This is a genomic window from Collinsella sp. AM40-7AC, from assembly GCF_003468125.1.
Taxonomy (GTDB): domain Bacteria; phylum Actinomycetota; class Coriobacteriia; order Coriobacteriales; family Coriobacteriaceae; genus Collinsella; species Collinsella aerofaciens_O.
On sequence record NZ_QSGK01000003.1, the window covers coordinates 1 to 230686 of the forward strand.

Here is a 230686-nt window from a genome sequence, read left to right on the forward strand (position 1 = left end):
AACGCGGGGCCCGTTCAGGCTGTTGCGTTGAGATTGAAAATCAACCTGGCGTCTTTCCGCAGCGTGAAGTCCACGCCGTATTTCTTGGCGCAGGGCTTAAAAAGTCCAATGTTGGCGTCGGTGATCTCGATATTGGACAGGGCCGCCCCGTGCTTTTTGAGCTGCTTTAGGCTCTGCTGGCCGTGGTGCAGCTTGGTCTTGCCCTTGTTTTGGGTTTCCAGAAACTTGCGGGCCGCCGCTTGCAGCACTTGGGCCGTCAGCTTGGCCGATTTGATGGAAAAGGCCATTGTCTTTTGGGTTACTTCCTCCTGCAATCGCTATCCCTCCTTTCGCAGAAGTGCGGCGGCACGGTTAAGGTGGCACCGTCAGCCGCCGCAGGAAACAGAAAAGGGACAGCCGCTTGCGCCGGTTGTCCCCGATTAAATCCTCACCCGCAGGCCGGAAAGGTCGTCGGCACGGATGCCAACCAGATACCAGTCGTCCCCGTACTCAATGCGGGTGGGCTTCCACCTGCCGCCCACCATCACGTCAAAGGTTTCTCCACAGTGCAGGCCGCCGTAGTAGTCCGCCAGATCAAAGCGAATGTCGTAACGGTCGCTGCGCTCGTCAAAAATCAATGCACCCTGTTTCATAGGGCCGTCCTCCTTTCAGATTTTTCCGGTGTTCATGTCATGGGCCACCAGCGCGGCATAGTACCCGTTGATCGTGCTGGGCGCATTGAACAGCATAGCCAGCAGGTATTTCTTGATGTTGCGGATTTCCGAAGTGTTCTTGCTCAAACAGTCAAAGACAAACTCGATGTGAGAGCTGTCCAGCTTCATAAACTTGGATTTCACCAGCTCTGCCGGGTAATCGTCCCCGGCAATGCGGATGGTCTTGCGGGCGCTGCATACGCTTTCCACCAGCAAGTCCACAATCTCGTCCAGCGTTTCCCGGTCAATGCCCTTGACGTGCTGGCAAAGGTGTTCGTACTCGATGTTGTCCATGATGATTTGACGATAAATCTCTATAGCGCTCTGTGATTTCGCTTCCGTTCCTTTCCGTTCCGGCGGCTGTGCCGCCTCGTCCTCCAAAGGAGAGGGTCGGGAAAGGATAGGAATGGGATCGGTAATTGATACATCAGTAATTGATTTTTCTTTACTTGATATATCTTTATTTAATTGCGTTGGTTTTCCCAACGTAGGCTTTTCCTGCGTTGGATTATCCAACATTGGATTTTCCAACGTAGGTGAATCCGGCACAGGCTGGGGCTGTTCATAGATCACATAGTCCGCGCCGCGCAAGCGCCCTTGGCTGTCGCGCTCACGGGATCGGACGATGTACCCGGCCTGTTCCAGCTCCCGGATTGCGGCCCGGATCGCGTCGATCTGCTCCCGGTTGATAAGGGATAAGCCTTTGAGCGTATAGTCCCAATCTTCCGGCAGGGAGAGCATTTGCGATAACAGGCCCTTGGCTTTCAGGGATAAGTCCTTGTTCCGCAGATGGTGATTGGACATCACCGTGTAGCCCTTGTTACGCTCTACACGAAATACTGCCATATTCTCAACTCCTTTCACTCGAAATGTCACCGCGTCGTAGGCGGTCAGCTTGCCCGGCTGGTAGGGACATTCCGCATAGACGCAGAATTGATATTTCCAGTGCGGGCGATAAAAGCGGCAGGTGCCGCAGTCCTCCGGCGTGACCGCCTCGCCGCTGTCGTAGTGGTCGAAACCGGGCTTGCCCTGCATGAGCTGTTCAAAGGCCCGGTCGCTGCCGGAAGTGAAGTACATAGGCCGTCGCCTCCTTTCTGCGTTTGGGCAAAAAGAAAAGCCGCAGACTTTTTCAAAATCTGCGGCTTAGCCGGGGAACAGAAATGGGCGCTGTCATGCTTGACAACACCCTGTTTCTGTCTGATTATTCAGTTGTTTTGACCTGCCCCGTTTTCCGCTGCCCTTAAAAACATTGTTTTTACTGGGCTTTTCCATGTTTTCTTATGGCACCACGGTTAAGCGGTACTTCTTTTTTATTAATCCGGTGGCGAAGATGAGCCAACCTGGGACATGGAATAGGTCACCAGCTAATGAATTTTGCAGCACACGCGCCTCTACCATGTATCCTTAGTCCCGAGGGGCGGGGCATAAGGTCGATCGCAAGTTCCGCACGAGCCGGAGAGCACTTAATATGCTCTCCGTGCGAGCAGGACTGTCCGAGCAGGCGACCTTATGCCCCGCCCCTCGGGACGACGAGACAAGGCAAAGGAGCAGCCATGGCAGGCAAGCCGCAAACACTAGCTACGACCTCGGCATTCGAGATCTTAGGCCCCGTCATGGTCGGCCCCAGCTCATCGCATACCGCCGGCGCCCTGCGGTGCGCACAGGTGGCCGCCAGCTTGCTCGAGGGCCGCATCACCAAGGTTACCTTTGGCCTGTGGAACTCCTTCGCGCACACCTACCGCGGCCATGGCACCGACCGCGCGCTTGTCGCGGGCATCCTGGGCCTCGACACCGACGACGAGAACATCAAGCAGGCCTTCGACCTCGCACGCGAGCAAGGCCTCGAATATCACTTTGACATCAAGGGCGACGACGCCTCCATCCACCCCAACACCGTCGACATCGACATGGTCGATGACACGGGCGCCACGGCGCAGGTCCGCGGCGAGAGTCTCGGCGGCGGCAAGATGCGCATCAGCCGCATCAACGGCATCGGCGTCGACATCTCGGGCATGTATTCCACGCTCTTCGTGGCGCACCACGACGTCCCCGGCGTACTTGCCGCGCTCACGAACCTGCTCGCCTACGCACACGTGAACATCGCCTTCTGCCGCACCTACCGCACCGAGGTGGGCGGCCAGGCCTACTCCGTCTTTGAGACCGACGGCACGCCCGATGACACCGTCATTCCCATGCTGCGTAAACTCGACAACGTCGACTACGCCACCTTTATTGAGCTCCCCGGCTCGGCATCATCGCTCTCACCCGGCGTCTCGGCCAAGGAGATCTTCGATGACGGTGAACAGCTGCTCGACGCCTGCGCCGAACTCGGCCTCAACATCGGCGCCGTCATGGCCGTGCGCGAGGCGCGCCTGACCGGCGAGGCCCGCGCCGTCGCCGCCATGCGCCGCGTCCTCGACGTCATGCGCGAGGAGACCACAACCCCCATCGCCAATCCGCAGCGATCACTCGGCGGGCTTATCGGCGGCGAAGCGAAGCTCGTCGATGCCACCGGCCGCAACGATTTGAGTGCAAGCCTGATGGGCGCCGTCCAGACCGAAGCCGTGGCCCGTGCCATGGCCGTACTCGAGCGCTCCGCCACCATGGGCGTGATCGTTGCCGCCCCTACGGCAGGCTCCGCGGGTGTCGTCCCCGGCTGCGTGCTGGCGCTCGCCGATCACCTGCAGCTCGATGACGAGCAGGTCATGGATGCCCTCTACTGTGCCGCCGCCATCGGCCTCAACCTCACCACGAGCGCCTGCGTCGCCGGCGCCGAGGGCGGCTGCCAGGCCGAGGTGGGAAGTGCCGCCGCCATGGCCGCCGCCGCGCTGGTGCAGATGCTCGGCGGCACCCCCGAGCAGGCACTCGACGCCAGTTCCATCGCGCTGAGCAATCTGCTAGGCCTCGTTTGCGACCCCGTGGGCGGACTGGTCGAGGTGCCGTGCCAAAACCGCAATGCCATCGGCGTGGCCGCGGCCTTCAGCTCGGCCCAGCTCGCGCTCGCCGGCATCAAGAGCCTGGTGCCGTTTGACCAGATGGCGCATGTGATGCTCTCGGTGGGCCACGCCCTGCCGGCAACCCTGCGCGAGACGGCCAAGGGCGGCATCGCGCAGGCTCCGGCCGCACTTTCGGCCTGTGCAAAATGCGGTGTGTGCGGATAGCGACAAAGGACGACTCAAAGGTGGGACAAATGTCCCACCTCTTTTGAATGCCACCGTTTCCGTACCACAAACAGCAGGGCAATCGCTATAATGCAAGCCCAGTAAAAACACGATGAGCCGCAAGGCGAAATTCGAAGGATATGCATACGATGTCGCAAAACGATCGAACTCAACTGATTCCCGATCCGCAGCAGCCGAGCAGGCACACCGGCGGCGTTCAGTCGCCGCGTCCTATCGCGCCGAGTCACGGTCAGCAGCGTGGTGCGGCAAACGCTTCCCAACGGCCGAACCAGCAACGTCAGCAGCGCCAGGCAAACGGCAATGCGCCCAAGCAGCCCCCCGCGCATGGTCGAGGCGATCGCGGCCCCACGCGCAAACCCGCCGAGAACAATAAGTCGGGCAAAAAGACGACGCTCTTTGTCGTCCTGGGTCTTATCGTCATTGTCTATATCGTAGGCGTCGTAGCGTTTTCCCAGCTAGCCTACCCCAACACCACCATCGCCGGCGTCGACGTCTCGTTCTCCAACGCTTCGTCTGCCGCCACCAAGGTTAACTCGGCATGGAAGCACTATAAGCTCACCGTGACGGGCGATGACTTTAGCTGGACCTATCAGCCCGAGTCCTATGAGCCCATTGTCGACGGCGAAGCTGCCGCAAAAGAGATTATCAGCCACAACGAAGCCTTTATATGGCCGGCCCGCCTTGTGGAATCCTTGAGCGGCAAGACCAAAACAACCGCTACCTCCAACGAAGTTGATCTTGATCAAGACGTCGACCTGTCCATGCTCTCCGACACCTTTAACCAAAAGAAGTTTGAGGAGGATCTGGGCGCCGCCATCGACGAGTTTAACGAGGGGCGTTCGGGCACGTTCGAAGCCAATAGCTCCTATGACGAGCAAGCGGGCAAATTTACCGTCGAGAAGGCGCGCTCCAACGAAAAACTCAACCGCGAGCATGTCATTAAGTATGCCGAGCTCGAGCTTGCCTCGCTGGCCGAGACCGTAGATCTTACCAAGCTCGGCAACGATGCCTATGAGCCGCTCAATGGAACGCTGACCGATGATCAGATTCAGGCCGCATGCGATGCCGCCAACAACTTCCTGGGCGTCAACGTGACCCTCAAGCTCAACGGCGAGGATGCCGGCAAGGTTGATGGCGGCTCCGTATTGCAGTGGATCAGCTTTGCCGATCCGGCCAACCCCACGCTCGATACGTCGCAGATCAGCAGCTGGGCAGCCGAGCTCGCCAACGGCTTTAATACCGTGGGCTCCACTCGCTGGTGGACGCGCGCCGATGGCAAGCAGTGCGCCGTCGAAGGCGGCGACTTTGGTTGGTCCATCGACAGCAGTTCGCTCGCCAAGCAGGTCGAGGACGCCATTAACAACAAGCAGACCGGCGAAATCGAGATCAAGTACTCCCAGAAGGCCGACACCTTTACCGCAAAGGGAGAGCCCGACTGGAAGGCATACGTCGATGTCGATCTATCCGAGCAGCACGCGCGCTACTACGACGAGAGCGGCAACATCGTGTGGGAGGCCAACTTTATCTCCGGCAAGCCGGGAGAGGACGCCACCCCCGAGGGCGTATGGCAGATTAACAGCAACGATGGCGCCAGCAAGCTCATCGGTGCCAAGGACCCTGAGACCGGCAAGCCAAAATACGAGAGCCCGGTCAGCTATTGGATGCCGTTTGAGGGAAACATGGTCGGTTTCCACGATGCAACGTGGCAAAACGACAAGAGTTTCGACGATCCCAACTCCTACAAGTGGTGCGGCAGCCATGGATGCATCAACCTTCGCCTGGCCGACGCCAAGGCGCTGCACGATTGCATCAAAGTCGGCCTGTGCGTGGTTGTACACTCGTAGTGCAACGCGCACATTCATACAACATGGAACTGCTGCGACCAATCTAACAGTTCCGAAAGAAACCGTCCTATGCGCCCGTCCCAACCGGTGGGCGCATATACTTATCGAGGTTCTTTCTATAAAGGAGACGCTATGCCGAATGTCCCCACGATCACCCCGGGCCCGGATGATACCGAGCACACGCCCGAAGGTGTCACCGAAACGCTTCCTCTAATCACAGACATACATGCCGACAAGGAGAGCGGACGCACGAACGATACGGCCGAGATTTCCGATGAAGAGGCATATGCCAAGCTCAAGGCAAAACGTGCCGAACGTCGACGCAAAAAACTGATTCGACGCGGTATTGCCGCCGGCGTCGTGGGTGCCATCGCGCTCATTGCCATTGTCGCAACCCTGGTTATCAATGCGCAGCCACAGGGCGCTAGCGGGCCTGTGACCGACATGGTGACCGAGGGCACGTTTACCACAACGGTCGAGGCGAAAGGCCAGCTTAAACCCATTTCGTCCTCAGTGGTCTCCCCTTCTGTCGACGGTACGGTCGATTCGATCAACGTGCAGGCAGGCCAATCCGTCAACGAGGGCGACGTGCTTATGACCATTAAAAACGACGAGCTCGATCGCAACGTTGCCGAGGCGCAGCGTGCAGTTGCAGCCGCTCAAGAAGACCTCGCCAACGCACAGAAAGCCGCAGCCGCCGCGCAGGCCACCCCAACGACGGACGTCGATGGAGCTTCCACAGCGGCTGACATCTCCGCCGCATCAGCGGACACGAACGCCGTATCGGCCGCGCAGCGCAGCCTCGCATCGGCCCAGGCAAACCTAGACCAGGCGAACGCCAAGGCCGCCAGTCGCACGGTCACGGCCCCGAGCTCGGGTAGCATCGTGGAGCTCAACGCCAAGGTGGGCGCCACGGTAACAGGCGGCATGATCATGGGCGAAAGCGATACGAGCGGCGGCAAGCAGTGCATGCAGATCGCCGACCTGTCCAAGATGAAGGTGACCGTGCAAGTGGGTGAAAAGGACATCGCCAAAATTGCCGTGAGCCAAAGCGCCAACGTGACCTATCCCGCGTTTCCCGATATCGTGAGCCAGGGCACCGTCACGGCTATCGCCTCGGTGGCAAACTCCGACTCCTCCTCCGGGAGCGGCGGCAGCGTGACCTTTAACGTCGACATCCTCATCGAAGCACCCGACAGTCGCCTTAAGCCGGGTATGACTGCCGAGGTCTCGGTAGTGACCGAGAAGCTCGACGACGTGGTGATGGTGCCGACGATGGCGCTCATGACCGATGACGGCGAACACTATTACGTCAACGTGGCAACCGATGACGAGGGCAAGCAATCCCGTCGCGTGAAGGTGACCGTCGTGACGCAAAACGACAACGAAGCCGTAGTCGGCAAGACACAGGTCAAGCACGACGACCAGGGCAACGAAATCAGCCCTGACGTGCCGGTCACCAAACTGCGCGATGGTGACACCCTCGTCATGGACACCGGAGCGGACGCAACGGCTGACGGCGGCAACAGCGCGGATTCGGGCAGCATGTCTGCCGACGAGGGCATGTAATGCGTCCCGTCATCGACATTCGCAACGCGCATCGCATCTTTGAGAGCGAGGCGGGTTGCGCCCATATCTTGCACAACGTGAGCCTGGCGGTAGATCCCGGCGAGTTCGTCGCCATCACCGGCCCCTCGGGCTCGGGCAAGTCAACGCTCATGAACATCCTGGGCTGCCTGGACAAACCGACGGCAGGCGATTATTACCTGCAAGGGCTCAACGTGGCCGAGCTCGATGATGACGAGCTCACCGAAGTCCGCGCCCTGAGCATCGGCTTTGTCTTTCAGAGCTTCAACCTGCTGCCGCGCCTGTCGGTCATCGAAAACGTCATGCTGCCGCTGGCATACACTAACGTGCCCCGTAGCCAGCGTGAAATGCGCGCCGTACACGCGCTGCAGGCCGTCACGCTGCCCGTCGACCACTGGGACCACCGCATATCCGAGCTCTCGGGCGGCCAGATGCAGCGTGTCGCCATCGCACGCGCCCTCGTCAACGATCCGCCCATCATTTTGGCTGACGAGCCGACGGGAAACCTGGACTCCGCCACGGGAGCGCTCGTCATGGAAACCTTCCACAAGCTCCAGGAGCGCGGCAAAACCATCGTGCTTATCACACACGACCCCGGCATCGCCGCCGAGGCCGACCGTGCCGTGACCATCCGCGACGGTCGCATTCACGACGGCGCGTATATTCCGCATGCACCGCGGACCCTGCGCAGCGCCGTAGATAGCCTGCCCATGATTTCCGCCTCCGCCAACCCGCCGAAAGGAGTGATGGCATGAGCGCCAGCGATCTCATCCAGGAAGCCCTTCACTCGCTCGAGGCCAACAAGGGGCGCAGCCTGCTCACCATCCTGGGCATTGTCATCGGCATCGCCTCGGTCATTGCCATGACTTCGCTCATCGGCGGCATCCAAAACAGCTTGGTCAACAGCCTGGGCCTCAACGCAGCTCGCATGATTCAGATCTATTCGTCCCAAGAACTCACTGATTCTGACGTCCAGAAGCTTCAAAAACTGGTGCCGCAGATAGAGCAGATCGGCATTGTCGACAGCGCGTATACCGAGTACAAGACCGGCGATAAAAGCTATACCGTCATGGCACAGGGTGTCGATAGCAACATGCTCGACGCCGTGGGGGCCAGCAAGCTCGTTGCGGGGCGCACCTACACCGATGTCGAGTCAAAGGCAGGCTCGCGCGTGGCGCTCATCAGCCGCGGCGGCGCCGATCAGCTTTACGGCAACGAACAGGATGCGCTGGGGAAAACCATCAAGGTGTCTAACGGCGAGGTGCAGATTGTAGGCGTGATTGATGGCGGCAGCGACTCCATGGGCTCGCTCACGCTGTATATGCCACGCGAAACCATCGCCGGGCTGTTTGGCGACGAGAATCCTTCATTCCCCAGCGTGACGGCACTTGCCGCCGAGGGCTCGGACATGGATGAGCTTTGTAAGACCATCGAGTCCAAGGTGCGCGCAATGAAAGGCATCGAGGAGGAGGATGAGTACGACAGTGTATCGGCGACATCCATGAAAAGCGCCATCGATTCACTCAACTCCTTTATGGGCGCGTTCTCGCTCATCATGGGTGCTGTCGCCAGCATCTCGCTGCTTGTCGGCGGTATCGGCATTATGAATATGATGCTCACCAACGTGACTGAGCGCATTCGAGAGATCGGCATCCGCCGCGCTCTGGGCGCCAGTCGTCGCGATATCACCGCGCAGTTTTTGGCCGAATCTTCGGCGCTGTGCGTCACCGGTGGCCTACTGGGTGTCCTGATAGGCTATCTGCTGGCCTGGGGCCTCGCGATGTTTGCCTCCGGATCAGGGATTCTTGGCGAGCTGGGTGCCAGCGGGCAAATCACACCGAGCTTTTCAATCGCCACGGTACTGCTGGCCTTCGCCGTATCCGTCGGCATCGGCGTAATCTTTGGCTTCTACCCCGCTCGACGCGCGGCAAAGCTCGACCCGGTGGAGTGTCTACGCTACCAGTAAGCCACCACCAACAAGTTGCGGTGAATTAGGGACTGAATATGCTATCTAGCAGTAAAAACAGACACTATTTCACCGCAACTTATTGAAGGGCTGTTTGCGCCAGTTCCGGGCGTCGTCCTCGAGCTATTGGCGGATGACGGGCTTGTACGGGTCGAGCTTACTCGAGGCGATCCTCCTCGCGGGCGGGAGGGCGCGCAGGCGCGGCGAGCGCCTAGCGCGCGAACTCCCGTAAGAGCGCGTCTTCCACTTCCCGAAGCGAAAGGGCCCCGCTTCCCTCGGCGGGACGGGTGACCACGATGCAGCGCGCTCCCACGTCGCGCGCGGCGGCGAGCTTCTCGGCCGTGCCGCCTACGGTTCCCGAGTCCTTGGTCACAAGCCACTGGGCGCCCACCTGCCGTAGCATCGCCTCGTTGAGCTCGCGGGTGAAGGGCCCCTGCATGCCGATGACGTGCGACGGCGAAAACCCCGCGTCGATGCACTTCGTTATAGCACCGGGCAGTGGGAGCACACGCACGAAGAAGCGCTCCGCGAAATCGGCGACGCGCGTGTAGGGAGCAAGCTCCTTGCTCCCCGTCGTGAGAAGCGCACGACCCGGGTTCTCGGAGAGAAAGCGCGCCGCGCAGGCGATCGACGCGACCGACACGACGCCTTTGGGCAGCGCCTCGGCCGGGCGCGCAAGGCGCAGGCATCGTGCGCCCACGGCGAGCGAAGCGGCCCGGATGTTGCCGCTTGCGAGCGTAGCGAAGGGGTGCGTGGCGTCGACGACGATGCGCGCGCCGAATAGCTCGCGCTCCATGTCGGCCTCGTCGAGCCTGCTCGCATGCACCTCGATGCCCGGAAGCTCGCCCAAAAGCTCACCTCCGTACTCGGTTGCCGCGTAGGCACGGGCGGGGATGCCCGCCTCGCTCGCCCATTCGCATAGAAGGCGGCCCTCGGTGGTGCCGGCGAAGATGCGCAGCGCCGGCACGGATGCGGGGGCCGTCACTTCGCGCCAGCCGTGCGCGTGATCTGGTAGAGCAGCGCATTCATAATGGCGGCCGCCACGGTCGAGCCGCCCTTGCGACCCCTCGCGACGATGGCCGGCACGCGTCGCGCGAGTAGCTCCTCTTTCGCCTCGACCACGTTCACAAACCCGACCGGCACCCCAACGACGAGCGCGGGCGCGATCTTCCCCGCGTCCATGAGCTCGGCGAGGCGCAGAAGTGCTGTGGGAGCGTTGCCGACGGCCACGATGAGCGGACCCTCGATGCCGCAAGCTTTGTCCATGCTCGCAACGGCGCGAGTCGTGCCCGCGGCGCGCGCAGCCGCGGCGACATCAGGGTCGGCCATGTAGCACACGGCCTTGCAGCCGAGCTTCGCGAGCGCGGGCTTGCTTATGCCTGCGAGCGCCATGTTCGTGTCGGTGAGCACCGTGGCCCCTGCGCGCAGTGCGTCGAGCGCACAGTGCGCGGCGTCATGGCTGAACACGAGGGAATCGGCGTACGAGAAGTCGGCAGTGGTGTGGATGACGCGCTTCACGACGGGCTCTTCGAGCGGCGGGAACGTGCGGCCGCCGAGCTCTTCGGTGATGATCTCGAAGCTGCGCCGCTCGATGTCGCCGGGCGCCATCTCCTTGGAATCCATCTAGTACTCCACTCCTTCCCTTGCACATATCCCCTGAGCGTAGGGGTGTTTCTCGCACCGCATCTCGGTTATGTAGTCGGCCTTCTCCACGATCTTGCGGGAAGGCGCGCGCCCGGTGAGCGCTACTTCGACGCCGCGCGCGGACATATCGAGCGCGCGGTCCACGAGCGCCTCGTCGACAAGCCCCTTCGAAAGCGCGTCGAGCGCCTCGTCGAGCACGAGCAGCCCCTCCTGAGCGCCCTCGAACTCGGCGAGCGCGGAAGCGAGGTTCCCATCGTGCAGCTCGCACGTCGCGGCAAGTTCTTCCGACGTCATTGACCAGGTAAACTTGTCCGACACCTTCCCCGCGAACACGGGCACGCCGAAATGCTCGGCGAGCAGGCGCGCCTCCCCGCTTTCGCCGTCTTTCAGGAACTGCACGACGACGACGCGGCGGCCTGCGGCGAGCATGCGAAGGGCGAGGCCCATCGCCGCCGTGGTCTTGCCTTTGCCGTCGCCATGATACACGTGGATCATACGCCCTCCTCGATAATGCGGTAGACATACTCCATGTCGAGCGCCGCGCGCACGACGTCGGCCAGGCGGTCGAACTCGCGCGCACGGTGATCGGCTGCGGACGCTGCGCCCGCAGCACCCACGACGCTCTCGGGCAGGCCGCGCATGCGCGCGAGCGAGCGCGCGAGGGCGAGCGCCAACCCCGGTTCGTCGAACAGGCCGTGGAGATAGGTTCCGAACACGTTTCCGCAGGCCGCGCCTTCTGGTTTGCCGCCAATCGTGCCTGCAGGGGCGCAGGAGACGGTCGTTTCGCCGTCGTGAATCTCGTACCCGCGTGCCGTCATGCCGTTCCACACCGAGAACGCGCCTTGGGCGCCCGTGATGCGCAGCTCCGACTGGGCGAGGCGCTTTTCCTCCTTGAACACCGTGCTTGCAGGGATGAGCCCGAGCCCGCGCGCGGTGCCAGCGCCTTCCCTGCCGTGCGGGTCGGAAAGCTCGTCTCCCAAAAGCTGGTAGCCTCCGCATATGCCGAGCACCGGCGTGCCCGCGCCCGAAAGCGCGCGTACACAGGCTCCGATGCCGCTAGCCGCAAGCCAGCGCGCGTCGTCGAGCGTGGACTTCGAGCCGGGGAGCACCACCAGGTCGGGTCGGCCCAGATCGGTCGTCGAGGAAACGTAGCGCACGCCCATGCCTGGCACGCGCGAAAGCGGGTCGAAGTCGGTGAAGTTCGACAGATGCGGAAGGCGCACGACGGCGACATCGATGACGCCGCGCGCCTCGCGGGCAGATAGGCGCGGCGCGAGCGAGTCCTCGTCGTCCAGGTCGAGCGTAAGATACGGCACGACCCCCACGACGGGAACCCCGCACATCTTCTCGAGCGGGGCCAAACCCGGGCGCAGGATTTCCACATCGCCGCGGAACTTGTTCACCACAAGCCCCCGCAAAAGCGCGCGATCCTCGGGCGCAAAGAGCGCGACCGTACCGTAGAGCTGGGCAAACACCCCGCCTGGGTCGATGTCGCCCACGAGCAGCACGGGGGAGGACACGGCGCGCGCGAGCCCCATGTTGACGATGTCGTTTTCGGAAAGGTTGATTTCGGCGGGGCTGCCGGCGCCCTCGATGACGATGACGTCGTTTTCCTCCGCGAGAGAATCGAACGCCTCCAAAATCTGCGGCATGAGCGCCTTCTTTCGCGCGAAGTAGTCCCTCGCAGCGAAGACTCCCTTCGCCTTGCCGGCCACGATGAGCTGGCTTCGGTGGTCGCTTTCGGGCTTGAGAAGGATGGGGTTCATGCGCACGTCGGGCGCGATTCCGCACGCCTCGGCCTGCATGATCTGGGCGCGCCCCATCTCGAGCCCGTCGGCCGTGACACCGCTGTTGAGCGCCATGTTCTGGCTCTTGAAGGGAGTCACGCGCAGGCCGTCCTGCGAAAGCACACGGCACAGCCCCGCCGCAAGCAGGCTCTTCCCCGCGTTTGACATGGTGCCCTGGATCATGATGGGCTTCGCCCTACCCACGGGTATCGACCTCCTTCGCCGAGCCTCGGCCATCCGCGCCCGCCATAGCGCCGCTACAAGAAGCGCCGCCCCGTTCATCGGGTTCGCCTTCGCCCGATGCACCTTCCGCCCGAAGTGCGCGGCTGAACGCCATCGCAAGCCGGGCATTCTCCTTGCGCGTGCGCACCGCAACGCGGCACCAGAAACGGGACAGTACCGAAAACGAGTCGCACGTGCGGACCAAAACCCCCTGTTTATACAGGCGCTCGGGGATGTCTTTCGCCGGCGTGCGGACTAAAAGGAAGTTCGCATCCGACGGCACGACGGAAAGCCCGAGCGAGGAGAGCTCGTGGGAAAGCCACGCTCGCTCGCCCGCCAATACGTCGCGCGTGCGCGAGACGTATTCAACGTCTTCCAGGGCGGCGATACCCGCGGCCTCGGCGACCGAGGAGACGGGCCACGCCTGCCCCGCCCGGCGAATCCCCTCGATGAGTTGGGCGTTTCCGCTGATCAGATATCCCAACCGCAACCCCGCCATTCCGTAGAGCTTAGTGAACGCGGAGAGCACGGCCACATGGCGCGAACACGCGGCACGTGCGGCCACGCTCCTTTCGCGGGCGTCGGGCGCAAATCCGAGGAAGCACTCGTCCACGACGAGCAGCGCGCCCACCTGCTCGCAGCGGCAAGCCGCGGCATCGATCACGCTGGGGTCGACGAGTCGCCCCGTCGGATTGTTCGGATTGCAGAGGTACGCCACGTCTCCCGGCCCCTCGATCGCGCGGGCGAAGGAGGCGGGCACGTCGAAGTCGTCCGCTTCGGAGAGCGGGAACTCCTGCACGCATGCGCCGTAGTACGATGCCGCCTCCGCATATTCAGAGAACGTCGGCGCGCACACGACGATGCGTTTCGGGCGCACCGCCGCGGCGAGCCGCCAGATGATGTCGGCCGCGCCCGCGCCGCAGACGATAGTATCTTCGGGAATGCCCTGGGCGCGCGCTAGGGCGCGAACGAGGGCGAGGCTTTCCCTATCGGGGTAGGCGTCGATTCGAGAAAGCGCCTTGCAAGCTGCGGCGACGGCGCGCGGCGAGGGGCCTGCCGGATTCACGTTCACCGAGAAGTCAATGAGGTCGGAGGCGCCCCCTTCACAAGCGATGCCGAGCGATTGCGTGCTACCCCCATGCGCACGGGCGCGCAGGATTCCCCCGGCAGCCCGGGGCGCGGCGTGGTCTTCCCTCATGCCATCGCCCCCACGGCGAGCACGACCGCCGCGTGCACGGCACCGAAGACGACGAGCGCGCATACGGACGCGGCGAGCATGAGCCTTGTCGCCCGGGCGATGTCGCCCCACTCGATTTCACGGGACGCGTCACCTATCGTCGGTTTCTCAACGAGCTTGCCGAAATACACCGCGGGTCCTGCCAGGCGCAGCCCGAGCGCGCCCGCGCACGCTGACTCGGTCTGTGCCGCGTTCGGGCTCGCATGGCGACGCCTGTCGCGGCGCCAGATGCGCGCCGCCCCGCGCGCGTCGAGCCCGACGATCGGGCATACGGCGATCATGAGCAGGGCCGATAAGCGCGAGGGAATCCAGTTCACCGCATCGTCGAGGCGCGCCGAGGCGCAGCCGAAGTCGATGTAGCGCTCGTTTTTGTAGCCCACCATGCTGTCGAGCGTGTTCACTGCCTTGTACGCCATGCCCAAGGGCGCACCCCCGATCATAAGGTAGAAAAGCGGCGCGATGACGCCGTCGCTCGCGTTCTCCGCCACCGTTTCCACGGCGGCGCGCGCGACGCCCTGCTCGTCGAGAACAGACGTGTCGCGTCCCACGATGAGCCCGACGGCTTCGCGCGCCGCGACAAGGCCGCCCCTCGAGAACGCACGGGCCACGGCCAGGCTCTGGCGGCGCAGCTCGCATGCCGCGAGAATCTGATAGCTCGCCCATGCCTCGGCCACGAAGCGCAGGCCGGAGTGAACCATGCCGCAAAGATGCAGGATTCCCCAGGTCAAAAGCCCACACGCAAGCGGAAGCGCCACGGCGAGCACAAGCCCTGCGGCGCGCGTGCCCGCGGACGTTTGCGGGAATGCGCGCCGCAGGCGGCCTTCGGCCCACGTGATCGCGCGCCCCATGGCGACGACGGGATGGGGAAGCCAGCGCGGGTCGCCGAAGGCAAGGTCGGCCGCGAACCCGGCGACGACGGCAAGAATCGTCATCACCGGGCATCGCCCCCCGAAGCGGGACGAACGTCGCGAAGGCTGCGCCCATCCCAGGTGGCGGCCCATGCGCCGCCCGGCTCGGTATGCACGTCGAAGTATCCAATTTTCGGGACAGCTAGCTCGGAAAGCAGCGCTTTCACGGTACCCGCGTGAACGACGAAGACGGCGCGCCCACTCCCCTGGACGCGCTCCGATTCGCACGCCTCCCGAAACGCCGCGACGACGCGGCGGGTGAAATCGCTCTTGCCCTCGCCATGCGGACAGCGCGTCTCGCACCAGGAGTCAACCCAGGCGCGGTAGCGCGCATCCTCTTTAAGCTCGGCGGCGCTTCGCCCCTCGAAGTCGCCGAAATCCATCTCGCGCAGACCGGGGCACGCCATAAACTCCGCGTTCGGGAAGAGGATGCGCGCCGTCTGGTCGGTGCGGGCCATGCCGCTCGTGATAACACGGAACACGTCACGATAGCACGCGAGGTCGCGCAAAGCGCGCTCACCCGCGCTCGACAGGGGCTCGTCGGTGCCCGCCCCGCTGTAGCGATGGTCTTCCGTGCCCGCCGTGGCACCATGGCGCACGAAGACGACTTCCAAAGGCGCGCCCGCGCCCTGCGTCCCTCGAGGCGCATCCGCAAGGTTTCCTTTGATGACCTGGGGTATCCCGCACGTCATGCGCACGACGACGTCGGCGCGCGCAGCGAGCGCGCATCCCAGGCGCCCCGCGCGCTCGCGCCATTGGGCGTCTTCCGCACGCATAGGGACGACCCCCGAGCCGACCAAGGACAGAATCACAACGTCGAAGCCGATCAGCCGCTCAAGCGCCCGGTCAGCGTCGAGCGCGCGTACGAGTTCCTCAGCACGGTAAGCGACACGGCCGGCAAAAGCCGCGGGCACGCCGCCCTCCGCAAACTGCGCCGCGTCGACGAAATCGTCCGCCGCGAACCCGAGCTTTTCGCGCACGAAGGTCCTCTTCCCCGAATGCGCGCCACCTACCACGAGCATCATAGGAGCATGCCCCCCGCCACCAGCATGGCAAGCATCGCGAGCTCGGCCCATTGCAGAAACCATCCGGCCAAATCCCCCGTCACTCCGCCGAAGCGGGACAGAGCAACATGGCGGTACCACGCGAGCGCCAAAAGCCCCGCCACCGCCATAAGGGCGCCGACGGCCTGAGCGCACGCGACCATCCCTGCAGCCGAAGCCGCAGCGAAAGCGCAAAGCGGCACGACGATCGCCGCGCGCTTCTTCGCAGGCGAGAGCCCCGCGGCCATGCCGTCCGCCCGCGCGGCAGGCCAGCATTCAACGGCGAGCCCCGAAAGCGAGCGGGAGAACACGAGAGAGCACAGAAGCGCGAGGAACGCCCCCGCCGTAAGCGACAGCGCGGTGAAAAGGGAAAACTGCAGAATAAGGTACACAACAACACCGATGACCCCGAAGGCGCCCGCCCGCGGGTCGTGCATGATCTCGAGCTTTCGCTCGCGCGGGGCCCAACTTGCAAGCGCATCGGAGGTGTCGCAGAGCCCGTCTAGGTGGATGCCTCCCGTCACCGCCACAGGCAGCGCCACGAGCACGGCCGCGACGATGGTCGCGGGCACGCCGAGCAGGTTCGCAACGTGTCCCCACGCCGTCATGAGGAAGCCTTCCGCAAGGCCCACCAGGGGAAACGCGGCAAGCGCATGGGTTGACCCGAAATCGGTCCAGGCCGATTTCGGGACGGGGATGCGCGAGAACGTTCCGAACGCCGCGCCGATTGCCTCTACCATCTTCACCTTGTAGGTCCTTCGCCTTTCATCCACACGGGAATCCCGCATACCACTTCGACTGCGCGGTCGGCCAGCGCCGCCACACCCGCGTTCACGCGCGCGAGCGCGCGCCTCCATGCCTCGGTCCCCTCATCGTAGCGCATCCCATCGGCGAACACGTCGACGGTGACCACCACCGTATACGCAGCGGCCTGAGCGAGCCGTTCAATGCCTCTGAGCACCTCGCGCGCCGCAGCGTCGGGGTCATGCGGGGACAAGCCGCCTTCCGCGAAGAGCTCGTTCGCAACCAGGTTGCCCACGTCCTCCAAAAGAAGCGTGCAGCCGCGCGGAAGCCCGGGCACTGCGGCGCCCACGTCACGCGTGCACTCGAGGGTAGAAAACCCCTTGCCCTCGCGCAGCGCCCGATGGCGCGCGATGCGGCGGGCGCCCTCTTCCCCGAAGGGCTCCATCGTTGCCAGGTACACGCGGGGGCCGTCGTGCCCGAGGCACAGGGACTCGGCGTAGGCGCTCTTGCCGCTCGCGGCGGCGCCGATAACGAGCGTCACCGTCATTTCCCGGCCTCGAAATGCTCGTAAGCAGCCATGCCAGTCGCCGTGAACGTCTTCCCATCCCGGTACACGCGCAACGCCGAATCCAGAAGGGGCAGATACGCCATGGCTCCCGCGCCCTCGCCCAAGTGCATGCCTGCGTCGAGTGGTGCCTTTATGCCGAGCTCGCGAAGGAGCTCCCGGCTTGTGGGTTCGCTTGATGCGTGGGTGCCCACGAGGTAGCCCAAGGCGTTGGGGCACAGGCGCGCCGCGCACAGGGCCGCCGTGCAGGATATGACCCCGTCGAGGAGCGCCGGTGCCTTCGAGACCGCGGCCCCCAGGTAGAAGCCGCACAACGCAGCGATGTCGAAGCCGCCCACCTTCGAGAGCACGTCGATCGGGTCGGCGGGATCGGGCGAGTTCGCGTCGATAGCGCGCTCGACCACGTCGCGCTTGCGCGCGAGCGAGGCGTCCGAGAGCCCCGCGCCGCGCCCGACAAGGCTCCGCGCGTCCGCCCGGATGAGCACTGCGGCCACCGCCGCCGAGGTGGTCGTGTTGCCGATGCCCATCTCGCCCGCGGCGAGAAGGCGCACGCCGGCGCGGGCAAGCCCGCACGCGACGGCGATTCCGACCTCGATCGCGCGCACGGCCCCATCGCGAGACATAGCGGAGCCGAGAGCGATGTTGCCGCTCCCCCGCCGCACGTTCGCGCGCACCATGCGCGCGTCTTCTATGCCCCGGGCCATACCCACGTCGACGGGCACGACCTCGGCACCCGCGAACGCCGCCATGCGGCAGGCGCTCGCGGCCCCCTCGCACATGTTGCGCGCGACGGCTCGCGTCACATCTTGCCCGCTTTGCGACACGCCTTCGGCAACGACCCCGTTGTCGGAGAAGAATACCGCGAGCGCACGGGGAAACTCGGCCACCTCGGCGCTCCCCTGAGCTGCGGCGATACACGCGACGGCGTCTTCAAAGTCGCCCAATCCCCCCAAGGGGTGCGCGATGGAGTCCCACGCGGCGTACGCGGCGGCACGGGCGCACTCGTCTGCGGGCTCGATCCGGGAGAGCGCGGCTTCGAGCACGGCGCCCGGCGCCGACGAGAACGCGCGCTCGACTTCCTCGCGGATGCAGGCAAGCGCGGTTTCGGTTGCTTCAGCCATGCCGCCTCCTCTCTGCGAACGACGCTGCGGCAGACGCGAACGCGCGCGCAACGTCGGGGTTCGCAGGATAGTACACATGCGGGAAGCCCGCCACCAGGGACGGGGTGGTCGTCATGCACGGCCAGCCCTTGTCGCGCCGGGGCTTCTGCGCCCAAAAGTCGCCGCCCGGGCAGGTGGACTGCCAGTAGTGGAACTCGTGCGCGCGGATGCGTGTGCCGCGCGGCCCGTAGAGCCCGTCGCGTTGGGAAGTAAGCTCCACGTACCCGAAATGGGACAGCCTTCCCCCGTTCTCGCTTGCGCCCTCAAGGGCGCCCGCAACAGGCCAGCGCCGCCCCTCGCTATCGGCGATTTCGCGCTGCAGGTAAAGAAACCCACCGCATTCGGCGACCGTCGGCATGCCGGATTCCACCGCGCGCCGCACCGCCTCGCGCATCGGCGCGTTCTCGGAGAGCTGCCGCGCATGGAGCTCCGGGTAGCCGCCCCCCAGATAGAGGGCGCTTGTCCCCCGGGGCAACTCGCTATCACACAGGGGGCTGAAAAAGGCCAGCTCGCAACCCAGATCCTCGAGCGCGCGCAGGTTCTCCTCGTAGTAGAACGAGAACGCCTCGTCACGCGCGACGGCGACGATGGGCCGCGCTCCCGCGATCGGCTCCAACCGGTAAGGTTCCTCGCGGATATCGGGTGCCGTCGCCGCTATTTCGAGCAAGCGGTCGACGTCGACGCTCTTTTCCACCAGCTCGGCCATCTTGTCGATGCGCGCGGAGAGCTGCTCGACCTCGTCGGCGGTCACAAGCCCCAGATGCCGGCTTTCGAGCGAGAACGCCTCGTCGGCGGGGATATTCCCCAAAACCGCGACGCCCGTGTGCTTCTCGATCGCAGGCGCCGCGTAGGCGCAGGCAGCGGCGCTCGTCTTGTTCAGCACGACGCCGCGCACGTTCGCACAAGGCAGGAACTCGGCGATGCCGCGGATTACGGCGGCGAGCGATAAAGACGCCCCGCGCCCGTTCACCACTAAAACGACCGGCGTTTCCGTGTCGCGCGCAACCTGATAGCTGCTCGCGTCGGCCACGCCGGGCGCCATGCCGTCATAGAAGCCCATGACCCCCTCGAGCACCGCGACATCCGCGCCCGCGGCGCCGCATGCGAGCAGTGCGCGCAGCGTCGGGGCGTCGGTGAAGAAGCCGTCTAAATTGCCCGAGCGCGCACCCACGACGCGGCGATGAAAGAGCGGGTCAATGTAGTCGGGGCCGCATTTGAAGGCCGCGCATGCAAGGCCGCGGCGCGCGAGCGCGCGCAGGAGCGCGCACGTTACGACCGTCTTGCCGCTCCCGCTCGAGGGCGCAGCGACCATGAAGCGCGGGATGGACGTGCTCACCGGGCGCCGCCTTCCCCACCTGCGGCGCTGCAGTTAGCAAGCGAGACCACCTCAACGGATGGGTTCCCCTCGACAGAGAGGTCCTCCCCGACAGGCGACTCAGCAAGCGCGCCGACTTCGGCAAGCTCCTCGGCATCCGCGCCCGCACCACGCGCGCTGACGAGGAACACGGGGTTTTGCGCCTTCATAAGATGGTGCGAGCCTACAGCCTCGGCACGGGCGGCCGACACCTGGCACGCCTCGAACCCCTTAAAGCGCGAACCCGAGAGGAGCGCGAACGCCTCGGTGAGCGTCTCAACGGTGACGCATGGCACGCACAGGCGAACCTGCGAGTTCTTCTCGAGCGCCGCCTCCACGATGGAGGGAAGCTCGCCCGCGCTCCCGCCGACGAACACGGCGTCGGGGACGGGCAGTTTCGCGAGCGCTTCGGGGGCGACACCGGGGACCGCATGCACGTTGCCGCACCCGAATGCATCCGCGTTCTCTCGGATGAGCCGCACGCCGGTCGCGTTGCGCTCGACCGCCCATACCGACCCCGCTCGCGCGACGAGCGCCGCCTCGATCGAAACGCTCCCCGTGCCGGCGCCGACATCCCACACGGTGTCGGTCGCGGTAAGGCGCAGCTTCGCGAGCGCGACGGCGCGCACCTCCTGCTTGGTCATGGGAACGTCGCCGCGGATGAAGAGCTCGTCGGGAATGCCCGAGGAAGCGTACGGCCAGCGGGAGCTCGCGGCGCGGGATGCGCCCGCAGAGTCCGCCGCGAAAGAAGCCGCCGCGGGCGCAGACGCGCCGGCCGGCGCCTCGGAGGCTGCGCTAGAGCCCGCAGGCGAACCGGCGCAGCCTGCGAACTCGATAAGCATCACGTTCAAGTCGTCGAACGTCTGACCTGCGATTTCACTTGCGGTCGCGCAGGTGATGCGCTCGTCGGGGTACGACAGGCGCTCGGCCACCGTCACGCGCGCGTCCCCGAAGCCAGCCTGCACAAGCTCGCCCGAAAGCCGCGAGGGGTCTTCCCCGCCCGACGTGGCGAGGAAGAGCTCACCTGCGCGCTCGGCCTCGGCCACGATGTCGCACGCCACGCCGTGAGCGCTCGCGAAGCGCCAATCCTGCCATGGACGCGCGAGGCGCGCGGCGAGATACGACGCTGAGCTTATGCCGGGAATGACGCGCACGTCCACCTGCGCGTCGCCGGAGAGCGCCTCCACCAGGCGGCGCGCGCCGCTGAACAGCCCCACATCGCCCGTCATCACGACCACGGCGCGCTGCCACGACGCCGCATCGGTGAGCGCGGCGACGATGTCCGCCGTCTTCACGAGCTCGCATCTCACCACGTCGGGCGGCACGTCGATGCTGACAAGCGCGCGATGAGCGCCGATGACCACGTCGGCGATGTCAATCGCGTCGAGCGCCGCGCGCGAGAGCAAGTCGGGGTTTCCGGGCCCCGCCCCGATGATCGTTACCTTTCGCATGGAATCTCCCGATACCCGCGCGGCGTGACCATACGGCCGCCTACGCGCTTCGTGTCCGCGTTGCCGACGAACACGGTGGTGAACATGTCGGCGTCGAACTCCCCCAGCTCGGAGAGCCTGCACATGCCCGACTGCTGCCCCTCGCGCCCGATGTTGCGTACCCAGCCGCAGAGCGTGTCGGGGGCCTTCCATTCGAGCATAATCTTCGCCGCGCGCGAGAGCCTGTCGGCGCGCTTTCTGCTGCGCGGGTTGTACAAACAGATGCAGAAGTCGGCGCTCGCCACGGCGGCGAGCCTGCGCTCGATGACCTCCCACGGCGTGAGCAGGTCGGAGAGCGACACGACCGCGAAGTCGTGGGCAAGCGGGGCGCCGAGCACCGCCGACCCGCTCTGAGCCGCGGTGGCCCCGGCGATAACTTCCACGTCTACATCGGGGTAGTCCTCAGCAAGCTCCAGCACGGGGCTCGCCATGCCGTACACGCCCGCGTCACCGCTGCACACAAGCGCCACGGCTTCTCGGCACTGCGCGCGCGAAAGCGCCAGGCGGCACCGCTCGACCTCGTGCATCATCGGCGTCGCGAGATGCGCCGCGTCGGGCACGGCGGCGAGCGCGAGCTCCACGTATTTCGTATACCCCACAACGATGTCGGCCGCCTCGAGCGCGCGCCGAGCCGCAATCGTCATGCCGTCGGGGCCGCCCGGGCCGATCCCCACCACGAAGAGCTTTCCCATCACCGCTCCTTAAACGAAAGTTCGATAGTTACCTTGGAAAACGCGACGGTCACGCCGCCGTGAGCGAGCTTCGGGAAGATAAGTTTGCCCCCGCCCGCGAGCGCCGCGCGCTCGCACACATTGTCGACCCCCACCGTCGCGCGCACGAAATCAGATGGCGAAACGCTACCTTCGACCTGCGACAACTCCTCTGCGGAATACGTCGCAAGCGGAATCTTGCGCGCGCGGCAGAAGGCGAGCAGACCCTCCTCGTGCGCCTTCACGTCGATCGTCGCCGCCTCGCGCACGGCCGAAGGCGAGATACCCGCCTGCCCGCACGCGAGAAGAAACGCCTCCCCGATCGCTTCGGCGCACGCACCGCGACGGCACCCTATGCCCGCAACGATGCAGGGCACGACAAGGCGAAGCGGCTCGGGCGCAGGCGCCTGCGCCCGCACGCCCGCCGGCTTCCCCGTCTCACCGGCGGGCACGACATCGCCCGTCGTCTCCGCTGCGCGAACGGACGCACCTGCATTCGCGCCAGCGAACGGCGACACGACGATATCGGCCCGAGCGCGGTCGGACGCAATGTCAACCCCCTCAGGCGGCTGTCCCGAAATCGGCATGTCGGAATAGAGCGCCACGCGCCCGCCCGAAAGCAGCCGCGCCGACACTCGCTTGATGGCCTCGGGATTCGAAACGGCGAGCCCCGCACAGCGCGCCCACGTATCCACCGCCCACACGCCGCGGACGTCGGTCGCCGTGGTGATGACGGGGATGGCCCCTGCCGCGCGTGCCACAGTTTGCGCAAGCTCGTTCGCACCGCCCAAATGCCCCGACAAAAGCGGGACGGCAAAGCGCCCCGCCTCGTCGATTGCCACAACCGCGGAATCGCTTGCCTTCGAGGCGACATGCGGCGCGATCGCCCGCACGGCGATGCCCGCCGCGCCCACGAACAGAAGCGCGTCCGACGCTTCCCACGCGAGCGCCGTCCATGCGCGCAGGTCGGCCTTCCCCTCGCCGAACCCGCGCGAAACGGAAACGTCCCAGCCAGGGTCATCTTCACCTGTCTGCGCGCAATCGGAAAGCGCGTGTGCGGTGCGCTCCGCCAACGCATACCCCCTCTCAGTGAACGCTATGCAGGAAACCCTCATCTAGCGCACCACCATCGTCGAGAAGTAACTGCCCCGATCGGGCACATCGTCGAGCGAGCGGTACACGCGCTCGCCCGGAAGCCCACAGTCCTCTACGAGCTCGGCACCGTCGAAGGCGCCCTCCTCGCGAAGGATGCGCTTCGTGTCCGCAAGCGAGCGGCGCGCCTTCATGACCACCTTCGTCCCCGGCCAGCCGATTGCGCGGCGCACGTCGTCGTAGCCGCCGGGCACGATGTGCAGAGGCGACGACATCTCGGGCGTGAGGTCGCGCTCGAGCGCTGCGGCGACCGCGCAGAAGCTCGGCACGCCGGGAATGGCGCGCGCCTCGAACCCGCAGGCGCGCACGTCGGGCGCTATGCGCTGGAAGGTGGCGTAGATGCTCGGGTCCCCCAGGTTCAGCAGCGCGACGTCGCGGACCGCATCCAGGTGCGCGACAAGCTCGCGAACAAGCGAGGCATGCTCGGCCGCGCGGCGCTCGACGTCGCGCGTCATCGAGAATCGCACGGGGATCACCGTCTTGCCTGTAAGGTCGACGGCGCCGCGCACGATGTCGAGCGCGACCATGGCCCCGTCCGCCGTCTGCGGTGCGGCGATGACCGGACACGATTCGATTGTGCGGACGGCCTTGATCGTGAGCAGCTCGGGGTCGGCAGGCCCCGTGCCCACCCCGTACAGCACGCCTTTACTCATACGTAGCCCCCAATTCCCCGATAACTGCATCAGCGCCCGACGTGCGGAAAAGCTCTCGGCGCTCGGCGTCGAACACGACCGCGGCGATGTCGCATGCGCCCGCCGCGCGGCGGCGCAACCTGTCCTCGATTGCCACAGCGAGCGAGGCGGACGCAGCGTCCCCCACGCCGGCGGCCTCGATTACCTCGAGCGCCGCCGTGGTCGTGACCGACGACATGATCTCGCACACGGTCTTCGCGCCCGCGCCGGCCAAGGCCGCGTGGGCGGCCAGAATCTCCGCGCGGCAGTCGGCGGTACGCGAATGGGTGTCCATGATGCCGCCCGCGACCTTCACCAGCTTGCCGATGTGTCCCACAAGAAGGACATTGGTAAATCCCTCGCGAACGCAGCAATCAATCGCATCGCCCACAAAGTTGGAGATGAAGACCACCGGCGCACCGTTTAGGTGAAAATGCCCCGAGATGAACTGCGCGCCGTAGTTGCCGGGCGTGAGCACAACTCCGCGCCGCCCCATAGCCGCATGCTGCCGGATCTCGAGCTCGATACTGTCGCGCAAGGCAGCGAGGCTGCGCGGCTCGACGATGCCCGTCGTGCCCAGGATGGAAATGCCGTCCTCTATCCCCAGGTGTGGGTTGAAGGTCTTTTCGGCAAGGGCAACACCCTCGGGTACCGAAATCGTCACAGCAATATTTCCAGAAAAGCCGTGCGCGGCGCACACCTCGCGCACCGCCGAAGTGATCATCGCGCGCGGCGTCGCGTTGATAGCGGCCGACCCCACCGGCTGCTCGAGCCCGGGCAACGTCACGCGCCCCACGCCCACGCCGCCATCGACGGAAACTTCCGATTCGCGCGCGGGCACGCCCTTGCTGCCCGCAGCGCCCGTGCCCGACCCCGCATGTTCCACGCGCGCGTACACGAGCACGCCGTCGGTCACATCGGCATCGTCGCCTGCGTCCTTTCGCACGGCGCACTGGGCGCACCCCTCGCCGATACATGCGTCAACCACGTCCGTCTCGACAGGCAGCCCGCCGGGGGTGACGATCGACACGCGGCCCACGGTCTTTCGTGACAAGAGCATCTCGCAGGCCGCCTTCGCCGCGAGCGCGGCGCAGCTCCCCGTGGTGTAGCCGCAGCGCAGGCGGGTCGTCCCGGTATATATGTAGTGCTCGAAGGCCACGCTAGCTGCTCGCCTTTCGATACCCCGTGGCAAACGAAGGGTCGTAAAGCTTGCTGCGCTCGTACGACTCCGCTTGCGCGCCGTTGTGCGCAAGCCCGCCACGAGCTCCGAGCACGCGGCCCACCACCACGAGCGCCGTGCGGTCGATGCCCTCTCGCGCGCCCGCATCGGCGAGCGTGCCCACTGTGCAGCGCACCACGCGCTCCTCAGGCCAGGTCGCCTTGTACACGAGCGCCGCCGGCTCGTCGGAGCTGCGGCCCGCGCCCAAAAGCTCGGCGGAAAGCTCGGCGAGCATACCCGAGCTCAGGAAGATGACCATAGTCGAGCCGCTTTCCGCCATGGTGCGCATGCCCTCGCCCGCGGGCATGGGGGTACGTCCGGAAAGCCGCGTGATCACGACCGACTGGCTGATTCCCGGCAGCGTGTATTCCTGGCGAAGCGCCGCCGCGGCACCGCAAAAGCTCGACACGCCGGGCACCACCTCGTAGTCCACGCCGCGCGCGTCGAGCGCGTCCATCTGCTCCTGGATGGCGCCGTACAGGCACGGGTCGCCCGTGTGCAGGCGCACCACTTCCTCGCCCCGCGCATCTGCCGCGCACATCACGTCGAGCACTTCCTCCAAGGTCATGTGCGCGCTGTCGTAGACAACGCAGGATTCCTTGCACTCGGCGAGCAGCTCGGGATTCACAAGGCTTCCCGCCCAAACGACTACGTCGGCCGCGCGCAGAAGGCGCGCCCCGCGCAGCGTGATAAGGTCGGCGGCGCCCGAGCCTGCGCCAACGATATGAATCATCCGAGCCTTCCCTTCCCGTTTCTCATCGCAACCGTTTACGCCGCCATTCGCGCAGCGGGCAAAACACGGCGCCTGCGGCAGCAATCGGCGCAAATACGCAGGCAGGAGGCGCAATGCCGCCCGCGCTGGCTTTGACACGTTCACAAGTGCCCACTATCATAGTAAAAGTTTCGGCAACGAGCATATGACAATCGGATAAAAGGAAATGACCGGCGCGGCGCCTGCACAGCCCGCGCTGGCTTGCGGAGGGAACCAGGTGGGAATCCTGGGCAAGGGACATTACTGTATAGGACGCGCGGGCGAACCGCCTCGCGCCCCAAGCCAGACTGCTTCGCCTTTTCCTCACGGCATCGCCGTGGCGTTAGCTCCTTGTGAACCCCGAGGGGTGCGCTTTTCTTTCGCTTGTGCCGACAAGCAACTGTCGCCGGGGGACCGGCAAACCGAGGAAAGGAAAAACCATGTCCGACCAGATGTCACGCCGCGGCTTCATGGGCGCCGCAGCAACCGGAGCCGTCGCGCTCGCCGGAGTCGCGCTCGCGGGCTGCTCCAACACCTCCGCGAGTTCCGAGAAATCTAGTGAAAAGGAGAAGGCCGCGAAGCCGGTCATCCTCGTCACGAGCTTCGGCACGAGCTACAACGACTCGCGCCACATCACCATCGGCGCCATCGAAGACGCTATCCGCGAGAAGTACTGGCAGGACTACGACATCCGCCGCGCCTTCACCGCGCAGATCATCATCGACAAGCTGAAGAAGCGCGACGGCATCACGATCGACAACATGACCGAGGCGCTTGACCGCTGCGTGGAAGACGGCGTGAAGGAAATCGTCGTGCAGCCGACGCATCTCATGGCTGGCCTGGAATACGCCGACGTGAAAGACGAGCTCGACAAGTACGCCGACAAGTTCGACAAGATCTCGCTCGGCGACCCGCTGCTCACCTCCGACGACGACTACAAAAAGGTGGCCGCGGCCATTAAGGAGAACATGGCGTCCTTCGACGACGGCGAGACGGCGCTGTGCCTCATGGGCCACGGCACCGAAGCCGATTCCAACGCCGACTATGCCAAGATGCAGGAAGTGTTCAAGAACGAGGGTTTGACGCAGTTCTTCGTCGGCACCGTCGAGGCTGAACCGACCTGCGAGGATGTTATCGCCGCCGCGAGCGCCGCAGGCTACAAGAAGGCCGTGCTCGCGCCGTTCATGGTGGTCGCGGGCGACCACGCGAACAACGACATGGCAGACGAGACCGACCCCGACAGCTGGGCTGCGAAGTTCGTGGCCGCCGGCTTCGAAGTGACGTGCCTGCTCCAGGGTCTGGGACAGAACGTCGCGGTCGACGACATCTACGTCTCGCACGTGGACGACGCCATCGCCAAGCTGTAAACTCGCCGCGCACGGGGGCGCCGGTCGCGTCCCCGTGCAACGGGCATGCGCCTTTCCCCGACTGACGACGCATGCCCGTTGCATTCGCATCCCGACCGCCCACCGCACGGCACGGGCGGTCGAAGCGATTGAAAGGAACCCCCTCCATGTTGAAGAAAACCCTCGTCTTCGCCCTGTCGGCGGCGCTTTGCGCGTTCTCGCTCGCCGGCTGCGCCGGAAATTCAATCGACAGCGCAAAGGCAAGCGATGCCGATTCCCAGGAAAAGACCGAACAGGCGGCCGATGCGCCCGCGGGCGCAAGCGCTGCCCCCATCACCGCCGACAAGGTGGCCGACGGCACCTATCCAATCACCGTAGATTCCAGCTCGAACATGTTCAGGATCGTGGACGCCCAGCTCATCGTGGAAAACGGCTCCATGCACTGCGTGATGACGCTTTCCGGCACGGGCTACGGCAAGCTCTTCATGGGCACGGGCGACGAGGCTGCCGCCGCAAGCGAGGCCGACTTCATCCCCTATGTGGAAAACGCGGAAGGCAAGTACACCTACGACGTGCCCGTTGATGCGCTCGACGAGGACACCGCCTGTGCCGCGTGGAGTATTAGAAAAGAGCAGTGGTACGACCGCACACTTGTGTTCGAATCCGCCGGCGTCGATCTGCGCGCCGACGCACTGAAGTAACGCCATGCGGTCGATTCTTCCCAAGGGGGAAAACAGGAAGCTCCACAGCATCGCGGCGCGCGCGATCGCCTGCGTTCTCGTCGCCCTGCTCGCGCTTCCCTTCGCGGGGTGCAGTGCGAGCCCGAACGCGACCGGTGGCACGGCGGGCTCTCAGGAATACACGGTGAGCGTCTCGCTTTCCGGCGGGTCAGGGCGCGCAAGCATCGCCTCACCCACCACAATTGTGAAGGATGGCGACACCTACACCGCGACCATCACCTGGTCGAGTTCGAACTACGACAAGATGACCGTCGACGGCGTGGACTACGCGCCCGTAAACGACGGCGGCAACTCCACGTTCGAGATACCCGTCACGCTCGACGAGGACATCGCCGTGTCGGCCGAGACCGTCGCCATGTCGACGCCGCACACCATCGACTACACGCTCCACTTCGACTCATCCACCATGAAGGAGAAATCGGGCGACGATGCAAGCGGCGGCTCCCCTGCGGGAACGGCTTCAAGCGCCGCGGCCGACTTCCACAACGCCGATTTGGGCTGCGGCTGGGAGCCGACGGGAGCGCTTCAGCTTGAATACGCCGAGCACTTCACTGTCGACGAGTTCGAAGGCGGCCTGCGGCTTATCTGCGTTACGAACGGGGAGCGCTTCCTCGTGGTGCCGCAAGATGCGAAGGTACCTGATGGGTTGAGCTCCGACATCGCGGTCATAAGGCGCCCCGCCGACAAGGTGTACCTCGTGTCGTCGGCGACGATGTGCCTAGTCGACGCGCTCGATGCGAACGACAATATCATCATGTCGGGCACGAAGGCCGACGACTGCTCGGTCGTGGGCTTCAAAAGCGCACTCGAAAGTGGGGCGATCGCCTACGGCGGCAAGTACAGCGCGCCCGACTACGAGCGAATATCGGCCTCGGGCTGTACGCTCGCCATCGAGAACACCATGATCAACCACACGCCCGATGTGAAGGAAAAGCTGCAGAAGCTCGGGCTCGTCGTGCTCACCGAACAGTCGTCGAGCGAGCCCGAAGCACTCGGGCGCGTCGAGTGGATTAAGCTTTTCGGCGTCCTGTTCGACAAGGAAGACGAGGCCGCGCACCTGTTCAACGAGCAGAAGGCCCGCGTCGAGCAAACGTCGGGGCTCGCGTCGTCAGGTAAAACCGTGGCGTATTTCTACATTAACTCGAACGGGGCCGCCGTCACGCGGCGGGCGGGCGACTACGTGGCGCAGATGATCGAGCTTGCAGGCGGCAGCTATGCGCTCGATGACGCGCAGACGGCGTCGACGTCAGGTTCGTCAGTAACGCTCGAAATGGAGCGCTTCTACGCGACGGCGAAGGATGCCGACATCATCGTCTACAACGGCACCATCGACGAATCGGTTGCCACCTTGAACGACTTCGTAGGCAAAAACGCGCTATTGTCGCAGTTCAAAGCCGTGAAGAACGGCAACGTCTGGGTCACAAGCGCCGACATGTACCAGCAGATGACTTCTACCGCCGACATTATCGACGAGCTGCACGGGGCGTTCACCGGCGATGACGCGAGCGACTTCCATTATCTGAGGAAGCTCGGTTAGCGCCATGAGAAGCCGGCTTTCCATGGCATACGACGAATCGGGGCGCGCCGCGCGGTGTCGCGTCGTGACGGCGCTGCTCGCTGTTGCCCTCATCGTGCTCGTCGGGGCCAACCTGTGCATCGGGAGCGTGCTCGTGCCCGCAGACCACATCCCCGGCATCCTTTCGGGCGGCGCGGCCAATTCCATGGAAAGCCAGGTCATCTGGGAGATTCGCCTGCCGCGCGTGCTTTCAGCCGTGCTTCTCGGCGGGGCACTTTCGCTTTCCGGGTTCCTGCTGCAGACGTTTTTCAACAACCCCATCGCCGACCCGTTCATCTTGGGTGTCTCCTCGGGCGCAAAGTTCGTCGTCGCGCTTACGATGATCGTACTTCTAGGCGCGAACATGGCCATGTCTTCGCCGGCCATGGTGGCCGCAGCGTTTCTGGGCTCGCTTATCACCATCGGCTTCGTGCTCCTCATCGCACGGCGCATAAGTTCCATGGCCATGCTCATCGTGGCGGGCGTCATGGTGGGATACATCTGCTCGGCGGCGACGAACTTCCTCATCGCCTTCGCCGACGACCAGTCCATCGTGAACCTGCACAACTGGTCTTTGGGTAGCTTCTCGGGTTCGAGCTGGGACGACATCGCGGTCATCGCGGTCGTGGTGATCACCGTGAGCGCATGCGTATTCGCGATATCGAAGCCCCTTTCCGCCTTCCAGCTGGGAGAAGCCTACGCGAAAAGCGTCGGCGTGAACGTCGAACGCTTCCGCGTGGTGCTCGTCCTTCTAGCGAGCATGCTCTCCGCCTGCGTGACCGCGTTCGCTGGTCCGGTGTCGTTCGTAGGCATCGCGGTTCCGCATCTCGTGAAGTCGGCGCTAAAGTCGTCGAAGCTCATCCGCGTGATTCCTGCGTGCTTCTTGGGAGGCGCCATCTTCTGCGCGGGCTGCGATTTGATCGCGCGCACGCTGTTCTCTCCCGTCGAGCTTTCCATCAGCGCCGTCACCGCCATCTTCGGCGCTCCGGTGGTTATCGCGCTCATGTTGAAGAAGCGGGTGAGGTAGATGGGGGAATTCGTGCCGCGGCCCAAAACGCTCGGAGGGGACATTCCATGCTTAGACAGTCCTGAGCTCGCACGAAAGCGCCAGAAGGCACTTTCGGCTCGTGCGGAACTGCGCGCGGAACGCCTCCTCCGAGCGGAGCCGAACCTCGAAACTACGGTCGAAACGCAGGCTGACGGAGCGCCGCTTTTCCACATAAGCGACCTGTCGGCGGGCTACGACAAGAAGGTCGTAGTCGAAGGCGTCGATCTGGAGGTTCGCGCGGGCGACGTCGTGGCGCTCATCGGGCCGAACGGCTCGGGCAAGTCGACCATCTTGAAAACCATCACACGCCATCTGGCACCGCTTGCCGGCGCGGTCGAGCTCGACGGGCGGGAGATTTCCCGATGGAAGACGGCGGAGTTTGCAAGGAACCTTGCCGTTATGCTGACAGATCGCCCCCGGACCGAGCTCCTCACCTGCCGCGATGTCGTAGAGGCGGGAAGGCACCCCTACACCGGGCGAATGGGCACACTCTCGCCCGACGACCATAGTCGGGTCGACGAGGCCATGAAAACCGCACATGTGGAAGAGCTCGCCGAGCGCGACTTCATGCAGATAAGCGACGGGCAACGCCAGCGCGTCATGCTCGCACGCGCCATCGCGCAGGATCCGCGTGTGCTCGTGCTCGACGAGCCCACGTCATATCTCGATATCCGCTACCAGATCGACCTGCTGCGAATACTTCGCCACCTTGCGAAATCGCGGAATGTGGCTGTCATCATGTCCATCCACGAACTCGAGCTCGCGCAGAAAAGCGCCGACAAGGTGATTTGCGTGAAGGACGGCCGGGTCTTCCGCGCCGGCGCACCCGAGGACATATTCACGCGCGAGACGATTGGCGAGCTCTACGGCCTTCAACATGGCACCTTCAACGAGCGCTTCGGCAGCGTGGAAATTGGACGCCCGCACGGCGATGCGCACACGTTCGTCATCGCCGGCGCAGGTACGGGGTCGGCTGTGTTTCGCCAGCTCATCCGGCAGGGCAAGGCGTTCTATACGGGCGTTCTGCACGAAGGGGACATCGACTGCGAGCTCGCGCGCGACCTGGCGGCGGAATGCGTGGCCGAGCGCGCCTTCGAGCCGATCGGGGATAGAACCATAGCCCGCGCCAAAGAGCTCCTCGTCCACTGCGCGCTCCTTATCGTGTGCCCCGTCGCCTTCGGCACCATAAACGCCCGCAACGCAGAGCTCGTCGAGTTCGCACGCTCGCATGGTATCGAGGTCATGCGAGCGTGCGAAGGCGCATCGGAGGATTCCCAATTGGAGTGGGAAGGATAAACTGGACTTTCATTTAAGGATCCTCAGGCTATAGCTCCTACGCCGGCGAGGTCTCCAAGGCGCCGGAGAACCTCGTGAACAGGAATTTCCACGCCGACGAGCCCAACTAGACCTAATCCAAGCGAGATTCCAAACTCGAAAGACCGCTCAACGTCAGAGTATTAGCAACCTCCGAGACACGCTCGATAGGAACCGAGCCGTCAGACAGTGCCCATGTGCGATAGATACCGATAATACCCGACAGCAAAAACGCCAGATAGTAGTCGAACATCTCGTCCTTGAGACCGTGGGGCAGCAGATCGCGCTCGGCAATCTCGTGCTCGAGCGGCGCACGAAGACGAGCCATAAAATCATCGAGCGGAATGTTCTCGATCAGCTGACGATTGAGCACCAAGTTGTTGCACAGTGCCTCGTTAACGGTTTTAAACAAGGTCGCCGCCGCGCCCAGGGCGCGCTCGTTGGTGTCACCGTCCATTGAAGCAAGCGTTTTCTCGACCGAGTCGACAATCATCTCCACCACATCGACGGCAATGCCATCGAGCAGGCCGTCAACCGTACCAAAGTGAACGTAAAAGGTCTTGCGGTCGACATTGGCCTCGCGCGCGATGGCACTCACCGTAATGTCTGCCAGCGGCTTTTCCATGAGCAGGCGCTCGAAAGCGGAAAGGATGGCATTGCGGCTGCGAACGATGCGGCGATCAATACGCGGTTTGCTGGTGGCCATGGGCGTGTCCCTTCGATATACGGGCATTCATCAACAGATGAGAGATAATCTACGTAAGAGGATTATCCCCCATACAGCACAAATATGCCCCGCATCATGAAGAACGCACGACTGCCCTACTGCGACTTAGGGTGCTTCTTCTTATTGAGTGCCGACGGAGATACGCGAATACCGTCGCCCGTCTGGCGCACATAGGCTTTATGAGCCGGCTTGGCGGTCCCAGAAGCCTTCTGAGCGTGCTTCTTGGGATCAACGGTAACCGCATTCGTGGGGTGCGGCTTAGTGGGCGCAGAGGGCGTCTGAGACGTGCGGCCGAGTTTGCGCATCACGCGATCCCAGCGCGCATGGATGCTCTCGTTGTGGGCGCTCTTAAGTCCCAGCAGGGGCGCAGCCAAAATGGTCGGCGCAATAAACGTAATGAGGCGCCACAGCAGATAGCCGGCGGTCGAAGCCGACCCAAAGAAATGACCCAAGAACAATGCAAAGCCGCCCTCAGCGCCACCAGTTCCACCGGGCAAGGGAACCGCAGAGCTCAGCAGCTGGACAAAGGCACTCGCGGCCATGACCGAGAAAAAGTCGACCTCGTGATGGCCAAAGGCAAGCATCAGGAAATACGGAACCAGATAGAAAAACGCGAGCTGCAGCATGGTGATAAACACGGTGAGCAGCATGGAAGAAAAATGTCCGGCCGAAAGCTTGAACTTCTCGGAGAAGGAGTAGATCTCGCCGTCGACAAACGTGCGCCATCCCTCGATCTTAGTGGCCGAGACACCTATGCGCTCGAGCCAATTGATGATGCAATGGGCGACGCGCGTGACGGTCTTAGGCATGAGCGCGACGGCGAAGATGCCCAGCAAGATGCAGCAGTGCCCACCAAAGCTAAAGACGCACAGCAGCGTCATGTCGCCATAGCGCTCGGCAAAAAACGGCATGCGGGCAAGCAGTAGGATAGCGCCCCAGGCAACGAGGCCAAACTGGTACACGATAAAGCGCGTGAACTGCGTGGCTCCGGCCTCGCCGACATTTTGGCCCGCTTTGGTCAGACGGTAGATCTGGGCGGGAGTCGAGCCCATCATCATGGGCGTGAGGTTGCCAAAAAAGATGCCGCTCGCCTCGACCGAGATCAGGTCGCGAATGCCGACGGGTGAATTGGGGTCGAGCCAGACGGCGATCGCATAGGCCACAATGCCAAAGAACAGATACATGAACATGCATAGACACGCGGCAACGAGCCAGGGCGCCTGGACGCTCGACATAGCGGCCCAAAACTGCCCCATCTGCCCGGTTACCACCAGATAGACGATATAACCCACCAGCACGACGCCGATAAAGATGGCGCCGCGGCGTGCACTCTTATTGTCATCGCCGCCCGAGGCCTCAACCTCGACCTGGGGCTTGGACGTATGCTGAGAGGACTCCGTCATGAGACTCCTTCTAACAGTCAAAATATCTTGGTTATTGTACCCGTAAGGGTCATAAGCAGAACGCAAAGCTCTTGTTCAAACGGGAATGACAGACAGTTGTTTGATAATAAAAAACCCGGCCTTCCATGGAAAGACCGGGTATCAGATGCGTGGTAGCCCGTACCAGATTCGAACTGGTGATCTCCGCCTTGAGAGGGCGGCGTCCTAAACCGCTAGACGAACGGGCCATAGGCCTCGGCAGAAAAGAAGTGGTAGCCCGTACCAGATTCGAACTGGTGATCTCCGCCTTGAGAGGGCGGCGTCCTAAACCGCTAGACGAACGGGCCACATGACATCTGCACTGCCGTGCTGCGAGGAAATATATTACGGGACAAAAAACATCAGCGCAAGAAGAAATTCCAAATTGCCGAAAAATTGTCGACAGGTTATGGAACGCGCAGGTCAACTAATTAGCTAATTCAAGTTGAGATGAACCAAAAGGGTTTCGCGATCGTTGGGGATGTTGTCCTCGATAACGGCTTCGAGGGCGGCGTTGAGTAGCTGGCCTAGCTCGGGCCCCGGCTTCACACCGGCACGAATCAAGTCGCCGCCGTTGATAGCAAGCATCTTGAGCGAATAGGGCTCCCCCGCCTCCAACAAATCATGGGCGAGTGAGCGCATCTCTTCGATCGTCTCGACGTAATAGAAGCACGACGGCGCCTTGCCCAGCGTGTCGGCACGCTTAAGGTCCATAAGCTCGTCCATCAGGCGCGGCGTATCGACGCCCTCGCCCGAAAGCAAGCGCATCATATTGAGCAAGCAGGAGCGCTCGGGGCGCAGCGGCTTGTCGTGGTACTTAATGAGCAGGCACACGTCGCGGACCAAGTCGTGCGAAAGCGCCAAGCGATCCATGATGGCGCGCGCCTTCTTGGCCCCGAGCTCGGGGTGACCGTAAAAGTGGCCGCTGCCCGCATGGTCGACCGTAAAGCAATCGGGCTTGGAAACGTCGTGCAAAAACGCCGCCCACATTAGGCTCATTGAGGGTGTAAAGCCGTCGCACAGCGCCAACTCCCCCGCCACCGTCAGCACACGGGCGATATGCTCGTAAACGTTAAACGCATGATAGACGCTGCGCTGATCAAACCCGCGACCCGCTGCCAACTCGGGCACGGCGGCGCAGATGAGCTCGGGGTAGCGCAGCATGGCGTCTCCCCCGTGGCCGGTCGAAAGGATACCCTCGAGCTCAATGCCCACGCGCTCGCGCGCCACAGCATCGAGCAGCGGCGCGCACTCGGCAAGCGCCTGTTTAGTCTTAGGCTCGATCATAAAATCCAGACGGCAGGCAAAACGCACCGCGCGCAGCATGCGAAGCGCGTCCTCGTTAAAACGACGCTTGGGATCTCCAACGGCGCGGATGAGCTTGCGGTCTAGGTCGCCCTGACCATCGTAGCGGTCGACAAGACCACGCTCGGGATGCCAGGCCATAGCGTTAACGGTAAAGTCACGACGCGCCAGATCGTCCTCAAGCGACGCCGCACGCTCCACACTCTGGGGATGGCGGCCGTCGGTGTAAAAGCCGTCTAGGCGGTAGGTGGTGACCTCAATGCGCTCATCATCGCAAATAGCCGTGATGCCGCCAAATTTTATGCCCGACTCAACCACGGCAATATCAGCCGCTTCGAGCGCCTCTTTGGACTCCTGCCACAGGCCGCTGCAGCACATGTCAACATCGTGGCTGGGGCGTCCCATCAGGGCATCACGTACCCAACCGCCCACGTACCAGGCCTCAAGACCTGCTGCCTCAAGCGCACGCAGGACACGGATAGAGGCATCGGTCGGCTGCGTACCGTTGAGCGAAACATTGCACATGCCTATGGCCTCCTGCGACTATCAAATTGGCTATCGATTGCGTCTGCAAGAAGTCTAGCAAGAAACAGCCTCCACTGCACACGCAAGTCCGATAAACAAAAACGCATCCGTCCTGGTCTAAGACGGATGCGAAATAATTGAACTATTCAGGCAAGGTGCCGGAACTAGCAAACCTGACGGATTGCAATACCCTTCTGATACTCATCGACCTTGGCAAAATCGCCCAGACCCGGGCACTCGACCACGTTGGCGCCGGTGGCCATCGAGAGGCGCAGGGCATCCTCGACGCGCTCGGGGGCATCGTGCCACACGGACAGGAAGGCGGCCAGCGAGGAGTCGCCCGCGCAGACGGTCGACAGCAGCTTGACGTCGAAAGTGCGGTTGGCAAACCAGATGTGCTCGCCGTTGGAGAAGTACGCGCCGTCGCCGCCGAGCGTCAGCAGTACATTCTTAGCGCCCTTGGCGTGCAGCTCGGCCATGGCGCCCTTGACGGACTCGTCGTCGCCACCGCTCACCTTAATGCCAAAGATGTCGAGCAGCTCGTCGTCGTTAGGCTTAATGAGCAACGGCTCCATAGCAATGAGGTCGGCCAGCTGATGGCTCGAGATATCGAGCACGAACTCGGCGCCCTTCGCCTTCACGCGACGCAGGACCTCTGCCAGGAAGCTCTCGGAGGTGTTGGGGGGCAGCGAGCCGCTGATAACCAGGCAGGTCATGTCATCGAGCGAATCGATAAGCTCAAACATCTCCTGCTCGTTGGCTTCGTTGATGGCGGCACCGGCGTTGACCATGTTGTACTCGGTGTCGGGACCGGCGTTGAGGAACACGTTAACACGCGTGATGCCGTCAGTCCACACGGGCTTGACGGGCACGCCCAGGGCCTCGGCGCCCTTAACGATATACTCACCCGAGAAGCCGGCGAAGAAGCCCAGGATCGTGGTGTCGACGCCGTAGTGGTCGAGCGTAAACGAAACGTTGAGACCCTTGCCGTTGGGGGTGTAGACAGCGTTACGGGTGCGGGTAACGGTGTTGGCGGACAAGCCATCGCAGGAGATGTTGTAGTCAATAGCGGGATTTGCAGTAAGCGTGTAAATCATGAATGTTCCTTTCACGAAGCAACGTGTTAATGAAAGTATATTCCACGCTTCGGCAAAAGGCTACAACAACTCGGTGAACGGTGTGGAACGCGTGAAGCGCGGCTCCGAGGTTCGAGTGGGACAAAAAACGGCGCCCCGGTCGAAACCGGGACGCCGTATGCGCACGAGTTTGTCGTGTTTCGCTTACTTGCGATCGAGCTTGCGAACGGCAACGCGCTTGCTGTACTCGTCGACGTGACCAAAGTCGCCGATGCCGACGGACTCAGCAACGTTGGCGCCGGTGGCCATAGCGAGCTTCATGGCCTCCTCGACGTTGTCGCGATCCCTGTACCACTTGTGCAGGAACGCAGCGAGGGTGCAGTCGCCGGCGCAGACGGAAGAGACAAGCTTGATGTTGAACTCACGCTTGGCATACCAGATGTCCTCGCCGTTGGAGAAGTAAGCGTCACCGCGGCTACCACGGGTGAGCAGCACGTTCTGGACGCCGGCCTCGTGAGCCAGCTTCATGGCAACGCGGACCTCGTCGTCGGTGTCGACCGGCACGCCGAAGATAGCCTTCATCTCGTGATGGTTCGGCTTAATGAGCAGCGGCTTCTTGTGAGCGAGCTCCTTGAGCTTGTCGGAGGACAGGTCCAGGACGACGTCGGCGCCACGGGCCTGAGCGTGCTCCATGACCTGAGCCAGGAAGTCGGGCGTAGCTTTGGGAGGCACGGAGCCGGAGACGATCAGGCACTCAAGGTCGCCCGCGGTGTCCAGGATGTTGTAGAGCTCCTCCTGATGCTGCGGCGTGATCGGAGCACCGGGGTTCAGGATGCCGTACTCGTGCTGGCCATCGTTGACGTAGGTGTTGATGCGCGTGATACCGTCGGTCCAGACCGGGCGGCAGAGGCAACCCAGGTTCATGACCTCCTCGACGATGAACTTGCCCGTGAAGCCGGCGAAGAAACCGAGCGCGACGGTGTCGACGCCCATCTTCTTAAAGGCGAAGGACACGTCGAGGCCCTTGCCGTTAGCCGTGTAGCTGGCCGAGCCGGTGCGGACGTTCTCGTCGGGCTCGAGCGGAGAGCTCGAAACCGTCATGTCGACAGCCGGGTTAGCGGTTAGCGTGTAGAACATTTACAGTACCCCCTGTATATGTGAGGGCCGCGTGGCCGGCCCATTCCAACCACGCGGTTACCTCTGATACCAAATTAGCGAGCTGCGGACTCGAGCAGTGCCTTGACCTCGGCAGCGGTGTTGCAGGCGAGCGCCTTCTCGGCGAGCTCGTCGCACTCGGCCTTGGTCCACTGGCTGATGGTCTTGCGGGCGCGCAGGATGGACGGAGCGCTCATCGAGAACTCCTCCAGGCCCCAGCTGATCAGCAGCGGCTCGAGCAACGGATCGGCAGCGGCCTCGCCGCACATACCGACCATGATGCCGGCCTTCACGCCGCTCTCGATGATGTTCTTGAGCGAGCGGAGCACGGCGGGATAGTAAACCTGGTACAGGTTGGAGATGGTGTCGTTGCCACGGTCGGCGCACATGGTGTAGCCGATCAGGTCGTTGGTGCCGATGGAGAAGAAGTCGGCGACCTCGGCCAGGCGGTCAGCGAGCAGCGAGGCGGCAGGCGTCTCGACCATGATGCCAACCTCGATGTTCTCGTTGAACTTGCGACCCTCCTCGGTCAGCTCGGCCTTGCACTGCTCGACGAGCTCCTTGACAGCCAAGACTTCCTCGACGCAGGTGACGAGCGGGATCATGATCTTGACGTCACCGAAGGCGCTGGCGCGCAGCAGGGCGCGGAGCTGGACCTTGTACTGGTCGGGGTTGGCCAGGCAGTAACGCACGGCGCGGAAGCCCATGAAGGGGTTCTCTTCCTTGACCATGTGCAGGTACGGAATCTCCTTGTCGCCACCCACATCGAGCGTGCGGATGATGACCGGAGCGCCCTTGAGCGCGCTGGCGACCTTACGGTAGGCGTTGAACTGCTCCTCCTCGGAAGGAAGCTCAGCAGAGTCCATGAACAGGAACTCGGAACGGAACAGGCCGATAGCCTCGGCGTCGTGATCGAGCGCGTTGGGCACGTCATCGGGGTTGCCGATGTTGCAGGCAATGATCTTCTTGATGCCGTCGGCAGTCACGGACGGCTTGCCGCGGAAGGCCTCGAGAGCCGCCTTCTCGGCAGCGAAAGCCTCGGCCTTGGCAGTGTAAGCGGCGAGCGTCTCCTCATCGGGATCGGCCTCGACGATACCCTTGCCACCGTCGACGACAACGGTCATGCCGTTGCGCAGTGCGGTGCAGCTGTTGGAAACCGAAAGGACAGCCGGGATCTCGAGGGCGCGCGCAATGATTGCGGAGTGCGACGTGCGGCCACCAGTCTCGGTGACGATACCGGCAACGTGCGCCTTATCGATCGTGGCGGTCATGGACGGCGTGAGGTCGTGCACGACAACGACGGTGTTCTTGGGCAGGACGGAGAGGTCGACGACCTCCTTACCCAGCAACTCGGCCAGAATGCCGGTACGGATGTCGGCGATGTCGGCCGCACGCAGACGGAACATCTCGTCGTCCATAGACAGGAACATGTTCTCGAACATGGTCGAGGTGTCCATGAGCGCCTGCTCGGCGCAGGTGCCGCCGTCAATGGCGGCGTTGATGGCGTCGGTCATGCCCGGATCCTGAGCCAGGACAATGTGTCCGCTCATGATCTCGGCCTCGGCCTCGCCCACCGTCTCCTTCATGTGGTCGGCCTGAGCCTGAGTCTTCTCGCAGAAGACCGAAAGAGCGGTCTGATAGCGTTCCTTCTCTGCTGCCGAATCGGCAACCTCGTGCGGCTCAAACGTCAAGTCGGGATCGACGGCGACCATAACGGTGCCGATACCGATGCCCTCGGAAGCGTTGACTCCCTGATACATTCCCATTCCTCTCTCCGTGTCATGTGATAAAGCGTTTTGCCATATCCATGACAAAAGAGCGCAGCTACCTCAAGACAGGTCACTGCGCCCCCAAATATGAACTTAGTTGTTCAACATGCGACCCGTTTGAGTTCTACTCGCCAAGACCGCTCTTGATGAGCTCGATGGCAGCAGCCAGAGCCTCGGCCTCGTCGGCGCCGTCGCACTTGACCTCGACCTCGGTGCCGCAGGGGATACCAGCAGCCATGAGGGCCATCGGGGACTTGCCGTTGACCTCCTTCTCGGGGGTGACGACCGTCACGTCGCAGGCGTACTTGCCCATGGTGGAGGCGAAGAGGCCAGCCGGACGCATGTGAAGACCCTGCGGATTGACGAGGGTAGCCTTCTCAGAAACCATAATTGACTCCTTTTTGTGTTTAACCCCTGTCATGCATGCGGCAGGAGTCAGATTCACGACGTTGTTTATATTAACTCACATCAAACGGTTTTTCATTGTGTTTCAGACGAATTATTGGACAGATGTGTTTGTCGTCCGCTTGCTCGCCCACAGGGGCCCGTGCGCGGCCTGTGAGATTTCCTGCTCTACAGTCCTGCTCGCACGAAGAGCACATTAAGTGCTCTTCGGCTCGTGCGGAACTCGCGATAAATCTCACAGGCCGCGCACGGGCCCCTGTGGGCGAGCAAGCTGTGGAAACTCGGTCGGTCCAGAGTAATGTCGGCTGAAAGGAATTCAGGCTGAATATTTGTCCGCCCGGACGATCCGATAGACAGGCAGCGCTATCCCCTTCTTCTAACTTGCGGTGAAATATGGACTGATTTTGGGGTTGAAACGTTTAAACAGTCCTTATTTCACCGCAAGTTAGAAGAAGGGGCATGAAAAAGGCGGAGGCCCTGGAGAGGGACTCCGCCTTATATACAGGGGGCGATGTAATTCGCGAACTGTGGGATTAGATCAGGCGGGCGTTGATCGTCTTGGCGATCTCGGCGGCGTCGGTGGAACCCTTGACGGTGGCACGGAAGTCCTGGTCCATGAGTGCCTCGGCGACCTTGGACAGGATCTTGAGGTGCGTGGTGCCAGCCTGTGCACCCGGGATGAGCAGCGCGATGGCCACGTTGACGGGAGCGCCGTCCATGGTGTCCCAACCGGTCACGCCGGACTCGTCCTTGACGACGATGACAGCGGCCTCGGTAATGGCGTCAGATTTGGCATGCGGGATGGCAAAGCCCTCCATCATGCCCGTGGTGCCCTCGGCCTCGCGGGCCAGGAAGGCGTTCATCACGGCGTCGGCGTCGCCGGCGATACCGGCCTTGACAGCCTGGTTGGAGACAAAGCTCAGGGCCTCGTCACGAGAAGCGAAGTCCTCGGCGACAAAGACGTTCTCGACCTTCACGAAGTCGGCAGCCTCGGCCTTGGGAGCCTCGACAGCAGCGGCCTTGGGGGCATCAACCGGCTTGTCTGCAGGGGCAGCCTTCTGGTTCTTCTCGAAGTCGTACTTCTTGAAGGCCACGAACAAGATGCCACCGACCACAGCACCGATGAGGATCGCGAGGACCCACAGCGGACCGTTCTCGACAACGGGCAGGACCAGGAAGCCGCCGTGGGGCGCCGGATCGTGAACGTTGAACATAATGGTCAGGATCGAGGCGATGGAAGAACCGAGCATCATGATGGGCATGACGGGCCAGATGTTCTTGGTCATGAACGGAATGGCGCCCTCGGTGATGTGGGTGCAACCAAGGATGAGGTTGACGACACCGGCGTCGTGATCCTCCTGGCTGAAGTACTTCTTGCCGACGACGACGGCGAAGGTGGTGATCAGCGGCGGAACGATGCAGGCGGCGGAAACGGCAGCCATGAAGTTGGTGCCGAAGTTGTAGGTCTCGGTGCCAACACCGGCGGCCAGGGCCTCGGTGAGCATAGCCGTACCGGTGACGTAAGCAGCCTTGTTAACCGGGCCACCCATGTCAAAGGCGCACATGCAGCCAATAGCAAGACCCAGGACAACGGCGCCAGAGGCAGACAGACCCTTGAGGAAGTCCATCATGGCGGTGTTGATGGCAGCCATGGGGCCGGAGATGCCGAGCATGACCAGACCGACGATGGCAGTCGAGAACAGCGGGTACAAAAAGATTGCCTTGAGGCCGTCCAGGTTCTTGGGCAGACCGGCAAAGACCTTCTCGAGCAGCAGGATGACATAGCCAGCGAGGAAGCCGCCGACGATGCCGCCCAGGAAGCCGAAGCCCACACCGGCGCCACCGGCGTCGATCATGCCGGTATCGGCGTTAACGGGCAGACCCTGGATGGCGATCATACCGGCAACAAAGCCGGGGACGAGCGCCGGGCGCTTGCCGATGGACTCGGCAATGTAGGCGGAAAGCACCGGAACCATGAGGTTCATGGCGATGCCGCCGATAATCTTGAGCATAGCGGCAAAGCTGTTGTAGTCGGCAGCAGTCGAATCGAAGGACGTGATGCCCCACAGGAACGAAACGGCCGTCAGAACACCACCGGCGACGACGAAGACCAGCATGTGGCTGACGCCATTCATGAGGTGCTTGTAGATGACGTGGCCGATGGACTCTTTCTCTTCGACCTCGTCCTCGACATCGGCGGCAGCGGCAACCGTGTCGTCGCCCTTGGCGGCGAGCGCACGGTCGATCAGCTTTCCGGCGGCCTCGACGGACAGGGCCTTGGAAACGCCGACGGAAACCATGGGCTTACCGGCGAAACGCTCAGCCTGGACATCCTTATCGGCTGCGACGACAACGGCCTTGGCACCAGCGATCTCGCTCTTGGTGAGCTCGTTCTCGACACCGACCTGGCCATGGGTCTCGACCTTAATGGTCAGACCGCGCTCGGCAGCTGCCTTCTCTAGCGCCTCCTTCGCCATGAAGGTGTGCGCGATACCGGTCGGGCAACCGGTGGCGGCGATGATGTCAAACTTAGCCATGTGTCCCTCCTTTTTAAGTTTTGCGCCCGCAGGCGCTCCCCTACACACGCGTCCTTGCGCGCTTTTCCACAACTGAAAGATACCAACCCAGCGCTTTCGCGGAAAGGAAAATGTCCCAATTCTCCGGTGAAAGGTTCTTTCATAACCGTAAACGGTAGGTGAAAGTTTACCATCAACACTTGAAACGGCAAGGTGTATCTTGTAATTGAAAATGCCCGTATACTATGGCATTGAAAAACGAGTCCTATATTTCATGCCAACCAGGAGCCATCCATGACCGATAGCAGCAAGAGCGCGCTCTCCCTTATTAGCACTCATCAGGGATATAGTGGATCCGAGCAGCGCATTGTCGACTATATATTGGAGCACCAGTCCGAGGCGCCGCGCCTGACGGCCGCCCAGCTCTCACGAGCCGCCGCCACGTCCGAGGCGACGGTTTCGCGCTTTTGCCGCAAGCTGGGCTTTGGCAGCTTCCGCAGCTTTCAGTTTTCGTTGGCGCGCGACTTGGAGAGTCAGCGCAACGAGGGCCTGACCGACGAGGTCTCGCTCGACAACATGGAACAGAGTCTTAAAAATATCTTGGCTGCCAAGGTTAGCGAGCTTAACGCGACCATCGACGGGATTGACCACGATACGCTAACGGCCGTTGTGCACGCGCTTAAGAATGCCGGCGTTATTGAGTTCGCGGCCGTAGGCAACACCAATGCCGTCGCGCTCGACGCGACGTTTAAGTTTTCGCAGCTGGGCCTTCGCTGCATGGCAAGCACCATCAGCGAGACCTCGATTGGTTTCGCGCTCACATTGCGCCCCGGCGACGTTATCGTGCTGATCTCGAACTCTGGCAAGTCGCGCCGACTAAATCGCATGGCAAAAGCAGCTCGAGACTGCGGTGCTACCGTAGTCGTCATCAGCAGCGACAGCAAGTCTCCGCTTGCGCGCCTAGCCGACTACACCTTTAATACCGTCAATCACGAGGCGCTGCTGACAACGGGCGACTTCGCATTCTCCAAGATGAGTGCCACGATGATCATAGAGGTCATCTACAACTTCCTGCTACCCGAAATCGAGGACGCCCGAGAGCACATCAGCTACTACGAGGAGCTCATCCAGCCGGACAAGGTCGTGGAGTAGACATTTTGGGGAGCCGATAAACAGCACCAGCCACGAAACGGGCCCATCTACTACGTTTTATCCGTATAGCCCAACCACATACCGAAAATAGAGAAAACCGCAGGCATTCTACCTGCGGTTTTCTTTTTGCAATTCTTGGCGTGGTTGACGATAGCCTATTAAACGTAGTAGATGGGCCGGTTTCGTGGCGGCCGGGTCGAACATACATGTAACGGCTCGGCCTAAGCACGCGCTTCTTCCAGCATCTGCCTGGCGTGCGCTAGGCTTGCCTCGGACTGATCGCCGCTCAGCATGCGAGCGATCTCTGCGGTACGGGCGTCCCCAGTCACCTCGTCCAGGTGCGTCTGGGGAACATCGCCGGGCTCTTTACTGACCACGTAATGTTTGTCAGCCATGACCGCAACCTGCGCCAGGTGCGTCACGACGATGACCTGATGCGTGGCGGCAAGATCGGCCAGCACACTAGCAAGAGCACGAGCCGTAGAGCCGCCGACACCAGCATCGACCTCGTCAAACACCAGCGTATCGACACCATCGGCATTACCCAAAACAACCTTGCTCGCCAGCATAACGCGGCTGAGCTCGCCGCCCGAGGCAATGCGGCGCAAAGGACGCGGCGTGAGACCCGCGCCGCTGCGATATAGCAGCTCATAGCTCGAAGGACCCGCGGGTGTCCACTCAGCGCGAGGAAGATCGCGGGACTCCCAGACCAGCTCAGCACCGCCCATCTCCAGGCGTGCCATCTGACGACCCACCTCGTGACAAAAACGCGGGGCTGCCGTATTGCGTGCACGCTTAAGCGCCTTGGCAGCGGCGAAAAGTTCGCGCTCCGCCGCGCCAAGCGCTTCGCGCGCCTTCTTGATCTGCTCATCACCATCGTCTACCAGCGACAACAGCTCTTGCGAGCGATCGCGCATGGCAAACACGTCGTCCATGGTGGGACCCCACTGACGCAGCAGACCCTTGAGGTCGGAATAGCGCTCGCGCATACGAGCCAGCTCGCGCGGATCGAAGGCGACCCCATCGCGATAGGCACGCAACTCGTTGGCGCAATCCTCGAGTGAGATGCAGGCATCCGAAAGGGCATCGGCGATGTCGCCTAGCTTGCGGTCAACGGTCGTCATGCGTGAAAGCTCGGCCACGGCGCTGTTCACGGCATCGAGCGCTCCCCCTTCGGCGGCAATCGATGCATGGGCTTCGTTAGCCGTGGCCACCAGCACCTCGGCATGCTCTGAGCGCGGCAGCAGCTCCTCGAGCTCCTCATACTCACCCGGCTTAGGGTCGACCTCAGCGATACGCTCCAGGGCGAAGCGCGCCTCCTCGACGCGACTCCCCTGCGCACGCGACGCCTCCTCTACGCGACGGACCTCCTTGGCAGCCGCACGCGACGCCCTAAAGCAGGCACGGTACTTTTCCAGCGCCTCGAGCGCAGAGCGACCAGCCCAGGCATCGACCATGGCAACATGATGTGCCGGATCGAGCAGGCGCTGATGCTCGTGCTGGCCGCACAGATCCATCATCACGCCGACGCGCTCGGAAAGCTCGCGCACGCTGGCAATGCGACCATCAATCTTGACGCGGCTGCGGCCTTCGGCAGAAAGGCTGCGCTGCACGGTGAAGCCCTCCGTGTCGTGCGGGCCATCGAACAAGCGCGCCTCGACGCTCGCAAGCGCCTCGCCCTCGCGCACGGTCGAAGAATCCGCGCGCTCGCCCAAAATGAGCTTAAGCGCCGAGAGCAGCGCAGTCTTGCCGGCGCCGGTCTCGCCGGTCAGGACAGTTAGGCCCGCGCTGGGCACCAGCATCGCCTCGCGAATGAGCGCAATGTTTGAAACCTGCAGCTCATCGATCATGGCGAACTCCGTAGAACACGCGGCTTACCGAGTTGTAGAAGCTCTCAGGGCCATAGTCGAGCAGCAGCACATCGCCGGGACCGCGACGCACGGCTACGCTCTCGACGGTGCCATCGCAGGTAATAAACTGCCCGTCGATGGCAATAGCCGGCACACTCGGTCGGTCGTCAGACATAAAAATCTCGACGACATCGCTTGGCGAAGTCAAGAAAGCGCGAGCTTGAATGGTGTGTGGCGCGATGGGCACGCAAACCATACCCGTGTAATCCGGGCTCACGATAGGACCGCCGGCACTGAGGGCATAGCCCGTGGAACCAGTTGCCGTAGACACGACCACACCATCGCCGCGCAAGCGATCGATATGGTGGCCCGACACGGTAATGTCGAACTCGACCATATCGGACAGGGGCCCACGCGTGAGCGCCATGTCGTTAAGGGCGAACGAACGCACGACGTCCTTCGTGCCGTCCTCGCGCACGGAAACGATATCTGCAGCGATCGTGGCGCGACGACTCACATGGAGTTCACCGGACAGCGCGTCGCTCACAACCTTCAAAATGTCGCGTTCCTCGGGACTAGCCGCCGTCAAAAAGCCCAGGTGACCATAGGAAAGACCCAGAATAGGAATCTCTCGATAGTTGAGGATACGGGCTGCACGAAGCAACGTGCCGTCGCCGCCGAGCGTGATGACAAGATCGGCACCATCCACGTCGGGCGTACTCTGGATCTTGGAGCGCTGGTCGGCCGCCCATGCGACCTCGTAGCCTTGGCGCGTCAGCCAAAGCTCGAGCATCAGGCCGCTCTCGACCGCCTCTTGCTTGTAGTAATTGGGAACCAGAAAGACCTTCATAGCGTTGCAGCTTTCTCGCTCAAAGCCGATACCTGGGATTGCAACTCGTCATCGGAGCGCTCGCTGGGGGCAAACCTCGTGCCGTACAGGAAAAACTCCACGTTGCCCTTGGCGCCATGGATGGGCGACACGCACACGTCAAGCGGGAACAGGCCCTTGGCGGCAAAGAGCTCAATAGCCGCCACGAGCGTATCGTGGCGGACAACAGGATCTGTCACGATACCGCCCTCGCCCACCAGCGCCGCCGGAGCCTCAAACTGCGGCTTCACGAGCGTGCAGAACGACCCCGTCGGCGTCAGGCACGCCAGCACGGCGTCGATGATGTTCGCGATGCTCGTAAACGACACGTCGCACACGGCCAGGTCGATTGCGTCGCCGTAGCCGAGCTCGGGCAGCTGCGTCACATTCGTGCGCTCGTGCAGCGTCACGCGATCGTCCTGGCGAAGCGACCAGTCGAACTGAGCACGGCCCACGTCGACCGAGACAACAGTCGCAGCACCGCGCTTGAGCAGGCAATCGGTAAAGCCGCCGGTAGAGCAACCTACGTCCAGGCAGGCAAGGCCCGTGGGATCGATACAAAACGCATCGAGCGCACCCTCGAGCTTAAGGCCACCGCGCCCAACGTACGGAATGCGTCCCTTAACATGCAGCGGCAGGCCCGGCGTCACCTTGAGCCCCGGAGAGGTCAAACGCTCACCGCCGCTCGAGACCAAGCCGGCCATAAGAGTGCGAAGGGCATCCGCGCGATCGGCGCAGATGCCCTGTGAAATCAGTTCGTCATCGAGACGCACGCGTTTCATGAATGCCATCAACCATTCGTATCCGGGGATGCAGCCTGTCTATCTTGGGACTCGTTTGCCGCATCCTCATCGTATTCCTGCTCGAGTTTGTCGGCCTCACGCGGCGTCAGCTCAAACTTGTCGACCATATCGACCGCACGGGAACCAAGCTCAATCGCCTCGTCAAACAAATCGAGCGAACGCTCCAGGGACGTATCCTTGGAGCGAACGGTGGCGATGATCTGGTCCAGGCGATCCGAGATCTCATCGAAGTTGCGGACGGAACCCTCTGGCATGGCTACTCCTCGACGGAGTCGGCCTCGACGGCCTCAGCAGCGTCCGGATCCTCGGCAAGTACACCGGCGGCAGCCTGAGCGGCAGCGACCTTGGCGGCCGCCTCGGCAGCCTGTGCCTCCTCGCGAGCGCGATCCTCGGTCAGCAGCTCTTGGTACAAATCCTCACCCGGCAGCTCCTCGCTGCGAGCGATCTTGCCCAGCACGCCGTTGACAAACGATGCGGACTGGTCGGTGCCATAAGCCTTAGCGATTTCGACGGCCTCGTTGATAACAATAGCGTCCGAGACCTCCTCGTCGGTGAGGAAGCGCATCTCGTAGACGGCGATACGCAGCAGGTTGCGGTCGGCGCCGGGCATGCGCATAAGATCCCAGTTCTTGGCGATGGAGCGCAGGGCACAGTCGATGCGGTCGATGTGCTCGTAGGCACCGCGACACAGCTCCAGCGCGTAGGGGTCGAGGGGACCCTTCGAGATCAGGAAATCGCCCTCGAGGACGCGCTCGAGCGGGCTGTCCGTGGCCTCGGCCTGGAACAGCAGCTGCAGCGCCTGACTGCGGGCAAGCGTGCGCCCGCGATAAACCTTAAGGCTCAAAGGTTACTCCTTGGGGAAAACGAGGCCGTCGATGCAAACGTCAACGCGCTCGACCTCGACGCCAACCTGGGCGTCGATGGCGGCAACCACGGCGGCGCGAACGGCCTCGGCGAGTTTCTTGAACGGATAGCCAAAGAACACCACGACGCGCACGGTAAGTGCGAGCTTGTCGCCGATGACCTCGGCCTCGACCGCCGGCTCGGAAGCCGGGGCCTTGGACGAAAGCATCATCGAGACAAGGTTGGTGGCAAGGTCCTTGACGCCCACGGAGGCGATGCCCTCGACATCCGTGACGGCGCGCGAGACGATGGCGGTCAGAACATCGGGCGAAATACCGATGCCGTCAATCTTGATTTCCTGGGGCATGAGTCCTCCTAGAAAAGTTGGTTGCTAGACGCGGGAGACGAACTTGCCGTCGCGGGTGTCAACCTTGATGACCTCGCCCTCGTTGAGGTACATGGGGACCTGGATGACAGCACCGGTGTCGATGGTGGCCGGCTTGGTGGAACCCTGAACGGTGTCGCCCTTAAAGCCCGGGTCGGTCTGGACGATGGTGGTCTCGATGAACATCGGCGGGGTCACGCCCATGAGCTCGTCATCGGCGAAGAGCAGCTGGCAGGTGTCGTTCTCGCGCAGCCACTTGGCGTTCTCGCCCACCATGTCCTCGGGAACGGGAACCTGCTCGTAAGACTCGTTGTCCATGAAGATGTAGTCGGCGCCGTCGTTGTAGAGGTACTGGAACTCACGAGTGGTGAGCATGACGCTCTCGAACTTGGTACCGGCGTTGCAGGTGTTCTCGACGACGCGGCCGCTCTTGATGTCGCGGGTCTTGTAGCGCACGAAAGCGCCGCCCTTGCCAGGCTTGACGTGCTGGAACTCGACGATGGTGTAAACCTTGTCCTTAATGCGGAGACCGAGGCCGTTCTTGAAGTCGGCGGTAGAGATAGTAGGCATAGCGACCTTTCTTGTTATTGGCGAGACGCACAAGCGTCCAAATTACATACGAGCGAAATTATACACTTGCAGACGGCGCCTGCAGCGAGCGCATAAAAAGAGAACGCGGGGCGTCCGAATTGCTCCGGACGCCCCGCCCCAAAAATCTATCGAAATGGGCTAGCAATCGATGACGTGCAGGTCGTGCGGGGTCTTGGTGAAGGGCTCATAGCCGTTCTCGGTGACGACGCCGAAGTCCTCCAGGCGCACGCCGCCCACGCCGGGCAGGTACACGCCGGGCTCCATGGTGATAACCGAGCCGACCTCGATGATGTTCTTGCTGCGGTTGAAGTTGGGCAGCTCGTGGATGTCGATGCCGATGCCGTGGCCCAGACCATGGTTGTAGTAATCACCATAACCGGCATCGCCGATGATCTTCTTAGAAAGCTTGAAAATATCGTTACCTTCCACACCCGGATGGATAGCGGCGACGCACTCCTCATGGGTGCGGCGCACGAGCGCGTACAGGTCGAGCTGCTCCTGGGTTGGCTCGCCCATCACGACGGTACGAGTCATGTCGGAGCGGTAGTCGCAGTAGCCCGCGCCGTAGTCCATCAGGACAAAGTCGCCTTTCTCGATCACGCGGTCGCTCGGGACGGCATGCGGGTTGGCGGTATTGGGGCCACTCGCCACGATGGAGCCGAAGGCCAGGCTGTCGGCACCGTTGGCAAACATAAAGTTCTCGAGCTCGTTGCGAACCTGCTTCTCGGTCATACCGGGCTTAATAAAGCCGAGCATATGCTGGAAGGCGGTATCGGTGATCGACTGCGCATGGCGCATGAGCTCGATCTCCTCGGCATCCTTGATGGCGCGCATCTTGCGGATGTCGTCGTGCATCAGCGGCAACATGCAGGCGACGGAGCGATCCTCCAGACCACGCTGAATACCCTGGTAGAAGTTAATCTGCATGTCATCCTCGACGGCGCAGACGCGGCACTTGTTGGCAGCGATCTTACCGGCGACCCAGCCGGGGATGGTGCCCTCGTCCATGTCGTAGACCCAAGGGCTGCCGGCGGGGGTGTTCTCCTCAAAGCTGTTGAGATAGCGCGAGTCGGTGTGGAACAGGCACTGATCGGCCGTAATAAACGCGGCGTGCGGGAACTCAAAAGTGTAGTCGAAAACGCCCTTCACGCCCGTGAGCCAACGGAGGTTGGCCTCGTCGCGCACGACGATGGCGTCGTAGCCGCGCTCGGCCATCAGGGCACGGACACGCTCGATACGACCGGCAGGACCGGCAGCAAACTCAGACATGCAGATTCCTTTCTTGTTGTCTTCATAAAGACGGGACGGGCTCAATCAACGTACGGAATCGCGAGCGATTCGCAACCGATTGGAAACCCGCCCCTCAACATGATACGAAAGACGATGGATGTCAATAAATCCTAGAGAAGTTCTTTGCGAGAAGCCAAGTATGCGCGAGCATGGCGGTCGAGAACCTCGTCCTCAACGCTCGTTAGACGAATGGCGCCGAGCGCCGCGGGCAGCGGCAACATGCTGCGGTTCGAGCGGACAAACTGCTGCCTGCGGAACTCCTCGATATATGAGGCAGGCTCCAGATCGAAGGCAAGCTCCTCGATACCAAAGTCCTCCAGGCAGTCATCGACCTCAAAGACGTAATCGATATCGAAGTCACAGGCATCATGGGCGAGGCGCGCCTCAAAGCGCATGCCCTCGGACAGCAGCTGGTAGACAGGGACCTGCGACGCGGCATCGACCAAGCAGGCGCGCAGGGTACGCTCCCCCGTCTTGCCAAAATCGAGCGCATGACGGGCGCTCGGGTTCGTGGCCATCAGTACGTCCTTGCGGGCAGTCTGAGACCACTGAATGGCATTGACAAGCGCGACCTCCTCGCCCGCGAGAATCTCGGGGACGGTCTCGGTAAACTGATTCCAGCGGGACTTGCTGCTCGAAAGCATGGTGCCAACAAGTACCGCATAGCCGAGCTTGAGGTCCTCGGGGTCCGCCTCGCGAACAAGGTCGAGGTCGCACACGACCAAGCCCGGCTCGGGACGGAACGCGATAGCGGGAAGCGCATTCGCCGACGAGGCGACGAGCGGCTTCATGGTCGTCGCAACCGTGAGCATGGCGTCGAACGTCGTCGGCAGCAAGGCACACTCGGTGCGACCGCACCACTGATTGGCACACCAGCAAACAACCGAGCAGGTCGCCGTGTCGCCGACAGCGACAACGAGATCGTCGCAGGTAATGCCGTTAGCCGACAGGGCGCCAAAGACGGTATCGGCATCGGCAAGCGTAGCACCGGCAGGTGAAACCTCGAGGACGAGCAGCGACACGGCAAAACCGGCGTCAACCAGTGCATGCTCGACAACCTCGCCAAATCGCTCGGATGTGGCGTCGTTCCAAACCACCATCGCGCGCTTAGGCTTGCCCACAGCCGAGGCAAACATGCGCGGCAGCTCCTCGAACGCGCCCAATCCGACGCGGACATCGACGCTGCGGTTTTGGAAATTGATAAGTTGACGGCGAATCATAGCAGTCCACGCTCCAAAAGCATCTCGGCACAAAGGTAGGAAACGTCCTCGAAGGACTTGTTGCGAATATCAAGGGTAATATCGGCGGCCCGGCGATACAGCGGACGGCGATGCTCAAACAGGCGCGCAGCGTGCTCGGGCGAGCGGAAATCGGGCCGGGTATCGGAGCGGCGAATCTGGCGCAACGAGTCCTCAAAGTCGCCTTCGAGGTACACACAGGTACCCATCTCGTGCATCAGCTCAATGTTCACCGGCGTCTCGACGATGCCGCCCCCGCACGATACCAGCAGGCTGCGTTCGCTTTGAAGCGAACGGAGTGCCGAGGTCTCGAGCTCGCGAAAACGATCCTCGCCCTCGGTCTCAAATATCTCGGTCACCGACTTGCCGCATCGACGCACAACCAAACGATCGGTATCGATAAAACGCCGCTTGAACATAGTGCCCACGTTGCGCGCAAGCGTCGACTTGCCCGCGCCCAAAAAGCCGATAAAGAAGATATGGTCGCAGCCGTGTTTGATGTGCTGAGACATGGCGAAACCTATTCCTCGCAGGGAAGGTCGCGCAGGGCCCGGCGCTCAAAGATACGGAAGATCTGCGTGTACCACAGGTCCTGGGTCGCCTGCGGCTTGACCAGAATAGTGTCAACGCCGGCAAAGTTACCGCTCCACACGTCCGTGTAAAGCTGGTCACCGATCAGCACGGCCTCGTCGGCCGTGGCGCCCAGACGCTTAAGACCCGCCTTCAGGGCAAACGGGGCGGGCTTCATGGCGTGGCTGATAGCCTCGAGCCCCAGCTCGCGCGCCGATGCCATGACCTGGTCGCGATGCCAGTTATTGGACACCATACACAGCTTAAAGCCCTTGGCATGGGCGGCTTCGAGCCAAGCTGAAACCGCAGCGGGAACCTGCTCGGTATCGCGCGGCACCAGAGTGTTATCGCGGTCGAGTAGAATGGCGCGCTTGCCGTCGGCCCAGAGGGTATCGAGGTCGATGCGGTCAACTGAGACAACATATCGTTTGGGGCTAAAAATCCTCATGATCAATTCCAAGACTGTTGGTGCTCTTCGTAGGTCTTCGAGAAATACTCCTCGTCCTGTGTAATGTAGAAATACAGGTCATCGGAGTCGGTCGGCTCAAGGGTAGCCTTGAGCGCCTCGAGCGACGGAGAGCAGATGGGCGTGGGCGGCAGGCCTTCATGCTTATAGGTGTTATACGGACTATCGCTCTGCAGGTCGTCGGCGGTAACCTCGCCGCCGGTGACATACATCATGGTCGCATCGCTATTGAGGTAACGCAGGCCATCGAGCTTGCCCGCCATACGGTTATAGAAAACCGAAGCCACATGCGCGCGCTGATCGGCGTTGAGGCCCTCGCGCTCGACGATCGAGGCAAGGTTAACGATGTCGTAATCGGACATCTCCACGCCATAGCGCTCCTTGATCTTGGCCTCGCAGCTGGCAAAGTCAAGCGACTTATACTCGGCGTTGAACTGGTCAAGCATGGCGCGAATCACATCATCGGCAGACGGGTCCCTACCCAACGAATAGGTCTTGGGGAATAGGAAGCCCTCGAGCGAATCGTTCGCGGCATCTTTAAGGAAAGCGTAATCATTCACATAATTGCTCGCCTTGGCCTGGTTAAGGAAGTCTTCCTTGGAGATGCTGTCGTATGCCGCGGCCACGCGATCGGCGACCTGGTCGACCGTTAGGCCCTCAGGGATAGTCAGCGCATCGGAGCCGGCATTGGGCCCCTCCATGAGCTGCTGGACAACCTTGGTCGCATCCATCAGCGTCGTGAACGAGTACGTGCCGGGCTTGAGCGACATATCTGCGTTGAGCTTTTTGACCGCCGCGTAGTAATCCTTGGGATTCTCGACAATATGGTTCTCGGAGAGAATCGAGGCGATCGTATCGCCCGAAGCTCCCTCGGGAATCGTGACGGTAACTTGCTGGCCAGCGGTGACGCCTGTCTCCTCCCCGCCAAACAGGCCCTTGACGGCCGGAACGACAAAGAAGGCAATGGCAGCAAGAGCAAGTACGGCAACAACAACGCCGATAATCATGGGCACCGGCGAGCTCTTCTTTTGGGTACCGCGACGAGCATGCGTGTTATAGCTCGAGCGCGTAGCCGGAGCTACGCCATGTGAGCCGTGAGCATGATGTGTACGCGTATGCGATTGAGGCGCCTGCGCACGCTGCGTGGGCGCCTGCTGCTTAAAGCGGGTACCGCTTGCGGGCCGGGCTGCGCGGGCAGCGGGCTGTTGGGCAGGACGCTGAGCAGATTGTGCTGCACGAGAGGAGGGCTGTGCGGGACGAGCAGCAGGCTGAGCCGCACGCTGCGTCGGTTGCATCGGACGCTGGCCGGAAGATACAGGGCGCGGCGTAGGCTGCCCCTGGCGATTCGGCTGGCGCGGATCGGAAGCGCTAGGCATGCGAAACCTCCCCGTTTTTGCGATCGAGCCACGTCTGCAAGAACAGGCTGGCGGCAATCATGTCAATCTTGCCCCTCATCTGCTTTTCGTTGAGTCCCTGCTCGCGCAGGATACGCTTTGCCTCTTGCGAGGACAGGCGCTCATCCTCAAACTCAAGCGGAAGATCGAGCTCTTGGGCAATCTTTTGCGCAACGGCGGCAACGCGCTCGGCCTGGGGGCCGGGCTCACCGGCCATGGTCAAGGGGCGTCCGCTTACCAGGATATCGGGCTCATAGTCCTCAACCAGGTAACGGAACGTCTTGGCTATGCCAGTGACCTCGGCAGCCGGGAGCACCTTGACGGGCATTGCCATCTTGCCATCACGGCTCGAGACGGCAATGCCAATCCGGGTCTCCCCTATGTCCAGCGCGAGCGCGACCACAGCGACTACTTAAGCGCCGAGCGCGGTCTTGGCAGCCGCGAGGGCATCGGCGATACCGGCAGCGTTCTTGCCGCCAGCCTGGGCCATGTTGGGACGACCGCCACCGCGACCGTCGACCAGGCCCGCGATCTGCTTGATCACGTTACCGGCGTGGAAACCGGCCTTGACGGCGTCATCGGAGCCGGCGGCGAGCAGGGCCGGGGTGCCCTTTTCGGTCACGCTAGCGACGACGCAGGCGACGGGGCCGGCGACCTTCTGGTGCACGGTATCCCAGACGTTGCGCAGGTCGGCAGCTTCAAGGCCCTGGAGCTCAGCGACGACGAGCTTATAGCCATTGACCTCGACGGCACCCTCGATGGCGCCGGAGATGGCGTCGGAAGAGCCACCGGTCAGAGCCTTCTTGAGCTTGCCGGCGGTCTCGCGCAGCTCGGCCTGCAGGTTCTCGACGCGGGCGGGAACCTCGTCGACGCGGCACTTGAGTGCAGCGGCAGCGGCGTCAACGAGCGCCAGGCGGTCGGCCATGTAATCGAGGGCGCCCTTAGAGGTCACGGCCTCGATACGACGGACGTTCGAGCCCGTGGAGGACTCGGAGATGATCTTGAACAGGCCGATCTCGGCAGTGTTGGCGGCATGCGTACCACCGCAGAGCTCACGGGAGAACGGCTGATCCTCGGCGCCCACGGAGACAACGCGGACGACGTCGCCGTACTTCTCGCCAAACAGGGCGACAGCACCGGCAGCCTTGGCCTCGTCGATGCCCATAACGCGGGTCACGACCGGCTTGGAAGCGAAGATCTGCTGGTTGACCAGGTCCTCAACAGCCTTGAGCTGCTCGGAGGACAGGGCCTCGAAGTGCGTGAAGTCAAAGCGCAGGTGCTCGGGCGTCACCAACGAGCCAGCCTGGGAGACATGCTCGCCCAGGACCTGCTTAAGCGCGGCGTCGAGCAGGTGCGTGGCGGTGTGGTTGCGACGCAGGAAGCCACGGCGCTCGGCGTCGAGCGCGGCGGTCACGGTAGCACCGACGGTCAGCGTGCCCTCGGCGACGTGGGCGACGTGGGCATACAGGCCGTTGTGGTTCTTGGTATCGGAAATGGTCAGCGCAACGCCCTCGGCGGAAAGCTCGCCGGCGTCGCCCTGCTGGCCGCCCATCTCGGCGTAGAACGGGGTGCGGTCGAGCACGACCTCGACGTCCTCGCCCGCAGCGACGGACTCGACGGACTCGCCGTTGCGCACGATGGCGACAACCTTGGCGCCATCGATGACGTCGTTGTCATAGCCGTCGAACTCGGTCGCGGCAACCTTGTCGGAAAGCTCGACCCACACGTCGTTGAAGCTGCCCCAGGCATCGCCCTTGGCGTTGGCGCGGGCGCGGGCCTTCTGGTCCTCCATGCAAGCGGTAAAGCCGTCCATGTCGACGTCGTGACCGGCAGTGCCGGCGATCTCGACGGTCAGGTCGATGGGGAAACCAAAGGTGTCATGCAGCTTAAAGGCAACGTCGCCCGGAAGGACAGCGCCCTCGGCGAGCGCGGCCAGGGCCTCGTCCAGGTAAACGCGGCCGTTGTCGAGCGTCGTGGAGAAACGCTCCTCCTCGGAGGCGACGATGCCCTTAACGAGCGCGACGTTCTTGAGCAGCTCGGGATAGGCCTCGCCCATCTGAGCGTTGACCTCGTCGATAAACTTGGTCAGGAAGGCGCCCTCGATGCCCAGCAGACGACCGTGGAACACGGCACGGCGGAGCAGGCGGCGAAGGACGTACTCGCGACCCTCGTTGCCGGGCAGGATGCCGTCGGAGATCATAAAGTCGACGGCACGGGAGTGGTCGGCGATGATGCGCAGGGAGCGGCTGGCGCCGGAGTAATCGTCGGCGTCATAGGTCTTGCCGCTGATCTCCTCGCCGAGTTTGATGAGGTGCTGCATCAGATCGCCGTCGTAGTTAGCGGTCTTGTGCTGCATGATGGCGGCCATGCGCTCCAGACCCATGCCCGTATCGAGGTTGCGGTGCGGCAGCTCCGGCATGGAGCCGTCCTCCTGGCGGTCGTACTGGGTAAACACGAGGTTCCAGAACTCAAGGAAGCGGTCGCAGTCGCAGCCAGGCTTGCAGTCGGGGCTGCCGCAACCGACCTCCTCGCCCATGTCAAAGTAGATCTCGGAGCACGGACCGCAGGGGCCGGTGGGGCCAGCGGCCCAGAAGTTGTCGTCCTCGCCCAGGCGGGAGATGTGATCCTCGGCAACGCCCAGAGAGCGCCACACGTCGTGGGTCTCGTCGTCCTCGGTAAAGACGGTAAAGTACAGGCGGTCGAGCGGAAGCTTGAACTCCTTGGTGATGAGCTCAAAGGCCCAAGCGCAGGCCTGCTGCTTGGAGACGCCGCCAAAGGAGAAGTCGCCGAGCATCTCAAAGAAGGACAGGTGACGGCCGTCCTCGCCGATGCAGTCGATGTCGTTGGTGCGGACGCACTTCTGGCAGGAGATCGCGCCGATCTCCTTCATGGTCTTCTTGCCCTGGTAGTACTCCTTAAACTGGTTCATGCCGGCGTTGGCAAGCAGCAGCGAAGGATCGTCGGGGACGAGGGACGAAGAAGGATAGAGCTTAAGACCGCGCTCCTCAAAGAAGTTGAGGAACTTGGAGCGGATCTCGGCCGTAGTCATTGACGGGTAGTCAGCACTCATAGAGGGAATCTCCTCGGTTTCACATCGAAACAGTTCAAACGTAACGATATTACCATCCCACCGCGCCTGTGCAAAAAAGAGGGCCGCCAAACAGCGACCCTCCAGCGAAAGTGCACGTTATTTAGGTCTGTCAAATACTTTGAAAAAAAAATGATTTCGGTAAAATTTCATATAAGAATCGTCCGGAAGGAGCGATCGATGAATAGCAAACGGTTTGTCGTGAATGCACTGACCTCAGTAGCCCTTTTAGCAATCTTCGCTTACTCGAGCTGGTATGTGAACCAGCCGAGATTTGGCTACGCATTGTACGCAGTAACATCTGGCGATAAAGCGTATTACACCCTAAGCGCAATTGACGCCATCTTTTTCTATGTGGCTGGCCCCTTATCAATCGCTTTGATCGCGTTTATTGTTATTTACAACATCAAGAAACGCTAACAGGGCCTATTTGGAATCCGAATCGTCCATGGAGCCGTCGATGCCGGTTTTGGTGTCGTCGTCCGTATTGGAATCGTCATCCTTGGCGAAGGGGTTCTTGAAAAAGCCTGTCGCGTCGGGCTGTAGGCCTGAGAGCTTAATCCAGGGATTATCGAGCTCGGGCTTGGGCATAGCCTTGGCCTCGGGTGCTGTCTCGTTGCCGATGAGCTCGGACTCATAGATGAACGTATCGTCTCCGAGCGCGTCGTAGGCGGCGACCGGGTTACCCTCGGTATCGCGATACGGCGTGCCCTTAAACACGGCACCGTCGTATGCCACGAGCTGACGGCCGGTCTCGTTCTCAAAGTAGTAGACGAAAATGCCCTTGAGGGCCGCGCACAGCGGAATAGCGATAACCATGCCGATGGGACCCATGAGTGCCGAACCGATAACGAGGGCCGTAAGGCTCATGACGGGATGCACCTGCACCGAGCTCTGCATGACCTTAGGCGAAATGACATTATCGGTGACGTTTTGAGCCACCATGGTCACGACAAGCGTCCATAACGCCAGCATAGGGCTGAACATAAACCCGAGCACTGTGGCGATCGCCGCGCTCACCCAGGGACCGACAACCGGAACCAAGTGCATAATGCCGGTGAAGATGGCCATAAGTGCTGCGTATGGATGGCCAATGAGCGTAAAGCCGATAAAAGCCAAAAAGCCACCGCAGATGGAAGTCACGACCATGCCGCGCATATAGCCGCCGACCGAGCGTGAAAGGATGGCAACCATAAAGCGGTACGAGGTCTCCTTTTCCTGTCCGATGATGGTGCAGACCTCGTGGTGCATACGGGGATAGTCGCAGGCCAACCAATAGGCAAGCACCAAGCCCAGGAAGATGACGAACAGCTGCGAGGCCGTATTGGTAATAAGCGGGAATACACCGCGACCGAGCTCGGCAGCGATTTGCGAGACGTACTTGGACGCTACGGTAACCAGCGAAGAAAGATTGTCGTCCAGATACTCCTTGAGCGGCGTGTTATTGAGCGTCTTGGCGTGCGAGAGCATCTCGTTGAGATCGCCACCCGCAACACGAAGCTGCTCGGGCAGGCGGCTCAGGACTTCCATGATTTGACCGAGCAAAATAGGCGATAGGATGCAGACGACGCCGACGAGCACGGCAACAACCACAATGAGTGCGATGAGCGAACCGAGGCCACGTCCGACGCCGTGATGCTCGAGCCAGTTGGTGATCGGAGACATCACAAAAGCGATGATGGAACCGACAGCGAGAAACTCGATGACCGGTGCCAGGATGCCCATAAGGTTAAAGATGACGGCAGCGATGACAATGCAGCCGACGACACCCCAAATGCGCAGCGTCAGAATGCGGGTATCGCGAAGCGTGCGGTCGATTTGTTGGGGGTGCTCACTCATGAACGAATCATCACTCCGTCGGGGTCGATCTTATCTTGAATCTTCTTAAGGGTACGGCGCAGCAGGCGCGAGACCTGCACCTGCGAGATGCCAAGCTTCTTGGCAATCTCGATCTGGGTCATGCCCTTAACGAAGCGCAGCTCGATAACCTCGCGCTCGCGCGGCGAGAAATCGCGGATGGCTTCCTCGATTACCAGGCGGTCATCGGTAAAGTCGAGCTCGTTGTCGTCGTCGGCATAGCGATCGAGAATCGAAGGCGCATCATCGGAATCGGACGCACCGGGGGCCTCGATGGGCACCGAGGTGTAGGCCGAGGACGACTCCATGGCTTCGAGCACCTCGTCGACGGTCACGTCCAGGTATTCGGCGATTTCCTCAACCTTGGGCGAACGCTGCAGCTCGTTGGTGAGCTTATCGGTAGCCTGGTTGACCTTGGCCGAGAGCTCCTGCAAACGACGGGGCACGCGCACGCTCCAGCCCTTGTCGCGGAAGTGGCGCTTAATCTCGCCCAAGATGGTGGGCGTGGCAAACGTCGTGAACTCGAGTCCGCGCTCAGGATCAAAGCGATCGATAGCCTTGAGCAAGCCCAAGTACCCGACCTGCAAAAGGTCATCGAGCGGCTCGCCGCGGTTCTTAAATTTGTTGGCAAGAAACCTTACCAGGTTCATATGGGACATGACGAGCTGCTCGCGAGCATCCGGATCGCCGGTCTCCTTATAACGACGAAACAGCTCGCGGGTTTTCTCCTTGTCCCAAGCGGTCTTGCCGCTCCGGGAACGTTCGGTCATATTAGATATCCGCCTTGAGGTCGAGGGAAAGCGTTAGGGGCGCCGCAGTCTTTTCGTAGGAATCGCACACGCTTGCAAGAATGAGCTCGGCATACACAGCAGCCTGGTCATCCTCGTCGACGGTGGCCTGTTCCCCAAAGGTAAAGGTCATGCCGACGTGAGATTCGTCCACATCGAAATTGATCGTGATGTCGTCGCAGTCGACCGCGGTGCACCCAAAGATGAAGGCTTCCTCGGCAGCCATGCGGATATCCTCGATGCGATCGACGGACATAGAGCACAGGGCGCCGACGTTGGCGGCCGTCATGCGCACCAAGCGCGCGAGACGAGGATCACCGGCAACGCTCAGCGTGATGGGGCAGGTTGCTTCACTACTCATCGCAGGACTCCTCGGAGGTCTCGGCAGGCGTATAGGTGTAATACTGAGCAGGCTTGGCTGCGGGCTTCTGAACATCATCGTCGTCAGCAGCGGCATCGTCATCGCCAATCAGAACGCGCTCAGTAGGCTGCTCGGCCTCGGCGGCGGCAGCGGCGAGCTTGCGATCGGCGTCGGCTGCAGGAGCCTTCACCTTATTGAAGAGCTTCTGCACGGCGCCGGCCGCAGAATCAGTCACGCTCGACACGGCATTACTGGCCTCGGCCATGCTGCCCGTAACCTCGGAAATGTCGCGAACGACCGCCTCAACCTCAACGAGGTTAGACGTTAGGGCGTCAACGGCAGTCTTGCTCGACTTGAGGAGCGGCTCCATCTGGGCAAGTGCCGGCGTAAGCTCGTCAACGGCGCCATCGAGCTTTGCCACCACGGGCTGTGCCTCGGCAAGCGTATTATTGAGGTCGCTCACCGTCTTGTCGAGCGAGTCGACGACGGTGCGGGTCTTGCGTAACGTGAGCGCGAGCTCGACAACAGCCCACACGCCGGCAACGGCGAGCACCAGCAGGGCGATTTGAATGGGACTCATACAAGCCTCCCGAAGGAATCGAAATACAGACGTTTTTCATGGTACCCCAAAGAAGGGCAAAGATACCCAAAGGGAATGCGCGAGGCGCCAATGGCCTACTTGGGAGCGTTGCCGCTACGGTCGCGCTCGCTTTGCTCCACACGCCACTCTTCCCAACCGCGGCCGGCAGGCTGCCAGAACGCGCCGCGCTCCAGCCCCTCGGGCAAGTAGCGCTGCTCGACCCAGCCTTCGGGATAATCATGCGGATACTTATACACACCGTATTCGTCGCTGCCAGGACGATGACGATCGCGCAGGTAACTCGGCACCTCGCGAAGACCACTGCTGCGGATATCGGCCAGCGCCGCATCGATCGAGGCCTCACACGCGTTGGACTTAGGCGCCAGGCACACATAGAGCGCAGCCTGAGCCAGGTTGATGCGACACTCGGGATAGCCAATGACCTCGGCAGATTTAAATGCGGCATGTGCCACCAAAAGCGCCTGCGGGTCGGCGTTGCCAACATCCTCGGAAGCCTGAATCATAATGCGGCGAGCGATAAACTTGGGATCCTCCCCCGCATCGATCATGCGCGCAAGCCAATAAATGGTGGCATCGGGATCGCTGCCTCGCATGGACTTGATGAACGCGCTAATAATGTCGTAGTGCATATCACCGTTTTTGTCATACGAAAACCCACGACGCGGATTGGCGATCTTCACGTCGTCCACGGTAATGGGATAGCGTTCCCCCGCCGCCGGCGCTGGCGTTCCCTCAGTATCGGGACGCGTAACGGCAATCTCACTCGCAAGCTCGAGCGTCGTGAGCGCCGAGCGCGCATCACCCGCGGCCAGCGTGCAAATGGTCTTGACTGTATCCTTATCGGCCGAGAACTTTCCGTTTAAACCCTGCGGCGCCTCGAGCGCACGCTCAATGAGCGTGGCGATATCCTCGTCCTTCAGGTGCTCAAGCTCTACCACACGCCCACGCGAGAGCAATGCCGAGTTGACCTCAAAGTACGGGTTTTCCGTCGTGGCGCCAATCATAATGACGGTGCGGTTCTCGACCGCATGCAGCAGGGCATCTTGCTGCGACTTCGAAAAGCGATGGATCTCATCGATAAACAGAATGGTGCGGCGGTCGTAGGTGTTCAGACGGGTCTTAGCCTCATCGATTACGCGGCGCAGGTCCTTCACAGTGCCCGTCACGGCGCTGACCTCGACAAACTCGCTCTTGGTATGGTTGGCGATAATGTGGGCCAGCGTCGTCTTGCCCGTGCCAGCCGGGCCGTACAGAATCACGCTCGACAGCACGTCATGCTCAATCGCGGCGCGCAGCCACGAGCCCTTACCGACGGCCTTTTGCTGGCCCACATACTCGTCGACCGAATTGGGGCGCATACGCACCGCAAGCGGCGCATTTTTAAAGGAGCGCTCGCGCGTCGAAGCAGAAAAAAGGTCGTCCATAGCCATCCCGTGCATTAATCAAAATCGTTGTTGACCAACAGTATACCGAAAGGATACGAACTACCGTTCGTTAATATACGTGCGGTGCGGAAACTTTAGACCTGGGAACAATTTGCTCGTCAGCTCGCAGAAATAACCATCCGTCATGCTTGCGATGTAATCGACGACGGCCTGATCCTTGTCGTCCTGCCAGGCATAGGTGCGATCGTAGTAGGAAAGCTGCTGCTCAATGCGCGAAACATGATGCTTAAAGATGTAAGAGGACTCGTCCCCTTTATTTAGATCCTGCAGGCAACGGTCGTAGAGCTTTTCGAAGGCCTCACGCAACTCTGCCTCGGAATCGCCTTCGATACCGCCCTTGCTATAGATCTTCTCGTAGTTCTCGCGCTTCGCCCGGCGGATCTCCTCAAACAGGTCCTCGCTCATCTCGATACGCGGTTTGCCATAGCTATGCTCAACGATATCGATGGAAGCGTGCGTGAGAATCCAGCTGTTATAGGCGCCGCCCCGACCATCGTCAAAAGCGTCGGGCGACAGCAGGCCCGCCGCAATGGCGTCCTGACGATCACGACCGACGTAGGCGAGGATATCCGAGATACGCACCACACAGCCCTCGAGGGTCATGGGGCGCAGGTGCTCGATCGCGCCATAGCCCGCGGCAATGCTGTCCTCGACGGTACGGTCGAACTGGTCAAACGACGCTATGTCCGAGAGTTCAAAGACACGCTGCTCGTACTCGCCGTTATGGCACAGCACGCCGTCGAGCGTCTGGAGCGACACGTTGCGGCCGTACAGCGCGTCGAGCACGCGGACGGACTGCACGTTATGGAAAAAATAACGACCCGTACGCTCGTGATAGATATCGTTGAGGAAACGCTCGCCGGCATGGCCAAAGGGCGTGTGGCCCAAATCGTGGCCCAGGCCAATCGCCTCGATCAAATCGCAGTTGAGGCCCAGGGCACGGCCGATATCGCGGGCAATGCGCGAGACGAGCTGCACATGAAGGCCGCGCCGCGACAGGTCGTCGTTACTGCGAAAGCTAAAGACCTGCGTTTTGCCGGCATAACGCGTGTACGCAGGAAGATGAAGAATCTTTTCGGTATCGCGCATAAACGCCGGACGCATAAGCGTGCCTTTGTCGGCAGCGCGATCTATACGACGAATGACCTGGTCGTCGCAGCATCGATAAGGATTAACGACACCCGAGGCGCGGTCGGCGGCGATACGCTCGACCAGCTCGGGCGACAACGCCGCGGGAATGCGGTCCATGCGCGCCTTAATGACGGCCGTTTCTTGATTAGTTGCCATGGCATGCTCCTTAAAAAGGATGCGCAATCGGTTACAATGTCCAGCCCACGACCTCGATTATGGCAAATATCGGCACCAAAAACGGGAGCAATGGCAGGGAGCGCGATTTTGTGAAGAGGCAGGAGAGGGCCAGGACCAGGAGCGCGACGGCAAATGCCACGATGCCGCCCAGAGGGTCGAGCGTGCAAAGCGCGAAAAGTGCCTTAGCATCTCCCATGCCGATGCCGGGGGCCTGGCGGAAACGCCGCCAAAGCGACTCGGTCAGCACAAGGGAAAGGTACACGATAACGGCAGGACCGGCGTGGTCAAGCGCCGTGTTCAAGCCCCTGTCCAGCCAAACGCCTGCAAACGCCGCCACGGCGCATGCGGCGGCAAGCGCGTTGGGAAACCGCCGTTCACGGACATCAATCACCGCACCGGCAAAGGCGCAGATCCAAAAGGGAATATAGACCATTGAACACCTCCCGTGGCAGTCACTCAAAAGCAAAAACCACCACAAAGGTGCCTGTCCCCTTCGTGGTGGTTTTGGTGGTGGTTATTTAGCGCCCTGCATGACCTCGTCGAGGGTAACGCTGACGGCATGCTGCGTCGGGACCCAGTCGACCTTCAGGAACAACGCAGCCACCGTGATGGGGATATAGCTGAACATAAAGATCGGAAAGGTAAACAGGTTGGTCACCAGGCGCCACTTTTGCGCACAATGAATGTGCTTGTACTCGAAGATGGTCGTAAGTAGAGCCAGGATAAAGAAGGTCTGATACATCATCGCGAAGGTCATAATGAGCGAGGCGGCACAAGCCTGCATCTCGACCTCGGTGGCCAAGAAGCCATGCGAAAGACCGCCAACGATGAGGAAGGTCGCGTTGGCGAGCATGGAGATCAGGGACAGCAGCATACCCGGAGCAATCGTCATAAACATGTCGTAGGCGGCAAAGCGGTGATAACGGAAGGTCGACTTGACCAGATGCTTACCGTAGGTAAAGAACACCTGGTAGAAGCCCTTGGTCCAGCGCATACGCTGCTTCCAGGACGCTTTAAACGTCACGGGTTGCTCGTCAAAAAACTCCGCCGGCGCATAGCCAATACGAATGCCGTGAATGGCGCAGAACGTGGTGAACTGAATATCCTCGGTCAGCGTATGGAACTGCCAGCCGTGCATGCCCTCAATAACGCTCGCCGAGATAAGGTAGCCCGAACCCGATACGGCGCAGGACGTCTTGCAGATGTTGCGCGCGTTGTTGAGAAAACGCGCCTCGCGCAGATACCAAGTGGCATTCGCTGCCGAGATCCACGAGCTTCCGAAGTTCTTGGAGTTACGATAGCTCGTGACCACATGGAAGCCCTGGTCAAAGGCATCATTCATCTTGGACACGTAATCGCGGGCGATAACATTATCGGCATCGAAGATAAAGTAACCTTCAAAGGTGTCGGGATACTCGTTAAGGATACGGTCGAAACCAAAGTCCATGACCCAGCTCTTGCCTTTACGGGCCAGGTCGTTTCGCTCGTACACGACAGCGCCCGCCTCGCGCGCGAGCTGCGCAGTGTTATCGGTGCAGGCATCGGCGACGACAAAGACCTCGATGAGCTCGGACGGATAATCCTGGTCCTTGATGGAGCGAACGAGGTTGGCGATAACGGCCTCCTCGTTGTGTGCTGCAATAAAGAAGGCATACCGGTGGAGTTTTTTGGCCTTGGGAGGCGCGACCTCGCCGCGGAGAGCACCGATGACAAAGAAGACCACCTGGTACAAGAAGCAGACCGTGAGCAGCGTGACGACAATCTGGTTGAAGATCACGATGGGTGTGTTGGTTTGTAAAAAGGCGAGCATGCAGGCTCCCAGGAACGTGTTACGTAAACAACCGTATATCTTACCGCAGGCTTACCGAGTTCAAGAAACCACCTAATACTGGCTAGGCTTCGAGCAGACCGAGCTGAGGAACGATCTCGTCGCCGGCAGCGGTGCGACCAAGCGAGCGCGGGGCCAGGTCGTCAAGAACCGCAGCGAGATCCCACGGCAGCTCGTCGCGGCACTCAATGCGTTCCCCCGTCACGGGATGGTCGAATGCGACGCGCCAGGAATGAAGGAATTGCCTGGTCAGACCCTGATCGGCGCGTGCATCGCACTTGCCGTAGAGTGGATCGCCCACGCAGGCGTGGTTGATATGGCGCATATGCACGCGTATCTGATGCGTGCGGCCCGTAAACAGGTGGCACTCGACGAGCGTATAGCCGTCGTCAAAACGCGTGGAATCGAAGCGCTCGAGGACCTTAAAGGTCGTAATGGCCTGGCGCGCGAAAGGATCGTCCGAAACCGCCATCTTGACACGGTCACGCGTAGAACGGGCAATGCCGGTGTTAATGGTGCCCTCATCCATAGCGATATGTCCGTGAACGAGCGTAATATAGCGGCGGTCGAGCGTGCGCGTACGGATAAGATTTTGGAGCGCGCGCTGGGTGTCGTCGTCCTTCGCCGCAAGCATAAGGCCCGAAGTGTCGCGATCCAGACGATGCACGATGCCGGGGCGATCCTCGCCCTGCACGGTGCCCAGATGGTCGATACCGCAGTGATAGACCAGGGCATTCGCGAGCGTACCGCTCTCATGACCATGCGCAGGATGGCACACCAGGCCGCGCTGCTTGGAGAGCACGATAAGGTAGTCGTCCTCGTAGCGAATATCGAGGGGAATGGCCTCGGGAATCACGTCGGTCGGGTCGTGCGGCTCAGGCAAATCGACCGAAATACGGTCGCCGGCTCGCACGGCGTACTTTTTGGACAGGCAGGTCTCGCCGTTGACGGCAACGGCGCCGCCCTCAATCAGATGCGCGCAGGCAGAGCGTGTGGGACAGCCGTCGTTGGCACCCAGATAGGCGTCGAGACGCTGACCGGTAGCATCGTCGGCAACAAGAATATGGATATCGGCCATTAGCGCTCATTCCTTTCGCGAATCTTGCGGGCGCGCTCCCCACGCTGCTTGGCTTTGCGTTTGGCGCGGGCCTCGTCACGAGCGTTGAGCTCGGCGGTCGCATCGACCTCGCGAGCGGCGGGACTTAAGAACATATAACCGATGAGCGCCAGCACGACACCGACCGTAATGCCGATATCGGCGACGTTAAAGACGGGAAATTCGATGAAGGTGGTGGCGATAAAATCAGTCACGAAGCCAAAGACAAGGCGATCGATCGCGTTGCCGATGGCACCGCCCGCGACCATCGCCATACCAACGACCTCCAGACGAGCGAGCTGAGGCGCACGAACCAGGTACACCGCGATGGCAACGATGACGACAAGTGCCAGCACGGCAAACGCTACACCATGGCCCTCGCCCATGCTAAAGGCAGCTCCGATATTGCGGACAAACAGAAAGTCAATCACACCGGGGATAACGGTCATGTGCAGAGCATCGCCCACGGCACGAACCGCAAGCTTGGTCAGCTGGTCAACAAGCAGCACGGCAAGCGCCATCCCACCAGCAACACCCAACCGCCAACGCAAAGACGGCGTCATATCCGCACCACGACCCAAAGAAATCCCCTACCCTCAAGACTCAAATTACGTTTAGTGCAAGTAACCATCTTATATTGCCATACGCAGAGCGCACGACATATTCGCTAACGTCAGATAAATAACCAGCATAAAAGAAAGCGGCATTCCGGATAACGGAATGTCGCTTTTCTTCAGCGGAGCAAATGGGCCGAAGGCGTCAAATTCTCCCTATAACTAAAATGCCGACTTACCGTGCCTTAAAGGGCATTCGAGCAGCGCTTGCAAATGTGAGCGTGGCCGTTGTACTCGCCGACGGTGGTGCGGTAGTTCCAGCAACGGTCACAGCACTCGCCCTCGGCAGCCTCAATAGCAACGGAAAGCTCCTCGCCCTGGGTCAGCTCAACATCGGAGACGATGTAGAACTCGGCCAGGTCGACGGCCTTGTCGCCGGTCAGCAGCGCATACATCTCGGCGGGTACGACCGCCTTGACGCGGACCTGCTGGCTCTTGGTGAAGGTGCCGGCAGAACGGGCATCCTCAAGGGCCTTGGTCACGGCGCTACGGAGCTCGAGCGAAGCCTCGAGCACGCCCTCAAACTCATTGGCCTCGTCAACCGTGATGGGCGACTTGTACCAATCGAGCAGCGCGGCGTACTTCTGGTGATCGACGCAGCCGGCGGGTGCATAGGCCATGGCCTCGTCGACCGTGTAGGACAGGATCGGCTGCAGGTCGCGCATGAGCATCGAGAAGAGCTCGGCAAGCACGGTCTGGGCGCTGCGGCGCTCGAGCGAACCGGGCTTGTCGCAGTACAGACGATCCTTCAGGGCGTCGAGGTACACGTTGGAAAGCTCGGTAACCACGAAGTCGTAAAGCGCACGGTAAGCGCGCGGGAACTCGTAGCAAGAGTAAGCGTCATCGACCTCGGCCTGGACCTGGGTCAGACGGGCAACCATGAGCTTGTCGAGCGGCAGCAGGTCGGCAAAGGCGACGCCGTCGGTTTCGGGCTCAAACTGACCCTCGAGCTCGGAGAGCAGGAAGCGCAGCGTGTTGCGGAAACGACGGTAGGCATCGGACGTACGGGCAAGGATCTCGTGGTCGATGGACACGTCGGAGCTGGTATCGACGGAGGCAACCCACAGGCGGATGATGTCGGCGCCCATCTCGTCGCAGACCTTGTTGGGGTCGATGACGTTGCCGAGCGACTTGGACATCTTACGGCCCTGTCCGTCGAGGGTGAAGCCCTGCGAGACGACCGCCTTGTACGGAGCGTGGCCGTTGGCGCCCACCGAGGTGAGCAGCGAGCTCTGGAACCAACCGCGGTGCTGGTCGGAGCCCTCGAGGTACACATCCGCCGGATACTCCAGCTCGGGACGGTACTCGCAGACGGCCTTCCAGGAGACGCCGGAATCCCACCACACGTCGAGGATGTCCTTATCGGCCTTGAGGTGATGGCCACCGCACTTGGGGCAGACGCAGGCCTCGCCAAGATAGCTCTCGGGAGCGTCGGTGAACCAGGCGTCGGAGCCCTTCTCGTGGAAGAGCTTGATGACGGCGTCGAGCGTGGCGTCGTTCATGACCTTCTCGCCGCAGTCGGCGCAGGTGTAGCTGGGGATAGGCACGCCCCAGTTGCGCTGGCGGCTGATGCACCAGTCGGGACGCTGCTCGACCATGGCACCGATGCGGTTGGCCGCGTGGGCCGGATACCACTTGACGTTCTCACGGACCTCCTTGCCGGCCTGCTCGCGCAAACCGGTCTTGTCCATCGAGACAAACCACTGGTCGGTAGCACGGAAGAGCACCGGGTGCTTGCAGCGCCAGCAGTGCGGATAGCTGTGCGTGATCTTCTTCTCGAGGACCAGGGTGCCGCGCTCGCGCAGGAACTCGATGATGTGCGGGTTGGCCTCGTCGGTATCCATGCCACTGAAGGGGCCACCGGTACCAAACTCCTCGCCGGTGTAGAACTTGCCGTCGTCATCGACCGGCATGCAGATGTCGGTGATGCCCTCCTTGAGGCAGGCAAAGTAGTCATCGACGCCGTGACCGGGCGAGTTGTGGACGATACCGGTACCGTCATCGACACCGACGTAATCGGCCAGCAGCGCCACGCCCTCAACGCCGTCAAAGATCGGCTGCTTGTAGTGGATGTGGTGGAAGGTCTCGGCAGGAACCACGTAGGGCTTGCCGTCGACCATGACCGGGGTGTACTCCCAGCCAAACTCCTCGCAGCACTTGGGAGCCAGGTCTTCGAGCATGACCTCGGCACGGCCCTCGTGTTCAACGGCGACATAGGCGGCGCCGGGCTTGAGGGAAACGGCCTGGTCGGAGGGGATGGTCCACGGCGTGGTCGTCCAGATGATAAAATCGACCGGGCCGTCGAAGTTCTCGAGGCCGGCGGGCTTGGAGGTCATCTCAAAGCGAACAAAGATGGAGGGACTCGTCTCATCGGAGTACTCGATCTCGGCCTCGGCGAGTGCGGTGTGGCAATGCTTGCACCAGTGAACCGGCTTGTGTCCGCGATAGATCATGCCCTTATCGAACATGGCCTTGAAGACCTCGATGTCGGCGGCATCATGCTGGTGATAGAGCGTCAGGTAGGGGTTATCCCAGTCGCCGAGCACGCCCAGACGACGGAAACCGGCCTTCTGCAGCTCGATGTTCTCGACGGCGAACTTGTTGCAGAGCTCACGGATCTTGGCCGTGGAAGTCTGGTTGAACTTCTCGGTGCCGAGCTTCTCCTCGACCTTGTGCTCAATCGGCTGACCGTGGCAGTCCCAACCGGGGACATAGGGAACCTCATAGCCCTGCATCATCCAGTAACGGTTGATCATGTCCTTGGAGATCTTGTTCATGGCGTGGCCGATGTGGATCGGGCCGTTGGCGTACGGAGGGCCGTCGTGCAGCACGAACTTCTTGTGACCCTCGTTCTTCTTCAGAACCTGCTCGTAGACCTTGTTGTCCTGCCAGTCCTTGAGTCGCTTGGGCTCGGACTTGGAAAGACCGGCACGCATGGGAAAACCGGTCTTGGGCAGATTCATCGTCTGCTTGTACTCGTTTGCCACGGTACCCCTTTCATGTCGTGGGCGCGCACGCCCTCTGGGCACCAAAAAAGCGCCCGTCCCTACAAGCTGGGACGAAGCGCCACAAACGGACTGCACGCCCGCAAAAGCTCTTCGCTTAACCACCCAGCTTAGATGCCCTCGCCCGCGTATTCGCGCGCTCGCATCCGTTACTCGGCTGGTCTGTATCGACGACCATCTCGGCGATGTCTACTAAGACGAACCTACGCGGCACGTCCGTTGGGACCGCAGCTCCGGGGTGATTTTCATCGGTCGCATGCACGGGTTCTCAGCGCTCCCCGCTCTCTGTAGCATGCGGACGGCCGACTACTCGTCCCCATCAACGCTTATGCGGAGTATGCTAGCACGTTCCGCACCGGCGAAAAACCCTCAACACTGGTTTTATACGTTCGAAATTTCTTGCGGCCGTGGACCTTCTCTTGGAGCAAAATACCTGTAAGCACTTTATCGAACGAAAGAAGATTGCTATGCGCACGATCGGAATGAGCGACTATACCGTTGGCGAAGACTGCTTTGACGAGCTGCACGGCGCGTTGGCCGAGTACGGAGCAACCAAGGTCGCCATCATTGGTGGTAAACGAGCACTGGCCGCAGCACTTCCCGGTATCGAAGCTGCGCTGGCAGGTACCGACGTCGAGATTCTGGAGACGCGCGTCTACGGCACCAACAGTACGCGCGCAAATATCGCCAAGGTCGTAAACTCCCCTGCCTGTCAGGAAGCCGACGTGCTCATCGCATGCGGCGGCGGCAAGGCGCTCGACACCGTGAAGACCGCTGCCATTGAGCTCAAGAAGATCGTCTTCACCGTCCCGACGATCTGTTCCAACTGCTCCGCCGCGACCGCCATTGCCGTTGTCTACAACGACGACGGCTCGCTCGAGGGCTATTCGTACCCTAACCGACCTGCGCATATCTTTATCAACCCCAAGATCATCGCCGAGGCTCCGGCGGAGTACTTCTGGGCCGGCGTGGGTGATGCCCTGTCCAAGCAGCCCGAGGTCGAGTACGCCACGAGCGCCGGCAACCTGGAGCACACGGCAGGCCTTGGCCTAGCACTCGCCCACACCTGCTCCGAGCCGCTGTTTGCCTTTGGCGTCCAGGGTCTTGAGGACGTGCGCCAGGACCAGTCGACCGAAGCCGTCAAGCAGATCGCGCTCGACATCGTGGTCAACACGGGCTACGTCTCCAACCTGACCAACCAAAACGATTACTACTACAACTCGAGCGTGGCGCACGCGTTCTACAACGCTTCCTGCAGCATTCCGCGCGAGGGCTCCTACCTGCACGGCGAGGTCGTAAGCCTGGGTGTGCTGGTACTGTTCGCCTATACGGGCGATACCGAGAACCTTGAGCGCTACGCCGCCTTTAACAATCAGATGGGCCTGCCCGTGACGCTTGAGCAGGTCGGGCTTTCCGAGGCTGATATCCCTGCCCTGTGCGAGTACGCGCACGCCACCAACGAATGGAAGCAAGGCAACCCGGAGCCCTTCACCGACGAGAAATTCGCCGCCGCCATCAAGGCCGCCAACGCTTACGGCCACACGCTCTAGGACCGACCCAAAACCACCACAAAGGGGACGGGCACCTTTCTGGTGGTTTTTTATTGCTCCAGCATTCAGTTCGTACTCGAACCCGATTCTTTACGAGAAAGGGTTCGGGTACGTTTTTTGTTTATCGGAAATTCTGCGGAAGGACTACTCGGAACGGTAAACAGAAACGAACAGAGGGAGGGTATCATCGTGGTGATGGTATCCTGCCTTTTGTTTTGCAGGATCAAGGTCGCTTTATGCGAACTTGATCGCCACTTATATGGCGCATTGATGGCAATTGCTTCGTACGTGCATACCGGGAGCCTGTACACCTCTGGCAAGGCGTAGCACACTAGACTTTGTTCCAAAGTCCGTGTGCTAAGGGGGCAGGCCCCTTAGAATTCCTGTGGAGTGTGTACGCACGTACGCAGGAAAACGGCAAAATTTCGCTATATCAGGGCGTTCTTTCATTGGAGAGTATGGTATACACGGCTTAGTTCAACAAATAAGAATTTATATATAAAGGAGAATACTGATGAAACTGTTTTTATGTTCTCACTTTTCAAGTGTAGGAAGTCTGATTAAGGAAGAAGTTGAAAGTAAAAAAGTCGCATTTATTCCAACAGCTTCGCTGCGTGAAGGCTACACCGGTTATGTCGGCTCGGCTCGAAAATTATTCAAAAAGTTGGGAGCAATCGTAACTGAAATTGATATTTCAACGGAGGCTTATTCAACGATACAGTCTCTTTTTGAAGATGCGGATGTGATCTATTTTACCGGCGGAAATTCTTTTTTCCTTATAGACCAGCTCCGTAAAACGGGAACGGATGAGCTGTTGAAGAAAGAATTGGCAAAAGGAAAACTGATGATTGGTGAATCGGCAGGTGCGATTGTATGCGCTCCAAGCATCCAATATATCGAGCAAATGGATGAAAAGCCGGAGGACTACTCACAAGAAGATGATGCAGGGCTTAATTTGATTGATTTCTATGTTCTTCCGCATTTTCTTACAGCACCATTTAAGAAAGTTACCGAGAAAATAATAACTGAGTTTTCGGATTTGAATCTATGCCCAATTAACAATCGTCAGGGAATTGTAATTGATGGTGAAGGTTCAAAGGTTATTTGCAAAGAGTAATTTAAAATTCCAGTTTGCTGCACTCGTTCCTAGCAGGGTTTGGGGCAGGCACGCCCCAACAAGAAGCCGTCCCAAAGGGGCAAGAATGGGGACTGCGGACGATTTCTTGGACCGTTACGCGGCCCTTCCCAGCGCGGAGCGGAACTCGGCCGGCGTGCGGCCGCCGAGCGCATCGCTGCGCCTCTCCGTATTGTATCGGCCGATCCAGCCCCCGAGTTCCTCGATGAAGCGGGCGGGGGTCCAGTCCGACCAGTCCCTGCCGTGCCAGAACTCCTTCTTGAGCAGGCCGAAGAAGCCCTCCATCGCCGCGTTGTCCGGGCTGCAGCCCTTGGCGGACTGGATTGGCTACGCTGATGTGGACAGTTCCGGGAGAGGCACAAGAGACGGGAAGGCCGTGTGCGCGTTCCTGCGCGAGGGCCGTGGGGAGGGGCTGCCTGGGTACGGCGCCTGTCAACTCGGTCTACGTCTTTGATGACCGGGTCGTACTCAATATCAACTTCACGGATGATACCAAAACGGTCACCCGTGAGGAAGTGTTGGGTTCGAGTGCTGTGGACAATGTTCCAGCATGCTGGGATCGAACTCGCTAGCCGGAATCACACGGTACCCGTGACGCAGCAGCAGATCGACAAAAACACCATTGCCCGCGGTGAGCGTACCGCTAAAGGTGCCATCGTAGACGTGACCCGTACCGCACGAGGGGCTGCGGTCCTGCAAAATGCACGCAACGATCTCGGACGGGCCGCCCGCCTGCTCGCACATATCGAGCGCGCGCTGAGCACCCTGGCGAAACTCGCGATCGACCGAGATGCCCTCGCAGGTACAAACCTCGCCATTCACAATCTCGGACGGCTTGCGCGGTGTGGGCAAGCCGCCAAAAACCTCGGGGCACACCAACAGGACCTCGGTCCCTGTGCGTTCGCAGGCCTCGACCAACGCGCGATGGTAATTGTCGAGCCCGTTATATTTGCAGCTCTCTCCCATCAAGCAGGCACTCACCACGATCTTCATACATATCCCTCCCAAACAAAACGCCCCATTTGAGATAGAAACTCAAATGGGGCGTTCGACGTTGTGCAACCAGCCTTACTGCTGCTTTGGCATCAGCGGATTCTCGCGCGTGAGGAGATTCATGAACTCCTCGCCCGTGATCGTCTCCTTCTTGTACAGATAACGAGCCAGCTCATGGAGCTTAAACTTGTTCTCCTTGAGGATCTGCAGGGCGCGGTCATGTGCGTCCTCGATCAGCTTGGCGACGATCGCGTCGACGCGCTCGGCCGTACCGGGGGCACAGGTGAGCGACGTGTCCTGGTTGAGGTAGGCATTCTGAACGGTACCGAGCGCCATCATGCCAAACTCTTCCGACATACCAAAGCGCGTCACCATGTTGCGGGCGAGCTTGGTGGCCTGCTCGATATCATTGGCCGCGCCAGTCGTCATCTCACCAAAGATGAGCTCCTCGGCAGCACGTCCGCCGCAGTAGACAGCGAGCTTGTCGAGCACCTCCTGGCGCGTGGTCAAGAAGCGCTCGTCCTCCTCGACCTGCATGGTGTAGCCCAGAGCACCGCTCGTACGCGGCACGATGGTGATCTTCGTAACCGGCGCAGAACCCTTCTGGCGGGCGGCAACGATGGCATGGCCGATCTCGTGATAGGACACGACCTGTTTCTCGTGATCGGACAGCACCGTGGACTTACGCTGCTGGCCGGCGATGACGACCTCCACCGACTCCTCAAAGTCATCCTGCGTGGCGCGCTTGCGACCCTCGCGGACGGCGCGCAGGGCGCCCTCGTTGATGATGTTGGCCAGGTCGGCACCCGAGGCGCCAGGCGTGGCGCGGGCGATCGCGGTCAGGTCGATCGGCGGCTGCGTCTTCACGCTCTTGGCGTGCAGTTCAAGGATATTCTTGCGACCGGTCAGGTCGGGCAGCTCAACGGGGATGCGGCGGTCGAAGCGGCCGGGGCGCAGCAGGGCCGGATCAAGGCTGTCGGGACGGTTGGTCGCAGCGAGGACGACGATACCCTTGTGGTTATCGAATCCATCCATCTCGGTCAGCAGCTGATTGAGCGTCTGCTCGCGCTCGTCGTTGCCACTAAAGCCGCCGCCATCGCGCTTCTTGCCGATGGTATCGATCTCGTCGATAAAGACGATGCACGGGGCCTTTTCCTTGGCCTGCTTAAACAGGTCGCGAACCTTAGCGGCGCCGCGGCCGACAAACATCTCAACAAACTCAGAACCAGAAATACTAAAGAACGGCACGCCCGCCTCGCCGGCCACAGCCTTGGCGAGCAGGGTTTTACCGGTACCCGGAGGGCCGACAAGGAGAGCGCCGCGTGGCAGTTTGGCGCCGATCTCCTCGTAGCGCTGCGGCTTCTCCAGAAAGTCGACGACCTCCTTGAGGGACTCCTTAGCCTCTTCCTGGCCGGCGACATCCTTAAAGGTCACGCCCACGTCCTTGGAGGCGATCACGCGCGCGCCGGACTTGCCCAGTCCGCCGCCGCCAAAACCACCGCCGCCAAAGTTCATCGACGGACCGTCATCACCCATGGCCTTCTTCATGCGGCGGTTGAGCCACCAGCCAATCAGGAAGAAAATCACCATGGGAAGAATGAGGGTGAGCAGGTAGTAGGTCATCAGGCCCGAGTTCTTATCGGGAACGACCGACTCAAGCGAAGCACCGGACTCAAGCACGCGATCGGTAAAGCCCGCGTCATTCGGCACACCGGTCGTCTTGTAGGCGATATTCTCGTCCTCGCCCTTCTTGGTGTAATAAATCGTGTAATCGTCCGTGTTGTACTCGACCTTGTCGACGCTCTTCTTATCGAGCGCTTTGACAAACGTCGAGTAATCGGTCTTCGTAATCTGCTGCGTGTGACCGATGTTGGGGAACAGAACGGTCGAGAGCACGAGGTAGACGACGAAGGCGATGAGCACGTAGAGGATCATATTCCGTCTACGTTTATTGTCATCCATCTCCATCTGCTTGAACTCCATCTACTGGGGTTGATAATTTTTTCTAGAATACCCAACCCGGACGGCGATAAACCGACGCCGGGCACGAAAGGACAGAGAAGGCATCACTGGGAGTCGGCAAGGTTCAAATCTATACGGGCGACGGCAAGGGCAAGACGACGGCTGCGCTGGGGCTTGCGCTGCGCGCCACGGGCTATGGACTTAACGTACTCATGCTTCAGTTTGCCAAGAAGCTGCACTGCGCCGAACACGATGCCGCGCCGCGCCTGGGACTGCGCATTGTACAGGCCGATCGCGACACGCCCGAGGCTTGCGCCGAGCAGATCATGGAACTTGCACGCGAACAGATCTCGCAGGTCGACGTGCTCATTTTGGATGAACTCGGCGAGGCCATGCGACGGGGCTTTGTGACGCGCGAAGATGTCGAAGCGTTGATCGCGATGAAACCAACCACCACGGAGCTCGTGCTCACCGGCCGCGGTCTGCTGCCCCACGCCAATCTGGCAGACCTGGTCACCGAAATGCGCCCCGTCAAACACTACTTCGACGAAGGCCTCCTAGCCCGCCAAGGCATCGAATACTAGCCATTGCGGACGTCCCCAATGGCTAGGCAGTGGCGCGGCCTAGCCAGTTGCCGCTGTGATGGTAGACAGTGAACATCGCGGCGGTGATTACCCAGGTTACGGGGTAGACCAGCAGCAGATGCTCGAGCGAGGGGTCGAGCGGCATAATCGCGAACACCCACGCCACGCGGAGCACGACCGTGCCGAAGATCGTGAGCATCATAGGCTGGAAGCTCACGCCAGCGCCGCGGATGGAGCCAGACGCGTTTTCGATAATCGAGAAGATCGCGTAGAACGGCGCGATGAAATGAAGAATCGTCGTGGTGTAGGCCGAAATCGCGGCATCGTCGATGAACAAACGCGACAACGGACCCGAGAACACAAGCAGCACGGCAGACAGGCCACCAATGAGCATAAACGACAGCACGAGCGACGTGTGGTATCCCTTTCGCATGCGATCGTAATTGCGCGCACCAAAGTTCTGCGCCGAGAACGTGGTGATCGACACGCCGAGCGCCTCGGTCACCATCCAGATAATGCCGTCCAGGCGGCCGGAAAGGCCCCAAGCGGTCGTGACATCGGCACCAAACGAGTTGACCGACACCTGAATCAAAACGTTGGAGATCGAATACGCCGCAGACTGAACGCCCAGCGGAAGACCACACGAAAGCATGCTCTTGCAAATGCCGCGATCGATACCGAGCTTGGATAGCGACAACCGCCACGCACCCGGAGCGCGCATCATACGAACCAGAATCATCGAGGCATTGGTGCAGATAGTCAGCACGATCGCGATGCCGCAGCCCAGCGCTTCCATGTGCAGCACGGCGACAAAGAGAATGTCGAATGCCACATTGACGAAGCAGCCGGATGCAATAATAACCGCCGGACCGCGCGTGTCGCCCACGGCGCGCAACAGCGCCGTCCCCATATTGAGCAGCAGCGCCGCAAACATGGCGGCAAAGTAGCAACGGGCATAGGCCACACCCTCGGCCAGCAGCTCATGCGGTGTATTCATCAACACAAGCATCGGCTCGACAAACACCATGCCCAGAATGGAAATGACAATGCCGCCCACCAGCGCGAGCGTCATAGCCGTATGGACCGATCGGCTCAGGCGCTCATCATCGTGCCGACCAAAATACTGACCGGTAATGACCGCGCAGCCAGCGCCAACGCCAACGCAAAAGCCAATGCAGAGCTCGGTGAGCACCATCGTGGCTTGAATGCCACCCAGCGCGAGCTTGCCGCCAAACTGGCCAACGATATACGTACCAATAAGCGTGTAAGCCTGCTGAAAAAACGAGCTAAAGAAGATAGGGACGCACAGCGACAGCAGCTGTTGCCAAATGACACCCTGCGTTACATCGATAGCCGTAGATTTCTTAGCCACACGCCCTCCCCACCAGCGTACGTCAAACAACAAAACGGCAATTTAAGACCAAAGCCAATACCAGCTTAGCACCGACCGACGTCGGCCGAAACGCCCCGAACCAGAGCCCGGTGCTAACTATCTGCCTAGTGATACAGCCCCGGCTGGTAGTGGTACTCGTTGCTCACATGCGGGCACAGCTGCCAAAAGGCAACAGCGCTTGCCGCGGCCACGTTGAGTGAATCGACCCCATGTGCCATCGGAATACGCACGGCGCGGTCGCAGCCTGCAATGGTCTTGGCGCCCAAGCCAGCACCCTCGGTGCCCATAAAGATTGCCAGGCGGTCAATCTCCTGGAGCGCGGGATCGTCCAGCGACACCGAATCATCCGTCAACGCCATAGCGGCACACGAAAAGCCGGCATCGTGTAGCGCCGCCAGCCCATCATGCGGCCATACGCGCGCTTCGCTGCCAATGCGTGTCCAGGGCACCTGGAACACCGTGCCCATGCTCACGCGGGCCGAACGACGGTACAGCGGATCGCAGCACGTAGGGCTCACCAAAATGCCATCGACGTTCAGCGCAGCCGCCGAGCGGAAAATCGCGCCGACGTTGGTGTGGTCGACAATGCCCTCGAGCACGCACACGCGCACCGGGCGTTCCCCCGCCGCATCGACGACGCCACCCAAGAACTCGGCTACCGGAATCTGACGTGGACGACGGAATGCCGCGAGCGCACCGCGCGTCACATTGAAGCCCGTCAGCTGCTCCATAAGCTCCATGGAGGCAACGAACACAGGAACCGGACCCGCGCCCTCGCGCACAATCAGGCGCTCAAACAGCGGCATCATCTGGTCGAGCCAGCGCTCGCCCAAAAGAAAGCTCACCGGCTGGTATCCGGCGCGAACCGCACGCTCGATGACCTTGGCACTCTCGGCGATAAAAATGCCCTTCTGCGGCTCCAGCACGCAGCGAAGCTCACGCTCGGTCAGTCGCACGTAGGCATCGAGCCGCTCGTCCTCGAGCGAATCGATTCGCAGCACCTCAACGGCATCAGTCATAGCAGCCAGCCCGCACCCTTCTTTACAGCACATCTATACCAAACGAGGCGACGCTAAGCGCCGCCCCATGCATTCAAACAACCCGATGATACCGTTCACGCCAGACGATTTACGCCTCAACGCGACGATACGTCACGAACTCATAATCGAGACCCTCGTCACCCTCGCCCGCGGCAATCGTGGCAACACCGCAACGCCGCGCAATCCCCCACGCGGGATCGGCATCCAAATCGGGAAAGTACGTATCCACGTCATGCACGCAATGGTCATGCGTAACCTCGGCCTCCACGCAATACGGCAAAAACTGCCGATACACTTCGCCGCCGCCGATCACCCACGCAATGGGTTCATCGGCCACGGCGGCCAAGGCCTTGTCAACGCTATGCACCACGTCGACGCCCACGGGGGCAAAGCTCTCGTCGCGGGTGAGCACGATATTGCGACGGTTCTTAAGCGGACGCCCGCCGGGAAAACTCAGCAGCGTCTTGCGTCCCATAATGACCGGACAGCCTTTGGTGCACGCCACAAAATGGCGCATGTCGGCACGGTTGGACACCACCATGTCGCCCTCGCACCCAATACCCCAGTCATCGCACACGGCGACAATGGCTGAAAGCTTACACGTCATACGCGTCACCTACACCGCAATGGGGATGTTCTTGACCTGCGGGCCGTGTTCATAGCCCTCGACGATCAGGTCGTCGGTCGTAAACGCATAGAAATCATGCACATCCGGGTTGAGCGTTACCTTGGGCGCGGCAAACTGCGGACGCTCGATAAGCTCGCGGACGATATCGACATGACGGTCGTAAATGTGGGCATCGGCGATCACATGCAGCAGCTCGCCAGCGATCATATCGACCGACTGCGCGACCATCATCAGCAAAATGGCGTACTGGCACACATTCCAGTTGTTCGCGGCCAAAATATCCTGGCTACGCTGGTTGAGAATCATGTTGAGCGTCGGCTTGTCGTCCTGCGGACGCTGCGTGACGTTATAGGTCACGCTGTAAGCGCACGGATACAGGTGCATCTCGGACAGGTCGCTAAACACATAGGTGTTCGTCATGATGCGGCGACTGTACGGCGTGTGCTTAAGATCGTACAGTACGCGGTCCATCTGGTCGAAATCGCCCTCGGCATAATGGCTCTTCTGGCCAATCTGGTACCCGTACGCCTTGCCGATGGAGCCGGTCTCGTCGGCCCACTCGTCCCAAATATGGCTGTTGAGGTCATGCACGTTATTGGACTTCTTTTGATAGATCCACAGGATCTCGTCCATAGCGGACTTGAGCGCCGTACGACGCAGCGTAAGCGCGGGGAACTCCTCGCGCAGGTCGTAGCGCGCCGTGACACCAAAGTTTTTAATGGTATAGGCAGGGGTGCCGTCCTCCCACACCGGGCGGACCTTTTGGCCCTCGGTCGTGGTGCCATGGTCCAAGATATCGCGGCACATGGTTACAAACTGTTGATCAGCCTTGCTCATTGACCCTCCTGTCAGTCGCCTACAAGCGAGATTCATTGTAGCCCAGGCGCACGCGGCCCCACAGCCCAAACATAAGCCCTCATTTTCTGACATATGCCAGAAATTCCTTGCGCAAATCTACACGTTCGCTATCCTATTGTTGACATATGTCAGATAAGGAGTGCGCATGGCAGGAAGACGCGAAAAACTGCGCCGTGTTGGGATCATCCCCGAATACCGCGGCTTTACCCCTGACGGCCTAGCAAGCGGAGAGGCCATCGACATGACGGTCGACGAACTCGAAGTCCTGCGCCTGTGCGACCTGGAAGGCCTTAACCAAGAGGCGGTCGCACAGCAGATGGGTATCGCGCGCGCCACGGTGGCGGCAATCTGCAGCCGCGCGCATCGCAAGGTGGCAAGCGCGCTGGTCAACGGACGAGCGCTCATCATCGAAGGCGGCAATATCGTGTACTCCCCCATCACCACGACAACGGCCGCATGGCCAGCAAAGGAGGTTGACACCATGAGGGTGGCAACTACGTACGACAACGGCAACATCTTTATGCACTTTGGCCGCAGCGAGCTGTTCAAGATCTACGACATTCAGGACGGCAAGGTGCTCAACGAGCAGGTCGTGGGCACCGGCGGCACCGGCCACGGCGCCCTGGCGGGCCTGCTCGCCAACGGCGGCGTGGACACGCTCATCTGCGGCGGCATCGGCGGCGGCGCTATCAACGCGCTTGCCCAAGCCGGCATCACGGTATACGCAGGTGCCCAGGGCAGCTGCGATGCTTGCGTCGAGGCCCTTATCGCCGGTACGCTCGCACAGAACGGCGAGGCCACGTGCGACTGCCACGGCCATGACCACGGCCACGCCCACGAACATGGCGAGTCCTGCAGCTGCCACGGCCATCACGAGCACGAGGGCCACGAGGGCTGCAGCTGCCACTAACGGCACGGCACCACGAGCTCGGGGCGCGACGCCGAACGCAACCCAACAATCAAAGCCAACAACAAAGGCCACCCGGCAGCTTCCGAGTGGCCTTTGCCATATCAAGCTGGAATTACAGCCCTATTTCTTATTGCGCATCTGCGCTTCCATCTGGCGCAGCAGCTCCATATCGGACTTGGGACCGCCCGTACCCAGGCCGCCCATGCCGCCCAGACCCATAGCGTCCAGGCCAGGGATATTGGGCATGCGCATTTTCTTGCCCTTCTTACCCTTTTTGCCCTTCTTGCCGCCGGCCTGTGCCTGATTGGCTATCGTGCGCATGCGGCCCATCATCTTATTCATCTCGCCCCACTGCTTCATAAGGCTATTGACCTCGGTGGGGGTTACGCCGGCTCCCTTGGCAATGCGGGCGCGGCGCTGGCCGTTGATGATGGAGGGACGCAGGCGCTCCTCCTTGGTCATCGACATGATGATGGCCTCGTTCTTGTCGAAGATGCCCTCGTCCAGGTTGCCGCCCATCTGGTTGAGCGCGCGCTGGCCACCGGGGAGCATGCCCAGGATACCCTTCATGCCGCCCATCTTCTTGACGGCTTTCATCTGGTCGAGCATATCGTTCATGGTGAAGCCCTCGCGCAGCATACGCTCGGCAGCTTCAAGCTGCTCTGCATCGGCTGCCTCCTGGGCCTTCTCGATGATGCCGACGACGTCGCCCATGCCCAGAATGCGCTTGGCCATGCGATCGGGATAGAACGGCTCCAGCGAATCGGGTTTCTCGCCCATGCTCACAAACTTGATGGGCTTGCCGGTCACCTGACGCACCGAAAGTGCGCCACCGCCACGGGCGTCACCGTCGAGCTTGGAGATAATCACACCGTCAAAGTCGGTGCGATCGGCGAAGGTCGAGACGACGTTGACGATATCCTGGCCGGTCATGGCATCGACGACCATCAGCACCTGATCGGGCTTGACGGCCTTCTTGATGTCGACGGCCTCCTGCATCATCTGTTCGTCGATCTGAAGGCGACCGGCGGTATCGACAATGACCACGTCGCGCAGGTGGTCGACGGCCTCTTGGATGGCGCCCTTGGCAATGTCGACCGGGTGCGCGCCGTCACCGCGGAAGACCGGCACGCCGATCTCGCCACCAAGCGTGGCCAGCTGGTCGGCAGCGGCGGGACGATAGACGTCGCACGCGGCGAGCAGCGGCGAACGGCCCTGCTTCTTGAGCAGGTAGGCCAGCTTTACGGCAGCCGTGGTCTTACCGGAGCCCTGCAGGCCCACGAGCATGATGACATTGGGGATGCGGTTGCTAAAGACGAGCTTGCTCTCGGTTGAGCCAAGCATCTCGGTGAGCTCGTCGAGCACGATCTTGACGACGTTTTGCGCCGGCGACAGCGACTCCATGACCTCGGCGGTCATGCAGCGCTCCTTGGTCTTGGCGACGAACTCCTTGACGACCTTGAAGTTAACATCGGCCTCGAGTAGCGCCATGCGAATATCGCGCATGGCCGAAGTAATATCGGCCTCGGTCAGCTTACCCTTACCGCGCAGGCGGTCAAATGTGTCGTTGAGGCGATCGCTCAGGGAATCAAACACTGGTTACTCCTTAGTTGGACTCGCCCACCAGGGCGCGGCAGAAATCTTTGGCGTTAAACTCCTGCAGGTCATCGACCTGCTCGCCCACGCCGATGCGCAGGATCGGGAGCTTGAGCTTCTCGGCCACGGCCATGGCGATACCGCCCTTAGCCGTGCCGTCGAGCTTAGTCATGATAATACCGTCCAGGCCCAGCGCCTCGTTAAACTCGAGCGCCTGGTTCAGACCGTTCTGGCCAGTGGCGGCATCGATCACAAGCACGACCGAGACAGGCATGGGACCGGCGGCCATATTGGCGGCGCGCTTACGGGTCACATTGACCACCTTGGCGAGCTCGCGCATGAGCTCGGGGCTCGTGTGCAGACGGCCGGCGGTATCGATGAGCACCAGGTCGCTGCCGCGCTTATCGGCCTCGTCGAGCACGTCATAGCACACGCTCGCCGGATCGGAGCCGCGGTCACGCTTGATTACCGGTACGCCGGCACGCTGGCCCCACACATCGAGCTGCTCGATGGCGGCGGCGCGGAAGGTGTCGGCCGAACCGATCACCACGTTCTTGCCGCGGGCGGCCATGGCACTCGCAATCTTGCCGACCGTGGTGGTCTTGCCGGCGCCGTTGATACCGACAAACAGCACGCAGCTCGGCGTATCGGAAAACGGGTCGCGCTCAACAGGCACAAAATGGCCCTCGAGCTGCTCGGCCAGGGCGCGGCGAAGCTGCGGGGCGGTCTTGAGGTTCTTCTTTGCAGCGGCGTCGCGCAGGTCATCGGAGACCTGAATGGCGACCTCGGCACCCATGTCACCCATGACGAGGGTGTCCTCAAGGTCCTCCCAAAAATCCTCGTCGACCTCGCCGCCAAAGTAGAAGACCTCGTTGAGGGCCTCGCGGCTGCGCTCAAGTCCGCGCGAGAGTGCGTCAAAGAATCCCATTATGCATTCACGACCTTTCCGGTTTCGCGATCGAGTTTTTGCGAGACGACGCGACTGACGCCGTCGGCTTGCATCGAGACGCCGTAGAGAACGTCAGCATCCTCCATAGTACGGCGCTGATGCGAGATTACCAAGAGCTGCGTATCGGAACGCAGCACATCGAGGGCGCCGATGAGCTTGGACAGGTTGGCGTCGTCGAGCGCGGCCTCGACCTCGTCCAGCACATAGAACGGCACCGTGCGCGTGCGATACACGGCAAAGAGCAAGGCGAGCGCCGTCAGGCTCTTCTCGCCGCCCGACATTAGCATCATCTTGGTGATGCGCTTGCCGCGCGGCTGCGCCACGACCTCGATGCCCGTCTCGGCCGGATGCTCGGGGTCGGTCATCTCCAGATGTGCCTGGCCACCCGGGAACAGCATGGCGAAGATCTCGCGGAAGTTCGCATCGACCTTCTCAAAGGTCACCAGGAACGCCTTGCGCATCTTGCGGTCGATGGCCACGGTAATCTTGGTGAGCGCCTTGCGTGCGCTCTCCAGATCGGCCAGCTGCTCCTCGATGTAATCGGCACGGCGCTTGAGCTGCTCGTACTCCTCCATGGCGACTTGGTTCACAGGGCCCAAGTTGTTGATCTGGCGCACGAGTTGGTTGAGCTCGCGCTCGGCGGCGTCACGGTCGGTGGGCGCCGGCAGCATGAGCGCTTCCTCGAGCACCGTGGTGCCATCGGCGGTGATGGCCTTGATGGCAGCCTCGACCTGAACCTCGAGCTTGCCGCGTGCGACCTTGAACTCATTTTGCGTCGTAGCGGCAACATCGACCCTCTCTTTGGCGCGGGCGACCTCGGTCTTGGCGTCCTCGATGGTCTTCTTAAGCGAAGCCGAGTCCGCCTCCTCAAGCGATGCCTGATCGCGCAGGCGCGCTGCCCAATCCGACGCGCGCTCCAGCAAGGCCGAATAGCGCTCGTGCATGGGGTCGACACGCAGGCGCAGCAGCTCGAGCGAGCGTGAGGCCTGACGCGTCCCGCGGATACGACGGTCGATACCCTCCAGGCGATGCTCAAGATCGGGCACGCGGCCCTTCAGCGAACGCAGGCGCTCGCTCGTCTGGGCCAGACGCACCTTAGCGTCGGCGAGCTTACCGGCGGCCTCGGAATCGTCACGGCGCACGCGATCGAGCTCGTCGTTGGCCTCGGCAATCTGCAGGCCTAAGTCGCTCGCCTGCGCACGAGACTCGTCACGCGAACGGGTAAGTTCATCCACACGCGGACGTGCGGCACGAACAGCTTCAGCTGCCTGCTCGCGGCGCTTGGAAATACGCACGCGCTCGACCTCGGCGGTGTTGGCACGCTGCTCCAGGCGGCCGATCTCGGAGAACAGTGAGCGGCGCTCGCCCTCAAGACGGGCAATCTCGCCAGCGGCATCGCCCTCGGCGGCGCGCGCCTCCTCGACGGCAGCATTAGCCTCGACGACCTGATCCGAAACACGCTCAAACACGGTAGCAAGATCGGGCTCCAGGCCTTCCAGCTCGCGGATACGACGCTTGCGCTCCAGAGCGCCCGAAGCCTCGCCGGCATCGACCCCCACGCGAACCAAGCCGCCGCAGGCAACGCGTGCGCCATCGGGAGTCACGTAGGTCACACCATCAACGACGGGCGCGGCCAGGGCGGCAGAAAGGTCATCGACCACGTAATAGCCGCCGAGCAATGCCTCGACGACCGGACCGTAGCCCGCACGCACGGACAGACGATCAACAAGACGGGTACCGGCGGCACCCTCGGCAGCCGCAGAGCCACTCACGCTGCGCGCCACCAGCAGCGCCTCGCCCGAGGCCTTCTTCTGGTCCAGGGCGGCGCGACCGGCGCGCTCAAGTGCGGCAGCGTTATCGAACAACAGGGCATCGATATCGCCGGCGAGCAGCTGCTCAACCAGGCCCTCAAGCTCACGAGGGGCCTCGAGCACATCGCCCAGACGACCCGAGACATCGTCGCCCAGCGCGCCCACCAGACGGCTTACGAGCGGCGAGCTGTCGGCCATGCGAGCATCAAGCTTCTTTTGGCTGGCAAGCTCCGAGCGCACCTCGGACAGCTTGTTGCGTGCCTCGCTCTCGCGGGCACGCAGGTCCTTGAGGGCAGCGCGCGCCGTCTCGGTGGCCTCGCGCGCATCGCTCTGGGCCTGACGAGCCGCCTCAAGGGCGCTCTCAAGCTCCTCAGCACGGTTGCGGCGGCTATCAAGCGATGCCGTGACCTCCTCGAGCTGCTCATCGATCTGCTCCAGGCGCGAGGCATACATGTTGTCCTCGACCTCGGCGTTGCTCAGCGAGTCCTTCACCTTGGCGAGCTCGAGCGCAGCATTATCGGCAACGCGCTGCACATCGCGCTGTTCGCGCGTGAGCTGCGAAATCTGATTGTCGAGCGCAACGCGACGCTCGTGGAGCTCGGCGGCGGCAGGACCAGCGGCATCAACGTCCTCCTGGGCCTGCATGTGCGCACCGGTAACTTCCTCAAGCTGGGCACGTGCATCCTCGAGCTCCTCGACCACGCGACGGCGCTGATGCTCGGAGCTCGAGATCTGGCCGCGCATGTCGGACAGGCGCGACACCATGTTATGGCCCTTTTCCTCGAGCAGACGCATGTCTGAGTTAATGCGACCGACCACATCTTGCATATGGCGGCGCTGCTCGCCCAAGTCGCCCACAAACAGGCCCTTTTCTTCGAGCATAACTTGGAGCTTCTCGAGCTCGCGCTCCTTTTCGCCCAGGCGGTACTGCGCAAGCTCAAGCTCGGCAGCGCCCTCCTTGGAGCGGCTCTCCAGGTCGTTCCACTGCGACTGCAGCGAACGAAGCTCGTCGACGGCCAGCATCTGCGTAAGCTCGTTCGCGCGCGAGGACAGCTCTTTGTACTTGCGCGCGCGATCGACCTGACGCTCCAGCGGTCGCAGCTGACGGGCGATTTCCTTGTTGATATCACGGGCACGGGTCAGGTGCTCGTCCATCGATTTAATCTTTTTGAGCGCACGTTCCTTGCGACGCTTGTGCTTGGAGATGCCGGCGGCCTCCTCAATGAGGGCACGGCGCTCCTCGGGGCGGCTCTGCAAAATGGCATCGAGCTTGCCCTGGCTGATGATGGAATGCGTATCCTTGCCCAGTCCCGAATCGTGCAGGATATCCTGGATGTCCATCAGGCGGCACGGGCTCGAGTTGATGAGGTACTCGCTTTCGCCCGAGCGGTACATACGACGGGTGATGGCGACCTCGTCAAAGTCGACAGGCAGCATATGGTCCGAGTTATCGAGCACCAGCGTGACCTCGGCCACACCCACCGGCTTGCGCGCCGACGAGCCCGAGAAGATGACGTCCTCCATGGCCTGGCCGCGCAGCTGCTTGGCGCTCTGCTCGCCCAGGACCCACAGAATCGAGTCGGAGATGTTCGATTTTCCCGAGCCGTTGGGACCGACGATGACGGTCAGGCCCGGCTCAAACGTCATATGGGCGCGGTCGGCAAACGACTTGAACCCTTTGAGCGTGAGGGACTTGAGATACACGGCTCCTCGCTTAAACAGGCTTCTTGTTCAGAATCACGCCGTTGGTGGTGTAGCCCATGCGGTCGAGTGCCTCGAGCGCAGCGGCTCCCTCGGCTTCCTTCTTTGAGGAGCCGGAGCCGCGGCCCTGGCGGATACCGTCGATGAGCACCACGGCGGTAAAGGTGGGCGCATGCGCGGGACCCTCGGAGCCGACCAGCTTATACGCAGGAGGCTCGTGGCCGTCTGCCTGCACGCACTCCTGTAAGAACGATTTGGGGTTCGCGGGGTGCTCGGCACGCTCGGAGGCCAGGTGCGGTTTGAGCGTACGATGGATAAAGTCCGCCGCAACATCCCAGCCGGCATCCAGGTACAGCGCACCCACGAGCGACTCGTAGACGTTCTCGAGCGCCGAGTGCAGGCCGCGCGCGCCGGTACCGGTCTCGGAGGCACCAAAGATGATGATGTCGTCGATGCCCAGCTCATGCGACACCTCGGATAGCGTAGCGCCCGAGACAAGCGACACCTTCAGGCGCGTGAGCTTGCCCTCGTCAAACTCGGGATAGGACTCAAAGAGCGAACGGGCGACGACGGCGCCCAAAATGGAATCGCCCAAGAACTCAAGGCGCTCATAGCTGGCAGAAACCGGCTGGCCCTCGACTGCCGAGGGATGCGTAAGCGCCGCGCGCAGAAGCACCTTATTATTGAACTCGTGGCCCAGAATTTCCTGGGCACGCGTAAGTCGTTCAGACAAAGCCAAGACCTAGGCCTCCCTGGCGTTTTCAATCGCGTCGACGGCGTCGGCGACAGAGTTGAGCGAGAGCAGAGTCTCGTCATCGATCTCGAGGTTGAACTCGTCCTCGATAGCCGTAACCAGCTGCAGGCGCTCGAGCGAGTTGGCATCGAGATCGTCAAAGGTGGTCTCATCGCTAATTTCGGCAACATCGACGCCCAGAACGTCAGCAGCGACCTCGGCGATCTTGTCGAAGATTTCGGAGCGGTCCATAGCGCTTCCTCTCATAGTGCATGAATACCAAAAGAATGGTACCGCCCGGGCGGTACCAAGACACGGTTCTGATTCTACCCCACGAAGCAGGCCGCGAGGCACATAACAGCGCTCTAACTCGCTCTTACAAAACGATGCCGTCCATGGAGTTGGCGACATTCTCGACCAGCCCGGCGCGCACGGCTTCGGCCGCCGCAAGCGTACCGTTTTTAACAGCTTCGACCGAGGTGGCGCCATGGCCGATCAGAACCACGCCGCGCAGGCCCAAAAGAATCGCGCCGCCCTTGGCGTCGCCAGAGAGCTTGGCCTTTATCTCACGCATCTGCTTTTTAATGAGCAGCGCGGCGATCTTGGTGCCAAGCGAAGACATAAAGACGCCCTTGAGCTCCTGCAACAAAAACTTGGCAGCGCCCTCGGTGGCCTTGAGCGCAATGTTGCCCGACATGCCGTCGGCGACCACGACGTCAAAATTGCCCGACGTAAGATCGGTGCCTTCGCAGTTACCCACAAAGCCGGGAACCGCGGCTTTCATGGCTGGGAAGCAGGCCTTGGTAAAGTTGGAGCCCTTCTCGTCCTCGGTGCCATTGGCAAGCAAGCCCACGCGAGGATGCTCGATGCCCAGGACAACGCGGGCATAGGCGCTACCCATCTGGGCAAAACGCACCATGTCGTCGACCTCGACATCGGGGTTGGCGCCCATATCGCACAGCACCGTCAGACCGCCGGCGCGATTGGGCAGCGCATTGGTCAGACAGGGGCGCACCGGCTGCTTCTTGCCTTCGGCCATATATCTAAACGGCGTGACGTAGGCGGTCGCGGCAGCGGTCATGGCGCCGGTGGAGCCGGCGGAGAAAAACGCGTCCGCGTTGCCCTTTTTGATGGCGCGGCAGGCAAGCACGATCGAGGACTTGCGCTTGGTCATCACGGCGCGAATGGGATCGTCATCCATGGCGATAATGTCAGGGGCTTCCAGAGCCTCCACACGCGCATGGGCCGCGGCAAAGGGATTGACGATTTCGGCGGGACCGACTGCCAGGACCTCGATATCGGGATCGGCGGCAAGCGCAGCCTCGATACCATCGAGAACAACCTGAGGTTTCTCGTCTCCGCCCACAACGTCTACACAAACGCGAACGTTACTCATATACATACTCCTTATACAAAAATGGCCGACTCATTGAGCCGGCCATTGTGGTTCCATTTGGAACGGCATCGCATCCAGAGTATACCGTTACTCGGTAACGATAACCTCGCGGTCCTTGTAGAAACCGCAGCTGGGGCACACGTGGTGCGGAAGCTTGACAGCGCCGCAACGGGGGCACGTGGACTGAGCCGCAGCCGAGATCTTCATGTTGGCGGAACGACGGGTGTGAGTGCGGATACGACCCTGCTTTTGTTTAGGTACGGGCATAGTGACCTTCCTTATGAACTATCCAGTGTGGCGATTACGCGCAAGTAGCGATACTACCACAGTTTTACTCGTCGAGCTTGAGATTCTTCAATGCTGCAAATGGATTTTCCGTGGCAGCGGCCCATTCTGCCTCTGCCTGGGCGGCGCAATCGCATTGCTCGACGTTGAGATTGCAACCGCAAGTGGGGCACAGGCCGCGGCAATCGGGCTTGCACAGAACGACAAACGGCGTGTCCATGACGACCGCGTCGTTGATGGGCTCACCCAGATCGACGATGCGGTCCTCACCCAGGAGCTCGTAGCCGTCCTCGTAGGCCTCGGGATCCTCGGGCTTCTCGAAGAGGTAGAACTCCTCGATCTCGCCGGCGATATCAAACGAGGCAGGCTCCAGGCAACGGTCGCACTCGCCGGTGGCGTGCGCGCGGACCATGCCCGTGAGCAAGACACCGGTACCGGCATTGGTAAAGACAACGTCGTAGTCGATGCCGTCCTGTAGCTGGTACTCCTTCTCGCCCACCGTGTAGGTGGCAACATCGACCTTGCCGGTCAGCGGATACGAATCACCAGGAAACTCGAGCTGTTCGGAAAGATCGACGGTAACGCTCGGGAACTCAGCCATTACCACTGACCATTCTGTTGGGCGGCACCCTCGTTGAGCTGCTGACGGCAACGGGTAACGGTGCCGGTCAGGCTCTTGAGGTTCTCCTCCAGGTGCGTAAAGACCTGCTCTGCGTAGTCCTCGGCAGCATAACGCGTCTCGCGCTCGTACTGCTGGGCACGATCGCGGATGTCGTCGGCCTGCTGCTGTGCCAAGCGGACGATCTCCTGCTCACCGGCAATGGTGAGGGCCTGCTGCTGAGCGTCGGCGATGATGGAATCGGCCTGAGCGGCGGCGGAAGCCATAAGCTCCTCGCGCTCCTTAAGGATACGGCGGGACTTCTGCCACTCCTCGGGATAGCTCATGCGGATCTCGTCGAGGATGTTGAAGAACACGTCGGCGTCGATGACCTTGAACTGAGCGTTCTTGCCGAAAGGCGGCTTGGCTTCCTCGATCAGCCCTTCGAGCTCATCGACCAAGCTGACGATCCTATCGCCAGGAAAATTCTCGCCCGGCATCCGGTCTCCTTTCATAGGTAACATATCATCGTGCTAGTTTACCACATGCCACCAGGCAATAAAAAACGTCACGAAAAGCGGTGTCTGAGCGCTCCGACCACGTTGGGCGGGACAAACGTCGATACATCGCTGCCGAGCGAGGCGATTTGGCGAACGACCGAACTCGAGATATAGCCGTACTGCGGCGCACTCATGACAAAGATGGACTCCAGCTCGTTATCCAAGCGATAGTTGAGGTCTGCCTGCTGCAGCTCGTACTCAAAGTCGGTCATGGCGCGCAGGCCCTTGACCACGGCCCCCGCCCCCTGCTCGCGAGCGAAGTCGACCAAGAGGCCGGTAAAGGGCAGGACCTCGACGCCGTCGATATCACCGAGCGCCTCACGAGCCAGCGCCACGCGCTCATCCAGCATAAACGTGGTGCCCACACCGTTTTTACCCTGCGACTCGGCGACAGCGACGATCACGCTGGGAAAGATGCGGCGGGCGCGGCGGATGACGTCGATATGGCCAAACGTGATGGGATCGAAGGTGCCCGGGACGATCACGCGGTTGATGGTGTCACTCATGGGCGTTCTCCTGAACCGTCATGGCATCGGTGTTGTGAGCATCGGTGCCGGCGCAATCTTCCTCACCATCGTCATCGCCGACCCAACGAAGCAGGTCGACCGAGGTAATGCCGTAGCGCTTCTCGCGCACGATCTCAAAGCCTGCCGGATGCGCGCCCGCATCAGCGGCGGCATGCTCAAACAGGGCATAAGCGCCAGGTGCAAGCAGACCCTGCTGAGCCAGGTTCTGCAGCAGTATCTCGACCGGCTCGGCACCAAAAGCATAGGGCGGGTCGAGCAGGACCAGATCAAAGGGGCCGCCCGGCACACGACCGCGCGAGGCGCTCGCCAGCATGTCGCCCGTTACCACGCGCCAACGCGCACGGTCACGGCAGAGCGACTCGATATTCTTGGTAATGAGCCGCGCGGCATTCCGATCGATCTCGAACGTCGTGAGCGAGCGGGCGCCACGTGAGAGCATCTCTAACCCTAAGGCGCCGGAGCCGCCAAAGGCGTCCAGCACGCGGACCTCGTCCAGATCGAAGTCAAATGCCGACATGACCATAGATGCGCATGCCTCGCGCACACGATCGGTCGTGGGGCGGGTGACATCGCGACCACGGGGCTCCTCGATCTTACGACCGCGCCATTCGCCGCCGATGATTCTCATCCTCCGCTGACCTCCTTAAAAATGTGTCGATATCGCATGGCGACCGCATCGCGCAGGGGGCGCGTCGCCACGGAGTCAAGGTTGCAAGCATACCGCAAGAGCTCGACCGCGTCCAAATGGGCCCACTCGATCAGCTCCTCGTCGGCATCCAGGTCGACAAAGCGCAGAGTCACACCGCCATGCTGGCGGTACCCCAGGATTTCGCCCTCGTGGCGCAGACGAAGGTCCATCTGGGCGAGCGTAAAGCCGTCCGAGGTCTTTTCGAGCGACTGGAGACGGTCTTGCGCCGCCGAAGCGCCGCCGTTGCCCTTGGAGTGCGTCATGACCAGGCAGGTGCCCGACACGCTGCCGCGGCCCACGCGGCCGCGCAGCTGGTGCAGGGCCGCCAAGCCAAAGCGCTCACCGTTCTCGATGACCATGACGGTGGCGTTGGGCACGTCGACGCCCACCTCGACCACCGTGGTCGAAACGAGCACGTCGATCTCGCCGCGCTTGAAGGCGTCGATCACGCGATCCTTCTCCCCCGCCGGCATGCGGCCGTGAAGACGCTCGATGGTAAGCCCCGGCAACGCCAGGCGTAGGCGGTCGAGCTCGGTTGCCGTATCGTGCAGCGGCACGGGCACGGTTACGCGACCCTCGTCGTCACGGACGATACCGGGCACATCCTCAAGCTCATCGGCCGAGTCGCTCGGCTCCACGAGCGGGCAAATCACGTAGGCCTGCTGACCCTTTTCATGCGCCTCGCGGATGGCGCCATAGGCAAGGTCGCGGCTCGACTCGGTAAGCACGCGTGTCGTCACGCCAGCGCCAGGGACGGGCCGATGGCGGATGATGCTCGTGTCCAGATCGCCGTAGACCGAAAGCGCCAGCGTACGTGGGATGGGCGTTGCCGTCATAACGAGCAGATCGGCACCAGGGCCCTTCGCACGCAGGGCGTTGCGTTGGCCGACGCCAAACCGGTGCTGCTCATCGATGACCACGAGCGACAGATGCTTAAACGCCACGTTATCCGAAAGCACCGCGTGGGTGCCAAAGAGGACATCGAGCTCGCCCGATTCCAGCTGGGCATGGATCCGCTCGCGCTCGGCCGCCGGCGTGGCGCCCGTCAGGAGCGCCCAGGTCATGCCAGCCTGCAAGAGCAAGGGGCCGGTCTTATCGGCATATTGACGCGCCAGCACGCCCGTGGGCGCCATAACGCAGGCCTGCGTGCCGCTATCGGCAGCCACAGCCAGCGCGCAGGCGGCAACGGCGGTCTTACCGGTACCGACATCGCCCAGCAGCAGGCGGTTCATCACGCGCCCGCCATCGCACATATCGCGCAGGATATCTTGGAACGCGGCCTCCTGCTCGTCGCTCAGAGAAAACGGCAGGGCCTGCTTAAGCGCGGCCAGGTGCTCGCCCGCGGCGTGGGCGTAGGGCACCACATCGACCAGGCTGCCGTCGTTGCGCAGGCGCAGCGCCAGCTGCAGGTAGAGGCACTCCTCGTAGGCAAGCCGTGCGCGCGCGATATCGCGCTCAGCCATGCTCGAAGGAAAGTGGATCGATCGAAGCGCACGAGCATCGCTCATCAGGCGACGTTTAACGCGCAAGCGTGCGGGAATCGGGTCGAAGGGATTGCCGACGACCTCGAGCGCGCCACTTACGATGCGGCGCATCCATGCCTGGCTCACGCCGTCACTCACATAATGGACCGGCAAAATGGTGCCCGCAGCACGCCCCTCATCGAGCTTTTCAAAGTGCGGCGAGGCCATCTGCTTAAAACCGTAGGCAAACTCAACCTTGCCCATCACGGCCAGGCGGTCGCCCTGCTTAAGCTGCTGGGCAATCCAAGGCTGACGGAAAAAGGCGACCTGCAGCACGCCCGTCTCATCAACGAGTGAGACCTCGGTCACCTGCATGCGCGGACGCGGCTTCTTTTGAACGATACGGTCGACCGTGGCGATGATGGTACACACGGTACCGATGGGCGCCATCTCGATGGACCAGGAGCGCGTAAAGTCCAGGTATCGATGAGGGATATGGAGAAGGAGGTCCCCCACCGTCCGAATTCCCAGACGGCGAAGGGCCTCCTCACGTTTACCCGAAACATATTTGAGTCGCGCGATATCCTCGTCGAGCGCATTGCTCTGGGCAAAGCGCTCCGAGACGCGCGGCACGGAGCACAGCTCGGACATGGGCAGTTGCCTACTCGATCGAGAAGATCACGGGATAGAGCGGCTGCTCGCCACGATGGGCGTCAATCTCCAGATCGGGCTGAGCCTCCTCGATGGCGTCGACGATCTCTTGGAAGGCCTCGTCGGAAAGCTCCTCGCCGGCCAGAATCGTCAGCGCGTCGCCCTCCTCTTCCTCCTGCATGCGGTTGATGCAATCGAGCGTGACCTGCTTCACGTCGGAGCCGACCACGTCGATGGAGCCGGCAATGATGCCCATGACGTCACCGGAGTGAATCGGCGAGCCGTCAGAGGCGCTGGAGTCGCGCACGGCACGGGTGACCTCGCCATCGCGGACCTCGCTGATGGCGTCGACCATGGCGGCGACGGCGTCCTCGAGCTCGGAATCGGGCAGGACGGCGAACAGCGCGGAGAAGGCCTGCGGAACGGTCTTGGTGGGAACGACGGCGACCTTCTTGTCGGTGCAGGCAGAAGCGGCAGCCTCGGCGGCCATGCGGATGTTGCCGTTATTGGGCAGGATGATGACCGAGGTCGCGTTGACCTGGTCAACGGCGCCCAGCAGGTCTGCAGTCGAGGGGTTCATGGTCTGGCCACCCGACACGATCACGTCGACGCCGAGGGACTTAAGGATGTCGGCCTCACCGGAACCGGCGGCAACGGCGACAAAACCCAGCGCCTTGGCGGGCTCGGCGGCCTTCTCCTGGTCCTCGTGGATCTTGGCGGTACGGTCATGGGCCTCCATCTCCATGTTGTGGATAAAGACCTCATAGATCTGACCGAGCTGCAGCATGTGCTCGAGCACCAGGTTGGGGGTGTTGGAGTGCACGTGGATCTTGTAGTCGGGGTAGGCACCCACGAGCAGCTCGCAGTCGCCCATGGAGCCCAGGAACTTAAGGCACTCGTCCTCGTCAAACGGAGCGTCGGCCTTAAAGAGGAACTCGTTGCAGTAGCGGAACTCCGAGCCCTCCCAGTCGTCATTGGCCTCGATCTCAACGCGGCCAAGAGCGGCATCGCGGGCAGAGCCGGCGGAGTCAAACGTAGCGGAGAAATCCTCGACAACGGTGCTGCGACCAAGTGCTGCAGCCACAAAGTTCTCAAGGAAGATGGCAAAGCCAAAGGCGCCGGAGTCGACCACGCCGTTCTCCTTGAGGACGGGCAGCAAGTCGGGCGTGCGGGCGACGGACTGGTAGGCCTCGACGACGATGGCGTCGAGCGCGTCCTCGGCCGAGAACTTCTTCTTCTCGCACTCGTCTGCCTTGGTCGAGACGTCGCGCAGCACCGTGAGGATCGTACCCTCGATGGGCTTGCGGACGGCCTGGAAGGCAACCTTGACGGCTCGGCGGAACGCATAGGCGATGTTAGCGGACGTGATGGGCTCATCGGCAGAGACAAGGCCCTCGGCCACACCACGCAGAATCTGCGAGGTGATGACGCCGGAGTTGCCACGGGCACCCATCAGGGAGCCATGGGTGATGGCACCGGCGATGGCCTCCATGTCGGCGTCGGCAGGAAGGGCGGAGAGCTCCTTGGTCACCGAGGCGAGCGTGAGCGACATGTTGGTGCCGGTATCGCCATCAGGTACGGGAAAGACGTTGAGCTTGTTGATCTCCTCGGCCTTGTCGGAAACGGCAGCCGCAGCGATCGGAAAACAGGTGCGAATGGTCTTTGCAATCATGGGTATTTGAATCTCCGTTTTCGGATGCTAGTTCAGACGGCTCTTGAGCGCGTCGATGTGAATGCCGATCTTAAGGCTGGCGGGATCGATCTGGGCGATCTCCTGCAGAGTGAAGGCAACGGAGCTCGAAAGATTGTGGCAGACGGACTTCATGTTGACGCCGTTCTCGAGCACGACGTGAAGATCGACCGTAAGGCCGTTCTCGTCAGCGGAGACAAGCACGCCCTTGCGGAGGCGCTGACCGGCAAGCAGGCGCACGCTCTCGGCACCCTGGAGCTGCTCAGCCATACCGACGACGCCATAGCACGTCATCGCGGCATAACCGGCAATATCGGCAATAACGTCGTTCGAGACGCTCAGGCTGCCGTTAATGGTCTCAGACACAAGAATCTCCTTATCTGGTGCTCGCGGCACCATCTCGTGGGAGCAATCATTGCAATATTCTACAACGACCGCGCCATGTTGAGGTGGTGGGTCGCGGGATTACATCCTCGACACGAAATGTTGATATGGTAACGTTCGCGACCGGCGATCGCGGCATGAAAAAAACCCGCCGCAAAAGCGACGGGTTTAACAACCTGGCTCCCCGGGTAGGACTCGAACCTACAACAGCGCGGTTAACAGCCGCGTGCTCTACCATTGAGCTACCGAGGAATTTAAAAGCCCAACGGAAAGGGCTGGAAAATTCTGGCTCCCCGGGTAGGACTCGAACCTACAACAGCGCGGTTAACAGCCGCGTGCTCTACCATTGAGCTACCGAGGAATAGGTGCGTGCTCTCAAGCAACGAAGTTTATTATACGGACGAATCAGCTCAGGGCAAGAACTTTTTTAAGAAATTTTCCGACCCAACCGTTGCGGCAAGGAGTGTCCCAAAGTGCCGGCAAAAAATGAACGTCCCCAACTGCCAGGTTCACTCTCATTTTGCGGGCACTCATTTAAGTCTGTCCCCAATGAGTGTTAAACGACTAGTCATTCAAGAACGTCCCTAACGGCTACATGAAAGCGCCCCCAAGCGGATGTGCTTGAGGGCGCTTCTTGCTTGACTAGCTTTCGATATAGTCCTTCAGCTTGCTCGAACGGCTCGGGTGGCGGAGCTTGGCCAGGGTCTTGGACTCGATCTGGCGGATGCGCTCGCGCGTGACGCCAAACTCGCGGCCGACTTCCTCGAGCGTACGGGGATGTCCGTCGACAAGGCCAAAGCGCAGCTCGATAACCTTGCGCTCACGATCGGCAAGCGAATCGAGCACCTGGGTGAGCTGCTCCTGCAGCATGGAGAAGCTGGCGGCATCGGGCGGAACGATGGCCTGGGAGTCCTCGATGAAGTCGCCCAGCTGGGAATCCTCTTCCTCGCCGATGGGGGTCTCGAGCGACACGGGCTCCTGCGAGATCTTCTGGATCTCGCGGACGCGGTCGGCGCTCATGTCCATCTCGGCACCGATCTCCTCGGGGGTCGGGTCGCGGCCCAGGTCCTGAAGGAGCTGACGCTGCACGCGGACGAGCTTGTTGATGGTCTCGACCATGTGCACGGGAATACGGATGGTACGGGCCTGGTCGGCGATAGCGCGCGTAATGGCCTGACGAATCCACCACGTGGCGTACGTGGAGAACTTAAAGCCCTTCTGGTAGTCGAACTTCTCGACGGCGCGAATCAAACCGAGGTTGCCCTCCTGGATCAGGTCCAGGAACAGCATGCCGCGGCCAACATAGCGCTTGGCGATGGAGACGACCAGACGCAGGTTTGCGCTGATGAGAGCCTGCTTGGCCTCGAGGCCGACATTCTCGATACGGGTCAGACGGCGCATCTCGGCACGCGTGAGCTCGAGCTCGCCCGCCTCGGCAGCCTCGAGCTTCTCGGTGGCCTCAAGACCGGCCTCGATCTTCATGGCCAGATCGACCTCTTCGGAGGCGGTCAACAGGTCGACCTTGCCGATCTCCTTGAGGTACATACGGACCGGGTCGCCGGTCAGCATCACCGTGGAGGCATCGATGCCACGCACGCGCGAGCGTGAACGGGACGTGCGCACGGTGCGCTTCTTCTTGCTCTTGGAAGAACCCATCTCGGCGTCGGCCTGACGGGCCATCTTGAGCTCGTGATCGTCGAGCGAGCCGGAATCGTGCTCGTCGTCGTCATCGAAATTGTCGGTATCGGTATCGTTATCGTCATCGTCGACGTCCATGGGGGCGTCGTCGTTACCGCTCGCGGAGATAATCTGGATGCCGCTGTTGCGCAGCGCGGAATACACCGCGGTGAGCTGCTCGTCAGAAACATCGATATCCTTCAGGGCGACCTGAATCTCGTCCTCGGTTACCGAAGTCCTGTTTGAGCCGTTGCCCATGAGCTTTGCAACGTAGGATTCCAGCCCAGTACCCGTGCTCTCAGTCTTTTTTGGCACAGATTCTCCCTTCATAGTCCACAGGACTCAATACTTTAGCACACACATTGACGTCTATACCCAAAAAGAGAACTGGATATAGGCGAGAATACGCTGGTTGACCACAACATCTAGGCTTGTTCGGTGCCTGCGGCCTCCAAGCCGATCAAACGGAACGGGTCCGCCACGCCGCCGATCGACTTTTGCAGCTCGCGTTGACGCTGCGAATCCCGCGCGGCCTGCACGGTCAGCGCGCGACGGGCCTCATCGTCGAGCGAACGATCCTGGCGCAGCTTGGCCTGTGCGGCACGCATGCGGCGCTTGATGGTGTAGAGCTCGAGCGTATCGAGCATAAACACGATGTTCGTCTCGGTGGGGTGCTTGCTCGTCGCCGAGATGCGCCCGGCACTCACAAGCGTTGCCGCCTCGGGACACACCGAGCGCGCCGCATCCATGCAGGTCGCAGGATCGGTGCCCGGGGGCGTCGCCAGTACGGCCCATGCGATGGACTCGTGACGTGGGTCAACCCACTCGATGGAGCAGATGCGGTCGGCATACGTGCGGAACAGGTCGGGGTAGCTCGTGAGCATGGTCAGCAGCTCGCGCTCCCCTGCCAAGGACTTGCGTTCTAGATCGGTCAAAACCATCGGCGCCGCCGCAGCCGATGCGCTCGAACCATCAGCCACAGGCGCAGCGCCCATATCATCAGGCACATCGATCGGCGGCAAGTCGTCAACGACCTCCACGGGCGCGGCACCGTAGGCATCGAGCGGGACGTAGTCGTACGGTTCTTCCTCGACCGGCGCCGCTACGGCCGGAGTCGCGCCCGATGCCCAAGCACCGCGACCGGCATCGCGAGAACTCGATGCCCGACCGCCCGCATTTCCAGAGCGCTCGGCCTGTGCCCGCTGGCGCTCATAGTTCTGCTCACGACGTCGTTCCGCATCCTCGCGCTTGGCGACATCGCGAAACACGCGGCCCGAGCTCGCACGCACCGTCTCCAGATCCAAACCCAGTAGATCGGCAATCTGAATAAAGTACGTATCGATCATGTAGCTATCGCGCAGCGGATAGATGAGCGTCAGCGCATCCTCGAGCGCCTTGGCACGACCGCCCGGCGTGGTAATGTCGCTCGACTCCTGCAGCGAACGGTAGACAAAGTCCATGAGCGGCTCGGCCGCGTCGATGCGCGCCTGCAGCTCCTCTCCGCCGTGCGCCGTGATGAACTCCATGGGATCGTTGCCGTCGGGCAGCACCACGCAGCGCAGGTCCATCGAATCCTGCTCGATAAACTGAATCGCACGGCGAGCGGCCTTTTGACCGGCAGCATCGCCGTCAAACATATACACGATGCGCTTGGCAAAGCGGGTGAGCGTCTTGACGTGATGCTCCGTGAGCGCGGTGCCCAGCGTGGCGACAACGTTTTTAATCCCCGCTTCCCAACAGGCGATGCAGTCGGTATAGCCCTCCACCACGATGGCGGTATCCTGCGCGACGATAAACTCCTTGGCCCAATTAAAGCCGTAGAGGTTTCGCTTTTTATGAAACACGCTCGTTTCGGCGGTATTGAGGTACTTGGGTTGGCCGTCACCCATGATGCGACCACCAAAGGCAATGTTGTGACCCTGCTCGTCAAAGATGGGGAACATCACGCGGTCGTAGAAGCGGTCGGCAAGCTGCCCGCGCCCGCGGCTCACGGCAACGTTGGCATCGATCATCTCCTGCGGGGTAAAACCCGCCTGGGACAGGTGCGACACCAGCGCGTTGCGGCCCGGTGCAAAGCCCAGGCAGTAGCGGCGGCAGACGTCGCCACCCATGCCGCGGCTGGCAAAGTACTCGCGCGGACGGCCGTCCTTACCGCGCATAAGCATGGTGTGGTAGAACTGGGCGGCCTCGGCGCACAGATCGTAGATTCGGGCACGCTTGGTACCGCGCTCGCGGCGATCTCCGGTGTCATGCAGCTCAATACCCGCGCGATCGGCCAAATATCGGATTGACTCGGGAAAGCTCAGGTTCTCGCGCTTCATGATATAGGTGAAGACATCGCCGCCTTCGCCGCAGCCAAAGCAATGCCACACCTGCGTGGCAGGGATTATGTGGAAGGACGGCGTCTTTTCGCCATGAAAGGGGCAGCAGCCCCAAAACTCATGGCCGCGGGGCTTGAGCTCAACCGTTTCCTGCACGATGGCAACTAGGTCGGACGCAGCGCGGACCTGGTCTTTTTCCTCATCGCTAATCACGGACGCTCACCCCCTGCTCGCCCAAGTTGTGACGAATATCTTCGATATTACCCTCGACGGTCGCGATCAACTCATCCAGCGAATCGAACACGCGCGACGGACGCAGCCAGCGCGTAAACGCCAGCGAAACGGAAGCGCCATACAGGTCGCCCGTATAACCAATTAAATTGGCCTCGAGATGCGCAGATGCCGCATCGTCAGCATACGTCGGCGGCAGTCCGACGTTAACGGCAGCGGGCCACACGATGTCGTTGACCAGCACCAGGCCCTCATACACGCCATCGGCAGGCACCTGAATGCCGTCGGGAACATGTAGGTTTGCCGTGGGAAAGCCCATGCCAGAACCCTCGTGACGGCCGCGAATAACACCGCCGCGCACCATATACGGGCGGCCGAGTAACTCAGCAGCAAGCTCCACATGGCCCTGTCCCAGCTCATGACGAATGCGGGTGGCGCAAATGGCCTCACCGCCCTCGCAAAGCAAGTCGTGCCCGTATACGTCAACGCCGCGCTCGGCACCCCAGGCGCGCATCTCGGCAACACCAGAAGCACCGCCACGACCCAGCCTAAAGTCGCTGCCAACGCGAATCGATCGAATGTCGACCAGACGCGACACCAGCGAGAGAAAATCAACATGGTCAAGCGCCGCAACCTCAGGCGTAAAGGGAACGGCCACCACCGCATCGACCCCGGTTTGAGCCAGGGCATGCAGACGGTCGGCCGTCGTCATCAATTTTTGAGCGGGCGAAGGGCTCACCACGACGTCCGGGTCGGGATCGAAGGTAACCACGACCGCCTTACAGCCATGGGCACGGGCATCACAGACAAGCGCTTCGATGAGTTCCTGGTGTCCACGGTGCACACCATCGAAAACGCCGATGGCGATGGAGGCAGCACCCAAGTGCTCGCACTCATCAAATGCATCGGCAGCAACGATGCGAGCCTCGTCCGACTCGCCCGCGAAAAAGATACGCGCGAGCTCGCGAGCGGACAACATCATCGAACACCGCCGATTGCCTGCGGAAACACGTGCTCCATGACAAAGCGGCCACTCTCAATGCGGGCGAGCGCCTTGAGTCCCCCATCGAGCACCAACGCAAACGGCGCCTTCGAGGCATCGAAATCCGCAAGCGCACGCTCAACGGGAATGCGTCGGCCGCAGAGCAGGTCATCGGCAAGATTGCCAGGCAAGTCAACACGCGTGGCGCCCAGGGCCGCAATGGGATCCAGGGCAAAGCCAGCCGCGGACTCGGGGGAAAGTTCCTCGACCGCATGACAAGCGCCAATGGAAACAACACCGGAGGCCGTGCGGCGCAACGCGGAAATGTGCGCGGCGCTCTCACAGGCGCGGCCCAAGTCTCGAGCGAGCGCACGGATATAGGTGCCCTTGCTCACCGAGAAAGCCACGGTCCACACACACGTATCACCTTCGCCGCCCACGGCGATCAGGTCGGCGGCATAGACCTCGACGGGGCGCGGAGGTAGGTCCACCGCATTGCCCTCGCGAGCAGACTTGTAGGCGCGAACGCCATTGACCGAGATAGCCGAAAACGCCGGCGGCACCTGCATCTGCGGACCCAGCATGGCCGCCAAGCGCTCACGGGCATAGGCAGGATCGCGCAGCTCGTTGGCAATAGCCACCGTGCGGACCGCCTCGCCCTCCGCATCATCGGTATTGGTCTCGGCGCCAAACGAGATGTCGGCGACATAGCTTTTGGTATCGAGGGTTAGCATGCCCAGCAAACGAGCAGCCTGGCCAACACCCACCACCATGACACCCGATGCCATGGGGTCGAGCGTGCCGGCATGGCCGACGCGACGCTCATGGAGGGCGCGCCGACATTGCGAGACCACATCGTGGGACGTGCAGCCCACCGGCTTATCGACGGCGAGCAGCATATTCAGTTGAGAAGGCGTACGACGAGCCATGTACCATCCAAAAAGTTAAAGCTCGACAGTCACCGAAGCGGGATCCTCCCCTACCAGTTCGGCCAGCATGGGAAGTGCCACGGTGAGCGTCTCGAGAATCGTTCCGTTGTTGGAGAAACCGGCGGCAGCGGGATGTCCGCCTCCGCCAAAGGCAGCAGCGATCTCGGACACGTTGAGGTCGCCCTTGGAGCGCAGGTTGCCGCGCACCTTGGTATCGCCCTCAATGCCCTTCAGGAACAGACAGACCTCGACGCCCATCACCGAGCGCACCACGTCAACCAGACCGTCGCACTCATCCGAGGTGACACCGCACGCCTCAAGGTCACTCTGGTACGCGTAGCTATACGCGACGCGCCCGTGGGCCACCGTCTTAATGCGGCCCATAACGATGGACTTGAGATGCAAAAACTCAACGCGCATGCTCTGGTAGACCTCGAGTGCCACACGCGCCGGATCGGCACCGTGGGCAACCAGACGCGAGGCTGCATGGAACGCGGCGGCGTCGGCGTTTTGGTACTGAAAACGGCCGGTATCGGTAACCAAGCCACACAGCAGGCAGGTTGCAACGCCATCACGTGCGACAATGCCGCAATTGTCCAAGAAGCGGTCGATGATCATGGCGCAGGCTGCAGCTTCGACGCGCCTCAGGCTGAGCTCGGCAAACTCCTCGCGCGCCGGATGGTGATCGAAGCACACCACATGCTTGGAGCGACGAAGCACCTCGGCGGAATTATTGAGACGCTCGACGACCGGCACGTCCACCGAGATGAACAGGTCCGGATTGCCGGTATACGCAGATGCCGGTACCAGGCGATCGGAGCCTTCCATAAAGCGGTAGATACGCGGAACCGGGTCATCGTCTGCCAACAGCAGCGCAATGTCCTTGTTGGGAAAAAACTTCATAAGCGAGAGGCCCAGACCCAACACGGAGCCCAGGGCGTCACCATCGGGAGAAGTGTGTCCCGAAATCGCAATGGAGGACGCACCCTCGATGAGCTCGAGGATGCGTCGCTGAATATCTGCAGACTCGCACGAGGCGAGGTCGGCGGAATTAGTCATCTAAAGCTGCCTCCTGGGCGGCATCCGCTATCGGATAGCCGTCCTCGTCCTTTTCGATCGCAAGCGTGGCGGGAACGTTTTCCAGCGCACGCGTGATGCGCTCGGCCTCATCGGTCGAGCGATCGATGCGAAAATCGAGCTCGGGCGTGACACGCCAATCGAGCGAGCGAGCCAACAGGCTGCGAATACGGCCCTTGGCGCTTGCGAGCGCCTCCATGACCTCGTCGTAGCGGCTCGCATCGCACGACACGTACACACGCGCAAACGAACGGTCCACCGCGACCTCGACCGCGGTCAAAGTAACCAGGTCGAGACGCGGATCGGAAACCTCAAAGAGCAGGATATAACCGAGCTTCTCGCGAAGCTGCTCGCCCAGACGGCGGGTTGCCTGCGTTTGCTTCATAGCGCTACCCCCTACTCGGTACGGGCAACCTGGTCGATGCGGTAACCCTCGATCTGGTCGCCGGGCTTGATGTCCTGGAAGTTCTCCAGGCCAATGCCGCCCTCGGAACCGCTCTTGAGGCTCTTGGCCTCGTCCTTGTAGTGGCGCATCGAGGCGATCTTGCCGTTGAAGACCACGATGCCGTCGCGCACCAGACGCACGGAATCGGTCGCGGCGATCTCGCCCTCTTCGACACGGACACCGGCGGCGATACCGACTTTGGGCACCTTGAAGGTGTCCAGGACGGTCGCGGTACCCGTGGAGACCTCGACCTCGGTGGGCTTAAGCATGCCGATACGGGCAGCGTCGAGTTCCTCGAGACACTTGTAGATGACGTCGTAGCAACGGATCTCGACGCCCTCACGCTCGGCGGCGGAGCGGGCCTTACCGTCGGGACGGACGCCAAAGCCGATGATGATGGCGTTGGAGGCGTCGGCCAGGACGACGTCGGTCTCGTTGATGGCACCAACGGCGGAGTGGATCGTGTTGATGCGGACCTCGGACTGATCCATCTTGTCGAGCGAATCCTGAAGGGCCTCGATAGAGCCCTGGACGTCGGCCTTGATGATCAGGTTGAGCTCCTTGACCTCGGCGTCGGCAATGGTCTCGAAGAGGTTCTCGAGCGTGACGTGCTTCACGCGGCTCTGCTCCTCGATACGGGCCTTGAGCGAACGCTCGTCGGCAAGGGCGCGAGCCTCGCGCTCGTCCTCGAACACGCGGAACTCGTCGCCGGCGTTGGGCACGGACTGCAGACCCAGAATCTCGACGGCGTCGGAGGGACCGGCCTCGGTGACGGCGCGACCCTTGGGGTCGAGCATGGCGCGGACGCGGCCGTAGGTAAGGCCGGCGACCAGCGTATCGCCCACGTGCAAGGTACCGCGGGTCACGAGCACGGTAGCGACCGAGCCGCGGCCCTTGTCGAGCTTGGCCTCGAGGACGTTGCCCGAGGCAAAGGTGTCCGGGTTAGCCTTGAGCTCGAGCACGTCTGCCTGGAGCAGCACGGTCTCCAGAAGGTCGTCGATACCGATCTTCTGCTTGGCCGAGATGTTGACGAACATGTTCTGTCCGCCCCACTCCTCGGGGATGACGCCGTACTCGGTGAGCTCCTGACGCACACGGTCGGGGTTGGCTCCCGGCTTATCGATCTTGTTGACGGCGACGACGATGGGTACGCCGGCGGCCTTGGCGTGGTTGATCGACTCGACCGTCTGGGGCATGACGCCGTCGTCGGCGGCGACGATCAGGATGACGATGTCGGTCACCTTGGCGCCACGGGCACGCATGGCCGTAAAGGTGGCATGACCCGGAGTATCGATGAAGGTGATCTTGCGGTCGTTGATCATGACCTGCGAAGCGCCGATAGCCTGCGTAATGCCGCCCGCCTCGCCGGCAGCAACGCCGGTGTGACGGATGGCGTCGAGCAGCGACGTCTTACCGTGGTCGACGTGGCCCATGACGGTGACGACCGGGGCACGCGGCTTAAGGTCGGCGGGATCGTCGTAGAACGAGAAGGTGTTCTCCTCCTCGGGGGTGATGATCTTGATCTGACGGCCCAGGTCGTCGGCGACGAGCTCGACGAGGTCGTCGGACATGGACTGCGTCATGGTGAGCGGCGTACCCAGCAGGAACAGGCGCTTGATGATGTCGTTGGCCGGAACGTCGAGTGCCTCGGCAAGCTCCTGGACGGTAACGCCCTGGGAGACCTTGATGGCGTCGAGCTCCTCGGGGTTCACGCCCTGGGCCAACGCCTCCTCTATCTTGCGCTCCTCCTGAGCCTTGGCAGCCTCGCGCTCGCGCTTCTCCTTGCGCTTCTTGCGGCGACCGGTGGACTCACGAGAGGCCTCCTCGACGGCAGCACGAGCCTCCTCGAGTACCTTCTCGCGGCTGTACTCCTCGGCCTCGCGAGCCATACGGCTATAGTGGTCCTCTTCGTTGTTGTGACCGCCCTTGCGCTTCTTGCCCTTGCCCTGCTTGTCGGGGTTGGGGAAGTCCATGCCGGCAGCGACGTTGTTGCTGGCGTTGGTGCGATGACTGTGCGGACGGCTCTCGGAGGCGTTGCGCTCGGAGTTGTTGTCGGAGGCGTTACGATCGTTACGACGGCCACCGCGGCGGTCGTTGTTGCCGCCACGACGGTTACCGCGCTCGGCGGCGCGCTCGGCTTTGGCCTTGTCCTCGGCGTCCTTCTTCTCCTTGAGCACGGTCTCCTGTGCGGCGATCTGGTCGAGCAGCGAACGGAAGCGCGAACCGGAGTCGGAAGCGGGAACGGCGCGGCGCTGGGCCTCGCGGGCAGCCTCCTCCTTCTCGCGAGCAAGGCGCTCCTGCTCGGCCTTCTTCTTGGCCTCGGCCTCGGCGCGGGCAGCCTCCTCGGCAGCCTGGGCTGCGGCAAACTGGCGGCGTTCCTCCTCACGTGCCTTCTCGGCGGCGATGCGCTCACGCTCGGCCTCGGCGGCGCGTGCGGCCTCCTCGGCGGCAGCTGCCTGCTCCTCGGCCTGCTTGGCGGCCTCGACTTCCTGAGCGCGGGCCTCGATCACCGAGGCGAGCTGCTTGCGGACCATGGCGACATAGGCGTCCTCCAAGGTGGAGGAAGCGGACTTAGCGGGAATCTTCATATCGGCGAGATGACCCATCAGTTCCTTGGAGGTCATGCCGAACTCTTTGGCCAGGGTGGACACACGGACTTTTGCCATATGACTTCACCTACCCTTTCTGGCACCTTGGGTGCCTAGAGACTGAACGAGCGTGGGAGACGCGCCGGGACCCGCCCGGCGCGACCGCGCGCTAGATCAGGTCCTCCGCATCATCGAAGGCGTCGGTGTCGTGGACACCGCAGAAACGGGAGCCGGGACGGGCCTGGTTGCGGCACTGGATGCCGTCCTCGGACACGTACTCGCAGCGACGGACGTCCTCGTCCTCCTCGTCACCGATCAGGTCGGCGGCGGGCTCCTCGTGAACGGGAACGTTCTTGAGGATGTCGGCGGCAAGCGTCTCGGACTTGATGTCGATGTGCCAGCCGGTCAGGCGCGCGGCGAGGCGGGCGTTCTGGCCCTCCTTGCCGATGGCGAGGGACAGCTGGTCGTCGGGGACGATGACGCCGGCGTAGGCCTTCTCCTCGTCGATGAGGACGCGGGTGACCTTAGCGGGCGACAGGGCGTTGGCGACGTAGACGGCAGGATCGGCATCCCACAGGATGACGTCGACGCGCTCGCCACGGAGCTCGCCCACGACAGCGCGAACACGGCTGCCCTTGGGGCCGACGCAGGCACCCACGGGATCCAGACGGTCGTCGAGCGAGTGGACGGCAACCTTGGAACGCTGGCCGGGCTCGCGGGCGATTGACTTGATCTGGACGGTGCCCTCATAGATCTCGGGCACCTCCTGCTCAAACAGACGACGCATGAGCTCGGGGTGGGTACGGGAGATGACAATCGGCGGACGGCTGTGCTCGCCACGAACCGGCTGCAGGTTGGAGTTGGGGTCGCGAACGTCGATGATCACGGCCTTGATGTGCTGATTGTGCAGGTAGCGCTCGCCCATCGGACGCTCGTTGCGCTCGTTCTCGTAACGACGCTGATCGAAGTGCGGCAGCTCGGCCTCGACGCCTTCGCGAATCTTGACGATCGTGAAGTCGGGCGTGGACTGCAGCACGGTACCGCTGATGAGGTCACCGATGCGGCCGGAGAACTCCTCGTAGATCTGCTCGCGGGCGGAGTTACGCACGATGGCGTTGATCTCGGCCTTGGCGTGCTGGGCAGCGATGCGGCTCGTGTTCTTGGGGGTGACGTCGATCTCCTCGAACTCGGTGAAGTTGCCCTCCTCGTCCATGGAATCGTCGATCGGCTCCAGGCGGTAGACGTAGATCTTGCCGGTGGTGCGGTCGATGGTCACCTTAGCGCCCCACTCAAGATGCAGGATCTCGGCATAGCTCTTGGCGAGCGACTGCTCCAGGCGGTCGATCAGGTAGAGCTGGTCGATGTGCTTCTCCTGGCAAAGCTCCATCAGGGCGGACATCATGTCGGATGCTGCCATCTTACTTTCCTTCCTTCGCGGGCTTGAAGTCGTAGGTGGGCTTCAACTTGCACTTTTTAACATCAGAAAAATCGAGGGTAACGGACTCGCCGTCCTCGAGCTCGAGGGTCACGTTCGTCTCGGTGGCGGCGGCAATCTTGCCGGCGTACTTGCGACGGCCCTCGGTGGCGGTGGAGGTGAGCTCGCAGTCCTCGCCCACAAAGCGGGCAAAGTCGCGCGGACGGCGCAGCGGGCGCGCCATACCCGGGCTCGATACCTCGAGCGTATAGCTCGAAGAGATGGGGTCGAGCTCCTCAATCACGTCGCCGATCCACTTGGTATTGGCCGTGACGTCGTTGAGCGACAGGCTCTGACCCTCGGCACCCTCGATACGCACGCGCACGCAGGGGGCCTTGGTGGCACCCACGAGCTCGACGTCGACGATGTCGACATCGTGCTGGGGAGCGACGGCCTCGAGCGCATCGATGATCGCCTGCTCGGTCTTAGTCTTGACCATTGCGGCACCTCCATCCATACAAAAAAGAAGCGGGGCCGAAACCCCACTTCTTTCAATTACAACTTCATTTGCAAGCAAACTATAGCAATAGCTGCGAAAACGTGCAAGCACAGTACGAATCTGCAGGTCAGCGTGCGCACAGCTTCTCCACAAGAATAGGACAATTGACCGCGGCCAGGCTAAACAAAACGAGGGACGACCCAACCGGATCGTCCCTCGTCTTTTATGCGTCAGTTAAGCGCGCAGAGCTTATTTGACCACCAGGTTGACCAGCTTGCCGGGCACGCAGATGGCCTTGACGACCGTCTTGCCCTCAAGCCACTTGGCAACGGCTTCCTCAGCGGCAGCTTGCATCTCCTCGTTGGAGGCGTCGCGGGCGACGTCGATGCGGCCACGGACCTTGCCGAGCACCTGGACGACGATCTGCACCGTATCCTCGATGGACTCGGCCAGGTCGAACTCGGGCCAGGCGGCGGTGTAGGCGTTGCCCTCGCAGCCGAGGGCCTCATGCCACAGTTCGTCGGCCCAGAACGGGCAGATGGGGGCAAGGACGCTCACGATATCCTTAGCCACGCCGTAGCACAGCGCCGTGTCGCGGGCGGCACCCTCGGTGGCGTTGAGGTAGGCGCTCGCCGCGTTGACGAGCTCCATGACGGCCGAGATGGCGGTGTTGAACTGGCCACGATCGAAGTCCTCGGTGCACTTGGCGATGGTGCGGTGACGCTCGCGATAGAGCTTCACCGCGACCTCGTCGAGCGCGGACTTGTCGAAGGCCACGTTGGCGTCGCCGGACTGGACGAGCTGCCAAACGATACGCCAGGCGCGCTTGATGAAGCGGTTGGCGCCCTCGACGGCCTTGGGATCCCAGTCGAAGTCCTTCTCGGGCGGGGCGATAAACAGGATCGCCAGACGCATGGTGTCGGCGCCGTAGGGCTCAATGACCGAGCTCGGGGGCACGACATTGCCCTTGGACTTGGACATGGTGTCGCCGTTCTCGTCCTTGACCATGCCCTGGCACAGCAGGTTAGTGAAGGGCTCGTCCACACTCAGCAGGCCCAGGTCGCGCAGCGCCTTGGTAAAGAAGCGACTGTAGAGCAGGTGCAAAATGGCGTGCTCGATGCCGCCGATGTAGTTATCGACGGGCATCCAACGATCGGCGGCCTCACGGGAGAAGGGCAGCTCGGTGTTGTGCGGGTCGGTATAGCGCAGGTAATACCAGCTGGAGCAGGTGAAGGTGTCCATGGTATCGGTCTCGCGCTTGGCCGGGCGACCACAGACCGGGCAGGTGGTCTCGTAGAACTCCTTGCACTCGGCGAGGGTCTCGCCGGCACCCAGGTCCAGGTTCTCGGGCAGCGTCACCGGCAGCTGGTCCTCGGGCACGGGCACGATGCCGCAGTGCTCGCAGTGGATGGCCGGGATGGGGTTGCCCCAGTAACGCTGACGGCTGATGAGCCAGTCGCGCAGGCGGAACTCGACCTTGCGACGGCCGCAGCCCATGGCCTCGAGGTCGGCCACGATGGCAGCCTCGCCCTCAGAGTGCTTGCCGCCGCGCATGCCGGTGTACTTGCCCGACTGGACGAGCGTGCCCTCGGCAGCGTGGGCGCAATCCCAGTCGACGTTCTCGGCATGGAAGGTGTCGATGGTCTCGCCGCTAGCCTCGACGGCAGCGCGATCCTCATCGTCCAGGATGATCGGCACGATAGGCAGGTCGTACTTGCGGGCGAACTCAAAGTCGCGCTGGTCGCCGCAGGGAACGGCCATGACGGCACCGGTGCCGTAGTCGGCAACGACATAGTCAGCAACCCACACGGGGATCTTCTCGCCGTTGACGGGGTTTACCACGTAGCGGCCCGTAAAGGCGCCGTGCTTCTCGAGGGTGCCCTGGGCGCGCTCGACGGCAGAGATATGCTTGGAGTCCTCGACGATCTTGGTGACGGCCTCCTCGTACTGAGTGCCCTCGACGAGCTCGTGCAGGCGCACGTACTCGGGAGACAGGACAAAGAAGGAAACGCCAAAGAGCGTGTCGGCGCGCGTGGTGAAGACGGTGATCTTACCCTCGTCGCCCTCGATGGGCTCGCCATCGGTGTCGCACAGGGTAAAGTCGACCTCGGCGCCCTCGGAGCGGCCGATCCAGTTGGCCTGCATCTGCTTGACGCGCTCGGGCCAGCCGGGGAGCTTCTCCAGGTCATCGAGCAGCTCCTGGGAGTAGTCGGTGATCTTGTAGTACCACTGCTCGAGGTCACGCTTCTCGGGCTCGGTGCCGCAACGCCAGCACTTGCCCTCGGTTACCTGCTCGTTGGCCAAAACGGTCTTGCAGGTGGGGCACCAGTTGACCGGGTTCTTCTTGCGGTAGACCAGACCCTTTTCCCACATCTTTTCAAAGATCCACTGACCCCAGCGATAGTAGTCGGGGCTACAGGTCTTAACGGTACGATCCAGATCGTAGGAGAAGCCCATGCGCCTCATCGTGGCGAGCGCCTGGTCCATGTTCTTATACGTCCAGGCGGCAGCCTGTGTGTTGTGCTTGATGGCGGCATTCTCGGCGGGCAGACCAAAGGCATCGAAGCCGATGGGGTGCAGCACGTCGTAGCCGCGCATGCGGGCCTGACGGGCCATGGCATCGCCGATGGTGTAGTTGCGCGCGTGGCCCATGTGCAGGTCGCCCGACGGATACGGGAACATCTCGAGCACATACTTCTTGGGCTTGCTGTCGTCGGTGTCGACGGCAAAGAGGTTGGAGTCCTCCCAGGCCTTCATCCACCGGGACTCAATGGCCTGCGCGTCGTAGGCAGGGATCTCATCCTTATGATCTGTGCAATCGCACATATCAGCTCCTTTGTTAGCTGGGTTGGGGCGGGGCGTTCTTACCTTTACTCGCTGCTGCGGACAGTCCTGCTCGCACGAAGAGCACATTAAGTGCTCTTCGGCTCGTGCGGAACTTGCAGCGAGCAAAGGTAAGAACGCCCCGCCACATCGTTAACTCGACTGATGATAGCAAATACAACAAGCGAGATGCCTGCGACTTGCAGGCATCTCGCTTTATCTAAATAACGTGGTTGAGGCTCAACCTTTATGTGCAGGTCTTATCTTATCGATACGTTACGCTCTGTTGGGAGTCCTTGACTACGACGTCGTGGGCTCCGCCTTCGACGATGGAGGTGGAGCTGACCAGGGTCAGGCGCGCCTTTTCCTGGAGCTCGGGGATCGAGAGGGCGCCGCAGTTGCACATCGTGGACTTGACCTTGTAGAGTGTGCCGCCCACGCCGTCCTTGAGGGAGCCGGCGTACGGGACGTAGGAGTCGACGCCCTCGACGAAGCTGAGCTTCGCGGCGCCGCCCAGGTCGTAGCGCTGCCAGTTGCGGGCGCGCGCAGAGCCCTCGCCCCAGTACTCCTTCATGTACTGGCCATTAACGTTGACGCGCTCGGTCGGGCTCTCGTCAAAGCGGGCGAAGTAGCGGCCCAGCATCATAAAGTCGGCACCCATGGCAAGGGCGAGCGTCATGTGGTAGTCGTAGACGATACCGCCGTCGGAGCACACGGGCACGTAGACGCCGGTCTCCTCGTAGTACTCGTCGCGAGCGCGGCAGACATCGATCAGCGCGGTGGCCTGACCACGGCCGATACCCTTGGTCTCGCGGGTAATGCAGATGGAGCCGCCGCCGATACCGACCTTGATGAAGTCGGCACCGCAGTCGGCCAAAAAGCGGAAGCCCTCGGCGTCGACGACGTTACCGGCACCGACCTTGACGTCCTCGCCGTAGTTAGCGCGGATCCACTCGATGGTGCGCTTCTGCCACTCGCTGAAGCCCTCGGAAGAGTCAATGCACAGGACGTCGGCACCGGCCTCGATAAGCAGCGGCACGCGCTCGGCATAGTCGCGGGTGTTGATACCGGCGCCGACCATGTAGCGCTTATCGCCGTCGAGCAGCTCGTTGGGGTTGGTCTTGTGGCTGTCGTAATCCTTGCGGAAGACGATGCCCATGAGGTGATCGTTGTCGTCGACAATGGGCAGAGCGTTGAGCTTGTTGTCCCAGATGACGTCGTTGGCAACCTTGAGGCTGATGTTCTTGTCGCCCACGATGAGCTGCTCGCGCGGGGTCATGAACTCGGAGACCTTCTTCTGGTGGTCATCGCGGCTGGGGCGATAGTCACGGCTGGTGACGATGCCCAGGAGCTTGCCCTTGGGAGTGCCATCGTCGGTGACCGGCATGGTGGAGTGGCCGGTCTTCTCCTTGAGCTCGATGACCTGCTCCATGGTCATGTCGGGGGTCAGCGTGGAATCGGACTGAACGAAACCAGCCTTGTGATCCTTAACGGCCTTAACCATAGCAGCCTCGGACTCGGGGGTCTGAGAACCGTAAATGAAGGACAGGCCACCCTCGGTAGCGAGCGCGACGCCCATGTCGACGCCCGAGACGGACTGCATGATGGCGGAAACCATGGGGATGTTCAGGGTGATTGCCGGCTTCTCACCGCGCTTGAAGCGGGTTAGCGGCGTCTTAAGAGAGACGTTGTTGGGGATGCACTGCGAGGACGAGTAACCAGGAACCAGCAGATACTCCGAAAACGTGTGGGACTCACCGGGAAAGAACGTAGCCATGTTTCTCCTTTTTCCATGCGACCGGTCGGCTGCAGGCCTCGTAGGACCCAGCCCAACCTTGGGCGCCCAATACTGGGGAAGTATCTTAACGCACTTTGACTGCTACAATGCATGATTTAAGAAGAGCACACGAGGGTTTGACGCAGGCTTTGCGTTTGCCCAGCAAACACTTTAGCGGGGAGACGTGGAGCGTATGAAGTACAAGACGACGGCAAAGTTGGTCATTCAAGCGTGCGACAAAGACCTACCGGGCGTGTTCGGCCACGGCTGCGTCTTGCTGCTGCAGGGTATTGCCCACGAACACTCGCTCAACCGTGCCGCCAAGAGCATGGGCATGGCGTATTCCAAGGCCTGGCGCATCGTAAACGAGGCCGAAGGCCAGCTGGGCTGCAAGCTCATCGAGCGCGACGGAGCCCGCGGATCATCGCTCACCCCCGCCGGCGAGCGCGCCATAGCGGCCTACGAGGAGCTGCAGGCCGACATCAACAACGTCATCGCCACCAAAGCCAACGACCTCATCGCCAGCATCAATGCAGAGTAGTCCTTTTGGGACTGAATTGTTGTCCACCGTGCCCTCGGATTGAGGCTCGTGCCACAAAACGGGCCCATCTACTACGTTTAGCTGAATACCCTCGACCATACCGGACATTATGAAAATAAAACCGCTGGTAGACAGCTTGGCATTTTTCGAAATAGGCGGGTATGGTCGACCCCTATGGCTTAAACGTAGAAAATAGGCCGTTTTCGTGACACACACCCCGATTAGTTACTTTCGGAGCGCGTTGTCCAGGGTGGACGCTACAACCAGGGGGTCGTCGGTACCGGCGAAGAGGCGAATGGTGCTCCCCTGCTTGCCGCGCGGAGCAGAGAGTCGCGTCGTTGCGCCGCCGGCGGGCGATGTGCGAAACTCCCCCGGCAAAGCATCGAACAAATCGCCCGCACTGCGCTCGATAAGGTCAAACTCAACTGCCGGACCAAAGCCGTGCTCGAGGATTCCAGTTGCAACCGCATGGTCGGGATGCGAGCTCAGTCCAGGATAGCGCACGGCGTGCACCATCTCATTGGCAGCCAAGTACTCGGCCAGCGCACGTGCGCGGTCGAAATGTGCCTGCATGCGGGCATCGAGCGAGTCCAGCCCGCGCTCCAGCACACCGGCCTCATCAGCAGGCAAATCAAGTTTGACCAAGCCACAGCCCTCAAGCAGAGCATGCGCGCACTCGGCAGCAGCATCCACACGATGGCGCTTGAGCTGCGAGCGCGCGACCGATATGGCAACCAACTTGTGCGGAGCCTCACCGGCGCACACGCGGTCAAGTGCCTCGAGCGACAGCACGGCACCCAAGCGCAACGGATCGCACCCAAAGACACCAGCCACGGTGTTATCCACCACGAGCAGCGCATGAGCCTCACGCGCGGCACGTCCTAACGCGCGCAGATCGGGCACGCGCAATCCAAACCCACCAATAGAGTTGACGAACCACCACAGGTGCGGCCCCTCGACCTCAAACGAAGCATCAAAGCCCTCGGACGCAGCAGTAAACGCCGCAACCGACGGCTCCTCCACCATAGCCACGTCGCAGCACTCAAAGCCGCGCGCAAACGCATCGGCAAAGTCATCGGCAAACGCAACCAGGCGATCGCCGGGACGTACAATCCCCAACAGAGACAGCGCCGCCGGCACATGCGGCGCTGCAGCAAGACGCGCCTCACGCGCGCCGGCCCTTGCAGCCCAGGCCTCTTCTAGCTGCTGTACGTCCACGCGGCACCGTCCCTTCATAAGCAAAAAACCCACGATGCGGGTGTTCCCCGCATCGTGGGCAACGGCTGCAGTATAGCGCCGATAGGCGACGAAACGCCTAGATGCTGAGCGTGTGATAGGTCACGCTCGCACCCGGAGCGTCAACGGTCACGCCATAGGCCTCGGGTGGCCAAAAGCGTCTGCAACGTCGAGCATCTCAAAGTTGGCATCCCAGCTGTCAAAGATACGATGCACCAACACCGCGAGTTCCTCGGCACACAGCAGGGGAAACGGCGCATCTGCCGCACCCTGAAGCGCGACCGACCCGCCCGAGCATGCCTCGAACAACGGCATCAAAAATGGGTCGGTTAATGCCGGCGATGCGGTATACAGATACGGCACGCGCAGGACTTTGGCTTGGATGCCGTCGCGCGATGCATAGTAACGGCACAGGTCGTTGGCAGCGCGGGCGATAATGCCCTTGCCCGTCTGGGCCCCACTGGCGGCCGTGGCGTCGTCGTCACATCCGCCAGTGGTGCCCTCTGCACCCGCGGGCCCCGCAATAAACAGCAGCTGCACATTGCGTCCCATACAGGCACGAAACACCGAGCGCAGCAGCCCAATGTCGCCAAAAGTCACGGTATGCGGGGTGAGGTAGGTAGAAAGGTAGACCACGCGCTCAAACTCGTAGGCCTGGTCCAGGTGCTGGAGGAGCTCTTTCCACGAAGCATGGGGCGACGACTCATCGCGGCGCGCGTCCTGCGCGGCTACGACCTACACATGGTCGCCGGGGAACGCCTTGGAGCAAAAGTCATCGTCAACATATGCGGTGTTGCCAACAACCAGCACTTCCACGGCGTTCCCCCTCCCCAAAAATCTACTTTTGCCATAGTCAAACATGCGTATTGTACGCTGTAAAAGCGAGCCAAGGCGCCTTTAAGGCTGTTTTAAGAACTTTTTAGAGGATGTGAGAGCGGCAACTCATTCGACTTAGATTCATCGAGGAAATGCTATTCGCTCTGAAAAGGCACATCGCAATCTGCTGACAGCTCTGCAGGGAGAATGGCAGGCAATGTAAGCGCTCCCATGGGTGAAAGTCCAGTAACAACCATCAAATAGCTCTTTGCATGGGCATATGCCATCGAAATAGCATTTGAAAGAAGGTAGTGACGCGCCTCGTCATCGGGAGAGTTCATTGGCATTTGCGCTGAAACCGAGATGGATACTGTAACGCCAGCGTGCATCTTCTCCTGTGCACCTTCGTCTCTGTCAAGGAGGCTGCCAATTACGCACATCTTTAGACTTGCGCGTGCATCATTACCTTTTTTCGAAAGATGGACATCTTGGTAGCTAACGTCAACTTTTAATTCCATGTTATCCGAGGGCGAATCCTCGATATGGAAATCGGAGTCAACGACGAACAAATGAACGACTTGAATCGGAGCAATAAAATCCCCACTCATGCTGCCAAACCTCCGGAAATCATCTCGAGATTCACATGCGAGGACGGACGCTCGTTCCTAAAAGACCATTGCTCTCGCACGAAATTGTTGGATGAAAGAAACGGTAGCTCTTTAGAATAGCTAACGGTAACCTTAGGAACGATATTGATACCCAAAGCAAGCTCGAACCTAGCGATCGTCTTCAGCGTCATATTGGGCTGAGAATTCAACAGCTTCGAAAGCGACTGAAGGCTCACGCCCATACGCTTTGCCAAATCGCTTTTGCTTAAACCCAGACGCTTCATCTCGCGATGAACAATAAACTCGATATCTAGCGCGTGTTCATAAGCGCGTGTTTCGCTGGTTTCTGTATCGGCGTAAAAATCAGATAAATCTACTTTATTCATTGTGTTCTCCGTTTCGAAAGCCAGGCATATATGCCAGCTTCAAGGCTCCAGAAGCTGACACGCAATTACGGCTAACCGCTTGGCCGGCTCAATTTCTTTACTGATATTTCCCGACCCTTGATGCCCCTTAAACCAAAATAGAAGAACGATTTTGTCTACGCCCTGACATACGGCATAAATCATCTCGCGATTTGCCCCGTCAAACCCCTTAAGTTCATAGAGGCCGATCTTAGAATCAATACATCGCATCTTTGAGGTACCACTCGCAACTTTTAACCCATAATCATAGATTTTAGAAATCTGGTCGATCATTTTACGGGCGGCAAATTTCCGTTTGGGATCTGACATCATCTTCTGAAATTGAGAGTTATCGGGAGAAGTCGTCAGCTCCCAAAACGGACGGCCCTTGGGATCCCCATATTCGACAAGATCATATCCTTCAACCAAAGGCCACCTCCCATTTCTAGATACACTTAACTTATAAGTTAAGTGTATCTCTTTAAATACAAATAACAAGGTATAAGCTAGAATCCGCAGCCCTAAATCGATAAACAATCCAACCAAGTAGTGCTCAATCCGGAAGTATGCGGCAAATTCTAGAGATGCCGACCACGCTGGATAGTGTTAACGCGTCTACCTGCGGTTTCTGTTCATGAAAAGGGCGGTGTGCTTGAGGGTTCCGAAATTTGCCGCATACTTCCGACGGACGATTCCAGAAGTGCGGTGAAAAACCGAGATCTGCCGACCAGACCCCTGTTTTAGGCTTCCGAGACGTGCGGTTTTGTTGCCGAAAATCCGTTTGTGCTCGGAGGTTTCCGGTTTTCCCCTCTCTTCCGAAAATAGCGATAAAAAAACCCACTGTCCCAAAGCGAAAACGTGACAAATGCCCCTCGGAAAACAGCCCCTTAAACGCAAAAACCGCCTTTCGGCGGTTTCCACGGACCAAGCCGGACGTACCGTCGCAAGGCCTCATCACAGTAGGAACATTAAGGAAAAACCCAATCTCAGTCAATCCTTTACCGGCAAGCCGCAGCGAATTAAGGCTGAGCAGCAATGCGTCAGTAAAGTTACATGTGAGCAGAAAAACACCCGCAACTACGTCTTTCCCCAACCGAGATGTAAGTTTTGACAGGCCAAATCTTACATCCGAACAAAAAGAGGGCCGACGCATCAACCCTCTTCAGGTGTCGCCCGAAGGCTTACACCGCAATTGCCTATATTCTAGTCGATAGCCTTTGTTTGTCTATGGGTCCAACAGCCATCAGGACGTCATTAACGTTTTTACGTCCGCCAGCCTCAGCGCAATATAGTTTCTCATCATGAGCGCAATGAAGAGAGGCGGCCATCCAGCAGAACAGCCGCCTCTCCGCAGGACGTAGGCCCGTAGGTTGACTACGTCAATACCGCTCATTTACTCTATCGCCCGGGTTCCAAGGGGTCAATTCAATTTAAGAGAGCAGTCATTATCTTTCGCGAATCTGCATGAACGCAGCTGGCTATTATCATAATCTACCCGACGAGCAGGGCAATCCATTGGAAGCGTCTTTAGCATACGGGATGAGCATCTACGTCAACTGGCTCTTACCGATCTACTGCATGCACACAGTGTGAGAGAGCGACATCGTTGCCAGCACTGTCGTGATTACCGGGCGATTAATCGAGGAGCTCAGGTGCGCCGATGGCTGGATCGGCATCGTGCGATATGGCTGCTTTGAGCGGTTTCTACATCGGAAGACAAGCACGCCGAACAGTACATACAAGAAAAAAAGGACAACACTCTCTTGTCGAAAGCGTCGCCCTTAAAGCTCCCTCAGAGTTTTTGTATGATTACTAGGTATGCTACACCATCTCGTAGAGATGTACAGCACCGAGAATCGCTATTCCTAGCAGAACAAACACCGTGGATGCGGCGGTCCAATTACCATCAGCGTTATTGAAGCTTTCTCTACACTTAGATGTTCATCTCTTTAAACACGCTGTATAAAACATCTTGTGCAATTAGCCCACGATAAGATACAACAAGCTCACCTAAATCATCGAGCATCGCTTTCGTCTCGTCGTCAGGCAGAACACGGCAGAGCAGGGAGTACATATCGGAAAACCTTGCCCCTCTTACGACCGCACAATAGAGCCGCTCGTCATGCGCGCAAATATTCCTAAAGCCAGATAGAACTTGAATGACGCGAAGCAGCATTACCGGCTCGAGCCTGTGATTTCTATTTGCGGTTTGGCTGACCAACTTGCAGGCAGCATTTTGCACGCCGCGTTTTTGAAGCTGATAGAAGTGTGAGATATTGCCAAATGTCAGATCATTCTGAAGAACCCACAAGGGCACTGCACCGCATTTATTCAAATAATGCCTCACAAATGGGCGCATACGCTGCTCGTTTGATACCTTATCATTCAGCAGTTTTAGCAGTTCAGCAAGATTCTTCGAGTGCTGGTAACCCTTATTGCCTCGAAACGCCTTAGGCACGAGCAAATCACTAGACGCAACATAATTAGAACGATCCAGGTAGGCATCTGCAGCACGGTATTCATTGCAAAACGAATATACAACGGCGTTCTTAAGTACGGCCTCTGCTCTTGCAAGATAGGAAAATGTAAGTTGTCTAAGTTCTCTATCGAACAAAAAGAGATCGTAGATGTTCTTGAATGAAGTGCCCTCTCTAAAAACATCATCTAACGAGGACTGCGCAGCATTTTTATCAAGAAAAGGGCCTTTGTAGCCGTTTATAACTGCGTAATAGCTTTCACGTCTCAGGCAATCTACCGTGGTTGCATCAGTCGCCACCCCACGGCTCTCTAGGAGTTCAATTAGTGGAGCGAAAGTCTTAAACTCTTTTGCCAAAACAAGCTCCTAAAATCAAAGGGCCGTTGCCGGAATACTCCGGACAACGACCCTTCTTTGTCATCGCCTCACTTAGAGTCCACGACGACTGCATCACTACTGGTATAGTACCCTAAATTAATCGCTAATGCGGTGCATACAGGAATTACATTCTATGTTCGGTTAAATCGTTCATGAATCAACCATTGACCGGGGCCAGAACGCCGAGCTAGCGGCAACTGCTAAGATTCATACAGAGCCGCCTCCTCGTTAACATGTGACAGAATTTTTCGAGCGTAAGCGACTATCTAGTCAAACATAAGACTCCGCAACCTAAAACCCGGGCTGATATTGCCCAATTAGTCGTTCTAAGTAAAGGCGATCTTTTGCAATCAGAAACTCCCACAACCCGTCACCGTTCATCAGAATACGATTAAATGAATCGACTTCAATGGAAGACATACGAGTAGTAGAGACACAACGTTCCTCTTCCAGTCTTTGTCTAAATACGACTGCGTACCGAGGGCTCAACGGGAAGTAAACGCCGCAAGGATTTTCATCACTCTCGTCCTTCCACTCAGCATGCACAGGAAGTGACGAGGTTATAAACTCAGAGCCTTCTGGCGCTATATAAAACAGGCAATCCATGTCGAGCAATAAGACAAGTAAATCATACATTGGCGCGCCTTTATCGAACCTGAACAGCGCTGTATCCAGACAAGCAAGCTCGACAATGGCTTCAAATTCATTCCTGTAGCCAGCCAAATCCATTTGAGAAATGTCTTTGTCAGAGAAAAAGGCGCTCGACAACAATTCGACGGAGTGAGCGCCGACGTCACCCCTCACCTTGCTCAACCATTTAGGGTGCCTCGCAATAAGCGATGCAAGCAAAAATGCCAGTCGAGAAATCAGCGCAACGCACTCTTCACCTTTTGGCAGTTTTCCGGAATCAAGGCAACTGAGCAACAATCGGTAGGTAGGTGCAAGACTGTTCTCGATTTTCCCAAGAGTATCTTCGATGGCGCCCTTCTCGATGAATCCATCATTGCCCTGGGACACACGTCGTTTGACCTCATAGAGGTATTTTTCTGCACAAACATTTTCGGGCTTTGATCGGAAAGCGGGCTTCAATCCGCCAGCATCGCGCCTCACAACACTAAGGTAGCCCAAGTCATCGGTAAACGATTTGAGATAAAAACGCGGCACGTAGTGCTGATTCTTAACCCCAGGCACATTTACACCTCCACCAAAATCAGATTGCTTTAGCCTGCTACATAAAAGGGGTTGAAACCAGTACGGAAGTCTGAAACAAGAGAAATATACTTATCAGGAACGATTCCCAAGGCATCAGGATCTTCCGTTTCAAACAGAAATGATTGGACATCAACTTTATCCACAAGTGAATAAAACTTCGAAATGATTGTTCCTATCGCCCCACGGCTTTCCTTATCAAATGGCGACGAAACATGGTCAAATACAAGCAAGGGGCAAGTGGAATGTTACGCTTTGGAAGCAAGTAATGCATGAATGCAAAGTAACCGCAGATCTGCATCAACGAGTGACGAGCACGACTTCCAGTAAACAAATCAACGCTATCGTCCCTTTCGGAAAAGGTGGGCTGAAGCCCCACTCCTTCCTTTTGAAACTTGATATGAAAATCAAGTTGCTTAAAATCAGATTCAACAAAGGAGGACACCTGAGAAGCCGAGTGATACAAATCGGTTACGGTATCAGAAATGGAATTAATAGAAGCATTGTCATCAGAATGCTTAAGTTTAAGCAGCTCCCGTTTTAGACGAGAAATATCCGTTTTTACATCTTCAAGATCATCAGGCTTGCAGAGCGCCGAATACCGGGATAAATACTCATTTGCCACCAAAACAGCCTTGCTTTTTTCATTAAAGTCTAATGGATTAAACACCACGTTTGCAGCTGTTAACTTGGCTTCAAGTTGAGCCAGCCTGCTCTCTTTGCGAGCAAGTAATTCCTGTTGAAATCAAGGTCTTTTCGGGGTATCGCCGTTTCAATTTCACCAAGTAAATTGCAAGTTTGACCCAAAAGATCTGCTCTAGAACCATCGTCAGCAATCAGCGAGTTCAACCTGTCCAGAAGGCGATACCGTTTCTCATCCTGAGCCTTTGTCCCCTTAAGCTCGCGAATCATTTGTTTCTGAGCCTTGATATCGTTTCTTAGCTGATCTGCCTCAACAACATCGTTTGCCATCAAGCTAGAAGAAGAATTAAGTTCAATGGAAACAGCAGCCGTCTCAATTAATTCAGATACGACAGCAACATTCCTGCCATCGAAACGTTCGACGATTCCGAGCTTGGCCAGCTCTTGATTAACTGCTTCTAAATAGTGATTGAAAAAGTCACGTTGAGATTCTAGCTCGCGAGCTCGCTTGCTAAGTTCCGCTATCCTGCGCTGAAGGAACACGATTCGATCTGGGTTGGTGCTAAACAGATAATCAAATAAGGGTCTCTGCTTAACCCGATATTTAGTTTCGAGAAGCTTGCTGAAGAAGCCATTAATTCGGCCGACCGTCACTTCATTAAGAAAACAAAATAAGGTAAAAGTCCTATATGTCAGCTCTTGGCCGACATATTCAGAGAGGTTGGTAGGGTCATCCGCCGATTCCAGAAACAACGTATTGAGGTAATTTCTATATTCCGCGAGATCAGATACCTTGTAAGGTATTCCATCTATTACTAGTCCAAACTCATCGCCAGCCAAATCGCGATACAAGGAAAAACCATGGCCATTTAAAGAGATCTGCATCTTGGCCGCCTGTAACGACCCCTTGAACCAAGGCGACTCGGATAGCTTCTTCTTCTCAGCCCCGAGCATATAGTCGAGAAAATTGTAAAATTCGGTTTTTCCAGAGCTATTAGGACCCTGAATGTAATTAACGCCGCTCGAAAAGGAGTATCTAAACGACTCCCCAGAACAAGAGATTAGTTCCAAGCACTCAATGCTAAACATTACGAATCATCTCCGACAGAACATATTTATCGTCCAGGGAAGCAACTTCACTTATCAATTTTGGAATAAACGAATTGTTAACTCTGCAGCCCTGTGCTCGTCCTTCGTTACTGAGGCAGACGAAAGCATCTTCAATAGCAATAAAACCGCCTTCAGCGGCTATCTCAATGGCTTCAACTGAGTATTGAAGTTCATATAAGAACGACTCATAACCACCAGAAACCGCGCAGGTAGCTCTCTCGACTAGATTCTTTAAATGCCTGCCGTTCAACAGCCCGCTCCCATGAGATTCGATTGATTTCGACAAGAACATTAAAACCAACAATTTAGTAACGCTCATGCTGTCAGCGCAAGAAAGAATGGCAAGCAAATAGTCAAGATAAATACTGACCACTATTGCTCTTTGGCGAAGAAAAAGATCCTTTGAATAGCTAGTCATTGGTTTCGTCTTTCCATGAAATTTTTTTCTCAGTAGGTGTTTCTTCCCTCGTAAGCCAAATGCAAGATCCCCATTTTTCATGATCGTTATCCGCATAGCTATTTTGGCAGCGCTTAGTTTCTATTAGCCGTCGCATTGGATCGTCTTTGCCATCAAGCTTTAGCAGGTTACACGAATCGCAAAAGTTATTAAATGTAGCGCTTTCCAAACTAGCAACAGTGTCAGCCTGACACTTTGCAAGTCTCTCATAATTTATAGAGCGATAGTATTCACAGAAATACAGATGTTGCGTAATAAATGAAGCATCTTTCCGACAAGAGTGCAGTTGTCGATATTCACGCGATGACTCCCTGGCCTCAAGCAAATCGTCATCAGCGGCAGCCATCCATGCTGAGTAATCTGGCTCAAATCGTTTTGAAGAAATTTTTGCGCATATCTACTCGCAAAGCTGCATAAATGACTCATAGTCGATTTTATAAGGAATTGCTTTTAGCATCGCTTCGGACACATTAAACTGAATCCTTCTCCTCAACTCAGCAACTCGCTCATCAAATAAATCAACGTTCGAAGTAAGGTGAAAAATACTTGAAAGATTATCCCTAATCTCGGAATTAATTGCATTCTCGTTAATGGCGTAAGCACTCGCCTTCTCTTTGACACAAGAAAAGAGTCTGACAATGTCGTCATCATCTAAAGAGGCCTTTAGCTTCGCGGCATTTGACCTACTGGACTTTTTAGCCCTTTCATCAAGACCCTCAATAAATTGATTGGCGGTAATGGCATCAAAATGTACGGAAAGGCTTTTATCATCCGAATAAAGAAGCCAAAAGGAAGAAATCGACTCGTGCTTGCTAACGGCAAGAATCCAGTTCGTATAAATTTGGACAACATCTCGTTTAGCAACATTGGTATTTTTTACCTGAATAAGCCGAGATTCACAAAGTCCAATCCGCCCGCTTAATTCATCAAGGCTGGTAGAAGCTGAGATGTCATCAAGATATTCATAGCTGGCAACTGTATTAGGGTTTAACTCTGTCACCTGCTTCAGAAACACTTTCATCTGGAAAGCAAAACCTGCTTGCGAGAGTATTCCTGATAGATCCATATCACACCGCCATAAAGTCACTAATTAAAACAATTCTACTCCACCGTAGTCATTTAACTCGCATGACGGAGGGGCTAAGGCAATTTAAGTCCATCAAACTATGTCACATGATTCACTATTTAATTGCAGCCAAAATGAAATCGGTTGATATGTACAGTTCGCAGTACGTACCACGCCGATTAACCCCTTTCGGAACATGCAGCAATCGAAGGTGGCTGGGTCTTTCCCAGCTTCAAGTCACCGCTCATCTTCAAGACACCGTGCCCTTAGGTATAATTGATAGAACAGACGTACGAATCAAATGGATTGGAACGCCATGTCAAATGAAGCCGAAATCAAAGACCTCTTTACGGTTTACTACATGAACCATTCCAAGGTTTATGAGATGCGCATGCTGCTAAACAACAAGATTTGGAAAGAGGCCACAAGCGAAGAAGATAAGGCCGCTTCAGGCAATGCCGAGCTCCATGTAAAAGGAGAAGGAAAGGTCCCGCTCTTTTCGAAGTTTTCTGGGGACGTGGACGCAAACCTGGGACACGAGAAACGAACAAAGCTGATAGATACGCTCGAGTACATCAACACCAAGAGCCGAATGCTTGCTGAAATCAAGGGATACTGCCTTAGATTTGACGAAAATGAGCGTAAAGAGGGCGACCTCGTCTACATCGATAATGTAAGCCTCTCACTGCTCAACGAGGACGAAGTGCGCACCCTCATTACGATCATGTCGGGAACGTTCGATGGGATTACAATCCCGGAGGCCGGCGGCCTCGATGTGGGACACCTATTCCAGTCCTTCATTAAGTCGGGCACGTCATTCAAACTCATCGGGAAAATCGAGGGCGCTAATAGCGTTATTAGCAGCAACATTATCGTGAAAATCCCCATCGATGGAACGAATCTTTTTGAAAGCGGTTACTCAGTCGATGACCTCCTTATCGGCAAGGTCGGCATCATCGGAATTTGTAAAGGGAAAGTTCGTCCAGCGGACCTTCGTAGCTCGTACGAATTTTTTCAAACAAAGGGCAAGACAGCTGAACCAGTGAACGACGGCTTCATAGACGGATCAGCCAAAGTACGTGCAGGCGATTCGATCAAAGAAGAAGAGGCGACCGAAGCTATCTATATCGATGTCATCGCCATCATTCAGGCGGTCAATAAAAAGAGCGAATAAGACATGCTAAACTTAACTACATACAGGAGAGACCAGTTCGCCCGTCTAAAGGACAGGCTTAAAAACGAAGGATACGACTATACCTCAGCGTTATCACTTACCAGCACTGCAGAAATTGCACAGCAAGCTGGAGAGCGTAGTATGGCAGTCGATATCTCGTCGCTTATATCCCTGCCCGATTCTTCCGGCGGCAAAGCAGGCATAGTCGCAACATTTGAAGCCCTTCTCTATCAAATGCCCAAAAGCACTGTGTTTGTCGCCGACGAAACGGCGGCAAACAAATACGCCTACGAGATGCGCACTATATTTGACGCCGTACAGCCTTGTGATATCGAGAATAATAGTGAGGACCAAGCCGTGCTCTGTGAAGAGAAGCCGAAGCGTCTGATAGACCTTGACGACTCAGAGGCAAAAGAATTGCTCGACCAGTTCGCATGCGACCTCATCGGACAGGAACTATTCAAAGGTGAATTCCGCAAACAGGTCGAGATATTCAGGCTGTTTAACAGTATCGGCGAGCAGCCGATTCTCTCCCTATTCCTGATCGGACCCTCCGGTGTGGGCAAGACCGAGACCGCAAGGATTCTCAGTAAACTTCTCGCCCCGGGAGAACCACTACCTAAGGTCAACTTTGGCAACTACAGCAGCAAGGACTCGCTCAATTCGCTCATCGGCAGCCCGCGTGGCTATATGGGCAGCGAAGAAGGTGAGCTCACAATGAAGATAGAGCGAAGCAACTCAGGCGTTATCCTCATCGACGAGTTCGAAAAGGGGGATTCAGCAGTATGGAGCTTCTTCCTCGACCTGCTTGAGAACGGCAAATTCACAGATTCCCAAGGCGAGGAACACGACCTCAATGGCTATACCATAGTTTTCACCTCGAACACGCCAAGGACCGAGGTACATGGCAAGTTCCCACCGGAACTGCTCTCGCGATTCAATCTCAAGGTGAATTTCAAGCCCCTGAACGATAAGGAGAAAAAGACTTTCGTAAGCAGGTACATAACCTCGGTCGCCGAGAAATACCGTTCAAGTATCGACGAATCTGTCGAAGAGCCGAATACTATCGCTAAGCGGGCACTCCAGGAGATCGACATCGCAAACGAGGAGAACATCCGTGTCCTGAAGAATAACGCACGAAAATGGTTCGCGGACTATATAGCAGAGCAAAACAATGGTAACTGCTGACAACAAATAGGCGCTAGCTCCCGTGCCGGTCCTAGTGCCCACGCGCATGTTAGCGCCAGGCGATTTTAGTCACTAATAGCCAAACGCTTTGACCAATTTAGGTCACCGAATAATGCCCGCTGCGCTTTCCCGCCGCCACCATGCCGGCAAAGCTAACGCACCGGCAATAGGAGAACCATTAAGGTGAACGAGAGTCACGATAACCTACAGGAGATTATGGGCGCGGCGCTACGGAAGATGGGCGCCAAGCAGGGCAATGGGTTCAACTCGCAACGCTGCAAACTTGCTCAGTCCTGCGGAAGGACGAAGGCCTATTCGCAACCGGAACAATTAAGTCAATTTGCAAAAAAACTAACGGCACCAATAACTATTAATATGGCGAAATCGAATCAAAAACAATGGGAAGACCAAGTTCATAGTGGGTAAACGGCGAAACATCGAGTTCATCAAGAGCGCCATCTCCCCGACGGACCCAGAATTTTCCCTTTGCACACACAAAAGCAATCTCGACCAGCGGATGTCGATGCATTCCGTAGAAGCCGCCCATATCAATAGATACCGAATGAAGTCCCGGAGGAATCAAGTCGAGTATCTTCCTGTATTGGTACGAGGATTCCAAATCCTCCCCCTTGCCGCAGCCCGCTCCATAGGTGACGACAATTGTCGCAACTACCTCATATACGGGAAGATCGCTGTCGTTGCGAATTACGATACACGTATCGCCCGTAGGCGCTCTTTCAAGCCACGCAGCAATCGAAGATGGCTGCGCTAACTTCTCGGCCGTTTTCAAGCGCTTGTCATCTGTATTCATATGCCTTGTGTCGCGCCAAACAACAAATATCGTTAGACAAAGTGTGACAGCGGCGCAAAACGCCTGAATGCCAGTATAGAGGACAGTCATAATGCGCGATCTTCCCCGAAATCGTTTATTGACAGCCCTATAAATACACCGTTAAACAAAGTCAAGCAAAGCGGCCACTCACTCTTTAATCAGCTTGACGTTACTAAGCAAAACCGGAATACCAGTACCGGTATATCCCTTAGTGGAGTAAACCCTGAACTCAAGCCAATCGAAATCAGATAGATCAATTTCATTCGACGGAATGTCAGTAGGTGCGGTATTCATCGTAATGTGGTCCTTTTGCCAAATTACTTTTGAATCGGACCCATCGACAGAGCCCCTTAGTTCGAGTCTCGCCTCATAGTCCTTCAAGATGCTCGTGTCCTCTACGTATTCAACAGCAATTTTGCCATTCAACGAACGGTACTTCTTGCCGATATAAAATGATATAACCGAAGGAGAATCAGCACTATTAGGACGACCAACCCAAGTGTCGTCACTTGAATAACTATTGCCAGCAGTGTCTTTTTGAGAGCCTTCAATCAACTCAAAACGGCTGGAAGAAGCAACCGTAAGAGAGGTCAGCGCCACTTCAGAAACGCCTTCGAGCTCATCCAATAGGTCATTGATTCTTGCCGGATCTTTCACAATCTTCGAAGCAGCCTTCAAAACGCTTTTTGCATCATCATACTTTTTAGATGAGACCAGCTCGTTAGCCTTGGCTAAAACCTCTTCAGTGTAAGTAGACGAGTATTCAGCAAATGCAACAGCGCAGTCTCCAGATTTCTTAGAAGCCTTTGACAGCGAAGTCAAGGCTTCCTCAAGTTTACCGGAATCCCAGGCAGCGGTAGCGTCAGCAAGAACCTGCTTGCCCGCTTCCTCATCCTTGAGGGCATTGAGTTCCGCCTCGGCGTTAGCATAATCTCTATACGCGCTTTCAAGAGCCTCGTTAAGGCTCATGCTTTCTTCTACGGAATCAAAGCGCTTAGACAACTCGCCGACCATAGCAGACTGACCATGCAAATCGCCAAGATACGCCGACAGGAGGCACGGTATTATTGCAAACAAGATGCCGAAAATTACCGGATGATTAGCATAAAATCGGGACTCTCTAGTGCTGGGATCTTTATCAGCCATTATCTCTCCTAGCGCAAAACAAACAATATGAGTAACGCGTCTCTCAAAGGCACAAGCATGCCGAGCCAACAATTCGAAAGAAAACAGTGTGACAATCTGTTCAATCAATCGGACGAGCCGACAACCAACTTATTACTTCCGGCATTTTGTATAGCTCTATTGTTTAGCGACATGACAACCCCCAATAATCAGTCGACCAAATTCAATGGTCAACAAGTGGACGCTAACGTCATGCACCAGGCAGTGAACGCCTGAAACAATATTACTCCCCGACACTTTAGAAGAGCGCATCAGCCTATTATTTTCCGCCAAACGGTAGCCCGATGATCGAACTGTTTGGAACACAGCGGTGACGCAAAATTACTTTCGCAAATTGACAACCGCATAGCGGAACACGGCGCGCGCCCTGTCATTTGATTTTTAGCGGCTAAACAACAAATCACCGACGAAAGGGGGCACGGGCCGCGTCTGCGAACATCGCATCGGTAGACGAGGGGGCGCTCGACGCGCTGCTCAACGAGGAGCGTCCGAGCTTATCGGGCCGAGCGCTATAAAAGGACGGCGGGCCGGAAGACCTACCACAGCGGCTAGTACGCGAGATGGATCGTCACGGGCGCCGGGGTAGTTGATCTCAGCGTGCCGAAGCCCTTCGGAGCGGCCGCGAGGACGGTGCGCGACGGGTTCGTCGAGACACTGGCCTACACGGAGTTCCCGCCCGAGCACTGGCGCCAAATCAGAATGAACAACGGGATCGAGCGCATAAACCGCAAGATCAGGAGGAGGACAAGGATCGCCGGGACCTTCCCGGACGGCAACTCGGCCCTCATGCTGGTCACTGCGAGGCTGAAGTACATAGTGGAGCACGAGTGGGGCAAGAGAAGGTACCTGGACATGTCCAAACTGGAGGAGATGGACGAGCTGAAGGAAAAGGCGGAGGGCTAGAAGAGGGCGGGGCCGAAGACGGCTAAATCAATTTGCGAAAGAATCTTGACGGCATCATTTCATGCGCAAACAATGCAGGTATACCGTTTGACGACTTTTAAATAGCAGGATCCGTATAGCGGAAAGCCAAAGACTTTTAGAGCCATCGCGACTAAAAAGGGGCACCGGCCTTCGCCAATACCCCTCAAACCGACACGATACATGTCCCATAAGCAAATAGCCACCTGGCTATTTTCCACCCCTCGCGCTTACCAATGCGCGGCGCAGCGGACCCGGGAAGAAATAGGCATGATCATTGAACCAGAGACTAAGCTGATGCTTTTTACTAGAAGCACGCGGTCCCAAATACTCGTCAAGAACAGAATCGAAACCGCCTTTCTCATAATCAGCCCAAAACTCATCGGACCTGCCATTTGCGGGAAACACCGTCCTCAAAGGGGGATTGCCCTTAACCGCCTCGCCAAGCTCTTTGTCAATCAAGTGGACACCGTCAACGGATTTAAGCAAACCCATTCCAGCATCAGAATTAACAAGAACAAGGCTAATACCGTCTTCGGTATTTCTATCAGCGCGCGACTCCGAAACGTAGCCCCAGAAATCTGCGAGCGTGATATCGCTCAATCGGTCAGTCCCCGTATAGGGACACGAATGGCAAGCATTTTGCGTAATGTAATCACCGAGGAAAGCTCGGAGATAATAGTCGTCCACAGTGCACCAAGAACGTCTATCCCCGTTTTCAAACAGCATTTCAAGGCTGAATACTGTCCACGAAGGATCTTTCTTCCTAAATCGCGCAGAAACAGCCTTACTTCCAGCCTCCCTCTCACGATAAGAAACATAGTCGCCCCAAACCCTGGGAGACGGAGCGCCATGGCAAAGAACATCTACCGTCATAAGATTCGCGGAAAGTCGGCCGCGCGCCAATCTGCGCATCGCATCGACCTGGCAGGAAGTTCCGGAAAACAGAACCCTCTCACCGCGTTTAAGCAAATCAAGACAGTCTGACAGGGCCGCATCAATACGACTCTGAACATACTTCGAACCGCGCATCTTGGCGATGACATCAATATCGTTAGAGACAATGTGCTCAACAATCATATCTTCATTCATGACCGCACCGCACACCCAGCCGCCTTGACGCACAAAGGCATCAGCAAGAAGCATAAACATACCGCCAGATGTTGCGGCCAAACGACGGCCCCGATCCTTGTCCCAGGCAGCCATCGTCTTTAAAGGCCTGTGTCGTGAGGTTGGCGAACCAACAACGGGACATGCCCTAGAGCAAGCGCCGCAACCAACGCATAGCCCATCATCAACCGCCGGCCGATAGAAGCCGCGCTCATCCTGTTCGAGATTCAAGGCTCCCCTAGCGCACGCTGCCACGCATGCCGAGCAACCAAGGCAATTATCTGAAGCTGGTAAACCAATTGTCTCTACATTACACACGTTAATGTCCTACTTTCAATGATTTCAAGAGAGTTTTAGCTATCCTGCGATACCTATATAGCGTGAACAGCATGAAGAGGAGGGAGCAGACGACAGAAACCAGAGTTGCGAATGCAAAACCAAATGAAATGAGGACACATTCAACAAGCAGCAGCCCGAGTCCAATGATCTGATATGGGATGTCAACATCAATGTTAATTAGTCTCTTTGTGTCATAAGCCCTCATGAGTGAAATCAAAACATAGGCAACAACACCAGCAATGATGGGCCCCCATGCCCCGATCGCAAAAGAGAGCAAAGCGCCAAGCACCACATTAACAAAAGCGCCAACCATAGTTGTCACAAATATCATGCCGTTGCTCTTAGCCGCGTTGTATAGAGTGCCGAAATAAGTCGAATATCCACTAATGACAGAACTGAGCATTAGAAAAGGAACGAAGACGTAAGCGGCAAAAAAATCACCGCTAAGCATAATGCGCGAAAGTGGAACGGTCAGTGCAATAACCAATGAACCAGCACACAAAAGGAATGCAGTAAAGACCTTAAAAACTGTTCCGAAGGAACTCCTAGAATCACTTGCATCGTATTCGCGTGCTGAGAAAATTTGCCACGACTGCTGGAAAATGGTAACAACCATATTCATCACCGCAGGCAACTTAGAAGCGGCTGTGTATAGTCCTGCGACATCGGCGCCTTGCGAGAACATAACGATATAACGACCGGAGAGATTAACAAACCACCAAGCTAGGGCGTTAGGAATCATTGGGAGGCTATAACGCAGCAGGTCTCGAGCCAGTGGTTTTGAAAATGCACCCATACTGGCAAAGCGCCAGACTTTGGCCCCAAAAATGACAAGTAAAAGCTGAATGCCCTGCGACAGAATCAGCGCCAGCAGGTAGCCATTTACGCCCATGCCAAAGACGCCGAGGAAAAGGTAACCGGCACAGAACAACGTTAGTGCACCCAAAACCCCCGATGAGGCATAAAGTCGAGTCTTACCGATACCCTTGGAAAATTGAAGGCAAATCACTTTAAAGGAAGTAATAAAGCAGAGAATGACCAATTGCCCTGTGTAATCAAAGCCAGTAAATGAATAGCCGAAAATTCCCGCAGCTGCCACAACTGGCAAAAGGAAAAGAGCGATACTGATACCCGTAGAGAATACGGCCTTATTATCGGAGTCCCGGTCGATTGAGAAACGAAACACGCCCTCATAGACACCGAGGCAGCAAAGGGGATAAAGCAATTCGGCAGTATTGTTTACAAGCTCACCAATACCGTATTGCTCAGTAGTAAGCAGTGCGGTATACATCGGAAGCAATAGGAACTGTATCAATTTCGTAAGCATGTTGCCGGCAGCAAAAACTGCAGCATCGCTTACAAGCGCCTTATAGCTTTTCTTCATTTATTACATTTCCTCAATAACGGATTTCAGACCATCATAATAATCGGCAGCGAAAGCAGGAGCGGAAACGCCATCCGGGAAGCGCTTCATGAAAGCGGACACAAGCCCTGGGACCTCCTCAAGATTGTCAGCAACAACAATCCCCTCATCCCCTGCATCTGTAAACCATTTGGCACCTGAGACAACCTTGTGATCATTGGTCTTAAGAACCACAACGGGCGTTCCGGCAATACGGGCAAATATCGTGCCATGATAACGATCGGTAACAATAACGCACTTTTGCGAATAAGATTCGATGACGCCCTCGATTCCGGTCCAAGCATCATGAGAGTCCAGATCGATACCATCCCATTTAACGGTGGTGTCAGTCCGAGAAACATCACAAAGACCGGAAAGAGCAGAAGCAAGCTTATCGATGGCCGCATAAGAGTACAGCTTCTCGCCATCATTTCGAGCGCAAAGCAATACACCTTCGCGCTGGTTATCAAAGGAATATTTCCCAATCAATGAGGTCACAACGTCAGGATAAAGACGGACATCAAGTCGAGGATACAAATCTCGAGCAATCTGTGCAGAGACGGCATCCCTAGCCAAAAACAAAGTATTAACGTGTGACCCTATTGCCTTACGGTCCAATTCTTTACCACGTTTGCTGTTAAAACGAATTGAAGTCGGGAAAAAAACAATTCTGTTATCGGGAAAACAAGTTGAAGCAAGCCTATGCGGCGTCTCATCGTCGTGGAGTCCGTCCATCGTATGACCACTCTGCATGACAATCAGATCATTAGGGCGAATTAGATTCTGAATCATGCGGACAATCCTGCTGGTACCGGCGTTAAATGCCTTACTTGGAATTTTAATAATTTCAGCTTCCGAATAATTATTTTGGAGCCATTTTTCAATAACAAATTTTTGAGCTTGATCTCCCAAATTCGGGTGAGTGGGCACCCCAAAATACCAGATACGCATGCCGCTAGTCTTATCTAGTCTAGCCATTGAATCAACGAGCTCATTGTTCAGCTTGCGCATCGCAGGATAATGCATAGCAGTACGCACCGTAATCCCCACAGTGCGATTTACACCTTTTGCGATACCGGAAACAAAGGGGACGGACTTAATAGCCATTTTCAGCTTATTATTCATATTACATCCTAACTAAGAACTTATTTACTGTGGTAAACGATTAATTACAAGAGTGAATCGACGGGATCACGAAAAATGAGTTCACACGGCACAATTAAATACTTAGGGCTCAGTAAAACAGAGACATAAACCGCGACAAGTCAGCCGTATAAGGAACGATTCCATACCATTCAGGCCTAAATAATTGAACAACAACGAAATACATAACAGAAATCGCAATCAATGAGAACCGAACGAAACGCGTTTCTCCGTCATTAGCTGCCTTTAAAACGAGAGGCAAAGCAACAAGAACAAGAGGCGCGAAATAGTATCCGAATCGAGCAACAATTTGTACTTTCATACCGACGGCGGAAAAGACAAGCCAGAGCAGTTCACCCCAGCGCAAGGCAAGGCTGACGGACTTACCTTGAGCCACGCCCTCAGCGCGGTCAGCAACTTTTAGATAATTAAAAAATATGCCGACGAGCAGGGCATTAAATAGAAGTGAAATTAGAGCGCCAAAATAGTTTGACCCCATAAAGTCCGCATCATAAAAACTATTTTTGCCCAGGACTGCCGCGACCGCGTTAAGGAGTGGATTGACAAATAGAAAGCTGAATATAGCTCCAATTATAAGAACTGTCATGCTCATTAAGTTAATTTCAACCTTGCTGAGAGGGATGAGAGCAAACAGCACGAGAGCGGACCTATGGAATGAGGCGGCAAGGAACACGAGTAGAATAAATACAGGAACCTTACGATCCCTAAGTACAATTATTGCAAGCATACCGATTGCAATAGCAATTGCCTCGCGCATGATGTTCAGATAACTCGGAAACAGCAGGCACAAAAATAGCACAGTGGGCAAAATAGGCTCATCAGCGAGCTTAAAAATAAATAATGCAGTGCAGAGACATATAACCGCACTTGATGCTACGAGAAGAATCTGAAAATCACCGCTGATGAGTGAAAGAACCTTGCAAAATAATAGGAAACCGTACTCAAATCTGTCTGTCATCTCAACAAGAGAAGAGAACGGCAAACGAGAGGCACTTATAAACGCTCTACAGTGCATTTCAGTATCAATACCAACTGAACTTGATCGCACTGAAGCAACAAAGAAAATTGCTGAAAAAGTGACTAAAAGATAGGTCTTTTTAAAGGAAGCGGAACGTTCAGGCCGTAATACAAAACCAAAAACTACCGCAAAGACAATAAGCTGCAAATATACCAACATTTAGATAGTCACCCTACTCCTTAGGTGCGGGCTGCGACATATCTACATTGTTTTTAATAACTACTCTATACATCCATTTCCCTCAATGCATCTCAATAAGAGAATTACCTTCATCAGCAATACTTTGCAGGTTCCGAGTTCAACCAATCGACTAAATTGAATCCTTGTGTAAAGCGATCCGTATCATTTGTTTTTCCCCCCCCCCCCGAACAGAGGCGGGATGATAAACCGAGCATGCAATATCGGGGCGTCGCATCGCCGTAAAGCAAATCTTGTTCGTGTGCTCCAAAGAATCAAACGCCCTAAGATCTTCTTCGCGACAATCATTCATCTGGCTGAATTTAATAAACAGATTGTCCCAGTTCACCCTTTCAACCCGTCGCTCCCATTTAGCTCTAGCCTCCTCAGGCGTTGGATAATGTAGAAATACAATCTCAACGTCATCGATAATTCCAACAGGCTTACTCAGCTCATTGCGAGATTTCAAAGTCTCGTAATGAGCCGAATCACAAGAATCGATGAATTCTATGGGCGTATTCAGATAGTGCCTTAAATCTCCCGCGAACTTTACGTATTCAGTTCCAAAAAAATACAGCCCTGCTGTAGGCGATTGATACGGTAAGCCGAAATACCGATAGACCGTTCCGGCCCAACAATTATTGGAAATAATAGAAAAATCGCTTCGTGTCAGATGATTTTGCCTACCCTTAGAAAAACGACTGTTAGTTTTCTCTCTGATTACCCGTTCAGCAATTCCAAAATAGTCTTTATTCATGTCTAGGTCCTTCAACCAAAACCACACCCGTTGCATCGAAAAACGCATCTAACGCTGAGCAACAAGCCCCTCGTAGAACTCCATCAATTTCTTTGCATTAGCCGCTGCCGAATAGCCAGCGGAGGTTAATTTCTCAACAGCTCCGCTATCACGACCAACCGACATAGCATCAGCAAGTGCAGAGGCCCATACAGCATATGGCTCATTTAAACCGACAAATCTACTCACGCCCGTTATGTCACTTTCCTCAGGAACGCCAGTCGAAAAAACACAACGAAGCCCAGAGGCTTGAGCTTCAACAGCAGAGACAGGAAGCCCCTCATATAGCGAAGGCATAAAGAAGACGTCGAACAGCGAGTAAAAACGAGCGACGTCAACGCGCACGCCGGGCATGACGACGGATTCGTTTACACCAAGCTCCTTAGCAATGGCCCTAACTCTGTCCATGCCATCTCCAGCGCCCAAAATCACCCACTTAACATTAGGAATACTGCGCTTCAGCTCTGCGAACACCTTGACGCCAAATTCAAAGTTCTTTTGCTTGACAAAACGACCGACACTTCCAATAACGGGGTCACTATTGCCAATGCAGAGTTCAGCACGCAGGGAAGCATTGGAGCTATCGTCATATGCATAATTGCTGAGTACGATTCCATTTTTCATTACAGCAAACGGCTTATTTCCAAACAGGTATCTACCAGCTTCATCAGAGCACGCCACCCCATCAGTTGCATACCTCTTGCCCCACGCAATCAACGGAGCATTTCGAACACGATGAAGAACGTTGTCAGATGAACTATTCAGATGACTATGTAGGACACGATGTTCGATGCCGGCACGCTTAGCCTCCCTGAGAACGCAAAAAGCCGAGTTGGGCATATGACAATGCACGATATCGTACTCGCGTCCATGCTTAACGAAAAACTCTTCGACTTCTTTAATGAACTGGCCAAGCCCCGCAGAAGCGAAAGACACCGTATAGACACGAGAACCGTGCGCAATAAGCTCCTGATCATAAGTGCAGTCACGCAAGGGTTTACCATTCAATGTTGCATGGTGTAGATAATCAAATACAACTCGATGCTCATCAATGCCCAAAGACATGTTATGAACAAATTGAGAAACACCGGCAGAACGACTTAATGAGGGAACCACTTGGAGAACATGAATTGGAGATGAGGTAATCAAGCTAGTCAACCACCGTAACAATTGCGTCGGCATGAAAACGAGCAGAAACGCATGATTGGGCATTCTTTGAATAATTCCCTATGGAAATCAGCATGACCAATTCCTCCCAATAGGGTAGTTTCAATAGACCGCGAATCGCTTTTTCAGGACCTCGTCTTAGCATTGTATTGAGCGGACAAGAAGCCAAACCCTGCTCTTCAAGTGCCAGCAATAACGCCATTGCAAAAATGCCGCCATCAACAAAGCCCTCGTTACGTTCTTGCGGTCCAAAGTAAACCCGATTATCAACCGTCAACACGACGAGCATTGGAGGCATCGCGTAGCCTCTGAATCCACTTGTAATTCCTAATGTCTCATGGATGAGTTCCTGGTTATTGATAATCCGAACTCTTGTTGGTTGTCGATTGCATGCAGACGGAGCTTTGGTGGCCGTCTCGATAGCATTAATGACCTTTGTCAACGAAACGGGAGTATCAGAATACTCTCTAACAGAATGACGGTTACTTAATAGCTCGTCAACAGAACCTGGAATAATGCCTGCCACAGCAAAATCATGAGCGATTTTGCAGCTTCCACCGGGATATAAAGGCTTTGAATCCAGTTTAGAAAACAGTTGGTCGCCAATTGCTTGCATAAACATATGCGTATATTCAGAACTATTCTCATGTCTGTCACGATATTCGATTAGCGCACCCAAGGCGGATTGATAGGCCAGGCTATCCGTACTTCCACCCATATCTTCAAAGACATGCATGTAGCGAGAGAGTTCGGCGAGGACCTTCACTCCAAATCCAGCACGAAAGTCCTCGTGGCTCAACCCTTTTTCAAGCTGATGGGTACAATAAATTATATGAGCTTCTGCTTGCTCTGCATATTTGATCTTGTTTCGAGAATAAGACTTCCCGAACCGTGCCGCCTGCCGCATTGAAGCGGCGAGCAAACTTGGATAGCCATTAAAAATGGCCCTCGCAACCCCCATGACAGGATCAGGCAAATGATCCTTTAAAGCAGAAACCGAAATATTTCCCATCATATTTCCTAAATATCCAAGGCTTTTTCAATAAAAGAAAAGGCTTCATTTCGTTTGAGATTAAGCTGTGCCTGAACCGAATTGGAGGCGTAATCAAGTTCAGAAATAGTCAGATTTCCAAAGTCATCCAACAAATGATTGTCAAGATTAGTCATATTTAATAGGTTTGAAATTCTTCCGTTAAAACGACCAGGGCTGATGGCGACAAACTTCTTTCCAAGATTTACGGAATAGGCAGTTCCATGGAACGAGTCCGTAATGACAATTTCGGCCCCAAGGAACAGAGAAAGGAACCTTCCCACGGAAGGACAGATAACAGCATTCTCGCCAGAACGCTTCTCATGCACACCGTATGCAATTCGCATAACCTTGAGACCAGTCTTCTTGGCGACCCTTTGTACATAAGAATCGAACTCGGCATTACGGTTGAGCTGATAGACCAGAACATAGGGTTCCGGAGAAATCCAACCATCTGCAATTGCTTCCCAATCATCACGATTCAACATGAGCGTGGGATCGATAACGGGCATAGCCCCATGGACACCGATAGAATCAAGAAGGTCAGCCGCCTCTTGCTCGCGTACAGAGATACAAGAGTAAGAGGAGAGAGCCTTTCTCATCGGCTCAGCTTCCCAATCCTCGAGCGTGGCCTTGCCGATACTCGCAGCATAGGCAATCTTCTTTTTCCCCTCGGGAGCAAAGGAGAGATAGAAAGTACGGTCAAAACCGTTATTCCAAATGCTATTCCAAACCTGATCGCTACCAGTGCAGTAAATATCTGCTACCGGAGGATTCGCGTCCAACTCATCTGCGGAATAGTACGAACGCTCAGTCAGCGCAAGCTTGGAATGTCTAAACTCATCAAGGGGGGCGCGTCTCCTTGCAACCATACGAGAAACCGGTATTTTTGCAATCTGCTTGACGCCAGGAACCTTAAATATAGGCATCTTCTTTACGAGCTGGCCGTTAAGGGCACGATCCACTTCGTTTTCGGGAATCGCATCCTTACGGTAGTAATCAATTATTTCGGCATCTGCTCCCACACGAGCCAAAACAACCTGAGTTGCATAGGTCTGCAGGCAGGAGCCATAGTTCGGCGAGTTATGAAGTGTTATAACTCCGACTTTTCGAGACATGCACAAACCTACTTTCTGAGTAATTTCTTATAAACAAACGAACGAAGTCCGTTAGGCATGACACAAACAACGGCATGCGGAACAAATGAGGCAACAAAATCAACAGGGCTAAACCAGCCAGTACGCAATTGAGCAAACTTGAATTTCCAGATATGCGGTAGATACGAAGGGCCGCCTCTGCGAGCATAAAAATCGGAGCTCACGCGCATCGCCACAAGTGGTTCAGGTAGATTATCTGCGCGACAGCCACTGGCTAGCATCCTGTTAAATAAATCCCAATCTTCGAAATAAAGATATTCAGAGCTGTAATTCCCAGCCTCCAGCACCTTAGATTTTTTAAACGTCATAGGTGGGTGCCGGAAAGGATTTCGACGTTTGGAACAAGCGAGAATATTGTCCAGTCCCTTGGGCAAATTCGTTGAAGCAATTGGCGTCTCAGGAGAGTCAATAAACTCGACGACATCGCTACCGACCATATCGAGCCCACTTTCAATAGCGGCAAGCTGCTTCTCCATACGATCAGGACGCGCCACGTCATCGGTGTCCATACGCGCAACGATTTCATTAGAACAGGAGAGTACGCCCTTATGAAGAGCATATCCTAGTCCATGGTTCTCACTGTAGGAAACAAATTTGAACAGATCGGGCCACTGCAAGTTATATTCGGAAAGAACCGACTCGAGTTCAGCAGTCAAGGGTCCGTCCTTAACCATTACGATCTCGGCCGGAGGCACAGTTTGAACGAGCATGCTGTCGAGGGCCTGGCGCAGAAAAGTAGGGTTTTCTTTTTTGTAAATGCTCATTAATACGCTATAAGCGGTCGTGGCGACTGAAGTGGTCATCTATCGCCCCGTCCTCTTCTTGCCGAACATGGCACCAAAAGTGCCGGTAAAGCATTTCCAGTCCATGCGGAAACAGCGATTGCGCACGTAGCGGAGTTCAATCTTCTGACGCAGGCCGCTCTCAAAGGTTGCCTCGTTACGATCGGTTGCCTGCCACAGACCAGTAATGCCGGGCCGGACAGAGAGCAGCTCAGCTTTTTCTTCGTCGGAAAAATGCTGTTCAAGCTCATCCCTTGTAATGGGACGCGGCCCAATGACGGAGAGGTCGCCGTTCAGTACATTAAGGAACTGCGGCATCTCGTCAATGGAGCACTTACGAATATACTGACCAACCCTAGTAATGCGGGGATCATCGTCGACCTTGCGCTCGACTTCCCATTGATGAAGCTGCTCAGGGCTCAGGTACTTACGCACGTCGTTTGCGTCGGCGACCATGCTACGAAGCTTAAAAATCTTGATTGTCTTTCCGCCCTTGCCAACGCGCTCTTGCGTATACATAGGACTGCCGGGCGATTCAAGACTAATCAGCGCGCACACCACAGCAAGAGGAATAAGCAGCAGCACACTCATCAAAAGACTGAACACCAGGTCAAACAGTCTCTTAATAAAGCGATAGCCAAGCGTACCGCTCGGTTTAATCTCTTTAATAGCCAGTGCGTCCCCCACGGATACACAGCTCTCTGTTACTTCTTTAGCAGCCACAATAAAACTCACGTTCCTGTCCCCAGGAACCCCCCCCCCCCATCTATGAATCCAAAAACCAAATGAATTGCCGGTGCAACGTCTCCCTTACGTTTTGCTGGGCACGTCTAGCGGAAGCAGCTCCCTAAATGTGGAGTCGCCCTCGCCCACGTCTACCAGGCACCAGCGCTTATGACGGTCGATCTTCTTTACACGGGCCTCTTGCCCCACCAAGGGACCGTGTTCTATGTGCAACACACCGTCTTCTATGCGCGCTACGCTGTTGCGCACCACGCCGTCGCCGTCTAGCACACTGCGGTACCAGTCCTGCGCATCGTCCGGCATGGGCATGTAAGCCCGCTCCCTACTGCCGGCGATGCGACAGCCAAAGCTCAACTGGGCCAAGGCCCTATCGAGCGCGGCGGCATCGCGCGTGGCGACGAAGAAGTATTCCTTGTACATAGGCTTGGTTTGGAGCGACCATGCGCCGTCCCGCTTAAACCAGAACTCCTTTTGCATCACGAAAGCGTCCTGCATAAGGTTGTGCGGGATAATGCGACGAACCTTTTCGCAGGTCTCGCGCTCTTTTCCATTGGGGGTATGAACCAGATACCAGCGGACGCGGCCGTGCTGGCTGTTGGTGGTGGTGCCGTTAAATGCGCCAGGCAGCTGCTCTTGGCGCCGCATTGTCTGTTCCATCTCTCGCCCCCTCTTTTGGCTTTGCGATGCACGCACAAATGCAGGGGCGTTTAGAACAGGCTTCTCGCTCGCAGCTAGGCGCAGTCGCAAAAGTACAGGTTTTTGTATCTTTCGACAGACGACATTATACGAGCAATCAATCAGCGTTTGCCCAGATTACGCAAAATGTACTGCTAGTAGGTACATCTCCATACCCCTCTACAAAAACCTGTACCTTTTTGTGCAACAAAAAAAGCCGCTCAACCAGCGGCTTTTCTAATTTTGACATGAAAAAAAGGCGACCGCCCTTTGTGGACGGTCGCCTTTGTTAATTGTTGTGAAGCTTGCCTTAGGCGCGAGTCTTGATCTCCTCGGTCACCTTGGCAACAAACTCATCAACGCTCATCTGAACGGTCTCGTTGGAGCGATCGCGGACGGAGATGTTGCCGGCCTCGACCTCCTTCTCGCCCAGGATGAGCATGTAGGGCACGCGGTCGATGCTGCGGGCCTCGCGGATCTTGTAGCCGATCTTCTCGTCGCGGTCGTCGCAGACCACGCGAATGCCGGCCTCCTCCAGCTTGGCGCACACCTCGTGAGCGTAGTCGCGGCTCTTCTCGGAGACGGGAAGCGCCTTGACCTGCACGGGAGCCAGCCAGGTGGGGAACTTACCCGCAAAGTGCTCAATCAGAATACCGATGAAGCGCTCGATGGAGCCAAAGCATACGCGGTGCAGCATGATGGGGCGCTTCTTGGTGCCGTCGGCGTCCACGTACTCCAGGTCAAAGTTGAGCGGCATCTGGAAGTCGAGCTGCACGGTACCGCACTGCCAGGTACGGCCGAGCGAGTCCTCCAGGTGGAAGTCGATCTTGGGGCCATAGAAGGCGCCGTCGCCCTCGTTGACCTCGTAGTCCATGCCCAGCTTCTCCAGAGCGGTGCGCAGACCCTCCTCGGCGCGAGCCCAGTCCTCGTCGGAACCCATGGAGTCCTCGGGGCGTGTGGACAGCTCAACGTGGTACTTAAAGCCAAACTTCTGGTACACGGAGTCGATGAGGTTGACCACGCCCACGATCTCGTCGGTCAGCTGGTCGGGACGCACAAACAGGTGGGCGTCGTCCTGGTTAAAGCAGCGAACGCGGAACAGACCGTGCAGGGCGCCGCGCAGCTCGTGGCGGTGCACCAGGCCAATCTCGCCGGCGCGAATGGGCAGCTCGCGGTAGGAATGCGGCTTGGAGGCGTACACCAGCACGCCGCCCGGGCAGTTCATGGGCTTAATGCAGTACTCTTCGTCGTCGATGACGGTGGAGTACATGTTGTCCTTGTAGTGGTCCCAGTGGCCCGAGGTCTTCCACAGCTGCTTGTTCATGATGAGCGGCGTGGAGATCTCCACGTAGCCGGCCTTGTGGTGAATCTCGCGCCAGTAGTCCAGCAGCGTGTTCTTAAGGATCATGCCGTTGGGCAGGAAGAACGGGAAGCCGGGGGCCTCGTCGCGCATCATAAAGAGGTCCATCTCGCGGCCGATCTTGCGGTGGTCGCGCTTCTTGGCCTCCTCCAGCATGTGCATGTGCTCGTCGAGCTCCTCCTTGGTGGCAAAGGCGACGCCGTTGATGCGGGTGAGCATCTTGTTGTCCTTGTCGCCCTTCCAGTAGGCGCCCGAGACGCCAGTGAGCTTAAAGGCCTTGAGCGCCTTGGTGTAGCAGATGTGGGGGCCGACGCACATGTCGATGTAGTCGCCCTGCTGGTAGAAGGTGATGCGGGCGTCGTCGTCCAGGTCGCCGATGTGCTCGACCTTGTACTTCTCGCCGCGCTCCTCCATAAGGGCGATGGCCTCGGCGCGGGGCTTCTCGTATACGGTGAACTTGAGGTTCTCCTTGACGATCTTTTTCATCTCGGCCTCGATCGCGGGGAAATCGTCCTCGCTGATCTTGACGCCCTCGGGCAGGTCGACGTCGTAGTAGAAGCCGTTGTCGGTCGCGGGGCCGTAGGCAAAGTCGGCCTGGGGGTACAGGCGCTTGATGGCCTGCGCCATGATGTGCGCGGCGGAGTGGCGGATGACGTGCGTGACCTCGTCCTGCGGGAGCTCGGCCACCGAACCGTCATTGTAGAGTGCCTTCATGGGTATGTTTTCTCCTCTCGGATGCCTGATGCAAGTGCGTGCGATGCGCTCGGCGTTTTTGACTTGCATCATTATAGGCAGGTTGCCTTGGTATACAAGCGCCCGCCGCACCTTAATGGCACGGCGGGCGATTTTCTACGCATGCTTCATCGTGTGGGGTGGGGTGTGGGGCGCGCGTGGCTTGCGGCGTGCCCGTGACGCGTGGCGGTTGCGCGGGACGCGCGGTGCCCGTGGCTTGCGGCCGGCCCGGCGATGGATGCGTTACTGGATGCGAGTTCGGCAGTAGGGGCAGACCTTCCAGTGCGCATCGAGCGGGCGATGGCAGCTGGGGCACACGTTGCGAACCTGCGTATCGCACACCGGGCAGACGACGAAATCCTTCTCGATGGGCGCGCCGCACTGCGGGCAGGTGCCGTACTGGGCAAGCTGGCGCTCGCGCAGGGCCATGTCCAGCTCCTGCTCCTCGCGGTCAGACGCGTAGGAGTACGGACGCAGGACCAGGTAGGCAATGAGGCCCACAAACGGGATGAGGGCGATGATGCCCCATGCCACGTAGGCGCTGGCGCCGCGGCGGCGAGCGTCGATGAACACATAGACGACCGACAGCACATACAGGGCGATGATAAAGCCAACGAAGGCATAGACGACGCCCATAAGCTGCGGCGACATGAGCTCGGAGATGTACTTGGACATTACGGGTACCTTTCGGGATATTTACAGTCCGGTCAAGTTTACCACGGGGTTTGTTTATATGGGACCACGGCTAGGGGCGGGGCTGGCGCGGACACAAACATCTCAATCTGTAACATCTAGAACCCAAATCATCAGCTAGCTGTTACAGATCAAGACGTAGAAAACCGTCCGAACCGAATGTCTCAATCTGTAACAGTTACCCGGCAAAAACAGGTCTAACTGTTACAGATTGAGACATTCGAAACCGACTGATAGGTTCATCTCAATCTGTAACATCTAGACCCCAAAACGGTCACTAGATGTTACAGATCGAGACAGAAAATCTCTCCCTGACTTTAAATCTCAATCTGTAACACATAGGACCGATTTTCCCCTCTTACTGTTACAGATCGAGACAAACAGAGGGCCCGCCTGGCAAACGTCTCGATCTGTAACATCTGGGACCCAACCCTTCTGCTTACTGTTACAGAACGAGACAAAACTCTGACACCAGGGCGGCAAACGAGGTTATCAACGTTACCGAGTCTCCCCTCGCCTGCCGTTGGCGGGTGTTGCGGGGCTGTTCGCCGCATTGCCGCTGCACTGAGGGCGTGCAGACCGTAGGATAGTCCTATTGACGGCCTGTCAACTCGTCTGGGAGGCACCGTGGCAGAAACGTTAGATATCGCAATTGTGGGCGCGGGCATTACCGGGTGCGCCATCGCGCGGCAGCTTGCGCGGTTTGACTTGTCCATTTGTGTGGTCGAGGCGGCCAACGATATCGCGCTGGGCGCGTCGAAGGCCAACGGCGGCCTGGTGCACGCCGGCTACGATCCGACGCCGGGCACGGTAAAGGCGCAGGTCAACGCCCGTGGTTGCGAGCTATATGGCACGTGGGCCCAGGAGCTAGGCTTTTTGTTTCGCCGCACCGGGTCGATGGTGCTAGGCTTTAACGACGAGGACCGAGCGCACCTGGAGCAGCTGCGCCAGAATGGCCTTGCCAACGGCGTGCCCGAGCTGGCGATCATTGGCCCCGAGCGCATCCACGAGCTGGAGCCGCGCGCGAGTGCTAAGGCGACGTGCGCGTTGTGGTGCCCTTCGACCGGTTACGTCGACCCGTTTGAGGTCGCCATCGCCGCGCTAGAAAACGCCGTTGCCAACGGCGTGACGTTTATGCGCTCCGCGCCGGTGGAAGCCATTGAAGTTGCCGGCTCGGATGACGGAGCCGCGTGCTTTACGCTGGTGACGCCCGCCGGCGACGTGCGCTGCCGTTACCTGATCAACGCCGCGGGCAACGGGGCCGCGGACATCTCGCATATGGCCGGCGCCGAGGAGTTCCAGATGGTCTGGCGCCAGGGCAACATTGTGGTGCTGGACAAGGAGCCGCGTGCGCTCATGCCGCTCTACCCCGTTCCCACGCCAGTTTCCAAAGGCGTCATCGTGACGGGGACCGTTCATGGCAACACCGTGATTACCGCGACCGCCGCCGTGCGCGAGCCAGGTGATACACAGACCTACGCTACCGATGTCGACGCGCTCCTGACCGGAGCGCGCAAGCTGGTGCCCGATCTGGACACGCGTCGCGTGGTGCGCGCATTTGCCGGCGGGCGTCCGGTCATTAAGGGGACGAACGACTTTTTTATTGGGCAGTCGGCCGTGGTACCAGGCCTGTTCCAGGCTGCGGGCATTCAGTCGCCGGGCGTAGCGAGCGCGCCGGCCATTGCCGAGCGCATGGAGCACGTGATGCGCGAGGCGGGCGTTGCCCTGCATGAACGGAACGATTGGGACCCGATTCGCCGCGCGCCGGACGATTTTGACCGTGCACCGCTCGCGCGCAAGAAAGAGCTCATTGAGTTCGATCCCGCGTGGGGGCAGATCGTCTGCCGCTGCGAAACGGTGTCCGAAGCCGAAATCGTGGCCGCGATTCGAAGCCGCCCGGGCGCGGTTTCGGTCGAGGGCGTCAAGCGCCGCTGCCGCGCCGGCATGGGTCGGTGCCAGAGCGGATTTTGTCAGAGCCGCGTGATGGCAATCCTGGCGCGCGAGTTGGGCTGCGAGCCCAGCGAAGTGCTGTTGGAGGATGCCGGTTCTTGGCTTGTCGAGGGACCGCTGAAGGGGGTGCACTAGGATGGCGACGTCTGATATGCTCGACGAACGCGAGGAGGCCGGAACTGCAGCGTCGGTACCGACGCAGGCCTTCGACGTGGTCGTCATCGGCGGCGGACCTGCTGGCATGGCGGCTGCGCTTGCCGCACATAATGCCGGCGCCCACGTGGCCATCGTGGAGCGCGAGCGGCATCTAGGAGGAATCCTCCGCCAGTGCATCCACCCCGGTTTTGGCCTTTCGCACTTTAAGCAGGAGCTCACCGGTCCCGAGTACGCGCAGCGCTTTATCGACCAGGTGCGCGCGACCGACATTGCGCTGTTCCTGGGCAGCATGGTGCTTGGGATTGATTCGGGCGAGGGTGCGGCCGCGAGCGCGTCGGGCGTGGACGAAACCGCAGGAGATGCCGCAGTCCATACCGTCACGCTCATGAGCCGTACCGGCATGCTGCAGCTCACCGGACGCGCGGTCGTCCTTGCCATGGGGTGCCGCGAGCGCACGCGCAGCGAGATCAAGATCCCTGGCAGCCGCCCCGCCGGTGTGTTTACGGCCGGCTTGGCGCAGCGATACATCAATATCGAAAACCTCAAGCCCGGCTCACGCGCCATCATTTTGGGCTCGGGCGACATCGGGCTGATCATGGCGCGCCGCTGCACGCTCGAGGGGATTTCTGTCGAGGGCGTGTACGAGCTCATGCCGTACGCCAACGGTCTGCGCCGCAACGTCAAGAACTGCCTGGACGACTTTGGCATTCCGCTGCATCTGTCTACCACGGTCACGCGCGTGATCGGACACGACCGCGTGGAGGCCGTCGAGGTGAGTCGGGTCGACGAGAGCCTGGCGCCCATTCCGGGAACCGAGCGCGTTGTTCCGTGCGACACGCTGCTACTTTCGGTGGGTTTGATTCCCGAAAACGAGCTTTCGGTGGGCGCGGGCGTTGAGCTTGACCCACGCACGCGCGGCGCCATAGTGGACCAGAGCCTGCAAACGGGCGTGCCGGGCATCTTTGCCTGCGGCAACGTACTGCACGTGCACGACCTGGCAGACAACGTGACGACCGAATCCGAGCGTGCCGGTGCGTCTGCGGCGACGTACGCGCTGGGTGGCGGCTCTGAGTCCAACGTGGACGCTGCGGGCCCGGGCTGTCAGCTCACGGTCTCCCCCGCCGGCATCGCAGGCTACGCGCTGCCGGGACGCATTACGGCTGTGGCACTCACCAAACTCAACTTCCGCGTGCGCCGACCGGTCGACGCCGCCCGCGTGCGCATTCTGGCAGGCGACGAGGAACTGTTTGCAGGCAAGGTCCGCGCGTTTAAACCGAGCGTCATGGAAAGCTTCCCGCTGCCGGCAAGGGTGATTCAGCGCGCACTCGACCAGGGTGTTAGCGAGATTGTCCTGTCCGTCGATCCCGTTGAGGAGGCATAAGGCCATGAGCACAAACACGATCGAGACGCTGCAGTTCAACTGCACCACCTGCCCATCCGAGTGCCTCCTGACCGTAGAGGTGGAGCGTGACGCAGACGGCGCCGTGGTAGAGGTGCACTCCGTGACCGGCAACAGATGCCCGCGCGGTGATAAGTTCGCACATCAGGAGCTCACCTGCCCTATGCGCGTGCTCACGACGACCGTGGCCGTATCCGGCGGCGACGAAGCCCTACTCCCCGTCCGCACGGCCGAAGCCATCCCGCTAGAACTCCACGCCCAGGCCATGGACCTCATCCGCGGCGTGGTCGTCGAGGCCCCCATCCGCATGGGCGACGTAGTCTTACCCAACCTCCTAGACACCGGTATCGACCTCATCGCCAGCATGGACATCGAGTAGCTAATTTAGGACGGGGCTCTTTTAGCTACCCCGCCATCCACCCAGTCCCACCTCAATTGCGATGAAATAGTTCCTGATTTCCGCCAAAACCCCGGCATCCAGGAACCATTCCACCGCAACTATCCTTGGAATTGGTATTTAGCTTGTGCCTGCTTTAGTGCCAATTCAAAACTATGCCGGATTACGGGGCTGATTCGGAGACCCCCATCCATACCGGCAATTTTCGATTTTTGATAACCCGTCTACCTGCGGTTTTAATTTCGCAATTTTTCCCATGGTCAAGCAATACAGGTCCAGCCCCGTAATCCGCCATAGTTTTGAAACCAGCCCATTTGGGACGGACCTCTTATGGCTACTTTTACCTATCATTCCGCATGTTGGACGCAGCTAAAATAGCCCGTCGCAAATTGACTACCCTGGCATTGGGGATACCATGGTGGCAACCTAGCGAAAGGATGTTTCATGGCACATGTCGATGACCAGCGTGTGGCGCGCGTGCTCGATGCGCTCGAGGCTCAGCACCCCGGCGCGCAGCTGCTCGTAAACGACCCGTGGTCGATTTATTACCTGACCGGCTTTTATGCCGATATGTTCGAGCGTTTTTGCGGCGTGCTACTCGTACGCGGTAGAGAGCCCGTAATCTTGGTCAACGCGCTGCATCAGCTGCCCGAGTACGACAACGCCCGCGTCGCCTACCACACCGATACCGATATCGTGGCCGACGCCATCGCTCGCGAGATCGATCCGATCAAGCCGCTCGGCATCGATACCGTCATGCGCTCCGGCTTTTTGATGCCGCTCATGGAGCGCCACGCCGCCAGCGAGTTTTTCCTGGGCGACTTTGCCGTCACCGCCGCGCGCACCCACAAGGATGCCGCCGAGCAGGAGCTCATGCGCGTGTCCTCGGCCGCTAACGACGCCGTGATGGCCGACGCGATCAAGCTCGTTCACGAGGGCGTGACGGAGCGCGAGATTGCCGACCAGATGCTTGGTCTGTATCGCAAGCACGACTGCGAGGGCTTCAGCTTTCCGCCGATCGTGAGCTTTGGCGCCAACGCCGGCGACCCGCACCACGAGCCCGACGACACCGTACTCAAGCGCGGCGACGTAGTGCTGTTCGATATTGGTGGACGCCGCCGCAGCTACTGCTCGGATATGACGCGCACGTTCTTTTGGGGCGAGCCAGACGAAGAGACGGCGCGCATCTACGATATCGTGCGCCGCGCCAACGAGGCCGCCGAGGCTCTCATCGCACCGGGCGTGCGCATGTGCGACCTGGACCGTGCCGCGCGCGACGTGATTGAGGACGCTGGCTACGGAAAGTACTTTACGCATCGCCTGGGTCACTCGATCGGTCTGCAGGACCATGAACCGGGCGACGTCTCGCTGGTCAACGAGCAGGTCGTAGAGCCAGGCATGACGTTCTCCATCGAACCGGGCATCTACCTCCCCGGCCGCACCGGCGTCCGCATCGAGGACCTGGCCCTAGTTACCGAGTCCGGCGTCGAGATCCTCAACGCCTACCCCCACGACCCAGTCCGCCTAGGCTAGCCAATGTGCCAAAGGGACAGCCCCGTTGACACATTCCGTTAACGTCGCACCACGAAAACGGGCTATCTACTACGTTTAACCCGCATGGGTCGACCATGCAGGTCTTTTTTGAAAAATGGCGAGCCCTTTACCTGCGGTTTTAATTTCACAATGCCCCGCGTGGTCGAGGGTAGTCGGTAAAACGTAGTAGATAGGCCCATTTCGTGGCGAGCAAGTCAACTCGAGGCGCAGGGTAGTCAAAATTGCCCCGTCCCAAATTGACTACTTTTAAGTTGCGGTGATATACGGACTGTTTGAGGCTCCTGGCTTGTAAAACAGTCCGCATTTCACCGCAACCGCTGAGGGGATGGGTTAGCGCAGCAGGCCGGCTACTTCGCCGGCTAGGGTGATGGTGCCGGCTGCTACGAAGGGCTCGCCTGCGGCATCGAAGGCAGCGAGGGCCTCGGACACGCTCGGGTATACGCCCGCGAGCTTATCGGCACCCACCAGGGCAGCGAGCTCCTCTGCCGGCAGGGCGCGATCGGAATCGGTCTGGGTCACGACCACGCGGGGGAACGCCGGAACCAGAACGTCAACGATACCCGCCACGTCCTTATCGGCCAGCGCGGCACACAGCAGCACGGGGCGGTTCTCCACGCACGGATCGATCTCGTCCAGCGCGCTCACAAAGTTCTCGCAGCTCTGGGGGTTATGACAGGCGTCGATCAGCTTGAGCGGATCGGTTCCCAGCACATCAAAGCGACCAGGCGTGGGACAGCCCATAAGCGACGCATCGAGCTTGTCATGATCGAGCTCGCGACCCAGATACCCCTCGCACAGCATGATCGCACACGCGGCATTCTGCGGCTGATACGCCGGCTTGACCATGCTCGACGTATAGATGGCACGCGGCGTGGTGCAGCTGAACTCCACCGTGTCGCCCACATGTGCCGGCACCTTGGTCGTGGCATGGTTCACCACCAGCGGCACTATGCCGCACTCGCGACAACGTGCATCCATCACGCGCTGAACGCTCGCCTCGTGCGTGCCCTCGCCCAGCACAACCAGGCGTCCGGGCTTAATGACCGCAGCCTTCTCCCCCGCAATGGCCTCGAGCGTATCGCCCAAAATGCGTGTGTGGTCGAGTCCAATGCCCGTAATGGCAACGGCGACGGGATCGGTCGCGCTCGTGGCGTCCCAACGACCGCCCATGCCAACCTCGAGCACGGCAACATCCACCGCGGCCTCGACAAACACCACAAGCGCAGCGGCCGTCAGCAGGTCAAACGGCGTGATGGTATAGGCACGCTCCCCCGCCGCCACACGACGGGCATTCACGCGATGTCCCGCCTCAACAGCGGCAGAAACACCACGGGCAAACGCCTCGTCGCTTACGACGCACCCATCGACCTCCATACGCTCGGGATAGCGCACCAGCTGCGGCGACGTATACAGCGCGGTCCTGAGCCCCTCGCCTCGAAGGATAGCAGCCGAAAAACGCGTAGTCGAAGTCTTGCCATTGGTACCGGCAACCTGAATGCAATCAAAATACTCGTCCGGACGTCCCAGCTCATCGAGCATATCGACAACCGTCTCAAGCAGAGGACCAGCATCCCCAGAAATCCGCCCCGTATCAGCAGCCAGCCCCACAGCCTCATCAAACGAAAGCAGCTCAAACGAGAAAGGAACGACATACGACCCAGAACGCTTAGCCATAACCCAAAGTCCCCCATAACAGAAAAAGAGGCCCACCAAATAGAATGAGCCCCTCGCGTTGACAATATCAGCCTTTATCCGCTTGCAGCGAGATCAAGGCCACAACCAAGTGGCCCCAACCTACCAGTTGTAAACAACCACGTAAGCGAACTAGGAGCGGCCCGACGCTTTGCTCGCCGCAAGTTCCGCACGCAAAGGACAGCACTTAATGTGCTGTCCGTCTTGCGCAGGACTGTCCGCAGCGGAGAGCAAAGCATCGGGCCGCGCCCCCGAGTAAACCTTACGAGAAGTCAGCAACCTGAGCAGTCAGCGCCGCCAGGATCTCCTTGAGCTCAGCTGCACGGTCCCTCTTCTTCTGGACCACCGCGGGCGCGGCCTTAGCCACAAAGCCCTCGTTGGCGAGCGTCTTCTCGCAGCCGGCGAGCTCCTTCTGGGCCGCGGCAATCTCCTTCTCCAGGCGCGCCTTCTCAGCCGAAAGGTCAACCTTGCCCTCGAGAACCACAAAGACCTCGACGCCGCTGTCGACCACGGCGATGCTCGCCGCCGGCTTCTCAACGTCAGTGCCCATAACCAGCGAAGCCGTGTTGGCCAGCGGCTCAATCGTGGAGCGCAGGCTCTCGAGCTTCTCGATGTCCTCGGCACCGGCGCGCACGACCACGTCGAGCTCGGCCTTAGGGCTCAAGCGATAACGCGAACGGGTGGCACGGGCGGCGGAAACGACGGCACGGCACAGCTCAAACGCGCGCTCGGCGGGCTCGTCGACGTACTTGGCGTAGTCGGCGGGCTCGGGCCACTTGGCGATCATGAGCGCCTCGGCGCGGTTCACGTTGCCCTCGGCGTCCAGGTCGAGCACGCTCGCCGGCATGTTGTCCCAGATCTCCTCGGTAACAAACGGCATAAGCGGGTGCATCAGGCGAATGGAGGTGTCGAGCACAAAGATCAGGTTGCGCTGCGCCTGCAGACGGCCCTCGCCCTTCAGACGGGCCTTGGTGACCTCGACGTACCAGTCGCAGACCTCGTTCCAGAAGAACTGCTGCACGCCGCGGGCCATGTCGCCAAAGGTGTAGTTCTCAATACCCTCGGTGACCATCTTCACGGCCTTGGCCAGGCGGCTGAACATCCAAGCGTCGGCCGGCGTCTCCACGACAGGCTCGCCGGGCGTGTAGCCCTCCATGTTCATGAGCAGGAAGCGGCTGGCGTTCCAGATCTTGGTCACAAAGCTCTTGGCCTGGTCGGTACGCGGGCTGTCGATGAGCTTCTTGGTCTTCTTGTCGATGTTCGCGTCAAACTTGACGTCCTGGTTGTTGGTGCACAGCGTGAGCAAGTTGAAGCGCATGGCGTCGGCGCCGTACATGCCAATGAGGTCCATGGGATCGACACCGTTGCCCTTGGACTTGGACATGCGGCTGCCGTCCTTGGCCAAGATCGTCGGGTATATGACGACGTCCTTAAATGGCACCTCGTCCAAGAAATACAGCGAACTCATGACCATACGGGCGACCCACAGCGCGATGATGTCGCGTGCGGTGACGAGCGCCGTCGTGGGGTGATGGCCCTCGAGCAGCTCCGGCTTTTGCGGCCAGCCCTGCGTGGCGAAGGTCCACAGCTGCGAGCTGAACCAGGTGTCCAGCACGTTCTCGTCCTGATGCACGTGATGGCCGCCGCACTTGGGACACACATCGGTGTCCTCGGTGAGGGCGTCCTCCCAGCCGCAGTCCTCGCAGTAGAACACGGGGATGCGATGGCCCCACCACAGCTGGCGCGAGATGCACCAGTCCTTGAGGTTCTCCATCCAGGTGGTGTAGGTCTGCGTCCAGCGCGCGGGGTGGAAGGTGACCTTGCCGGAGTTGACGGCGTCGAGCGCCGGTCCCTTGAGCTTGTCGACGGCCACAAACCACTGCTCGGACAGCCACGGCTCCAGCGCGGAGTCGCAACGGTAGCAGTGCATGACGGAGTGGTCGAGGTCCTCGACGTGATCGAGCAGGCCGTGCTCGTCGAACCACTTGATGACGGCCTCGCGGCACTCGTCGCGGTTCATGCCGGTGAACTCACCGTAGCCCTCGACGACCACCGCGTGCTCATCAAAGATATTGATCTGCGGCAGGTCGTGGGCCTGACCCATGGCGTAGTCGTTAGGGTCATGGGCCGGGGTGACCTTGACAAAGCCGGAGCCAAAGTTGGCGTCGACATGCCAATCCTCAAAGATGGGGATCTCGCGGTCGACGATGGGGAGCTTGACGGTCTTACCCACAAAGGCGGCCTTCTCGGGGTCCTTCGGGGAGACGGCAACGCCCGTGTCACCGAGCATGGTCTCGGGACGCGTGGTGGCGACGACGATGTAGTCCTGACCGTTGACCGGCTCGGTCAGCGGGTAGCGCAGGTGCCACAGGTGGCCCTTCTCGTCCTTGTACTCGGCCTCGTCGTCCGAGATAGCGGTAGTGCAATTGGGGCACCAGTTGACGATGCGCTTGCCGCGATAGATCAGGCCGTCGTGGTACCAATCGCAGAAGACCTTACGCACGGCCTGGGCATAGTCCTCGTCCATGGTGAAGCGCTCGTTGTCGAAGTCAACGGAGCAGCCCATGCGCTTGATCTGCTCGACGATGATGCCGCCGTACTCGTGGGTCCAATCCCAGCAGGCGTCGACAAACTTGTCGCGACCAATCTCCAGGCGGCTGATGCCCTCGCTCTTGAGCTTCTTGTCGACCTTGGTCTGCGTGGCGATACCGGCGTGATCGGTGCCCAACACCCAGCGCGTGGACTTGCCGCGCATGCGGGCCATACGGATGATGGCGTCCTGGATGGAGTCGTCGGTGGCATGACCCATGTGGAGCTTGCCGGTCACGTTGGGAGGCGGAATGGTGACGGTGCAGTCGCCCACGCCCTCACGGCGCTTGTAGTAGCCGCCGTCAAGCCACTTCTGCAGGATCGCCGGCTCGTTAGTCGACGGATCGTAGTTCTTGGGCATTTCTTCCATATATCTCTCCCTGTCCCACCGGCGTGTCCGCCTGCTTGGTTTTCGCTCGGTCAGGTCCTGGCTCGCACGAAGAGCACATTTAGTGCTCTTCGGCTCGTGCGGAATCTACGAAAACCAAGCAGGCGGACACGCCTTAGGTATCGATTACTTCAGTCTGAAGATACTAGCTAAACAATCTCACAGAATAGCACAGGCATACCTACCAAAAAGGGACAGGTTTATTTTGGCAGGTTTTATCAGGCAGAATGACGTTTGCCCATATAAAACCGACCAAAATAAACCTGTCCCTAAAAGGCAGGTCCCGCAGTGGTTGCCGCGGGACCTAAACGGGCGCTATTTACCCATAGATGCGCTGGGGCTGTTCTTCGCCCTTTACGGAGGCTTCGGTCACGATGACCTTGGCGACGCCTTCCTCGCTGGGGAGGTCGAACATCGTCTGCTGCAGCACGTCCTCGCAGATGGAGCGCAGGCCGCGGGCGCCGGTCTTGCGGGCGAGTGCCATGCGGGCGATCTCGTGCAGCGCCGCGTCCTCAAACTCAAGCTCAACGTCCTCGAGCTGGAACATCTTGCGGTACTGACGCACCACGGCGTTCTTGGGCTCGGTCAGAATCGACACCAGGTCGTCCTCGTCGAGCGCCTGCGTCTGGGTGACAACGGGCGTACGGCCCACGAACTCGGGGATCATGCCAAAGGCGTTGAGGTCCTGCGGGAGCACCTGACGCAGCAGGTCGTTCTCGTCGACCGAGGTGGGGCCGGCGATCTCGGAGTTAAAGCCCACGCCCTTGTTGCCCACGCGGTCGGCGATGATCTTGTCCAGACCCACAAAGGCACCGCCGCAGATAAACAGGATGTTAGTCGTGTCGATCTGCAGCAGCTCCTGCTGGGGATGCTTGCGGCCACCGGTAGGCGGAACGCTGGCCACCGTGCCCTCAAGAATCTTAAGCAGCGCCTGCTGCACACCCTCGCCCGAGACATCGCGGGTAATGGAGAGGTTCTCGGCCTTGCGGGCAATCTTGTCAATCTCGTCCACGTAGATAATGCCCACCTGAGCGCGCTCAATGTCGCCATCAGCGGCGTTGATGAGCTTGAGCAGGATGTTCTCCACATCCTCGCCCACGTAACCGGCCTCGGTAAGCGCGGTGGCGTCGGCGATGGCAAACGGCACCTCGAGAATGCGGGCGAGCGTCTGGGCGAGCAGGGTCTTACCGGTACCGGTGGGACCGAGCAGCAAAATATTGGACTTGGCGAGCTCCACCTCGTCCATATCGGTGTCGAACTGCGAGCCCATGCTGTCGTCAAAAGCGGACACCGCGGCGCCGCCCTCGATCACGCGGCGATAGTGGTTGTACACGGCCACCGACATGGCGCGCTTGGCGTCCTCCTGCCCCATGACATAGGCCGAAAGCTCGTCATAGATCTCGTGCGGCGTCGGCACGTGCGTGATGACCTGGCGGTCGTCCTCGAGCTCAAAGCCTTCGGCCTCGGGGTCCACGGCGGGCTGGGATGCAGCCTGGCCGTGGTCGTTGAGGAAGCCCGGCAGCTTGCCGTTGCGGGCAGCGTCCATAAAGTCCGAAGCCAGCGACTCCTCAAGGATCTCGGAACAGGCGGCGACGCACTCGTCACAGATAAAGATGTTGGTCGGGCCCTTTACGAGGCGACGGACCTGGCCCTGCTCTTTTCCGCAAAAGGAGCAGCGGATGGGGTTGCCGTTCTCGTCAAAGTTGTCCTGCATGTTACCTGCCATCCTAGGCATCCTTCGCGGCGAGATCTCGCGAGGTGACGATACGGTCAATCAGGCCGTAGTCGAGGGCCTCGGCGGCGGTCAGGTAGTTGTCGCGCTCGGTATCGGCCTGGACCTTCTCGATGGGCTGGCCCGAGGCATCGGACAAGATCTGGTTGAGCTCGCGGCGGGTCTTCTTGATCTCCTCGGCCACAATCTCAATCTCGGTCTGCTGACCCTGGGCACCGCCGCTGGGCTGGTGAATCATGACTTTGGAGTGCGGCAGGCAGAAGCGCTTGCCCTTAGCGCCGGCCGAAAGCAGCACGGCGGCCATGGACGCGGCCATACCGACGCAGATGGTGGAGACCTGCGGCTTGATGAAGTTCATGGTGTCAAGAATCGCCAGGCCGGAGTAAACCTCGCCACCGGGCGAATTGATGTAGAGCGAGATATCCTTCTCGGCATCCTGGCTCTCAAGATGCAGCAGCTGGGCAACGACCAGGTTGGCGCTGACGGAGTTGATCTCCTCGCCCAAGAAGATGATGCGGTCGTTGAGCAGGCGCGAATAGATATCGTAGCTGCGCTCGCCGCGCGGCGTCTGCTCGATAACGTATGGCACGAGGGCGGAATCGAACTTAGCGATCATACGCATCTCCATTTCTCTCTTGCGGACCAAATTGGTTCTAGATAAACGTACGGTGCCCGCATGCTATGCATTGGCTGGCACCGTACGAAGCAACCGGATAACCGGCTATTAACTTTACCCCATCACGGGCACATACATGCGCTCGCGGGCAAGGTGGCGAGAATTACTCGGCGTCCTTGGCGGTCTCGTCGACCTCGGTCACCTTGGCGTTCTCGACCAGGTGGTCGACGGCCTTGGAGCGACGGATGGACTCGCGGACGGCAGGCATGCGGCCATCGGCGATGAACTCGGCCTTGGAAGCCTCGACGTCCTTGACGCCGGCCTTCTCGAACTCGGCGTTGATGTCGTCCTCGGTGACCTCAATCTTGAGCTCACGCGCGAGGGCGTCCAGAGCCAGGGACTCACGGGCAACGTCGTTGGCCTGCTTATGCAGGTCGCCGATGAACTGCTCCATGGTCAGACCGGAAGCGGGCAGCCAGGTGTCGAGCGTCATGCCGCGGGCAGCGAGGTTGGACAGGAAGTTCTGGCCAAGCTCCTCAAAGACGGACTGCTCGTAGTCGGCGTCCATCTCGTCGAGCTGCAGACGCTCGGCGAGAGCGGAGACGCAACGGTTCTCCTTCTCGGCCGGGAGGCGGGAAGCCTTGTCCTGCTCAATCTCAATCTTGATGGCGTCGCGCATGGCGTCGATGCTGTCGAAGCCAAAGTCGGACTTGACGAGCTCGTCGGTGAGCTCGGGGGTGTTGCGGACCTTGATGCCCTTGACGGTGACCTCGACGGTGTGGGTCTCGGCCTCCTCGCCCTCCTCGGCCTCGTCGGTCCAGGTGACGGACTTGACGTCGTCAACGTTGGCGCCGATCAGAGCCTCGTTGAACTCGGCGGGGTTGCTGTCGCTACCGGCGATGAGCATACGGCCCTCGGCGGCAAAGTTGTCGGCGTTCTCGACGGCCTTGAGGTCGACGGTAACGTAGTCCTCGGACTCGACAGCGCGGCCCTCGACATCCTCGAAGGTGGCACGGTAGTTGAGGAGCATCTCGACCTGGTTGTTGATCTCGGACTCGGTGACCTCCGCAGGGGGCATCTCGATCTCGACAGCGTCGAAGGAGGAGAGCTCAGCGGCGGGACGCAGGGAGAACTCGACGGTGTAGGTGTAGTCCTCGTGATCCTTAGCGAGGTCGAGCTCCTTGTAGTCACCGTTCTTGGTGGGGACGATGTCCAGCTCGTTGAGGACGGCGGGCTCGTTGGCGGCGATCAGGTCGTTGGTGGCCTGAGCGAGGGTAGCCTCGGCGCCAAGAGCAGAGTCGATAACCGGACGGGGAGCCTTACCGGCGCGGAAGCCCGGGAAGCGGTACTTCTTGGCGGTCTCCTTGTAGGCCTTCTTGATCGCGGCGTCGACGTCGGCGGCCGGGATGGTGACCGTAGCGGTGAGCTTGGCGTCCTTGACGTCAGAAGCGGTGATGTTCAACACGTTCCTCCTCATACTGCCCAGCTTATCTGAGGTGCTGGTACCTTTATGCAACAAGCGTCGCGAGGGCATAAGCCGACGCGGGTGCGTTGGTGCGGGCGAAAGGACTCGAACCTTCACGGGAATCCCACCAGAACCTAAATCTGGCGCGTCTACCAATTCCGCCACGCCCGCATGAGCGCACAGATTAGGAATGATAGCAGATACGAGCGGCAAGCGCACGCACACCTTTAACAGGCTCACGACCTCACCACGAGTGCGAAAGGCGGGGCGAGTTGCCCCGCCCCGCCCATTACGACTTGTTCGCCGACCCGCTACTCCCCCAGCAGGGCCTTCTCGGGCGTGATCGGCAGCGAGCGCACCTGGTGGCCGGTGGCGTGTGCCACGGCCGATGCAACAGCGGCGAGCGGCGTGTTGATGACGACCTCGCCGATCGACTTGGCACCAAAAGGACCCGTCGGCTCGTAGCTCGGCTCAAAGGCCACGCGAATGCTGCCGATATCCAGGCGCGTGGGCAGCTTGTAGCTCATAAAGTTGCCGGTGCGCAGACGACCGCGGTCGTCGTGCTCCACGATCTCGTAGAGCGCGTGGCCGATACCCTGGGCAATGCCGCCCTCGGCCTGAACGCGCGCGAGCGCCTCGTTGATCACGGTGCCGCAGTCGACGGCCGCCGCATAGTCCACCACAGTCACCTTGCCGGTGGCCTTGTCGACCTCGACCTCGGCAATGCCGGCCATAAACGGCGGAGGCGAAACGGGCAGGCAGGCAGAAGCGTGCGAGGTGAGCGCGTCGCCGCCCGCGATGTTCTTGACGCACAGGTTGGCAAAGTCGCGCAGCGTGAGGTAGCGGCCGCGCTCACGAGCGGCACGCTCGTCGGACAGGCGCACGTACTGGCCGTCGAAGACCACGTCGGCGGCGTCAACGTCCCACATCTGAGCGGCCTTGGCGCAAATCTTCTCGCGCAGCTCGGTCGCGGCGTTCTTGGCGGCAAGGCCCGTCACGTAGGTACCGGAGCTCGCGTACGAACCGGCGTCGAACGGCGACACGTCGGTGTCCACGCCGCGCACCACAATGAGCGAGCTTTCAACGCCCAACTCCTCGGCGGCAATCTGCGCCAGAATCGTGTCGACACCCATGCCGTTATCGGTGGCGCCGGTGCCGATGGTAATGAAGCCGTCCTCTTCCAGGCGCATATCGATGCCGGCGATGTCGACATTGGAAATGCCCGAGCCCTGCATGGTGAGCGCACAGCCCAGAGCACGCACGCGGTCGCCCAGGTCGACGGCCAGCGGCTTGTCGCGCCAACCGATCATGTCCATCGCGCGCAGCAGGCAGCGGTCGAGTGCGCAGGCGTTGAGCTTTTCGTTGTAGTACTGCGGCATGATCTCGCCCTCGCGCACGATGTTCTTAAGGCGCAGGTCGGCGGGGTCCATGTGCAGCATGTCGGCGAGCTCGTTAACGGCGCTCTCCACGGCAAACTGGCCCTGGGTGGCACCGTAGCCGCGATACGCGCCGCCGCGGTTGGTATTGGTGTAGACAGCGTCCCAGCTAAAGCGGCTCGCCTTTACATGGTTGTAAATCGGCAGGCTCTTGTGGCCCGAAAGGCCGATCGTCGTGGTGGCGTGCTCGCCGTACGCGCCGGCGTTGGAAAGCGTATGCAGGTCGATGGCCGTGATGGTGCCGTCGTTCATGGCGCCCAGCTTAACGGTCATCTGCATCTGGTGGCGCGAGTTGCCCGCAGTGATGGTCTCCTCGCGGGTGTAGCAGCAATAGCTCGGACGGCCGGTCTGCTGGGTGACGAACGCCACGAAGATCTCGCAGCAGCCCGTCTGCTTGGAGCCAAAGCCGCCGCCGATGCGCGGCTTAATGACCTGCACCTGCGACTGCGGAATGTCGAGCGACTGCGCGACCATGCGGCGCACGTGGAAGGGCACCTGCGTGGAGGTGGTCACCGAGATGCGCCCGAACGCGTCGGTCGTCGCAAAGGCGCGGAAGGTCTCCATGGGCGCGGTCTGCGTGGCCTGGCTGGTGTAGGTACGGGTAAAGACGACGTCGCTCTGGGCGAACGCCTCGTCCAAGTCGCCAAAGTCGCTCGAGCCGCTGCACACCAGGTTGCGCGGAACATCGCCGCCCTGCGGGAACATAAAGGTCACGTCGCCCTCGGGGTGGACCACGATGTCGTTATCGAGTGCCTGGGTAAAGTCGAGCAGGGGCTCGAGCACCTCGTAGTCGACCTTGATGAGCTTGAGCGCCTTATCGGCGGCCTCCTCGGTCTCGGCGGCGACGATCGCCACCTCTTCGTTTTGGTAACGGACGAGGTTCTCGAGAATCAGACGGTCGTAGGGACTCGGCTGCGGATAGCTCTGGCCGGCAATGGTAAAACGGCGCTTGGGAACGTCCTCGTAGGTGTAGACGCCCACGACACCGGGCACCTTCAGGGCGCGCGACGTATCGATAGAGCGAATCTTGGCGCGGGCGTACGGGCTGCGCTTGAGTTTGACGATGAGCGCACCGGCGGGCACCATATCGCCCGTGTAGACGGGACGGCCCTCGAGCAGGGCCTTCGAGTCCTTCTTGGGCTGCTTGTGAGTGATCTGCTTGTAGGTGACGCCGTCGCAGCTGGTGTCATTGACCGGCAGCTCGGGCAACTCAAAGCCCACCTGTACGCCAGATTCGTTGAGGAAGCGGACGATGGCGCGCAGCTGGCTCTCGTAGCCGCTGCAGCGGCAGAGGTTGCCGGCAAGCTGGCGCGAGAGCTCCTCGCGCGTGGCGACGAGGCTCGGGTCTTCCTTGGCGGCACGAGCGAGCGCCAACACGTTCATGATGAGGCCGGGAGCGCAAAAACCGCACTGCTCGGCACCTTCGACAGCCATGGCGCGAGCGAGCGCCTCGGACTCGGCCTTGAGACCCTCGAGCGTGGTGACGGAGCGGCCCTCGACGCGCGCGGCGGGAACCGAGCAGCTCAGCACCGGGTCGCCGTCGAGCCACACCGTGCACAGGCCGCAGTTGGTGGTTTCGCAGGCGCAGCGCACCGACGCGCAACCCTGCTCGCGCAGCAGCGCAAAGAGCATGGTGTCGGGGGCAATCTGAACCTTGACCTTGCGGCCGTTGAGCGTAAAGGAAAGATCGATGAGTTTGGCAGCCATTAGCGCACCTCGCTAGAATCGACGCCGGGCACGCGGCGGCAGGAATACTCGTCCGTGGCGAACTTGGGGATCTGCACGCCCTCGAGCTCGCGGGCAAGCGCGGCCGAAAGCTCGATGCCGGCGGCGCGGCGCACGGCCTGCACGGCAAGCGGCGCCGAGATGCGACGGCGGTACTCGGCTGAGCCCCACAGGTTGGTGCCGTAGCTCAGCGCGCGCACGGACGCGGCAAGGGCACGCAGCTCGTCCTCGGAAGGCTGCTCGTTCACCAGGCCGCATGCCTCGCCCTGCAGCAGGGTCGCGCGCAGCGGACGGGCACCCACGGTGACATGCCAGCTGTTGTCCCACCAGGCGGCGGTAACGTTTAGGGAGGGGAAGTCGGTCGCGGCCTTGCGTACGGCCTCGTAGCTCGCGCGGTAGTCGTGCTTAACGACCACGACGTGCTCGATCACGTCGCGCACATAGCCCATGTTCACAAACTCGGCAAGCGGCACGCGGCCGGCACCCGTCAGCTCAACATAGGAATCGAGCGCGAGGAAGGCGGAGAGAACATCCGAGAAGCCAAAGCGGCCGTAGATGCTGCCACCCACCGTGGCGGTATTGCGCAGCTGCACGCCCACAATGTCGTGGACGGCAAACTCAAATACGTTGTTGACGAGCGCGTTGAGTTCGGCATGGCGCTCGAGTTGGCGCAGGGCACACATGGCACCGATGCGAAACTCGGTCTCGGTCTCCTCGATCTGATCGAGTCCGCAGGCCGAAAGGTCAATCGCCGTCGCCACGCGACGCGATCCCAGGCGCATCCAGATGCCGCCGCCCACAATCTTGTTGTTGCGGTTCTTCTGCAAGAGCTCATAGGCTTCGGCCGCGTTTCCAACACGGACGTAGGTACCGAACTTGAGCACGTTCTCCCCCATCTCTTCACTTGTCCAGCACCTTTAAGTGTACCAAACGAGGGGCCGCACACCGTTTTAGGACAAAATCCACCCACCCATCCATAACTTGCGGTGATATACGGACTGATTAGCCGTTCCGGGGCGCTAAACAGTCCGTATTTCACCGCAAGTTATGAAGAGTCCTCCAGGATAGAAAAGGCTCCCAGCCAAGATGACTGGGAGCCTTATCACATGCTATGTCGAGCGAAGATTTAGCAGACGCCCTGGGCGAGCATGGCGTCGGCGACCTTCAAGAAGCCGGCGATGTTGGCGCCCATGACAAAGTTGCCCTCCTGGCCATACTCCTTGGCGGTGTCGTCCACGTTGTGGAACATGCCGCGCATGAGCTGCTCGAGCTTGCCGTCGACCTCCTCGAAGGTCCAGGACAGGTGCTCGGCGTTCTGGCTCATCTCCAGGCCGGACACGAGCACACCGCCGGCGTTGGCAGCCTTACCGGGCATAAAGGCGACGCCGTTCTCCTGGAAGTAGGTCGTGGCCTCGATGGTCGTGGGCATGTTCGCGCCCTCGCCGACCACCTTGCAGCCGTTGGCGACGAGAGCCTGGGCGTCCTCGAGCAGCAGCGTGTTCTCGCGAGCGCAGGGCAGCGCGATGTCGCAGGGCAGCTGCCACACGCCACGGCCGTCGCCCTCGTGCCACGTGGCATTGGGCTTCTCGTCGACGTACATAGCGAGCGTAACGCCCTTGTCGTGGCCGGAGCGCTTCTTGTTGTAGACATGCTCGAGCACGGTGTAGTCGATGCCGTCGGGATCCTCGACCCAGCCATGGGTGTCGGAGCAGGCGAGCACCTTGCCGCCGAGCTGGGCGACCTTCTGGACCGCGTAGATGGCGACGTTACCGGAGCCGTGAACGACGACGTTCTTGCCCTCGAAGGAGTCGCCGCGGCTCTTGAGGTACTCGTCCACAAAGTAGACCAGACCGTAGCCGGTAGCCTCGGTACGGGCGAGCGAGCCGCCAAAGGAGAGGCCCTTGCCGGTGAGAACGCCAGTCCACTCGTTGGTCAGGCGCTTGTACTGACCGAACATGTAGGCAACCTCGCGGCCGCCAACGCCCAGGTCGCCGGCGGGAACGTCGGTGTTGGGGCCGATGTGGCGATAGAGCTCGGTCATGAAGGACTGGCAGAAGTGCATGATCTCGTTGTTGGACTTGCCCTTGGGGTCAAAGTCGGAACCGCCCTTGCCGCCGCCCATGGGAAGGGTGGTCAGGCTGTTCTTGAGGATCTGCTCCAGGCCCAGGAACTTGAGCATGCCCAGGGTGACCGTCGGGTTAAAGCGCAGGCCGCCCTTATAGGGTCCAATGGCAGAGTTGAACTCGACGCGGTAACCGCGGTTGACCTGAACCTTGCCCTGGTCGTCGACCCAGGGAACACGGAACATGACGATGCGCTCGGGCTCGACGAGGCGCTCCAGCAGGGCGGCCTCCTCGTACTCGGGGTGGGCGTCGAGCGCCGGCTGGATGGTGCCGAGGATCTCGGTCGCGGCCTGGATGAACTCAGGTTGCTCGGGATAGCGGGCCTTGAGCTCGTCGAGAACTTTCTGCGTGTAGCTCATGCTTCCTCCAATTGATGGAAAAGAAAAGTATCGTTCGAGGCGCCCCATGCGCCGCGAGCTTTATCGAGTATGGATAATATCGCACTGTTGCAGCAAAGTTTCGCATAAGCCGACGAGCAGATGTTTCGTTTTGATTACGATGCAGGTAGAAGCGTTTTTGAGCACCTGACGAACAACTCGCGTGTTTCGAAGCTGTTTCGTCCACATGTTCCAAACCACCACATTGGGGACAGGCACCTTTGTGGTGGTGTTGGCGGTTAGAGGACGAGCTGATGGTAGTCGGCGGGGGTTACGCGGCCTTCGGTGGCAGCGCGGAAGGCGGCGAGCGCATCGCCCGAGAACGGCATGGCCCAGCACAGACCGCAACCTGCGGTAATGGAGCCGGGCAAAGGCATAATGCGCCCGGGCACGCCGGCATCCAGGCACAGCTGCTCGCATTCCATCACATCGAAGGTGCTGTCAAACGACACGATAATCTTGCGCTCGTGGTCGAGGACATCACCGGACGGGCCTTCGCGGTGTGCCTCACGATACGCCGCGGCGGCCGCTTCCTCTTCCGCAGTATGTCCACAGCCACCGCAGCCGCAGGTACAGGGCTCGGACCCGTCGCAAGTGCAAGGCTCTCCCGTGTCGGGGCAAATATCGTGAGACATGGCAACTCCAATCGTCTAGGCGAGTAACTCTGCCGCCGCAAACTCCTCGGGCGTATTGACGTTTTCAAAGCAGAGCGTCGAGCCTGCGACCTTAACGATCTGCGGCTCATCCATATAACCAGCCTGAACGCGATTAATCAGGCAGCGAATGCGCTGACGGTCGCAGACGAGCAGCTCTTGGGCGACCGGCGCACACGCGTCACGGCGCCAGACGGCACAAAGCGGCTCAATCCCCCGCTCCTCGCGCGGCACGCACACGTCGAGCGCCTCGGCCTCAACACGATCGGCAAGCGCGCCGATGAGTTCCGGCGAGACAAACGGCATATCGCAGGCGACGATCGCCACGAGCGGCAATCGGGCCGCGGCCAACGAACTCGCGATGCCGCGCATGGCACCCGCCGGCCCTTCAAGGTCCGCCACCACACGCGGCACCAGGCCGCCAAACGCGCGCTCCTCAAGGTAGGCCAGCTCGCTGGGACGCGACGTCGTCACGACCAACTCGCCGGCAACTTGCGCCAGCCGGCCCAGCACGCGCTCGATGAGCGGCTCGCCGCAAAACGACATGCGGGCCTTATCGCAGCCCATGCGCGAGGACAGCCCGCCCGCTTGGACGACACAAGAAAGATCGGCACGTCTTACGGTAGTCATACGGCAAAACACCCCCATCGGCATGCTCGAAACCCGGTGCGCAAAGCTAAATACTGCCGCCGAAATAGCGGCGCTACGAAAAGCTCGTGCAAAAACAAAACAGCGCCTTTGCGGCACGCAGCAAGACCGCGAGCACAAAAGCGCTGGTAACGTATGGCGGGAACGTATGTGAATCGAACACATCCAAGACGTTTTGCACGCCTCGCAACGGTTTTGAGGACCGCGGAGCCCACCGGAGCCCATCCGTTCCCAAGTGCGGCGGTATTTTACCAAACCGAGCAGCCAATCTAGCGCAGGGAGCGCAGGCCGCCGGCCTCCTTGTCGAGCACCGTAAAGCGCACGGCATCCAGGTGCTCCAAGATGCTGATGGCGCGTTTGCGCGACACGCCCAGGGCCTCGCGCAGCACGCTCGTGGTGGCAGCGCCGCCGGCGGCCTCAATGGCGGCGGCGACGAGTTCGCGCACATGGGCCTCGGCGGCAGCGGACAGGGCAACGTTGCGCTCGACCTTCACGATCGAGCGGTTGAGCGAAAGCTCGCGCAGGGCACGCGTCATGGTGTCGCGATCGAGCTGCAGCTGCTCGCCCACCTCGGGCAACGTCGGTGCATCCAGGCCGGCCTCGTCAAGCAGCGCGACGATCCGCTCGCAAGCCTCTCGCACCACGCGTGCCGCCGCGGCGGCCGAATGTGGATCGAATACCTCGGCGCCCTCGGCGGCGCACACGCCACGCGAGCAGCCCTCGGCAATCAGAGCCGCGGCAACGTCTTCATCAGCGGCAGGCCACGCAGCATGGGCAACGGCGCCGGGCGTAAAGCCTGTCTCCTTGGGAGCCGCCGCGTGCATGGCTGACAGGGTCGCCGCCAGTGCATCCATCGCGGCGTCGAGCACCACGGCGTCCGCCAAGAGGTCTGCATCACCTACGGCAAGCTTGCGAACGGAGCCCTGCGCCACCAACCCGCGCAGTGCGGCATCGACCTCGCCGACACCAAGATCTAAAGCCTCGGCAACATCAATCGCCGTAACCGGCAGCGTCTGCAGCGCCAACCAAGCGCCCACACCGCCCGCGATATCGCCGGACTCGAGCGCTGCAAGCAGCGTGCGCTCCTCCGCCGAAAGCTCTCGCGTGCGACGGCAGCGCGAAAGCAGTACACGCCCGCCGCCAATGAGCATAACGGGCGAATACGACAGCACCACGGCATGGTCTCCGGCTCGCAGCGGCAGCGGCTCCTCCAAGCGCACCTGCACGGTACGGGTCTCGCCCACCGCCATGGGGGCCTCGCCCTCCAAAAGCATGATGTGGCCGACGACCTCGGCCGTGCCGGCCATCACATGCACACGCGCGCCCGACTCGAGCACGCGCGGCTTGGCGCCCTCGCGGCCCAGGTAGGTGAACGTCATCATAAAGCGCAACGTCTGACCAAAGCGATCCGCCACGCCCAGCATCTCGCCGCGGTCAAGTGCCGCGACACCGTCACCAACTAGGTTGAGCGCCACACGCTGACCAGGCAGCGCGCGCGGCGTATCGCCATGCACCTGAATCCCGCGCACGCGACAGACCGTACGCGACGGCAAAGCCATCAGCTCGTCGCCCACCGCAACCGGCGCATCGTGCAGCGTTCCCGTTACGACAGTGCCGACGCCCTTAATCGTAAAGCAGCGGTCAATCGGCAGACGCGGTGCGGCATCGGTGAGCTCGGCACGGGCACGGCAGGAATCCCAGCAGGCACTTACCTGCTCGTCGAGCACCGCAAGCAGCCCGTCGATCCCCTCGCCCGTCTTAGACGACACGGGCACGATCGGCGCGTCCGCAAACACGGTACCCGACAAAAAGTCATCGGCGTCGAGCTCGGCAAGTTCGGCCATCTCGTCGTCCGCAAGGTCGCACATGGTCAGCGCCACCACCATATGCGTGACGCCCAACAGCTCCAACACGTGCACGTGCTCACGCGTCTGCGGCATTACGCCCTCCACGGCCGAAACCACCAGCACGGCCACGTCGATACCCGTGGCGCCCTGCACCATGGCGCGCAAGTAATGCGCGTGGCCCGGCACGTCGACCAGGCCCACGATCTTGCCACTCGGCAGCGCCAGCTCGCCAAAGCCCAGCTCCACGGTCATACCGCGACGGCGCTCAACCTCCAGGCGGTCGGGGTTTTTACCCGTCAGCGCCTCGATGAGCGCCGACTTACCGTGGTCAACATGTCCCGCCGTACCTACGATAACGGGACACTCCACCAGTGCTTGAACCTCACTCATCGAGCAATCGCCTTCTCAACGCACGCGACGAGCGTCGATGCCGCCGTCTCGATATCGCGGTCGCCCACGAGCGTGCGCACATCAAACAGAATGCGGTCGTGCGAGGTGCGCGTGACGACCGGCGTATCGAAGTCTTGGACGAGCGAGCGCTTGAGCGCATCGACGGACAGGCGCCCGTCGACCGGGCAGACGGCCACGCACATCGTAGGCAGCTCCACGGTAGGCAGCGAGCCGCCACCGGGGGTCGACGATTCCTCGACGATCTCCACCTGAACGGCGCACGGGCAACCGACCTTATCGAGCCCGGCAACCATACGATCGCGAAGCTTGCGGGCACGTCGTTCCAAATGGGCCTGCGGCAGCGTAAGCATACTGAGCACCGGAATATCACGGTGGGCAACATCGGCGCCGTCCATGTAGATACGCAACGTGGCCTCGAGCGCAGTAAGTGCCAACTTACCCGGGCGCAGGGCGCGCATAAGCGGATGCGACCCACAGGCCTGGACCAGATCGCGACGGCCCATGATAATGCCCGCCTGTGCGGCACCGAGCAGTTTATCGCCCGAGCACGACACCAGATCGAGCCCTGCCGAAACCGAAGCCGGCGTGGTTTCTTCGCCGCCGCGAACCAAGATGTCATCGGGCAGCAGCGCGCCCGAACCCTGGTCCTCGTAGAACAGCAGGCCATGCTTGTGAGCAAGCGCCGCAAGCTCCCGAGAACCCACCTCCTCGTGGAAACCCACGATGCGATAGTTAGAAGGATGGACCTTAAGGATCATGGCCGTATCGGGCGTGATGGCGCGCTCGTAGTCCGACAGGTGCGTGCGGTTGGTGGCGCCGACCTCGACGAGTTTGGCGCCCGAAGCCGCCATGACGTCGGGAATACGGAAGCTGCCACCGATCTCGACGAGCTCGCCACGGCTCACGATGACCTCTTTGCCCGCGGCATGGGTGGCAAGCACCAGCAGCACCGCGGCGGCATTGTTGTTGACGACCAGCGCGTCCTCGGCACCGGTGAGCGAGCGGATCAGTTGCGCGGCGTGCTCCTTGCGCGACCCGCGCGAACAGGTGTCGACGCTGTACTCGAGCGTGCTATACCCGCGCGCAACCTCGGCCACGGCCTTTGCCGCCGACTCCGCAAGCGGGGCACGGCCCAGATTGGTATGGATGACCACACCCGTGGCGTTGACGGCGGGGCGCAGGCTCGGCAGCGCGGAGCGATGCGCACGCCACTCGATGGCCGAGGCCAGGTCGCGCTTAGAGCGCGGGGCGGCACCGGCGCGAATGGCGGCGCGCTCCTCGTCGAGCTCGGCCGTCACGGCAGCATGGACCACCGCGTCGCAGGTCTCCCCCGCCGCCTTCACCACCGGCCACTCGGCAAGCAGCTCGTTGACGGAAGGAATGGCGCGCAGGCGGGCGCGCACCTCATCGGACATGTTCTGGCTATCGCTCATGTGCGGCCTTTCAAAAGAAACGTGGATCAGTCGAATACATCAGCTGAGTCAATTACTCGTCATTATCCCCGCGCGCCGCGATCTTTTCCACGCGAACGGCGTTTTCCTGAGTGAGCGCAGCACCCGTCAACGGGTCCCAACGCAACGGCGTATGGTCGAGCGGGCCCACGCCCAAGGCTTGAGCGCCACCGGCATCGGCGCCAAGCGAACGCCCGCCGGGGGCGGCCGACGTAAAGATGCACGCCGGATGCAGATAAGGCGTCGTCTCCACGCGCACGCGGTCGCGGCCCATATCACTCACGAGTTCGACGATCTCGCCGTCGGCGATGCCCATGTGCGCGGCAGCATCGGCATTCATCTGCACGGCATCCAGGTCCGACCCAGCCTCGGCGGCACCTTGGGCTGCAAGCCTTCGCGAGGTATGCGACTCAAAGGGACGGTTGCCGCTAATGAGGCGAAACATCCCCAGGCCCGGCTCCACCATGGGGGCGATCCAGTTGGGTACACGACCCAGGCCGGCTCGTTCCCATACGTCGCTTGCCAGCGCAATTTTGCCGCCATCCAAGGGAATCGCCGGCTCGCCCGTACGCGACGGCAACGCAACACACGTGTCGGCCCAGCCGCGCTCCTTGAGCTCGTCCAGATCGATCCCAAAAGGCGCCACCTGGGCAGCCGCCAGGTCGTCAGACGTAAACCGGAAGTACTCGCCAGCCCCACACGCCTGCGCCAGACCGGCAAAAATCTCCCGACCGGGACGTGCGTCGTCATGCTGCACAGGCAGCACGGCGTTGCGGTAGAACACCCGCGAATCGTTGGCACCCACGACTGTGCCCACACCGCGGTCGGCCTCCAGATACGTCACATCGGGCAGCACGAAGTCAGAAGCGCGCGCTGTCTCGGACCAGCGGATATCAATCGTCACGAGCAAGTCGAGCTGCTGCAAAATACCCAACCACGCTCCGGCGTTGCCATAGCCTGCCCCGGGATTGCTAGCATAGACGATGATCCCACGCAAATCGCCGGCCAGTATCGACTGACCGATGGTCGTGCACAGGCCGCGCACCGGATCGACCAATGGATAGCGCTCGGACCCCAGCTTGGGCCCGCGAGGCACCGGCGGCGTCGCAAAGCGCGCGGGATCGAGGTCGCTCAACACAAGCGGCGTGGGCGGATTGAGCGCGCCGCCTACATGCCCGATGCAGCCCAGCAGCACATCGACCAGGCAGATAGCGCGCGCGGTCTGGGTGCTATTGGCATACGCGATACCGATGCCACCATGAAAGCCCGCATCCACCACAGCGGCAGGCGCGGCGGCAGCGAGATCGCGCGCCGTGGCGACAATCTCTGCGGCCGGCACGTCGCACATCGACTCGGCCCACTCGGGCGTCCAAGCACGGGCCGCCTGCGCCAGCTCGTCAAAGCCTGTGGTATAGCGGGCAACAAACTCGTGATCGTACAGGTCCTCGGCAATCAAGACATGCGCAATGCCCAGCAGCAAGGCCAGGTCGCAGCCCGGGCGCACGCGCAGCCAGCGGTCGGCAAGCGCGGCCGAGCCGCTGCGCCGGGGGTCGACCACGATAATCTTCGCCCCACGGCGACGGGCATCGTTGAGCGCATCAACAGCCCCCATCGTCGACGAATCGACGATGGAACGCCCCAGATACATGATGCAATCGGTATGCGACAGGTCGGTGGCGGGGCTGTAACCCAGGCTGTGCTCCCAGCCGGTGAGACGGCTTACCTCGCAGGCACCGTCGGCACCATACACGTTGGGCGAGCCCAGCGCATGCATAAGGCGATATGCCCAGTAGCGGTCGAACGAGGGCACGCCGAGCGTCATGCCCAGCGCACGGGGGCCACGTTCGTCAACAATCCCCAAAAGACGCTCGGCAATCTGGGCAAACGCTTCGTCCCACGAAATCGCATCGAACCCCGAGCCATCAGCTCGTCGGCGCATGGGGTGCACAATGCGATCGCGCTCGTCAAACGGCATAGACAGGCGATGCCGACCGCGGGCGCACAGGGCACGCGCCGCGCACGGATGCCCCACAACCGGCAGCTCGGCCACCACGCGACCGTCCTCAACGCGTGCCGCAAAGGCGCAATCGGCATAGCATCCCCCGCATGTAGTCACCACGGCGCGACCGTCACGCTTCACAGCAGATGCCATCTCGATTACCCCTTTCATCAGCCAAACACAACAGGCCAAAAGCCCGGCAACGAGTCCCAGGCCAAAAAAGCCTCCCGCACGGCAACGCCCCGCGGGAGGCCCAACGTCAAACAGACGGTACCTTACGCCTCGGACTTCTTGGCGTAGATAAACCAGTAGCCGAGCGCGACCAGAACCGCGCCGCCCACGATGTTGCCCAGCGTGGCGGCGGACAGGTTAAACGCAATGCCCGCAGCGTTGAGCGCATCGGCGCCGGCGACGTCAGCACCATAGCCGCACGCGTGCATCACGGCACCCATGGGCAAAAAGTACATGTTGGCAACGCAGTGCTCAAAACCGCAGGCCACAAAGGCAGCGATCGGCAGCAAAATACCCACGACCTTATCGACCACGGTCTTGCCGGCGGTACCGATCCACACGGCCAGGCACACAAAGATGTTGCACAGGATGCCGCGGAAGAAGATCGTCACCCAGTCGATCGTCACCTTGCCGGCGGCGACGCTCACCATGGAATTGGCAACCGCCTCGCCGTTGAGTTTGTAAATGCCGGCCATGTACACCAAAAAGACGATGAACAGAGCACCGACAAAATTACCGACCCATACGACGACCCAAGCCTTGAGCATCTGAGCCAGGGTGATCTTTTTGCTCTTGAGCGCGCAGACCATAAGAGAATTGCCGGTGAACAGCTCGGCGCCGCACACCAGTACCAGCACCAGGCCCAGGCAAAAGCACAGGCCGCCCACGACGCGCTGGGCACCCCAACCGAGCGTGCTGTCGCTCAAAAACACTGTAAAGAACAGGCCGCCGAAGGCGATAAAAGCGCCGGCGAACATTGCCAACAGAAAGGCCTTAGCGACCGGCAGGTTAGCCTTGGTCACGCCGGCGGTCTCGGTCTTGGCCTCGATCGCGGCGGGCGCCAGGCAATCGGGAGCGGAGTACTCCACCTTGGAATCTGCCATGTCAATCACTTCTTTCCTAATCAGCAGAGACAAGCGCTCCTATTGCTCTTGCCCCAAGCGGACAAAGTGGGAAAAGTCGTTGGCGGCCACGGCGTCGTACACGGCGTCGACGGCGTCAAAGACTTCCGGGGACATGGGGTTGTAGAACTCCGTGTCACCCGGCTGAATCCCGACGAAGACGATATCATCGCACGATTGCTCGATTTCCTCGATCAGAATCGACAAGGGAAGCGAATGCGTGGTGAACATCGACTTGCGGGCCACATCGCGCTTGTCGAGCAAGCGGATGGACCCGACGGGCAGCGCCATGTCGGCGGCATCGACCAAGACCAGGCGAGGCGGACGCTCGCGCTTGACCTCGATGATGTCATCCTCGGGCGTTTGGCCGCCGTCGATGGTGTACCAACCGGCGATGGGTGCGTCCTCCATCTTTTTGGAGAGCACGGGGCCGGCGGCATCGTCGGCACGCAGTACGCTTCCCGCCGTGAGCACGATACCCGCAAACGGGGCTCCGTTCACACGTCCATCCACAACGCGACCCATTACTGCAACCTCCCCGTCAGATACACGCCCGACACATCGCGCACGCGCTCAACCAGATCACGGAACTTCATCAAAAACGCGACCTGCTGGGCATGCAGGCCAAAGTCGTCGTCGAACACCGAGATGCCGGCCTTGGCCGACCCGCGAAAACCGCGCTCGTCGAGCAACGCATCGCAGGCCTCGAGCAGCGACGGCACCGCCGCCTTGTCGAGCTGGCACTCACCAAAGGAGCGGATGGCCTCAAACTTGGTTTTGGCCTCCCCCTCCGGCAGCGCGTCGACGAGCGAATAGAAGACGTTCACCGGCACCGACAGGCGCGGCTCAAAGCAGTCGAGCACGCCGGTGTGGTGGCCCACGGCGAGCGTGTAGTACAGCACGTCGCAGGCCTCCTGGGGAACGTCTTCCTCGGTCTCCACAAACTTACGCGTGAGCTCGTAAAAGACCACCTGGTCGGGCGCATGGCCCAGGCAGGGGTCGGCGACGCCCTCGGCGGCCTCGTCGCTTGCGCGCGAGGCATCGCCAAAGGAGCCGCCGAGCATACCGGGGCCCGCAAAGTAACCAGAGCGGTCCGTGAGCTCCATCTAGCGACCTCCGGCCAGCACCAGATCCTGCAGCGCCGAGTACACCTCGACGCGGCGCGGATCGTCCTGCTTGTCGATGAGCAGCGCCATGGCACCGCGGATATCGCCCTTGGGCGCGCCCTCGAGCGTATCCATAAACTCATTGGCCAGGTCGCGGCCGTAACGGTAGCCGCTCATGGCGCGAGCCTCGCGCTCGATGGCGACGCGCAGCTTGTACGGCACGCCGGGGTGCAGGATATCGGCCTGCTCGCCGGCGGCCTCCACCGTGGTCTCGGCATGGAGCTTTTGGTCCAGCAGACCGAGCGCCATGGCAAAGCCGTAGATGGTCTGCGCGGGGCTAGGCGGGCAGCCGGGGATGTAGACATCGACCGGCAGAATCTTGTCCGTGCCGCCCCAGACGCAGTAGTTGTCGTAGAAGATGCCACCGGTGCAGCCGCACGCGCCATAGGACACCACGATCTTGGGATCGGGTGCGGCCTCAAAGGCGCGCAGGGCCGGCATGCGCATGGCACGCGTCACGGCACCGGTGTACAGCAGCACGTCGGCGTGACGGGGCGAGGGCACGACCTTGATGCCAAAGCGCTCGACGTCGAAGACGGGCGTGATGGAACCGAAGATCTCGATCTCGCAACCGTTGCAGCCGCCGCAGTCGACACGGTAGACGTACACCGAGCGTTTGATCTTCTTAAGAAGGGTCGCCTTGGCCTTCTCGATGCTCTCGTCGAGCTCGATCTTGGTCGGGCGGTACTGAAGCCGCTCGGGCAAAAGCGTGGGTTCGGCCATGGTTACTCCTCCTTCGTATCAAAATCCATGATGATGCCCTCGACCGGTGCAGGTCCAGCGGGGATCTCGGGCGCATCGGGGTTGAGCTCGCGGTCGATATACTCCGGGTTCACGCCGTGGCCGCCCAGATACTCCATGCCGGGGCCCTGGGGCTCACCGGACGCAAGCGTCTCGTTGGCAGCCATGCCGCGCGCGTTGCCGGTCTTTACGGCCGAGGCGGCGCGCAGGGCGTCGAGCTCACGCTTGCACTCCTGGCACATACCGACGGTACGGGCGGCCTGCTCGGCCTCCATGCCGCCGGCCTTTTGCAGCAGGCGCTTGGCGTAGTCGATCTCCTTGTGCGGGGCAAACGGCTTGCCGCAACGCGAGCAGTGCTCGAGCGTATAGACGCTCTTGCTGGTGAGGTCGTCCTTGCTCATGACGGCCAGCTCAAACTCCTCGGTGAGCTTGATGGCCTCCATGGGGCAGGCTTCCTCGCAGCGGCCGCAAAAGATGCAGCGACCGTAGTCGATCGACCAGGTGATGGTATCGGCCGCAAGGTCGGTGTCCATGCGAATGGCATCGGCCGGGCACGCCACGCCGCAGGCACCGCAGGCGATGCAGAGCTCCGCGTTGTGCTCGGGCTTGCCGCGCATGTCCTTGTTGGTGGGGAACGGCGCAAACGGGTACTTGACCGTCGCGTCGCCAGCCTTGGCGTTAACCTTCCAAAGCTTCAGCATATTAGAGCGCCTCCTCATCGAGCGGAGCGGCCATGGTGCCCTCGCCCGCAAGCGGCGACTTGTCGCGCCAGACGTTCTCGAACTGCTCCTTGTCGAGCACGTGGTCGCGCTTGGCGGCGACATCGGTCACCGTCACGCGGTCGGTGCAGGAGTAGCACGGGTCGAGCGAGCCGACGATCAGCGCCGCGTCGCCCACGGTGTTGCCGCGGAACATGTAGCGCAGGACCGGCCAGTTGCTGTACGTGGCGGCCTTGGCGCGCCAGCGGTAGCACTTCTGGTTATTGCCGAGCATAGCCCAGTGCACGTCCTCGCCGCGCGGCGCCTCGGTGGCGCCGATGGCGTACTTGTGCGGGGTGTACTCCCAATCCGTGGTGAGGATGGGGCCCGACGGGCAGTTCTCGAGCATGGTCTCGATCATGTCGATCGAATCGTAGACCTCCTGGATGCGAACGGCGGTACGGCCGAAGGCATCGCAGGTGTCGGCCGTAGCGGCGTGCATCTTTTGGACGTCCGGATCGGCGTAGCCGTCGAAGGGATGGTCAAAGCGCACGTCGCGGGCATAGCCCGAGCCACGCATGAGCGGGCCGACCGGCGAGAAGTCGCGTGCGATCTTGCGGTCCAAGATGCCGATGCCACTCGTACGCTCAATAAAGTTGGGCGTGGAGAGCAAGACGTCGACGAGTTCCTGAACCTCGGAGCGCAGCTGGTGGATGGTCGTGAGCGTGGAGAGCTTCTGCTCGGCCAAAATGTCGCGACGCACGCCGCCGATCACGTTGAGGCCGTAGGTCTTGCGGTGACCGGAGAGCTTCTCGGCCAGGTCCATGGACTTCTCGCGGACGCGGAAGAACTGCTGGAAGCCGGAGTCGAAGCCCGTGTAGTGCGATGCGAGGCCAATGTTGAGCAGATGCGAGTGCAGGCGCTCGACCTCGAGCATGATGGCGCGGATGTACTGGGCGCGCGGCGGGACATGGATGCCCTGGGCGCGCTCGACGGCCTCGGCATAGGCCACCGAGTGGGCGCAGCCGCAGATGCCGCAGATGCGGTCGGCGAGGAACGTCACGGCATCATAGTTCAGGCGCGTCTCGGCAACCTTCTCCATGCCGCGGTGCACGTAGAACAGACGGTAGTCGGCGTCGACGATCGTCTCGCCCTCAACGAACAGACGGAAGTGGCCGGGCTCGTCGGAGGTAATGTGCAACGGGCCCATGGGGACGAGCGTCGTCTCCTTGCCCTTGGTATCGGCCAAGAACTCGTAGTTTTCCATATCGCTCGCGGGAGCGGGACGGAAGCGGTAGTCCATGGAGTCCTTGCGCAGCGGGTACAGGCCGCTGGGCCAATCGTCGGGCAGCACCAGGCGACGACGATCGGGCAGACCCTCGGGGATCAGGCCGAACATGTCGCGAAGCTCGCGCTCGCCCCACACGCAGGCGGGGACGAACGGCGTCACGGACGGGAACGTCATCTTGGCGGGATCGACCTCGGTGCGCACGGTCACCCAGCCGGGGTCCTCCCCCTCCATGGAGATGACGTAGTACACGGCGTAACGGCCGCACAGACTGCGCTCATCGTTGCCGATGATCACGGGAATCCAACCGTAGCGCTCGTAATACAGGTAGTGGACGGCCTCGGGCAGCTTGTCCTGCTTGACGGTAATCGTCAGCTGGTCCTCGCACTGCCACTCGACCTTCTCGATGCAGCCCGGAACGGCGCGGCGCAGGGCCTCGACATGGCTCTCGCAGCGACGGGCATACACCTTGTTCTCAGTTTCAATCATTCGTTACTCCACCTCGCTCTGAGCGGTCTCGGTACCGAACACAGCGCGGTACATCGGCGTCGCGTGAAGTTCCTCGGTGCTCTGCTCGAGCACGATGCCGGTCGCGGTCTCCACACCGTGCACGAGAGGCAGCGGGGTGGCGATGCCAAACCACAAGATCATGACAGCCAGGATGATTTCGGGGATAAGCATGAGCGCCGGGGCCTCATGCTTGCCCATGCCCTGGGGCGCATGGCCGAATACCGACTTGAGTGCGATGCGGGTGAGCGCGGAGATGGCCACGGTAAGACCGAGGGCGACCACGACGACCAGCCACATGGGACCGGCGGTAACACCGGCGACAAAAGTCAGGAACTCGGAGATAAACATGCCAAAGGGCGGGAAGGCACCAAGACCGAGCAGCGCCAGAACGGCGAGCGCGGCGGTTGCGGGAGCAACCTCGACGACACCCTGGATCTTGGCCAGGCTACGCGTGCCAAAGGCGTGCTGGATGTTGCCGGACACGCAGAAGGCAAGCGTCTTGGTAAAGCCGTGGAACACGCAGTGCAGCAGGGCCGCGGCGATACCCAGCGGGCCACCGATACCCAGGCACAGGGCGATAACGCCCACGTTCTCCACAGACGAGTACGCAAAGCGGCGCTTGAGGTCGTCCTGGCGAAACATCGAGAGTGCCGCCACCAAAATGGACAGCGTGCCGACGATCAGCAGCAAAAGTTGCGGATACTCGGCGCCCACGGCCTGGATAGTAAAGCCGTAGAAGCGCATGATCACAAGCATGGCGCACTTAAGCAGCACGCCAGAGAGCAGGGCCGAGACAGGGCTCGGGGCCTGGGAGTGGGCATCGGGCAGCCAAGTGTGCATGGGGAACAGGCCGGCCTTGGTGCCAAAGCCGATCACGATAAACGCAAAGGCGAGGCGCATGAGCGTCGGATCGAACTGGTCGGCATACGGCAGCACGCACGACAGGAATGCGGCCTCGTGGGCGTTGGGAATCACGTCGGCGGCGTTGGCGTAGATCAGCAGCGTACCGAACAGGCCAAAGGCCACGCCGGCGGTGCAGACCATCGCATACTTCCAAGAAGCCTCGAGGGCCGTCTTGTTCTTGTAGATACCCACGAGGAACACGGTGGAAAGCGTGGTTGCCTCCACGGCGGCCCACGTGAGGATCATGTTGTTGGACAGGCACGCGAGCAGCATGGTGAACACAAACAGGCTAAACAGCGCAAAATACTGCTTGGCGCGCTCGGCGGGCATGGAGCCCTCCTCGATATCGGCCTTTACATAGGGCAGCGAGAACAGTCCCGTAAGAAAACCGATAAAGCCGATGAGCATCACAAAGATGGCACCCAGCGAATCGAGGTGGAACCACAGGCCAAGAGCGCTCGCGGTTTCGCCGCTCATAAGGACGTCACCGGCCGTCATAATCGACAGCACCAGGACGGCTGCGACGGAGACCAGGTTGAGACCGGCAAACACGTTATAGGACGTGTTCTTGGGCAAAAACGCCATGACCAGCGAGAACACCAAAGGAGTCGCGAGCAGGGCGAGAATCAACGTTTCCATGGACTACCCCCTCAGCTCGGACAGGTCGCGCGCATCGAGCGAGTGAGAGTCGTCCCAAATGCGACGCACGACGATGGACATGATGATGACGGCAAAGATGGCGTCGGTGGCGATACCGATCTCGATGATCTCGGGAGCGGTGGGAGCCAAAAGCGCGAGCGTCACATGGCTGCCGTTTTCCATAAGGCAGTATCCAAAGATCTGCTTCATGATGTTGCGCTGCGAGATGATGCAGGTGAGGCCCACAAAGAAGTGAGCGAAGCTAATGGCGAGCGCGGGCGTTGCGACCTCGGCCGTGGGCAGGCTGATCTGCGTCACGACGGCAAAGCAGATCGCGACCTCCACGGCGATGATGCAGATGGCCCACGCGGGCTTAAGGCCGGCCTTGAGCGATGCGTCGCTCGGCTCACCCATCTTCTTATATGCGTGGTTGAGGATATAAGGGACCAGGACGACCTTGGTGATAAAGGCAGATCCAGCCCACATAAGCAGCTCCTGCGCACCGGTGGTGACACCGAGCGTGGCGAGCAGCCCCACGAGCACCAGCGACTGCACCGCGTACCAACGGATGGCATGTTTGATGTTCTTAGAGACGACCACCATGGTGGACGTGACGATCAGAAGGCCGCCAAGGATGTTGACGATCGAATAACCCATGTCGTTCTACCTCCTAACCGATCCAGCTGGCCGAAAGCGGGCCGCTGACGATGACCATGATGATGAGCACGATGAACACGAACGCCATCGCGCGGGGAAGCGGGGCTCCCGCAGCGACCTCTTCGCTCGGCTCGCCGGGCAGGCAATAGCCCATCCACTTGAGGAACCAGGCAAAGGTGGCGACGGTCTCGGCGACCATGATGCACACGAGCACCAGGATCGCAACGTTGCCGGCACCCACAGAGAAGCCGCCGGCGATGATCTGGAACTTCGAGAAGAACGTGTTCATGGGCGGCACGCCGGCAATGGCGAGTGCCGCGACACCAAAGCCCACGCCCGAGATCGGGTACTTCTTTACGATGCCGCGAAGCTTGGGCAGCATACGCGTGCCGAGCGTAAAGGAGAACGAGCCGGCGATCAGGAAGAACAGCGTCTTGGCGAAAGCGTGGTTAAAGATGTGGCACACGGCACCGTCAAAGGCCAGCTGGCTGCCAAAGACCGAAAGGCCCAGACCAAAGAAAACATAGGAGAGCTGGGCGATCGTGGAGAAGGCCAGCAGGCGCTTCATGTCCTTTTGCGGCAGGTACATAAGGAAACCAAAGAGCATGGTGACCATGGCGTCGATAATGGCGACCCAGCCCACGATCTCGGGAATCTCGCCGGCAGAGACGAGTGCGCGCGCGAACACGCACACGCCGACCTTGACCATCGAGGCACCATGCAGGTAGGCCGAAACAGGCGTCGGCGCCTCCATGGCCGAAGGCAGCCACATGTACATGGGGACCTGTGCGGACTTGGCCCAGGCCGCAAACAGCACGAGCAAAAGGACGATAGCCTTGAGCTTGGCGTCGAGGCCGGCAATTGCGGTGATGGCGAAGGTGCCGGTGTGGGCAAATACGATAGCGGCGCCCAGGTACAGGCCAAGCGCACCGATATGTGTAATGATCAGGGCCTTCATGCCGGCCTTCTTGGCCGTAGGCGACATGTAGTAGCTAATGAGGCCCCAAGAGCACGCACCCGTGATCTCAAAGAACACGAGCTGGCCCAAAAGAGTCGAGCTGTACACAAGGCCGGCCATGGCACCGATGAAGGTCGCGAGGTACGCGTAGAAGCGACGACGCGGTGCGTCGGGATGCTCACGGTTATTCTCGCTCATATAGGGAATCGAATAGATCACGACAAGCAGGCCGATACCCACAAAGGCGGGCGCGAGCAGCGTGCTCATGCGATCGAAGGTGAATCCCATGACGAGGGTCTGCCCAAACGAGATCAGGGAGACCTGCGTGTCGGGCATGCCGGTGCCAGCGAAATTCGCGGCGAGGGCGATGGTGCAGGCCGTCGAGACGGCGGCACCCAAAACGCTGAACCACTTGGCGTACGGACGGGGGAACAGGGCGACGAGCACCGAGGCCACCATCGGGGCCGCGATAGCGACCAAGCCGAGAAGGGACAGACTGACTGCAAATGACATTGTTTCTCCCTTCTCCTACACGCCGACGACCACGAAGACAAACGCCAGAACGGCGATGCCCACGACGGCCCAGGTCTGATTGCCGAGCACCTTAAAACGCGAGCGCGAGCAGGAGTTCTCGATCACGCCGCACACGACAAAGTCGATCAGGCACTTCACCAGGAAGATGACCGCGCCCAGAACGGCGGCGCCGCCCACGGTCGCGGGCTCGCCCCAGGGGACGAAGATCGCGCAGAACCAGGCGACGACCAGGACCTGCTTCATGGACATGGCGAGCTTGGCCATCGCAAGCGACGGGCCGGAAAGTTCGGCGAGCGGACCTTCCTGAAGCTCCTGCTCGGCCTCGGCCTGATCAAACGGCAGCTTGCCGAGCTCCATATAGCAGGCAATCGCAAAGGCGATGCCGGCAAGGATCACGGCGACCGGCGCGTCGATGGCGCCCGTCATGATGTGCTGACCCATGGTGGCAATGTCGGTAGAGCCGCACACTAGGGCGGCGGCAAACAGCGCCAGCAGCATGGACGGCTCGATGAGCACGCTCATGAGCAGCTCGCGAACGCCGCCGATACCGGCGTAGGCGTTGGACGAATCCACACCGCAGAGGGCGAAGAAGAAGCGGGCGAGCGCCAGGCTGTACATGATGGTGATAGCGTCACCAAAGACCGGGATGGGACTTTGCGCCGTAAAGAGCGGCAGGCCCATCGCGAGCATAAAGGCGACGGCGAAGAACAGCGGCGGCATAATGCGCAGCGCAAAGCTCGCGTCCTCGCTCTGGGACTCGGGGCGCGCAAAGAGCTTGGCCAGGTCGCGGTAGTCCTGCATGATGCTGGGGCCGCGACGGTTGTGCATCTTGGCGCGGATCACGCGGCCGAGACCGGAGAAGAACGGCGCAACGGCCATGACGACCACGCCCTGCAGAACGGCAAGTACGATGTTGTTCATGCTCTCCCCTCCTTAACCCATTTGCACGGCGAGCACTAGGAACACCACGAGTGCCGCGACGATGTAGCAGATATAGATGCTGTAGTTGCCGCCCTCGAGCTTAGTCGCGAGGTCGGCGAGCTTCTCGACACCCTTATGCGGGGCATCGACGAGAACCTTGTCGGGTACGGGCTCCACAGCCTCAGCCACACCGGTGAGCTTCTGGAAGAAGTGCGCGATGGACCAGCAGACGGCCGTGCAGCGGTCACGCAGCGTGTAGAGCGGCTGCATAAACCAGGACACCTCGGAGGCAAAGGTCGTGGCCACGACGGGCATATGCTCGTTGGGAGCATAGCCGCATGCCCACGGCTGGGACTTCTGCACCTTACCGACGGTCTTGAGCTTGCGATAGCCGCAGGCAAGGCCGACGAGCACCACGAGCGCAATAGCGATCGCGGGCGTGGAGGTGGCAGCGCCGGAGTATTGGTTCATGAGCTCCATGCCCTCGGCGGCAAACACGCCACCGTACGGATGCAGCACGGACGCGGCGACATCGACCAGCACGGGCGCGATCACGGGAGCGCCAATGCCAAGCACGACGCAGATGGCCGCGAGCAGGCCCTGCGCAAACACCATGGGGGCGGGAACCTCCTTGGCATTAGCCGCGGCCTCGGAGCGGGGCGCGGAGGCAAAGGAGACGCCATAGGCCTTGACGAAGCACGTGACGGCCAGAGCGCCGGTAATGGCAAGCGCGACGGCAGCGAACACAGCCACGATCATGACGGCCTTGTCGCCCTGCATGGCGGCGTTAAAGAGCGACTGGTAGGTAAACCACTCGGACACAAAGCCGTTGAAGGGCGGGATGGCCGAGATGGCAAGCGCGCCAACGAGAAAGCAGATGGCCGTTGCCGGCATACGACGGAACAGGCCGCCCATCTTCTCCATATTGCGCGTACCCGTGGAGTACAGCAGCGCACCGGCGCCCAAGAACAGCTCGCCCTTAAACATCGCGTGGTTAAACGTGTGGTAGAGGGCGGCCATCAAAGCCAGGACGGCGATGCCGACAGAGTTGAGCGCCATGGCGGCCATGGAGGCGCCGACGCCGAGCAGAATGATGCCGATGTTCTCGACGGAGTGATAGGCCAGCAGGCGCTTGATGTCATGCTCCTGCAGGGCGAAGGCCACGCCGAGGACCGACGAGATCGCACCGAAGACCATGACCATAAGGCCCCACCAGACCTGAACGCCCGAGGCGGAGAGCAGGTCGAGACCAACCTTGAGGATGCCGAAGATACCGATCTTGATCATGCCACCGGACATGAGGGCACTCACGTTGGACGGCGCCTCGGGATGTGCCTTGGGCAGCCAGCCGTGCAGCGGGATGATACCGGCCTTGGCGCCAAAGCCAAAGAAGGCGAGCACGAAGCACACGGATGCGACCGCGGGGCTAAACTGCGTAGCGCGGAAATCCGCAAAGGCAAACGAACCACCGGCGAAGTTGGTCATGGTGAGGAAGCTCGCCATGATGAGCACAAAGCCCACGTGCGCGATTACAAAGTAGAGCCAACCGCCATGGATGGAGTTCTCGTTCTCCTCGATCACGACCAGGAAGTACGAGGTCAGCGACATGAGCTCAAAGGCGACCAGGAACCAAAACACGTTGTCAGCAGTGATGACGAGCATCATGGACGCCACGAAGGTGTTAAAGAAGAAGCCGGCGCGGCCCTTTTTGCCCGGGTACTCATCAAAGTAGTTGAGACCGTAGATCGAACCGGCAAACGCGAGCACCGAGATGAGCGCCACGAACAGGCCGGACAGCTGATTGAGCAGCAGCTGGAAATGGGCAAACGGGAAGAACACGATGGTGTCGACCGACGTGACATCGCCCAGCATGGCCTGGATACCGGCCACAAACGAAAGCACCGCAGCGACGGCGCCGATAAGGCAGCCGGCGGTCTTGGCGGCATTATCGGCCTTGATCAGCAGAACCGAGGCGAGCGCACCGATGCACGAGACGGCAAGCGATGCGATAAACAGCGTCATGCTATCCATTGTTTACGCTCCCTTCTGCTTTCTCGGACAGGCCCTGGGCCACGGCGGTAACGTCGACAGTCGGGCCGTTTTCGATCGAGCGCAGGCGCTTGGCCTCGTCGAGCTCGCGATCGGCCGCGCCGCCCATGACGGTCAGCGCCTTGGTGGGGCACGCCGCCACACAATGCGGGCCGTCCGGATCGAAGGCGCACAGGTCGCACTTAACGGCGCAGGTGTACTGGCCAGGAGCCCACGTAAGCAGGCTGCTCAGGGACTTAGGATACGAAGGCGTCGGGTCGCACATGCCTGCGACACCGGCGATAGACGTGCCATCGGGATGGATGGCTCCGAAGGGGCACGCGATGGCGCACAGCCTGCACCCGATGCACTCCTGCTCCTTAACGTGGATGCGATCGCCATCGTGCTCGATGGCATTCACCGGGCAAACCTCGGCGCAGGGGGCACCCTCGCAATGGTGGCAGGCAAGGGCGGCCGAAATACCGCCGGTCTTCACGAGCGCCAGGCGCGGCGTATCCTGAAGACCCTGCATCCGGTGGGCGTCGGCACAGGCGGACTGGCATGTTCCGCAGCCGATGCACCTCTCCGGGTTGATGTCGATGAAGCGGTTCATCCCCACTTCCTTTCAAAATAACGGGCCGGGCTCCCGAACGTACGGGACGCCCGGCCCAAAAAGCCAACGAGAACGGGACTACACGATTTGATTCACGTGCGTCTCGTCGTCGAACTTGGCGGCGCCGGGCTCAACGTCCTGGGGAGCGGCGGCGTCGACCAGAGCCTGCTTGAGCTCGGTGTACTGACGCTCCACCTCGCCCTCTGCCCAAACCTGGTCGGCAATGGCGTCGACCTGGCAGGCGGAGAACTTGTCCTCGGGCGTGTGCGAGACCGGGTCGACCTTGTGCATGGTCAGCTCGTTGCACTTGCCGATCCACCACTGGTAGGTCATATAGACCGTGCCCTTGTTGATACGGTCGCTCACGTCGGCGCGGCTGTATACCTGGCCGCGGCGGCTGTGAATCGAGACGATGTCGCCGTTCTTGATGCCGCGCGCCTGGGCGTCCGCGGGATTCATGCGGACAAAGCCGGGCTCGTCGGCAAGCAACGCCAGCGTCTTGCAGTTGCCGGTCATCGAGCGGCAGCTGTAGTGGCCGACCTCGCGGACGGTGCACAGGATGAGTGGGTACTCATCGTCGGGAAGCTCGGAGGGCGCCTCCCAGTCGTGCGCCATCAGGTTGGCGCGGCCGTCCTTGGTGGTGAACTTGCCACCAGCGAACATGTCGGCCGTGCCGTGGTCGTTCACATCGGTGCTCTTGACGGGCCACTGGGCGTAGCCGCCCTCGGGGGCCATCTTCTCGTAGGTCGCGCCCACAAAGTTGGGGCACAGGCTAATGCACTCGTTCCAGATCTGCTCGGTGTTGTCGTAGTGCATGGGGTATCCCATACGCGTGGACAGGTCCGCGAAGATCTCCCAGTCGTGACGGCACTCGCCCTTGGGCGGAACGGCCGCGTCAAAGTGCTGGAAGCTACGGTCGGATGCGGTAAAGACACCCTCGTGCTCGCCCCAAGAGGTGGCAGGCAGGATGACGTCGGCGAGCATGGTCGTCTGCGTCATAAAGATGTCCTGGCAAATGAACAGATCCAGCTCGGAGAGCGTCTTGCGCATACCGGCCGAATCGGGCTCGGTCTGTACCGGGTCCTCGCCGTAGTTGTAGAAGCAGTGCACCTTGCCCTCGTCGACCAGGTGGCCCAGGTCGGTGAGCTTATAGCCCTCCTCGAGCGGGAGCTTTTCCTCGGGCACGCCCCAAGCCTTGGCAAACTTGGCACGCACAGCCGGGTCGGTGACCTTCTGGTAGCCAGGGTACAGGTTGGGCAGCATGCCCATATCGCAGGAGCCCTGGACGTTATTCTGACCGCGCACGGGCGCGAGGCCGGAATTGGGTTTGCCGATCTGGCCGGCAACGCAGGCGATGGAGGCGATGGTGTGCACCGTCTTCAGGTTCTGCTTCTGCTGGCATACGCCCATGCCCCAGCCAATGATGGCAGAAGGCTTCGCCGTGGCGTACATCTCGGCAGCTTGGTGGATCAGCGCGGGATCGACACCCGTGATGTCCTGTACGGATTCGGGAGTGTAGTTCTTGATGGTCTCCCACCACTCGTCAAAGCCGTTCGTGTGCTCGGCGACGAATTCCTTGTCGTAGAGGCCATCGTTGACCAGACAGTTGGCAAAGGCGTTGAGGAACGCGACGTTGCAACCGTTCTTGATCGGAAGGTAGATATCGGCGATACGCGCGGTTTCGATATGGCGCGGGTCGGCGACGATGATCTTGCAACCCTTTTCTTTGGCTCGCACGATGCGCCTTGCGACGATGGGGTGCGAATCGGCAGGGTTATAGCCGAAGAGGAAAATGCAGCCCGCATCCTCCATACCGGGGATGGAGCATGACATGCAACCTGAACCAACCGTGTCCATCAGACCGAGGACAGTAGGGCCGTGTCAAGTACGGGCGCAGTTGTCCACGCTGTGGGTGCCGATGCACGCACGCGTAAACTTCTGCATGACGTAGTTCGCCTCATTGCCGCCGCCTCGCGAAGAGCCGGTGGTCATGACAGCGTTAGGACCATATTCGTCAATTATGGCCTGCATCTTAGATGCGGTGAAATCCAGTGCCTCGTCCCAGCTTACGCGCTCAAGATCCGCGCCCTTGGTGCGGCGGATCATCGGGTGCAGTACGCGAGGAGTCAAGATCTTGGTGTCGTTGATGAAGTCGTAGCCGCTCATGCCCTTAAGGCACAGCTCGCCCTGATTGGTGATGCCGTTGAGCGGTTCGGTACCCACGACCTGGCCGTTTTGGACCAGGAGGTTAAACTGGCAACCGGCGCCGCAGTACGGGCAGATCACTTTATGCTTCTCCATGACACCCTCCTTCCTTTCTCTGCTACCGATTACTCGGTACGTATTTGACAATCGTTGGGCTTGTTTAGCCGCCCGCTTACGCCTCGTTTTCGATGGTGGCGCGGGCACGCTCGGCGGTCAGTTCCGCCAGGCGCTCCTCGTCTACCAGGGTGAGGCCCTTGGTCGGGCACGCCTCGGCACACGCCGGACCGCCGGGACGGTCCACGCACAGGTCGCACTTGAGCACGAAGCTCTTGGTCTGCGAACCCACGCGCACGTCGCCCATCAAGACGGGGACCTGCGTGGTCGCCACGCTCACGGCGCCAAAGGGGCAGGCCATGACGCAGCTCTTGCAGCCGATGCAGTTGTCCTCGTTGACGCCGATACGATGGTTCTTTGGATCAAAGAACAAGGCACCCGTGGGGCAGGCCTTGGCGCACGGGGCATCCTCGCAGTGGTGACATGCCACCGGCGCGGAGATCTCGTAGGTGCGCGTTACGCGCAAGCGAGGTGCGGCGATGTTGCCGGGAATATCGTGTGCCTCGATGCACGCCGCCATACAGGTTTGGCACCCAATGCAGCGTGAAGAATCAGCCACGACTCGTTTATTGCCCATGTTGTTCACTCCCTCCTGAATCCCATGCCAGAGAGACCCTGCCGACGTTGTCCCGGACCGCCCGTGGTCCGGCATCGGCGTATCGAGTGCATGCGGCGAAACAGGCACTTCGATAGAATTCCTCCAACGATATACAGGTTAAATATACGCAGTTGCAGGGGGCAAACTTGAGCATAGGCCCTGCAATACGGGTGTATTGCAGGGGTTTTGGCAGGTTGGAATTATTCTCTAGAAGCTATAAAGGTGAGTGTATTACATGCGTACATCCAGGGGAGATTTCACGCTCATTTCTGAAGGATGTAGTACGTTTGTAATATCGTTTACACTCAATTACTCTAGTGCAATAAAGTAGTGGTTGTAAGATTAGCTATTATTAGTCGATGCTGTATTTGACTATTCAAATTGCACGCTCATTAAGGGAGGCCAGTGATGTCATCGACTCAAAAACGAGCCATCCTGCAGGTGCGCATTCGCGAAGAAGACAAGCAGCATGCCGAGCGTCTCTACGACGCCATGGGCACATCGCTCGCCGAGGCCGTCCGTCTTTTTGTCGCGCAGAGCATTTTGATGCGCAAACTTCCCTTTCAGCCGGTCGCCGTGCGCTCAAAGGACGGCACCGCCGCCTATGGATCGCTCAAAGCATATGGGGACCCCAATCGCCGCTCCGAGGAGCGCAATGCCTGGATTGAATACCTTGCCACAGAAAGCGACGATTCGATTTTGGGTCCCGAGGAAGTAGATATCCATGAGTAGCACCATCATCGACAAAACCGTCATCCTGCGCTATCTGCTCGACGACGACGAAGTTCTGTCACCGCGCGCCGCAAAGGTCATCGCCACGCGCACCGCTCGCGTCTACCCCGAAATCATCACGCGCGTCGTGGTCACGCTGCGCGACGTCTATAAGGTTCCCCGCGTCGAGATTGCTGCGGCCATGAAAAGGCTGCTCGATGACGTCATGGTCGACGAGCCCACCGTTGTCGCCCTTGCCGTCAAACTCTTTGGCAAGACCCATATGGACTTTTCCGACTGCCTCCTCGCAGCCCGAACCGCCATCTACAACGATGATGTCGTGAGCTTTGGCAAGCCCATCATCCAAGGCATGATCGACTACCGCCGTAAACGCCAAACCGCCACCGACGCCCGCGACCGCGCCGCCGAAGCCCGCAGCCACGGCACCGACTCCACCATCGACAAGCTCCGCCACCACCCCCGCAGCTAACCCCATCCCCTCCTAAGTTGCGGTGAAATAGTTCCTGGTTTTAGGCTTATTCGAGCTTTTCAGGAACTATTTCACCGCAACTTTTTTTAAGGGCAGGTTTTAATACCGTCGAAAGGCCATTATCGACCGTTTGCCGATGTGCCCAGCTCCGTTATAAGCTCCTGACCTGCACCGTCAAGCTTTTGGTCAGTTCATGGCAAGGTCCGACAGAATGAATATGCGATAGCTTGATGTCATTCGTTCCCTCTCAATGCCTTGGGGTCGCCAATGAGTAACGATGACCGCTGTACTAAACCACAGGTAAAGCTATTCTTCTCGATATTCGAGGCTCATCATGACGGACGACTGTTTGTAGCTACGGAAAAATGGGATGAACGTTGCGCCTACGCACTCACGAAAAAACAATTGGTCGTTCGACTCTATAACCACGTATATGCCGACCCTGCATATTGGAATGACCTTGGTATAGAAGATCGAATCTTTCAGCTGGCATCCGCTATTGCGGTCGTTGAACCGGATGCCGTATTTTGTGGTGCAACGGCGGCACTGCTCTATGGCATCGGTTCTGCATATTCGCTTCTCGACAAGGTGCAAGTGCTGCTGCCGCGTTCCACCAGACGCGATATGTACGAATTCGTTGAATACCGACGCTGGCGGTCGGGCGACGTATGGCAGCTCGGCCCGTTTTCGTTAACGGATCCATATCGCACGGTGGTCGACATCGCCCGAACGAGCGCTTTTCGATATGCACTAGGCTATGTCGACGGGTTGGCTCGTGAGTACGGTGTCGAGCGTGAAGAATTGCGTGCATATGCACAAGCGAACTGCCGCGGACTGCACGGCATCGCGCGCGCATTTGACGTTTTTGAACACATGGATGGCAGATCGGATAACGGTGGAGAATCCGAGGCACGGGCGGCAATGATTCTGGCGGGAGTTGCCGCTCCCGAACTTCAGGTTGAAATCACTCGACCGGGAAACGCCGGCTATTATTTGGCAGATTACGGCTGGCAGATGCCAAACGGCTCTTGGGTGCTGGCTGAGCTGCATGGACTAGGCAAGTTTGAGGACGATGCCCAAAATGATCCGGAACATACTGCGGCAAAAACCTATCGAGCTGCCCTCATGCGCGACGCGAACCTACGTGCCATGGGCCACAACGTCATTCATTTCAAACTCTCAGACACCTACGATGTCAAAGCGCTCGGCTCCATGATGCGCGGCTACGGTATACCAACCACAAAACCCTACGCAGACTCCTGACCGGCTGCCCTCATCATCTCGACAACAGAACCCATCATCGACCCAGCCCGCTCGGCCTCAATAAGTTGCGGTGAAATAGTTCCTGGATAACAGCTTTTGTGGCTAATCCAGGAACTATTTCACCGCAACTTAGGAGGGGATGTGGGGTCCCGACATGTATATGAAAACGGCTCTGGTCCCAAAAGGAGCCAGAGCCGTTCGTCTATCTAATGGAGCGGGCGACGGGAATCGAACCCGCGTCATCAGCTTGGAAGGCTGGGGTTCTACCATTGAACTACGCCCGCAAGATATGGTCGGGACGACAGGATTTGAACCTGCGACATCCTGCTCCCAAAGCAGGCGCGCTACCAAACTGCGCCACGTCCCGAAGGTGTTGAGCAGCTAAGGTCTAAACCTTGCGTGTCCCAAAGCGAAGGAAATTATAGGTGAGACTCCCCGCCTGTGCAAGCGACGATACCCTAGCTCCTCGAATGTGCGACAAACCGGCTATGGAGCAGACCGATCACAAAGGCAACCACGGCAACCGGTGCCCACGCAGCGCCGATATCTGCCAGCGGCAACGCATCGAACGGTAGCCACGCGCCCGCAAAGAACGCATCGCGGACCGAAGTGATTACGCTCTGCACCGCGACAACGCCGCCGACCCAGACCCAAACCTGCGGATGTGCGTCGCAAAAGCCGTGCACCAGGCCCATCAGCACCAGCACAATGGCAACGGGATACAAGGCGTTGAGCATGGGCACCGAGAACATAAGGATCACGTCGAGGCCCACGTTGGAAAGCACGCACGAAAATGCGGCGAACACAAAGGCGAGAACCGCAAAAGGACGGCGCATGGCCTCCTCGGAAGCCTCCGCTCCCCCTTCGACCACATACGTCTCGCAGAAGTAACGCGAGCAGCAGCTGATAAGGCCGATGCACACGTTCATGCAGGCGAGGAAAAAGATCGCAAAGACCACGACCGTGCCGGCAAGACCAAAATGCATAGAGGCCGAACGCGCAAGGATAGCGGCGCCGTTGGTAGCGTCGGGCATCACGGTGCCGAGCTGCATACCGGCAAGGCCCAAGCCGCAGTAGATGATGGCCATGAGCACGCCGGCGATAACACCAGAGCGCGAAATCTCGAAGGCCACACGCTTGTCATCGGTAACACCCAGCTCATGAATGGTCTCGGCGATGATGATGCCAAAGGCGAGCGACGCGAGCAGGTCCATGGTCTGATAGCCGGTCAAAAAGCCCTGCACGGCAGCACCGGCATTATAGGGAGCCTGTGGCGCGGCAGCGGGACCCAGCGGCGAGACCACGGCAGCGCCCACGACCAATACGATAAGGGCGATGAGCGCGGGGCCCGTAATGCGGCCGAGTACGCGCGTGATGACGCCGGGACGCAGCGTGAGCGCAAATGCGACGATAAAGAACCCGACGGCAAACACCAGGCGAGCCGTGGCGAGCGAGACGCCCTCGGGCAGCAGCGGCACCAGCATCTCGAAGGCCGTGGAGCTCGTGCGCGGAATGGCCAGGCACGGGCCGATAGCCAGATACACCGCCGCGACAAAGAACTCGCCAAATTTGGGGTGCACGCGGCCGGCAAGCTCGCGCGCCGTTCCGGCAAGTGCCACGGCGATAAAGCCCATAACGGGCAAGCCGATGGCGGCGATGAGAAAGCCAAGCATGGCGACCGGCGTGGCAGAACCTGCCTGCAGCGCCAGCAGCGGCGGAATAATGAGGTTGCCGGCGCCAAAGAGCATCGAGAACAGGGCGATACCGACGGTAACGACATGGTCGGAGCGCAGGCCGCGCGGCGCGGATGAGGCCATGGGACCACCTTTCGGGTCGAAACAAAAACGGGACGGGCAAAAGGCCCATCCCGCAAGTATATACGCTTTAGTAAGCTAAATCGCGCAAAGCTTCAATCGCGGCGTCAACTTCCTCGTCCGTGTTGAAATACCCAAACGAGAAGCGAACGACACCCTGGCGCTCGGTTCCCAACGCGCGGTGCATGAGCGGAGCGCAGTGAGCACCGGGGCGCGTCGCAATCCCCCACCCTTGCATGAGCGCATCCGAAATCTCGGCAGAATCGATATCGCCCACGTTGAGCGAGACGATCGCCGAGCGTGTGGGCAGGTCAAACGCACCGTAGAGCTTAATCCCTGGAATCTCGCGTACACCGGCAAGGAAGCGATCAGCGAGCGCACGCTCGTGGGAAGCAATCGCCTCGACCCCACCCTGGGCCTCGATAAAGTCGAGGCCGGCAGAAAGGCCGGCGATACCGTGACCGTTGAGCGTGCCCGCCTCAAGGCGCGTGGGCCACTCCCGCGGCTGCAGCGCATCGAAGCTGTGCACGCCCGTGCCGCCCATGGCCCAAGGAGCCACGTCAATGCCCTCCGCCACGGCCAGGCCACCCGTGCCTTGAGGTCCCATGAGCCCCTTGTGGCCGGTAAAGCACACCACGTCGAGCCCCATGGCCCGCATATCGATATGCGCCGTGCCGGCAGACTGCGAGGCATCGACGATCACCAGCGCACCGGCAGCATGGGCCATAGCGGCCACGCGTGCAATGTCGACCGCGTTGCCGGTCACATTGGAGGCGTGCGTCACCACCACAGCACGCGTGCCCGGCGTGACCAACCGCTCGAGCTCATCGTAGTCGAGCACGCCGTTCGCGTCGCAGCCCGCGTGCTCAACGGTCACGCCCTGCTCTGCCGCCAGGCGGTTGAGCGGACGCAGCACGGAGTTGTGCTCGAGCACCGTTGTGACCACGCGGTCGCCGGGGCGCACCACGCCATTGATGACGGTGTTGAGCGCCGTGGTGGAGTTGGGCGTAAAACAAACATGGTCAGCACGCGGGCAGCCCAGCAAGCGCGCAAGCTTGGCGCGACAGCCGTGGATGGCACGCGCCGCGTCGAGGGCACCCGACGTGGCGCCGCGCCCGGCATTGCCGAGCGAGCACATCGCCTGCGTCACGGCATCGATGACCGCCTGCGGCTTGTGCATGGTCGTCGCCGCGTTATCCAGGTAGATCATCGCACGACCTCCCACATATCAATCACGGTATAGCCCTCGGTGGGAACGCCCGCCGCGGCAAGTTCGCTGCGCAGCAGCTCCTCATCGGCAGGCAACGCCTTCCACGCCAGACCGCAGCCGGCAGCGACCTCCCCGGGCACGGGAATCGTTCGCCCGGGAAGGCCGCGCTCGATGCACAGGGACTCGCAGCCCATGGCGGCCGCCGTGGTGGGAAACGTGATGACAAGCGCCGGGCGCTTCTCCCTCATGGCAACTCCAACCAATACGCTACGGGCGCACGACGCGCACGGCCTGCTCCATCTTCTCCACGATCACATACATGTTGGTGACCTCGCCCACCGCAAGCTGGTCTTTAATGCCATAGTGGTCGAGACAGGTACCGCAGGTGAGAATCTCGACACCCTGCTCGGCCAGGCCCTTCAGGTCGTCGAGCACTGGAGATCCCTCGACGGTCAGCTTGGCACCGCCGTTGTAGAACAGCATAGTCGCGGGCAGCTCCTCCTGCTGCGTCACGGCAAAGATGAAGGCCTTCATGAGCTTGTGGCCCAGCACGTCGTCGCCACGGCCCATGCAGTCGGTGTAGACGGAAATGACGAGCTTGCCCTTGCCGGCGCTGGCGTCGCAGAAAGCGGCACCGTCCTGCTCGGGGTCCGCAACGGCCACGGCACCGGCGGTCGCGACACTCACGTGCCACTCGGCGTTCGAGATCTTCTCGACCGAAGCCGTGCAGCCCTTCTCCTGCGCCATCTTGGAGATGTTCTTGACGGCGGTCTCGTTGTCGACCGAGGTCACCACGGCACCCTCGCCATCAAGCTGTTTGAGTGCCTTAAGCGTCTTGACGACGGGCAGCGGGCAGGCATCGCCCATGGCATTGACTTCAATCTTGATAGACATAGCAAAATCCTTTCGAAAGAACCGTTCTAGAGAACGGTAAACAGTTACATAAACGTGCGGGCTAGCGAACAACGCGAACAGCAGGACCGCCCGGCTCCGCCTCGCACACGCGGCCGATTGTGGCGGCAACGCGACCTTCGGCATGCAGACGGCGCGCGAGCTCGTCCACATCGGCAGCAGGCGCTGCGATGAGCAGGCCGCCCGAGGTCTGCGGATCGTACAGCGCATCCAACATGCCCGACTCCAGGTCCTCGTCGGCAGCCACACGCGGGCCAAAGAAGTCCTGGTTGCGGTAGGAACCCGCGGGGATAATGCCCAGACGCGCCATATCGAGCACCTGGTCAAAGAGCGGCACCGCCCCCGACGCGAGCTCAATCTGCACGCCCGAGCCCTCGGCCATCTCGCACGCGTGCCCGATCAGGCCAAAGCCCGTGATGTCGGTACAACCGTGAAGCTCGAGTCCCTCGGCCAGACGAATCGGGGCCTCGTTGAGGGTGCGCATCGAGTCAAACACGGCTGTGGCCTCGTCCTGCTCGATGAGTTCGCCCTTAATGGCCGTGGTGATGATGCCCGAGCCGATCGCCTTGGTCAGCAGCAGAACATCGCCCACGCGTGCGCCGCTGTTGGCGAGCATGCGGTCGAGCGCGACAAAGCCGCTCACGGACAGGCCGTACTTGGGCTCGTCGTCGTTGATGGTGTGGCCGCCCGCGATGGCGCAGCCAGCCTCGACGCACTTGTCGGCGCCGCCCGCCAGAATCTGGCCGGCGACCTCGATGCCCAGGCAGCTCGGGATGCACAGCAAGTTCATGGCATGGCTCGGCCGCCCGCCCATGGCGTAGATGTCCGACAGCGAGTTGGCCGCGGCGATCTGGCCAAACAGGAACGGGTCGTCGACCATCGGCGGGAAGAAGTCGATGGACTGCACGAGGCCCAAGTTGTCGCCAACGCGGAAGACGCTTGCATCGTCGGAGGTATCGAACCCCACGAGCAAGTTGTCGTTATGCACATTGGGTAAATCGCCCAGGACCTGGGCGAGGGCTCCGGGGGCCAACTTAGCGGCTCAACCGCTCGCGGCCGTCATGGACGTGAGCTTCACGAGTTCGTCAGCCATCGATTCCTCCTCTCATAGGTCAATCAGTTCCTCCCAGTATACGCATGGCGGCGCCGAGAGCGGGCGATTTATCGCAAGCCCCCTACGCGAGCGCCTGTGCGCGAATCGCCGCGCCGATGGCACCGGCAAAGCGAGCCTGGGGCGAGGTGGTCACCGGCGACCCCAGTAGCTCGCCCAACCGCTCCACAACGTAGGCGTTCTCGCACAGGCCACCGGTCAGGTAGTACGGGGCGGGCGCGGACTGCCCGGCCATGGTCGCCACGCGCGAGACCACGCTGTCGATCACGCCACGTGCGATGTTCTCGCGCGGCTCACCGCGACCGATCAGGCTGATAACCTCGCTTTCGGCAAACACCGTGCACATGCTGCTGATCTTGGTGGGCTCGCCGGAACGCGCCAGGTCGGCCATCTGCTGCTGGGAAATGCCTAGGCGGTCGGCCATAATCTCCAAAAAGCGCCCCGTGCCGGCGGCGCACTTGTCGTTCATGGCAAACTTGGCCACGCGGCCACTTTTAAGCTGAATGACCTTGGTGTCCTGGCCGCCCACGTCAATCACCGTGCCGTGATCGCCAAACAGGCGCACAGCACCGGTGCCGTGGCAGGTGATCTCGGTCACGACCTTGTGCGCATAGGGCACGGCGACACGGCCGTAGCCAGTCGCGATCACGCGCACGTCGTCGGCTGTCACGCCATAGCCGGCCGCTGCCAGTGCCTCGCGCAGCCGCTCGGAAGCATCGACCGAGGAGAACCCGGTGGGCTGCACGCACGTCCACGCCACCGAACCCTCCCCATCGACCACGGCAGCCTTAGCCGCCGTAGACCCGATATCGATCCCGATCCCTATCATGGCTCTCTCCTAATCCAAACATCAAAGACAGCGGCGCGTTCAGGCGCCTTAGCTCTAGGTTTCTCAGGTGCCGGAGGTTGCCCCGAAAGAGGAGCGCGGCGTACTTTGGTACGCAAGCGACGGTTTGAGGGGCAAGATCCGGTGCCTGAGGAAGCTAGAGGGTTTCGATGAAGGCGGCGATGCGGGTCTCAATCTGGCCCATGTCGCCGTTGCTGTAGTCGGTCTCGATCTTCATATACGGAATACCCGCACCCTCGACAGCCTCCTGCATGCGCGCACTCTCCACGTTAAAGGTGTGGCACGCCTGCAGCACGCTCTCCACTACGCCATCGACATGATACTTCTCGCACATGGCCAGCGTGTTTTCCATACGACCGTCGTTGGGCGTCATGACCGAGCAGTTGATATCCAGGTAGCGGTCGGCGATGGCGCGCAGGATGTCGGGAGCCTCCGGGTCGATCATCATGGCCGCCGTGCGCTCGCCCGAGCAGTCGTCCATGCACACGACCACACCGCCGTTGGACTCGATGGTGCGGCCGATCTTGTTGATCACGCCGCCCACCGGGCAGCCGGTGATCAGAATGCGCTTGGCATCCGCCGCGACCGGGCGCTCGCCCGCGTCGTAGGCCTCGCGCAGCTTGGCGACCTTTTGCTCCAGCCGCTGCGTATAGGCCTCGATATCAAAGCTGAACGTACCGGCAAACATGGTGCTCATCAGGTCGACGCCGCTCATGGCCGCCGGCTGGTTAGCCTGCAGTGCAAACATCTCGAGCTGGGCCGCACGCAAGCGGTTGCGACGACGGACGGCAGCGCGCAGGTCATCGTCGGTAATCGTGATGCCGTAGAAGCCCTCGAGCTCCTCCTTGAGCAGGCGGCACTCCTCGTACCAGCCATCACGCTCGTAGGCACGATCGCGACCCTGCGGAAGATGCAGAATGTGCGTGCGCTTGAGCTCGTTTAAGAGCTCGTACATCTTCTTCTTGCCGTCGCAGGTGGTCTCGCCGATGATCATGTCGCTAAAGTACGTAAACGGGCACTTTTGCGAGTAGGCAAAGCCGTACGTCGATTTGATGAGCGGACACAGATTTGCCGGCAGCACCTTCTCGGCCTCGGGAATCACCTCGTCGGACGTGCCGCACAGCGCCACGCTCGCAGCCCCCGCGGCATCGATAATCTCGAGCGGCGTGTAGCTGCACAGAAAACCGACCAGGCGATTGCCGGCCTGCTTGTAATCCTTGACGCGAATAAACGCCGCCTTGCGTTGCTCGTTGAACTCCTCAAACGTGCGCGGCAACGGCTGCTCAATATTTTCCGACATATAACTCCTAAACCTTTTAACCAACCAAGGAAGCGGCTTTCCCAGGTTCCCGAGGTTGCCGTGAAAGAGGCGCGCCGCGTACTTTCGCACGCAAGCGACGGTTTGAACGGCGAGATCGGGTGCCTGGGAAAGCCGCCGGGACGGATAGCCCTAAATGGTTTCCAAGAAGGCCTCGATCCTGGTTTGCAGTTGGCCTGCATCCTCACCGGCGTAGTCGGTCGTGATGTGCATAAACGGAATGCCGGCTTCCTCGGCGGCCTTCTCCACGGCAAACGACTCCATCTCATAGAGCGTGCAGAACTGCAGGGCCACGTCGACAATGCCGTCGGCATGCAGGTCCTTGGCCATCTGGACAATGTCCTTCATACGCTGGTCGTTGGGCGTAAAGACGGCGCAGTTGATCTTAAAGTAGCGCTCGGCGATGGCATCGAGCATCTCATCCACCGTCTCACCGGACTCGTCGACCAGGTCCTTGTAGTAGCGCGAGCCCGTGCAGGACTCCTCGCCTACCACAACGCCGCCGGCTTTCTCGATGAGGTTGAACAGCTTCCAGTTGGGCACGGCCATGGGCGTGCCGGTGTACAGAATGCGCTTGGTCCCCTTGGGCGCCACGCCCTCGCCGGCCTCGACACGCTGCTCGCACTCAGCCGCCATATCGTTAATGGCTCCGGTCAGACGTGGCGTGTCGTCCATAAAGGCGGCCTGAACGGTCAGCAGGCTGTCAAGACCGCTGATGGGCGCAGGGTCGGCAGCGCGCGTGGCAGCGAGGCGCTGCAGGGCGCGACGCTTCTCATTGACGGCGTGGATGGCGGCCTTCAGACGCTCAGGCGTAATCGTGACGCCGCACTCTTCCTCGATCTTGGCGGCGAGCTTCTTGACCTCGGCCTTCCAGGTCACGAGCGTCGACTCGTCGTGTACGTTGGGAATATCCATGACGTACATGTTCTTTTGCGTGGCAAAAAACTCGTAGGCTTTCTTCTTGCCATCGCAGGTGTTCTCGCCTACCACCAAGTCACTCGACTCAATGTAGGGGCAGACCTCGCCCAGCTTAAAGCCGGCAAAGCTCTTGATAAGCGGACAAGTGTTGCGCGGCAAGTGCTCCTCGACCTTGTCCGTTGCCCAATCGGCGCCCGAGCACAGACCAACGGGAATGCCGTCACAGGCAAGCACGATCTCCTCGGGCACGTAGACGCAGAACGAGCCCACGATCTTGGTGGCCTCGCCGGCCTCCTTCTTGTCGAGCATCTCCTTAATACGGCCGCTGTGGATGTTGGTGGCCACAAAGTCCAGGTAGGACGTGGACTTGGGGCGATTGTTCTGCGTCAAGAACATATCGCCGTACATCTGGCCCACGGCGCCCAGCAGCATGTCGTGGTCGGCAAGATTCATGCCGAGGCTCTCCCACATCGGATGGAAATCAAATTCTTCAGCCATGACGGTTCCCCTCTCGAACCAAATATGAATAGCTACGGTATTGCTGCACGGTGGGTGGCGAAAACCCAGCCGCGCCTAAACCCGGGATTTTGGGGAACCTGCTTTGCGGTCGATTATTTAGCTGTGCGTCGTCTCTCCCGGAGCCGTGAACATACTTGCTCATATGCGACTCCGAGCCATATACAGGGCGCGCGCGGCAACGCGGCGAATATATGTCGTCTGCGGCATGTGCGCACCCTCCTTTACAAGTTGAGGTCAACTATATCAACGGTCATCGACCATGCGAACACCGTTGACATTCGTACGACAGCGTCGTGTTCCGTCATTCAATAAATTATTATCTTGATTGATAAGAGTTTGTCATCCCTCATTCGGCGAACGGCAAAAACAAAGCCGCCGAGGCTTATATCCCCCGACGGCATTACCCGGCACTATCGACAAACCAAATGAATCCTGCTCGCATCAAAATGCATGCGCAGCGTCTCGCCTGCTTGCGGTAGCTCGTCGACAGGCATCCTCACCTTGTTGACCTTCCACTGCAGACGCGTGGACGCATCGATGCGCGGCACATCCAGCAGCACCAGCCGCTCAAAGCGCGAATCGCTCACACGGGCCACGTGCAAATCGTAGCTGTTGCGGCCCCGCTCAGCACGATTGTCAACATGGAAGTAGCTTGCGCGAATCCCCAGGTACGCCACATCATCGGGAACCTCGTGTCCCACGTTAAAGGTCATGCCCCAGTCGAGGGCCTCAACTTCTTCGTCGTCGATCTTGCGCGCTCGGCTTGTATTCTTGCAGCCCGTAAGGCGCAGTGCCGCCAACGTCTGCGGGCGGCGGACCACGTCCTCGACGGAGCCGATCTCCTCAACATGCCCGTCGTGCATCACGCAGATGCGCTCGCACAGACGGCACGCTTCGTCGATGTCGTGGCTCACGTAGAGCACGGTGCGGCTGCAGACATCGAACAGGTCGAGCATGTTCTGCTCGAGGGCGCTCTTAAGGTAGGCATCGAGCGCGCTCATGGGCTCGTCAAACATAAAGATGCCTGGGTGCGCCGCCACCATGCGCGCGAGCGCCACGCGCTGCTGCTGGCCGCCCGAAAGGCGCGCGGGATAGCGGTCGGCGAAATCGGCTAGGCCAAAGATGCCCAGGTAAGGCTCGGCAAGTTGCCTGCGCGCCGCGGCGTCGCCCGCATCCTTTACGCCGGCGCACACGTTATCGGCCACCGTCATGTTGGGAAAGAGCTGATAGTTTTGGAACAACAGAGCGCATTTGCGCTCCTGGGGCGACAGGTTGATGCCCGCCGCCGAATCAAAGAAGGTTACGCCGTTGACGACGATCTTGCCCTTGTCGGGCGTCTCCACGCCGGCAATGCAGCGCAAGGTGCAGCTCTTGCCGCATCCGGAGGCGCCGAGCAGCGCCACGCGCTCCTCGCCGGCTTCGAGTTGGATGTCGAGGGTGAACCCCGAATAGCGCTTTTTGATATCCAGAACAAGCGACATGGCTTATCGACCTCCCTTTGCGACCGTATCATCGCGCATGAGCTCGGCCAGCGCCTCGCGATCGATACGCAGCGCATCGCCGCCGACTGGGTCGAGCGAATCGGCCTGGCCACACAGCTGCTTGGCCTGTTTGCGCTCCGCGCGGGAGAGACCACGCTCGCGATACTTTTGCGAATGCGCCGTGTACATGTTGATGAATAGGATGACCAGGAAGCTGAACGCAATTACGACCACGACCCAAAAGAGGGCCACCGACGTATTGCCGCCCATCCACTCAAAGTAAATCGCAATGGGAATGGTCTGCGTAATACCGGCGTAGTTGCCCGCAAAGAACAGGGTGCAACCGAACTCGCCCATGGCACGCGCGAAGGCGAGCACCGTGCCGGCGGCGATGGAGGGCCAGCCGAGCGGCATCATGAGCTTGGCAAAGACGCGACGTTCGGACCACCCCAAGGTTCGCGCGGCATCGAGCATCTGCGTGTCAAGGCTCTCAAATGCTCCGAGCGCCGTGCGGTAGACCAGCGGAAACGACACAACGACGGCCGAAATGACCGCCGCGGGCCACGTAAAGACGATCGAGATGCCGTGCGCGATGAGCCACTGGCCCACCCCGGTCGAGCGGCCAAACAGCATGAGGAGCAGAAAGCCGCAGACCGTGGGCGGCAGCACCATAGGAATCGTAAAGACCGAATCGAGCAGGCCCTTGATGCGACTCGAGGTACCCATGGTCTTCCACGCGGCGAACAGACCCAGCGCAAAGGAGATCAGCAGGGCAAGGCCGCTCGTTTTAATGGACACCCAAAACGGGCGATAGTCGATGTCGCCTAAAAAGGAGGCCAGAGAGGTCAAGGGCCCCTGCTCATCCCGCAACACGACAGACGATGCTTCAACCATTTGAGCGCTATCAAGCCAACGCGCGCCGCCCTTGGCATCACCCGAGGCTGATGCAATCACCACATAGCGGTCCCCATCCTCACCGCGCTCGTCAAAGCCATAGGTATACCCGCCGGCATCAAACGTTGTTTCCGCCGTGACATACCAAGGAAGATCCACGTCCCCTAGCTGCGCGCCTCCCATGCAGTTTGCGCTGTCGAGCTCACAGACGAGGGCCTTGAGACCCGATACGCACTCGTTATCCTGCGGATCCAATCCATACTTCTCGACCGCCTTGGGCGATATCCACGCCACAACGCGATCGGCAGCAGGCGCCACTACAAGGTCCACGTCCGCGTCAACGGGAAACCGGTAGCCCTCAGGCTGGCCCTCCATAGCACGAGCGGTCCCCCTGGCCAACCGCTCAAAACCCTCGATCCCATAGGAAAGCCCATGAGCGGTCGCAGCAACCTGGGCCCCGTCCCCAGTGTCCCCAGCAAACGCAAATCCCGGCACCCAGCAAAGCGCGAAGGTCAAAGCACAGGCGACAAGCATGCGGAATCTATTAAGCACGAAAAGCTCCAAGCGAATACAAGGACGGAGTGAAACACAAAACGATGGAATTATCGCGCCAAGCCGCACTACGCGGAAAGCTCAAAGCCGTACTTAGCCCAAATCTTCTGCGCCTTCTTGTTGGTCAGACAGAAGTCGATGAACGCCTTGGCCTCGTCGGCGTGCTCGGAGCTCTCGGCAACGGCACCCGGGTACACGATGGGCTTGTGCGAATCCTCGGGGCACACGAAAGCCTCCTCGATGCCCTCGTAGCGGAAGATATCGGAGCTGTAGACAAAACCGGCCACGCAGTCGCCTGTGGACACATAGGCGGCGGCGGTACCAACTTTGTCGGCCAGTGCGACCTTGTCGGCGATCTCGGGAGCGTACTCGCCGTCGTCGCCCTCGGCGCCGGTATAGAGGCCCACGGAGGCCAGGGCCTGGTTGGCGTACTTGCCGGCGGGAACGGTCTTGGCATCGCCAATGGCGATCTTGCCGTCCAGATTCGCGACGTCGGCGATGGCCTCGACCTTGGTGTCGGAGCCCTCAGCGCGAATGATCACGAGGTCGTTGACGAACATATCCTCACGCGTGTCGGCATCGACGAGCTCGGCGGCCTCGGCGTCGTCCATGGTGCCCTTGGAAGCGGTGATGAGTACGTCGACCGCAGCACCGGCACGCATCTGCTCGACAAGGTCGCCAGACGCCTTAAACTGCGTGTCGGCAAACGTGGTCCCGGTCTGCTCGGTGTAAAGCTCTTGGACCTCGGGCAGAGCCTTCTCGAGCGAGTTGGCGGCAAAGACCTGCAGCTCGACGGTTTCCTTCTTGGAAGATGCCTTGGCGGATCCGGCATCGGAGCCAGTCGACTCAGGTGCCTTATTGCCGGAGCACCCGGCAAGGCCAAGGCCGGCAGCGGCAACAGCAGAAAGCGAGACGAATCCGCGGCGAGAAACCATATCGAACATGTTCAACCCTTTCGAACGGTACGCCCGGGCGCCCACCGCGAGCTTTGTTCTGTTACTAGATTATACTTTCGCGCGAATAATATCAGTTATAAAGATTTCTCGTCTGATAATTTTCTTTTATCAATAACCACGAGACGGCCCGCACTGTCGCTGCATAAAAAAGGCGGAGCAGCCCGTAAGGTCGCCCCGCCGCAGGTAAACCGCTTAGTTGGCGTGCCCGCCGCCCGCCGTCATCTGGGCCGCATGCTCCAGCTGGTCGCTCACGGCCTCCCAGCTTTCGCGGGCCGCTTTCGTGGATCCCGGAAAGTTGATGACAAGCGTATACCCACGCTGCATGCACACAGCGCGCGAGAGCATAGCGCGGCGCGTCTTGGTCATGGAGTACGCACGGATTGCCTCTGCAATACCCGGCACATCGCGGTCGCAGACGGCACGCGTCGCCTCAGGCGTCACATCGCGCATCGAAAGCCCCGTGCCGCCGCAGGTGAGCACGACATTGGCGTGGCACTCATCGGCGGCTTCCACAATGGCATCACCGATTTCGCTGACGTCGTCGCGCACGACCGCATGTGAGGCGACCGTCCAGCCCTGCGCCTCGATAAGCTCCTCGAGTGCAGCTCCAGCCTCGTCCTGGGCAAGATCGCGCGTATCCGAGCACGTCACGATCGAAATCTTCAGTTCCATAGCATTCCTCCTACAACACGGCGTCCTCGGGCAGGTCGACGCGAACAACGTCCACGACATCGCCCGCCTTGAGCTCACACGGCCCTTCGTCAATACGCAGCAGACAGTTGGCCCGCTGCATCGTGCCGAGCAGCGCCGAATTCTGCGTCTTGGCCTCGGTCACCAACAGCTCACCGGTCTCGGGGTCACGCAAAACCGTGGCGCGATCGAAGAAGCAGCGATGCTGTCGCTTTTTCACGCCGTGCGTGAGCGTCGCCTGCTGTACGGGACGCACGCCCTCGGCAAAGCCGCGCATCTTGCGGATCGCCGGACGGGCAAGCATCTCAAAGCCTACATACGCCGCGGCCGGATTGCCTGAAAGCCCTAGGTAGGGCTTACCCCCGAGCAAGCCAAACGTGATGGCCTTGCCCGGACGCATCGAGATGCGATCGAACAGTACCTCGCCCTCGCGCCGGACGAGCGCCGTCACGTAGTCGTAGTCGCCTGCCGAGGCGCCACCGCTCGTAATGACAAAATCGCACTCCTGCGCGGCGCGATGCACCAGCTCGGCAATCGCCTGCTCATCGTCGGGCGCAATGCCGTAGAACACGGGCTCAGCGCCGGCATCGAGTGCTTCGGCCATCAACGCCGAGGAGTTGGAATCGCGAATCTGACCGCGCGCCGGCACCTTACTCGGTGCGACCAATTCCGTACCCAGCGAGATGATGCCCACACGTGGGGCAGCGTGCACCTTCACGCTCGCGTATCCGGCGCTTGCCAGCAGACCCGCGCCCGCCGGAGCCACGACCTCGCCGGCGTGCATCACAGCATCGCCGGCATGGGCCTCCTCGGCGGCAGAGCGAACGTTCTCCCCCACCTTGGCAGGCGCCGAGAAGCGAACGTGCGAGCCCTCGTTGCCATCGCCGTCAAGCACGTCGACGATCTCGTATTTCACTACGGCGTCAGCACCCTCGGGCACCGGCGCGCCTGTCATAATGCGGACCGTCTCGCCCACGCCGACCACGCCCTCAAAGACATGGCCCGCTGCCTCGTGCCCCACGACGGAGAGCGTCACCGGAGTGTCATCGGTGGCCGCAGCAAGATCGGCCGCACGCACGGCATATCCGTCCATAGCGCTGTTGGCAAACGGCGAAATGTCGATATCGGCCACCGCGTCCTCGGCCAAGGGAAGACCGGCGGCCTGCCACACGGGAATCTCGACGAGATCGGTCGGAGCAACGTGCGACAGGACAATCGACTGTGCGTCATCCAGCGGAATGAGTTTCTCTGCCATATGCACCTCTTAATGCCACGGCGCACAACAGGGACGCCGATTCTTTATGCTTGTCTCAGTATAATCCCCCGACGCACGACCGCGACTTGGCCTGTGCCCGCAAATACACCTGTCGGTTGTAGGCCGCGAAACAGAATGGAAACCAACCCACCGGCTCGTCGCGTTTACCGCGTTTTATAATGCTCGTGTTGCAACCCAAAAGAGGAACGTATGGCTTTTACCGACAAACCCGAAAGCGCAAACGAGGCGCGGGATCATTCCCAGCCGCTCGACGACGGCGGCTTTTTCTCCCTTAACGACGTCATCATGGCAGGCAGGCAACAGCTCACCCGCTCTGAGCATCTCTTGGCTGCCGACACGCGCCGCAACGCCCGCAACCTACTTGCGAGCGCCAAGTTGCTCGTGCTCGTCGTCATCGTCTCGCTCGCCATGGGCGTTGCCGCTTGGGCGTTTTTGGCCTCGCTGAATATCGCGACCGACTATCGCAAGCACCATGCGTGGATTTACGCGCTGCTTCCCGTTGTGGGCGTTGCCACCGCATGGGTGTACAAAAACCACGGCCTCGCCGCCAAGCGTGGCAACAACCTGGTCATCGACTCCGCTCTGGGCACACGCCTCATCCATATGCGCATGGCCGTCCTCACCTTCGTCTGCTCCACGCTCACGCACCTAACGGGCGGATCGGCCGGTCGCGAGGGAGCCGCGGTGCAGATTGGCGGCACCATCGCCAGCAACATCTCGAGCCTCGCCCACCTCAAAAAGCATGACCACCACGACCTCATGCTCGCCGGCATCTCGTCGGCCTTTGGCGCCGTATTCGGTTCGCCCCTTGCCGGAGCCTTCTTTGGCATGGAGATGTGCTTTATCGGCAAGATCGACTACACCGCGGGCATCTACTGCCTGGTCGCCTCGTTTACCGGCTACTTTACATCACTCGCCCTGGGTACCGAGTACGAAGCGAATGTCATCGCCAGCGTTCCCAACATGACACCACGGACGGTTGTCATCGTTGTTATCAGCGCAATTATCTTCGGCCTGACGGCACGCCTCTTTGCCTGGTCGGTTCGAACCGTCAAGAGCCTGTACGGTCGCTTTATCACCAATTACCTCGTCCGCGCACTTATAGGCGCACTCGTGGTTTTGGCCGCCTATGCCCTCCTCGACGCCTGGGACTACGCCGGCCTTTCCACGTGGCTTTCCGGCGCCGGATTTGCAGGCAACACCACCCTGGCGGACGCAGTCATCAAATTGGTCGTCACAGCGCTTACCCTGGGCGCGGGCTTCCAAGGCGGCGAGGTCACGCCCCTGTTTGGCATCGGTGCGGCACTCGGTGGCTGGATCGGTTGCCTTACCGGGCTCGACCCCAGTTTTCTGGCGGCTCTCGGCATGCTCGGCGTGTTCTGCGCCGGCCTCAACGTGCCCATCACCACCTGCATGATGGCCATCGACCTGTTCCATGGAACGGCCGCGGGCTTCTTTGCCATCGTGGCCTTTATCAGCTATCTCGCCGGCGGACACCGCGGCGTGTACCCCGCCCAGCGCATCATCTCACCCAAGCGCCGTTCGCTTATTGTGGACGAGGGCGGAACGGTAGCGGATGCTATCGAGCGCCACAACGACCTGATAGAGTAGACGTTAGTATTCGCCGTGCAGCCACAATCGGGGGTAATTCGACCTGAGCGCGACCGCACTGTCATGTCACACGCCGGGAGTCGCCCCATGCACGCAACTGATTTTGGTCGCACGCTCATCATCGCCAACCCCGCCGCCCAGTCGGGTGCGGCGCGCGAGGTCGCTGAGCGCCTGCAGCGCTTTTTAGACATGACCGCGCGCTCATCCCAGTTTGACCTGGTGCTGACCGAGCGCATGGGACATGCCAAGGAACTTGTCGCGCAGGCCCAAGGCTACCGCACCGTTATCGCCCTCGGCGGCGACGGCGTGATCCATGAGGTCGTCAATGGACTCATGACGCAAGAAGAAGCGGTTCGACCGGCGCTTGCCGTCCTGCCCGTAGGCTCCGGCAATGATTTTGCCCAGACCCTCGGTATCGACGATTTCTCCGGCAAAGATTTTGGCGCCCTGCTCACCTGCGAGCTGCAGCACCAGGATATCGGACGCATTCGCTCATGGAATCCCGCAAGCGGAAGCGGCGAGGCCTCGGTGGAGTACTACGGCCAGACGCTCTCGGTCGGCATCGATGCCGCCATCGGCCTGGGCACCACCGAGCTGCGCAAAAAGACCGGCTTGACAGGCGCTCCGCTCTACACCCTCTCGGGACTTGAGCAGTTTGGCCTGCGCTATCGCAACTACCCCATGACGGTCAGCTTTGACAGCGCGCCCGCCGAGCGCGTGAGGGCGATCATCATGGCGATTCAGCTGGGCCCCACGTATGGCTCGGGCTATCGCATCTGCCCCGATGCCGACCCCTGCGACGGCATGCTCGACGTCTGCTACGCCTGCGGCCCCGTCCCTCGTGCGGTTGCCCTGCCTATGTTTCTTTCGGCCAAGGACGGCCACCATACCAAGTTGCCGCCGGTTCGTATGCGCCGCTGCCGCCATGCCGAGCTCACCTTCGAGCAGCCCGATTACCCCATCCAGGCCGACGGCGAGCCCGTTGTCGCCTCGCGCATTGAGGTCGACGTCCTCGGCGGCGCCCTCGATGTCTGGCACCCAACCCGCTAGCCACCTTAAGTTGCGGTGAAATAGGGACTGTTTATGCAGCAAAAGCCGCAAAACAGTCCCTATTTCACCGCAACTTATGAGGAGGCTATTCGTCGCTGCCCGGTTTGCGACGGTTGGCCTTTTTAATGGCGTTGAAGTGCTTGTCATTGAGCCTGCGCTGGCGTGAGCGCTGAGGCACCTTGGTCTTTACGCGTCGGCGCGGTGGACGCCCGCGACGCTCAAGCTCAGCGCGCAGCTTACGCAGGCAGCTGCTACGGTTTTGGAACTGACTGCGGCTCTCGCGCGCTGTCACGGTAATCCCCGAAGGGATATGTTTCATGCGTACCGCCGAGTCCGTCGTGTTCACGCCCTGTCCGCCCGGACCTGTCGCGCGAAACACCTGCACCTCGCAATCGCGCGCCAACTCCTCGACCGACATCTCGGCATAGCGCGCATACTCGCGCCATCCCATCTTGTTCTCATCCATATCAACACCTCCCCTCATAAAAAATGTGACAAAGGGAAAGTCCCTTTGTCACATCGCATACCAATCGCTTGTGTTGCGCGCTTAGGCGAAGGTGATCTCGCCGGTATCGCAGTCCATATCGGCGATGCGGGCTAGGCTCTCAACGCGGAAGCCGCGCTCGCGGAGCTTATCGCCACCGCCCTGGAAGCCCTTCTCCACCGCAATGCCAATACCGGACACCTCGGCACCCGCAGCCTCGCAGATCTTGATAAGGCCCTCGAGCGCGCAGCCGTTGGCCAAAAAGTCGTCGATGATCAGGACCTTGTCGCCCTCGGACAGGAAGCGCTTGCCGACGATGACCGGGTACTCCTTCTGCTTGGTAAAGGAGTAGATGGTCGTGGCATACTGCTCGCCGTCAAGGTTGATGGACTGGGCCTTCTTGGCAAAGACCACCGGCACGCCCCCAAAATGCTGGGCTGCAATGCAAGCCATGCCAATGCCCGAAGCCTCGATCGTCAGGATCTTGTTGATCTCGACACCCTCGAACAGACGGGCCCACTCGGCGCCCATGTGGTCGAACAGCTCAACGTCGCATTGGTGGTTGAGGAAGGCATCAACCTTAAGGACGTTACCGGCCTTTACGATGCCGTCATGGCGAATACGATCCTCAAGCTCCTGCATGGCGCAACCCCTTCTCGCGGCAACGATACCGCGCGATTAATAAACGTTGTTCGATAGTCTACCACGGACCGACCCCCGACCGCCCCACAAGCCGTATCGCACCATAAAGCTGCAAGACCAGTAGACAGGCCCGATTCGTGGCAGACAGCCTCCCAACACGCTAATGCCGGGTGCGCGTCCTCACCAAACGTACCAATGTGAGCGCAAAGCCCACGGTAGCAACGGCCATCAGCACGTAGAATACCAAACGGAAGCCAAAGAGGAACACGTCCGGACGACCCGCCACATAGCTCGTGACCGTCTTGCCCATCGCCGCGCTCGTCTGTCCATACAGGATGCGCGACGCCGCATTAATACCCAGCGCTATGCCCGCATAGCGCGCCAAGCTGCTCAAGCTGCCCGCAAAGCCAAGCGCCTCACGCGGAGCCGAACCCATATACAGCGAATTATTGGGACTCTGGAAGATCGACGTGCCGCACGACATAAACGCGACGCAGCACACGATCATCAAGATGGAAGAGTGCTCGTCAAGCGTGCTCACCGCAAAGAGACCGCACACGTACACGCCCAGGCCAACGGCCGTGGGCGCTTCACAACCAACACGGTCGGACACCGAGCCCGAAAGCGGGCCCACAAAGGCATTCACGACCGGCATCGCCAAAAACAACAGGCCGGAGATATCGGAGCTAAAGCCGTGGGCATCCTGAAAGTAGAACGGCAGCACAAACTCGGAGGCACCGATACCCACGAACACGATAAGCATGCAAGCCAGGTTAATCGTGAAAGCCGAGCTCGCAAAGCAGCGACGCGCCGCCTCTGTCAACGGCATAGGGCGTTCGCCAGCCTCCGGCTTCACATGCGGCAGCGTATAGAGTCCCACGATAAACGAGATTACGCCAATGGGCAGATTGATAAGGAAGATGCTCTCCCAGGGAAAGCTCGCCACCAGCACGCCGCCGAGCACGGGGCCGCACATCATGCCAAGAGCCACAAAGGTCGCCAGAATGCCCATGGCACGGCCGCGCTCACGCGCCGGAAACGACTCGGTGATGATGCCCATATTGTTGGCCATCGCGGCGGCACAGCCAATGCCCTGCACGAAACGCGCCAAGATAAGCACCTCGAGCGAAGCCGAAAGCCCGCAAAGCAACGAGCCACCCGTAAAGACGATTACACCAAGCTGGAACACATTCACCTTGCCGCGCACATCGCCCAAGCGGCCAAACGGCAGCATGGCGACGCACGTCGCGAGCAGATACACCGAGCTCACGAGCTGAATGCGGTCGAGACCCACCCCCAGCTCCTTTTGCATCACTGGGAGCGCCACCGTCACGATGCTCGCATCCAGACACGCCATAAAGGTCATGACGAGCACGGTGAACAGAATCGCCCATTTATTCTTACCGTGGGTGTCGCCCTCTAGGGCAATGTGTTCGCGGCGCAGCTGCTCGGCAGTTTTCTCCATGTATATCCTTTCTATCGTGCAACGCAAAAACGGGACCCCAATCGCCTACAAACGGACACGATCGGGGTCCCGCCTACGGAATCGGAACTATGAGGACGTCGTCAGCCGAAAAGCCGTCCCACGCCTAGCACGCACGCTAGCCTAGCACTGCTCGAGCGCCTGCTCAAGGTCGGCAATCAGATCGGCCGTGTCCTCGAGGCCGCACGACAGGCGCACCATGTCGGCGGAGATGCCGCAGGCGATGAGCTCCTCATCGTTCATCTGACGATGCGTGGCGTTTGCCGGATGCAAGCAGCAGGTGCGCGCATCGGCCACGTGCGTGGCGATCTGGGCGAGCTTGAGGCTCTTCATAAAGGTCTCGGCCGCCGCGCGACCACCGTTAAAGCCAAAGCTCACAACGCCGCAGGTACCGTTGGGCATGTACTTCTGAGCGATGTCATAGTACTTATCGCCCTCCAGGCCCGGATAGCTCACAAAGCGTACCTTGGGATGGCTCTGCAGGAACTTGGCAACGGCCAGGCCGTTCTCGCAATGACGCGGCATGCGCACGTGCAGGCTCTCGAGCGAGCTGTTCAAGAAGAAGGCCGCCTGCGGGTTCTGCATGGGGCCGAGGTCGCGCATAAGCTGCGCGGTGGCCTTGGTAATAAAGGCGCCCTCGCGACCGAACTTCTCGGCATACGTCACGCCGTGGTAGCTCTCGTCGGGTGTGGTAAGACCCGGGAACTTGTCCGCATGGGCCATCCAGTCAAACTGGCCGTGGTCAACGATCACGCCGCCCAGGTAGGCAGCATGTCCATCCATGTACTTGGTGGTGGAGTGCGTAACGATGTCGGCGCCCCACTCAAAGGGACGGCACATCACGGGCGTCGGGAAGGTGTTGTCGACCATCAGCGGCACGCCGTGGTCATGCGCGGCCTTGGCAAAGCGCTCAATATCGAGCACGGCAAGGGCGGGGTTGGCGATCGTCTCGCCAAAGACAAGCTTGGTGTTGGGCTGGAAGGCTGCCTCGAGCTCCTCGTCGGTGCAGTCGGGGGCAACGAACGTGCAGGTCAGACCCATACGCTCCATGGTATGGGCAAGCAGGTTGTAGGTACCGCCGTAGATGGCAGAGCTTGCGACCACGTGGTCGCCAGCACCGGCAACGTTAAAGATCGCGAGGAAGTTCGCCGCCATGCCCGAGCTCGTGAGCATCGCAGCGGTACCGCCCTCCATCTCGCAAATCTTGGCGGCAACCAGGTCGCACGTGGGGTTCTGCAGACGGCTGTAGAAATAGCCCGACTCCTCCAGGTCGAACAGCTTGCCCATATGCTCGGACGTGTCATACTTCCACGTGGTTGACTGGTAGATAGGCACCTGACGCGGCTCTGCATCACCCGGGCGATAACCGCCCTGAACACACGTCGTACCGATGGTCTGCTCGCTCATATCCAACTCCCTTACTTGGGTTTTGTTTTATTCGGTTCACGATACCGCTACCGCACACCCCTCTCAACCCATCCCGCCAATAGGTTATGGGACAAATTAATCAGGTTTATTTGTCCCAAATCTTAAGAAAGCGTTCGATGGCGAAAAACAATGAGATATGCACTGCAGTCTCGACAAGCGAATGCGACGGCAAGGGTACCATAGGCGGGTACACCGCAATCAAGGAGACACCGATGAAGCAAATCGATACGGCCCAGCTCGACGCCGCCGCCTGCCAAGCTCAGGCTGCCGAGTACCACGCCCGCGGCTTTAACTGCGCCCAGGCTGTCGCTTGCACGCTCGCGCCCGCTGTGGGGCTCGACCCCCAGGTCGCCTTTACCCTCACCGAGGGCTTTGGCGCCGGCATGGGCGGCATGACCGAAACCTGCGGCGCCATCTCGGGCGCCGTGGCCATCATGGGCTTTGCAATGAGCGACGGCATGGAAAACCCCAAGACCAAGGGCCAGACCTACAAGCTGTCGCGCGAAATCGCCAAGCGTTTTGGCGAGAAGAACACGACAACCGTCTGCGGCACGCTCAAGGGCATCGGATCGGATAAGGGTCCGCTCCGCAGCTGCCCCGGCTGCATCGACGATGCCGTCGAGATCGCCTGTGATGTGCTAAAGCAGCTCGCCGAGTAATCGACAGCAACAGTAAAACGACGGCCGGCGCGCTTAGGATCCATCCAAAAGCACGCCGGTCGTCGCCGTTAGAACTCGGCAAATTCGGGAGCTCCGACCTCAATCTCCTCACGCCCCGCCATAAGCTCGCGCATCTTAGCACAAAACGGCTCCTGCTCCCCCTCTTTAAACACTAAATGAATCGTAACGGCATCCGCGTAATCGGTATCCGAAACCTTGGCACCCGAATCCTGCGCCAAACGAAGTACCTGCTCGTACTGCGAATAGGCCACATGCACGTCAACCGGCACGACGCTTGTCATCTCGACGATTTGCCCGGCCTCCCGAGCAGCCGCCACCGCCTCCTGTGTCGCCGCCGTATAGGCTCGTACCAAGCCACCAGGCCCTAACAGCGTGCCACCAAAATAGCGCGTCACAACGCAGCATACGTTTTTAAGTCCCGCACCGCGCAGCACCTCGAGCGTCGGCATTCCGCTCGTGCGGCTCGGCTCACCATCATCGCTCTGACGCTCACGTCCATCGACCAAAATCCACGCGGGAACATTGTGTCGAGCGTCGTAATGACGCTTTCGAACCATCTCGATAAAGGCATTCGCCTCATCCTCGGACTCAATATGGACCAGCTGGGCAATAAACCGGCTCTTGCGGTCCACAAACTCGCCCGAAGCCTCAATATTCGATTGCAGAGTAAAATAGCTGTCCAACAAAGCCCCTCAACAACAAGCAAAGCAACAAACAGCCTCAATAATACGGCAAAGGGTGTACCGTTGCCCTCGCCAACAAGAACGGAAACGCCAATGATGCCGTCACCAACAGCGAGACGGCGTCAGCTGAGTCGATTTGGCCCGAAAGAGGAGGGAGCACGCCTTATGGCGGCGACCGACGAATGAGCGACAAATCGGCCAGCTGACGCCGTCGCAGCGTCAACAAGAAAGCTGAGTGGGCCTATAAGCCGGGTTCTGTCGTGAACGGTCATTTATCTTGTCTGCACGTTACCATGCAGCTCCACGCACGCTACCCGAACGCGGACCGGGCCGGCCCATAGCGTTCCTATTCGCGCTTGCTCCGGATGGGGCTTGCCAAGCCGCCGTGTTGCCACGACGCTGGTGGTCTCTTACACCACCGTTTCAGCTTTTCCCTTTACGCCTTGCGGCGCAGGTGGGAGTCTTCTTTTCTGCGGCGCTTTCCGTCGGATCACTCCGCCCGGCCGTTAGCCGGCATCCCGCCCTCTGGAGCCCGGACTTTCCTCACGCGTGCTGCAAGCAGCACATCGCGCGACCGTCTGGCCCACTCAGCAGTGCAAGAGTGTAGCACACCGTTGCCGCAGGCAATGGCACAACACAAGCGTTCGACACGATAAACCAAGAACCACGCTATGCAGTACAATAGACTTGTCGATGGGCAACGTCGTCAGTCGAAACGACCGCGCTCCGCACCCCTCCGTCTACTCGGTGCGTTCCCGCCTCCTCCCCGAGGCGGGATGTCGGCATATTTTATGCACCGATAACCAAATAGCAAACAGATAGCCCGGCATCATCGTGCACCACAGCTGCAAATGCAAAAAGGGACCCGTCCATTGCGGACGGATCCCTTAAAACAAGTGATCGTCAAACCGATTTACTCGGCGTCGGTCTCCTCGTCCTTCTTCTCGGAAGGCAGCGGGGTGACCTCAATCTCGACGCCCAGAGTCTCAGCAGCGGACTTCATGGACAGGGAGATACGACGACGGTCGAGGTCGATCTCCATGACCTTGACCTGAACCTTGTCGCCCACGTGGGTGACCTGAGAAGGCTGATCGACGTGCTTGTTGGCCATCTCGGAGATATGCACCAGGCCCTCGATGCCCTCGCCCAGGTCGACGAAAGCGCCGAACGGGACAAGCTTGGTCACAGTGCCCTCGACGATAGCACCGACGGGGTACTTCTTGACCAGTGCGCGCCACGGATCCTCGGTGGTCTGCTTGAGACCCAGGGAGATACGCTCGCGGTTGAGATCGACGTCGAGAACCTCGACCTCGACCTCCTGGCCGACCTTGACAACCTCGGAAGGATGGTTGACGTGGTTCCAGGAGAGCTCGGAGATGTGGATGAGGCCGTCGATGCCGCCGAGGTCGACGAAGGCGCCGAAGTCGACGATGGAGGAAACGGTGCCCTGGAGACGCATGCCAGACTTGAGCTTGGACAGGATCTCGGAGCGCTCGGCCTTACGGGACTCCTCAAGCACGACACGACGGGAGAGGACAACGTTGTTGCGGTTGCGGTCCATCTCGATGACGCGGGCCTCGATGCGGGTGCCCATGTAGGAGGTGAGGTCCTTGACACGACGGAGGTCGACGAGGGAAGCGGGCAGGAAGCCACGCAGGCCGATGTCGAGGATCAGGCCGCCCTTGACAACCTCGATAACCTCGCCCTCGACGTTCTCGCCGGAGTTGAACTTCTCCTCGATGCGGTTCCAAGCACGCTCGTACTCGGCACGCTTCTTGGACAGGACCAGACGACCGTCCTTGTCCTCCTTCTGGAGAACCAGGGCCTCGATGGGATCACCGAGTGCAACGATGTCTGCAGGGTTAGCGTCCTTGCGGATGGACAGCTCGCGGACCGGGATAACGCCCTCGGACTTGAATCCGATGTCAACGAGCACCTCGTCATGCTCGATCTTAACGACAGTGCCGTTAACGAGATCGCCCTCATCAAAGTCGGTAATCGTACCGTCGATGAGGTTGTTCATCTCCTCCTCGTTGACATCGTCAAGAGAGAAAATGGACGAGTTCTGAATCTCACTCAAAGGTGGACCCCTTTCGAACTACGGGGCCCCGATTGCTAGGACCTACAGAAGGGTGCGACAAGCACACAACGTTTAGGAACACTCGGGAGCCGACAGATACTGATGTGACGCTTATGCAATCACGTTCGTATAGGTTACGGGGAAATGGGTTCGATTTCAAGCGTGAACTGCCATTTTTTACTCGTGTGGAGACTTTTTCGTAATCTTATGGACAGCTGTCTCCACAACTTGACGATAAGCAGTTTTCCCATACGCCTTTAGGGTAAAGTATCCGGAGCCAACGATTCTGGAACGATTTATCGAGAAAGGTGCCCGCGTGCTCAAAGCAGTCGTTTTCGATATGGACGAGACGCTTCTTAGCATTAACCTCAACGCATTCATCCTTCGCTATTTTAAGGATGTCTCGTCGATGCTCGCGGACATCGGGCGACGCAGCCGCGGTGGCACGATGGCACGCCTGGGCACGATTCTGGTCGATCTCAACGCCAATCGTAGAAGCGGCACGGATAATCGCACCAATCTGGAGTTCTACCAAGAAGAGGTTGAGCGCCGGTGCGGCATTTGCCTCTCGGACCCACTTATCTACGAGGCGTTTACCTACTACGATCACGAAGTTCTGCCGTACAAGAACGACGACATGATCAACGCGAAAGCCATGCCGGGTGCGCACGCCGCGCTTCAGGCGGTACAGGACGCAGGGCTGCGCTGCGCGCTCTTCACCAACCCCAGCTTTCCTCAAGGCGCCATCGAGTGCCGCATGGGCTGGGGCGACCTGGCCGACGCCCCCTTTGAGCTCGTCACGCACATGGGAAACGCCACCCGCTGCAAGCCTGATGCCACCTACTATCTAGAGCAGCTTCAGGTGATGGGACTCGAACCGCACGAGGTCCTTATGGTGGGCAACGATCCCAAACGCGACTTCCCTAGTCCCGCCTGCGGCATTCAGACTGCCTATGTAGGCCAGGGCAAGCCCAACCGAGTCACCTGGCGCGGAACCATGGAAGGCTTCGCCCGCGACTTTAACGCCGTAGTAGAAGCCTTCTACGAACACCAAGTAGCCGACGAACTGTCCTAGCACACTTGGGTTTTGCCGATCATGATGTTGAGGATCTCGACGTCGGTATCTTTCATGCCCACACGGCCTACGTAGCCCATACTGGCGATTGTCTGCTCAACGGTATCCTGGATCAGGCCCTCGCCGGCACGGAAGCCGCGGCCTTGCATGGCCATATCGTGACCCAAAATCGCCGCATCAACGGCAGCGGAAATCTTGGCGGCGCAACTTGCCTTGGCGCCATCGCACACGATGCCGCCCACGTTACCGAGCGTATTGGAGACCGTCGCACCGATTTGCTCGCGCGTGCCACCGCACAGCCAGGTAATCGCAGCGCCGGCGCCACACGCGGCGCAAATAGCACCGCAAAACGCCGAGAGCGCACCGATATAGCTCTTGATATGCACGGCAATGAGATCGGACAGCATCACGGCGCGCACCAGGCGGTCGTGGTCGCAGCGCAGGTACTCGGCATACTCCATAACGGGCAGTGCGCAGGTAATGCCCTGGTTGCCCGAGCCACACACAATGGCGACCGGCAGCGCGCAGCCGTTCATGCGGGCGTCGGACCCGGCGGCGGCACGGGCACGGGCACGGCAGGCAACGTCATCGGCACGAGCACCCAGCAGCGTACGGCCAACCTCGGCACCCCAAGCGTGCGCCAGACCCTCGGCGCTGATCGCGCCGTTCAGCTCGATCTGACGCTCAACGGCAGCGCGAGCGCCCTCAATGTCGCCGTCCTCGATAAAGTCGACAATGGACTCAATCGACATGGGCGTATCGGCATTATCTGCTGCCCGCTCGGCCACCACGCGCTCGGCGCAGGCGGCACACTCCCCCGCCGACTTGCCGCACACCGGAATACCGTCGAGCGTATGGCACGTGACATTGGTGTGGTGGTCGGTAATCTCGACGACCGCGGTATGGCCCCCGGCCGTGGCAGTCACCTTGATGTAGAGGTTGGGCACACCCTCGACAAGCGATACACCGCAGTAACCGGCATCGGCGAGGAGCTCGGCCACGCGAGCACGATCTTCGTCGTTAACGCTCTCGAGCACCTCGAGCGTGCTCTTGGCGTCACCGCCCACGGCACCCAGCACGGCTGCCGCTTCAATACCGTGCATACCGCCCGAGTTGGGCACGGTCACGCTCTTAACGTTCTTGATGATGTTGCCCGAGCAGGCAACGTCCATATGATCGGGTTCGCAACCGAGCGTCTGGCTCGCCAGCGCCGCTGCATAGGCAACGGCAATAGGCTCGGTGCAGCCGAGCGCACAGACAAGCTCGTGGTTCAAAACGTCGCAAAACGCGGCATCACGAAGGGAATCGGTAGGCATAGGTATCTCCTGCTTACATAACGAACTGGGCTCTCGATAAAAGTTAGCTCTTTTATTTGATAACAATGCATCAAAAACCGCAACCATAGTTCCGGCAGACGGCGCTCGAGCGCAAACTGACGGCATTCATTCATGAGAAGCCGGTCTTGTTGCCTGCTAAAACGTTTGACCAAAAAACGCTCGAGCGTTTACGTAAAAGTCGCGCTATCATGCAGACGAACGCGGTAAACACCTTTAGCATTTGCGCCGCACAGACCAGAGAGGAACCATCCATGAAGATCGGTATCGGTAACGACCACGCCGCCGTCGAGCTCAAGAACATCATTTCCGAGCACCTGAAGGAGCGCGGCTGCGAGGTCGTGAACTTTGGCACCGACACCTCCGAGAGCTTCGACTACCCCATCGCCGGTTACAAGGTGGGCAAGGCCGTTGCCAACGGTGACGTCGACCTGGGTATCCTGATCTGCGGTACCGGCGTCGGGATCAGCCTGGCTGCCAACAAGGTCGAGGGCGTACGCGCCGTCGTGTGCTCCGAGCCCTTCAGCGCCAAGCTCTCGCGCATGCACAACAACACCAACGTGCTCGCCTTTGGCGCCCGCGTCGTGGGCTCCGAGCTCGCCAAGATGATTGTCGACGAATGGCTCGACGCCGAGTTTGAGGGCGGCCGCCACGAGCGTCGCGTTAATCTCCTCAACGAGATCGACCAGACCCGCGGACTAAAGATTGTCGACGAGGCCTAAAGACTTACAAAGCCATACGCTAGCGCCAGCCCCCGCCCGGAAGAAACATCCGGACGGGGGCTCTTTAGTAGTTTTCTATGCGTTTACCAAAAATCTACCGGAATAAAAGGGCGCCGCGGTTGGAATTCCGCGGCGCCCAAGCCACACGCTAACAGCTTTAAGGAGTCAAAGCTGGTTTAGCCAAAGAAGCGCTTGATCTCGATCTCGGCGTTCTCCAGGCAGTCGGAACCGTGGATCACGTTGGCGTTGACATCGACAGCGAAGTCGCCGCGGATGGTGCCAGGAGCAGCATCAAGCGGGTTGGTAGCGCCCATAAGGGTGCGCATCTTGGAAACAGCGGAGAGACCAGAAACGACCATCTTGACGACCGGACCGCTCGTCATAAAGTCGCAGAGACCGCCAAAGAAGGGCTTGTCGGCCAGATGGGCGTAGTGCTCCTCGACGGTAGCGCGCTCGAGCGTGGTCATCTCCATGCGCTCGATGACAAGGCCGCTGCGCTCAATACGAGCAACGATCTCGCCGATCTTGCGGTCGCGCACGGCGTCGGGCTTAATCATGATGAAGGTCTTCTCGATAGCCATAAGGTAGCCTTTCAAGTAGGTTCGCGCGTGCCCAAGTCCCATTCCGGCACCCGCCTGGACTGCATCGTAACAGAGTTTTAGCTGCAGTTAAACAAAAAGCTGTTTATTGAAACGCTGCAATTTATTAAAGCGCTCCATATGTGTCACTTCTGTTTCGAAGCCCGATTAGAGTACCATCCGACCGCCCATCAACCACATCGAACAGAGCAGACGGTCGGTTGCCACCCGCGAACGTACCCCCTTCACAACCTGCCCAAAGGTCCTACAGAAGTTCTCGACAAGCCCCTCCCCCATAGCAACAAAATACGGACGCCCACATCAGCAGACGCCCGTAAAGCAAAAAACGATTCCTCAATAAATGGCAAAAACGGCTTCGGCCAAACCCTTATTTTATCCCGTGGCCCATCTCGACGACCTTGGTCAGCGATCCAAACACGCCCTCGTCGGCCACGAGCTGCGCCTCGGCACGCTGCAGCTGCACGGCAACGGCGGCAGGGGCGGTACCGCCCTCGGTCGTACGCGCGGCGACAATCGACGGGATGTCGAGCGCCTCGGTAATATCGCGTTCAAAGAGCGGGCTTGCCTCCTGGAACACCTCAAACGGCAGGTCCTCAAGATTGCAGCCGCGCTTCTCACACATCAGAACCAGATGTCCCACCACGGCATGTGCCTCGCGGAACGGCAGGCCACGCTTGGCCAGGTAATCGGCAACATCGGTAGCGGCAAGGTGCCCCACGCCGCACTCGCGCGCCATGGCATCCTCGTTGACGGCCCAAGTCGAAATCATACCGGCCATAACCGACAGGCACTGCATGAGTGTGTGAGCGGTATCGAGCGCGCCCTCCTTGTCCTCCTGCAAGTCCTTGTTATAAGCAAGCGGCAGGCCCTTCATGGTTACCAGCAGCTGCACCAGGTTGCCGTACACGCGACCGCTCTTACCGCGGATAAGCTCGGCAAAGTCGGGATTCTTCTTCTGCGGCATGATAGACGAGCCGGTGGAGTAGGAGTCTGAAAGCGTGATAAAGCCAAATTCGGAGCTCGACCACAGCACGATCTCCTCGGAAAGACGCGACAGGTGCATCGCCATGACGGATCCGGCGTAATGCAGATCGAGCAGGAAATCACGGTCGGAAACCGCATCGAGCGAGTTGGGAATCACGCCCGCAAAGCCAAGTTCGGCAGCCGTCATCTGGCGATCGAGCGGATAGCTCGTACCGGCAAGCGCGGCAGCACCCAGCGGGCAGTTGTCGGCGGCATCGAAGGCGGCCTTCAGGCGCGTAAAGTCGCGCGCGAACATCCAGGAATACGCCAGCAGATGATGCGACAGCAGAACCGGCTGAGCGTGCTGCATATGCGTGTAGCCCGGCAGAATCACCTTATCATACTTCTTAGCGGCATCCACCAGCACATGACGAAGCGAAAGATTGGCCTCCATGAGCTCCTTGGCGAGCGCCTTGACGCCCAGGCGCGTATCGGTCGCAACCTGGTCGTTGCGCGAACGCCCGGTATGCAAGCGCTTGCCAGCCTCGCCGATGCGACGCGTCAGCTCGCTCTCGATGGACATATGAATGTCCTCGTCATTGATGTCGAAGGTGAAGTTGCCGGCATCGATATCCTGTTCGATTCCGGTCAGGCCCTCGGCAATCGCCTGCTCGTCCTCGGCGCTGATGATGCCCTGGGCCGCCAGCATCTTGGCATGCGCCTTAGAACCGGCGATATCCTGCTTATAGAGATGTTTGTCGACCGGCAACGACGCGCCAAACTCCTGCGTGACCTCGGCCACGCCCGCCTCAAAACGACCGCCCCAAAGAGCCATGGAACCGTCTCCTTTCATCAAATTCCAAAACAAGCGCCCAAAGCAAGGCACCCTGTCGCTAAAGCGATTTATCAACCGCTAGTCTTACACATTCCCCACCGTGCACGGGAACATGCAGCTAATTTGCAAAGAAGTGACGCACCTGGCACTTGGCGCCCTTCGACTCCCGCCAACCGCATTGAACATAATGGATACTCCTCGGATATATAAAGGTGTAAAGCCCTCAAATTGATAGAAAGAGCCCCGCCGGACAACCCCGGCGGGGCTCGGACTCAGCCGCAGGCGCGGCGTCATTTATTCGGGCGGAACGTAGGGGCCACCGATGTTAAGAAGTGTCAGCAAGCATAACGAAAGGTAGGGACCCCGTGCGCCCGTTATGTATCACGCGAATGGGCCGCGCGGATACCAAGGAAGAGAAGCCTTAGGCCTGGGCTGCAGCCGAGCTGGGACCCTGGACCTTAGCCCACGTCTTGAGCGACAGCGTGTCAATCTCGATAAAGCCGGCGCTGGCCTTCTCGTCAAACGTAGTGTCGCGGTCGTAGGTGGCCAGACCGTAGTCGTAGAGGCTGAAGGGGCTCTTGCGGCCGACAACATGGCAGTTGCCCTTAAAGAACTTCAGACGGACGGTGCCGGTCACAAACTTCTGGGCGTCGGCCATAAAGGCGTCGAGCGCGTTTTTGAGCGGGCTGTACCACTGGCCGTTGTACACGGCGGTAGCCCAATCCTGCTCGAGCTTGATCTTGGTCTTGAGCAGGTCGCCCTCAACGCAAATGTCCTCGAGCGCCTTGTGGGCGGTGATGAGCGTCAGGGCGCCGGGAACCTCGTAGCACTCACGGCTCTTGAGGCCCACCAGACGATCCTCGACCAGATCGAGACGGCCAAAGCCGTTGTCACCCGAAATCTTGTTGAGGGCGATGACGATCTCGGAGAGCTTCATCTTCTTGCCGTCGACGGCGACGGGCTTGCCGGCCTCAAACTCAATCTCGGTATACGTCGGGGTGTCCGGCGTGTCCTCGGGATTCTTGGTCATAGCCCAAGCGTCGTCGAGCGGCTCGTTCCAGGGATCCTCCAGGTGGCCGCACTCAATGGCGCGACCCCACAGATTGTCGTCGATGGAATAGGGGTTGTCGTTGGCACCCTCGGGAACCGGCACGTTGTGGGCGTGGGCATAGGCGACCTCGTCGGGACGGCACTTCAGATCCCACTCGCGAACCGGGGCGATAACCTTAAGCTCGGGGTCGAGGGCCTTGACGGCAGCCTCAAAACGAACCTGGTCGTTACCCTTGCCGGTGCAGCCGTGGGCAACGTAGGTCGCGTCAAACTCGTGAGCGACCTCGACGAGCTTCTTGGCGAGCAGCGGACGGGACAGGGCGGAGAGCAGCGGGTACTTGTTCTCGTACATGGAGTTTGCGGCGATGGCCTTAGTCAGGAACTCATCGGAGAACTCGTCGCGCAGGTCGAGCACCTGGCAATCGAGAACGCCCAGGTCAAGCGCCTTCTGCTTCTTGGCATCCAAGCCGGTCTCCTCCTGGCCCACGTTGCCGCAGACGCAAACGACATCGAGATTCTTCTCGTCCTGGAGCCACTTGACACATACGGATGTATCAAGACCACCGGAATATGCGAGAACGACTTTTTCCTTGCTCATGGCTGTTTCCTTTCGCCCTTGGTAGCTAGTTAGAACATCGGTCAGTTGCAAGTCATTTCGAGGTCAAAAAACCGTGCAATATCAGGTTAAATAGCAAAAAGCAGCACAGCATGCTCTAGAAACATGCGTTTATATAGTGCTAAAACCCAACGACCTCAAAATGACTCTGTTGGGGCATTTCACCCCATACGAACAGAGACGATTGTTATCGTCGTCGGGAAATTGCGCGCTGGCGTCGGATGGCATTATCTGCAGTGGTGATGATCTTTACGAACTGCATCTGCCTCTCCTTTCACCTATCGCCGGGCGCAATTCTAATATCGTAAACGGTACCTTTTCTTCGGTAAGCGGTTGTATTTCCGTCTCCGTTTTCGATGGTCGCTATATTACGCTAAAGTGCCCGCAGCACAAGCGACAAATTCAAATTTCTGAAAAGTTTTTTCATTACTTTGTGAAGCGTGGTGCAAATACGCTCCGTTCCTGCGACAATACGCTCAGTTACTGGTTGATGGTTATAACGTCTGAAACAATTTCGAAACGAAAGGCGCGCTTTTATGCAAACTTACGAATCGGACACCAATATCGGAAGCATTAAGATTCTCGCCGTCGACATGGACAAGACGCTGCTCACCGACAAGCGCGTGTTGCCGCAGGGTCTTGATGAGCGCCTGGACAAGCTCGCCGACGCAGGCATTGTATTCTGCCCCGCCAGCGGACGCCCCGCCCCCAAACTCGAGGAAATGTTCGAGAGCATTAAGAACCGCCTTGCTTTTTGTCCCGACAACGGAGCCTGCGTCATCTATCGCGGCAGCTATATCTATAAGAGCAACATCGATGTGGCGCTGTATCAGCAGGTGCTCGCCCGTGCCTCGGAGGACCCGCGTGCCGTTCCCGTCTTGTGCTGCTACGACGAGTTCTATGTGCTCGCCCGCGACCATCAGTACCACGACGAGATCAGCGTGTACTACAACACGATCAACTACGTCGATAGCTTTGAGGGCCTTGATATCGAGTCCAACAAGATTTCGATCTTCTTCCCCGCCTACGATGCCGAGCCAGCGTTTCGCGAGGACTACAGCCCCGAGTTCTCGGACAAGCTCTACGTCACCAACGCCGGGCGCGAGTGGATCGACTTCATGAACCTGGGCGTCGACAAGGGGTCGGGCATCGCGCACCTGTGCGACCACCTGGGCATCGATATCGCCGACGCCGCCGCCGTGGGCGACACCTACAACGATATTCCCATGCTCGAGCGCGTCGGGCATAGCTTTATCGTGGACAATGCCGAGGAGCACATGAACGCGCATGCCAAGTGGCGCATTCCGAGCAACAACGACGGGGGCGTACTGACGCTCATCGACGCCATCCTGGCGGCTCGGTAACGTGGCTCGTCGGACCTGGCCGGGCGGCGCGGATTAGTTTTTCGTTCGGTCAGGTCCTGGGCTCGCTCGGAAAGCACATTAAGTGCTTTCCGGCTCGTGCGGAATCTACGAAAAACTAATCCGCGCCGCCCGGCCAGGTCCTAGGTTTACTTTCCTGCCGCCAAGATGGCGTCTTGAGTGTCTAGATACTTAGCTGAAATGATTTGAGCAGAGGGGAGCCCCTTGTTGGAAGGGGCTCCCCTCTGTTTTGGTTACTGTGGGACAAATTAATCAGTAGTGTTTGTCCCAAATCTTAAGTATGTGGGGGCTTGCGTCTTGGGCGAGCTTGCCTTACGGAGTGCTTCCCTATTTCGCGTCGGCCCAGGTTATGCCGGTGCTGGCTTCGGCGATCAACGGTACGCGGAGGTCTACTACGTGTTCCATGACGTCGCGGACCATGGCGGTGAGGCGCTCGACTTCGTCGACGGGGCACTCAAAGTCCAGTTCGTCGTGTACCTGCAGGATCATGTGGGCGGCAAAGCCTTCTTCCAAGCGACGGCTTACGCGGGCCATGGCGATCTTGATGATGTCGGCGGCGGTGCCCTGCATGGGGTGGTTCATGGCCGTGCGCTCACCAAAGCCGCGGAGCTGTGGGTTTTTGGCCTTGAGCTCGGGAATATGGCGTCTGCGGCCATACATGGTCTCGGCATAGCCCGTCTGCTTGGCTCGCGCCACCACATTGTCGAGGAACGTGCGCACACCCGGGTAGGCCTCGTAGTAGCGATCGATCATATCGCGCGCCTCGGCCATCGAGATGTGCAGCGACTGCGACAGACCATAGGCCTGCTGACCGTACACGATGCCAAAGTTCACGGCCTTGGCGCGGCTACGCAGGTCGGGTGTCACCTCGGACACCGGCACGCCAAATACGCGCGCGGCCGTCTCGGCATGGAAGTCCTCGCCCTCGTTGAAGGCGCGCACCAGGTGCTCGTCACCCGAAAGATGCGCGAGCAGGCGCAGCTCGATCTGCGAGTAGTCCACCGCCAAAAAGACGCTGCCCTCGCCCGCCGAGAACGCCGTCTTGACGGTACGCCCCAGCTCCGAGCGCGTCGGAATGTTTTGCAGATTGGGGTCGCTCGAAGACAAACGCCCCGTCGCGGTGATGGTCTGGTTGTACGTGGTGTGCACACGCCCGTCACCACGGCGCAGCGGGCCCAGCGTGTCCAGATAGGTCGACTTAATCTTGGACTTCTCACGCCAGTCCAAAATCAGGCGCACGATCTCGTGGTCGCGGGCAAGGTCGCTCAGCACCTTGGCGTTGGTCGAATAGTAGCCGCGCTTGGTCTTTTTGAGGCCCTTGGTCGGAAGTCCCATAACATCAAACAGCACGTGCGAGAGTTGCATGGGGCTGCCGATGTTAAAGGTCTCGTCGCCGGCCAGGTCGCGAATGCTGCGCTCGACATCGGCAATCTGGGTCGCCAGGCCCTCGGACAGACTGTGCAGGCGGTCGGGGTCCACGAGCATGCCCGCGCGCTCCATCTTGGCAAGCACCGGCACGAGCGGCATCTCGATCCCATCGAACACGTTGGCGGCGTTCTCGCGGGCCATGCGGTCACGCAGCGGTGCAACCAGCGCCAGCGTCAAGGCCGCCGTGCGAGCGGCGGGCGCAGGAGCGTCCTCGCCAGCACCCTCTGCGCCGCGCGCCGCAGGCAGCGCCATCTGCAGATACGTATCGGCCAGATACACCTCGTCAAACTCGGAGCGGTCGGAATCCAACAGGTAGGCGGCAACAACGGTATCGAAGATGCGCGTGGAATCGACTGCCAGCGGATCCATGAGCTCGAGCTCAGAAGAATCGATGGGCGAAAGCTCATGCAGAAGCGCCTTCATATCCGGGCTCGCCACACGGCCTTCCATAAACAGACGCGCGAGCACGCCGGCAATCACGCCGTGGGCGAAGTTGAAGCCCTCAACCTCAGCCGCCGCACCGCTGTCGCCCTCCTCGAGCGCAAACAGGCCCTTGGACGTCGCCAACCACAGCGTGCGCGTCAGCCCAAAGAGCGCGCCCTCTTCCTTGTCATCGTCCACCACGGCGGCGACCCACTCGCCGGCATCAATCACGCGGGAGACCTCAGCCGCAACGGCACCAAGCGCGCCAGCATCGCCGGCGGCTGCGCGCAAAACGGCGGGGATCTCAAACGTGCTGGCAGCTGCCCCGCCCTCGCCGCCGATCAGCGCCAAGAAACGGTTCTGCATGGCGGTGATACCAAGCGTGCCCAGCGCCGCGGAAACCTCATCGGCGGAAAACGCCGGGAAGGACGTCGCCTCAAAATCGAGCTCAACGGGCGCATCGGTGCGGATGGTCGCCACCTTACGGCTCAGCAGCGCGTCGTCGATGTGTGCGCGCAGGTTTTCTCCCATCTTGCCCTTGACCTCGTCAGCATGCGCGATGACCTCGTCAAGGCTGCCGTACTGCGCGATGAGCGCACTCGCCTTTTTGGGGCCGATGCCCGGTACGCCGGGAATGTTGTCCGACGTATCGCCCTTCAGACCGTAAAAATCGGGCACGAGCGCCGGCGTGATGCCGTGATACAGGTCGTCCACGCTCTCGGGCGTCATGATCGCCACGTCGGACAGGCCCTTGCGAGTCGAGACCACGTTGACGTGCTCGGTCACGAGCTGATACATGTCGCGGTCGCCGGTCACCAGCAGCATGTCGCAGCCGGCCTCCTCGCCCAGGCGCGCCATGGTTCCCAGGATATCGTCGCCTTCCCAGCCCTCGGACTGCAAAATGGGCACGTTGAGCGCGGCGAGCAGCTCCTTGATCATGGGGAACTGCGCGTGCAGGTCGGGGTCCATGGGCGGGCGCTGCGCCTTGTACTGCGGCAGCATCTCCATACGCACGCGCGGCTTGCCCTTGTCAAACGCCACGACAACGCCGTCGGGATTAAAGGCATCGATCATCTTGAGGAACATGTTCAGAAAACCAAAGATCGCGTTGGTGGGGCGACCGTCCGGCGCGTTCATGGTCGGCGGCACGGCGTGGAAGGCGCGATGCATGAGCGAGTTGCCGTCGATGACGGCAAAGGTACGGCGCTTTTCAGACATATTGAATACCTCGCTTTGGGCTGGGCACGGTTTGCTCACACCAGTTTACACGCTCCCCGCCCCGCGGCCACCGCACATCAGGCTTCCCTGCCGCCGCGGGCCCGCGCGTGATACGATGGCTCACGGTACATCAACCAGCACGATCGATCCGAAAGGAGCCTGCGTCATGGAGCGTCCCAGCGCATGGAAAAAGTACACGCCACAGCAGATCGAGGAGCTCGAGGAGCTTTGCCGCGGCTATAAGCAGTTTTTGAGTGAGAACAAGACCGAGCGCCTGTGCGTCAAGGCCGGTATCAAGATGGCCGAGGAGGCGGGCTACGTCAATCTGGAGACCGTGATCGCCGAGGGCCGCGCGCTCAAGGCAGGCGACAAGGTGTACGCCGCCAACCACGGCAAGGACCTCATGCTCGTCAACCTGGGCTGTGCCCCGCTTGAGCAGGGCTTTAACATCCTGGGCGCCCACATTGACTCGCCGCGCCTGGACCTCAAGCAGAACCCCGCCTTCGAGGCCGGCGACATGGCTTATCTCGACACGCACTACTATGGCGGCGTCAAGAGCTACCACTGGGTCGCTTCCCCGCTCGCACTCGTGGGCGTCATCTGCAAAAAGGACGGCACCACCGTCGACATCAACATCGGTGACAAGGCCGACGACCCGGTCTTTACCATCTCCGACCTGCTGATCCACCTCTCGAGCGAGCAGATGGCCAAGCCCGCCAAGGACGCCGTCGACGCCGAGATCCTCGACGTGATCGTGGGCGGCCGCCCCGTCAAGTTTGACGAGGACGACAAGGACGCTCCCAAGGAGCCCGTCAAGCAGATGTTCCTGGATATCCTCAAGGAGCAGTACGACGTCGAGGAGGAGGACTTCCTCTCCGCCGAGATCGAGGTCGTGCCCGCCGGCCCCGCCCGTGACATGGGCCTCGACCGCTCCATGATTCTGGGCTATGGCCACGACGACCGTGTCTGCGCCTATCCGTCCATGCTCGCCCAGATCAACGTCGCCAACGTGGAGCGCACGAGTATCACGCTCATCGTCGACAAGGAGGAGATCGGCTCCGTGGGCGCCACCGGCATGACGAGCCGTTTCTTCGAGAACACCGTCGCCGAGATCATGACGCTCGCCGGCGAGAGCAGCCCGCTGGCCCTGCGCCGCGCACTCGCCCGCAGCCGCATGCTCTCCTCTGACGTGTCCGCCGGCTTCGACCCGGGCTACGCCGGCAAGTTCGAGACCAAGAACGCCGCCTTTATGGGTCGCGGCCTGTGCTTTAACAAATACACGGGCAGCCGTGGCAAGGGCGGCTCCAACGACGCCGACGCCGAGTACGTCGCTCTCATCCGCGACATCATGGACGAGGCAGGCGTGGACTTCCAGACCTGCGAGCTCGGCCGCGTCAACGCGGGTGGCGGCGGCACCATCGCCTACATCATGGCCGAGTATGGCATGAACGTCATCGACTCCGGCGTTGCCGTCCTGTCCATGCACGCCCTGTGGGAGGTCGCCAACAAGGCCGATATCTACGAGGCCTATCGCGGCTACAAGGCCTTCATCGAGCGCGCCTAACCAACCCTTCATCAGTTGCGGTGAAATACGGACTAAACTGGCCCATAAACGGCCAAAACAGGCCGTATTCCACCGCAACTTCCTTTTTGGCAGAGGAGAGTCCATGCTGCAGGTCATCATTTCGCCCGCCAAGCAGATGCGTGCGGCCCAAGATGCTTTTGAAGTCCTGGGCATTCCACCTTTTGCGCACGAGACGGCTCGCCTCCACCGCGCACTGCTAGATATCGAGCGGAATGAAGGCAGCGGAGGTCTGCAGGCGCTCTGGAACGTGAGCGACAAACTGCTGGGGCCTTGCCTCAACACCCTGCATGAGTTTGGGCCCATCCTGAAAAACGGCGATCTCGACAATCCCGCACTCGCCCGTCACCTCTCCCCTGCCGTCATGTCCTATCACGGCATTCAATACCAGAGCATGGCACCCGAGGTGATGGATTCCGCGCAGCTCGCATGGCTGCAAGACCATCTGTGGATCCTATCGGGCCTTTACGGATGCGTACGCCCCTTTCATGCCGTTGAACCGTATCGGCTGGAGATGGGCGCGAAGCTTGCCGTCGACGATGCCCGAGACCTCTATGCGTTTTGGGGCGACAAGCTCGCACGGGCCATCGCTCCGGCAGGCTCCAACGCTACGATCGTCAACCTCGCCAGCGCGGAATACGCCAAAGCCGTTCTGCCCCGCCTCACCACCGATGCCACGGTCGTCACATGCCTCTTTGGCGAAGGCATCCGCAACGGCAAGCCCATCCAGCGCTCGACCGCCAGCAAAAAGGCACGCGGCTCCATGGTGCGCTGGATGGCAGAAAACAAGCTCGAGGATGTAAGCGGGCTCACCGCGTTCGACGTTGGTTATCGCCACTTTCCCGAGCTTTCAAATAAAAACACTTTGGTCTTCCTGAACGAACAGACCTTGTAGGATCACCGCTACCTTTGAATGTGCCGCCTAGGCACGGCGTCTATTCCGCCAAGCCGTCGGCTTTGGTAATTTCATTTGTCGAGCCGTCCTGATAGGTAATCTTGACATGCTCAACCTCGGACACCGCAACACCCGTCGGAGGCTCCAGGCGCCATTCCGTCAGCGCAATGTCCATGGTCGTGGGAACGTCCCCCTGATCTTTGAGCTCGACCGACAGCGTCTTAAGCGACGCATCGAAGGTCACGCGCTCGATCTCTTCACCAGGAATGGAGCCACCGCTCAGCTGCAGCTGCACAAACTCGTCGCGCGGATACCAATAGTCGCCCGGCGCGGCCACCGTGTTACCACCAGCGACCTTCACCGTCATGATCGGCAGGGCATCGTCGGCCTCAAACTCCCAGGCAGCGCCGCCGCGACCACCATACGTCCAGATACAAAAGGCAATCACCAGCACGGCAAGCACCGCAAAGCCAATCGCGACAAGGCCATGGTGCGCACGGCTTTCCTCGGCCGATACATCCCATTGCGTCTCTCGATATAGATGCTTGTCTTCCATGTTCGCCTCCCCACAGGCACGCTCGTTGGCCCAATCGTACCCATTCAGGCTATACTTGAGCCCATGACATAACGGGGAGCTTGCAGGACAAGACGACAGGCTGAGATTGGGCGCGCCCGCCCTGACCCGCAAACCTGATATGGGTAATGCCAACGAAGGGAGCCGTGCCAATGAGCACACAGACCGAGCCCAAGCTCGTCACACAAATCGACTTCGCCCGCGCCGGGCAGATCACACCGCAGATGAAGGAGGTCGCCGAGCGCGAGCATCGCGACCCCGAGTACATCCGCGAGCGCGTGGCCGACGGTCGCATCGCCATTCCCGCCAACATCGTGCATATCAAAAAGGGCATGCGCGCCTTTGGTGTCGGCGAGGGCCTGGCCACCAAGGTCAACATCAACCTGGGCATCTCGGGCGACAAGGCCGATGCCGCCGAGGAGTGGAAGAAGGTCAAGATCGCCGAGGACTTTGGCGCCGACGCCATCATGGACCTCTCCAACTCGGGCAAGACGCGCCAGTTCCGCCAGCAGCTCATCGACGAGACGCCGCTCATGGTGGGCACGGTGCCCATGTACGACGCCATCGGCTACATGGAAAAGCCGCTGGTCAAGCTTACCAAGGACGACCTGCTCGAGGTCGTGCGCGCACACGCCGAGGATGGCGTGGACTTTATGACCATCCACTGCGGCATCAACAAATCGGTCATCAAGACCTTTAAGGAGACCGGCCGCCTGATGAACATCGTCAGCCGCGGCGGCTCGCTGCTGTTTGGCTGGATGGAGGTCACCGGCAACGAGAACCCCTTCTACGAGTTTTACGACGAGGTGCTCGAGATCTGCCACGAGTACGATGTGACGATCTCGCTCGGCGACTCCTGCCGCCCGGGCTGTCTCTACGACTCCAACGACGCCACCGAGACCGCCGAGATGATCGAGCTGGGCAAGCTGTGCAAGCGCGCCTGGGCCGCCGGCGTCCAGGTCATGGTCGAGGGCCCGGGCCACATGGCGCTCGACGAGATTGCCGCCAATATGAAGCTGCAGAAGCGTCTGTGCCACAACGCCCCGTTCTATGTGCTCGGGCCGCTGGTGACCGATATCGGCGTGGGCTACGACCACATCACCGCCGCCATCGGTGGCGCCATCTCCGCCAGCTCCGGTGCCGACTTCCTGTGCTACGTGACGCCTGCCGAGCACCTGTGCCTGCCCAACGCCCAGGATGTGCTCGACGGCCTCATGGCCACCAAGATCGCCGCACACGCCGCCGACATCGCCAAGAAGGTGCCACACGCCCGCGACATGGACGACAAGATGGGCCAGGCACGCCGCAAGCTCGACTGGGATGCCATGTGGGAGTGTGCTCTCGACCCAGTTACGGGCAAGAAGCGCTACGAGGAGTCACCCGCTGCCACCGAGGGCACTTGCACCATGTGTGGCAAGATGTGTGCCGTCCGTACCGTTAACAAGGTGTTCGAAGGCACGACGATCGACCTCGGCATGGAGGACTAGCCTTATCGCCGCGATTCGCCGCGATCGCCTATAGGCTCACCGCAGCACCTGCCAATTGTTAACTTGTGAACATTTGCCTGCATTTGCGTAAAGATTGCATCGCCCGCCCGGGTTCGGAATACAGCCGGCCCGGGCATCTTTATAATGCGGGGTAAAAGACCCATTTGAATCCGACCGGACAAGGGAGCGAACATGGATCGCAGCAAGGTACCCGCCGTTCTATCCATCGCAGGATCCGATTCCAGCGGTGGCGCCGGCATTCAGGCAGACATCAAGACCATCACGGCGCACCGCCTGTATGCCGAGACAGCCATCACCGCTATCACCGCACAAAACACGCTCGGCGTCACCGCCGTGCAGAATATCTCTCCCGATATCGTCGCTGCGCAAATTGACGCCGTCTTTGACGATATTCGCCCCAACGCGGTCAAAATCGGCATGGTTTCGTCCACCGAGATTATCGAAGTTATCGCCGACCGCCTGAGCGCATGGAACGCAACCAACGTGGTCGTCGACCCCGTTATGGTCGCCACTTCGGGCGCTCGCCTCATTGCCGAGGATGCCGCCGAGGCGCTCACGCGTCGCCTGTTCCCGCTGGCGACCGTCATCACGCCCAACATTCCCGAGGCCATGGCGTTGCTCGACTACGAGGTCGATTCCGAGCGCACGCAGCAAAACGCCGCCATGCTCCTCACCCGCCGCTTTGGCTGCGCGTCCCTCGTTAAGGGCGGGCATTTTGTCAACGAGGCCAACGATGTGCTAGCAGAGCCCGCGCCACTCGATGACGAGGGTAACCACCTGGGCGATCCGCTCACCACATGGTTCCGCCACAAGCGCATCGAGACCGGCAACACGCATGGCACCGGTTGTACGCTTTCGTCCGCCATCGCCTGCGCATTAGCACAGGGCATGGATCTTGCCGACGCCGTCAACGCCGGCAAGGCCTACCTAACCGGCGCTCTCGCCGCCGGCTTTGACATGGGCAAAGGTTCCGGCCCCGTTAATCACATGTGGCAGTATTAAGATTCGCAGCCCAAAACTACCGCAAAGGGGACAGGCACCTTTGTGGTAGTTCCCGCAAACATCTCGATCTATAACAGTTAGAGTCCATTTTTCTGCCCATCTGTTACAGATTGAGACATTCAAATTCCGCTGAAAAGATAATCTCAATCTGTAACAGTAACTCGGCAAAATCGACCCTAGATGTTACAGATCGAGACAAACAACCGATATCGACCTAAATAATCTTAATCTGTAACATCTAGCCCGTTTCCGGCCTTGGAACTGTTACAGATCAAGACAAAGCAGCGAAACAAGCCGCCGCAAGGGAAACTTTTGTACCGCTTTGGGTCGCGCTACTCACCGAGCATCTCTTGGA

200 protein-coding genes, 8 tRNA genes, 1 other RNA gene, 2 pseudogenes and 1 riboswitch (1 of these 212 cut by a window edge) are annotated in these 230686 nt (G+C 60.0%); of the genes and pseudogenes, 37 read left to right on the forward strand and 174 right to left on the reverse strand.

Annotated features, from left to right (window positions below; genetic code table 11):
• Window positions 1-50 precede the first annotated feature (50 nt).
• The 3 genes and pseudogenes from DW892_RS03050 to DW892_RS03060 form a co-directional block, all read right to left on the reverse strand.
• A pseudogene (locus DW892_RS03050) lies at window positions 51-314 on the reverse strand (PcfB family protein); the annotation flags it as partial.
• A gap of 105 nt (window positions 315-419) precedes the next feature.
• On the reverse strand, window positions 420-632 hold the full coding sequence (locus DW892_RS03055) for a DUF5348 domain-containing protein (RefSeq protein WP_007047432.1): 213 nt from the start codon (window positions 630-632) through the stop codon (window positions 420-422).
• Between the two features lie 15 nt (window positions 633-647).
• Complete coding sequence (locus DW892_RS03060) at window positions 648-1538, reverse strand: DUF6017 domain-containing protein (RefSeq protein ID WP_199577675.1); 891 nt, start codon at window positions 1536-1538, stop codon at window positions 648-650.
• Window positions 1539-2245: 707 nt separating this feature from the next.
• Between DW892_RS03060 and sdaAA the strand changes: the two genes are divergently transcribed.
• The 5 genes from sdaAA to DW892_RS03085 all read left to right on the forward strand — a co-directional run bounded on the left by sdaAA (window position 2246) and on the right by DW892_RS03085 (window position 9271).
• Window positions 2246-3853: an L-serine ammonia-lyase, iron-sulfur-dependent, subunit alpha gene (gene sdaAA / locus DW892_RS03065; protein ID WP_117765599.1), complete on the forward strand. Its 1608-nt coding sequence runs from the start codon at window positions 2246-2248 to the stop codon at window positions 3851-3853.
• A 149-nt stretch (window positions 3854-4002) separates the two neighbouring features.
• Window positions 4003-5718: a L,D-transpeptidase gene (locus DW892_RS03070; protein WP_158567012.1), complete on the forward strand. Its 1716-nt coding sequence runs from the start codon at window positions 4003-4005 to the stop codon at window positions 5716-5718.
• A gap of 132 nt (window positions 5719-5850) precedes the next feature.
• Complete coding sequence (locus tag DW892_RS03075) at window positions 5851-7287, forward strand: efflux RND transporter periplasmic adaptor subunit (RefSeq protein ID WP_158567013.1); 1437 nt, start codon at window positions 5851-5853, stop codon at window positions 7285-7287.
• A complete protein-coding gene (locus DW892_RS03080; protein WP_117765605.1) occupies window positions 7287-8060 on the forward strand; it encodes an ABC transporter ATP-binding protein in 774 nt (257 codons plus the stop codon). Before DW892_RS03075 ends, DW892_RS03080 begins: the two co-directional genes overlap by 1 nt.
• A complete protein-coding gene (locus DW892_RS03085) occupies window positions 8057-9271 on the forward strand; it encodes an ABC transporter permease (RefSeq protein ID WP_117765607.1) in 1215 nt (404 codons plus the stop codon). Before DW892_RS03080 ends, DW892_RS03085 begins: the two co-directional genes overlap by 4 nt.
• A 211-nt stretch (window positions 9272-9482) precedes the next feature.
• On the opposite strand, the gene cobK is transcribed toward DW892_RS03085, so the two are convergent.
• The 17 genes from cobK to cobM are packed head-to-tail and all read right to left on the reverse strand — an operon-like array spanning window position 9483 to window position 25910.
• On the reverse strand, window positions 9483-10256 hold the full coding sequence (gene cobK, locus DW892_RS03090; RefSeq protein WP_117765609.1) for a precorrin-6A reductase: 774 nt from the start codon (window positions 10254-10256) through the stop codon (window positions 9483-9485).
• Entirely contained in the window at window positions 10253-10894 is a 642-nt protein-coding gene (locus DW892_RS10470; protein WP_187364970.1) for a precorrin-8X methylmutase, read from the reverse strand. Before DW892_RS10470 ends, cobK begins: the two co-directional genes overlap by 4 nt.
• The gene (locus tag DW892_RS10475; protein ID WP_187364971.1) at window positions 10895-11410 is read right to left on the reverse strand and encodes a cob(I)yrinic acid a,c-diamide adenosyltransferase; all 516 of its coding nucleotides are present in this window, start codon (window positions 11408-11410) and stop codon (window positions 10895-10897) included. It abuts the gene before it with no gap.
• Complete coding sequence (locus tag DW892_RS03100; RefSeq protein WP_233546789.1) at window positions 11407-12906, reverse strand: cobyric acid synthase; 1500 nt, start codon at window positions 12904-12906, stop codon at window positions 11407-11409. Before DW892_RS03100 ends, DW892_RS10475 begins: the two co-directional genes overlap by 4 nt.
• A complete protein-coding gene (locus tag DW892_RS03105; protein ID WP_158567014.1) occupies window positions 12899-14122 on the reverse strand; it encodes a histidinol-phosphate transaminase in 1224 nt (407 codons plus the stop codon). The genes DW892_RS03100 and DW892_RS03105 overlap by 8 nt, the downstream gene beginning before the upstream one ends.
• The gene (gene cbiB, locus DW892_RS03110; protein ID WP_117765615.1) at window positions 14119-15093 is read right to left on the reverse strand and encodes an adenosylcobinamide-phosphate synthase CbiB; all 975 of its coding nucleotides are present in this window, start codon (window positions 15091-15093) and stop codon (window positions 14119-14121) included. Before cbiB ends, DW892_RS03105 begins: the two co-directional genes overlap by 4 nt.
• Window positions 15093-16049 carry a histidine phosphatase family protein gene (locus DW892_RS03115; protein ID WP_233546791.1) on the reverse strand — a complete coding sequence of 319 codons (957 nt, stop codon included), beginning with the start codon at window positions 16047-16049 and terminating at the stop codon, window positions 15093-15095. Before DW892_RS03115 ends, cbiB begins: the two co-directional genes overlap by 1 nt.
• A gap of 41 nt (window positions 16050-16090) precedes the next feature.
• On the reverse strand, window positions 16091-16852 hold the full coding sequence (gene cobS / locus DW892_RS03120; RefSeq protein WP_158567015.1) for an adenosylcobinamide-GDP ribazoletransferase: 762 nt from the start codon (window positions 16850-16852) through the stop codon (window positions 16091-16093).
• Window positions 16853-16854: 2 nt separating this feature from the next.
• Entirely contained in the window at window positions 16855-17403 is a 549-nt protein-coding gene (locus DW892_RS03125) for a bifunctional adenosylcobinamide kinase/adenosylcobinamide-phosphate guanylyltransferase (RefSeq protein WP_117765620.1), read from the reverse strand.
• The gene (locus tag DW892_RS03130; RefSeq protein WP_117765622.1) at window positions 17400-18542 is read right to left on the reverse strand and encodes a nicotinate-nucleotide--dimethylbenzimidazole phosphoribosyltransferase; all 1143 of its coding nucleotides are present in this window, start codon (window positions 18540-18542) and stop codon (window positions 17400-17402) included. Before DW892_RS03130 ends, DW892_RS03125 begins: the two co-directional genes overlap by 4 nt.
• Entirely contained in the window at window positions 18535-19917 is a 1383-nt protein-coding gene (locus DW892_RS03135) for a cobyrinate a,c-diamide synthase (RefSeq protein WP_233539073.1), read from the reverse strand. Before DW892_RS03135 ends, DW892_RS03130 begins: the two co-directional genes overlap by 8 nt.
• Window positions 19914-21386 (reverse strand): precorrin-6y C5,15-methyltransferase (decarboxylating) subunit CbiE, encoded by a 1473-nt coding sequence (cbiE, locus tag DW892_RS03140; protein ID WP_117765624.1) that lies wholly within the window; start codon window positions 21384-21386, stop codon window positions 19914-19916. Before cbiE ends, DW892_RS03135 begins: the two co-directional genes overlap by 4 nt.
• Window positions 21374-22117, reverse strand: a complete 744-nt coding sequence (gene cobJ, locus DW892_RS03145; protein WP_117765626.1) for a precorrin-3B C(17)-methyltransferase — start codon at window positions 22115-22117, stop codon at window positions 21374-21376. Before cobJ ends, cbiE begins: the two co-directional genes overlap by 13 nt.
• The gene (locus DW892_RS03150) at window positions 22117-23250 is read right to left on the reverse strand and encodes a cobalt-precorrin 5A hydrolase (RefSeq protein ID WP_117765628.1); all 1134 of its coding nucleotides are present in this window, start codon (window positions 23248-23250) and stop codon (window positions 22117-22119) included. Before DW892_RS03150 ends, cobJ begins: the two co-directional genes overlap by 1 nt.
• Window positions 23251-23916, reverse strand: coding sequence for a precorrin-2 C(20)-methyltransferase (cobI, locus tag DW892_RS03155; RefSeq protein ID WP_199577663.1), 666 nt, complete (start codon window positions 23914-23916; stop codon window positions 23251-23253).
• Window positions 23917-23932: 16 nt separating this feature from the next.
• Window positions 23933-25117 carry a cobalt-precorrin-5B (C(1))-methyltransferase CbiD gene (gene cbiD / locus DW892_RS03160; RefSeq protein ID WP_222847532.1) on the reverse strand — a complete coding sequence of 395 codons (1185 nt, stop codon included), beginning with the start codon at window positions 25115-25117 and terminating at the stop codon, window positions 23933-23935.
• Between the two features lies 1 nt (window position 25118).
• Window positions 25119-25910 (reverse strand): precorrin-4 C(11)-methyltransferase, encoded by a 792-nt coding sequence (gene cobM, locus DW892_RS03165; RefSeq protein ID WP_117765632.1) that lies wholly within the window; start codon window positions 25908-25910, stop codon window positions 25119-25121.
• A gap of 458 nt (window positions 25911-26368) precedes the next feature.
• Here cobM and DW892_RS03170 point away from each other — a divergent pair, with 458 nt between their 5' ends.
• From DW892_RS03170 to DW892_RS03190, 5 genes are all read left to right on the forward strand, one after another.
• Window positions 26369-27295, forward strand: coding sequence for a sirohydrochlorin cobaltochelatase (locus DW892_RS03170; RefSeq protein WP_117583469.1), 927 nt, complete (start codon window positions 26369-26371; stop codon window positions 27293-27295).
• 146 nt (window positions 27296-27441) lie between these two features.
• Entirely contained in the window at window positions 27442-27975 is a 534-nt protein-coding gene (locus DW892_RS03175; RefSeq protein WP_117716075.1) for a hypothetical protein, read from the forward strand.
• Between the two features lie 4 nt (window positions 27976-27979).
• Window positions 27980-29551: an ABC transporter substrate-binding protein gene (locus DW892_RS03180; RefSeq protein WP_147349837.1), complete on the forward strand. Its 1572-nt coding sequence runs from the start codon at window positions 27980-27982 to the stop codon at window positions 29549-29551.
• A gap of 22 nt (window positions 29552-29573) precedes the next feature.
• Window positions 29574-30596, forward strand: coding sequence for an iron ABC transporter permease (locus DW892_RS03185; protein ID WP_117765636.1), 1023 nt, complete (start codon window positions 29574-29576; stop codon window positions 30594-30596).
• Complete coding sequence (locus DW892_RS03190) at window positions 30597-31913, forward strand: ABC transporter ATP-binding protein (RefSeq protein WP_117765638.1); 1317 nt, start codon at window positions 30597-30599, stop codon at window positions 31911-31913.
• A gap of 112 nt (window positions 31914-32025) precedes the next feature.
• On the opposite strand, the gene DW892_RS03195 is transcribed toward DW892_RS03190, so the two are convergent.
• The 10 genes from DW892_RS03195 to DW892_RS03240 form a co-directional block, all read right to left on the reverse strand.
• Window positions 32026-32637: a TetR/AcrR family transcriptional regulator gene (locus DW892_RS03195; RefSeq protein ID WP_158567016.1), complete on the reverse strand. Its 612-nt coding sequence runs from the start codon at window positions 32635-32637 to the stop codon at window positions 32026-32028.
• Between the two features lie 116 nt (window positions 32638-32753).
• Window positions 32754-34061, reverse strand: coding sequence for a lysylphosphatidylglycerol synthase transmembrane domain-containing protein (locus DW892_RS03200; protein ID WP_117765642.1), 1308 nt, complete (start codon window positions 34059-34061; stop codon window positions 32754-32756).
• Window positions 34062-34211: 150 nt separating this feature from the next.
• Window positions 34212-34288, reverse strand: a tRNA-Glu gene (locus DW892_RS03205).
• Window positions 34289-34310: 22 nt separating this feature from the next.
• Window positions 34311-34387, reverse strand: a tRNA-Glu gene (locus tag DW892_RS03210).
• 127 nt (window positions 34388-34514) lie between these two features.
• Window positions 34515-35909, reverse strand: coding sequence for a CCA tRNA nucleotidyltransferase (locus DW892_RS03215; RefSeq protein ID WP_117765644.1), 1395 nt, complete (start codon window positions 35907-35909; stop codon window positions 34515-34517).
• A 164-nt stretch (window positions 35910-36073) separates the two neighbouring features.
• Window positions 36074-37006 (reverse strand): 1-phosphofructokinase family hexose kinase, encoded by a 933-nt coding sequence (locus tag DW892_RS03220; protein WP_117583462.1) that lies wholly within the window; start codon window positions 37004-37006, stop codon window positions 36074-36076.
• A gap of 183 nt (window positions 37007-37189) precedes the next feature.
• On the reverse strand, window positions 37190-38122 hold the full coding sequence (locus DW892_RS03225; RefSeq protein ID WP_055250439.1) for a 1-phosphofructokinase family hexose kinase: 933 nt from the start codon (window positions 38120-38122) through the stop codon (window positions 37190-37192).
• A 74-nt stretch (window positions 38123-38196) separates the two neighbouring features.
• A complete protein-coding gene (gene ptsP / locus DW892_RS03230; RefSeq protein WP_117765646.1) occupies window positions 38197-39900 on the reverse strand; it encodes a phosphoenolpyruvate--protein phosphotransferase in 1704 nt (567 codons plus the stop codon).
• Between the two features lie 133 nt (window positions 39901-40033).
• Window positions 40034-40297 carry an HPr family phosphocarrier protein gene (locus tag DW892_RS03235; protein WP_022094575.1) on the reverse strand — a complete coding sequence of 88 codons (264 nt, stop codon included), beginning with the start codon at window positions 40295-40297 and terminating at the stop codon, window positions 40034-40036.
• A 550-nt stretch (window positions 40298-40847) separates the two neighbouring features.
• Window positions 40848-42851, reverse strand: coding sequence for a fructose-specific PTS transporter subunit EIIC (locus tag DW892_RS03240; protein WP_117765648.1), 2004 nt, complete (start codon window positions 42849-42851; stop codon window positions 40848-40850).
• A 273-nt stretch (window positions 42852-43124) separates the two neighbouring features.
• On the opposite strand from DW892_RS03240, the gene DW892_RS03245 reads away from it, so the two are divergent.
• Window positions 43125-43982, forward strand: a complete 858-nt coding sequence (locus DW892_RS03245) for a MurR/RpiR family transcriptional regulator (protein WP_117655428.1) — start codon at window positions 43125-43127, stop codon at window positions 43980-43982.
• A 221-nt stretch (window positions 43983-44203) separates the two neighbouring features.
• Here DW892_RS03245 and DW892_RS03250 read toward each other — a convergent pair whose 3' ends face one another.
• The 14 genes from DW892_RS03250 to alaS all read right to left on the reverse strand — a co-directional run bounded on the left by DW892_RS03250 (window position 44204) and on the right by alaS (window position 57350).
• Complete coding sequence (locus tag DW892_RS03250) at window positions 44204-45832, reverse strand: DNA repair protein RecN (RefSeq protein ID WP_117765650.1); 1629 nt, start codon at window positions 45830-45832, stop codon at window positions 44204-44206.
• The gene (locus tag DW892_RS03255) at window positions 45822-46682 is read right to left on the reverse strand and encodes an NAD(+)/NADH kinase (protein ID WP_117765652.1); all 861 of its coding nucleotides are present in this window, start codon (window positions 46680-46682) and stop codon (window positions 45822-45824) included. Before DW892_RS03255 ends, DW892_RS03250 begins: the two co-directional genes overlap by 11 nt.
• A complete protein-coding gene (locus DW892_RS03260; protein ID WP_117765925.1) occupies window positions 46679-47482 on the reverse strand; it encodes a TlyA family RNA methyltransferase in 804 nt (267 codons plus the stop codon). Before DW892_RS03260 ends, DW892_RS03255 begins: the two co-directional genes overlap by 4 nt.
• A gap of 8 nt (window positions 47483-47490) precedes the next feature.
• Window positions 47491-47757, reverse strand: coding sequence for an exodeoxyribonuclease VII small subunit (locus tag DW892_RS03265; RefSeq protein ID WP_089571754.1), 267 nt, complete (start codon window positions 47755-47757; stop codon window positions 47491-47493).
• Window positions 47758-47759: 2 nt separating this feature from the next.
• Window positions 47760-48347, reverse strand: coding sequence for a transcription antitermination factor NusB (gene nusB, locus DW892_RS03270; RefSeq protein ID WP_117765654.1), 588 nt, complete (start codon window positions 48345-48347; stop codon window positions 47760-47762).
• 3 nt (window positions 48348-48350) lie between these two features.
• Window positions 48351-48713 carry an Asp23/Gls24 family envelope stress response protein gene (locus DW892_RS03275; protein WP_117583456.1) on the reverse strand — a complete coding sequence of 121 codons (363 nt, stop codon included), beginning with the start codon at window positions 48711-48713 and terminating at the stop codon, window positions 48351-48353.
• Between the two features lie 24 nt (window positions 48714-48737).
• Complete coding sequence (efp, locus tag DW892_RS03280) at window positions 48738-49301, reverse strand: elongation factor P (protein WP_117583455.1); 564 nt, start codon at window positions 49299-49301, stop codon at window positions 48738-48740.
• Between the two features lie 159 nt (window positions 49302-49460).
• Window positions 49461-50591 carry a Xaa-Pro peptidase family protein gene (locus DW892_RS03285; RefSeq protein WP_117765656.1) on the reverse strand — a complete coding sequence of 377 codons (1131 nt, stop codon included), beginning with the start codon at window positions 50589-50591 and terminating at the stop codon, window positions 49461-49463.
• A 131-nt stretch (window positions 50592-50722) separates the two neighbouring features.
• Window positions 50723-51832: a hypothetical protein gene (locus DW892_RS03290; RefSeq protein WP_117765658.1), complete on the reverse strand. Its 1110-nt coding sequence runs from the start codon at window positions 51830-51832 to the stop codon at window positions 50723-50725.
• Window positions 51829-52362 (reverse strand): shikimate kinase, encoded by a 534-nt coding sequence (locus tag DW892_RS03295; RefSeq protein ID WP_089571747.1) that lies wholly within the window; start codon window positions 52360-52362, stop codon window positions 51829-51831. Before DW892_RS03295 ends, DW892_RS03290 begins: the two co-directional genes overlap by 4 nt.
• A gap of 8 nt (window positions 52363-52370) precedes the next feature.
• The gene (locus DW892_RS03300; RefSeq protein WP_117765660.1) at window positions 52371-52868 is read right to left on the reverse strand and encodes a YqeG family HAD IIIA-type phosphatase; all 498 of its coding nucleotides are present in this window, start codon (window positions 52866-52868) and stop codon (window positions 52371-52373) included.
• Window positions 52869-52870: 2 nt separating this feature from the next.
• A complete protein-coding gene (gene mltG / locus DW892_RS03305; protein WP_233546793.1) occupies window positions 52871-54262 on the reverse strand; it encodes an endolytic transglycosylase MltG in 1392 nt (463 codons plus the stop codon).
• Window positions 54255-54683, reverse strand: coding sequence for a Holliday junction resolvase RuvX (gene ruvX / locus DW892_RS03310; protein ID WP_117765663.1), 429 nt, complete (start codon window positions 54681-54683; stop codon window positions 54255-54257). The genes mltG and ruvX overlap by 8 nt, the downstream gene beginning before the upstream one ends.
• Window positions 54684-54692: 9 nt before the next feature.
• Window positions 54693-57350 (reverse strand): alanine--tRNA ligase, encoded by a 2658-nt coding sequence (gene alaS, locus DW892_RS03315; protein ID WP_117765665.1) that lies wholly within the window; start codon window positions 57348-57350, stop codon window positions 54693-54695.
• 198 nt (window positions 57351-57548) lie between these two features.
• Here alaS and DW892_RS03320 point away from each other — a divergent pair, with 198 nt between their 5' ends.
• The gene (locus DW892_RS03320; RefSeq protein WP_089571736.1) at window positions 57549-57788 is read left to right on the forward strand and encodes a hypothetical protein; all 240 of its coding nucleotides are present in this window, start codon (window positions 57549-57551) and stop codon (window positions 57786-57788) included.
• Between the two features lie 6 nt (window positions 57789-57794).
• On the opposite strand, the gene DW892_RS03325 is transcribed toward DW892_RS03320, so the two are convergent.
• From DW892_RS03325 to ileS, 11 genes are all read right to left on the reverse strand, one after another.
• Entirely contained in the window at window positions 57795-59207 is a 1413-nt protein-coding gene (locus tag DW892_RS03325) for an AI-2E family transporter (protein WP_117765667.1), read from the reverse strand.
• Complete coding sequence (locus DW892_RS03330; protein ID WP_117639348.1) at window positions 59204-59995, reverse strand: RNA polymerase sigma factor SigF; 792 nt, start codon at window positions 59993-59995, stop codon at window positions 59204-59206. Before DW892_RS03330 ends, DW892_RS03325 begins: the two co-directional genes overlap by 4 nt.
• A 1-nt stretch (window position 59996) precedes the next feature.
• Complete coding sequence (locus DW892_RS03335) at window positions 59997-60374, reverse strand: ATP-binding protein (protein WP_117629310.1); 378 nt, start codon at window positions 60372-60374, stop codon at window positions 59997-59999.
• Window positions 60367-60954, reverse strand: a complete 588-nt coding sequence (locus DW892_RS03340; RefSeq protein WP_117765669.1) for a hypothetical protein — start codon at window positions 60952-60954, stop codon at window positions 60367-60369. Before DW892_RS03340 ends, DW892_RS03335 begins: the two co-directional genes overlap by 8 nt.
• 95 nt (window positions 60955-61049) lie before the next feature.
• Window positions 61050-62399: a replication-associated recombination protein A gene (locus DW892_RS03345; protein ID WP_187364972.1), complete on the reverse strand. Its 1350-nt coding sequence runs from the start codon at window positions 62397-62399 to the stop codon at window positions 61050-61052.
• Window positions 62400-62459: 60 nt separating this feature from the next.
• Window positions 62460-63707, reverse strand: a complete 1248-nt coding sequence (locus tag DW892_RS03350) for a deoxyguanosinetriphosphate triphosphohydrolase family protein (protein WP_117765673.1) — start codon at window positions 63705-63707, stop codon at window positions 62460-62462.
• Between the two features lie 31 nt (window positions 63708-63738).
• On the reverse strand, window positions 63739-64161 hold the full coding sequence (locus DW892_RS03355) for a prepilin peptidase (protein ID WP_089571722.1): 423 nt from the start codon (window positions 64159-64161) through the stop codon (window positions 63739-63741).
• An 81-nt stretch (window positions 64162-64242) separates the two neighbouring features.
• Window positions 64243-65538, reverse strand: coding sequence for a glycosyltransferase family 2 protein (locus DW892_RS03360; protein ID WP_117765675.1), 1296 nt, complete (start codon window positions 65536-65538; stop codon window positions 64243-64245).
• An 82-nt stretch (window positions 65539-65620) separates the two neighbouring features.
• Window positions 65621-66634 (reverse strand): RluA family pseudouridine synthase, encoded by a 1014-nt coding sequence (locus DW892_RS03365; protein ID WP_117765677.1) that lies wholly within the window; start codon window positions 66632-66634, stop codon window positions 65621-65623.
• The gene (gene lspA / locus DW892_RS03370; RefSeq protein ID WP_233546795.1) at window positions 66634-67161 is read right to left on the reverse strand and encodes a signal peptidase II; all 528 of its coding nucleotides are present in this window, start codon (window positions 67159-67161) and stop codon (window positions 66634-66636) included. Before lspA ends, DW892_RS03365 begins: the two co-directional genes overlap by 1 nt.
• Window positions 67162-67451: 290 nt before the next feature.
• Complete coding sequence (gene ileS / locus DW892_RS03375) at window positions 67452-70229, reverse strand: isoleucine--tRNA ligase (RefSeq protein WP_222847533.1); 2778 nt, start codon at window positions 70227-70229, stop codon at window positions 67452-67454.
• Between the two features lie 509 nt (window positions 70230-70738).
• Here ileS and DW892_RS03380 point away from each other — a divergent pair.
• Together DW892_RS03380 and DW892_RS03385 are read left to right on the forward strand one after the other, a co-directional pair.
• Window positions 70739-71821 carry an iron-containing alcohol dehydrogenase family protein gene (locus tag DW892_RS03380; protein WP_117765681.1) on the forward strand — a complete coding sequence of 361 codons (1083 nt, stop codon included), beginning with the start codon at window positions 70739-70741 and terminating at the stop codon, window positions 71819-71821.
• A 514-nt stretch (window positions 71822-72335) separates the two neighbouring features.
• Window positions 72336-72938 (forward strand): Type 1 glutamine amidotransferase-like domain-containing protein, encoded by a 603-nt coding sequence (locus tag DW892_RS03385; protein ID WP_117765683.1) that lies wholly within the window; start codon window positions 72336-72338, stop codon window positions 72936-72938.
• Between the two features lie 114 nt (window positions 72939-73052).
• Here the strand turns inward: DW892_RS03385 and DW892_RS03390 are convergent, their stop codons facing one another.
• The 3 genes from DW892_RS03390 to ftsH all read right to left on the reverse strand — a co-directional run bounded on the left by DW892_RS03390 (window position 73053) and on the right by ftsH (window position 75917).
• The gene (locus tag DW892_RS03390; RefSeq protein ID WP_369831449.1) at window positions 73053-73280 is read right to left on the reverse strand and encodes an IS3 family transposase; all 228 of its coding nucleotides are present in this window, start codon (window positions 73278-73280) and stop codon (window positions 73053-73055) included.
• A 177-nt stretch (window positions 73281-73457) separates the two neighbouring features.
• A complete protein-coding gene (locus DW892_RS03400) occupies window positions 73458-73949 on the reverse strand; it encodes a DUF523 domain-containing protein (protein WP_117765687.1) in 492 nt (163 codons plus the stop codon).
• A 75-nt stretch (window positions 73950-74024) separates the two neighbouring features.
• Entirely contained in the window at window positions 74025-75917 is a 1893-nt protein-coding gene (gene ftsH, locus DW892_RS03405) for an ATP-dependent zinc metalloprotease FtsH (RefSeq protein WP_187364973.1), read from the reverse strand.
• 122 nt (window positions 75918-76039) lie between these two features.
• Between ftsH and DW892_RS03410 the strand changes: the two genes are divergently transcribed.
• A complete protein-coding gene (locus DW892_RS03410) occupies window positions 76040-76495 on the forward strand; it encodes a cob(I)yrinic acid a,c-diamide adenosyltransferase (RefSeq protein ID WP_255415164.1) in 456 nt (151 codons plus the stop codon).
• Between the two features lie 22 nt (window positions 76496-76517).
• On the opposite strand, the gene DW892_RS03415 is transcribed toward DW892_RS03410, so the two are convergent.
• The 4 genes from DW892_RS03415 to thyA all read right to left on the reverse strand — a co-directional run bounded on the left by DW892_RS03415 (window position 76518) and on the right by thyA (window position 80393).
• Entirely contained in the window at window positions 76518-77867 is a 1350-nt protein-coding gene (locus tag DW892_RS03415; protein ID WP_117765693.1) for an MATE family efflux transporter, read from the reverse strand.
• Window positions 77868-77992: 125 nt separating this feature from the next.
• A complete protein-coding gene (locus tag DW892_RS03420) occupies window positions 77993-78907 on the reverse strand; it encodes an RNA methyltransferase (protein WP_117655408.1) in 915 nt (304 codons plus the stop codon).
• A 109-nt stretch (window positions 78908-79016) separates the two neighbouring features.
• Entirely contained in the window at window positions 79017-79535 is a 519-nt protein-coding gene (locus DW892_RS03425) for a dihydrofolate reductase (RefSeq protein WP_117765695.1), read from the reverse strand.
• Between the two features lie 9 nt (window positions 79536-79544).
• Window positions 79545-80393 carry a thymidylate synthase gene (gene thyA, locus DW892_RS03430; protein WP_117746017.1) on the reverse strand — a complete coding sequence of 283 codons (849 nt, stop codon included), beginning with the start codon at window positions 80391-80393 and terminating at the stop codon, window positions 79545-79547.
• A gap of 166 nt (window positions 80394-80559) precedes the next feature.
• Between thyA and DW892_RS03435 the strand changes: the two genes are divergently transcribed.
• Window positions 80560-81324: a DUF134 domain-containing protein gene (locus DW892_RS03435; protein WP_117765697.1), complete on the forward strand. Its 765-nt coding sequence runs from the start codon at window positions 80560-80562 to the stop codon at window positions 81322-81324.
• A gap of 120 nt (window positions 81325-81444) precedes the next feature.
• Here the strand turns inward: DW892_RS03435 and ffh are convergent, their stop codons facing one another.
• From ffh to DW892_RS03570, 27 genes are all read right to left on the reverse strand, one after another.
• Window positions 81445-82920 carry a signal recognition particle protein gene (gene ffh / locus DW892_RS03440; protein ID WP_117765699.1) on the reverse strand — a complete coding sequence of 492 codons (1476 nt, stop codon included), beginning with the start codon at window positions 82918-82920 and terminating at the stop codon, window positions 81445-81447.
• Between the two features lie 10 nt (window positions 82921-82930).
• A complete protein-coding gene (ftsY, locus tag DW892_RS03445; protein ID WP_117564147.1) occupies window positions 82931-83848 on the reverse strand; it encodes a signal recognition particle-docking protein FtsY in 918 nt (305 codons plus the stop codon).
• The gene (gene smc, locus DW892_RS03450) at window positions 83848-87384 is read right to left on the reverse strand and encodes a chromosome segregation protein SMC (protein WP_117765701.1); all 3537 of its coding nucleotides are present in this window, start codon (window positions 87382-87384) and stop codon (window positions 83848-83850) included. The genes ftsY and smc overlap by 1 nt, the downstream gene beginning before the upstream one ends.
• 10 nt (window positions 87385-87394) lie before the next feature.
• Entirely contained in the window at window positions 87395-88120 is a 726-nt protein-coding gene (rnc, locus tag DW892_RS03455) for a ribonuclease III (RefSeq protein ID WP_117765703.1), read from the reverse strand.
• 3 nt (window positions 88121-88123) lie between these two features.
• Window positions 88124-88366, reverse strand: a complete 243-nt coding sequence (locus DW892_RS03460) for an acyl carrier protein (protein WP_055309519.1) — start codon at window positions 88364-88366, stop codon at window positions 88124-88126.
• Window positions 88367-88490: 124 nt separating this feature from the next.
• Complete coding sequence (gene plsX, locus DW892_RS03465) at window positions 88491-89510, reverse strand: phosphate acyltransferase PlsX (RefSeq protein WP_117765705.1); 1020 nt, start codon at window positions 89508-89510, stop codon at window positions 88491-88493.
• Between the two features lie 87 nt (window positions 89511-89597).
• The gene (gene rpmF, locus DW892_RS03470) at window positions 89598-89777 is read right to left on the reverse strand and encodes a 50S ribosomal protein L32 (protein WP_022094017.1); all 180 of its coding nucleotides are present in this window, start codon (window positions 89775-89777) and stop codon (window positions 89598-89600) included.
• A 64-nt stretch (window positions 89778-89841) separates the two neighbouring features.
• Entirely contained in the window at window positions 89842-90396 is a 555-nt protein-coding gene (locus DW892_RS03475; protein ID WP_117765707.1) for a DUF177 domain-containing protein, read from the reverse strand.
• Window positions 90396-90893 carry an ATPase gene (locus DW892_RS03480; RefSeq protein ID WP_040358176.1) on the reverse strand — a complete coding sequence of 166 codons (498 nt, stop codon included), beginning with the start codon at window positions 90891-90893 and terminating at the stop codon, window positions 90396-90398. Before DW892_RS03480 ends, DW892_RS03475 begins: the two co-directional genes overlap by 1 nt.
• A 68-nt stretch (window positions 90894-90961) precedes the next feature.
• Complete coding sequence (gene coaD, locus DW892_RS03485; RefSeq protein WP_117765709.1) at window positions 90962-91459, reverse strand: pantetheine-phosphate adenylyltransferase; 498 nt, start codon at window positions 91457-91459, stop codon at window positions 90962-90964.
• Window positions 91452-92108 (reverse strand): 16S rRNA (guanine(966)-N(2))-methyltransferase RsmD, encoded by a 657-nt coding sequence (rsmD, locus tag DW892_RS03490; RefSeq protein WP_117765711.1) that lies wholly within the window; start codon window positions 92106-92108, stop codon window positions 91452-91454. The genes coaD and rsmD overlap by 8 nt, the downstream gene beginning before the upstream one ends.
• Window positions 92105-94282 (reverse strand): ATP-dependent DNA helicase RecG, encoded by a 2178-nt coding sequence (recG, locus tag DW892_RS03495; RefSeq protein WP_117765713.1) that lies wholly within the window; start codon window positions 94280-94282, stop codon window positions 92105-92107. Before recG ends, rsmD begins: the two co-directional genes overlap by 4 nt.
• Window positions 94283-94292: 10 nt before the next feature.
• Window positions 94293-95954, reverse strand: coding sequence for a DAK2 domain-containing protein (locus DW892_RS03500; RefSeq protein ID WP_117765715.1), 1662 nt, complete (start codon window positions 95952-95954; stop codon window positions 94293-94295).
• A 27-nt stretch (window positions 95955-95981) separates the two neighbouring features.
• Window positions 95982-96371 (reverse strand): Asp23/Gls24 family envelope stress response protein, encoded by a 390-nt coding sequence (locus DW892_RS03505; protein WP_187361832.1) that lies wholly within the window; start codon window positions 96369-96371, stop codon window positions 95982-95984.
• Window positions 96372-96533: 162 nt separating this feature from the next.
• Window positions 96534-96608: transfer RNA gene (locus DW892_RS03510), tRNA-Asn, on the reverse strand.
• Window positions 96609-96642: 34 nt separating this feature from the next.
• Window positions 96643-96717, reverse strand: a tRNA-Asn gene (locus DW892_RS03515).
• A gap of 281 nt (window positions 96718-96998) precedes the next feature.
• A complete protein-coding gene (rpoD, locus tag DW892_RS03520; protein WP_117765717.1) occupies window positions 96999-98348 on the reverse strand; it encodes an RNA polymerase sigma factor RpoD in 1350 nt (449 codons plus the stop codon).
• Between the two features lie 110 nt (window positions 98349-98458).
• A complete protein-coding gene (gene dnaG / locus DW892_RS03525) occupies window positions 98459-100567 on the reverse strand; it encodes a DNA primase (RefSeq protein WP_117765719.1) in 2109 nt (702 codons plus the stop codon).
• The gene (ribF, locus tag DW892_RS03530; RefSeq protein WP_233546797.1) at window positions 100560-101567 is read right to left on the reverse strand and encodes a riboflavin biosynthesis protein RibF; all 1008 of its coding nucleotides are present in this window, start codon (window positions 101565-101567) and stop codon (window positions 100560-100562) included. Before ribF ends, dnaG begins: the two co-directional genes overlap by 8 nt.
• Window positions 101564-102496, reverse strand: coding sequence for a tRNA pseudouridine(55) synthase TruB (gene truB, locus DW892_RS03535; protein WP_117765721.1), 933 nt, complete (start codon window positions 102494-102496; stop codon window positions 101564-101566). Before truB ends, ribF begins: the two co-directional genes overlap by 4 nt.
• A gap of 15 nt (window positions 102497-102511) precedes the next feature.
• The gene (locus tag DW892_RS03540; RefSeq protein ID WP_099431635.1) at window positions 102512-103555 is read right to left on the reverse strand and encodes a bifunctional oligoribonuclease/PAP phosphatase NrnA; all 1044 of its coding nucleotides are present in this window, start codon (window positions 103553-103555) and stop codon (window positions 102512-102514) included.
• Window positions 103548-103958 (reverse strand): 30S ribosome-binding factor RbfA, encoded by a 411-nt coding sequence (gene rbfA / locus DW892_RS03545; protein WP_006234038.1) that lies wholly within the window; start codon window positions 103956-103958, stop codon window positions 103548-103550. Before rbfA ends, DW892_RS03540 begins: the two co-directional genes overlap by 8 nt.
• Before the next feature lie 11 nt (window positions 103959-103969).
• Entirely contained in the window at window positions 103970-106684 is a 2715-nt protein-coding gene (infB, locus tag DW892_RS03550; RefSeq protein WP_089571695.1) for a translation initiation factor IF-2, read from the reverse strand.
• Window positions 106685-106775: 91 nt separating this feature from the next.
• Window positions 106776-108023: a transcription termination factor NusA gene (nusA, locus tag DW892_RS03555; RefSeq protein ID WP_006234042.1), complete on the reverse strand. Its 1248-nt coding sequence runs from the start codon at window positions 108021-108023 to the stop codon at window positions 106776-106778.
• 1 nt (window position 108024) lies between these two features.
• The gene (gene rimP, locus DW892_RS03560) at window positions 108025-108519 is read right to left on the reverse strand and encodes a ribosome maturation factor RimP (protein ID WP_117765723.1); all 495 of its coding nucleotides are present in this window, start codon (window positions 108517-108519) and stop codon (window positions 108025-108027) included.
• 249 nt (window positions 108520-108768) lie between these two features.
• Window positions 108769-111345, reverse strand: coding sequence for a leucine--tRNA ligase (gene leuS / locus DW892_RS03565; protein WP_117765725.1), 2577 nt, complete (start codon window positions 111343-111345; stop codon window positions 108769-108771).
• Window positions 111346-111607: 262 nt separating this feature from the next.
• Window positions 111608-113119 (reverse strand): IMP dehydrogenase, encoded by a 1512-nt coding sequence (locus DW892_RS03570; protein WP_117765727.1) that lies wholly within the window; start codon window positions 113117-113119, stop codon window positions 111608-111610.
• Window positions 113120-113312: 193 nt separating this feature from the next.
• Between DW892_RS03570 and DW892_RS03575 the strand changes: the two genes are divergently transcribed.
• Window positions 113313-113660, forward strand: coding sequence for a winged helix-turn-helix domain-containing protein (locus tag DW892_RS03575; protein WP_117765729.1), 348 nt, complete (start codon window positions 113313-113315; stop codon window positions 113658-113660).
• 225 nt (window positions 113661-113885) lie between these two features.
• Here DW892_RS03575 and DW892_RS03580 read toward each other — a convergent pair whose 3' ends face one another.
• The 12 genes from DW892_RS03580 to DW892_RS03630 form a co-directional block, all read right to left on the reverse strand.
• The gene (locus DW892_RS03580; protein ID WP_158561595.1) at window positions 113886-114878 is read right to left on the reverse strand and encodes a PLP-dependent transferase; all 993 of its coding nucleotides are present in this window, start codon (window positions 114876-114878) and stop codon (window positions 113886-113888) included.
• A 147-nt stretch (window positions 114879-115025) separates the two neighbouring features.
• The gene (locus DW892_RS03585; protein ID WP_117765733.1) at window positions 115026-115532 is read right to left on the reverse strand and encodes a hypothetical protein; all 507 of its coding nucleotides are present in this window, start codon (window positions 115530-115532) and stop codon (window positions 115026-115028) included.
• A 335-nt stretch (window positions 115533-115867) separates the two neighbouring features.
• Window positions 115868-116320: a hypothetical protein gene (locus DW892_RS03590; RefSeq protein WP_117765735.1), complete on the reverse strand. Its 453-nt coding sequence runs from the start codon at window positions 116318-116320 to the stop codon at window positions 115868-115870.
• Window positions 116317-116706 (reverse strand): helix-turn-helix transcriptional regulator, encoded by a 390-nt coding sequence (locus DW892_RS03595; protein ID WP_117758172.1) that lies wholly within the window; start codon window positions 116704-116706, stop codon window positions 116317-116319. Before DW892_RS03595 ends, DW892_RS03590 begins: the two co-directional genes overlap by 4 nt.
• A gap of 39 nt (window positions 116707-116745) precedes the next feature.
• Window positions 116746-117153 (reverse strand): hypothetical protein, encoded by a 408-nt coding sequence (locus DW892_RS03600; RefSeq protein WP_117765737.1) that lies wholly within the window; start codon window positions 117151-117153, stop codon window positions 116746-116748.
• 1504 nt (window positions 117154-118657) lie between these two features.
• On the reverse strand, window positions 118658-119557 hold the full coding sequence (locus DW892_RS03605; RefSeq protein WP_117765739.1) for an Abi family protein: 900 nt from the start codon (window positions 119555-119557) through the stop codon (window positions 118658-118660).
• Window positions 119558-119869: 312 nt separating this feature from the next.
• Window positions 119870-120769 carry a DUF4238 domain-containing protein gene (locus DW892_RS03610; protein ID WP_117765741.1) on the reverse strand — a complete coding sequence of 300 codons (900 nt, stop codon included), beginning with the start codon at window positions 120767-120769 and terminating at the stop codon, window positions 119870-119872.
• A gap of 29 nt (window positions 120770-120798) precedes the next feature.
• Window positions 120799-120933 carry a hypothetical protein gene (locus tag DW892_RS10625; RefSeq protein WP_255415162.1) on the reverse strand — a complete coding sequence of 45 codons (135 nt, stop codon included), beginning with the start codon at window positions 120931-120933 and terminating at the stop codon, window positions 120799-120801.
• 29 nt (window positions 120934-120962) lie between these two features.
• Window positions 120963-121412, reverse strand: coding sequence for a hypothetical protein (locus DW892_RS10290; RefSeq protein WP_147349839.1), 450 nt, complete (start codon window positions 121410-121412; stop codon window positions 120963-120965).
• A 59-nt stretch (window positions 121413-121471) separates the two neighbouring features.
• The gene (locus DW892_RS03620; RefSeq protein ID WP_117765745.1) at window positions 121472-122518 is read right to left on the reverse strand and encodes a hypothetical protein; all 1047 of its coding nucleotides are present in this window, start codon (window positions 122516-122518) and stop codon (window positions 121472-121474) included.
• The gene (locus tag DW892_RS03625) at window positions 122511-122957 is read right to left on the reverse strand and encodes a hypothetical protein (protein ID WP_147349840.1); all 447 of its coding nucleotides are present in this window, start codon (window positions 122955-122957) and stop codon (window positions 122511-122513) included. The genes DW892_RS03620 and DW892_RS03625 overlap by 8 nt, the downstream gene beginning before the upstream one ends.
• A 436-nt stretch (window positions 122958-123393) precedes the next feature.
• A complete protein-coding gene (locus DW892_RS03630; RefSeq protein ID WP_117765749.1) occupies window positions 123394-124062 on the reverse strand; it encodes a hypothetical protein in 669 nt (222 codons plus the stop codon).
• A gap of 301 nt (window positions 124063-124363) precedes the next feature.
• Here DW892_RS03630 and DW892_RS03635 point away from each other — a divergent pair, with 301 nt between their 5' ends.
• Both DW892_RS03635 and DW892_RS03640 read left to right on the forward strand, forming a co-directional pair.
• Entirely contained in the window at window positions 124364-125236 is an 873-nt protein-coding gene (locus tag DW892_RS03635; protein ID WP_117765751.1) for a hypothetical protein, read from the forward strand.
• 3 nt (window positions 125237-125239) lie between these two features.
• Complete coding sequence (locus tag DW892_RS03640) at window positions 125240-126424, forward strand: AAA family ATPase (protein WP_117765753.1); 1185 nt, start codon at window positions 125240-125242, stop codon at window positions 126422-126424.
• Window positions 126425-126794: 370 nt separating this feature from the next.
• On the opposite strand, the gene DW892_RS03645 is transcribed toward DW892_RS03640, so the two are convergent.
• Entirely contained in the window at window positions 126795-127325 is a 531-nt protein-coding gene (locus DW892_RS03645) for a hypothetical protein (protein WP_117765755.1), read from the reverse strand.
• Between the two features lie 78 nt (window positions 127326-127403).
• Window positions 127404-128402, reverse strand: coding sequence for a hypothetical protein (locus DW892_RS03650; protein ID WP_117765757.1), 999 nt, complete (start codon window positions 128400-128402; stop codon window positions 127404-127406).
• 654 nt (window positions 128403-129056) lie between these two features.
• Here DW892_RS03650 and DW892_RS03660 point away from each other — a divergent pair.
• Window positions 129057-129344: pseudogene (locus tag DW892_RS03660) on the forward strand (transposase); the annotation flags it as partial.
• Between the two features lie 228 nt (window positions 129345-129572).
• Here DW892_RS03660 and DW892_RS03665 read toward each other — a convergent pair.
• From DW892_RS03665 to DW892_RS03725, 13 genes are all read right to left on the reverse strand, one after another.
• On the reverse strand, window positions 129573-130790 hold the full coding sequence (locus DW892_RS03665; RefSeq protein ID WP_117765763.1) for a Coenzyme F420 hydrogenase/dehydrogenase, beta subunit C-terminal domain: 1218 nt from the start codon (window positions 130788-130790) through the stop codon (window positions 129573-129575).
• 1 nt (window position 130791) lies between these two features.
• Window positions 130792-132195, reverse strand: coding sequence for a lipopolysaccharide biosynthesis protein (locus DW892_RS03670; RefSeq protein WP_117765765.1), 1404 nt, complete (start codon window positions 132193-132195; stop codon window positions 130792-130794).
• A gap of 3 nt (window positions 132196-132198) precedes the next feature.
• The gene (locus tag DW892_RS03675; RefSeq protein ID WP_117765767.1) at window positions 132199-133338 is read right to left on the reverse strand and encodes a polysaccharide pyruvyl transferase family protein; all 1140 of its coding nucleotides are present in this window, start codon (window positions 133336-133338) and stop codon (window positions 132199-132201) included.
• 109 nt (window positions 133339-133447) lie between these two features.
• The gene (locus tag DW892_RS03680; protein WP_187364974.1) at window positions 133448-134542 is read right to left on the reverse strand and encodes an EpsG family protein; all 1095 of its coding nucleotides are present in this window, start codon (window positions 134540-134542) and stop codon (window positions 133448-133450) included.
• A gap of 163 nt (window positions 134543-134705) precedes the next feature.
• Window positions 134706-135329 (reverse strand): DUF1919 domain-containing protein, encoded by a 624-nt coding sequence (locus DW892_RS03685; RefSeq protein WP_158567020.1) that lies wholly within the window; start codon window positions 135327-135329, stop codon window positions 134706-134708.
• A gap of 48 nt (window positions 135330-135377) precedes the next feature.
• The gene (locus tag DW892_RS03690; RefSeq protein ID WP_199577665.1) at window positions 135378-136517 is read right to left on the reverse strand and encodes a glycosyltransferase; all 1140 of its coding nucleotides are present in this window, start codon (window positions 136515-136517) and stop codon (window positions 135378-135380) included.
• Between the two features lies 1 nt (window position 136518).
• Window positions 136519-137511: a nitroreductase family protein gene (locus DW892_RS03695; RefSeq protein ID WP_187364975.1), complete on the reverse strand. Its 993-nt coding sequence runs from the start codon at window positions 137509-137511 to the stop codon at window positions 136519-136521.
• A gap of 44 nt (window positions 137512-137555) precedes the next feature.
• Window positions 137556-138683, reverse strand: coding sequence for a polysaccharide pyruvyl transferase family protein (locus DW892_RS03700; protein ID WP_117765775.1), 1128 nt, complete (start codon window positions 138681-138683; stop codon window positions 137556-137558).
• A gap of 8 nt (window positions 138684-138691) precedes the next feature.
• The gene (locus DW892_RS03705) at window positions 138692-139525 is read right to left on the reverse strand and encodes a glycosyltransferase (protein WP_117765777.1); all 834 of its coding nucleotides are present in this window, start codon (window positions 139523-139525) and stop codon (window positions 138692-138694) included.
• Window positions 139526-140239 (reverse strand): sugar transferase, encoded by a 714-nt coding sequence (locus DW892_RS03710; protein WP_147349842.1) that lies wholly within the window; start codon window positions 140237-140239, stop codon window positions 139526-139528.
• A 75-nt stretch (window positions 140240-140314) separates the two neighbouring features.
• Window positions 140315-140905, reverse strand: coding sequence for a hypothetical protein (locus tag DW892_RS03715; protein WP_117765781.1), 591 nt, complete (start codon window positions 140903-140905; stop codon window positions 140315-140317).
• 328 nt (window positions 140906-141233) lie between these two features.
• Complete coding sequence (gene thrS / locus DW892_RS03720; RefSeq protein WP_117635760.1) at window positions 141234-142997, reverse strand: threonine--tRNA ligase; 1764 nt, start codon at window positions 142995-142997, stop codon at window positions 141234-141236.
• Window positions 142998-143258: 261 nt separating this feature from the next.
• Entirely contained in the window at window positions 143259-143690 is a 432-nt protein-coding gene (locus DW892_RS03725; protein ID WP_117765783.1) for a zinc ribbon domain-containing protein, read from the reverse strand.
• Between the two features lie 645 nt (window positions 143691-144335).
• Between DW892_RS03725 and DW892_RS03730 the strand changes: the two genes are divergently transcribed.
• From DW892_RS03730 to DW892_RS03745, 4 genes are all read left to right on the forward strand, one after another.
• Window positions 144336-145793 (forward strand): NAD(P)/FAD-dependent oxidoreductase, encoded by a 1458-nt coding sequence (locus tag DW892_RS03730; protein WP_117765785.1) that lies wholly within the window; start codon window positions 144336-144338, stop codon window positions 145791-145793.
• Window position 145794: 1 nt separating this feature from the next.
• Window positions 145795-147195: an NAD(P)/FAD-dependent oxidoreductase gene (locus DW892_RS03735; RefSeq protein WP_117765787.1), complete on the forward strand. Its 1401-nt coding sequence runs from the start codon at window positions 145795-145797 to the stop codon at window positions 147193-147195.
• A 4-nt stretch (window positions 147196-147199) separates the two neighbouring features.
• Window positions 147200-147592 carry a DUF1667 domain-containing protein gene (locus DW892_RS03740; protein WP_117765789.1) on the forward strand — a complete coding sequence of 131 codons (393 nt, stop codon included), beginning with the start codon at window positions 147200-147202 and terminating at the stop codon, window positions 147590-147592.
• Window positions 147593-148054: 462 nt separating this feature from the next.
• Window positions 148055-149143, forward strand: coding sequence for a Xaa-Pro peptidase family protein (locus DW892_RS03745; RefSeq protein ID WP_117765791.1), 1089 nt, complete (start codon window positions 148055-148057; stop codon window positions 149141-149143).
• A 351-nt stretch (window positions 149144-149494) separates the two neighbouring features.
• Here DW892_RS03745 and DW892_RS03750 read toward each other — a convergent pair whose 3' ends face one another.
• From DW892_RS03750 to DW892_RS03885, 29 genes are all read right to left on the reverse strand, one after another.
• Entirely contained in the window at window positions 149495-150838 is a 1344-nt protein-coding gene (locus DW892_RS03750) for a folylpolyglutamate synthase/dihydrofolate synthase family protein (protein ID WP_117765793.1), read from the reverse strand.
• 280 nt (window positions 150839-151118) lie between these two features.
• On the reverse strand, window positions 151119-153815 hold the full coding sequence (locus tag DW892_RS03755; protein ID WP_117765795.1) for a valine--tRNA ligase: 2697 nt from the start codon (window positions 153813-153815) through the stop codon (window positions 151119-151121).
• Between the two features lie 337 nt (window positions 153816-154152).
• On the reverse strand, window positions 154153-155559 hold the full coding sequence (gene clpX, locus DW892_RS03760; RefSeq protein WP_117637569.1) for an ATP-dependent Clp protease ATP-binding subunit ClpX: 1407 nt from the start codon (window positions 155557-155559) through the stop codon (window positions 154153-154155).
• 1 nt (window position 155560) lies between these two features.
• Window positions 155561-156181, reverse strand: a complete 621-nt coding sequence (locus DW892_RS03765; protein ID WP_022095182.1) for an ATP-dependent Clp protease proteolytic subunit — start codon at window positions 156179-156181, stop codon at window positions 155561-155563.
• A 163-nt stretch (window positions 156182-156344) separates the two neighbouring features.
• On the reverse strand, window positions 156345-157646 hold the full coding sequence (tig, locus tag DW892_RS03770; protein ID WP_158567021.1) for a trigger factor: 1302 nt from the start codon (window positions 157644-157646) through the stop codon (window positions 156345-156347).
• Window positions 157647-157733: 87 nt separating this feature from the next.
• Window positions 157734-157817, reverse strand: a tRNA-Leu gene (locus DW892_RS03775).
• Between the two features lie 140 nt (window positions 157818-157957).
• On the reverse strand, window positions 157958-160789 hold the full coding sequence (locus DW892_RS03780; RefSeq protein WP_117765799.1) for a molybdopterin cofactor-binding domain-containing protein: 2832 nt from the start codon (window positions 160787-160789) through the stop codon (window positions 157958-157960).
• A complete protein-coding gene (locus tag DW892_RS03785; protein WP_117765801.1) occupies window positions 160789-161703 on the reverse strand; it encodes a xanthine dehydrogenase family protein subunit M in 915 nt (304 codons plus the stop codon). The genes DW892_RS03780 and DW892_RS03785 overlap by 1 nt, the downstream gene beginning before the upstream one ends.
• A 230-nt stretch (window positions 161704-161933) precedes the next feature.
• Window positions 161934-163289 (reverse strand): NADP-specific glutamate dehydrogenase, encoded by a 1356-nt coding sequence (gene gdhA, locus DW892_RS03790; RefSeq protein ID WP_117765803.1) that lies wholly within the window; start codon window positions 163287-163289, stop codon window positions 161934-161936.
• Between the two features lie 257 nt (window positions 163290-163546).
• Window positions 163547-163942: a DUF3343 domain-containing protein gene (locus tag DW892_RS03795; protein WP_117765805.1), complete on the reverse strand. Its 396-nt coding sequence runs from the start codon at window positions 163940-163942 to the stop codon at window positions 163547-163549.
• Window positions 163943-163957: 15 nt separating this feature from the next.
• Window positions 163958-164590, reverse strand: coding sequence for a molybdenum cofactor guanylyltransferase (locus tag DW892_RS03800; RefSeq protein ID WP_158567022.1), 633 nt, complete (start codon window positions 164588-164590; stop codon window positions 163958-163960).
• A gap of 154 nt (window positions 164591-164744) precedes the next feature.
• Window positions 164745-164841: transfer RNA gene (locus DW892_RS10390), tRNA-Sec, on the reverse strand.
• Between the two features lie 36 nt (window positions 164842-164877).
• Window positions 164878-166845, reverse strand: a complete 1968-nt coding sequence (gene selB / locus DW892_RS03805) for a selenocysteine-specific translation elongation factor (protein WP_117765809.1) — start codon at window positions 166843-166845, stop codon at window positions 164878-164880.
• Window positions 166842-168299 (reverse strand): L-seryl-tRNA(Sec) selenium transferase, encoded by a 1458-nt coding sequence (gene selA, locus DW892_RS03810; RefSeq protein ID WP_199577667.1) that lies wholly within the window; start codon window positions 168297-168299, stop codon window positions 166842-166844. Before selA ends, selB begins: the two co-directional genes overlap by 4 nt.
• Before the next feature lie 52 nt (window positions 168300-168351).
• Window positions 168352-170469: a molybdopterin-dependent oxidoreductase gene (locus tag DW892_RS03815; protein ID WP_158567023.1), complete on the reverse strand. Its 2118-nt coding sequence runs from the start codon at window positions 170467-170469 to the stop codon at window positions 168352-168354.
• A gap of 122 nt (window positions 170470-170591) precedes the next feature.
• Window positions 170592-171431, reverse strand: coding sequence for a formate/nitrite transporter family protein (locus DW892_RS03820; RefSeq protein ID WP_117765813.1), 840 nt, complete (start codon window positions 171429-171431; stop codon window positions 170592-170594).
• A gap of 39 nt (window positions 171432-171470) precedes the next feature.
• Window positions 171471-171974 (reverse strand): hydrogenase maturation peptidase HycI, encoded by a 504-nt coding sequence (gene hycI, locus DW892_RS03825; protein WP_055286177.1) that lies wholly within the window; start codon window positions 171972-171974, stop codon window positions 171471-171473.
• On the reverse strand, window positions 171974-172555 hold the full coding sequence (locus DW892_RS03830) for a formate hydrogenlyase maturation HycH family protein (protein ID WP_117564599.1): 582 nt from the start codon (window positions 172553-172555) through the stop codon (window positions 171974-171976). The genes hycI and DW892_RS03830 overlap by 1 nt, the downstream gene beginning before the upstream one ends.
• Window positions 172556-173338, reverse strand: coding sequence for an NADH-quinone oxidoreductase subunit B family protein (locus DW892_RS03835; RefSeq protein ID WP_022095195.1), 783 nt, complete (start codon window positions 173336-173338; stop codon window positions 172556-172558).
• A 2-nt stretch (window positions 173339-173340) separates the two neighbouring features.
• The gene (locus DW892_RS03840; RefSeq protein ID WP_117765815.1) at window positions 173341-174057 is read right to left on the reverse strand and encodes a formate hydrogenlyase complex iron-sulfur subunit; all 717 of its coding nucleotides are present in this window, start codon (window positions 174055-174057) and stop codon (window positions 173341-173343) included.
• 1 nt (window position 174058) lies between these two features.
• On the reverse strand, window positions 174059-175831 hold the full coding sequence (locus DW892_RS03845) for an NADH-quinone oxidoreductase subunit C (RefSeq protein ID WP_022095197.1): 1773 nt from the start codon (window positions 175829-175831) through the stop codon (window positions 174059-174061).
• Between the two features lie 3 nt (window positions 175832-175834).
• Window positions 175835-177394, reverse strand: a complete 1560-nt coding sequence (locus DW892_RS03850) for a hydrogenase 4 subunit F (protein ID WP_117765817.1) — start codon at window positions 177392-177394, stop codon at window positions 175835-175837.
• Between the two features lie 3 nt (window positions 177395-177397).
• Window positions 177398-178051: a hydrogenase 4 membrane subunit gene (gene hyfE, locus DW892_RS03855; RefSeq protein ID WP_117765819.1), complete on the reverse strand. Its 654-nt coding sequence runs from the start codon at window positions 178049-178051 to the stop codon at window positions 177398-177400.
• Window positions 178052-178064: 13 nt separating this feature from the next.
• The gene (locus tag DW892_RS03860) at window positions 178065-179522 is read right to left on the reverse strand and encodes a hydrogenase 4 subunit D (protein WP_117765821.1); all 1458 of its coding nucleotides are present in this window, start codon (window positions 179520-179522) and stop codon (window positions 178065-178067) included.
• 15 nt (window positions 179523-179537) lie between these two features.
• A complete protein-coding gene (locus tag DW892_RS03865; protein ID WP_117765823.1) occupies window positions 179538-180464 on the reverse strand; it encodes a respiratory chain complex I subunit 1 family protein in 927 nt (308 codons plus the stop codon).
• A 12-nt stretch (window positions 180465-180476) separates the two neighbouring features.
• A complete protein-coding gene (gene hyfB, locus DW892_RS03870; RefSeq protein ID WP_117765825.1) occupies window positions 180477-182495 on the reverse strand; it encodes a hydrogenase 4 subunit B in 2019 nt (672 codons plus the stop codon).
• Complete coding sequence (locus DW892_RS03875; RefSeq protein ID WP_117564604.1) at window positions 182488-183105, reverse strand: 4Fe-4S dicluster domain-containing protein; 618 nt, start codon at window positions 183103-183105, stop codon at window positions 182488-182490. Before DW892_RS03875 ends, hyfB begins: the two co-directional genes overlap by 8 nt.
• Window positions 183106-183183: 78 nt before the next feature.
• A complete protein-coding gene (gene fdhF / locus DW892_RS03880) occupies window positions 183184-185406 on the reverse strand; it encodes a formate dehydrogenase subunit alpha (RefSeq protein ID WP_117765827.1) in 2223 nt (740 codons plus the stop codon).
• A 76-nt stretch (window positions 185407-185482) separates the two neighbouring features.
• Entirely contained in the window at window positions 185483-186001 is a 519-nt protein-coding gene (locus tag DW892_RS03885; protein ID WP_022095206.1) for a 4Fe-4S dicluster domain-containing protein, read from the reverse strand.
• Between the two features lie 429 nt (window positions 186002-186430).
• Between DW892_RS03885 and DW892_RS03890 the strand changes: the two genes are divergently transcribed.
• From DW892_RS03890 to DW892_RS03900, 3 genes are all read left to right on the forward strand, one after another.
• Window positions 186431-186754 (forward strand): type II toxin-antitoxin system RelB/DinJ family antitoxin, encoded by a 324-nt coding sequence (locus tag DW892_RS03890; RefSeq protein ID WP_117765829.1) that lies wholly within the window; start codon window positions 186431-186433, stop codon window positions 186752-186754.
• Entirely contained in the window at window positions 186747-187223 is a 477-nt protein-coding gene (locus DW892_RS03895; protein WP_187364976.1) for a PIN domain-containing protein, read from the forward strand. Before DW892_RS03890 ends, DW892_RS03895 begins: the two co-directional genes overlap by 8 nt.
• 267 nt (window positions 187224-187490) lie before the next feature.
• Complete coding sequence (locus DW892_RS03900) at window positions 187491-188486, forward strand: hypothetical protein (RefSeq protein WP_117765831.1); 996 nt, start codon at window positions 187491-187493, stop codon at window positions 188484-188486.
• 210 nt (window positions 188487-188696) lie between these two features.
• Here the strand turns inward: DW892_RS03900 and DW892_RS03905 are convergent.
• From DW892_RS03905 to glp, 15 genes are all read right to left on the reverse strand, one after another.
• A tRNA-Gly gene (locus DW892_RS03905) sits at window positions 188697-188770 on the reverse strand.
• A gap of 6 nt (window positions 188771-188776) precedes the next feature.
• A tRNA-Pro gene (locus DW892_RS03910) sits at window positions 188777-188853 on the reverse strand.
• A gap of 91 nt (window positions 188854-188944) precedes the next feature.
• Window positions 188945-190303, reverse strand: a complete 1359-nt coding sequence (gene brnQ / locus DW892_RS03915; protein ID WP_117765833.1) for a branched-chain amino acid transport system II carrier protein — start codon at window positions 190301-190303, stop codon at window positions 188945-188947.
• 67 nt (window positions 190304-190370) lie between these two features.
• Window positions 190371-191510, reverse strand: coding sequence for an aminotransferase class V-fold PLP-dependent enzyme (locus DW892_RS03920; RefSeq protein ID WP_117765835.1), 1140 nt, complete (start codon window positions 191508-191510; stop codon window positions 190371-190373).
• Window positions 191507-191758: a DUF3343 domain-containing protein gene (locus DW892_RS03925; RefSeq protein ID WP_117765837.1), complete on the reverse strand. Its 252-nt coding sequence runs from the start codon at window positions 191756-191758 to the stop codon at window positions 191507-191509. The genes DW892_RS03920 and DW892_RS03925 overlap by 4 nt, the downstream gene beginning before the upstream one ends.
• A gap of 19 nt (window positions 191759-191777) precedes the next feature.
• Window positions 191778-192404 (reverse strand): sulfurtransferase-like selenium metabolism protein YedF, encoded by a 627-nt coding sequence (gene yedF / locus DW892_RS03930; RefSeq protein WP_117765839.1) that lies wholly within the window; start codon window positions 192402-192404, stop codon window positions 191778-191780.
• A gap of 61 nt (window positions 192405-192465) precedes the next feature.
• Entirely contained in the window at window positions 192466-193515 is a 1050-nt protein-coding gene (selD, locus tag DW892_RS03935; protein ID WP_117765841.1) for a selenide, water dikinase SelD, read from the reverse strand.
• An 82-nt stretch (window positions 193516-193597) separates the two neighbouring features.
• Window positions 193598-194362, reverse strand: a complete 765-nt coding sequence (locus DW892_RS03940) for an acyl-CoA dehydratase activase (protein WP_117765843.1) — start codon at window positions 194360-194362, stop codon at window positions 193598-193600.
• 154 nt (window positions 194363-194516) lie between these two features.
• Window positions 194517-195680 carry a double-cubane-cluster-containing anaerobic reductase gene (locus DW892_RS03945; protein ID WP_117765845.1) on the reverse strand — a complete coding sequence of 388 codons (1164 nt, stop codon included), beginning with the start codon at window positions 195678-195680 and terminating at the stop codon, window positions 194517-194519.
• A gap of 150 nt (window positions 195681-195830) precedes the next feature.
• Window positions 195831-197114, reverse strand: a complete 1284-nt coding sequence (locus tag DW892_RS03950; protein WP_117584066.1) for a double-cubane-cluster-containing anaerobic reductase — start codon at window positions 197112-197114, stop codon at window positions 195831-195833.
• Between the two features lie 431 nt (window positions 197115-197545).
• Window positions 197546-198616, reverse strand: coding sequence for a sulfate/molybdate ABC transporter ATP-binding protein (locus DW892_RS03955; RefSeq protein ID WP_117765847.1), 1071 nt, complete (start codon window positions 198614-198616; stop codon window positions 197546-197548).
• A 3-nt stretch (window positions 198617-198619) separates the two neighbouring features.
• Window positions 198620-199885 carry a molybdate ABC transporter permease subunit gene (gene modB / locus DW892_RS03960; protein ID WP_233546804.1) on the reverse strand — a complete coding sequence of 422 codons (1266 nt, stop codon included), beginning with the start codon at window positions 199883-199885 and terminating at the stop codon, window positions 198620-198622.
• A 245-nt stretch (window positions 199886-200130) separates the two neighbouring features.
• Window positions 200131-201006 carry a molybdate ABC transporter substrate-binding protein gene (gene modA, locus DW892_RS03965; protein ID WP_117765851.1) on the reverse strand — a complete coding sequence of 292 codons (876 nt, stop codon included), beginning with the start codon at window positions 201004-201006 and terminating at the stop codon, window positions 200131-200133.
• Window positions 201007-201210: 204 nt separating this feature from the next.
• A complete protein-coding gene (locus DW892_RS03970; RefSeq protein WP_117765853.1) occupies window positions 201211-201690 on the reverse strand; it encodes a molybdenum cofactor biosynthesis protein B in 480 nt (159 codons plus the stop codon).
• Window positions 201691-201700: 10 nt separating this feature from the next.
• Window positions 201701-202963 (reverse strand): gephyrin-like molybdotransferase Glp, encoded by a 1263-nt coding sequence (gene glp / locus DW892_RS03975; RefSeq protein ID WP_117765855.1) that lies wholly within the window; start codon window positions 202961-202963, stop codon window positions 201701-201703.
• 210 nt (window positions 202964-203173) lie between these two features.
• Between glp and DW892_RS03980 the strand changes: the two genes are divergently transcribed.
• Both DW892_RS03980 and DW892_RS03985 read left to right on the forward strand, forming a co-directional pair.
• Entirely contained in the window at window positions 203174-204595 is a 1422-nt protein-coding gene (locus tag DW892_RS03980; RefSeq protein WP_187364977.1) for a chloride channel protein, read from the forward strand.
• Window positions 204596-204682: 87 nt separating this feature from the next.
• On the forward strand, window positions 204683-205645 hold the full coding sequence (locus DW892_RS03985) for a diacylglycerol kinase family protein (RefSeq protein WP_117765857.1): 963 nt from the start codon (window positions 204683-204685) through the stop codon (window positions 205643-205645).
• An 85-nt stretch (window positions 205646-205730) separates the two neighbouring features.
• On the opposite strand, the gene DW892_RS03990 is transcribed toward DW892_RS03985, so the two are convergent.
• From DW892_RS03990 to DW892_RS04005, 4 genes are all read right to left on the reverse strand, one after another.
• Window positions 205731-206111, reverse strand: a complete 381-nt coding sequence (locus DW892_RS03990; protein ID WP_187364978.1) for a peptide chain release factor-like protein — start codon at window positions 206109-206111, stop codon at window positions 205731-205733.
• A gap of 81 nt (window positions 206112-206192) precedes the next feature.
• Window positions 206193-206771, reverse strand: coding sequence for a xanthine phosphoribosyltransferase (locus DW892_RS03995; protein WP_117765859.1), 579 nt, complete (start codon window positions 206769-206771; stop codon window positions 206193-206195).
• A 160-nt stretch (window positions 206772-206931) separates the two neighbouring features.
• The gene (locus DW892_RS04000; protein ID WP_117765861.1) at window positions 206932-208236 is read right to left on the reverse strand and encodes an MFS transporter; all 1305 of its coding nucleotides are present in this window, start codon (window positions 208234-208236) and stop codon (window positions 206932-206934) included.
• Window positions 208237-208377: 141 nt separating this feature from the next.
• Window positions 208378-209661: an O-acetylhomoserine aminocarboxypropyltransferase/cysteine synthase family protein gene (locus DW892_RS04005; protein ID WP_117765863.1), complete on the reverse strand. Its 1284-nt coding sequence runs from the start codon at window positions 209659-209661 to the stop codon at window positions 208378-208380.
• A gap of 233 nt (window positions 209662-209894) precedes the next feature.
• On the opposite strand from DW892_RS04005, the gene DW892_RS04010 reads away from it, so the two are divergent.
• Window positions 209895-210341, forward strand: a complete 447-nt coding sequence (locus tag DW892_RS04010; protein ID WP_117765865.1) for a C-GCAxxG-C-C family protein — start codon at window positions 209895-209897, stop codon at window positions 210339-210341.
• Window positions 210342-210409: 68 nt separating this feature from the next.
• Here DW892_RS04010 and DW892_RS04015 read toward each other — a convergent pair whose 3' ends face one another.
• From DW892_RS04015 to rpsA, 3 genes are all read right to left on the reverse strand, one after another.
• Window positions 210410-211048 carry a YigZ family protein gene (locus DW892_RS04015; RefSeq protein ID WP_187364979.1) on the reverse strand — a complete coding sequence of 213 codons (639 nt, stop codon included), beginning with the start codon at window positions 211046-211048 and terminating at the stop codon, window positions 210410-210412.
• A gap of 225 nt (window positions 211049-211273) precedes the next feature.
• Window positions 211274-211635, reverse strand: an RNA gene (gene rnpB / locus DW892_RS04020) — RNase P RNA component class A.
• A 323-nt stretch (window positions 211636-211958) separates the two neighbouring features.
• A complete protein-coding gene (rpsA, locus tag DW892_RS04025; protein WP_022095232.1) occupies window positions 211959-213125 on the reverse strand; it encodes a 30S ribosomal protein S1 in 1167 nt (388 codons plus the stop codon).
• Between the two features lie 316 nt (window positions 213126-213441).
• On the opposite strand from rpsA, the gene DW892_RS04030 reads away from it, so the two are divergent.
• Window positions 213442-214200 (forward strand): HAD family hydrolase, encoded by a 759-nt coding sequence (locus DW892_RS04030; protein ID WP_117765869.1) that lies wholly within the window; start codon window positions 213442-213444, stop codon window positions 214198-214200.
• Here the strand turns inward: DW892_RS04030 and DW892_RS04035 are convergent.
• Window positions 214197-215516 carry a serine dehydratase subunit alpha family protein gene (locus DW892_RS04035; protein ID WP_117765871.1) on the reverse strand — a complete coding sequence of 440 codons (1320 nt, stop codon included), beginning with the start codon at window positions 215514-215516 and terminating at the stop codon, window positions 214197-214199. The genes DW892_RS04030 and DW892_RS04035 overlap by 4 nt on opposite strands.
• A gap of 272 nt (window positions 215517-215788) precedes the next feature.
• Here DW892_RS04035 and rpiB point away from each other — a divergent pair, with 272 nt between their 5' ends.
• The gene (gene rpiB / locus DW892_RS04040) at window positions 215789-216256 is read left to right on the forward strand and encodes a ribose 5-phosphate isomerase B (protein ID WP_117564619.1); all 468 of its coding nucleotides are present in this window, start codon (window positions 215789-215791) and stop codon (window positions 216254-216256) included.
• 176 nt (window positions 216257-216432) lie between these two features.
• Here rpiB and ndk read toward each other — a convergent pair whose 3' ends face one another.
• From ndk to DW892_RS04055, 3 genes are all read right to left on the reverse strand, one after another.
• The gene (ndk, locus tag DW892_RS04045; protein ID WP_055251725.1) at window positions 216433-216837 is read right to left on the reverse strand and encodes a nucleoside-diphosphate kinase; all 405 of its coding nucleotides are present in this window, start codon (window positions 216835-216837) and stop codon (window positions 216433-216435) included.
• 385 nt (window positions 216838-217222) lie between these two features.
• Complete coding sequence (argH, locus tag DW892_RS04050) at window positions 217223-218653, reverse strand: argininosuccinate lyase (RefSeq protein ID WP_117765873.1); 1431 nt, start codon at window positions 218651-218653, stop codon at window positions 217223-217225.
• Window positions 218654-219074: 421 nt separating this feature from the next.
• Window positions 219075-220301, reverse strand: a complete 1227-nt coding sequence (locus DW892_RS04055; RefSeq protein WP_117765875.1) for an argininosuccinate synthase — start codon at window positions 220299-220301, stop codon at window positions 219075-219077.
• A 554-nt stretch (window positions 220302-220855) separates the two neighbouring features.
• Between DW892_RS04055 and DW892_RS04060 the strand changes: the two genes are divergently transcribed.
• Entirely contained in the window at window positions 220856-221683 is an 828-nt protein-coding gene (locus tag DW892_RS04060) for a Cof-type HAD-IIB family hydrolase (RefSeq protein WP_117765877.1), read from the forward strand.
• 345 nt (window positions 221684-222028) lie between these two features.
• Here the strand turns inward: DW892_RS04060 and polA are convergent, their stop codons facing one another.
• Complete coding sequence (polA, locus tag DW892_RS04065) at window positions 222029-224770, reverse strand: DNA polymerase I (protein ID WP_117765879.1); 2742 nt, start codon at window positions 224768-224770, stop codon at window positions 222029-222031.
• Between the two features lie 166 nt (window positions 224771-224936).
• Here polA and DW892_RS04070 point away from each other — a divergent pair, with 166 nt between their 5' ends.
• A complete protein-coding gene (locus tag DW892_RS04070; RefSeq protein WP_117765881.1) occupies window positions 224937-226334 on the forward strand; it encodes an aminopeptidase in 1398 nt (465 codons plus the stop codon).
• A gap of 103 nt (window positions 226335-226437) precedes the next feature.
• Window positions 226438-227247: a YaaA family protein gene (locus DW892_RS04075; RefSeq protein ID WP_117765883.1), complete on the forward strand. Its 810-nt coding sequence runs from the start codon at window positions 226438-226440 to the stop codon at window positions 227245-227247.
• Between the two features lie 40 nt (window positions 227248-227287).
• On the opposite strand, the gene DW892_RS04080 is transcribed toward DW892_RS04075, so the two are convergent.
• Window positions 227288-227803 carry a hypothetical protein gene (locus DW892_RS04080; protein ID WP_117765885.1) on the reverse strand — a complete coding sequence of 172 codons (516 nt, stop codon included), beginning with the start codon at window positions 227801-227803 and terminating at the stop codon, window positions 227288-227290.
• Between the two features lie 62 nt (window positions 227804-227865).
• A riboswitch (TPP riboswitch) is annotated at window positions 227866-227982 on the forward strand.
• Between DW892_RS04080 and thiC the strand changes: the two genes are divergently transcribed.
• Both thiC and thiD read left to right on the forward strand, forming a co-directional pair.
• Entirely contained in the window at window positions 227974-229308 is a 1335-nt protein-coding gene (thiC, locus tag DW892_RS04085) for a phosphomethylpyrimidine synthase ThiC (RefSeq protein WP_117765887.1), read from the forward strand. (Overlaps the previous riboswitch by 9 nt.)
• Before the next feature lie 192 nt (window positions 229309-229500).
• The gene (gene thiD / locus DW892_RS04090; protein ID WP_117765889.1) at window positions 229501-230331 is read left to right on the forward strand and encodes a bifunctional hydroxymethylpyrimidine kinase/phosphomethylpyrimidine kinase; all 831 of its coding nucleotides are present in this window, start codon (window positions 229501-229503) and stop codon (window positions 230329-230331) included.
• 332 nt (window positions 230332-230663) lie between these two features.
• Here thiD and DW892_RS04095 read toward each other — a convergent pair whose 3' ends face one another.
• Window positions 230664-230686 carry the 3' end of an SGNH/GDSL hydrolase family protein gene (locus tag DW892_RS04095; protein WP_117584214.1) on the reverse strand. Its footprint extends 637 nt past the window's final position, so only the last 23 of its 660 coding nucleotides appear in the window; its start codon lies beyond the right edge, outside the window — the gene reads right to left on this strand; it ends in the stop codon at window positions 230664-230666.

Bases quoted from the DNA above. Each gene is read 5' to 3' on its own strand.
- DW892_RS03175 (WP_117716075.1), top strand. From the start codon at position 27,442: ATGTTGAAGAAAACCCTCGTCTTCGCCCTGTCGGCGGCGCTTTGCGCG.
- DW892_RS03540 (WP_099431635.1), bottom strand. From the start codon at position 103,555: ATGACTAATTCCGCCGACCTCGCCTCGTGCGAGTCTGCAGATATTCAG.
- DW892_RS03620 (WP_117765745.1), bottom strand. From the start codon at position 122,518: ATGTTTAGCATTGAGTGCTTGGAACTAATCTCTTGTTCTGGGGAGTCG.
- DW892_RS03740 (WP_117765789.1), top strand. From the start codon at position 147,200: ATGAGCACAAACACGATCGAGACGCTGCAGTTCAACTGCACCACCTGC.
- DW892_RS03330 (WP_117639348.1), bottom strand. From the start codon at position 59,995: ATGACCGAACGTTCCCGGAGCGGCAAGACCGCTTGGGACAAGGAGAAA.
- DW892_RS03320 (WP_089571736.1), top strand. From the start codon at position 57,549: ATGAATAGCAAACGGTTTGTCGTGAATGCACTGACCTCAGTAGCCCTT.
- DW892_RS03945 (WP_117765845.1), bottom strand. From the start codon at position 195,680: ATGTCGGAAAATATTGAGCAGCCGTTGCCGCGCACGTTTGAGGAGTTC.
- DW892_RS03255 (WP_117765652.1), bottom strand. From the start codon at position 46,682: ATGAAGGTCTTTCTGGTTCCCAATTACTACAAGCAAGAGGCGGTCGAG.
- DW892_RS03130 (WP_117765622.1), bottom strand. From the start codon at position 18,542: ATGGCTGAAGCAACCGAAACCGCGCTTGCCTGCATCCGCGAGGAAGTC.
- DW892_RS03765 (WP_022095182.1), bottom strand. From the start codon at position 156,181: ATGATCGCTAAGTTCGATTCCGCCCTCGTGCCATACGTTATCGAGCAG.
- DW892_RS03500 (WP_117765715.1), bottom strand. From the start codon at position 95,954: ATGATTGCAAAGACCATTCGCACCTGTTTTCCGATCGCTGCGGCTGCC.
- coaD (WP_117765709.1), bottom strand. From the start codon at position 91,459: ATGAGTGACACCATCAACCGCGTGATCGTCCCGGGCACCTTCGATCCC.
- DW892_RS03815 (WP_158567023.1), bottom strand. From the start codon at position 170,469: ATGGCATCTGCTGTGAAGCGTGACGGTCGCGCCGTGGTGACTACATGC.
- DW892_RS03840 (WP_117765815.1), bottom strand. From the start codon at position 174,057: ATGCTGAAGCTTTGGAAGGTTAACGCCAAGGCTGGCGACGCGACGGTC.
- DW892_RS04070 (WP_117765881.1), top strand. From the start codon at position 224,937: ATGGAGCGTCCCAGCGCATGGAAAAAGTACACGCCACAGCAGATCGAG.
- DW892_RS03265 (WP_089571754.1), bottom strand. From the start codon at position 47,757: ATGCCAGAGGGTTCCGTCCGCAACTTCGATGAGATCTCGGATCGCCTG.
- hycI (WP_055286177.1), bottom strand. From the start codon at position 171,974: ATGGGTCGCGTTGTGGATGGACGTGTGAACGGAGCCCCGTTTGCGGGT.
- DW892_RS03865 (WP_117765823.1), bottom strand. From the start codon at position 180,464: ATGAACAACATCGTACTTGCCGTTCTGCAGGGCGTGGTCGTCATGGCC.
- DW892_RS03060 (WP_199577675.1), bottom strand. From the start codon at position 1,538: ATGGCAGTATTTCGTGTAGAGCGTAACAAGGGCTACACGGTGATGTCC.
- DW892_RS03745 (WP_117765791.1), top strand. From the start codon at position 148,055: ATGGCACATGTCGATGACCAGCGTGTGGCGCGCGTGCTCGATGCGCTC.
- DW892_RS03355 (WP_089571722.1), bottom strand. From the start codon at position 64,161: ATGGTCTATATTCCCTTTTGGATCTGCGCCTTTGCCGGTGCGGTGATT.
- efp (WP_117583455.1), bottom strand. From the start codon at position 49,301: ATGCCTACTATCTCTACCGCCGACTTCAAGAACGGCCTCGGTCTCCGC.
- selB (WP_117765809.1), bottom strand. From the start codon at position 166,845: ATGAGTGAGGTTCAAGCACTGGTGGAGTGTCCCGTTATCGTAGGTACG.
- DW892_RS03105 (WP_158567014.1), bottom strand. From the start codon at position 14,122: ATGAGGGAAGACCACGCCGCGCCCCGGGCTGCCGGGGGAATCCTGCGC.
- thyA (WP_117746017.1), bottom strand. From the start codon at position 80,393: ATGAGCAAGGCTGATCAACAGTTTGTAACCATGTGCCGCGATATCTTG.
- DW892_RS03725 (WP_117765783.1), bottom strand. From the start codon at position 143,690: ATGTCCAAGTACATCTCCGAGCTCATGTCGCCGCAGCTTATGGGCGTC.
- DW892_RS03850 (WP_117765817.1), bottom strand. From the start codon at position 177,394: ATGGAAACGTTGATTCTCGCCCTGCTCGCGACTCCTTTGGTGTTCTCG.
- DW892_RS03380 (WP_117765681.1), top strand. From the start codon at position 70,739: ATGCGCACGATCGGAATGAGCGACTATACCGTTGGCGAAGACTGCTTT.
- DW892_RS03220 (WP_117583462.1), bottom strand. From the start codon at position 37,006: ATGATTTACACGCTTACTGCAAATCCCGCTATTGACTACAACATCTCC.
- DW892_RS03785 (WP_117765801.1), bottom strand. From the start codon at position 161,703: ATGGGGGAGAACGTGCTCAAGTTCGGTACCTACGTCCGTGTTGGAAAC.
- infB (WP_089571695.1), bottom strand. From the start codon at position 106,684: ATGGCAAAAGTCCGTGTGTCCACCCTGGCCAAAGAGTTCGGCATGACC.
- ftsY (WP_117564147.1), bottom strand. From the start codon at position 83,848: ATGGGATTCTTTGACGCACTCTCGCGCGGACTTGAGCGCAGCCGCGAG.
- DW892_RS03200 (WP_117765642.1), bottom strand. From the start codon at position 34,061: ATGACGGAGTCCTCTCAGCATACGTCCAAGCCCCAGGTCGAGGTTGAG.
- ileS (WP_222847533.1), bottom strand. From the start codon at position 70,229: ATGAATCTGCCCAAGACCGGTTTTCCCATGCGTGCCGGTCTTTCCAAG.
- DW892_RS03950 (WP_117584066.1), bottom strand. From the start codon at position 197,114: ATGGCTGAAGAATTTGATTTCCATCCGATGTGGGAGAGCCTCGGCATG.
- DW892_RS03670 (WP_117765765.1), bottom strand. From the start codon at position 132,195: ATGAAGAAAAGCTATAAGGCGCTTGTAAGCGATGCTGCAGTTTTTGCT.
- ndk (WP_055251725.1), bottom strand. From the start codon at position 216,837: ATGGCTATCGAGAAGACCTTCATCATGATTAAGCCCGACGCCGTGCGC.
- DW892_RS03070 (WP_158567012.1), top strand. From the start codon at position 4,003: ATGTCGCAAAACGATCGAACTCAACTGATTCCCGATCCGCAGCAGCCG.
- cobS (WP_158567015.1), bottom strand. From the start codon at position 16,852: ATGGTAGAGGCAATCGGCGCGGCGTTCGGAACGTTCTCGCGCATCCCC.
- gdhA (WP_117765803.1), bottom strand. From the start codon at position 163,289: ATGAGCTACACGCAGAAAGTTCTCGACGAGCTCAAGGCCCGCTATCCC.
- DW892_RS03750 (WP_117765793.1), bottom strand. From the start codon at position 150,838: ATGGCTAAGCGTTCTGGGTCGTATGTCGTTCCTTTCTCGTTTGAGCTG.
- DW892_RS03235 (WP_022094575.1), bottom strand. From the start codon at position 40,297: ATGGTTTCTGAGAAGGCTACCCTCGTCAATCCGCAGGGTCTTCACATG.
- DW892_RS04075 (WP_117765883.1), top strand. From the start codon at position 226,438: ATGCTGCAGGTCATCATTTCGCCCGCCAAGCAGATGCGTGCGGCCCAA.
- DW892_RS03980 (WP_187364977.1), top strand. From the start codon at position 203,174: ATGGCTTTTACCGACAAACCCGAAAGCGCAAACGAGGCGCGGGATCAT.
- ftsH (WP_187364973.1), bottom strand. From the start codon at position 75,917: ATGGAGATGGATGACAATAAACGTAGACGGAATATGATCCTCTACGTG.
- DW892_RS04000 (WP_117765861.1), bottom strand. From the start codon at position 208,236: ATGGAGAAAACTGCCGAGCAGCTGCGCCGCGAACACATTGCCCTAGAG.
- DW892_RS03420 (WP_117655408.1), bottom strand. From the start codon at position 78,907: ATGACTGATGCCGTTGAGGTGCTGCGAATCGATTCGCTCGAGGACGAG.
- DW892_RS03075 (WP_158567013.1), top strand. From the start codon at position 5,851: ATGCCGAATGTCCCCACGATCACCCCGGGCCCGGATGATACCGAGCAC.
- DW892_RS03180 (WP_147349837.1), top strand. From the start codon at position 27,980: ATGCGGTCGATTCTTCCCAAGGGGGAAAACAGGAAGCTCCACAGCATC.
- mltG (WP_233546793.1), bottom strand. From the start codon at position 54,262: ATGCCTAGCGCTTCCGATCCGCGCCAGCCGAATCGCCAGGGGCAGCCT.
- DW892_RS03735 (WP_117765787.1), top strand. From the start codon at position 145,795: ATGGCGACGTCTGATATGCTCGACGAACGCGAGGAGGCCGGAACTGCA.
- DW892_RS04010 (WP_117765865.1), top strand. From the start codon at position 209,895: ATGAAGCAAATCGATACGGCCCAGCTCGACGCCGCCGCCTGCCAAGCT.
- DW892_RS03985 (WP_117765857.1), top strand. From the start codon at position 204,683: ATGCACGCAACTGATTTTGGTCGCACGCTCATCATCGCCAACCCCGCC.
- DW892_RS04060 (WP_117765877.1), top strand. From the start codon at position 220,856: ATGCAAACTTACGAATCGGACACCAATATCGGAAGCATTAAGATTCTC.
- DW892_RS03800 (WP_158567022.1), bottom strand. From the start codon at position 164,590: ATGACTACCGTAAGACGTGCCGATCTTTCTTGTGTCGTCCAAGCGGGC.
- recG (WP_117765713.1), bottom strand. From the start codon at position 94,282: ATGTCCGAGCTGTGCTCCGTGCCGCGCGTCTCGGAGCGCTTTGCCCAG.
- DW892_RS03625 (WP_147349840.1), bottom strand. From the start codon at position 122,957: ATGACTAGCTATTCAAAGGATCTTTTTCTTCGCCAAAGAGCAATAGTG.
- DW892_RS04005 (WP_117765863.1), bottom strand. From the start codon at position 209,661: ATGAGCGAGCAGACCATCGGTACGACGTGTGTTCAGGGCGGTTATCGC.
- cbiB (WP_117765615.1), bottom strand. From the start codon at position 15,093: ATGACGATTCTTGCCGTCGTCGCCGGGTTCGCGGCCGACCTTGCCTTC.
- DW892_RS03645 (WP_117765755.1), bottom strand. From the start codon at position 127,325: ATGACTGTCCTCTATACTGGCATTCAGGCGTTTTGCGCCGCTGTCACA.
- DW892_RS03240 (WP_117765648.1), bottom strand. From the start codon at position 42,851: ATGGCTAAGTTTGACATCATCGCCGCCACCGGTTGCCCGACCGGTATC.
- DW892_RS04080 (WP_117765885.1), bottom strand. From the start codon at position 227,803: ATGGAAGACAAGCATCTATATCGAGAGACGCAATGGGATGTATCGGCC.
- DW892_RS03150 (WP_117765628.1), bottom strand. From the start codon at position 23,250: ATGAGGGTTTCCTGCATAGCGTTCACTGAGAGGGGGTATGCGTTGGCG.
- DW892_RS03290 (WP_117765658.1), bottom strand. From the start codon at position 51,832: ATGATTCGCCGTCAACTTATCAATTTCCAAAACCGCAGCGTCGATGTC.
- modA (WP_117765851.1), bottom strand. From the start codon at position 201,006: ATGTTCGATATGGTTTCTCGCCGCGGATTCGTCTCGCTTTCTGCTGTT.
- modB (WP_233546804.1), bottom strand. From the start codon at position 199,885: ATGGAGGGCCAGCCTGAGGGCTACCGGTTTCCCGTTGACGCGGACGTG.
- DW892_RS03400 (WP_117765687.1), bottom strand. From the start codon at position 73,949: ATGAAGATCGTGGTGAGTGCCTGCTTGATGGGAGAGAGCTGCAAATAT.
- DW892_RS03675 (WP_117765767.1), bottom strand. From the start codon at position 133,338: ATGAATAATAAGCTGAAAATGGCTATTAAGTCCGTCCCCTTTGTTTCC.
- rimP (WP_117765723.1), bottom strand. From the start codon at position 108,519: ATGGTCAAGACTAAGACCGAGCAGGCGATCATCGATGCGCTCGAGGCC.
- DW892_RS03590 (WP_117765735.1), bottom strand. From the start codon at position 116,320: ATGAGTGGGGATTTTATTGCTCCGATTCAAGTCGTTCATTTGTTCGTC.
- DW892_RS03285 (WP_117765656.1), bottom strand. From the start codon at position 50,591: ATGTCTGAGTTTGCTGCCGGTCCTGCCGGTCGTATCGAGCGTGTCCGT.
- DW892_RS03475 (WP_117765707.1), bottom strand. From the start codon at position 90,396: ATGGCTGAGTTCCCGAGCGTTACCGTCGATCTTTCCGAACAGCTCGAG.
- DW892_RS03340 (WP_117765669.1), bottom strand. From the start codon at position 60,954: ATGAGTCCCATTCAAATCGCCCTGCTGGTGCTCGCCGTTGCCGGCGTG.
- nusA (WP_006234042.1), bottom strand. From the start codon at position 108,023: ATGGCAGCATCCGACATGATGTCCGCCCTGATGGAGCTTTGCCAGGAG.
- DW892_RS03365 (WP_117765677.1), bottom strand. From the start codon at position 66,634: ATGGCCGATATCCATATTCTTGTTGCCGACGATGCTACCGGTCAGCGT.
- cobM (WP_117765632.1), bottom strand. From the start codon at position 25,910: ATGATTCATATCGTTGGCGCAGGCTCGGGCGCCGCCGACCTTATCACG.
- DW892_RS03125 (WP_117765620.1), bottom strand. From the start codon at position 17,403: ATGACGGTGACGCTCGTTATCGGCGCCGCCGCGAGCGGCAAGAGCGCC.
- DW892_RS03820 (WP_117765813.1), bottom strand. From the start codon at position 171,431: ATGGCAGATTCCAAGGTGGAGTACTCCGCTCCCGATTGCCTGGCGCCC.
- DW892_RS03895 (WP_187364976.1), top strand. From the start codon at position 186,747: ATGAGTAGCACCATCATCGACAAAACCGTCATCCTGCGCTATCTGCTC.
- DW892_RS03480 (WP_040358176.1), bottom strand. From the start codon at position 90,893: ATGCCGGGCGAGAATTTTCCTGGCGATAGGATCGTCAGCTTGGTCGAT.
- DW892_RS03080 (WP_117765605.1), top strand. From the start codon at position 7,287: ATGCGTCCCGTCATCGACATTCGCAACGCGCATCGCATCTTTGAGAGC.
- DW892_RS10475 (WP_187364971.1), bottom strand. From the start codon at position 11,410: ATGATCCACGTGTATCATGGCGACGGCAAAGGCAAGACCACGGCGGCG.
- DW892_RS03925 (WP_117765837.1), bottom strand. From the start codon at position 191,758: ATGAGGGAGAAGCGCCCGGCGCTTGTCATCACGTTTCCCACCACGGCG.
- rbfA (WP_006234038.1), bottom strand. From the start codon at position 103,958: ATGAAGCAAACGCAGGCAACCCGCCGTCTGGGCGAGCAGCTTCGCGAG.
- truB (WP_117765721.1), bottom strand. From the start codon at position 102,496: ATGGCTCGTCGTACGCCTTCTCAACTGAATATGCTGCTCGCCGTCGAT.
- DW892_RS03250 (WP_117765650.1), bottom strand. From the start codon at position 45,832: ATGATCGATGAGCTGCAGGTTTCAAACATTGCGCTCATTCGCGAGGCG.
- DW892_RS03225 (WP_055250439.1), bottom strand. From the start codon at position 38,122: ATGTTCTACACGCTAACCGCTAACCCGGCTGTCGACATGACGGTTTCG.
- hyfE (WP_117765819.1), bottom strand. From the start codon at position 178,051: ATGGGTTATTCGATCGTCAACATCCTTGGCGGCCTTCTGATCGTCACG.
- DW892_RS03795 (WP_117765805.1), bottom strand. From the start codon at position 163,942: ATGTCTCACGATATTTGCCCCGACACGGGAGAGCCTTGCACTTGCGAC.
- DW892_RS03635 (WP_117765751.1), top strand. From the start codon at position 124,364: ATGGATTGGAACGCCATGTCAAATGAAGCCGAAATCAAAGACCTCTTT.
- DW892_RS03685 (WP_158567020.1), bottom strand. From the start codon at position 135,329: ATGAATAAAGACTATTTTGGAATTGCTGAACGGGTAATCAGAGAGAAA.
- DW892_RS10470 (WP_187364970.1), bottom strand. From the start codon at position 10,894: ATGGATTCCAAGGAGATGGCGCCCGGCGACATCGAGCGGCGCAGCTTC.
- leuS (WP_117765725.1), bottom strand. From the start codon at position 111,345: ATGTGCGATTGCACAGATCATAAGGATGAGATCCCTGCCTACGACGCG.
- DW892_RS03245 (WP_117655428.1), top strand. From the start codon at position 43,125: ATGACCGATAGCAGCAAGAGCGCGCTCTCCCTTATTAGCACTCATCAG.
- alaS (WP_117765665.1), bottom strand. From the start codon at position 57,350: ATGAGTGCTGACTACCCGTCAATGACTACGGCCGAGATCCGCTCCAAG.
- DW892_RS03350 (WP_117765673.1), bottom strand. From the start codon at position 63,707: ATGGCAACTAATCAAGAAACGGCCGTCATTAAGGCGCGCATGGACCGC.
- DW892_RS03335 (WP_117629310.1), bottom strand. From the start codon at position 60,374: ATGAGTAGTGAAGCAACCTGCCCCATCACGCTGAGCGTTGCCGGTGAT.
- rpiB (WP_117564619.1), top strand. From the start codon at position 215,789: ATGAAGATCGGTATCGGTAACGACCACGCCGCCGTCGAGCTCAAGAAC.
- DW892_RS03195 (WP_158567016.1), bottom strand. From the start codon at position 32,637: ATGGCCACCAGCAAACCGCGTATTGATCGCCGCATCGTTCGCAGCCGC.
- rsmD (WP_117765711.1), bottom strand. From the start codon at position 92,108: ATGAGAATCATCGGCGGCGAATGGCGCGGTCGTAAGATCGAGGAGCCC.
- ptsP (WP_117765646.1), bottom strand. From the start codon at position 39,900: ATGTATCAGGGAGTCAACGCTTCCGAGGGCATCGGTATCGGCACCGTT.
- thiC (WP_117765887.1), top strand. From the start codon at position 227,974: ATGAGCACACAGACCGAGCCCAAGCTCGTCACACAAATCGACTTCGCC.
- DW892_RS03780 (WP_117765799.1), bottom strand. From the start codon at position 160,789: ATGGCTGCCAAACTCATCGATCTTTCCTTTACGCTCAACGGCCGCAAG.
- polA (WP_117765879.1), bottom strand. From the start codon at position 224,770: ATGTCTGAAAAGCGCCGTACCTTTGCCGTCATCGACGGCAACTCGCTC.
- DW892_RS03215 (WP_117765644.1), bottom strand. From the start codon at position 35,909: ATGTGCAATGTTTCGCTCAACGGTACGCAGCCGACCGATGCCTCTATC.
- DW892_RS04035 (WP_117765871.1), bottom strand. From the start codon at position 215,516: ATGCCTACCGATTCCCTTCGTGATGCCGCGTTTTGCGACGTTTTGAAC.
- DW892_RS03595 (WP_117758172.1), bottom strand. From the start codon at position 116,706: ATGAATAAAGTAGATTTATCTGATTTTTACGCCGATACAGAAACCAGC.
- DW892_RS03170 (WP_117583469.1), top strand. From the start codon at position 26,369: ATGTCCGACCAGATGTCACGCCGCGGCTTCATGGGCGCCGCAGCAACC.
- DW892_RS03835 (WP_022095195.1), bottom strand. From the start codon at position 173,338: ATGGCCGAACCCACGCTTTTGCCCGAGCGGCTTCAGTACCGCCCGACC.
- DW892_RS03055 (WP_007047432.1), bottom strand. From the start codon at position 632: ATGAAACAGGGTGCATTGATTTTTGACGAGCGCAGCGACCGTTACGAC.
- DW892_RS03190 (WP_117765638.1), top strand. From the start codon at position 30,597: ATGGGGGAATTCGTGCCGCGGCCCAAAACGCTCGGAGGGGACATTCCA.
- DW892_RS03700 (WP_117765775.1), bottom strand. From the start codon at position 138,683: ATGTCTCGAAAAGTCGGAGTTATAACACTTCATAACTCGCCGAACTAT.
- DW892_RS03755 (WP_117765795.1), bottom strand. From the start codon at position 153,815: ATGGAAGAAATGCCCAAGAACTACGATCCGTCGACTAACGAGCCGGCG.
- DW892_RS03575 (WP_117765729.1), top strand. From the start codon at position 113,313: ATGAAGTACAAGACGACGGCAAAGTTGGTCATTCAAGCGTGCGACAAA.
- cobJ (WP_117765626.1), bottom strand. From the start codon at position 22,117: ATGGGAAAGCTCTTCGTGGTGGGGATCGGCCCGGGCGGCCCCGACGGC.
- rpmF (WP_022094017.1), bottom strand. From the start codon at position 89,777: ATGCCCGTACCTAAACAAAAGCAGGGTCGTATCCGCACTCACACCCGT.
- thrS (WP_117635760.1), bottom strand. From the start codon at position 142,997: ATGAAGGCACTCTACAATGACGGTTCGGTGGCCGAGCTCCCGCAGGAC.
- DW892_RS03360 (WP_117765675.1), bottom strand. From the start codon at position 65,538: ATGCTCGCCTTTTTACAAACCAACACACCCATCGTGATCTTCAACCAG.
- DW892_RS03275 (WP_117583456.1), bottom strand. From the start codon at position 48,713: ATGCCCCAGGAAATCAAGATTGACGGCATCGGTATTTCGCCCGATGTT.
- DW892_RS03860 (WP_117765821.1), bottom strand. From the start codon at position 179,522: ATGTCATTTGCAGTCAGTCTGTCCCTTCTCGGCTTGGTCGCTATCGCG.
- argH (WP_117765873.1), bottom strand. From the start codon at position 218,653: ATGGCTCTTTGGGGCGGTCGTTTTGAGGCGGGCGTGGCCGAGGTCACG.
- DW892_RS03890 (WP_117765829.1), top strand. From the start codon at position 186,431: ATGTCATCGACTCAAAAACGAGCCATCCTGCAGGTGCGCATTCGCGAA.
- DW892_RS03185 (WP_117765636.1), top strand. From the start codon at position 29,574: ATGGCATACGACGAATCGGGGCGCGCCGCGCGGTGTCGCGTCGTGACG.
- DW892_RS03940 (WP_117765843.1), bottom strand. From the start codon at position 194,362: ATGATAGGGATCGGGATCGATATCGGGTCTACGGCGGCTAAGGCTGCC.
- DW892_RS03300 (WP_117765660.1), bottom strand. From the start codon at position 52,868: ATGAGGATTTTTAGCCCCAAACGATATGTTGTCTCAGTTGACCGCATC.
- DW892_RS03345 (WP_187364972.1), bottom strand. From the start codon at position 62,399: ATGGACGACCTTTTTTCTGCTTCGACGCGCGAGCGCTCCTTTAAAAAT.
- DW892_RS03640 (WP_117765753.1), top strand. From the start codon at position 125,240: ATGCTAAACTTAACTACATACAGGAGAGACCAGTTCGCCCGTCTAAAG.
- selA (WP_199577667.1), bottom strand. From the start codon at position 168,299: ATGAGCGATAGCCAGAACATGTCCGATGAGGTGCGCGCCCGCCTGCGC.
- DW892_RS03325 (WP_117765667.1), bottom strand. From the start codon at position 59,207: ATGAGTGAGCACCCCCAACAAATCGACCGCACGCTTCGCGATACCCGC.
- DW892_RS03295 (WP_089571747.1), bottom strand. From the start codon at position 52,362: ATGTCTCAGCACATCAAACACGGCTGCGACCATATCTTCTTTATCGGC.
- DW892_RS03705 (WP_117765777.1), bottom strand. From the start codon at position 139,525: ATGACCACTTCAGTCGCCACGACCGCTTATAGCGTATTAATGAGCATT.
- ribF (WP_233546797.1), bottom strand. From the start codon at position 101,567: ATGATGTTGTCCGCTCGCGAGCTCGCGCGTATCTTTTTCGCGGGCGAG.
- DW892_RS03435 (WP_117765697.1), top strand. From the start codon at position 80,560: ATGGCAGGAAGACGCGAAAAACTGCGCCGTGTTGGGATCATCCCCGAA.
- plsX (WP_117765705.1), bottom strand. From the start codon at position 89,510: ATGAGTAACGTTCGCGTTTGTGTAGACGTTGTGGGCGGAGACGAGAAA.
- thiD (WP_117765889.1), top strand. From the start codon at position 229,501: ATGGATCGCAGCAAGGTACCCGCCGTTCTATCCATCGCAGGATCCGAT.
- sdaAA (WP_117765599.1), top strand. From the start codon at position 2,246: ATGGCAGGCAAGCCGCAAACACTAGCTACGACCTCGGCATTCGAGATC.
- DW892_RS03650 (WP_117765757.1), bottom strand. From the start codon at position 128,402: ATGGCTGATAAAGATCCCAGCACTAGAGAGTCCCGATTTTATGCTAAT.
- DW892_RS03955 (WP_117765847.1), bottom strand. From the start codon at position 198,616: ATGTCGCTTGTTCTGGATATCAAAAAGCGCTATTCGGGGTTCACCCTC.
- DW892_RS03085 (WP_117765607.1), top strand. From the start codon at position 8,057: ATGAGCGCCAGCGATCTCATCCAGGAAGCCCTTCACTCGCTCGAGGCC.
- clpX (WP_117637569.1), bottom strand. From the start codon at position 155,559: ATGGCAGGTAACATGCAGGACAACTTTGACGAGAACGGCAACCCCATC.
- DW892_RS04055 (WP_117765875.1), bottom strand. From the start codon at position 220,301: ATGAGCAAGGAAAAAGTCGTTCTCGCATATTCCGGTGGTCTTGATACA.
- DW892_RS03830 (WP_117564599.1), bottom strand. From the start codon at position 172,555: ATGGAGCTCACGGACCGCTCTGGTTACTTTGCGGGCCCCGGTATGCTC.
- DW892_RS03920 (WP_117765835.1), bottom strand. From the start codon at position 191,510: ATGATCTACCTGGATAACGCGGCGACGACCATGCACAAGCCGCAGGCG.
- DW892_RS03990 (WP_187364978.1), bottom strand. From the start codon at position 206,111: ATGGATGAGAACAAGATGGGATGGCGCGAGTATGCGCGCTATGCCGAG.
- glp (WP_117765855.1), bottom strand. From the start codon at position 202,963: ATGGCAGAGAAACTCATTCCGCTGGATGACGCACAGTCGATTGTCCTG.
- hyfB (WP_117765825.1), bottom strand. From the start codon at position 182,495: ATGGATAGCATGACGCTGTTTATCGCATCGCTTGCCGTCTCGTGCATC.
- DW892_RS03260 (WP_117765925.1), bottom strand. From the start codon at position 47,482: ATGAAACGCGTGCGTCTCGATGACGAACTGATTTCACAGGGCATCTGC.
- DW892_RS03885 (WP_022095206.1), bottom strand. From the start codon at position 186,001: ATGGGCAATAAACGAGTCGTGGCTGATTCTTCACGCTGCATTGGGTGC.
- DW892_RS03875 (WP_117564604.1), bottom strand. From the start codon at position 183,105: ATGAACCGCTTCATCGACATCAACCCGGAGAGGTGCATCGGCTGCGGA.
- DW892_RS03630 (WP_117765749.1), bottom strand. From the start codon at position 124,062: ATGGATCTATCAGGAATACTCTCGCAAGCAGGTTTTGCTTTCCAGATG.
- DW892_RS03385 (WP_117765683.1), top strand. From the start codon at position 72,336: ATGAAACTGTTTTTATGTTCTCACTTTTCAAGTGTAGGAAGTCTGATT.
- brnQ (WP_117765833.1), bottom strand. From the start codon at position 190,303: ATGGCCTCATCCGCGCCGCGCGGCCTGCGCTCCGACCATGTCGTTACC.
- DW892_RS03970 (WP_117765853.1), bottom strand. From the start codon at position 201,690: ATGGAACTGAAGATTTCGATCGTGACGTGCTCGGATACGCGCGATCTT.
- DW892_RS03505 (WP_187361832.1), bottom strand. From the start codon at position 96,371: ATGGTGCCGCGAGCACCAGATAAGGAGATTCTTGTGTCTGAGACCATT.
- cbiE (WP_117765624.1), bottom strand. From the start codon at position 21,386: ATGCGAAAGGTAACGATCATCGGGGCGGGGCCCGGAAACCCCGACTTG.
- DW892_RS03900 (WP_117765831.1), top strand. From the start codon at position 187,491: ATGAGTAACGATGACCGCTGTACTAAACCACAGGTAAAGCTATTCTTC.
- yedF (WP_117765839.1), bottom strand. From the start codon at position 192,404: ATGTCTATCAAGATTGAAGTCAATGCCATGGGCGATGCCTGCCCGCTG.
- DW892_RS03845 (WP_022095197.1), bottom strand. From the start codon at position 175,831: ATGATTGAAACTGAGAACAAGGTGTATGCCCGTCGCTGCGAGAGCCAT.
- DW892_RS03425 (WP_117765695.1), bottom strand. From the start codon at position 79,535: ATGACGTGTAAGCTTTCAGCCATTGTCGCCGTGTGCGATGACTGGGGT.
- DW892_RS03570 (WP_117765727.1), bottom strand. From the start codon at position 113,119: ATGGCTACGTTCTTTCCCGGTGAGTCCCACACGTTTTCGGAGTATCTG.
- DW892_RS03995 (WP_117765859.1), bottom strand. From the start codon at position 206,771: ATGCAGGAGCTTGAGGATCGTATTCGCCATGACGGCATCGTAAAGGCC.
- DW892_RS03460 (WP_055309519.1), bottom strand. From the start codon at position 88,366: ATGGACCGCTCCGAAATCTTCGACAAGATCGCCGAGGTCGCTGCTGAC.
- DW892_RS03715 (WP_117765781.1), bottom strand. From the start codon at position 140,905: ATGGAACAGACAATGCGGCGCCAAGAGCAGCTGCCTGGCGCATTTAAC.